Source organism: Methylobacterium komagatae, assembly GCF_042661665.1.
In the GTDB taxonomy this organism is placed as follows: domain Bacteria; phylum Pseudomonadota; class Alphaproteobacteria; order Rhizobiales; family Beijerinckiaceae; genus Methylobacterium; species Methylobacterium komagatae.
In genome coordinates this window covers 4,457,672-4,688,357 of the sequence record NZ_JBHSWN010000001.1, presented here as the reverse complement: position 1 = coordinate 4,688,357, position 230,686 = coordinate 4,457,672, and the positions used below count along the sequence as shown (strand labels likewise).

General features: G+C 68.0%; 165 protein-coding genes, 3 tRNA genes, 28 pseudogenes and 2 riboswitches (2 of these 198 cut by a window edge). Of the genes and pseudogenes, 103 read left to right on the top strand and 93 right to left on the bottom strand.

Translation table 11 applies throughout. The annotated features are described in order from the left end of the window. The 3 genes and pseudogenes from ACFQE0_RS23115 to ACFQE0_RS23105 all read right to left on the bottom strand — a co-directional run. Positions 1-236, bottom strand: partial view of a hypothetical protein gene (locus ACFQE0_RS23115; RefSeq protein WP_378973847.1) — the 5' end (the start) only. It extends 1,453 nt beyond the left edge of the window; 236 of the gene's 1,689 nt are visible here — the first part of the coding sequence; the start codon lies at positions 234-236; its stop codon lies off the left edge, out of view. A 575-nt stretch (positions 237-811) separates the two neighbouring features. Then, positions 812-1,714: an autotransporter outer membrane beta-barrel domain-containing protein gene (locus ACFQE0_RS23110; protein ID WP_378973845.1), complete on the bottom strand. Its 903-nt coding sequence runs from the start codon at positions 1,712-1,714 to the stop codon at positions 812-814. A 1,402-nt stretch (positions 1,715-3,116) separates the two neighbouring features. Then, positions 3,117-3,392: pseudogene (locus ACFQE0_RS23105) on the bottom strand (phosphatase PAP2 family protein); the annotation flags it as partial. Positions 3,393-4,946: 1,554 nt separating this feature from the next. On the opposite strand from ACFQE0_RS23105, the gene ACFQE0_RS23100 reads away from it, so the two are divergent. The 6 genes and pseudogenes from ACFQE0_RS23100 to cydB all read left to right on the top strand — a co-directional run bounded on the left by ACFQE0_RS23100 (position 4,947) and on the right by cydB (position 11,987). Beyond that, positions 4,947-7,643 carry a bifunctional diguanylate cyclase/phosphodiesterase gene (locus tag ACFQE0_RS23100; protein ID WP_378973843.1) on the top strand — a complete coding sequence of 899 codons (2,697 nt, stop codon included), beginning with the start codon at positions 4,947-4,949 and terminating at the stop codon, positions 7,641-7,643. 536 nt (positions 7,644-8,179) lie between these two features. After that, a pseudogene (locus ACFQE0_RS23095) lies at positions 8,180-8,257 on the top strand (hypothetical protein); the annotation flags it as partial. A gap of 381 nt (positions 8,258-8,638) precedes the next feature. Continuing rightward, on the top strand, positions 8,639-8,842 hold the full coding sequence (locus tag ACFQE0_RS23090; protein WP_378973841.1) for a hypothetical protein: 204 nt from the start codon (positions 8,639-8,641) through the stop codon (positions 8,840-8,842). Positions 8,843-9,031: 189 nt separating this feature from the next. Beyond that, on the top strand, positions 9,032-9,517 hold the full coding sequence (locus tag ACFQE0_RS23085) for a PRC-barrel domain-containing protein (protein WP_378973839.1): 486 nt from the start codon (positions 9,032-9,034) through the stop codon (positions 9,515-9,517). A 58-nt stretch (positions 9,518-9,575) separates the two neighbouring features. After that, complete coding sequence (locus ACFQE0_RS23080; protein ID WP_378973837.1) at positions 9,576-10,994, top strand: cytochrome ubiquinol oxidase subunit I; 1,419 nt, start codon at positions 9,576-9,578, stop codon at positions 10,992-10,994. A 6-nt stretch (positions 10,995-11,000) separates the two neighbouring features. Further along, on the top strand, positions 11,001-11,987 hold the full coding sequence (gene cydB, locus ACFQE0_RS23075) for a cytochrome d ubiquinol oxidase subunit II (protein WP_378973835.1): 987 nt from the start codon (positions 11,001-11,003) through the stop codon (positions 11,985-11,987). Between the two features lie 37 nt (positions 11,988-12,024). On the opposite strand, the gene ACFQE0_RS23070 is transcribed toward cydB, so the two are convergent. Continuing rightward, positions 12,025-12,198: a hypothetical protein gene (locus ACFQE0_RS23070; RefSeq protein WP_378973833.1), complete on the bottom strand. Its 174-nt coding sequence runs from the start codon at positions 12,196-12,198 to the stop codon at positions 12,025-12,027. Between the two features lie 487 nt (positions 12,199-12,685). On the opposite strand from ACFQE0_RS23070, the gene ACFQE0_RS23065 reads away from it, so the two are divergent. After that, positions 12,686-14,377, top strand: coding sequence for a methyl-accepting chemotaxis protein (locus tag ACFQE0_RS23065; RefSeq protein ID WP_378973830.1), 1,692 nt, complete (start codon positions 12,686-12,688; stop codon positions 14,375-14,377). 1,409 nt (positions 14,378-15,786) lie between these two features. Here ACFQE0_RS23065 and ACFQE0_RS23060 read toward each other — a convergent pair. The 3 pseudogenes from ACFQE0_RS23060 to ACFQE0_RS23050 form a co-directional block, all read right to left on the bottom strand. Continuing rightward, positions 15,787-17,128, bottom strand: a pseudogene (locus ACFQE0_RS23060) (HlyD family type I secretion periplasmic adaptor subunit). Next, positions 17,128-18,886, bottom strand: a pseudogene (locus tag ACFQE0_RS23055) (type I secretion system permease/ATPase). Before ACFQE0_RS23055 ends, ACFQE0_RS23060 begins: the two co-directional pseudogenes overlap by 1 nt. Before the next feature lie 68 nt (positions 18,887-18,954). Continuing rightward, positions 18,955-26,382 (bottom strand): annotated as a pseudogene (locus ACFQE0_RS23050) (ExeM/NucH family extracellular endonuclease); the annotation flags it as partial. 552 nt (positions 26,383-26,934) lie between these two features. Between ACFQE0_RS23050 and ACFQE0_RS23045 the strand changes: the two are divergent. Further along, a complete protein-coding gene (locus ACFQE0_RS23045) occupies positions 26,935-27,195 on the top strand; it encodes a hypothetical protein (protein ID WP_378973828.1) in 261 nt (86 codons plus the stop codon). Positions 27,196-27,203: 8 nt separating this feature from the next. On the opposite strand, the gene ACFQE0_RS23040 is transcribed toward ACFQE0_RS23045, so the two are convergent. Next, positions 27,204-27,512, bottom strand: coding sequence for a hypothetical protein (locus ACFQE0_RS23040; protein WP_378973825.1), 309 nt, complete (start codon positions 27,510-27,512; stop codon positions 27,204-27,206). A gap of 215 nt (positions 27,513-27,727) precedes the next feature. Between ACFQE0_RS23040 and ACFQE0_RS23035 the strand changes: the two genes are divergently transcribed. After that, entirely contained in the window at positions 27,728-29,356 is a 1,629-nt protein-coding gene (locus ACFQE0_RS23035; RefSeq protein ID WP_378973822.1) for an inorganic phosphate transporter, read from the top strand. A 2-nt stretch (positions 29,357-29,358) separates the two neighbouring features. Then, the gene (locus tag ACFQE0_RS23030; RefSeq protein WP_378973820.1) at positions 29,359-30,405 is read left to right on the top strand and encodes a transporter; all 1,047 of its coding nucleotides are present in this window, start codon (positions 29,359-29,361) and stop codon (positions 30,403-30,405) included. A gap of 168 nt (positions 30,406-30,573) precedes the next feature. Here ACFQE0_RS23030 and ACFQE0_RS23025 read toward each other — a convergent pair whose 3' ends face one another. The 8 genes and pseudogenes from ACFQE0_RS23025 to ACFQE0_RS22990 form a co-directional block, all read right to left on the bottom strand. After that, positions 30,574-32,757: a hypothetical protein gene (locus ACFQE0_RS23025; RefSeq protein ID WP_378973818.1), complete on the bottom strand. Its 2,184-nt coding sequence runs from the start codon at positions 32,755-32,757 to the stop codon at positions 30,574-30,576. A gap of 735 nt (positions 32,758-33,492) precedes the next feature. Then, positions 33,493-33,627 carry a hypothetical protein gene (locus tag ACFQE0_RS23020; protein WP_378973816.1) on the bottom strand — a complete coding sequence of 45 codons (135 nt, stop codon included), beginning with the start codon at positions 33,625-33,627 and terminating at the stop codon, positions 33,493-33,495. 219 nt (positions 33,628-33,846) lie between these two features. Beyond that, positions 33,847-34,296 carry a Rap1a/Tai family immunity protein gene (locus ACFQE0_RS23015; protein ID WP_378973813.1) on the bottom strand — a complete coding sequence of 150 codons (450 nt, stop codon included), beginning with the start codon at positions 34,294-34,296 and terminating at the stop codon, positions 33,847-33,849. Continuing rightward, positions 34,293-34,837 (bottom strand): annotated as a pseudogene (locus tag ACFQE0_RS23010) (superoxide dismutase). The gene ACFQE0_RS23015 and the pseudogene ACFQE0_RS23010 overlap by 4 nt, the downstream one beginning before the upstream one ends. Before the next feature lie 205 nt (positions 34,838-35,042). After that, the gene (locus ACFQE0_RS23005) at positions 35,043-35,414 is read right to left on the bottom strand and encodes a hypothetical protein (RefSeq protein WP_378973811.1); all 372 of its coding nucleotides are present in this window, start codon (positions 35,412-35,414) and stop codon (positions 35,043-35,045) included. After that, complete coding sequence (locus ACFQE0_RS23000; RefSeq protein ID WP_378973809.1) at positions 35,411-36,022, bottom strand: hypothetical protein; 612 nt, start codon at positions 36,020-36,022, stop codon at positions 35,411-35,413. The genes ACFQE0_RS23005 and ACFQE0_RS23000 overlap by 4 nt, the downstream gene beginning before the upstream one ends. Next, positions 36,019-37,430 (bottom strand): annotated as a pseudogene (chrA, locus tag ACFQE0_RS22995) (chromate efflux transporter). The gene ACFQE0_RS23000 and the pseudogene chrA overlap by 4 nt, the downstream one beginning before the upstream one ends. A gap of 3 nt (positions 37,431-37,433) precedes the next feature. Further along, positions 37,434-38,264 carry a chromate resistance protein ChrB domain-containing protein gene (locus ACFQE0_RS22990; protein WP_378973806.1) on the bottom strand — a complete coding sequence of 277 codons (831 nt, stop codon included), beginning with the start codon at positions 38,262-38,264 and terminating at the stop codon, positions 37,434-37,436. 221 nt (positions 38,265-38,485) lie between these two features. On the opposite strand from ACFQE0_RS22990, the gene ACFQE0_RS22985 reads away from it, so the two are divergent. Continuing rightward, positions 38,486-38,683: a polyhydroxyalkanoate synthesis regulator DNA-binding domain-containing protein gene (locus ACFQE0_RS22985; protein ID WP_378973804.1), complete on the top strand. Its 198-nt coding sequence runs from the start codon at positions 38,486-38,488 to the stop codon at positions 38,681-38,683. A 36-nt stretch (positions 38,684-38,719) separates the two neighbouring features. On the opposite strand, the gene ACFQE0_RS22980 is transcribed toward ACFQE0_RS22985, so the two are convergent. From ACFQE0_RS22980 to ACFQE0_RS22960, 5 genes and pseudogenes are all read right to left on the bottom strand, one after another. Beyond that, complete coding sequence (locus ACFQE0_RS22980; protein ID WP_378973801.1) at positions 38,720-38,920, bottom strand: hypothetical protein; 201 nt, start codon at positions 38,918-38,920, stop codon at positions 38,720-38,722. A gap of 182 nt (positions 38,921-39,102) precedes the next feature. Then, positions 39,103-40,372 (bottom strand): annotated as a pseudogene (locus ACFQE0_RS22975) (hemolysin family protein). Positions 40,373-40,626: 254 nt separating this feature from the next. After that, positions 40,627-43,909 (bottom strand): annotated as a pseudogene (locus ACFQE0_RS22970) (efflux RND transporter permease subunit). Positions 43,910-43,912: 3 nt separating this feature from the next. Beyond that, entirely contained in the window at positions 43,913-44,761 is an 849-nt protein-coding gene (locus tag ACFQE0_RS22965) for an efflux RND transporter periplasmic adaptor subunit (RefSeq protein ID WP_378973799.1), read from the bottom strand. 449 nt (positions 44,762-45,210) lie between these two features. Next, positions 45,211-45,522: a hypothetical protein gene (locus tag ACFQE0_RS22960; RefSeq protein ID WP_378973797.1), complete on the bottom strand. Its 312-nt coding sequence runs from the start codon at positions 45,520-45,522 to the stop codon at positions 45,211-45,213. Positions 45,523-45,632: 110 nt separating this feature from the next. Here ACFQE0_RS22960 and ACFQE0_RS22955 point away from each other — a divergent pair, with 110 nt between their 5' ends. Genes ACFQE0_RS22955 through ACFQE0_RS22945 form a run of 3 tightly spaced genes read left to right on the top strand, consistent with a single transcriptional unit; the run spans position 45,633 to position 47,544 of the window. Continuing rightward, entirely contained in the window at positions 45,633-45,905 is a 273-nt protein-coding gene (locus tag ACFQE0_RS22955) for a metal-sensing transcriptional repressor (RefSeq protein WP_127993489.1), read from the top strand. Next, positions 45,905-47,236, top strand: a complete 1,332-nt coding sequence (locus ACFQE0_RS22950; protein ID WP_378973794.1) for an MFS transporter — start codon at positions 45,905-45,907, stop codon at positions 47,234-47,236. Before ACFQE0_RS22955 ends, ACFQE0_RS22950 begins: the two co-directional genes overlap by 1 nt. Continuing rightward, the gene (locus ACFQE0_RS22945; protein WP_378973792.1) at positions 47,233-47,544 is read left to right on the top strand and encodes a hypothetical protein; all 312 of its coding nucleotides are present in this window, start codon (positions 47,233-47,235) and stop codon (positions 47,542-47,544) included. The genes ACFQE0_RS22950 and ACFQE0_RS22945 overlap by 4 nt, the downstream gene beginning before the upstream one ends. Positions 47,545-47,959: 415 nt before the next feature. Here ACFQE0_RS22945 and ACFQE0_RS22940 read toward each other — a convergent pair whose 3' ends face one another. After that, positions 47,960-48,616 carry a lysozyme inhibitor LprI family protein gene (locus tag ACFQE0_RS22940; protein ID WP_378973789.1) on the bottom strand — a complete coding sequence of 219 codons (657 nt, stop codon included), beginning with the start codon at positions 48,614-48,616 and terminating at the stop codon, positions 47,960-47,962. Next, on the bottom strand, positions 48,604-49,008 hold the full coding sequence (locus ACFQE0_RS22935) for a lysozyme inhibitor LprI family protein (protein WP_378973787.1): 405 nt from the start codon (positions 49,006-49,008) through the stop codon (positions 48,604-48,606). Before ACFQE0_RS22935 ends, ACFQE0_RS22940 begins: the two co-directional genes overlap by 13 nt. A gap of 153 nt (positions 49,009-49,161) precedes the next feature. Between ACFQE0_RS22935 and ACFQE0_RS22930 the strand changes: the two genes are divergently transcribed. Next, the gene (locus ACFQE0_RS22930) at positions 49,162-49,557 is read left to right on the top strand and encodes a hypothetical protein (protein WP_378973784.1); all 396 of its coding nucleotides are present in this window, start codon (positions 49,162-49,164) and stop codon (positions 49,555-49,557) included. Positions 49,558-49,797: 240 nt separating this feature from the next. Continuing rightward, positions 49,798-50,346: a glyoxalase superfamily protein gene (locus ACFQE0_RS22925; RefSeq protein ID WP_378973782.1), complete on the top strand. Its 549-nt coding sequence runs from the start codon at positions 49,798-49,800 to the stop codon at positions 50,344-50,346. 155 nt (positions 50,347-50,501) lie between these two features. Here the strand turns inward: ACFQE0_RS22925 and ACFQE0_RS22920 are convergent, their stop codons facing one another. From ACFQE0_RS22920 to ACFQE0_RS27700, 4 genes and pseudogenes are all read right to left on the bottom strand, one after another. Further along, positions 50,502-50,972 carry a hypothetical protein gene (locus tag ACFQE0_RS22920; RefSeq protein ID WP_378973780.1) on the bottom strand — a complete coding sequence of 157 codons (471 nt, stop codon included), beginning with the start codon at positions 50,970-50,972 and terminating at the stop codon, positions 50,502-50,504. Positions 50,973-51,073: 101 nt separating this feature from the next. Further along, positions 51,074-51,721 carry a thioredoxin domain-containing protein gene (locus ACFQE0_RS22915; protein WP_378973777.1) on the bottom strand — a complete coding sequence of 216 codons (648 nt, stop codon included), beginning with the start codon at positions 51,719-51,721 and terminating at the stop codon, positions 51,074-51,076. A 112-nt stretch (positions 51,722-51,833) separates the two neighbouring features. Further along, positions 51,834-53,576: a sensor histidine kinase gene (locus ACFQE0_RS22910; RefSeq protein ID WP_378973775.1), complete on the bottom strand. Its 1,743-nt coding sequence runs from the start codon at positions 53,574-53,576 to the stop codon at positions 51,834-51,836. Between the two features lie 189 nt (positions 53,577-53,765). After that, a pseudogene (locus ACFQE0_RS27700) lies at positions 53,766-56,053 on the bottom strand (ATP-binding protein); the annotation flags it as partial. A 751-nt stretch (positions 56,054-56,804) separates the two neighbouring features. Between ACFQE0_RS27700 and ACFQE0_RS22900 the strand changes: the two are divergent. After that, positions 56,805-58,082 (top strand): annotated as a pseudogene (locus tag ACFQE0_RS22900) (PAS domain S-box protein); the annotation flags it as partial. 310 nt (positions 58,083-58,392) lie between these two features. Continuing rightward, positions 58,393-59,397, top strand: a complete 1,005-nt coding sequence (locus ACFQE0_RS22895) for a sensor histidine kinase (RefSeq protein WP_378973772.1) — start codon at positions 58,393-58,395, stop codon at positions 59,395-59,397. Positions 59,398-59,431: 34 nt separating this feature from the next. Here ACFQE0_RS22895 and ACFQE0_RS22890 read toward each other — a convergent pair whose 3' ends face one another. Then, complete coding sequence (locus ACFQE0_RS22890; protein WP_378975646.1) at positions 59,432-59,575, bottom strand: NepR family anti-sigma factor; 144 nt, start codon at positions 59,573-59,575, stop codon at positions 59,432-59,434. 631 nt (positions 59,576-60,206) lie between these two features. Here ACFQE0_RS22890 and ACFQE0_RS22885 point away from each other — a divergent pair. Together ACFQE0_RS22885 and ACFQE0_RS22880 are read left to right on the top strand one after the other, a co-directional pair. Further along, the gene (locus tag ACFQE0_RS22885) at positions 60,207-61,340 is read left to right on the top strand and encodes a DUF262 domain-containing protein (protein WP_378973770.1); all 1,134 of its coding nucleotides are present in this window, start codon (positions 60,207-60,209) and stop codon (positions 61,338-61,340) included. Position 61,341: 1 nt separating this feature from the next. Next, on the top strand, positions 61,342-61,812 hold the full coding sequence (locus tag ACFQE0_RS22880; RefSeq protein ID WP_378973767.1) for a HEPN domain-containing protein: 471 nt from the start codon (positions 61,342-61,344) through the stop codon (positions 61,810-61,812). Positions 61,813-62,090: 278 nt separating this feature from the next. Here the strand turns inward: ACFQE0_RS22880 and ACFQE0_RS27695 are convergent, their stop codons facing one another. Then, positions 62,091-63,113, bottom strand: coding sequence for a tryptophan--tRNA ligase (locus tag ACFQE0_RS27695; RefSeq protein ID WP_465264082.1), 1,023 nt, complete (start codon positions 63,111-63,113; stop codon positions 62,091-62,093). Positions 63,114-63,413: 300 nt separating this feature from the next. Next, entirely contained in the window at positions 63,414-64,346 is a 933-nt protein-coding gene (locus ACFQE0_RS22865) for a hypothetical protein (RefSeq protein ID WP_378973765.1), read from the bottom strand. A gap of 604 nt (positions 64,347-64,950) precedes the next feature. Between ACFQE0_RS22865 and ACFQE0_RS22860 the strand changes: the two genes are divergently transcribed. From ACFQE0_RS22860 to ACFQE0_RS22850, 3 genes are all read left to right on the top strand, one after another. Further along, on the top strand, positions 64,951-65,259 hold the full coding sequence (locus ACFQE0_RS22860) for a plasmid mobilization protein (RefSeq protein ID WP_378973763.1): 309 nt from the start codon (positions 64,951-64,953) through the stop codon (positions 65,257-65,259). Next, a complete protein-coding gene (locus ACFQE0_RS22855; RefSeq protein ID WP_378973760.1) occupies positions 65,256-66,104 on the top strand; it encodes a relaxase/mobilization nuclease domain-containing protein in 849 nt (282 codons plus the stop codon). Before ACFQE0_RS22860 ends, ACFQE0_RS22855 begins: the two co-directional genes overlap by 4 nt. A 74-nt stretch (positions 66,105-66,178) precedes the next feature. Beyond that, entirely contained in the window at positions 66,179-68,038 is a 1,860-nt protein-coding gene (locus ACFQE0_RS22850) for a hypothetical protein (RefSeq protein ID WP_378973758.1), read from the top strand. Positions 68,039-68,145: 107 nt separating this feature from the next. Here ACFQE0_RS22850 and ACFQE0_RS22845 read toward each other — a convergent pair whose 3' ends face one another. Then, positions 68,146-68,523 carry a hypothetical protein gene (locus tag ACFQE0_RS22845; protein ID WP_378973756.1) on the bottom strand — a complete coding sequence of 126 codons (378 nt, stop codon included), beginning with the start codon at positions 68,521-68,523 and terminating at the stop codon, positions 68,146-68,148. Positions 68,524-69,104: 581 nt separating this feature from the next. Here ACFQE0_RS22845 and ACFQE0_RS22840 point away from each other — a divergent pair. The 4 genes from ACFQE0_RS22840 to ACFQE0_RS22825 all read left to right on the top strand — a co-directional run bounded on the left by ACFQE0_RS22840 (position 69,105) and on the right by ACFQE0_RS22825 (position 72,552). Next, positions 69,105-70,025 carry a hypothetical protein gene (locus ACFQE0_RS22840; protein WP_378973752.1) on the top strand — a complete coding sequence of 307 codons (921 nt, stop codon included), beginning with the start codon at positions 69,105-69,107 and terminating at the stop codon, positions 70,023-70,025. Between the two features lie 196 nt (positions 70,026-70,221). Further along, complete coding sequence (locus ACFQE0_RS22835; protein WP_378973750.1) at positions 70,222-71,511, top strand: exodeoxyribonuclease VII large subunit; 1,290 nt, start codon at positions 70,222-70,224, stop codon at positions 71,509-71,511. A gap of 22 nt (positions 71,512-71,533) precedes the next feature. Next, entirely contained in the window at positions 71,534-71,725 is a 192-nt protein-coding gene (locus ACFQE0_RS22830) for a hypothetical protein (RefSeq protein ID WP_378973748.1), read from the top strand. A 428-nt stretch (positions 71,726-72,153) separates the two neighbouring features. Next, positions 72,154-72,552, top strand: coding sequence for a hypothetical protein (locus ACFQE0_RS22825; RefSeq protein ID WP_378973746.1), 399 nt, complete (start codon positions 72,154-72,156; stop codon positions 72,550-72,552). A 266-nt stretch (positions 72,553-72,818) separates the two neighbouring features. Here the strand turns inward: ACFQE0_RS22825 and ACFQE0_RS22820 are convergent, their stop codons facing one another. The 5 genes from ACFQE0_RS22820 to ACFQE0_RS22800 form a co-directional block, all read right to left on the bottom strand. Further along, positions 72,819-73,706 (bottom strand): YihY/virulence factor BrkB family protein, encoded by an 888-nt coding sequence (locus tag ACFQE0_RS22820; RefSeq protein ID WP_378973743.1) that lies wholly within the window; start codon positions 73,704-73,706, stop codon positions 72,819-72,821. 11 nt (positions 73,707-73,717) lie between these two features. Continuing rightward, positions 73,718-74,629 carry a cation diffusion facilitator family transporter gene (locus ACFQE0_RS22815; RefSeq protein ID WP_378973741.1) on the bottom strand — a complete coding sequence of 304 codons (912 nt, stop codon included), beginning with the start codon at positions 74,627-74,629 and terminating at the stop codon, positions 73,718-73,720. 55 nt (positions 74,630-74,684) lie between these two features. Beyond that, the gene (locus tag ACFQE0_RS22810) at positions 74,685-75,956 is read right to left on the bottom strand and encodes a cation:proton antiporter (RefSeq protein ID WP_378973738.1); all 1,272 of its coding nucleotides are present in this window, start codon (positions 75,954-75,956) and stop codon (positions 74,685-74,687) included. 55 nt (positions 75,957-76,011) lie between these two features. Next, the gene (locus ACFQE0_RS22805) at positions 76,012-77,079 is read right to left on the bottom strand and encodes an endonuclease/exonuclease/phosphatase family protein (protein WP_378973735.1); all 1,068 of its coding nucleotides are present in this window, start codon (positions 77,077-77,079) and stop codon (positions 76,012-76,014) included. A gap of 212 nt (positions 77,080-77,291) precedes the next feature. After that, positions 77,292-77,597, bottom strand: coding sequence for a hypothetical protein (locus tag ACFQE0_RS22800; RefSeq protein WP_378973733.1), 306 nt, complete (start codon positions 77,595-77,597; stop codon positions 77,292-77,294). A gap of 332 nt (positions 77,598-77,929) precedes the next feature. Here ACFQE0_RS22800 and ACFQE0_RS22795 point away from each other — a divergent pair, with 332 nt between their 5' ends. From ACFQE0_RS22795 to ACFQE0_RS22780, 4 genes are all read left to right on the top strand, one after another. Beyond that, positions 77,930-78,388, top strand: coding sequence for a PRC-barrel domain-containing protein (locus ACFQE0_RS22795; RefSeq protein WP_378973730.1), 459 nt, complete (start codon positions 77,930-77,932; stop codon positions 78,386-78,388). Positions 78,389-78,414: 26 nt separating this feature from the next. After that, a complete protein-coding gene (locus tag ACFQE0_RS22790; protein ID WP_172685411.1) occupies positions 78,415-78,666 on the top strand; it encodes a hypothetical protein in 252 nt (83 codons plus the stop codon). A 107-nt stretch (positions 78,667-78,773) separates the two neighbouring features. After that, complete coding sequence (locus ACFQE0_RS22785; protein WP_378973727.1) at positions 78,774-79,739, top strand: mechanosensitive ion channel family protein; 966 nt, start codon at positions 78,774-78,776, stop codon at positions 79,737-79,739. Then, the gene (locus tag ACFQE0_RS22780) at positions 79,736-81,034 is read left to right on the top strand and encodes a DUF2254 domain-containing protein (RefSeq protein WP_378973724.1); all 1,299 of its coding nucleotides are present in this window, start codon (positions 79,736-79,738) and stop codon (positions 81,032-81,034) included. Before ACFQE0_RS22785 ends, ACFQE0_RS22780 begins: the two co-directional genes overlap by 4 nt. 111 nt (positions 81,035-81,145) lie before the next feature. On the opposite strand, the gene ACFQE0_RS22775 is transcribed toward ACFQE0_RS22780, so the two are convergent. Together ACFQE0_RS22775 and ACFQE0_RS22770 are read right to left on the bottom strand one after the other, a co-directional pair. Further along, the gene (locus ACFQE0_RS22775; RefSeq protein ID WP_378973722.1) at positions 81,146-82,351 is read right to left on the bottom strand and encodes a DUF2252 family protein; all 1,206 of its coding nucleotides are present in this window, start codon (positions 82,349-82,351) and stop codon (positions 81,146-81,148) included. Between the two features lie 112 nt (positions 82,352-82,463). Beyond that, a complete protein-coding gene (locus ACFQE0_RS22770) occupies positions 82,464-82,892 on the bottom strand; it encodes a BA14K family protein (protein ID WP_378973719.1) in 429 nt (142 codons plus the stop codon). A gap of 344 nt (positions 82,893-83,236) precedes the next feature. Between ACFQE0_RS22770 and ACFQE0_RS22765 the strand changes: the two genes are divergently transcribed. The 3 genes and pseudogenes from ACFQE0_RS22765 (at position 83,237) to ACFQE0_RS22755 (ending at position 86,878) form a co-directional block, all read left to right on the top strand. Further along, positions 83,237-83,983, top strand: coding sequence for a glutaredoxin family protein (locus ACFQE0_RS22765; RefSeq protein WP_378973716.1), 747 nt, complete (start codon positions 83,237-83,239; stop codon positions 83,981-83,983). Beyond that, positions 83,980-84,729 carry a DUF4396 domain-containing protein gene (locus ACFQE0_RS22760; RefSeq protein ID WP_378973714.1) on the top strand — a complete coding sequence of 250 codons (750 nt, stop codon included), beginning with the start codon at positions 83,980-83,982 and terminating at the stop codon, positions 84,727-84,729. The genes ACFQE0_RS22765 and ACFQE0_RS22760 overlap by 4 nt, the downstream gene beginning before the upstream one ends. 281 nt (positions 84,730-85,010) lie before the next feature. Then, a pseudogene (locus tag ACFQE0_RS22755) lies at positions 85,011-86,878 on the top strand (potassium transporter Kup). A 193-nt stretch (positions 86,879-87,071) separates the two neighbouring features. Here the strand turns inward: ACFQE0_RS22755 and ACFQE0_RS22745 are convergent. The 4 genes and pseudogenes from ACFQE0_RS22745 to ACFQE0_RS22730 all read right to left on the bottom strand — a co-directional run bounded on the left by ACFQE0_RS22745 (position 87,072) and on the right by ACFQE0_RS22730 (position 91,434). Beyond that, positions 87,072-87,919: pseudogene (locus tag ACFQE0_RS22745) on the bottom strand (metal-dependent phosphohydrolase). Between the two features lie 658 nt (positions 87,920-88,577). Beyond that, a complete protein-coding gene (locus ACFQE0_RS22740; RefSeq protein WP_378973707.1) occupies positions 88,578-90,464 on the bottom strand; it encodes a DUF6538 domain-containing protein in 1,887 nt (628 codons plus the stop codon). Positions 90,465-90,584: 120 nt separating this feature from the next. Continuing rightward, positions 90,585-90,659: transfer RNA gene (locus ACFQE0_RS22735), tRNA-Gln, on the bottom strand. Positions 90,660-90,720: 61 nt separating this feature from the next. Continuing rightward, positions 90,721-91,434: an SDR family NAD(P)-dependent oxidoreductase gene (locus ACFQE0_RS22730; RefSeq protein ID WP_378973704.1), complete on the bottom strand. Its 714-nt coding sequence runs from the start codon at positions 91,432-91,434 to the stop codon at positions 90,721-90,723. A 75-nt stretch (positions 91,435-91,509) separates the two neighbouring features. On the opposite strand from ACFQE0_RS22730, the gene ACFQE0_RS22725 reads away from it, so the two are divergent. Further along, positions 91,510-91,731 carry a hypothetical protein gene (locus tag ACFQE0_RS22725; RefSeq protein ID WP_378973702.1) on the top strand — a complete coding sequence of 74 codons (222 nt, stop codon included), beginning with the start codon at positions 91,510-91,512 and terminating at the stop codon, positions 91,729-91,731. Between the two features lie 25 nt (positions 91,732-91,756). Here the strand turns inward: ACFQE0_RS22725 and ACFQE0_RS22720 are convergent, their stop codons facing one another. The 3 genes from ACFQE0_RS22720 to ACFQE0_RS22710 form a co-directional block, all read right to left on the bottom strand. Next, positions 91,757-92,146, bottom strand: a complete 390-nt coding sequence (locus tag ACFQE0_RS22720; RefSeq protein WP_378973699.1) for a phage holin family protein — start codon at positions 92,144-92,146, stop codon at positions 91,757-91,759. A 121-nt stretch (positions 92,147-92,267) separates the two neighbouring features. Next, positions 92,268-93,071, bottom strand: coding sequence for an ABC transporter permease (locus ACFQE0_RS22715; protein WP_378973697.1), 804 nt, complete (start codon positions 93,069-93,071; stop codon positions 92,268-92,270). 129 nt (positions 93,072-93,200) lie between these two features. Beyond that, positions 93,201-93,395 carry a hypothetical protein gene (locus tag ACFQE0_RS22710; RefSeq protein ID WP_378973694.1) on the bottom strand — a complete coding sequence of 65 codons (195 nt, stop codon included), beginning with the start codon at positions 93,393-93,395 and terminating at the stop codon, positions 93,201-93,203. A gap of 432 nt (positions 93,396-93,827) precedes the next feature. Here ACFQE0_RS22710 and ACFQE0_RS22705 point away from each other — a divergent pair, with 432 nt between their 5' ends. Further along, positions 93,828-95,288, top strand: a complete 1,461-nt coding sequence (locus ACFQE0_RS22705; protein ID WP_378973692.1) for a methyl-accepting chemotaxis protein — start codon at positions 93,828-93,830, stop codon at positions 95,286-95,288. Positions 95,289-95,297: 9 nt separating this feature from the next. Here the strand turns inward: ACFQE0_RS22705 and thpR are convergent, their stop codons facing one another. Together thpR and ACFQE0_RS22695 are read right to left on the bottom strand one after the other, a co-directional pair. Then, on the bottom strand, positions 95,298-95,837 hold the full coding sequence (thpR, locus tag ACFQE0_RS22700) for an RNA 2',3'-cyclic phosphodiesterase (protein WP_378973690.1): 540 nt from the start codon (positions 95,835-95,837) through the stop codon (positions 95,298-95,300). Further along, a complete protein-coding gene (locus tag ACFQE0_RS22695) occupies positions 95,837-96,562 on the bottom strand; it encodes an arylesterase (protein WP_378973688.1) in 726 nt (241 codons plus the stop codon). The genes thpR and ACFQE0_RS22695 overlap by 1 nt, the downstream gene beginning before the upstream one ends. Before the next feature lie 30 nt (positions 96,563-96,592). Between ACFQE0_RS22695 and ACFQE0_RS22690 the strand changes: the two genes are divergently transcribed. The 4 genes from ACFQE0_RS22690 (at position 96,593) to ACFQE0_RS22675 (ending at position 101,927) form a co-directional block, all read left to right on the top strand. Beyond that, entirely contained in the window at positions 96,593-97,318 is a 726-nt protein-coding gene (locus ACFQE0_RS22690; protein ID WP_378973685.1) for an ABC transporter ATP-binding protein, read from the top strand. Positions 97,319-97,371: 53 nt separating this feature from the next. Continuing rightward, on the top strand, positions 97,372-99,897 hold the full coding sequence (locus tag ACFQE0_RS22685; protein ID WP_378973683.1) for an ABC transporter permease: 2,526 nt from the start codon (positions 97,372-97,374) through the stop codon (positions 99,895-99,897). Positions 99,898-100,142: 245 nt separating this feature from the next. Then, a complete protein-coding gene (locus ACFQE0_RS22680; protein WP_378973680.1) occupies positions 100,143-100,916 on the top strand; it encodes a Bax inhibitor-1/YccA family protein in 774 nt (257 codons plus the stop codon). A 132-nt stretch (positions 100,917-101,048) separates the two neighbouring features. After that, positions 101,049-101,927, top strand: a complete 879-nt coding sequence (locus ACFQE0_RS22675; protein WP_378973677.1) for a dihydrodipicolinate synthase family protein — start codon at positions 101,049-101,051, stop codon at positions 101,925-101,927. Here ACFQE0_RS22675 and ACFQE0_RS22670 read toward each other — a convergent pair. Continuing rightward, complete coding sequence (locus tag ACFQE0_RS22670) at positions 101,924-102,298, bottom strand: DUF2794 domain-containing protein (RefSeq protein WP_378975642.1); 375 nt, start codon at positions 102,296-102,298, stop codon at positions 101,924-101,926. The genes ACFQE0_RS22675 and ACFQE0_RS22670 overlap by 4 nt on opposite strands. A 345-nt stretch (positions 102,299-102,643) precedes the next feature. Between ACFQE0_RS22670 and bluB the strand changes: the two genes are divergently transcribed. From bluB to ACFQE0_RS22655, 3 genes are all read left to right on the top strand, one after another. Then, entirely contained in the window at positions 102,644-103,318 is a 675-nt protein-coding gene (bluB, locus tag ACFQE0_RS22665; protein WP_378973675.1) for a 5,6-dimethylbenzimidazole synthase, read from the top strand. 160 nt (positions 103,319-103,478) lie between these two features. Beyond that, on the top strand, positions 103,479-103,976 hold the full coding sequence (locus ACFQE0_RS22660) for a L,D-transpeptidase (RefSeq protein WP_378973672.1): 498 nt from the start codon (positions 103,479-103,481) through the stop codon (positions 103,974-103,976). A gap of 112 nt (positions 103,977-104,088) precedes the next feature. Beyond that, a complete protein-coding gene (locus ACFQE0_RS22655) occupies positions 104,089-104,949 on the top strand; it encodes a DMT family transporter (RefSeq protein ID WP_378973670.1) in 861 nt (286 codons plus the stop codon). Between the two features lie 7 nt (positions 104,950-104,956). On the opposite strand, the gene ACFQE0_RS22650 is transcribed toward ACFQE0_RS22655, so the two are convergent. After that, entirely contained in the window at positions 104,957-105,265 is a 309-nt protein-coding gene (locus tag ACFQE0_RS22650; protein WP_378973667.1) for a cupin domain-containing protein, read from the bottom strand. A gap of 57 nt (positions 105,266-105,322) precedes the next feature. Then, the gene (locus tag ACFQE0_RS22645; RefSeq protein WP_378973665.1) at positions 105,323-105,541 is read right to left on the bottom strand and encodes a DUF1674 domain-containing protein; all 219 of its coding nucleotides are present in this window, start codon (positions 105,539-105,541) and stop codon (positions 105,323-105,325) included. 145 nt (positions 105,542-105,686) lie between these two features. Between ACFQE0_RS22645 and ACFQE0_RS22640 the strand changes: the two are divergent. The 6 genes and pseudogenes from ACFQE0_RS22640 (at position 105,687) to ACFQE0_RS22615 (ending at position 111,342) form a co-directional block, all read left to right on the top strand. Beyond that, positions 105,687-106,947: pseudogene (locus ACFQE0_RS22640) on the top strand (RsmB/NOP family class I SAM-dependent RNA methyltransferase). Positions 106,948-107,060: 113 nt separating this feature from the next. After that, complete coding sequence (gene thrS, locus ACFQE0_RS22635) at positions 107,061-109,088, top strand: threonine--tRNA ligase (RefSeq protein WP_378973662.1); 2,028 nt, start codon at positions 107,061-107,063, stop codon at positions 109,086-109,088. Positions 109,089-109,258: 170 nt separating this feature from the next. Further along, the gene (gene coaD / locus ACFQE0_RS22630) at positions 109,259-109,765 is read left to right on the top strand and encodes a pantetheine-phosphate adenylyltransferase (RefSeq protein WP_378973660.1); all 507 of its coding nucleotides are present in this window, start codon (positions 109,259-109,261) and stop codon (positions 109,763-109,765) included. Between the two features lie 24 nt (positions 109,766-109,789). Beyond that, positions 109,790-110,335, top strand: coding sequence for a peptidylprolyl isomerase (locus ACFQE0_RS22625; protein ID WP_378973657.1), 546 nt, complete (start codon positions 109,790-109,792; stop codon positions 110,333-110,335). Next, positions 110,332-110,832 (top strand): hypothetical protein, encoded by a 501-nt coding sequence (locus tag ACFQE0_RS22620; protein ID WP_378973655.1) that lies wholly within the window; start codon positions 110,332-110,334, stop codon positions 110,830-110,832. The genes ACFQE0_RS22625 and ACFQE0_RS22620 overlap by 4 nt, the downstream gene beginning before the upstream one ends. 48 nt (positions 110,833-110,880) lie before the next feature. Continuing rightward, entirely contained in the window at positions 110,881-111,342 is a 462-nt protein-coding gene (locus ACFQE0_RS22615; protein ID WP_378973652.1) for a peptidylprolyl isomerase, read from the top strand. A gap of 89 nt (positions 111,343-111,431) precedes the next feature. Here the strand turns inward: ACFQE0_RS22615 and mobA are convergent, their stop codons facing one another. Beyond that, positions 111,432-112,049: a molybdenum cofactor guanylyltransferase MobA gene (gene mobA / locus ACFQE0_RS22610; protein WP_378973650.1), complete on the bottom strand. Its 618-nt coding sequence runs from the start codon at positions 112,047-112,049 to the stop codon at positions 111,432-111,434. Positions 112,050-112,057: 8 nt separating this feature from the next. Then, a complete protein-coding gene (locus tag ACFQE0_RS22605; RefSeq protein WP_378973648.1) occupies positions 112,058-113,206 on the bottom strand; it encodes an Mrp/NBP35 family ATP-binding protein in 1,149 nt (382 codons plus the stop codon). Positions 113,207-113,365: 159 nt separating this feature from the next. Here ACFQE0_RS22605 and ACFQE0_RS22600 point away from each other — a divergent pair, with 159 nt between their 5' ends. From ACFQE0_RS22600 to ACFQE0_RS22565, 8 genes and pseudogenes are all read left to right on the top strand, one after another. Then, a complete protein-coding gene (locus tag ACFQE0_RS22600; RefSeq protein ID WP_378973646.1) occupies positions 113,366-113,866 on the top strand; it encodes a pyridoxamine 5'-phosphate oxidase family protein in 501 nt (166 codons plus the stop codon). Between the two features lie 195 nt (positions 113,867-114,061). Continuing rightward, the gene (locus ACFQE0_RS22595) at positions 114,062-115,357 is read left to right on the top strand and encodes a nicotinate phosphoribosyltransferase (RefSeq protein WP_378973644.1); all 1,296 of its coding nucleotides are present in this window, start codon (positions 114,062-114,064) and stop codon (positions 115,355-115,357) included. A gap of 96 nt (positions 115,358-115,453) precedes the next feature. Further along, entirely contained in the window at positions 115,454-116,923 is a 1,470-nt protein-coding gene (locus ACFQE0_RS22590; protein ID WP_378973642.1) for an MmgE/PrpD family protein, read from the top strand. A 123-nt stretch (positions 116,924-117,046) separates the two neighbouring features. Further along, positions 117,047-119,086 carry an AI-2E family transporter gene (locus tag ACFQE0_RS22585; RefSeq protein WP_378975640.1) on the top strand — a complete coding sequence of 680 codons (2,040 nt, stop codon included), beginning with the start codon at positions 117,047-117,049 and terminating at the stop codon, positions 119,084-119,086. A 67-nt stretch (positions 119,087-119,153) separates the two neighbouring features. Further along, positions 119,154-119,942, top strand: a complete 789-nt coding sequence (gene hisN, locus ACFQE0_RS22580; protein ID WP_378973639.1) for a histidinol-phosphatase — start codon at positions 119,154-119,156, stop codon at positions 119,940-119,942. Positions 119,943-119,961: 19 nt separating this feature from the next. Next, the gene (locus tag ACFQE0_RS22575; RefSeq protein ID WP_378973637.1) at positions 119,962-121,071 is read left to right on the top strand and encodes a hypothetical protein; all 1,110 of its coding nucleotides are present in this window, start codon (positions 119,962-119,964) and stop codon (positions 121,069-121,071) included. 89 nt (positions 121,072-121,160) lie between these two features. Then, a complete protein-coding gene (locus tag ACFQE0_RS22570) occupies positions 121,161-122,612 on the top strand; it encodes a YcjX family GTP-binding protein (protein ID WP_378973635.1) in 1,452 nt (483 codons plus the stop codon). 19 nt (positions 122,613-122,631) lie between these two features. Beyond that, positions 122,632-123,656: pseudogene (locus ACFQE0_RS22565) on the top strand (YcjF family protein). Between the two features lie 84 nt (positions 123,657-123,740). Here the strand turns inward: ACFQE0_RS22565 and ACFQE0_RS22560 are convergent. Further along, entirely contained in the window at positions 123,741-124,145 is a 405-nt protein-coding gene (locus tag ACFQE0_RS22560) for a PRC-barrel domain-containing protein (protein WP_378973632.1), read from the bottom strand. A 113-nt stretch (positions 124,146-124,258) separates the two neighbouring features. Continuing rightward, positions 124,259-125,218 (bottom strand): hypothetical protein, encoded by a 960-nt coding sequence (locus tag ACFQE0_RS22555; RefSeq protein WP_378975638.1) that lies wholly within the window; start codon positions 125,216-125,218, stop codon positions 124,259-124,261. Between the two features lie 150 nt (positions 125,219-125,368). Here ACFQE0_RS22555 and ACFQE0_RS22550 point away from each other — a divergent pair, with 150 nt between their 5' ends. The 4 genes from ACFQE0_RS22550 to ACFQE0_RS22535 all read left to right on the top strand — a co-directional run bounded on the left by ACFQE0_RS22550 (position 125,369) and on the right by ACFQE0_RS22535 (position 129,241). Then, the gene (locus ACFQE0_RS22550) at positions 125,369-125,932 is read left to right on the top strand and encodes a nitroreductase family protein (RefSeq protein WP_378973630.1); all 564 of its coding nucleotides are present in this window, start codon (positions 125,369-125,371) and stop codon (positions 125,930-125,932) included. Positions 125,933-125,939: 7 nt separating this feature from the next. Beyond that, the gene (locus tag ACFQE0_RS22545) at positions 125,940-126,569 is read left to right on the top strand and encodes a flavin reductase family protein (protein ID WP_378973628.1); all 630 of its coding nucleotides are present in this window, start codon (positions 125,940-125,942) and stop codon (positions 126,567-126,569) included. Between the two features lie 96 nt (positions 126,570-126,665). Then, positions 126,666-127,766 carry a serine/threonine-protein kinase gene (locus ACFQE0_RS22540; RefSeq protein ID WP_378973625.1) on the top strand — a complete coding sequence of 367 codons (1,101 nt, stop codon included), beginning with the start codon at positions 126,666-126,668 and terminating at the stop codon, positions 127,764-127,766. After that, positions 127,763-129,241 carry a DUF2336 domain-containing protein gene (locus ACFQE0_RS22535; protein ID WP_378973623.1) on the top strand — a complete coding sequence of 493 codons (1,479 nt, stop codon included), beginning with the start codon at positions 127,763-127,765 and terminating at the stop codon, positions 129,239-129,241. Before ACFQE0_RS22540 ends, ACFQE0_RS22535 begins: the two co-directional genes overlap by 4 nt. Positions 129,242-129,257: 16 nt before the next feature. On the opposite strand, the gene ACFQE0_RS22530 is transcribed toward ACFQE0_RS22535, so the two are convergent. Both ACFQE0_RS22530 and ACFQE0_RS22525 read right to left on the bottom strand, forming a co-directional pair. Next, positions 129,258-131,129 carry a glycoside hydrolase family 15 protein gene (locus ACFQE0_RS22530; RefSeq protein WP_378973620.1) on the bottom strand — a complete coding sequence of 624 codons (1,872 nt, stop codon included), beginning with the start codon at positions 131,127-131,129 and terminating at the stop codon, positions 129,258-129,260. A gap of 108 nt (positions 131,130-131,237) precedes the next feature. Beyond that, positions 131,238-132,476 carry an acyl-CoA dehydrogenase family protein gene (locus tag ACFQE0_RS22525; RefSeq protein ID WP_378973618.1) on the bottom strand — a complete coding sequence of 413 codons (1,239 nt, stop codon included), beginning with the start codon at positions 132,474-132,476 and terminating at the stop codon, positions 131,238-131,240. A gap of 101 nt (positions 132,477-132,577) precedes the next feature. Here ACFQE0_RS22525 and ACFQE0_RS22520 point away from each other — a divergent pair, with 101 nt between their 5' ends. Together ACFQE0_RS22520 and ACFQE0_RS22515 are read left to right on the top strand one after the other, a co-directional pair. Beyond that, complete coding sequence (locus tag ACFQE0_RS22520; RefSeq protein ID WP_378973615.1) at positions 132,578-133,333, top strand: response regulator; 756 nt, start codon at positions 132,578-132,580, stop codon at positions 133,331-133,333. Further along, positions 133,330-134,730, top strand: a complete 1,401-nt coding sequence (locus ACFQE0_RS22515; RefSeq protein WP_378973613.1) for an ATP-binding protein — start codon at positions 133,330-133,332, stop codon at positions 134,728-134,730. The genes ACFQE0_RS22520 and ACFQE0_RS22515 overlap by 4 nt, the downstream gene beginning before the upstream one ends. 59 nt (positions 134,731-134,789) lie before the next feature. On the opposite strand, the gene ACFQE0_RS22510 is transcribed toward ACFQE0_RS22515, so the two are convergent. The 6 genes from ACFQE0_RS22510 to urtA all read right to left on the bottom strand — a co-directional run bounded on the left by ACFQE0_RS22510 (position 134,790) and on the right by urtA (position 142,912). Beyond that, positions 134,790-136,943: a methyl-accepting chemotaxis protein gene (locus ACFQE0_RS22510; protein ID WP_378973610.1), complete on the bottom strand. Its 2,154-nt coding sequence runs from the start codon at positions 136,941-136,943 to the stop codon at positions 134,790-134,792. A 186-nt stretch (positions 136,944-137,129) separates the two neighbouring features. Continuing rightward, positions 137,130-137,825 carry an urea ABC transporter ATP-binding subunit UrtE gene (urtE, locus tag ACFQE0_RS22505; RefSeq protein WP_378973608.1) on the bottom strand — a complete coding sequence of 232 codons (696 nt, stop codon included), beginning with the start codon at positions 137,823-137,825 and terminating at the stop codon, positions 137,130-137,132. A 2-nt stretch (positions 137,826-137,827) separates the two neighbouring features. Then, a complete protein-coding gene (gene urtD / locus ACFQE0_RS22500; protein WP_378975636.1) occupies positions 137,828-138,613 on the bottom strand; it encodes an urea ABC transporter ATP-binding protein UrtD in 786 nt (261 codons plus the stop codon). A gap of 14 nt (positions 138,614-138,627) precedes the next feature. Further along, the gene (urtC, locus tag ACFQE0_RS22495; RefSeq protein WP_378973606.1) at positions 138,628-139,782 is read right to left on the bottom strand and encodes an urea ABC transporter permease subunit UrtC; all 1,155 of its coding nucleotides are present in this window, start codon (positions 139,780-139,782) and stop codon (positions 138,628-138,630) included. Positions 139,783-139,787: 5 nt separating this feature from the next. Then, positions 139,788-141,362, bottom strand: coding sequence for an urea ABC transporter permease subunit UrtB (urtB, locus tag ACFQE0_RS22490; protein WP_378973604.1), 1,575 nt, complete (start codon positions 141,360-141,362; stop codon positions 139,788-139,790). Positions 141,363-141,616: 254 nt separating this feature from the next. After that, positions 141,617-142,912: an urea ABC transporter substrate-binding protein gene (gene urtA, locus ACFQE0_RS22485; protein WP_378973601.1), complete on the bottom strand. Its 1,296-nt coding sequence runs from the start codon at positions 142,910-142,912 to the stop codon at positions 141,617-141,619. Positions 142,913-143,082: 170 nt separating this feature from the next. On the opposite strand from urtA, the gene rocF reads away from it, so the two are divergent. From rocF to ACFQE0_RS22465, 4 genes are all read left to right on the top strand, one after another. Continuing rightward, positions 143,083-144,048 (top strand): arginase, encoded by a 966-nt coding sequence (rocF, locus tag ACFQE0_RS22480; RefSeq protein ID WP_378973598.1) that lies wholly within the window; start codon positions 143,083-143,085, stop codon positions 144,046-144,048. Positions 144,049-144,053: 5 nt separating this feature from the next. Continuing rightward, the gene (locus ACFQE0_RS22475; RefSeq protein WP_378973595.1) at positions 144,054-144,917 is read left to right on the top strand and encodes an urease accessory protein UreD; all 864 of its coding nucleotides are present in this window, start codon (positions 144,054-144,056) and stop codon (positions 144,915-144,917) included. Between the two features lie 104 nt (positions 144,918-145,021). Further along, a tRNA-Cys gene (locus ACFQE0_RS22470) sits at positions 145,022-145,095 on the top strand. 171 nt (positions 145,096-145,266) lie between these two features. After that, positions 145,267-145,342: transfer RNA gene (locus ACFQE0_RS22465), tRNA-Asn, on the top strand. Between the two features lie 288 nt (positions 145,343-145,630). Here ACFQE0_RS22465 and ACFQE0_RS22460 read toward each other — a convergent pair. Beyond that, a complete protein-coding gene (locus ACFQE0_RS22460; RefSeq protein ID WP_378973593.1) occupies positions 145,631-145,909 on the bottom strand; it encodes a hypothetical protein in 279 nt (92 codons plus the stop codon). Positions 145,910-146,085: 176 nt separating this feature from the next. Here ACFQE0_RS22460 and ACFQE0_RS22455 point away from each other — a divergent pair, with 176 nt between their 5' ends. The 5 genes and pseudogenes from ACFQE0_RS22455 (at position 146,086) to dnaE (ending at position 154,198) form a co-directional block, all read left to right on the top strand. After that, positions 146,086-146,283, top strand: coding sequence for a hypothetical protein (locus ACFQE0_RS22455; protein ID WP_378973590.1), 198 nt, complete (start codon positions 146,086-146,088; stop codon positions 146,281-146,283). A gap of 479 nt (positions 146,284-146,762) precedes the next feature. Further along, positions 146,763-148,088 (top strand): proline--tRNA ligase, encoded by a 1,326-nt coding sequence (gene proS, locus ACFQE0_RS22450; RefSeq protein ID WP_378973587.1) that lies wholly within the window; start codon positions 146,763-146,765, stop codon positions 148,086-148,088. A gap of 81 nt (positions 148,089-148,169) precedes the next feature. Further along, positions 148,170-149,420, top strand: coding sequence for a lipoprotein-releasing ABC transporter permease subunit (locus ACFQE0_RS22445; protein WP_378975634.1), 1,251 nt, complete (start codon positions 148,170-148,172; stop codon positions 149,418-149,420). A gap of 55 nt (positions 149,421-149,475) precedes the next feature. Continuing rightward, positions 149,476-150,144, top strand: coding sequence for an ABC transporter ATP-binding protein (locus ACFQE0_RS22440; protein WP_378975632.1), 669 nt, complete (start codon positions 149,476-149,478; stop codon positions 150,142-150,144). Positions 150,145-150,681: 537 nt separating this feature from the next. Next, a pseudogene (gene dnaE / locus ACFQE0_RS22435) lies at positions 150,682-154,198 on the top strand (DNA polymerase III subunit alpha). Positions 154,199-154,206: 8 nt separating this feature from the next. Here the strand turns inward: dnaE and ACFQE0_RS22430 are convergent. After that, positions 154,207-154,743 carry a hypothetical protein gene (locus ACFQE0_RS22430; RefSeq protein WP_378973585.1) on the bottom strand — a complete coding sequence of 179 codons (537 nt, stop codon included), beginning with the start codon at positions 154,741-154,743 and terminating at the stop codon, positions 154,207-154,209. A 157-nt stretch (positions 154,744-154,900) separates the two neighbouring features. Here ACFQE0_RS22430 and ACFQE0_RS22425 point away from each other — a divergent pair, with 157 nt between their 5' ends. Further along, entirely contained in the window at positions 154,901-155,044 is a 144-nt protein-coding gene (locus ACFQE0_RS22425; RefSeq protein ID WP_378973583.1) for a hypothetical protein, read from the top strand. 3 nt (positions 155,045-155,047) lie between these two features. On the opposite strand, the gene ACFQE0_RS22420 is transcribed toward ACFQE0_RS22425, so the two are convergent. Further along, entirely contained in the window at positions 155,048-155,734 is a 687-nt protein-coding gene (locus tag ACFQE0_RS22420) for a gamma-glutamylcyclotransferase (protein WP_378973580.1), read from the bottom strand. Between the two features lie 46 nt (positions 155,735-155,780). Between ACFQE0_RS22420 and recO the strand changes: the two genes are divergently transcribed. From recO to ACFQE0_RS22395, 5 genes and pseudogenes are all read left to right on the top strand, one after another. Then, positions 155,781-156,500 carry a DNA repair protein RecO gene (gene recO, locus ACFQE0_RS22415; RefSeq protein WP_378973578.1) on the top strand — a complete coding sequence of 240 codons (720 nt, stop codon included), beginning with the start codon at positions 155,781-155,783 and terminating at the stop codon, positions 156,498-156,500. 100 nt (positions 156,501-156,600) lie between these two features. Continuing rightward, positions 156,601-158,847: a DNA topoisomerase IV subunit A gene (gene parC / locus ACFQE0_RS22410; RefSeq protein WP_378973575.1), complete on the top strand. Its 2,247-nt coding sequence runs from the start codon at positions 156,601-156,603 to the stop codon at positions 158,845-158,847. Next, positions 158,847-159,512: an SGNH/GDSL hydrolase family protein gene (locus tag ACFQE0_RS22405; protein ID WP_378973572.1), complete on the top strand. Its 666-nt coding sequence runs from the start codon at positions 158,847-158,849 to the stop codon at positions 159,510-159,512. Before parC ends, ACFQE0_RS22405 begins: the two co-directional genes overlap by 1 nt. A 148-nt stretch (positions 159,513-159,660) precedes the next feature. Beyond that, positions 159,661-161,688 carry a protein meaA gene (locus ACFQE0_RS22400; protein ID WP_378973569.1) on the top strand — a complete coding sequence of 676 codons (2,028 nt, stop codon included), beginning with the start codon at positions 159,661-159,663 and terminating at the stop codon, positions 161,686-161,688. Positions 161,689-161,861: 173 nt separating this feature from the next. Further along, positions 161,862-167,125 (top strand): annotated as a pseudogene (locus tag ACFQE0_RS22395) (alpha-2-macroglobulin family protein). Between the two features lie 4 nt (positions 167,126-167,129). Here the strand turns inward: ACFQE0_RS22395 and ACFQE0_RS22390 are convergent. The 11 genes from ACFQE0_RS22390 to ACFQE0_RS22340 all read right to left on the bottom strand — a co-directional run bounded on the left by ACFQE0_RS22390 (position 167,130) and on the right by ACFQE0_RS22340 (position 179,812). Beyond that, on the bottom strand, positions 167,130-168,062 hold the full coding sequence (locus ACFQE0_RS22390) for a ferredoxin reductase domain-containing protein (RefSeq protein ID WP_378973567.1): 933 nt from the start codon (positions 168,060-168,062) through the stop codon (positions 167,130-167,132). A 124-nt stretch (positions 168,063-168,186) separates the two neighbouring features. Continuing rightward, complete coding sequence (locus ACFQE0_RS22385; RefSeq protein ID WP_378973564.1) at positions 168,187-168,477, bottom strand: hypothetical protein; 291 nt, start codon at positions 168,475-168,477, stop codon at positions 168,187-168,189. A 131-nt stretch (positions 168,478-168,608) separates the two neighbouring features. Continuing rightward, positions 168,609-171,506: an EAL domain-containing protein gene (locus tag ACFQE0_RS22380; protein ID WP_378973562.1), complete on the bottom strand. Its 2,898-nt coding sequence runs from the start codon at positions 171,504-171,506 to the stop codon at positions 168,609-168,611. A 134-nt stretch (positions 171,507-171,640) separates the two neighbouring features. Further along, a complete protein-coding gene (locus ACFQE0_RS22375) occupies positions 171,641-173,035 on the bottom strand; it encodes a M16 family metallopeptidase (RefSeq protein WP_378975630.1) in 1,395 nt (464 codons plus the stop codon). Positions 173,036-173,043: 8 nt separating this feature from the next. Then, positions 173,044-174,456 carry a threonine synthase gene (gene thrC, locus ACFQE0_RS22370; protein WP_378973559.1) on the bottom strand — a complete coding sequence of 471 codons (1,413 nt, stop codon included), beginning with the start codon at positions 174,454-174,456 and terminating at the stop codon, positions 173,044-173,046. Positions 174,457-174,530: 74 nt separating this feature from the next. After that, positions 174,531-174,947, bottom strand: a complete 417-nt coding sequence (locus tag ACFQE0_RS22365) for a DUF4864 domain-containing protein (protein WP_378973557.1) — start codon at positions 174,945-174,947, stop codon at positions 174,531-174,533. A 71-nt stretch (positions 174,948-175,018) separates the two neighbouring features. Beyond that, positions 175,019-176,452, bottom strand: coding sequence for a DUF2142 domain-containing protein (locus tag ACFQE0_RS22360; RefSeq protein WP_378973555.1), 1,434 nt, complete (start codon positions 176,450-176,452; stop codon positions 175,019-175,021). Beyond that, positions 176,449-177,177: a TVP38/TMEM64 family protein gene (locus ACFQE0_RS22355; RefSeq protein WP_378973552.1), complete on the bottom strand. Its 729-nt coding sequence runs from the start codon at positions 177,175-177,177 to the stop codon at positions 176,449-176,451. The genes ACFQE0_RS22360 and ACFQE0_RS22355 overlap by 4 nt, the downstream gene beginning before the upstream one ends. Further along, positions 177,174-177,938 (bottom strand): glycosyltransferase family 2 protein, encoded by a 765-nt coding sequence (locus tag ACFQE0_RS22350; protein WP_378973550.1) that lies wholly within the window; start codon positions 177,936-177,938, stop codon positions 177,174-177,176. The genes ACFQE0_RS22355 and ACFQE0_RS22350 overlap by 4 nt, the downstream gene beginning before the upstream one ends. 21 nt (positions 177,939-177,959) lie before the next feature. After that, positions 177,960-178,886 (bottom strand): glycosyltransferase family 2 protein, encoded by a 927-nt coding sequence (locus tag ACFQE0_RS22345; protein ID WP_378973548.1) that lies wholly within the window; start codon positions 178,884-178,886, stop codon positions 177,960-177,962. Further along, positions 178,883-179,812: a glycosyltransferase family protein gene (locus ACFQE0_RS22340; RefSeq protein WP_378973545.1), complete on the bottom strand. Its 930-nt coding sequence runs from the start codon at positions 179,810-179,812 to the stop codon at positions 178,883-178,885. The genes ACFQE0_RS22345 and ACFQE0_RS22340 overlap by 4 nt, the downstream gene beginning before the upstream one ends. A 165-nt stretch (positions 179,813-179,977) precedes the next feature. Here ACFQE0_RS22340 and ggt point away from each other — a divergent pair, with 165 nt between their 5' ends. Next, on the top strand, positions 179,978-181,747 hold the full coding sequence (ggt, locus tag ACFQE0_RS22335; protein ID WP_378973543.1) for a gamma-glutamyltransferase: 1,770 nt from the start codon (positions 179,978-179,980) through the stop codon (positions 181,745-181,747). A gap of 10 nt (positions 181,748-181,757) precedes the next feature. Here ggt and ACFQE0_RS22330 read toward each other — a convergent pair whose 3' ends face one another. Together ACFQE0_RS22330 and ACFQE0_RS22325 are read right to left on the bottom strand one after the other, a co-directional pair. Beyond that, on the bottom strand, positions 181,758-181,988 hold the full coding sequence (locus tag ACFQE0_RS22330) for a hypothetical protein (protein WP_378973541.1): 231 nt from the start codon (positions 181,986-181,988) through the stop codon (positions 181,758-181,760). Positions 181,989-182,123: 135 nt separating this feature from the next. Then, positions 182,124-182,762, bottom strand: coding sequence for a L,D-transpeptidase (locus ACFQE0_RS22325; RefSeq protein ID WP_378973539.1), 639 nt, complete (start codon positions 182,760-182,762; stop codon positions 182,124-182,126). Between the two features lie 150 nt (positions 182,763-182,912). On the opposite strand from ACFQE0_RS22325, the gene argE reads away from it, so the two are divergent. Together argE and ACFQE0_RS22315 are read left to right on the top strand one after the other, a co-directional pair. Continuing rightward, positions 182,913-184,085, top strand: a complete 1,173-nt coding sequence (argE, locus tag ACFQE0_RS22320) for an acetylornithine deacetylase (protein ID WP_378973536.1) — start codon at positions 182,913-182,915, stop codon at positions 184,083-184,085. Between the two features lie 72 nt (positions 184,086-184,157). Continuing rightward, positions 184,158-184,767: pseudogene (locus ACFQE0_RS22315) on the top strand (glutathione S-transferase). Between the two features lie 127 nt (positions 184,768-184,894). Here the strand turns inward: ACFQE0_RS22315 and ACFQE0_RS22310 are convergent. Further along, the gene (locus ACFQE0_RS22310) at positions 184,895-185,362 is read right to left on the bottom strand and encodes a DoxX family protein (RefSeq protein ID WP_378973534.1); all 468 of its coding nucleotides are present in this window, start codon (positions 185,360-185,362) and stop codon (positions 184,895-184,897) included. Positions 185,363-185,494: 132 nt separating this feature from the next. Beyond that, a riboswitch (glycine riboswitch) is annotated at positions 185,495-185,596 on the top strand. Between the two features lies 1 nt (position 185,597). Beyond that, a riboswitch (glycine riboswitch) is annotated at positions 185,598-185,714 on the top strand. Positions 185,715-185,780: 66 nt separating this feature from the next. On the opposite strand from ACFQE0_RS22310, the gene ACFQE0_RS22305 reads away from it, so the two are divergent. From ACFQE0_RS22305 to ACFQE0_RS22280, 6 genes and pseudogenes are all read left to right on the top strand, one after another. Next, entirely contained in the window at positions 185,781-187,040 is a 1,260-nt protein-coding gene (locus ACFQE0_RS22305) for a D-amino acid dehydrogenase (protein WP_378973532.1), read from the top strand. Positions 187,041-187,136: 96 nt separating this feature from the next. After that, positions 187,137-188,273, top strand: a complete 1,137-nt coding sequence (locus ACFQE0_RS22300; protein WP_378973530.1) for a pyridoxal-phosphate dependent enzyme — start codon at positions 187,137-187,139, stop codon at positions 188,271-188,273. 20 nt (positions 188,274-188,293) lie between these two features. Continuing rightward, on the top strand, positions 188,294-189,415 hold the full coding sequence (locus ACFQE0_RS22295) for a DSD1 family PLP-dependent enzyme (RefSeq protein ID WP_378973528.1): 1,122 nt from the start codon (positions 188,294-188,296) through the stop codon (positions 189,413-189,415). Positions 189,416-189,514: 99 nt separating this feature from the next. After that, on the top strand, positions 189,515-190,462 hold the full coding sequence (locus ACFQE0_RS22290; protein WP_378973525.1) for an ornithine cyclodeaminase family protein: 948 nt from the start codon (positions 189,515-189,517) through the stop codon (positions 190,460-190,462). A 13-nt stretch (positions 190,463-190,475) separates the two neighbouring features. Further along, on the top strand, positions 190,476-191,261 hold the full coding sequence (cobF, locus tag ACFQE0_RS22285; protein ID WP_378973523.1) for a precorrin-6A synthase (deacetylating): 786 nt from the start codon (positions 190,476-190,478) through the stop codon (positions 191,259-191,261). After that, positions 191,261-192,903: pseudogene (locus ACFQE0_RS22280) on the top strand (DEAD/DEAH box helicase). The gene cobF and the pseudogene ACFQE0_RS22280 overlap by 1 nt, the downstream one beginning before the upstream one ends. 194 nt (positions 192,904-193,097) lie before the next feature. Here ACFQE0_RS22280 and ACFQE0_RS22275 read toward each other — a convergent pair. From ACFQE0_RS22275 to ACFQE0_RS22265, 3 genes and pseudogenes are all read right to left on the bottom strand, one after another. Beyond that, positions 193,098-194,258 carry a hypothetical protein gene (locus tag ACFQE0_RS22275; RefSeq protein ID WP_378973520.1) on the bottom strand — a complete coding sequence of 387 codons (1,161 nt, stop codon included), beginning with the start codon at positions 194,256-194,258 and terminating at the stop codon, positions 193,098-193,100. Positions 194,259-194,283: 25 nt separating this feature from the next. Continuing rightward, the gene (locus ACFQE0_RS22270) at positions 194,284-194,697 is read right to left on the bottom strand and encodes a hypothetical protein (protein WP_378973518.1); all 414 of its coding nucleotides are present in this window, start codon (positions 194,695-194,697) and stop codon (positions 194,284-194,286) included. Between the two features lie 201 nt (positions 194,698-194,898). Beyond that, a pseudogene (locus ACFQE0_RS22265) lies at positions 194,899-196,154 on the bottom strand (sensor histidine kinase). A gap of 152 nt (positions 196,155-196,306) precedes the next feature. On the opposite strand from ACFQE0_RS22265, the gene ACFQE0_RS22260 reads away from it, so the two are divergent. The 5 genes and pseudogenes from ACFQE0_RS22260 (at position 196,307) to ACFQE0_RS22240 (ending at position 201,568) form a co-directional block, all read left to right on the top strand. Beyond that, positions 196,307-196,564, top strand: a complete 258-nt coding sequence (locus tag ACFQE0_RS22260; RefSeq protein ID WP_378973516.1) for a hypothetical protein — start codon at positions 196,307-196,309, stop codon at positions 196,562-196,564. 132 nt (positions 196,565-196,696) lie between these two features. Then, complete coding sequence (locus ACFQE0_RS22255; RefSeq protein ID WP_378973513.1) at positions 196,697-197,188, top strand: (2Fe-2S)-binding protein; 492 nt, start codon at positions 196,697-196,699, stop codon at positions 197,186-197,188. Further along, positions 197,185-198,224: pseudogene (locus tag ACFQE0_RS22250) on the top strand (FAD binding domain-containing protein). The gene ACFQE0_RS22255 and the pseudogene ACFQE0_RS22250 overlap by 4 nt, the downstream one beginning before the upstream one ends. Positions 198,225-198,234: 10 nt before the next feature. Next, entirely contained in the window at positions 198,235-200,475 is a 2,241-nt protein-coding gene (locus ACFQE0_RS22245) for a xanthine dehydrogenase family protein molybdopterin-binding subunit (protein ID WP_378973511.1), read from the top strand. A 157-nt stretch (positions 200,476-200,632) separates the two neighbouring features. After that, positions 200,633-201,568: a dihydrodipicolinate synthase family protein gene (locus tag ACFQE0_RS22240; RefSeq protein WP_378973509.1), complete on the top strand. Its 936-nt coding sequence runs from the start codon at positions 200,633-200,635 to the stop codon at positions 201,566-201,568. Positions 201,569-201,580: 12 nt separating this feature from the next. Here the strand turns inward: ACFQE0_RS22240 and ACFQE0_RS22235 are convergent, their stop codons facing one another. After that, positions 201,581-202,837 carry an efflux RND transporter periplasmic adaptor subunit gene (locus ACFQE0_RS22235; RefSeq protein ID WP_378973506.1) on the bottom strand — a complete coding sequence of 419 codons (1,257 nt, stop codon included), beginning with the start codon at positions 202,835-202,837 and terminating at the stop codon, positions 201,581-201,583. Positions 202,838-202,997: 160 nt separating this feature from the next. Between ACFQE0_RS22235 and ACFQE0_RS22230 the strand changes: the two genes are divergently transcribed. The 4 genes from ACFQE0_RS22230 (at position 202,998) to ACFQE0_RS22215 (ending at position 207,439) form a co-directional block, all read left to right on the top strand. Further along, positions 202,998-204,224 (top strand): oxalate decarboxylase family bicupin, encoded by a 1,227-nt coding sequence (locus ACFQE0_RS22230; protein ID WP_378973504.1) that lies wholly within the window; start codon positions 202,998-203,000, stop codon positions 204,222-204,224. 79 nt (positions 204,225-204,303) lie between these two features. Beyond that, positions 204,304-204,612, top strand: a complete 309-nt coding sequence (locus tag ACFQE0_RS22225) for a hypothetical protein (protein ID WP_378973502.1) — start codon at positions 204,304-204,306, stop codon at positions 204,610-204,612. 96 nt (positions 204,613-204,708) lie between these two features. Further along, positions 204,709-205,977, top strand: coding sequence for a phosphoribosylamine--glycine ligase (gene purD, locus ACFQE0_RS22220; protein ID WP_378973500.1), 1,269 nt, complete (start codon positions 204,709-204,711; stop codon positions 205,975-205,977). A gap of 7 nt (positions 205,978-205,984) precedes the next feature. Then, positions 205,985-207,439, top strand: a complete 1,455-nt coding sequence (locus ACFQE0_RS22215) for an MDR family MFS transporter (RefSeq protein WP_378973497.1) — start codon at positions 205,985-205,987, stop codon at positions 207,437-207,439. Here ACFQE0_RS22215 and cysG read toward each other — a convergent pair. The 9 genes and pseudogenes from cysG to ACFQE0_RS22170 form a co-directional block, all read right to left on the bottom strand. Continuing rightward, positions 207,436-208,907: pseudogene (cysG, locus tag ACFQE0_RS22210) on the bottom strand (siroheme synthase CysG). The gene ACFQE0_RS22215 and the pseudogene cysG sit on opposite strands and share 4 nt — an antisense overlap. Before the next feature lie 188 nt (positions 208,908-209,095). After that, a pseudogene (locus tag ACFQE0_RS22205) lies at positions 209,096-211,754 on the bottom strand (nitrate reductase). A 92-nt stretch (positions 211,755-211,846) separates the two neighbouring features. After that, positions 211,847-213,245 (bottom strand): annotated as a pseudogene (locus tag ACFQE0_RS22200) (sulfite reductase subunit alpha). Then, positions 213,188-213,451 (bottom strand): hypothetical protein, encoded by a 264-nt coding sequence (locus ACFQE0_RS22195; protein ID WP_378975767.1) that lies wholly within the window; start codon positions 213,449-213,451, stop codon positions 213,188-213,190. The pseudogene ACFQE0_RS22200 and the gene ACFQE0_RS22195 overlap by 58 nt, the downstream one beginning before the upstream one ends. After that, positions 213,448-215,235 carry a NirA family protein gene (locus ACFQE0_RS22190; protein ID WP_378973495.1) on the bottom strand — a complete coding sequence of 596 codons (1,788 nt, stop codon included), beginning with the start codon at positions 215,233-215,235 and terminating at the stop codon, positions 213,448-213,450. Before ACFQE0_RS22190 ends, ACFQE0_RS22195 begins: the two co-directional genes overlap by 4 nt. Before the next feature lie 10 nt (positions 215,236-215,245). Continuing rightward, positions 215,246-216,514: an NAD(P)/FAD-dependent oxidoreductase gene (locus ACFQE0_RS22185; protein ID WP_378973493.1), complete on the bottom strand. Its 1,269-nt coding sequence runs from the start codon at positions 216,512-216,514 to the stop codon at positions 215,246-215,248. Positions 216,515-216,805: 291 nt separating this feature from the next. Then, positions 216,806-216,955 (bottom strand): hypothetical protein, encoded by a 150-nt coding sequence (locus ACFQE0_RS22180; protein ID WP_378973491.1) that lies wholly within the window; start codon positions 216,953-216,955, stop codon positions 216,806-216,808. 151 nt (positions 216,956-217,106) lie between these two features. Next, on the bottom strand, positions 217,107-218,096 hold the full coding sequence (locus ACFQE0_RS22175; protein WP_378973489.1) for a CmpA/NrtA family ABC transporter substrate-binding protein: 990 nt from the start codon (positions 218,094-218,096) through the stop codon (positions 217,107-217,109). Continuing rightward, a pseudogene (locus tag ACFQE0_RS22170) lies at positions 218,093-218,679 on the bottom strand (ANTAR domain-containing response regulator). The gene ACFQE0_RS22175 and the pseudogene ACFQE0_RS22170 overlap by 4 nt, the downstream one beginning before the upstream one ends. Before the next feature lie 197 nt (positions 218,680-218,876). Between ACFQE0_RS22170 and ACFQE0_RS22165 the strand changes: the two are divergent. The 7 genes and pseudogenes from ACFQE0_RS22165 to ACFQE0_RS22135 all read left to right on the top strand — a co-directional run bounded on the left by ACFQE0_RS22165 (position 218,877) and on the right by ACFQE0_RS22135 (position 229,682). Beyond that, complete coding sequence (locus ACFQE0_RS22165) at positions 218,877-219,563, top strand: hypothetical protein (RefSeq protein WP_378973487.1); 687 nt, start codon at positions 218,877-218,879, stop codon at positions 219,561-219,563. Between the two features lie 88 nt (positions 219,564-219,651). Next, positions 219,652-221,510: pseudogene (locus ACFQE0_RS22160) on the top strand (glycoside hydrolase family 15 protein). A 21-nt stretch (positions 221,511-221,531) separates the two neighbouring features. Then, complete coding sequence (tkt, locus tag ACFQE0_RS22155; RefSeq protein WP_378973485.1) at positions 221,532-223,607, top strand: transketolase; 2,076 nt, start codon at positions 221,532-221,534, stop codon at positions 223,605-223,607. 169 nt (positions 223,608-223,776) lie between these two features. Further along, positions 223,777-226,624 (top strand): annotated as a pseudogene (locus ACFQE0_RS22150) (bifunctional transaldolase/phosoglucose isomerase). A 186-nt stretch (positions 226,625-226,810) separates the two neighbouring features. Beyond that, complete coding sequence (gene gnd, locus ACFQE0_RS22145) at positions 226,811-227,791, top strand: phosphogluconate dehydrogenase (NAD(+)-dependent, decarboxylating) (protein ID WP_378973483.1); 981 nt, start codon at positions 226,811-226,813, stop codon at positions 227,789-227,791. Between the two features lie 7 nt (positions 227,792-227,798). After that, positions 227,799-228,522 (top strand): annotated as a pseudogene (gene pgl / locus ACFQE0_RS22140) (6-phosphogluconolactonase). A 56-nt stretch (positions 228,523-228,578) separates the two neighbouring features. Continuing rightward, entirely contained in the window at positions 228,579-229,682 is a 1,104-nt protein-coding gene (locus ACFQE0_RS22135; protein ID WP_378973481.1) for an HD-GYP domain-containing protein, read from the top strand. 9 nt (positions 229,683-229,691) lie between these two features. Here the strand turns inward: ACFQE0_RS22135 and ACFQE0_RS22130 are convergent, their stop codons facing one another. Beyond that, on the bottom strand, positions 229,692-230,686 hold the 3' portion of the coding sequence (locus ACFQE0_RS22130) for a 2'-deoxycytidine 5'-triphosphate deaminase (RefSeq protein ID WP_378973479.1). Its footprint extends 103 nt past the window's final position; only the last 995 of its 1,098 coding nucleotides appear in the window; the start codon falls outside the window, past its right edge; it ends in the stop codon at positions 229,692-229,694.

The window sequence follows — 230,686 nt, the reverse complement described above, 5'->3', positions numbered from 1 at the left end:
TCGCGTGACAGGGTGCGGCGCTCGCGCACCTCGCCCATCAGGGCCTGTTTCTGAGCCCCTGACCGGCGGCGAAGCGCTGCGAGTTCTTGTTGCATCGCCTGCATCTGGCGCTGCATTGCATCCATGCGCGTGGCCATCTCGGAGACGGTCTGTGCCGAGGCCGGTTGAGGGATGGCCGCCGCGGTCAGGACCGCGAGACCCGAGATCCAAGAGGCGTGCCGGCGAAGTAAGGGCATGGCGGGCGATCTCTAATGCAGGGCGCTGGAACCGTTCGACGAAGCGGGTGGCACCGAGATCAGATGAGCAATTGTCCGTGACGCTGCGTTTACTTGGATCGTTATCGGTAGCAGAGAAGATCTATTTCCGATCAATAATGTTGAATTCTGGGGCGGCGTGATATTTTTGAAACGCTCGATATTCAGTAGAAATTTCTCGTTGAAAAGCCGGTTTGAGCATTTTCCGTCAATCAGACTTCACAATACGCTCTTGGTCGCTGCTCCGAAAACTTTCATCTTCGGCGGCAGGACATCGGTGCCGATCGGCTTGTGTTCCAATGTCTGTCAAGCCGGTATCACGTGGAGCATCCCACCCAGGACGCCGAGCAAACATACGCCTATGAGGCCGACGACGATGTAGGATTGCATGCGCGACGGCCGGCTTGCTGGTGCAGGCTCGTCATGACTGTCCTCGTCCCGATTTAACGGACAACTGCCCGATCATATCCCACGGCGACGAGATGTACTGCTGGTGGACTGGTGAAGGGCCGCCCAGCGGTGGCGGCCCTCAAACCAGAAGGTCGATGTAAGCCTGATCAGAACCGATACGTGAAGTTTCCCTTCACAGCCTGATCTTGTGCCCGGGAGCCGGTCTGGCCCGTATAGGCCACGCCGAGCGTCGTGTTCGGGGCGACGCGCAGGTCGAGGCCAACCTCAGCCACCACAGCGTCCCGGTCGATCGGCACACCGGCCGACAGGAACGCCGGACCGGTCCCGAAGGACAGGAGCGCTTTCGGAACCACGTCGCCGAAGGCTCGGCGGTAGCCGACCAGCGCGTGGGCCGAGAGAGGCAGGCCAGTGCCGAAGTCGAAGGCAGTCTGGCCACGCACGCCCACCGTCAGTGCGCCGAGGTCGTAGTCACGGGCAAATCCGCGTAGCGCCGCCACGCCGCCGGTTTCAGCGAACCCGTCCCGGTGGATGCCGACATAGGCGCCGCCGACGAAGGGCTCGATGTAGGTTGTGGTCGGCTGCACCGGCTGGACGGCCGCGCCTTTTGAGACCAGCGCCACCGGGGCGGGCTGGCCCACGAAGAACTTGTACCCGATCTCGCCGAAGCCCTGCACCGTGTAGCCGCCGTAGCGGCCAGTGGGGGTGTCGGCCACGCCGGGGAAGATCACCGTGCGGCGGGTGCGCAGCGACTCGTCCGCGTAGACCGCTCCGAGACGAACGGAAACCGGCCCCATCTCGTATCCGCCGTAGACGCCGCCGAACCCGCTCGTGATGCCCGCCGACTGGAAGCGGCCAGTGGTGTCGAGGGTGTTCTCGGTGTAGCCGCCGACCACGCCAAGCTTCACCCCGCTCGGCAGGCGCACGTCGAGGCCCGCCGCGAAGCCGGCGAGCGTCCGGTCGAGGCCTAAGGCGTTGCCGCCGCTCGCGCTGCCGAAGGCGCCGAAGCCCTGGCCCCAGATCCCAACCACGGTGGGGTCGAGGGTCTGCATCGGCACGCTCGCCAACGGCGGCCGGCGACCGGGGAGATCGGCGGTGTAAGTGGCGGGTAGGGTGCCGAAGCTCAAGCCGTCGAGCTGCGCCGGGGGTGGTGCCCCAGCGCAGCCGGTCAAGGATCGCCTCGCGAACGAAGAACGCCGTCTCGTAGGACGAGGAGACCGTCGAGCCATGGATGTCGCCGGCCAGGACGCGAAAGGCGCCCTGTGCCTCCGGCGTGGTCAGGCCAACGGTGGAGCCGTAGATGGCACTATTCGGCCCGCCCGCCTGGATCGCGTTGGCGACGGAGGCGCCGTTGCGGGTCGTGGCGACGGAGGCGAAGGCCACGTCGTTGCGGGTGAGCGTCAGGTCGACCTCGGTCGGCTGATAGCGCAGGGTCGGGGTGAGGAAGGCGAAGTTGGAAGTGACGCCGGCGAACTGGCCGGTGACTCCGTCGGTGGCGTTGAGGATCGCATACTGGGTGCGCGGGTTGTAGGTGCCGTTCTGCGCCAGAACCTGCACCGTGCCGCCGGCCAGTGTCGCGGTGCCGGAGATCGCGAGCCGGTCCGACTGGCCCGCCGCGTTGGCCTCGACCTGATAGACCGAGCCCGCCGCGAAGGTGGCGTTGCCGGCCACGGTCAGGGTGCCGATGGAATTGCCTGGCGCCACCGTGCCACCGGATAGCGCGGCAAGCCCGCCCACCGTGCCGGTGCCGCCGAGGAGGCCGCCGCCGTTGACGATGACTGTGCCGCCGATCGTGCCGTTGGCGTAAAGGGCGCCGCCGTTGCCGATACTGGCGCCGGTTATGAGCCGGTCGGTCGGGTCCATCGCCAACGTGCCAGTGACGTTCCCGAAGTACCCTGCCGCCGAGTAGAGATCGAGGCGCGCCCAGTAACTCAGCGCCGTGCCGTAGAAGGCGGCGAGCGCGTTGCCCTCGGTGTTCACGATGATCTGGTTGATCGTCCCCGTGGAGAGCTGGCCGTAGAGGCCGCCGTTCGGCGCGATAGTCTTCGCCGCGCTGGTGTTGCCGCCGTAGAGCGGGGCCAGCAAGATCGAGGCATCGGGACCGCCGACCGGAGCCTGTTCGCGGGGAGCCTGGGCGAAGGTCAGGATCGGCAGACCGTAGGTGAGGCGGGACTGGTAGAGCGCTTGGTTGGCGTTGGAGGGTAGGTAGGGGTTGTTTGTCGTGTTCGCCGTGCCGTTCGCGCAGGCGGCGACGGTGTTGCCGCACTGAGCCGAGAGGTAGGTCTGCAACTCACCCTGCGCCGCCGTGAAGAGGCTCGGCATGTTGATTGCCGTGCCGGTCGTCGTAGCGTTGTTGATGTAGGCCGGGTTCGTGAACGCTTGCGCGAGGTCGTAGGCCGAGAAGGCGCGCGATGCGATGATGTCGAGCGGGTAATGCACGCCCAGCACGATGCGGCTGTTGCCGTAGTCGGACGCCCGCAGCAGCATGTTCTGGTACTGCTGAGGTACCAACATCGCCAGCAGGTAGCCGTCTGTGTAGGCGTATTGCGTGTGCCCGCTCGGGAAGGACGGGTTGGTGGCGATACCGTTCAGCGCTGTCGGATCGAATACGTTGTACTGGCTCTGCGCCACCTGGATCGGCCGCGACGAGCCATAGACGTCCTGGCCGGGTTGAGTGTTGCGCACACCGTAGGCGAGGTCGAGCACGCTATCGGACCGGTTGGGCAGCATCCCTGTGGAACCAGCCGCGCCGGCCGGCGAGCCGGCAGGGATCGTGTAAGGACCGGTCGGCAGGGTGTAACCGGCGGGTGCCACCGCCGGGATCGGGACATAGCCGGCGGGCGTCGTGCTCGGGTTCGTGGCCGCGCCATTGGCGAAGTAATTTTTTGCCACGCCGAGATCGGCGCTGAACACGCTATAGGCTTGGTTCAGCAGGTTGAACGTCGCCGTCAGGGGGCCTGTATTGGCGTTGCTCGCGCGGATGCCGGTTTGGTAGATCGCGCCGAGCTCGAGGTCCGAGGCCGCCCACTGGCTGGAGGGGGTAAGGCCGCCCGCGCTCTGCGGAGCCTGCGCGGGCAGTCCGCCCGCGAGGTTGTCGGCCGGGCCGAGATTCACCCGCGTGCCGTTAGCCAGCGTGATCGTGGTGGCGAAAGCCGCGCTGCCTGGAAGGGCCTTGTCGCTGATCGCTTTCTGCTGGTCGGCGAGCGAAGCACCTTGGTTCTGGGCGATGGCCTGGGAAAGATTAAGCTGAAGGGTCTGCTGACCGACCTGGGTGCCGTTGAGGCTTAGGAATGGGCTCAGGAGGTTGAGCACATTTACGTTCGACGGCGTGGTGTTGACCGTCTGCGCCTGCGCAGCTTGCGTGCCAAAGGCAGCAAGGGTGAGTGCAGCAAGCGAAACACTTTGCTTGAAGTCCATGGCTGTCCCCATCCGGCTAGTCCCCGGCAGTGACACCCTTAGCGAAGCTTGATATATACTCTTCGTCATAATCCAGTCACATTATATTTGCGGTATCTATGTTGCTTGAACGCAACATAGTAAGTATTTCAGTCGGCTAAAGGATCGATTGGCCCGAGAAAAGTTGCTAGTGCCTCGGCCTAATTTTGAAGATTGTAGATCGACCCCTGCTCTCTGCAGCCTCCGTCCTGGGGGCTGAGCTGCGAACGCGGCACTCGAGGCCCGCACGATCTCGGGGAGCATCGGCAGCGTTCGTGCAGCGGCGGCCTCGAATGAAGCGCAGGCCGGAACGCTGACGGACGGCGCAGCCCGTGTCGCTGCGAGCGCAGACACCATGCAGGCCGCAATCGAGACCTTCCTCCACCGCGTCCAAGCGGTGTGAACCTCGATGGGTCGCCATCCGCGGCATGTCAGGCATCATGATTTACTGCAGTGCCGTTCCATCCGTAGGTCTGCTTTCGGCCTACTGCCACTCATAAGCAGACTTTCCTGAAACCACCCAACTCGGCCATTTATAGGCCCCTATCGACACGACTAGATCTGGCCGTAAGCGGAACAACTGCTTCGGAGAGGGGCAGGTAGAAAAGCGGACTGACGCCTACCGATCCATACCCGGCATTGAAGGGCAGTTCCGGTGCATGATCAGAAGAGTATCAACCTACTAGCTGATTCAGCACTTTATATTCAATTTTGCCGAATTGCATTCGCATCGGTAGATGCGACATTTTGGTATTTTTTCGGAACCAATGAATTCGTAACTCGAGCTTATAGCTTGACCTGTTAGCCCGCCTGATCGCTCTCGGGCTTATCTCGCGGATTTTCGCGCAGATGCGTCATTTCTCTCTCGTCTCTAGACTCGGTTCGCCGTTTCCCCAGATTGGCCGGCCACTCATCGGCGGCGTCTGCCTGACCGCCATAATTGCCTTCGTCACATTTTTGACCGTCACGGCCCTGCACGAACAGGCGACCCAAGACGTTGCCCGCGGGCTCACCAGCCTCTCGACCGTCCTCGCCGACCAAGCCGACCACGCCTTGCAGGCCATCGAGTTGGCCCAGGATGCTGTCATCGAGAAGCTTAACGAGGCCCCTGATCGGGCGAGCTATGCGCTAGCAGCGGGCAACCACTCACTCCACGAGGAGTTGCGAACCCGGGTTTCATCCTTGCCGCAGATCAATGCCTTGACTGTGCTGGATAACAACGGGCGACTTCTCAACTTCAGCCGGCGCTGGCCAATCCCGTCGATTGATTTGTCCGACCGGGACTATTTTCAGCAGCTCGCCGCTAATCCGACGCTTCAGCGCGTCATCAGCCGCCCGTTTCAGAACCGCGGCGATGGCATTTGGACAATCTACATCGCCCGGAAGGTCACCGCCGCTGATGGAACGTTTCTCGGAGCGGTGCTTGGCGCCGTAGAGTTGCGCTACTTCGAGGATCTGTATCGCAGGATCGTACCGGCTGAAGACTTTAACGTGGGGGTCTTCCGCAACGATGGCGTCCTCTTCATCCGCTTTCCCCATCGGGAGAACGCGATCGGCAACACGTTTCCCACTAGCACGGTGATGGCGCTTACATCCGCCGGGATCGCCGGCCGCGACGCCCGCGCGGAAAGCCCCATCGACGGATCAGATCGGTTCGTGTCCGTCCGATCCCTGACGCATTACCCGATGAGGTTGTATGTCAGTCGCGACGCCGCCATCGGCCTGACCCCGTTCCGGCGACAAGTATTGGCCGTTGGGCTGGTTGCAGTCATGCTGGCCGCCGGCCTGAACCTGTCCCTCTTCTACGCCTACCGGAAGCTGCGTGCCCGCGAAGATCATACGAGGGCGGAGGAGCGTCACCGTGCGGAACTCGATCTGCGCAAGCAGCATGCGGCCTTCGGCGTGGCGCTCGACAACATGACCCAGGGCCTGTGCTTGTTCTCCGGCTCCGGGGAGTTGGTCGTCATGAACGCCCGTTTCGCGGAACTCCACGGTATCCCGCCGGAGTTGCGCGTTCAGGGAACGTTGGCCTCGCAGATCCAGCAGACGATCATCGAGCACCTGTCCGTTGGTTATGACCGTTGCGACCTTCTGCAACGGCCGCCCGGAGTCGCTCCCATCCGCACCACGGTTCACTTCACCGACGATCGTACCCTGGAGATCGTGCGAGCCCCTGTGCCGGGGGGCGGCTGGGTGTGCACGCATGAGGACATCACCGAGCGCCGCCGGGCGGAGGAACGGATGCTCTTCCTGGCCAGTCACGACGTTCTGACTGACCTGTCGAACCGGCGGCTCTTCGAGCAGCAGGTCGAGCAGACCTTGGTCGCCAGCGCGAACGCGGCGACAGAGGCCGCGCTTCTCTGCATCGATCTGGACCACTTCAAGCAGGTCAACGACGTCTTCGGTCATCCTACCGGCGACAGTCTACTCGCGGAGGTGGCCCGGCGGCTGAGCGGCCTTGGGGACCGCTGCGTCCCAGCCCGACTGGGCGGCGATGAGTTCGCCATCGTCGCGACCGACATCACCGGCGCGAGGGGCCCAGCTGAGTGGGCGCAGGCTGTGATTGATGCCCTGGCGGAGCCCTTCGACCTCGCTGAGACGCGCGTCGAGATCGGATGCAGCATTGGGATCGCCGTCTTCCCGCAAGATGGCGACACCTACGATCGTCTTCTCTGCGCGGCGGACATGGCCCTGTTCCGAGCAAAGCGTCAGTCAAAGGGTGGCTTCGCCTTCTTCGAGCCGGCCATGGAGACCGAGGCTCGAGCCCGCCACGAATTGGCGCGTGACCTGAAGGCGGCGATCGGCACAAGCCAGCTGCTACTACACTACCAACCACAATTCGCGGTCGCGACAGGCGAGATCCTTGGCTTCGAGGCCCTACTTCGGTGGAACCATCCGCTTCGAGGGCCGATCTCGCCGGCTCAGTTCATTCCGATCGCAGAGGAGACAGGGCTGATCCTCCCAGTCGGGGAATGGGTTCTGCGCGCTGCTTGCGAAGAGGCGGCGCGATGGGAAAAACCCCTCGGGATTGCGGTCAACCTCTCCATCGCCCAGTTCAAGCAGGAAGGCTTGCCGGCGGTGGTGATGGAGGCGATCCGCGACGCCCGGCTCGACCCCAGCCGCCTCGAAATTGAAGTTACCGAGAGCCTGCTCCTCCAGAACACGTCCCGAGCGCAAGATCTTCTGCTCACGCTTAAGCGAGAGGGTGTGCGCGTCGCCATCGACGATTTCGGCACCGGTTACAGTTCGCTGCTGACCCTACAATCCTTCCCCTTCGACCGAATCAAGATTGATCGGTCCTTCGTCGGGCAGATCGGGGTTACGCCGAAGGGCGCGGCGATCGTGCAGGCGATTATTGCCCTCGGCTCCAGTCTTGGCATGCCGGTGATCGCTGAGGGCATCGAGACAGAGGAGCAACTCGCCTTCTTACGTAAATACGATTGCGCGGAGATACAGGGCTATCTTTGCGGGCGCCCCCAGCCCATCGTAGAGTATCGAACCCTCACTGACGCTGATTTTGCCTTCCACTCGCGGCGCCGAGCATAGAGTGCGTTCTAAAATAAAAATGCTTTTGTGGCAGACTGGAAATCGATCGAGAGAAATAGCAGCAGCCATTCGGGGCAACAGCGCTGATAAGAATTGAATGGTCTCAGCAGAAGCGCTGCATAGTTGCTAGTTATGTGGGCCTGTACCGGCCACATCCGCATTGCGTGAAAATCGCCTGAAAGCAGACAATCCGCAAACCACCCCAAGCCGTCATTCCGCCTTCGACCCTACTCGGTCGTTCGGGTTCGCCTTCGCAATGCTCGGAAGCGGACGTCAGTTGATCTACTGCGGAAGCAACGCACATCGGCAGGTCCCCCGAATATGGTCCAGAAGGCATTACACCCGCTATTGAGCATGGGCGAGACGGATGGCATCTAGCAGTGGCTAGTCATGGGCAAGATATAGGGTGCGGCTTCCGCTGCCTCGGCCCAATGCCCCAAACAAACCAAAGGATGAAACACTGAACTGCGAAATTAGACTCTGCAGCCCACCCAGCCACATAGCTACCGAGACATGGATGCTGTACCGACTCAGATATTGATCAGGCGGCGACGCTGATCGGGCAAGGGAAATATTACGAGGCCAACGCCGTTCTGAAGACCGCACAGGACGCGGTGCGCTTCGACGTGATCGACGCCGTTGCGGTGCCGCAGAAGGCGGGGGCCGCGAACACGACCTCGTCGCAGACGACAGGCTCCACCGCTACCGGGAAGGCCAACAAGTAACTGAGCCCAGATCCCGGTACGGCCGCAGCAGATGATGCCATGACGAGCCGGGAACTCGGCGGTGATCCACCGAGCCAGCCAAGCTACCCCGCTGCGGCCCGCCGCAGCGGTGCGGGCAGACGCTTGAGGTGACGGCGGTGCCCCCCAAGTCTTACGGACTAAACTCTTCCCAAACTTGTTATTCAGAATGACAGGTTCGTGATCGACGGCCTGGGAACAGAAGATTCTGCAAGAACTTCGTGCCTTGTCGAAAACGCTGGAGAAACGACCATGACCAACAAGACGATGGGCGCCGCTCTGTGTACCGCTTTCCTCCTGGCGGCGGTACCGGCCATGGCTGCCCCCAAGGAGATGTCTCAGGGCAAGCGTGACGAGATGTCAATGAAGGACACCAAGAGCCAGATCACTGCCCAGCAGAAGGAAAACAAGGAAGCCAACAAGAATGTCGACAGCCTGATCAAGAACAGGAAGTAGGCGGGCGGCCAACGCCCCGATCGCCTCAAAGCCAGCCCCGCTTAGCCCCTGGGCACCTCTGATGCGGCGTCCGGGGGGATGTTGGGCATAGATTTGTGCAAAGCGCACCTCAGGGGACGGGGCCGAAGATGGCATCCGGTTCCCGAAACTTTGCTCACCCTTTCCCTCGCCGACTTTCAGGAGAGCCACATGCGAGCCATACGGTTGTGCGCGCCCATCCTCGCCCTCGCGGTGGCCACCCCAGCCTTCGCGCAGCAGGCCGACCTTGGAAGCCTCGGCACGGTCGTTCCGGGAACTGGCCCCGGGACAAACGTCCACGGCACGGCTCCTGGTCCGCTCATGGAAGCGGCCAATGCCGAGGATGCCGCCAAGCGACAGAACCTGAAGCCGGTGACATTCCTGGCCTCCAAGGTGATCGGCGTCGAGGTCCGCAACGCCGCAGGCGGGCGCGTCGGAACGATCGAGGATCTGTTGGTCACGGGCGGCACCCTGAGAGCGGTCGTAATCAACGTCACGCGCTTCCTCGGGCTGGACGATAAGCGGATCGCCGTTGAGCCGGGGGCGCTGGTCCTCCGGCCGGGCGGAGATCGTTTCACGGCGGTTCTCGACATGGGCACGGACGCAATCTCGGACGCCGAGCCCTTCAACCCTGCCAAGGCCCTCGCCTCGCGCTGAGGGGGCGGCCCTGCGGCCGGCACGAGGCAGGCGTTACAGCGGTCCCGGGTGAGGATGCATGGATCATACGGCGCTGCTGCTTTCGCGGATCCAATTCGCTTTCACGGTCTCGTTCCACATCATCTTCCCGGCCTTCACGGTCGGGCTGGCGGCGTGGCTCGCCTTCCTGCAAGTCCGGGCGATGGCCTCGGGCCGGCCGCTCCACGACCGCCTGTTTGACTTCTGGCTCAAGATCTTCGCCGTCGCCTTCGGCCTCGGCGTGGTCTCAGGCATCGTCATGGCGTTCCAGTTCGGCACCAACTGGAGCAAACTCGCCCGACGCACCGGCCCGATCCAGGGGCCGCTCCTGGGCTATGAGAGCTTCACCGCCTTCGCCCTCGAAGCCTCGTTCTTCGGGGTGCTGATGTTCGGCCGCACCCGCGTGCCACGCTGGTTCTACCTGTTCGCCTGCCTGATGGTCTGCTTCGGCACGAGCTTGTCATCCTTCTGGATCCTCGTGAACAACTCGTGGATGCAGCATCCGGTGGGCTTCACGATGCGGCCTGATGGCCTGTTCGTGCCTACCGACTGGTTCGAGATCCTGTTCAACTCCGTGGTCTGGGTGCGCTTCCCGCACATGCTCCTGGCCGCCTACGTGACGACGAGCTTCTGCGTGGCGGCGACCGGGGCGTGGTACATGCTGCGCGGCACCGACCTGCCCGAGGCACGGGCGATGATCCGCATGGGGCTCGGCCTCGCCGCAATCCTGGTGCCGCTGCAGCTGTTCTTCGGCCATCTGACGGGCGATTACGTCGTCCGGCACCAGCCCTCGAAGATCGCCGCCATCGAGGGCCACTGGGAGAGCCGCGCCCCGGCTGGCGAGATCTTGTTCGCTTGGCCCGACGAGGACCGTGAGACGAACCGCTTCGTCATCGCCCTGCCGCCCCCGGCGGGCAGCCTGATCGACGACGGGACGCTCACCGGCGAGGTCATCGGCCTCAAGGCTATCCCGAAGGCCGACCGGCCGCCGGTCCTGATCCCGTTCTTCGCCTTCCGCATCATGGTCGGCTGCGGGCTGCTGATGCTGACGCTAGCCTGGGGCGGCATCGCCTTCTATGCGGCCGGGCGGCTGGAACGAGCCCGCTGGCTGCAATGGGGAATCTTCCTGTCCTTTCCCCTTGGCTTCGTCGCCACGCTCACCGGCTGGTTCACCGCCGAGGTCGGGCGTCAGCCCTGGACGGTCTACGGGCAGTTGAGGACCACAGACGCCGCGACGCCGATTCTTACCACGCCCCAGGTGGCGACCTCGCTCATCGTGTTCGCCGCGGTGTACGCGCTGATCTTCGCCGCCGGCACGGTCTATATCTACCGCCTGCTTAAAGCGGGCCTCCTGCCGATGCCGGACCCTGCCGGAGGCAGGGCTAACCCCAAGCGGCCGCTCGCCGTGCCGGGAATGGGCTCGGACATCCCCAGGACGGCCTCGACCCCGGCTGAGTGACAGGCGATGATCGCGTTCTGGGCTGCGGCCCTCGCCCTCACCCTCCTTCTCTACGTGCTGCTTGACGGGTTTGATCTCGGCGTCGGCATGCTGTTCGGGATCGCCCCCAGCGAGACCGCGCGCCGTCACATGATGCAGGCCATCGCCCCGGTCTGGGATGGCAACGAGACATGGCTGGTCCTCGCCGCCACAATCCTGTTCGGCGCCTTCCCCCTTGTCTACGCGCTGCTGCTCTCGGCCTTCTACCTGCCGCTGCTGCTGATGCTTGCCGCGCTGATCCTGCGGGGCGTCGCCTTCGAGTTCCGCGCTAAGTCCCGACGGCTACGGAGGGTGTGGGATGCGGGCTTCGTCGGCGGCTCCGCCTGCGCCGCCTTCGTGCAGGGCACGACAGTCGGGGCCCTCGTTCAGGAACTGCCAATTCGGGACGGGCGGTACGTCGGAGGGGCCTTCGCGTGGCTGTCGCCCTTCTCCCTGCTGTGCGGCGTCGGCCTATGCCTCGGCTACGCGCTGCTGGGCGCGGCGTGGCTGTGCGGCAAAACCGAGGACGACGTGCGTGACCTCGGCTTTTGGATGATGCCCCGGCTGCTCGTCGGGGTGCTGGTCTTCCTCGCGACGGCGTTTCTGTACGCGCTGGCGATGAACCTGCGGGTGCTGCATCGGTGGACCGAGCGGCCAGAACTCCTTATCCTGCCATTGGTGGGGGCGCTTGCGTCCGCCGGGCTCTTCTACGCCGGACGCCGCCGCATCGACGCGCTGCCCTTCCCATTGACGGCCATGATCTTCGCGACGGCCTTCGCCACCCTCGCCGGCTCGTTCCTGCCCTACATGGTGCCCTTCACGATCACCCTGACCGACGCAGCGGCCCCCGAGGCGAGCCTGTCGTTCTTGTTCTGGGGTGCCGGCGTCGTGGTCCTGCCGATCACCCTAATCTACACCCTCGTCGTCTATCGGATCTTCAAGGGGAAGATCCCCCTGGACGATGGCACCGGGTGAGGGGGACGCGGGCGCCCCCATCACTCGACTTGAGCGCTCAGCCTTCGCCAGGTTGCGGCCGGTCGGTATTCTGCTCCGCCTCATCGAACGTGAAGCCCGCCAACCAGTCCGCGCTCTGCTGCGAGCCGGCTTCGTAGGGGTCCGTCGAATAGCTTGCGCCTGAGAGCTTTGCGGCTCTCCCTTCCTCCCACTGCACAGAACGAGTTGCCATAACGGGATCCTTCGATTGCTGTCCTCTGGGAAGGCGAAACGCGAACGGCGACGAGGGGATGCAGTGAGACGAGGCGACATTCTTCGGCCAGGCCGTCAAACACTGATTTGTGAAGCTTCGCGCGTCAGCTGCATGGGGACTGGGGATCGTATCGTCTGGCGATCACGAACTTTCCGAAAAGAGGCACAGCCGCTCGACAAAGCAAGATCAACGCTGGCAAGCTCGCTTTGTCAGCAGATCGATCGGCTAGGGTTTAGTCTCGGATCGTCCAATCACCTTTAATTGACGCTCGTCCAAGGAGAGCAAAGCCGGAAACAAGCCATTCGTTAAGGCCCTGGGTTGACGATAGCGGTGCTTGGATCAGCGGCGACGGTCACGCGCGCCTTGAGGTCCATGTCCCCATTTTACCCGTGCGGTCGCGTATCAACGCCTGCTCACCGGCGGGCGGCGGCGCGTCCATTCGGGTCCGTTCTCCCGGGATGGAATTATGCGCCTCGCTCTCACGCTGAAATCTTCGCTCTTTGCCGCCTTCAGCCTCCTCGCTCTCCTCTGCGCCGGCCAGGGCATTGTTTCGATCACCCGGCTCTCCGGCATCCGGACCAACGTAACCGATGTCGCCACGAACTGGCTTCCCTCTGTAGTTGCCATCACCAATGTCCGCGCTGCGGCGGCGGAGGTGCGCATCAAGGAATTGCGGTTCCTGACCTTGGCCGATGGCTCCGATGATCGCAACGAGACTGCCCGACAGATCGACGAGGGGCATGCACAGATGGACAAGGCTCGCAGGAGCTACGAACCGCTGATGTCCTCGCCAGAGGAACGCGCCCTGTACGAGGCGTTTGCCTCTGCATGGTCCCGGTATGACGCCATCGGCCGTGAGGCCGTCAAGCTGGCGCAGGCCGGACGGACGAGCGAAGGTGTAAGGTTAATGGTCGATCCCGCCCATATCAATCTCTACAACACGGTTCGCGACGCCCTCGGCAAGGACATCGCGTTGAATGAGCACAGCGCCCATGTCGATGCCAGCCGCGCCATCGACGCGACGGACTCCGCGACCACGCTGGCCCTCGTCGCCGTTGGCGTCAGCCTGCTCAGTGCCCTGTGTGCCGGCCTGTTCGTTCTCGTCCGAGTGTCTCGTCCGATCCAGGCGATGACGGAGGCGATGACCGCCCTCGCCGGGGGCGATACGTCGGCCGAGGTCCCCTTCCGCGCCCGGCGGGACGAAATGGGCGCCATGGCGTCCGCCGTGCAGGTGTTCAAGGATAATCTGATCCGGACGCGGCGGCTCGAAGCCGAGACTGCACAGGCCCGGCTCGCGGCGGAGGAGCAGCGCAGGGCCGGCATGCGGCAGATGGCCAACAGCTTCGAGGCTGCCGTCGGCAGCATTATCGGCACGGTCTCAGCATCGGCCACCGAGTTGCAGGCCACTGCTGGCGTGATGAGCGGGACTGCAGCGGAGACAGCGAGCCAGTCAACTGCCGTGGCTGCTGCCGCCGAGGAGGCTTCCTCCAACGTCAACACTGTCGCCGCGGCGGCCGAGGAGCTTGGCGCCTCCGTCCAGGAGATCGGGCGGCAGGTGGATGGCTCCGCGTCCCTGGCCCAGCATGCGGTAGACGAGGCCGACCGCACAGGGGCGCTAGTCAACGAATTGAGTGGTACTGTCGAGCGGATCGGCGATGTGGTCGGTTTGATCTCCTCGATCGCAGGGCAGACCAACCTGCTGGCCCTGAATGCCACCATTGAGGCCGCCCGGGCTGGAGAGGCCGGCAAGGGCTTCGCCGTGGTGGCGGCTGAGGTTAAAGAGCTCGCTGGCCAGACCGCCCGGGCAACCCAGGAGATCTCCGCCCAGATTTGTCGGATTCAGGCGTCCACTGGTCAGGCGGTGGCGGCCATCAGCGGCATCACTCAGCGGATCCGCGACATCAGCGCTACGGCGACCTCGATCGCGGCGGCGGTGGAACAACAGGGTGCCGCGACGCAAGAGATCGTGCGCAACGTCAGCCAAGCGGCTATGGGAGCCAGTGAGGTGACAGGCAACATCGTCGGCGTCGCTCAGGCCTCCGAGGAGACTGGAGCCGCAGCGTCTCAGGTTCTTGGCGCAGCCTCCGAGCTGTCGCGGCAGTCAGAACATCTCCGTGCCGAAGTAGGTCGTTTCCTCGCCACGGTTCGCGCCGCCTGAACTTGCCTGAATAATTTCAGGCTCACGCTGCCCACCAGTTGTCCGCTTCTGGCCCAGGTAGGATCAGAAGCGGTCAGGCAGGAAACCACCCCGAGCGGCCCTCCGGCTTGCGACCCAACTCGGCCGTACAGGCCCCGTATCGGAGCTCCCTGAAAGCGGTCATCCGCCGGCCGTCCAGCAGAGCTGGAAACTGCGCTCAGGGCTGATGGGACTGATCTCGCAGCCTTTTATTCCGGCGGGATTTGACGGCGTATAATATTACGGATGAAACCAAGACCAAGGGGATCACTATCACGCACCATTGGGCGAAGTTTTCCGTACTCATTTCGTATGGTCTGTTGAGAACAATAACAACAAACCAAAACGCAGTAACATATTGCCATGCGGGCAATATCCGTGGATGAGCCATATCGTGTCTGCGATCTGCCACTGATATTTCACAAGCGTAGTCAAGAGATATCAGACAATTCAAAATTCGCCTGCGTTTCTTTTCACCTTGCCGGATCTATAGAGGCTTAGAAGCAATAATAATTTGATATAACCGGCTACCAGAAAAACAGGCACGGAAATGTAACCATATTCATTGTAGTATAAAAGAGCGCCGATTAACAAAAGCGAATAAAAAAGCAGATCTAACGCCTCTACATAGGAACTTCTTGCGGATGGAGGGGCTTCACCGTATAAAATCCAATCACGTAAATCCATTTTCAATCGATTATTGACCATATTGAAGCTCTTTCTGGCTAAAATAAATTCTCTCAAAGAAAGTAATGATGATATAATTACTGCGGCTATCCCTAAAAAATTCCATATCATGCGTGTCTGTCTCTATATTTAGCGATTGCGCCCGATCTATTACGATATACGACCATTCTGAGGACTAGTATGTCTTATCGATTATTCGCACTGCTCACATTTCCTACGATCATACATGTTCAGAGTTCCTGCTCTGAATAGTAAGCGATCCGTGCGGCTATGTCTGCTTGGACGTACCCGCCGTCCGTTGCAGACGGGCTGGAAACCACCCAACCTAGTCGTTCTACCGGGTCTGCGGAGAAGACTGGTGCTGGCCGAAATCGGAAGGGCAGCTTCAAGACATATCGGCCGCAGAAGCAGACGCCAAAGCTCCGAGCAAATACCCAGGAATATGCCACACCTCGGAGGTCAGTCCTCCCGCGGCAATCAATGTCGAGTAAGCTGTGAGAAATTCGGTTTGCGGGTGGTGCGAATGTCCGCAATTGTACAACAACTAGATGACAGGGACACACCTCGAGTTTCTCGCTTCATGCGGATTGTTCAGGGAGCTGTGAGGCCTTATCGCTCCGGCACGTTCCTCCCGAGACAGGAACGAACTTGGGGCGCGCCGTTCTCTTGGCGCGCCCGTTCTTTTGATCGCAGAGCGGTATTCATCAGCGCTCCTTCCAGGCCTTCGCGATCTGATCCGTCAGGGGCCTTGTCAGGTAGCTCAGCACGGTCCTTTCACCGATCTGAAGATGCGCTTCCACCGGCATTCCGGGCACGAGGCGCAACCCGCCGAGGCGCGCCAGTTCTTCGGGAGCAAGTGCGATCCGCGCGACGTAGTAGCTCAGGCCGGTCTTGAGATCCGTGGCGACGTCTGCGGAAACTCGGGCCACCGTCCCGTCGATCTCGGGTGTCGTGCGGGTGTTGAACGCCGGAAAGCGAAGGACTGCTTTCTGTCCGCTACGGACGTTGTCGATATCCTGCGGCTGGACCTTCACCTCCACCACCAGGGCGTCGGCATGGGGCACGATCAACATTGCAGGCTCGGATGGGACAACGAGGCCGCCGACCGTGTGCACGCTCATCTGGTGCACCGTCCCGTCCTGGGGCGCACGCAGATCGATGCGCTTCAGTTGATCCTCGGCGGCGACGCGCTTTTCAACGAATTCCGACCATCGCCCGCGAATCTCGGCGAGATCCTTGCCGACCTCGGTGCGCATCGTGCTGTCGATCTGCACGATCTGAAGTTCGGTCTCGGCGATCCGTCCCCGGGCGGAGGCCGTCGCCGCGATCGAGCTGCCCGCGCTCTCCTTCGAGCCGCGTCGCGTCGCGTTCCAGCGCCGTCACGCGGGACAGGGGCACGAGGTTCTTGGCGTAGAGCTCTTGCACACCGCGTAGCTCACCCTGGATCAGGTCGATCTCGCGGGCCTTTGCCCTGACTTGCTCGGTCAGACCGCCGATCTCCTGGCCAAGTTGCTTCACACGCTCGCGCAACTGCGCTCGCTGGCCCTCTCGCGCGTCGGCGCGGGCGATGAAGAAACGGGTCTCGCCCTCCAAGAGCCGTTCGACATCCGCCTCACTGTCCCGGCGGGCCAGGAGATCGGCGGGGAAGGTGAGGGTGGACAGGCCGTCCCGCTCCGCCTCAGCCCGCGCCCGGCGGGCGGAGAGTTCGTCCAGCGCCTTGCGGACGATATCGAGGTTGGCCTGCATCTGGGTCGCGTCGAGGCGGACCAGGACGTCTCCCGCCTTCACCCGCGCGCCCTCGCGCACCAGGAGGGCGCCGATTACGCCGCCGGTCGGATGCTGAACCTTCTTCACCTCCGACTCGACCATCATTTGCCCCGGCGCGACCACGGCACCTGCGATCTCCGTCTGCGTCGCCCAGCCGCCAACGCCGAGCACGAGGGCGACGGACAGGATCAGGGAAAACCACAAGTGGAGGCGGATCGAGGCGCGCTCGCTTCGGGGAGCCAACCTGGGTGAGCGGTCGCTGATGACAGCGGACGACATCATGCGCTCTCCTGCAGGGCGGTGCCGGATCGGGTAGTGCCCCTCGCGGGAACGGGGGCATCGGCTCCCGCCGGCCGCAAGACACGCTTCAGCACCTCGTCCTTCGGGCCGAAGGCCTGAGCCCGGCCGTCGGCCATCATCAGCACGAGATCCACCGCGGCGAGCGCCGAGGGGCGGTGGGCGACTACGACGCAGATCCCGCCCCGAGCGCGGATACCGAGAATCGCCCGGGTCAGAGCGTGCTCGCCCTCGGCGTCGAGGTTGGCGTTGGGCTCATCCAGCACCACGAGGAAGGGATCGCCGTACAGGGCCCTGGCCAAGCCGATCCGCTGACGCTGGCCCGCCGAGAGCCCGGCTCCGGTCTCGCCGAGGCGGGTGTCATATCCCTCCGGCAGGCGTAAAATCGAGCTCGTGCGCGCCTGCAGCCCGGGCTGCGGCGACCACGGCCTCCGAGGAGGCACCGTCCGTGAAGCGCGCGATGTTCTCCGCGACGGTGCCTGCGAACAGCTCCGCTTCCTGCGGAAGGTACCCGAGATGGGGGCCGAGCGTGCGGGGCGTCCACTGGTCGAGGGCGGCTCCGTCGAGGCGTACGCTTCCGATGGCGGCGGGCCAGATCCCGACGAGGGCACGGACGAGGCTCGACTTACCGGAGGCCGAGGGGCCGATCACCCCGAGCGCCTGCCCCGCCTGGAGCCCGAAGGACAATTCCCGCGCAATTAGCCGCGGCACGCCGGGGGGGGCCACGCCGAGACCCTCGACCGTGACGGAGCGGGCTGGTGTGGGCAGGCGATGCGGCTGTGCCTCCGCCGGGATCCGCGCCATGAGGTCCGACAGGCGGCGCCACGCCTGCCGCGTCGCCACGAAGCTCTTCCAATTGGCGACGGCGAGTTCGGCAGGGGCGAGGGCACGCGAGACGAGGATCGAAGAGGCGATGATTACCCCCGCGCTCGCCTCGCCCCGGATCACCAGCCACGCGCCGAGCGCCAGCACGCCGGATTGCAGCATCATGCGGAAGACCTTTGCCGCCGAGCCGAAGCCACCGGCCATGTCGGCGACCCTCTGGTTGGCGGCGATGAAGGCGGTGTTGGCCTCGCTCCAGCGGCGGCCGAAGCCGTCCTGCATGCCGAGCGCTGCCACGACCTCGGCATTGCGCCGCCCTGCCTCAGCGAGACTCGCGCGGGACTGGGCGTGGGCCGTCGAGGCGCGGGTCGGGGCGCGGGTCGTAAACTCCGTCGCCAGGGTGAGGGCGACGAGCACGAGCCCACCGACCAGGGCGGCGACGCCAATCAGCGGATGAAACAGGAAGCAGATCGCGAGGTAGACCGGAATCCAGGGCAGATCGAAAAGGGCGCCCGGCCCGCTGCCCGCGAAGAAGGCGCGCACCGTATCGAGGTCGCGCAACGGCATCATACCATCGCTGAGACCCGCTCCCTTCAACGGTGCCCGGACCACGAGATCGAAGGCCCGCCGGCCGCAATCGGCATTGAGGGCCGCGCCGACGCGGGAGAGGATTCGCGCCCGCAGCGTGTCGAGCGCGCCTTGGAACAGATAGAGCCCGAAGGCGAGGAGGCTGAGGCCGATCAGCGTCGGAACGGAGCGGCCGGGAATGACCCGGTCGTAGACCTCCAGCATGAAGATCGAGCCGGTCAAGTAGAGGAGGTTGATCAGCCCGCTCATGGCCGCGACTCCGAGGAACGCGGTGCGGCTCCGTGCGAGGGACTCCGCCAGTTCGCGCGGCGGGGAAAGGACTCGGCTCACGGGATCCTCGGGTCACGTCGAAAGGGAGAGGGCGAGGCGAACCCCGCCCCTTCCGGTGGGAATGGCTCTCAGCCTTGGGTGCCGCTGCCGAAGCTGCCGTCGGCGAAGGAAGAGCGGCCCTCGTAGAGCCCGAACTGCAGGAAGTGCTGCATCGGGTCGATCTTCGCGGCGGCCACATCTGAGTAGGCGGCGAGGTAGCTCGAGCTGTCGAAGGCTTTCGTTGGGTCGCGCCCCTCACTCCAACCGTATTGGTGGTAGTGAGTGAGGGGATTGACGCCCGCCGCTTTCACGTCGGCATAGGCGTCCAGATAGCCCTTGGTGTCGAAGGTCGAGTTCGGGTTGCGGCCCTCGCGCCAGCCGTTTTGCTCGAAATGGCTCGCCGCGAAAGCGAATGTGTTGCCCGCTCCCGCCGCGCGGGCCACGTCCGGATTGGCGAGCAGATAGTATTCCGCGTCAAAGCCGTCCTTGATGTCGATGGCGCGGCCGATCGCTTCATGGATCGTCCGACCCTCGGCCTGGCCGTACTCGATGTAATGCTTCAGCGGGTCGATCCCGGCGGCCTTCACGTCCGGATTGGCGGCGAGGTAGGACTCGTTGTCGAAGCTCGCTCCCGGATCGCGCCCCTCCTTCCATCCATGCTGATCGTAGTGCTTCAGCGGGTTTATCCCGGCCGCGCGCACATCCGGGTTCGCGGCGAGATAGCCTGAGGTCGAGAAGAAGGCGTTTGGGTTGCGGCCTTCCTGAGCGCCGTACATCTCGTAGTGGGTGTCCGCGTCCATACCCGCCCGGAACACGTCCTGATTGCGGGACAGGTAGTAAAGATCGTCGACCAGCGGGTTGCCGTCATCGACCACGATGGTGGCGTCGTTGAACAGGTAGCGTTCGAACCCGCCGACGCGGTCGCTGCCCTCCGGCCCGGAGACGAGCGTGAGGCCACCCGCCTCCGTGATCGTGACCGAGGTGAAGGAGGAGTGGAAGACGAGGGTATCGACGCCCCGGCCGGTGGCGTCCTGGCCGCCGAGGAAGATGTCGTCGCCAGCGCCGTTGACGATCACATCGTTGCCCGCGCCACCGAAGATGCGGTCGCTGAAGTTGGTGCCGGTGAAGGTGTCGTCGCCGTTCGTGCCCACCACGCTGATGCCGCGGGCGAGGACGCTATCGGCGCGGACGCCGAGGTTCTGGATACGCAGATCGTTGGCTGGGGTGGTATCGGCCTGCCCGTAAGGCGTGATGCTGTGGAAAGCCTTGAGATACTCGGCGAGCGCATCCTGCTCGGTGCCCTGCGCGGCGAAGGTCGCGGTGTTGGGCAGAGTGAGCGGCGTGGCGGTGCTGAGCGCGACGCGATTCTCGCCATAGGCCGGGAAGGGGTAGTTGTCGCCGCCGAGACCCGGTGCCGCGCTCGTTCCCGTGGTCAGGAAGTCGAGGGTGACGGCGCGGATCTCACGGTTCGGATCGCCGACGACCTGCCCGTTCTGCACCAGCGTGTCGATCAGGTAGCCGTCCGCATCCACGATCGCCGCCGAGACGATGCGTTGACCCTCGCGCGTGACGTTGCCGTTGGCGTCCAGGGTCTGGGCCTGCTTCGTCGCGTCGAAGGAGAAGCTGATGCCGCCGATCTGAGGGAAGGATCCCGGCGTCGCGCTCGGAGCCACCGAGGAGACCGCGTGCTCCAGCACCCGTTCGAGCTCGGAGGCCGTGACGGTGACGACCGCCAGCGCGTTGTTGAAGCGCAGGGAGTTGGTCACGTCGAGTTGCGAGATGTCGCCTGCCGCCTTGCCCGCCGAGGGGTTGGCCGCCGGAGGGAGCTCGGCCGTGCCGCCGCCCGCCGTCGAGAACGAGCCGATCGAGTCGCGGATGCCGCCGCCGTTCTTGATCGAGACCGTGACCTTGCCGTCGTACTGCTTGGCGTACCAGAGGTTCGCGTCCGCCGTGAGGTCGCCGAGGTTGGTCTCCTCGGTGCGGACCTCACCGCGGCGACCTTCCAGGTACACGCTGCTGCGGCCGAGGATGTTGCCGTCCTGCTGGCGGATGACATCGGCGACGCCGAGCGTCTCCTGCACGCCGTCGTTGTTGGCGTCGAGACCCTCGATCACCTCACGGACGAGATAGCCCTTGCTCCCCGGCGTGAAGGCGGCGGCGGTCGAGCCGTAAAGCTGCGCGACCGTGGTGTTATCGACCGCCACGGCGCCCGAGGTCGCCGAGGTGATCGAATTGCGGATGATGTTGCCCTGGTCGTCGAAGGTGACGGTGAGGCGGCCGACATACGAGTATTCGGAAGCGGTATTGACGAGGGCGAGCGTCTGCCCGCTCGCGTTGGTGAAGAACTGAGGATAGGTGCCGCCCGCCACGTCGCCGGGCAGGAGCCGGTCGTCGGAATCGGCGAGCAGGGTGTGCGAGCCGCCGCCGATCAGCACATCGACATTGCGCAGTAGCGGCGCGAGCGCCTGTTCGTTGGCGAGCTGCTGCAGGTGGGTGCCGACGATCACCTTGTTGAGCCCGGGATTGGCGGCCAGCACCCGGTCGACCTCGGCGTTGATCTGGTCGGCGAGAAGCTGGATCTGATCCTGCCCGTTGAAGCCGTCGATCGTGACGTTGCCGAGCGTGGTCAGCAGCGGCTCCAACTGGGTCGTGGCGCCGACGAAGGCGATCTTCTCGCCGTTCTCCACGATGATGGTCGATCGGGCGATCTTGTCGGCACCGGTCCCGGTCTGGGTCGAAGTCGGGCCGGTCTGGGCGAAGGTGGCGAGATCGCCGTCCCGGTGCACGAGGCCCGAGAGCGAGGATTCCCGCGAGACGTTCAGGTTCGTCGAGAGGTAGGGGAACTGCGCCCCGACCCAGGTGTCGTCGGCATTGCCCGCCGAGGAGCCGAGATTGGCGCCGATGATGTTGGCGACCTCGTTCGGACCTCCGTCGAACTCGTGGTTGCCGAACACCGCCGCCTGGACGCCGATGATGTTCTGGATGGTGATGTCGGCGCGGCCCGCCGAGGCCGCCAGCTTCGTGTAGGCGGCGCTGCCCGACAGCCCGAACAGCTGATTGTAGACGCCGTTATAGGTGGCCGCGAGCTGCGGATCGGCACCCGCGATGTAGAAGGGGCTCGGGATCCAGCCGTCGCCCGTCGAGAGGGTGATGGAGTTGGGCGTCGCATCCTCGAGCTTGTCGACGATGGCCGCGAAATTCGCCGCCCGCTGGGTGGCGAGCAGGCCCGCCTCCCAATCCGAGGCGTGAAGAATCTGAAGCGTATAGGTCATCGGGGCGGCCTGCGCTGTGGTGAAGTCGAGATGATCCTGCGCGATCCCGCCGAAGGCGTTGCCTGTCCCGTCGGTGAAGGCTCCTCCCGGGACGATCACGTCGTAGGCGGTGCCGGGGCGCAGGTCGGCGGTGGGATTGATCGTGACGGTGTCGCCACTGATCGTGATCTGGGAAGCGTCGGAGACCGCGATGCTGCGCTGGTCGCCCGCGCCGTCGGTCAGGGTGATCGTGCCGGTCCCGGCGCGCACCGTCTCGCTGAAGCGCAGGACGATGTTGGCACCGGCGGCGACCCCTGCGGCGTTGTCGGCGGGCGTCGCGGAGACGAGGGTCGGCGCAACCGAGTCGAGCCGCAGGCCGACGAGGACGGGGTCGTGGTCCGATTCCCGCGCTGCGACCTGGCCATCGAAGTAGCTGGCGGGGCGGCTGAAATCGAGGTTGTAGTCGATCGCGTCGGCCTCGTCGGCGTTGATGTGCCACTCGGTGACGCCGGTCACCTGCCGGTTCAGGCTGCTCGAAGCCAGCGCATGGTCGAGGGCGCCGTAGGCCCCGTCGAAGACGTAGGAATAGGGGTTGCCCAGCCGGTCCTCGGCGAGGTTGGTGAACCCGCCCGCCTTGAGGATGTCGAGGGCGTCTTCCTTGATGTAGGCGTTGAAGTCGCCGAGCAGGATCGTGTCGCCGTCCTGGCTCCCCGTCGGGTGCGCGGCGATCCACTGGGACAGGGCGGTCGCGGCGAGTTCCCGCTGCTGCTGCCAAGCGCCCTGGCCGTCGCCCTGGTCGGCATCGGCGCCGGTTCCGGTGCCGCTCTTCGACTTGAAGTGGTTGATGACCGCCGTGAACTGCTCTCCCGTGGCGATCTCATTGAAGGTCACGGCGAGGGAGGCGCGGCTGGTATTCACGCCGTTGAAGATGTGGCCGGTCGTGCTCTGCTGAAGCAGGGCCGGATTCAGGGCCGCGACGTCGGTGTCGTCGAGCTTCTCGATGGTGGTGTTCAGCGCGAGGCTGACCTTGCCCGGCTTGTAGATGAACCCGACCGCGATGGCGTCGCCGCCGAGGAACTGACCCTGGTCGAGCTGCGCGCCGGGGTTCACATAGGCCCAGGTGCCCGCCCCCGCTCGCAGGTTGAGCTGGCCCACGAGGTATTCGAGGGCGTTGCCGGGATCGCCCGGCCTGAATTGGTTCTCCAACTCGGTGAGGCCGAGCACGTCGGCACCGGTTCCGATCAGGGTGGTGACGAGCTTCTCCGTCTGGCGGGCGAGCTCGGCGGCATTGTTCGCGCCGCGCGGCTCCTGGCCGATGGCCGTGCGCGCCGCCGAACTCGTGTCGAGCGTCGTGAAGTAGTTCAGGACGTTGAGGCTGCCGATCTTCAGGGTGCCCCCCGTCGCGTCGGGCGCGGCGGGGCGCGGGTTGGCCACCGTGAAGGTGTTGTCGCCGTCATTGATGGCGCGGACCCGGAAGGCACCACTCGGGCCGTAGCCGAGGGTGCCGGTGAGGTCGCTCACCGTGTCGCCCATGCGGAACGCCGTCGCGGTGCCGTAGGTCGGCCCGAACCCGTCGAGGTTCTCGATCCGCTGGTTCTGGGTGTTGAGCCCGTCGTCATAGGTGATCGAGCGGGCGGCCGTTTGGGCGAGGTAGGCGGCATAGGCCGCCGTGTTCGGTTCGAACTCGTTGGCGAAGGTCTCCGGCCGCCCGCCCGCCGCGAGGCGGATCTCGTTGAACCGGTCGAGGTTGAATTGCTCGGTGATCGTGAGCGTCTGGGGGAAGCGGACCAGCATCCCCTCGTAGCGTTCGAGATCGGGCTGGGCCGTCGTACCGGTGCCCACCGTGCCGGTCGCGGGAAGCTGGACTTCCACGGCCTGTGCTTTGACCTCGGCGGCGGTGAGCGCCCCCGCCTGCACGATCCGGATCGCCTGGGCGCTCGTGACCGCGATCTGTGTCTCGCCGTTGAATTCGGTGACGACGCCCGTCACCCGCACCCGGTCGCCCTCGGCGACATCAAGGAGGCGGCTGCCGGTGCCTTCGTAGAGGAACACGCCTTCCGAGGTGAGCGGATTGCCGTCCTGATCGGCCGCCTCCTCCTGAAGGTAGAAGCCGCCGAGGTTGCGCTTGGTGTCGGCGTCGCCGTTCTGGAAGTCGCCGACGACGATGGCCTCGATGGTGACGGTGCTGCCGACAAGGGGGCTCGCCGTGCCGGACCCTTGCACCACCGAGATGGGGGTCGGATCGTCGTTCAGGATGGTGCCGATGGCTGTGGCGGCGGTGCCGACGGCGGCGCTCACGCCGGATTGGTCGGACGACGCCGAGCGCAGGGTGAGTGCGAAGGTCTCGTTCGCCTCGAACCGGGTATCGCCCTGGACGCGGACGCTGACCTGCGCGGAGGCGGCTCCGGCGGGGATCGTGCCCGTCACAGTGAGCGGCAGGCCGGGCGTGCCGGAGAAATCCGCCGAGGCCGCCGGATTGGCTCCACTTCCCGAGACTTCCGCCGTGAAGGTCACGGTGCCGAGCGTCCCGTTGCTGCGCTCCACCGTGAAGGTGAACACGGTCTCGCCCGCATCGCCCTCGGCTTGGCCGACGGAGAGCGAGCCTGCGGCGAAGCCGATCTCCTGGGTGTAGCCCTGGGGCAGGGCGGCATAGAGCACGGCACCGCCGTTGTTGACCTCGTTGGCGCTGATCACGAGGGCCGTGCCGGTCGGGTTTCTGTCGGCTGCGATGAAGGTCAGGACCTCCGGGCCGAGGTCGGTCGTCGCGTTCGGCTGCGGCGGGACGTACGAGACGTAGGCCGCATTGGCCGGGTCGGTGACGTCATAGACGATGACGCCGCTCTGCCGTTCCAGGCCGACGAAGGCGTAGATCCGGCCGTTGACGCTGCCGATCGTGATGCCCTCGGGCTCGGGCCCCTTGTTGTCCGAGCGATCGTCCGGCGTGTTGGCGATCACCTGATCGTTGTTGAACCGCTCCGGCGCGATCTGGGCGAAGATCTTCTCGAATTCGCCGCCGGTCTCGCGGACCTTGGTGATGGTGCCGTCGGCATTCTGGCGGAAGATCGAGATGCCGCGACCGCCCAGCGTGTGGAGCTGGTCGATCCGTCCGTCATTGTCGGTGTCCCCGACCTGAAGCAGGATATTGAGGCGGGCATAGGCCGGATCGGCTTTGAGCGCCTGAAGCTCCGGGGTCAGCTTGCTGTTCGGGACTGCGCTCAGCCGCGCGACGTCGGCGGTGTTGTCGGTGCCGCCGATGACCCGCTGGTCACCCTCGTTGGCGGTGACAAAATAGGTCGAGCCGTTGGTGGTGAAGCTCGCGAGCGAATCGGGCTGGAGCAGGCCGTAGATCGGCGTGCCCGAGGGCGTCGTGGCGATGCGGATCGAGGCGGTGCCGTTCGGCCCGTCCCGGTCGGAGGCGTCGAACTCGTTGCCCGCGAGCGAATGGTTCACCGCGCCGAGCGGCTGGATAGCGATGGGCGCCGTGCCGGGATTGGCGAGGTCGATCACCGCGACGCCGTTCACCTCCTGCAAGGTGACGTAGGCGAAGCGGTTGTCCGGCGAGATCGCGATGTATTCCGGCTCGATGTCGGCGGCGGCGGAGACGTTCGGCGACAGGGCGAGCCCCTGCGCCCGCAGGGTGGCCTCGCTGCCGTTCAGCCCGTCGAAGCCGACCGTCGTGAGCACGGCAGCCGCCGCGCCGCCGCCCGACACGTCGATGATCGAGATGCCGCCGACCGGGTTGCTGTTCGCGCTTGCCTGCTCGCCCTCGTTGGCGACGAGGAGCTTCGTGCCGTCGCGGGTGAAGACGACCTGATCGGGGCCGACACCGACCGTCACCGTGCTCAACAGGGTCCCAGTCGCGTCGAAGAAGGCGACGCGGCCCGGCTGATCGCCCGTGGCGTTGGCATAGGCGACGGCCACGAGGCCGTTCGACACGGCGACCGAGTTCACCGCGCCGTACTGATCGAGGCCTGGAAGAAGGATCTCCCCGGTCTTGGTCATGGCCCCCGCGGACGAGATCGACACGATCTCGATGCGGCTTTCGTTGGTGTTCTGCACGTAGAGCCGGTTCGTCGTCGCATCGTAGGCGACGACCTCGGCGTTCGGCGACGCGCCGGTCGTGGGATCATTGGTGGCGGCATAGGCGCCGAGCCGCACCAGGGTCAGCGCGTTCGTCGCGGCCGGGGCCGTCGTCGATGTGGCCCCCGAAAGGCCCTGAAGGGAGGGCGCGGCACCGTAGATCGTGGTGCCGCCGATGACGACACCATTCGGGTTCGGAGAACTCGACATTCAATCCTCCGGACGCCACTCGACCCGGCTCAGGCCGGATTCGAGGGCCGGTTGAAGACGATCGAGTCCCGGATGCACGACCTCGCCACCGATGCCGCTGCACATGGCGCTTGCAACAAAGGGGGCGGTTTCACGAACCGTTAACGATCCGCTACGCCGCTAGAGGCCGAAGATCACAACTTTGTGAAAGTGTCCGAGGGAAAGGATGCATTCTGTCGATGCATCAACAGAAGGGTCTCTACGCACCGTCGTAGGGCTTCCGTTCCTTTGCGGGCCCGCATCCAGCGGATCGCCCGGAGCGGCACGACGCCCCGTCACGACCAAACCTTCTGAATCAAAATCAGTCAGTGAAAATCGATCCTCACAAGCACCATGATAAACTTAGCCAACTTTAATTGCTGGATAATCCTATTTTTCTGAGACTAAAGACCCCGTTGATCGCAGCTATGATCTTCGTTACAAAAGCACATCGACATGATTCATGCGCAACATCTTTCTGCTTTTGGTAGGCTTGAAAGGATTCCAGGCATGACGCACGTGATATTGTCGTACGATCCAGACACGCCTCGGGTAACAAGTCAGGAAGTCGAAAGGCTCTACACGGTCAATAGGATCGACACGAGCAACCGGCTGCTCACATCCCATGCCATCATCGCCCATGACGACCATGAAGCCATCGATCTGGCGATGATCATCTGTGGCGCAGACCGGGCTCAGATCTGGCAGAGCGAACGCCTCGTGCATGAGATCGAGGCGTTTCGGTTCAAGCGCAGGCCACCCGGCCATTGAGGATGTCTTCAATGAGCCGGGGTTTTCCTGTCGGAATCGGCGGCGTGCTTCTTCTTTTTCTTGAGCTTGCTGACCCTTAATACCTCGTCGGCGTTGTCTTCCGCGATTCGCTCGGCCAGCGCGAAATTGTGCAGTTCGTCATGGGCACCGTGCTGCGCCGGAGATGGTTCCGTCAGCGCATAAAAGGCGGCGCGGACGACCTCCTTCTTGGTGACATCGGGATATTTCTGACGGATCGCGGTCCGGAGGGCCTTCGGCTTCATCCCCGGCTTGGCGATGGCATGCAGCGCCGAGGCGATCTCCTCAATGGAAGCCATGCACGTGATCCTCTCTGCCTGAACTGGCGTAGGCGACGGCCTAGCATGGATGAAATTTGCGTGACACCGCGATGGCCGATTGCCGGGACACGGTGGCAAGGCGCGTGTCGCGATCGTTTGTTCGAGGCGAATGAAAGCATCCCATCTGCCACCGCGTCACCTGAGCGTCACCGGCCGACTTTAATCCCTCGGTAACGAAACATTCCGAGGTGCCCATGTCCGACGCCGCCTTTGCTCCGACTGGAGCGGTAGGACGTTCGCCCGATGGCAAGCCTCATCTCGACCGGAGCATGCATCCGGGAGGCATCATCGCCTTTCTGCTCGTCCTCGTCGCCGGGCTCGCCTACGCCGTCATCAGCCTGATCGCCGACATGAACGCCGTCGGCGAGGCGCCGCTCGCTTACGGCGCCTTCGCGCTGCTGGGCCTCGCCCTGCTGATTGCCCTGGGCTTCGAGTTCGTGAACGGCTTCCACGACACCGCCAACGCGGTGGCCACGGTCATTTATACCCATTCCATGCCGCCCCTGTTCGCGGTGATCTGGTCGGGGATGTTCAACTTCCTCGGCGTGATGCTCTCGTCCGGCGCGGTGGCCTACGCCATCGTCACGCTGCTGCCGGTGGAATTGATCCTCCAAGTCGGCTCGGGGGCGGGCTACGCGATGATCTTCGCGCTGCTGCTCGCCGCCATCATCTGGAACCTCGGCACCTGGGCGCTCGGCCTGCCGAATTCCTCGTCCCACGCGCTGATCGGCTCGGTGCTCGGCGTCGGCCTCGCCAACCAGCTCATGGGTGGTCAGGACGGCACCTCCGGCGTCGATTGGAACCAAGCGTTCGGCGTGTTCAAGGCCCTCGCCTTCAGTCCGATCTGCGGATTCGTCCTCGCGGCGTTGCTGCTCCTGGCGCTGAAGTTCACGGTGCGGCGCAAGGACCTCTACGAGGCCCCGAACGGCGACGCACCTCCGCCCCTGTGGATCCGCAGCCTGCTGATCCTGACCTGTACGCTGGTCTCGTTCTTCCACGGCGGCAATGACGGGCAGAAGGGCATGGGGCTCATCATGCTGATCCTGATCGGTGCCGCCCCCACCGCCTACGCCCTGAACCGCACCATGACCGCGGACGCCACACCGGCCTTCGTGCAATCTTCGCAGGCCGCGAGTGGCGTGTTCACGCCCCGCGCCAACGGTGCCGCGCAGCCCGACGCGGCCCAGGCCCGCAAGGTGGTCAGCGACGCGCTGAAGGCCAAGGAGCTCGACAAGCCGCCGGTCTACGCCGCGCTCGCCGCCCTCTCCACCGACATTGCCAAGGCCGTGCAGGGTTACGGCTCGATCCGGCAGGTCCCGGCTGCCGCGACCTCGAACGTCCGCAACGACATGTATCTCGCCTCGGACGCGATCCGCCTGCTGCCGAAGTCCGGCGCCAGCTTCTCGGACGCCGAGACCAAGACCCTCAAAGGCTACACCGATCTGCTCAACGCGGGCACACGCTACATCCCCGACTGGGTAAAGGTCTGCGTCGCCCTGGCGCTCGGCCTCGGCACGATGGTCGGCTGGAAGCGCATCGTCGTCACCGTCGGCGAGCGGATCGGCAAGACCCACCTGACCTACGCCCAAGGCGCCTCCGCCGAGATCGTCGCGGCGGGCACGATCGGGCTCGCCGAGGTCTACGGTCTGCCGGTCTCCACCACGCACATCCTGTCGTCGGGCGTTGCGGGCACGATGGCGGCGAACGGTTCCGGGTTGCAGATCGCGACGGTGCGCAACATGGCGCTGGCCTGGGTGACGACGCTGCCGGCCGCCATCCTGATCGCCGGTACGCTGTTCTTCATCCTTCGCCACGTGTTCTGATTGTGACGGCAATCCCCACCGGCGCGGCGCCTCGTCTTCTGTGCGACGAGCCCGCCTTGCCGGGCCTGCTTTGGGCGATGCGGTTCGATGAGACCGGCCGGGGCCGTCTTGTCGAACCCGAGGAGCCGCCGCTTCATCCGGGGGGCTTCGGCGAAGGCTTCACTTGGCTGCACTTCAACCTGAATGACGCGCGCCTTCCGGGGCTCGTTGCCGAGGGGCAACTGGGACCCCCGCAACTGACGGAAGCCGCCTTCGCGAGCGACTTGCATCAACGCCTGATCGTCGAGGCAGGCCATATCGGCGGCGTCGTAGCCGATTTGGTCTGCGAGAGAGGCGAGAGCCCGAAAGTCGACGCCGGCGGACGGCTCCACTTCGTCATGGGACCGCGCCTGCTCGTGAGCGGCCGACGTCACCCTGTCCTCGGGCCGGACCGCGCGCGCGATGCGGCTGCGGAGGGTCGCGGTATCCTCGCCCCGATCCAGCTGCTCGACGTCATCGTCGATCAGGTCGTGACCGCGATGGTCGAGACTGGCGCTCGCCTGGCCGATGAGCTCGATGAGATCGAGGACCACATTCTTGACGAGCGCATGCGCGGCGAACAGCGGCGGCTCGGGCCGATCCGCCGGGATGCCGTCCGGCTGCACCGGCAACTCCTCGGCCTGCGCGCCGTCTTTCACCGGCTTGAGACCGCGGAGGACGACGAGCAGGTTCCGCCTCTCGCGGTCACAGCCGCAGCCCGGATCGCGCAGCGGCTGGACGCGCTCGATCGGGACATGGTGATGCTCGCCGACCGAAGCCGGCTGATGCAGGAGGAGCTGTCCTCCTACCTCGCCCAGGCTTCGAACCGCCAACTCTACACCTTGTCGGTGCTGACGGCACTGTTCCTACCGCCGACGCTCGTGACCGGGCTATTCGGTATGAATACTAAAAGCCTGCCACTGACTGAGAACGACGGCGGCTCTTACGTGGCCATGGCCATCGCCGGCATTTCGGCGCTCGTGGCCTTCGGCCTCATCCGAGGTCTCGGCATCCGGCCGCCGAGAGACTGAAAGCGTTTCTATACATCCGCGGCCATGTCCGCTTTTGGGGCGAACCGATGCCGTTACGAGCGACTGGAATGGGCGCAAAGCCGAATGTCCGCTCCGGACAAAGGACACACCTAAGCGGACGCGATCCATAGTCGGTTAGGTCGTGTTTTTCAGTTTGCGACGTGGTTCTCAGCGGGGTTCGACAGAACGTGGCGAACGTCCAGGCACGATGATGCGATCCTTGCCTGAAGCATGCCGGGGTGATCCGCCGGATGTCGGACGTCGCGCCCCACAAGGTCGTGCTGCTCTTGATTTCGGCGGGTCTTCCATGAGCGCCTTCTCCATCAGCGACCAGTCGTACGCGATCAAGCTCCGCGTGACCTCCGGTATGGCAGCGATAGCAGTTTGAAGCTTCTCGGGCTTGAGTGTCTTTTTATAGTGGCGCGAATTCACTGTGGCGCCCTCGTGACCCATCATCGACTCGCGTATCGGATCGAGGACAAGGGCCAAGATCATTTCCATGTTGCCGAAGTGCCGGAAGGAATGAAACGTTTTTCCTTCTTCCCGTGCCGACGGCACGGCTTCGTCCAGGACGACGCTCCAGCGCTTGTCAAACAAGTTCGACAGTGGGGTGTTTTCACCAAGCTGTTCAATCTCCGAAAAAATCAGGTCCGTTCGTTTTCCCGACCGTCTCTGCACAAAATTGAGGAAGCCGAGCCGAATAAGTTCGGGATGGATCGGCAGAGTTCGCTGTGACACCGCATTCTTGAGACGCCGTCTGCGGGTTGGCCTGATCCTCAGCGTGCCCCGCGTTACATCAACGTCGTCGATCTCGAGATAGGTCAATTCCGACAAGCGTGCGCAGGTGTAGTAGCCGAGAAGCGGCAGCCAATAGACGGCCGCGAAAATCTGCTGTCGGCTGGCGATCTGCTGCATATCCACCTCGGATGTCGTCGACGTCCAGACGGGATGCGCGAAGAGCCGCTCGACATCTTCAACCTCGAAGGCAGGTCGCTTGTCGCCATCCCGTTGGGGGTCAATCAGGCGAAAGTCGCGTAAGAGCTCCACTTCTCCGATCGGACGCTGATTGGCGCGGCAGTATTTCAAAATGGTCGAAAGCTGTGTGATGTGCCGGTTGACCGTCGCAGGACTGAGCCCGACTTTCTCGGCCTGTCCAGAAGCCCGTAACCTCTGCCCACGTTCGAGAAGATCCGCGATCGAGAGTTCCGCATCCCGTTGGCTTTTGCCGTAAGACTTCGGCAAGTTCGAGAGATTCTGGACATAGGCGACGCAATGGGCGTGTTTGATCTCTCCCAGATCGTCAGTGCCCGCGATAGCGACCAGCATCTTGGAGACGGCCCGATGCTGACGCTGGGTCTTCTCGTCCCACGTCTTACCTTTGTGGCCGATGAGCTCTTCCACGATTTCTATGAGAGAATTTGTCTTTTCGGCAGAGGTCGTCTCAGTTTGATTGTCGTTACAATTTGAGCTTTCTTGGTTGAGAACCTCGGTGCCGATGGTGGCGTTCTCAACCGGGTTCCGACCTTCATTCACTGACGTAGTGCCAAGGGTTTCTGAGGCCTGCTCAGGCGCAGCGCTATCCGTTTGATGAGGAGGCGTCGGCGCGGCGGAGGTCTGGTCTCGCCTGCTAGGCACAGCATCTTGTTCGGAAGTCCGAGAGGATGCAGGCTCGGTTTGGCGAGCGTTAGATCTCTCATAATCGTCCATCGCCTGCTGCGACGGGGTAGGGACGTCGACTTCGAAGTTGCCCCATTCGAAGCTGTCGGCGCCGTCGAAGTCCGACTTGGCCCAGCCCAATGTGTCGCGGGGTACTTCGCCCTTTGCACGCATCGCTGAGAGATTGGCCCAGGCTTCCCGTGGATCTGCACGCGCCTCAGCATAGGTTGAGGCGAACTCGCGTGAAACATGGCTGGAGAGCGCCGCGAGGCCACGAAGGCAGCGATTGAGGCCAGCCTCCGTCAAAGGCTCGTTCATGCTGGTCAGCATCGTCTGAAGGTAAGCGCGCGGTGGCGTGAGCCGACCAGTCTCGTCCGGGCGACCGAGATCGCGCAGGTAACCGTTCTCGATGCGCCGTCGGATGGCTCCGCGCTCCGTCAGGCTGAAGCCTTCCCGCTTCAGGCGGGCATCGAGTTTGCTGTCGTACCCCGCTTCGAAGCCTTCCTCGGCCGCTAGTGCCTGAAGGCGTCCAAAGATCCGATACTCCCGTTCCCGTTTCACCATGAGCGAGGACCAGTCGCCGATGAGGCGCGCGCGCGGTGGATTGAGGTCACGCTGCAAGCGTGCAATCCGCGCGCTTCGCTCCCGATCGACGAAGGCGCGTAGGTGGTCGCGAATCTGAGTTGCTGTTTGCATGGCGGGGTCATCCCGGACGCGGAGGCTTTCCGCGTTGAGCCCCCAGCCAAGTGTGCGAGCACCTGCCGGGTCGGTAGTGCCCAGGCTCAGAGCGACCGTGGTGGACTTCCCCCTAAGCGGGGCACCAGAGGGTCGTGTCCGCTCATCGCAACGGAATCGCCTTCGCCACCAGTATACCGCCCCGCGGCGGAACACGTTAGAACAAATCGTCAACGGCCTGCCCCTGTGGACAAGCGCGTGCAACAGCTCTGCGTACAATCGGCATGGCCGCCGAAGCGGCCGAGAGCCGAATGCAATCAGATCAATGACTTAGCGGAGGCTTGGCTGGGGCGCCAGGATTCTCAGCCAAAACCTAAGGGGTACGACATCAAGGGTTTAAGCCCCCGATCACCCTTCTTGAGCGGCATCGGACCTGGGGAATGGACCATCCGAGTGGACCCTGGTCAAGGATCAGCTTGAAGTGCTCCACAGACTGGAGAAATGGCAGCGGACTGGTCATTCGCCGAGAGTGCAAGCTGGCGGACTACCCAGTAGCGGACGTTCCGTTGGCGACCCGCCCCGGTCATTTATCGACTTGCGGACTGGGCTCTGAAGCGGACATGAGCTCGACGACACCGCCACGCCATTGCTAGTCGGCGACGAGGAACTTCCGCTCGATCTCGAACCGCCCGCTACAACACTCCCCGGACGACCGGACCGTGGCCCTATGCCATCCGATGGGCAAATACCCTAGCCTCAGGCGACGCGGGTCCGCCGCAGGTCCGCTTGGAGCCTGACGACGAAAAGGCCGACCAAGGCGAGGGCACCGAACGCGGCGCCGGCCAGGAACGTAGCCGTCGAGCCTGCCGTATCCCAAGCGGCGCCGGCCACGACGCCGGCGACATCGAGGGCGACGCCGGTTATGAGGTTGAAGAGGCTGAACGCGGTCCCGCATAGGTCGTCGGCTGCCGTATCGGTGCACCGATGATCGAGGTCCGTCGTCTGCGCAGCCCCACGTTCCGACCGGAAGTACCCCGTTGGCGTGATAGGAAATGGACTGTCGCGGTCGAGGATGTCTGGCCGTCAAGCTTGCGGTGCGCGACCTTGTTCTCAGCGAGCGGGGGAGCCGGACCGTTCGCAGGGCCAGCGCCGCCGGAAAGCCAGGCTCGCGCCGGCGAGCATGTCGATGCCGAGGAGAGAACCGTTCGAACGTCCCCAGGTGAGGAAGGTCTCCACCAATTCCTCGATCGTGTAGTCCGGACTGCAGATCCCGCTCGCGCTGCCGCCATTCCCGAAGGCCGTCAGGGTGTCGGCGACGCCCATCAGGTAGGCACCGCACCAGCCGGAGGCCGCCCCCTGCTCGGCGAGGCAGGCCTGGTAGAGATCCTGCGTCCGGCGCCGCGTCACGTCGATGGCGCCTTGCCGCTGCACCGGCCGCTCGAACGGCGCTGCGTCCGTAGCGGATCCGGCTTCCTCGCCGGACGAGGCTCCCGGGACGGCACTCATGGCGGCGAGCCCGGCAGCGAGCAGGACAACGGCGAAGACGCGTCGATTCCTCATGACGCGCGGCTGGCTTCCTCGTAAAGGCGGTCGGCCGTCTCCCAGCGGATCACCTTCATGAAGACGTCGACGTAGTTCGCGGCCTTCGCCCCGAAATCCATCTGGTAGGCGTGCTCGTACATGTCCATCGCCAGGATGGGCGTGCCGCCGGCCAGCGTGGTGGTGTGGTCGGCTGCCCAGGCGTTCACTAGGCGCTTGTCCCGAGGGCTGTAAGTCAGGAGCACCCAGCCGGATCCGCCGCCCTCGGCCCGCCCCATGGCGGTGAATTGCGAGCGCCACCGCTCGACGCTGCCGAAGTCTCGGACCAGCGCGGCTTCCAAGGCCGGCCCCGGCTTGCTCTGGTCGCCGAGGTTGGAGAAGAACAGCTCGTGCAGGATCATCGAGTTCGTGGCGATGGCTCCTCGCGCTTGAGCCCGTTGACCACGAACCCGGGCGTCTTCTCGTAGTCCATCGTCGCGAGTTGGTCCGCGATGGAATTCAGGCGCTTCACCGCCCCGAGATAGTTGTTCTCGTAGTGGCTGATCATGATGCGCTCGCTCATCCCGGCGATCTTCTGCGGGTCCAGCGGGAGCGGCTTGGCGGTGTAAGGCGGCAGCTTCAATGCAGGCTGCCCGGGAGCGGATCCGTCCGCGGCGGCGGCTGAGCCCACCCCCAGTCCCGCGGCGGCGAGGCCCGCGCCGGCCAGGAAGAGGTTGCGGCGGTCGATGTCGTTGGACATGCTGTACTTCCTTTCGGGGAGGCGTGCGCTACCGACGCGCCTGGGGTTTGCGAAGGGTGCCGGCGTCGGGAAGGCTCCCGTCGTCGCGCCGGAGCTCGATGCCGTCGCCCGCGGCCCAAACCTCGAAGCAGCGGGCGCCGTCCGGACCGCCGTCGAGGCAGAGCTCGTCGCCCCGGACGCGCCAGAAGCCGGTCCGGAGCGTCCCCATCGAGACCGTGCGCAGGCGACCGCCCTTCTCGAAGCCGTAGGCCCAGTGCACGTCGTCGGTGAGTTCCATGCCGGTCAGGCGCTTGACGAGGTCGCGCCCGAAAAGCCTGCGGAAGGGTTCCCCGGCGGACGCGACCGTCATTCCGGCGGCACCGAGCGCCACCGCGACTGCAAAGACGTGGGCCGCCGTCATCGCAGCTCCTCCACGTCGAGACGGTCGAAGCGAGTGACGCTGTCCGCCTTGGTCCAGAACGCGACCTTGCCCGGCGTGCCGATGGTCGCGTCCGTCACGGTGAAGAGCTCCCCGCCGTCGAACCACACCGTGAAACGATCTTCGCGGGCAGTCACGGCGAGGTCGTGCCAGACGCCCGCGACGACGGGCAGGTCCGCGCCCCCCAACTGCGTCCGGTGGCCGGCGATGACCTTGTAGAACCGCACGTTGCCTTCGAGCGCATTGGCCCGGACGAGGTAGTAGTTGTTACGGTCCAGCAACCGCACGGCGAGGCCCCCGGCTTGGTCCACTGAGCCCGACACCGGCTTGATGCGTGCCCGGACCGTCACGTCCGCCGGCGCCGTCGCCATGCGGATCAACAAGGGGAAGCGGTCCTCGGTCGGGTCATCGCTCGATTGCTCGACGGCGTGCCCGTCCGTCCCGTCCACGTCCGCGACGGCATCCCACCGGCCGGCGGCGCCGGGACCGGTCTGCATCGGCTCGAAACCGGGCAACCCATCCGGTCCGGCGACGGCAGGGAACGCCGCTAGGAGCAACACGATGGCGGTCGGTGCGATCAGGCGTCTCACGCGATGGCCCCCGCGTAATGCAGGAGGATGCCGGCGGCCGAGCACGCGGCCAGCGTCGGGACCATGCCGACCTTGAACCGGAACACCGCCAGCACGGCAGCAACCGACAGGGCCAGCGCCCATGGGTTCAGACTGGCGGGGACCGGCACGTCGAAGCGGACCGGACCTGCCGTGAAGGGTCGCGTCTCGGCGAAGACCGTGTGCAGGGCGAACCAGACCGCCAGGTTCAGGATCACACCGACCACCGCCGCAGTGATCGCCGAGAGCGCGCCGGCCAGCGCCCGGTTGCCGCGCAGGCGCTCGACGTAAGGCGCGCCCACGAAGATCCAGAGGAAGCACGGTGCGAAGGTCACCCAGGTGGTCAGGAGCCCGCCGAGGGTCCCGGCCAGCAAGGGCGACAGGCCCCCCGGTGCCCGGTAGGCGGCTAGGAATCCGACGAACTGCGTGACCATGATGAGGGGGCCCGGCGTCGTCTCGGCCATCCCGAGCCCGTCGAGCATCTCGCCGGGCCTGAGCCAGCCGTAATGCTCCACCGCCTGCTGGGCGACGTAGGAGAGGACCGCGTAGGCCCCGCCGAACGTCACCATCGCCATCTTCGAGAAGAATACGGCCACCTGGCTGAAGACGTCGTCCGTCCCGAGGGCGAGCAGGATCGCGGCGACGGGCAGCAGCCAGATCGCGCCCCAGGTCAGCAGCACCCGCAGGGTGTGCCCGGTGCCGGCCCGCTCCTGCGGGAGTTCGTGGTCGTCGAGGAGGAAGGGGCCCTCGACGGCCTTCGCGCCGCCGCCGTGGCCCCCGGCCTTGAACTGCGGCAGGCCGGCCCGGCCACCGAAGTAGCCGATCACGCCGGCTGTCAGGACGATCAGCGGGAAGGGCACACCGATGAAGAAGATGGCCACGAACGCCGCCGCTGCGAGGCCGATCATGACCGGGCCCTTGAGTGCCCGCTTGCCGATGCGGATCACGGCCTGCAGCACGATGGCGAGCACCGCCGCCTTGAGACCGAAGAACAGGCCAGCGACGAAGCCGACGTTGCCGTAAAGCGCGTAGACCCAGCTCATGGCCATGATGGCGACGATGCCCGGTACGACGAACAGCCCGCCTGCGACGAGGCCGCCGCGGGTGCCGTGCATCAGCCAGCCCACGTAGGTGGCGAGCTGCTGCGCCTCCGGCCCCGGCAGGAGGGTGCAGAAGTTCAGGGCGTGCAAGAAGCGGTTCTCGGAGATCCAGCGCCGCTCCTCGACGAGGATGCGATGCATGACCGCGATCTGCCCGGCGGGCCCCCGAAGGAGAGCGCGGCGATGCGCGCCCAGACCGGTACGGCCTCGGCCAGGGTCACGGGCAGCGGCGCTCCCGGGGTGACCGCGCCGGGCTCGGGCGCGCTCTCTATCCGTGCGGTCGCGGCCATGGGTCAGGCCTTCCCCTTGGTGCGGTCGCCGACCCAATCGTGACGCTCGCCGGTCGCGTCCCGGCACCAGCGATAGAAGGCGTCGTAGAGGAGCATGCCGGCGTCGAGCTGCTCCAAGTCGTCCGCGTAGATCCGCGAGAGGCCGAGCGAGGCCGCAAGCAGACCGGCCGCCTCCGGCGCGAGGTCAGGGCGGCCCGTATCAGCCCCGCGCACCAGGGTCGCGAGGTGGAGGAGCGGTGGCGTGGCGAGGCCGAGTTCGTCGACCATGACGTCGAACGTGCAGAGCTCGCCCCGGTGGCTCCAGAAGGTGCCGGGGTCGTCAATGTCGAACGGCGCGGCCTCGAAGCGTTCCGCGACGCCGACGACCTCGGTAGGCGGCACGAAGAGGAAGACCGCGTCGGGGTCGACGAAGCGGCGGATGAGCCAGGGGCAGGCGATGCGGTCGACCTTGGGCCGGGCGCGCGTGACCCAGACAGTGCGGCCTTGCTCGTCGCGGTTACGGACCTTGTCGGCCGGCACCATAGGCAGTTCGGCGGCTGCCCAGTCCGCGATGCCGCCCTGCAGGGCCTCGGCGTCCGCCCCGGCGCTGCGCAGCCATGCGGCGACGCCTTGGCTGTTTCGCCGACCGTCCTCGCAGACCACGACGACGGACCTGCCGCGCAACGCCGGCGCCCACTCGGCGACCCGGCCGGCCTCCCGGACGAGGGAGCCGGGTACGTGGCGCTGGTCGGCGAGGAATTCCTTGTAGGCGCGCACGTCAACGACAACCGGGCATCCCGGGGTGCCGATCAGGCGTGCAAGGTTTTGGACGGAGATGGAGTTCGGCACGGGCATGACGCGTCCTTGCAGCGAGTGCAGATGGGACGCGATTCTTCAGCCGAAGCCTCGTCGGGGGATCGCTCCCCGATGGCTCCATTCATCCTCGGTGGACTGCGATGTCAAGCGCGACTTGCGCGGAACGCGAGTTTGTTGCCTTACAGAGCCTACTCTGTAACCATTCCAGAGAACGAGGTCTGTCCGAAAGTCGGGCGCCTTGCAGACGCGCGTCATCCGCCATGTCCAAGAAGAAGCCCGCGACCGTCCGACATCTCAAGCGCTATGGCGGATGCCGCCTCTACGACCTGGAGACCAGGACTTACCGTGGGGCGGACGACCTACGGCGACTGGTCCTTGCGGGCGTCAGGATCAGCGTCCGCGAAGTGGGAAACGGGCAGGACGTCACGGACGAGGTCACGCCGCAGGAGCTGCACTGACGGGCAGTCGTCCGGTCTTCGCGTATGTCGGACGCCTCAGGCCAGCGTGCCGAGCGCGGTCATGATACCTACGATTCCGACGGTCGAGGTGGCAAAGCCGAGGAAGGCCAGCAGCAACGACGGGGTGGCACCTTGGGACTTGCTCGCAACGTCGGCCTGAACCTGCATCAACGCGTCCCCGGAATTGCCGATGCGGCCCAGACGTCGCGTGTCCCGGGAGGGTTCCGGATGTTTCACCGCTGTCCCTGGGCTAGGTCGCGAGCCAGGGCCACGCGACCGAAGACGTCACGCACCGCGGTGCCGACGCTCCGTATTCTGTCGGGTCCGACTGCGGCGACGAGCGTCAGCACGGTGAGGAGGGCGAGCCGGGGAGCTATCGTCGGTGAACGGCTGATTGTACGCCTAGGTTCTGCGTCCGTTCATGCCGCCTCAAGCTCCGGCAAGCGGGTGGCCAGGACCTTGTCGACGCGCCGCGCGTACATGTCGACGACTTCCAGCCGCCAGCCCTGGGCGTCGACGGCGTCGCCCACCGCGGGGATGCGCCCAAGCTGGAAGATCACGAAGCCGGCGAGCGTCGTGTAGTCGTCCATGTCCGGCGGGTCGGCGAAGGCGAGCCGCTCGAACGCCTCCTCGGCCGGCATCATGCCGTCCATCAGCAGAGAGCCGTCCTCGCGCTCGACTACGTCAGGCTCCTCGCCCGCTTCGGAAATGTCGCCGGCGATGGCTTCCAAGAGGTCCGTCTGCGTGACGATGCCCTCCAGGCTGCCGTACTCGTCGACCACGATGGCCATCTGCACGGGGTTCTTCTGGAAGGCCTCCAGCCCGGCCAGGACCGTCATGCCCTCGTGCACGACGTTCGGCGGCCGCATGGCGGCGGCGACGTCCGGCTCGCGCCCGTCGAGCATCTGATCGAGCAGATCCTGCTTACGCAACACGCCCACCACCTCGTCGACGCTACCGTGGCTGATCACGACATGGGCGTGGTTGCACGCGCGTATCGCCTTCAGGATGGCCTCGCGGCCGTCGTCGAGGTCGACCCACTCGACCTCGTGGCGCGGCGTCATGATCTCGCGGACGCGGCGGTCGCCCAACCGGAAGATGCGTTCGACGGCCTCCTGCTGCGCCTCGCGGATCAGGCCGGCCTCGCGGCTTGCCTCGACGAGCAGGTTGGCTCGGCCGTCGAATGCTGCCCGCCTTCGCCGTGGCCCGGCTCAAGCCCGAACAGGCGCAGGACACTGTTGCCGAGCCTGTTCAGGAACATGATGGCCGGCCGGAACACGATCAGGAACAGGCTGAGTGGCCGGATCACCGCCAGCGCCGTGCGCTCGCTGCGCTGGAGGGCGAGGCTTTTCGGGGCGAGCTCGCCCAGCACGATGTGCAGGGAGGTGATGATGACGAAGGAGATCACCACCGCGGCCGTGTGGGCGGCCGCCGTCGAAACCACGTCGGGGAGCCAGCCGAGCGCCGGCGCGATCAGGTGCGCGAGCGCCGGCTCGCCGACCCAACCCAGCGCCAGGGACGATATGGTGATGCCGAGCGGGTCGCGGCGAGGTGGGCGTCGAGGTGGTCGGTGGCCCAGAGCAGGGCCTTGGCATTGGTGCGGCGCTCGGCGACGAGCTCGGCGACCCGACTCCTGCGCACTGCCACTAGGGCGAACTCGGCGGCCACGAAGAAGCCGTTCGCCAGCACGAGGGCGAGAACGGCGAAGAGGCCGAAAGTCGTTACCCATCCGTCGTCGGTGATTGCCGCCTCCTGTTACCCAGCGTCTCGGGATCTCTATAGGAACGGCTCGGGTCGGGCCTACAGCGCACGGCATTCCACTTCGACACGGGTCGGATCGAGCCAAGGTCGGCCCGCCCCGACCAGGGAAGCGCCGAGTTGGTACCGCTTTCGAAACGCCCCTGCCGTTGTCCGCACCGGTTAGCCGATGGCGCCGACGCCGATCAGGTTACCGCGGTCCGGTGGGAAGGGGATGCTCCTGCTGGTTGCGCGACCGGTGTTGCTGCTCCGAACCACGCATAAAGCGCCGGCAGCACCACCAGCGTCAGCAGTGTCGCGCTGGCGAGACCGCCGATGACCACGGTCGCGAGCGGCCGCTGCACCTCCGCGCCCGTCCCGGTGGCGAGAGCCATCGGGATGAAGCCCAGGGCCGCGACCAGCGCCGTCATGATCACCGGCCGCAGCCTGGTAAGGGCCCCCTCGCGCACGGCTTCCGCGACATCCATGCCCTGCGCCAGCAGCGTGCGGATGTGGCTGAGGAGCACGAGCCCGTTGAGCACGGCGACGCCCGAGAGAGCGATGAACCCGACCGCCGCCGACACCGAGAAGGGCATGTCCCGCAGCCACAGGGCCGCCACTCCGCCCGTCAGGGCCATAGGAACCGCGCTGAACACGATCAGCGCGTCCCTGGCCGAACCGAGCGCCCCGAGTAGCAGGATGAGGATCAGCGCGAAGCAGGCCGGCACCACCATCATCAGGCGCTGGCGTGCGGCGGTCAGGTTCTCGAACTGCCCGCCCCAGCGCACCTCGTAGCCCGCGGGCAGCCTCACCTCCGCGGCGATGCGCTCCTGCGCCTCCGCGACGAGCGAGCCGATGTCCCGCCCTCGCACGTTCGCGGTCACCACGACCCTGCGCCGGCCGTTCTCGCGGCTGACCTGGTTCGGGCCTTCCGTGAACTCGAAGCTGGCGAGCTGCCTCAGGGGCACGCTCATGCCGCCGGCCAGCGCCGGGCCCGACGGCACGCCCGTGCCCGTCCTCGCCACGGCCGCCTGCGAGGCCGGCAGCGGCACCGGCAGGTTCTTGAGCGCCTCGACGTCACCGCGCACGGAATCGGCGAGGCGCACCACGATGGCGAAGCGCCGGTCGCCCTCGAAGACCAGTCCGGCGTCCTTGCCGCCCACGGCGGTCCCGATGACGTCCTGCACGTCGGCGAGGCTCAGGCCGCGCCGGGCGATCTCCTTTCGGTCGATCCTGATCTCAAGGAAGGGCAGGCCGACCGCCTCCTCCACCTTCACGTCTGCGGCCCCCTCCAGGCCGCGCAGGATGCCGGCGATCTTTCGGGCCCCCTCGACCATCGGCCCGAACTCCTCGCCGAACACCTTCACGGCCAGGTCGTCGCGCACGCCGGCGATGAGCTCGTTGAAGCGCATCTGGATGGGCTGCGAGAACCCGAGCAGCGTGCCCGGGATCAGCTTCGCCTCGGTCTCCATCCGGCCGATCAGGGCTTCCTTGGTCTCCTTGGGGTCCGGCCACTCCGCCTGCGGCTTGAGGATGAGGTAGGCGTCGCAGGCGTTCGGCGGCATCGGGTCGGCGGCGATGTCCGGCGTCCCGCAGCGCGAGTAGACGAAGGCCACCTCCGGGAACTTGCTCATGGCGTCCTCGACGCCGAGCTGCATCGTCTGGGACTGCGAGATCGAGGTCGACGGTATGCGTCGGGCCTCCATGACGATGTTCTTCTCGTCGAGGGTCGGCGTGAACTCCTGCCCGAGCCGCGTCGCGAGCACCCCGGCCAGCCCGACGACGAGGACCGCCGCCATGACGAAGGTCAGGGGCGCCCGGATCGCGGCACCGAGCACGGGCCGGTAGGCGGACTTGAGTGCCCGGATGAGGAAGTTGTCCCCTTCGGCGACGCGGCCGGTGACGAAGGTCGCGACCATCGCCGGCACGAAGGTCAGGGACAGTACGAAGGCCGCGGCCAGCGCGATCAGCACCGTCAGCGCCATCGGGGTGAAGGTCTTGCCCTCGACCCCCGTGAAGGTCAGCAGCGGCACGTAGACCAGGATGATGATGGCCTGACCGTAGACGCTCGGCTTGATCATTTCCTCGGCCGAGACGCGCACGGTCTCCAGCCGCTCGTCCAGGCGGAGCTTGCGCCCGAGTTCGTGCTGCCGCTCCGCCAGGTGCCGCAGGCTGTTCTCGGCGATGATGACCGCGCCGTCGACGATCAGCCCGAAGTCGAGGGCGCCCAGGCTCATGAGGTTGGCGCTGATGCGGCCCGCGAGCATCCCGGTCGCGGTCAGCATCATCGTGACCGGGATGACCAGGGCGGTGATGATGGCCGCCCGGATATTTCCGAGCGCCAGGAACAGCACCGCGATCACCAGCAGCGCGCCCTCGGCGAGGTTCTCGGCGACCGTCCTGATGGTGGCGTCCACGAGGTCGGTGCGGCTGAGCAGCGTCCGGGCCTGGATGCCCGGCGGCAGCAGCTTGTTGATCTCCCGGATCTTCGCGTCCGCCGCCGCCGAGACGGTGCGGCTGTTCTCGCCGATCAGCATGAGCGCGGTCCCGAGCACCACCTCGCGCCCATTCTCGCTCGCCGAGCCGGTGCGGAGCCCCGTCCGATCCCGACCTCGGCGACGTCCTTCACCAGGATGGGCACGCCGGCGCGGGTGGCCACGACGATGTCGCGGATCTGGTCGACGTTCTCGATCAGGCCACCGGCGCGGACGACGTAGCCCTCGCCGTTGCGTTCGATGTAGTTCGCCCCCCGGGTCGCGTTGTTGACCTCGATGGCCCGCGTGAGGTCGGCGAAGGACAGGCCGTAGCCGACGAGCCGCATCGGGTCCGGCTGGACCTGGTACTCCTTGACGTAGCCGCCGATGGCGTCGGCACCGGCGACGCCGGGGACCCCCGCATCTGCGGCCGCACGATCCAGTCCTGGACCGTGCGCAGGTAGACGGTCCGCTCGAAGTCGCTCTTCAGGCGCTCGCCCTCGGGCGTCAGGTAGCTGCCGTCCGATTGCCAGCCCGGCTTGCCGTCGGCCGCGGGCGGGCCCTCGCCCGGCGCCTCGTACTCGACCGCCCACCAGTAGATCTCGCCGAGGCCCGTCGAAATCGGCCCGAGCCGCACCTCGACCCCCGGTGGCAGGGTGCCGCGCACCTCGACAAGGCGCTCGTTGACCTGCGCGCGCGCGAAGTAGACGTCGACCTTGTCGCTGAACACCGCCGTGAGCTGCGCAAAGCCGTTGCGCGAGAACGAGCGCATGCTCTCCAGGCCCGGCGTGCCGGCGAGCGCGCGCTCGACCAGGACCGTGACCTGCTTCTCGATCTCGACCGGCGTCAGCGCCGGCGCGATGGCGTTGATCTGGACCTGGTTGTTGGTGACGTCGGGCACGGCGTCGATGGGCAGCCGTGACAGCGACCAGGCCCCGAAGGCGGTGGCGATGAGCGTCACCAGGATGACCGCGTAGCGGTTGGCGACCGAGAAGGCGAGGACGGGCCGGATCATAACTCAGTCCTCCGCCGCGGCCTTGCCGAGCTCGGCCTTCAGCGTGAAGCTGTTGGCCACCGCGATGATCTCGCCGGGCTCAAGCCCGGCCGTCACCTCGACGTCGCGGTCGTCGGAGCGCCCGACGGCGACGGCGCGCGCCTGGAAGCCCTCCGGCATCCGCACGAACACGGTCGGCTTGCCCTCGATTGTCTGGACCGCCTCGGAAGGGACCAGGACACGGACAGGCTTGTCCGAGACCTTGATCTCGGCGGCCACGAAGGATCCGGGACGCCAGGTCTCGTCGGGATTGGCCAACTCGGCCACGACCCGGGCGGCGCGGGTGTTCTGGTCGAGCACCGGCCCGATGAAGACGATGTGTCCCTCCGCCGTCGCGCCGGTCGCGTCCGTCCGGACGGTCACCGCCTGGCCCTCGCGGACCAGCGGCAGGTCGCCCGGCGTGACCGCGAGGTCGATCCAGACCTTGGTGAGGTCGACGACGCTGTAGAGCTCGGTCTCCAGGTTGTCGCGTCCGACCGCTGCGCCCAGGTCGACGCGCCGCTCAACCACCTTGCCCGCGATGGGCGAGCGGATCTCCTGGCGCTCGAACTGCGCCTCGGGCTGGGTGGCCAGGGCGTTGATCTCCGCGGGCCCCAACCCCAGGAAGGTCAGCTTGCGACGGGCCGCGTCCTCCTTGACCTTCAAGTCCTGGTAGCTCGCCTGAGAGCGCAGGTACTGCTGCTCGGACGAGATGCGCTTGTCCCAGAGTTCCTTGTCGCGCTGGTACAAGGTCTTCTGCAGGTCGGCAGAGACGCGGGCGGCGAGGTATTCCCCTTTTGCGTCGGCGATCTCGCGGCTGTCGAGCAGCGCCACGACCTCCCCCTTGGCGACCTTGTCGCCGAGCCCTTGCGGAGCTCCACCACCGTGCCGGTCGTCTTCACCGCGATGCGGGCGGTGTTGTTGGCGCTCGGCACGATGGTCGCCGGGACGTGGAGGTGCCGGAAGAGGCGGCCCCCGTCGGCGGCGTCCGTGCGGATGCCGGCCTTGGCCACCTGCTGGTCGCTCAGCCGAACGAGGCCGGGTTTCTCGGGCTCCGGCGCGGCCGCCGGCTTCGCCTCGGGACGGGCAGGCGCGGGGGCATGCCAGCTCGCCAGCATGGACCTGAGGGCGTCCGGCGCGGCTGGCCACCACGTGGCGACGAGGAAGCCGCCGGCGACGGCCAGCGGCACGGGAAGGAGACGTTTCAACATATCGGCGCCATGAACGGCCAGCCGCGCGTCCGCACGGTGCCATCGTTCGAGAAAGGGACGAGGCGGATGGCCTCAGCCCCTTGGAGGCTCGTAAGGCCCCTGCGCATCGCCGCCGGCGCGGGCGGCTTCGTGCGCGACGACGAACGATTGCGTCGTGCAGGACGGAGCGCTCGCGGGAGAACGGGCGTCCGCCGGCATCACGCACTGGGCGTGCGATTGCGCATGGTGGACCAACTCGTCCGCGTCCTGGTGATCCTCGGCATGGTCATGGTCCGCCAAGGTAAGGACCGCGTGGGCGGTCGCCGCGGAACCGTCGTGCCGAGCCCCCGCCATAAGCGGCAGCACCGTCACCGCCGCCAGCAGAAACGCGATGGCAAACGTCATGAGACGCCGTCCGAACGACACCCGACACCAATCCCCTGAAACCTGCGCCGGGCGATCCCGATACGGCGAAGCGGCTTCCCTTATCCTATCCGGGGGGATAGGAAGTCAACATGGATCACGTGCACGCCTCTCACCCTGACATCGTCAAGCGCCTCAAGCGCGCCCACGGCCACCTCGCAGGCGTCATCGCCATGATCGAGGAGGGTCGGTCCTGCGTGGACCTCGCCCAGCAGCTTCAGGCGGTCGAGAGCGCCATCGCCAACGCGAAGCGAACGCTGATCGAGGACCACATGGAGCACTGCATCGGCGACGGCGTCGCGGACGGTGGCAAGTCCGCCAAGGCCGCGCTCGCCGAGTTCAAGGCGTTGGCGAAGTATCTCTGATGCTAGGCGTCCTCGCGAACCGAACCTACCGGCATCTCTTCGCCGCACAGGTCATTGCCCTGATCGGTACCGGCCTGCTCACCGTCGCGCTCGGACTTCTGGCGTACCGGCTTGCGGGTGCCGAAGCCGGTGCGGTCCTCGGGACGGCGCTGGCCATCAAGATGGTGGCCTACGTGCTCGTCGGGCCAATTGCGAATGCCTTCACCGCGCAACTGCCGCGGCGGGCGTTCCTGGTGGTAACCGACCTCGTCCGCGCCGGGGTCGCTCTGATCCTGCCGTTCGTCGACCAAATCTGGCAGGTCTACGTCTTGGTCTTCGTCCTACAAGCGTGCTCGGCGGCCTTCACCCCGACCTTCCAGGCGACCATCCCGGATATCCTCCCGGAGGAGCGCGACTACACCCGGGCGCTTTCGCTCTCGCGTCTCGCCTACGACCTGGAGAACCTGCTCAGCCCGGCGCTGGCCGCCCTGCTGCTGACTGTCATCAACTTCCACTGGCTGTTCGGCGGCACGGTCGTCGGCTTCCTCTGTTCGGCCGCCTTCGTCGTCTCGACGTCACTGCCGTCGCCCAAGCCGGCCGAGCGCCCGGCCGGCATCTACGAGCGCACGACGCGGGGCCTGCGGATCTACCTCGCCACGCCCCGCCTGCGTGGGCTGCTCGCGCTGAACCTGGCGGTGTCGGCCGCCGGCTCGATGGTCATCGTCAACACGGTGGTGATCGTCCAGGCCCTCCTGGGGCGGACCCAGAACGACGTCGCCGTCGCCCTCGGGCTATTCGGCGGAGGCTCGATGCTGGCGGCGATGCTGCTGCCGAGGGTCCTCGACCGGCTTCCCGACCGGACCGTGATGGTCCCGGCAGGGGCTATGCTCGGCGTCGTGCTGCTCGCCTTTGCCGCCGCAACCTGGGGCGGCGGGATTGGCTGGCGGATGTTGCTGGCGACCTGGCTTGTTCTCGGCATCGGCTACTCGGCCGCCCAGACCCCGACCGGACGCCTGCTCAAGCGATCGGCCGCACCCGGTGACCGGCCCGCGGTGTTCGCTGCCCAGTTCGCGCTCTCGCATGCCGCGTGGCTGGTGACCTATCCGCTCGCGGGCTGGCTCGGCGCTGAGGTTGGGATACCGGTCACCCTCGCGGCTCTAGGCGTGCTGACCCTGGTGGCCGTCGTCGCGGCCGCCGCGCTGTGGCCCGCCAATGACCCAGATGTCATCGAGCATGTTCATGCCGACCTTGATCCCGGTCACCCGCATGTCAGCGGCGCCATAGGAGTTCGGCACGCCCATGCCTTCGTTGTCGACGATCTTCACCATCAGTGGCCAGCCCGTTCCGGATGAAGCTTTCGGCGATCCTCGTTGCATTGTTCCCGCTCACCCTGGCTTACGGACCCGCTCGGGCGGTCGACTGCACCGATTTCCTGCGGATGCACGGCATGCTGCGGCAGGCGCAGGCCCAGTGTGCCTTCCAGAGCTTCAATCCCGAGATCGTGGACATGGCGCGCCGATGTTACAACCGGGTCGGCTCCGGCAAAGGCGCGCAGGCCATTCGAGCGGGCGCCAAGGAGTTCGATTACATAGCGGACCTGCGAGGGAAGGACGTCACCTGTGCTCTGATCGGACGCAGCTTCCCGATGGTTATACGGTGAAGCCAAGGTCTTGAGAGCGGACCGTCCCAGGGTCGGAAAAGGATCGTGAGCGGTCCCCCGGCCATGTCCGCTTAATGCAATCGCCGTCCAAAAGCGGACAGGCAGGAAACCACCCTACCCGGCCATTTAGCGACACATGCCAACGCGACCAGAGCCGGCCGAAAGCCGTCTGTCCGCTTCGGAGAAGGTCCGCGGGAAGAGCGGACGGCCTGCTGCCGACCCGAGCCAGACGTAGAACGAATTCGGTGCTCATCTCATAAGCGGACGTGCTGGGCGTACGCGGACGGACGCTCAGCGAACCCCCCGCCTTGAATGAGCGTCCGCGCTTGTACGTCTTCCATTATCGACCGCCTGTCCGCCGATGATTGTCAGGGATCGCCAGCGCAATGGCGACCGGCGGCCGGTCGCAGTCTTGTCAAGGCAGGCGGCGGTAGACGCCCGCGAATACCGCGCCGCCCTGCAGTTCGCAGGTGCCGGCCTGGATGACCTTCCAACCGTCCGCGCCGAGGCGCTCGAAGGTTAGTCGACAGCGGCCGTTCAAGACGGTGGCTGTCCCTTTCCGGAGATCCAGGAATGCATCCGTGGCCGCGGTGTCCACGTCGCCGGCCTCCTCCCCGCCGGGCCCGACATAGTTAGACATCAGGGACACGCTGGCGAAGCCATGGACCGGTCCCACGACGTTGAGGGTGCTGTGATTGCCCTTGGGCTCCTCGCAAAAGAAGTCACTGCCCACCTTCACCCCACCCTCAGACCGCTGGAGTTCGGCGTTCCGCTCGTCGTAGGCCTCGGCCAGGCAGGCTGCTGTGGCACAGGCCTGCGCCTTCCCTAGCCACGCCCGCTGCCGAGCCTCGACGGCCTCGCGCTTCCCCTCTTTCAAGGCGCCCGAGTAGAGCCTCGCCAGGATCTCGTCCCGGCTCCCGAGAGCGGCGTCCCCGCAGACGAGGCGTTCCATTCCGGTCGATGCCTTGGCGCAGTCGAAGCTTGCCGCATGGGCAACCGGCGCCGTGAAAGCGAATGCCGCCGATGCCCCGATGCGGGCCGCGGTACGGTGGAAGTCGCTCACTGCTCGCATGATAGGTCCCCGCCCGGGCAGGCTAGTTGATCGGTCAGGTCGCGGGTGCGGCGCTCGGTTAGGGCCGTCGCGCACTCGCCGATAAGCATGGGCATGATCGTGCCGTTATCATCGGGGTGTTCGGCGTCGTAGCCGGTCTCAAGGTTGCATTCGAGGTCGCGGAAGCGCCGCCAAGCCTGCTGCGCGAGGTCGAGGTTGTGTCGCCCGCTCGGGTCGAGTTTGGCCTGCAGGGCCTCTCGCGCCTTCGCCAAACTGGCCTCGGCGGCGTCCAGCTTGCGCTTGGCGCATAGGGTCCCCTCGGCTTGGTTCGCGACGTCCGCGCAAAGTGCCGGCACCTCCGCCGTGGCCGCCGTCGACCAGAGCATCAGGACCACCATTTGGGCGTGCTTCATCGCATGGACCCCGCCGGGCAGAGGCCTCTTGCGGTCCTGCCCCACTTTTGCCGGTGGTAGCACGGCGCGCTAGCCTCTCCCACGACCGAGCCCGAGGAGGCCACGACGCCGAACCGCATCACGACAGACAGGTCCGGAGATCCCGTCGTACGGGTGCTCGGCGGCTACCTCGCCGCCGTGGCGGCGGCGGTGACGACCTTGATGCTGGCCAGTGCGGCCAGTGCTCTGTTCGGGCCTCCCCCGTCGCCCGTCGCCGAGCCTACCCTCCCTTCCGACTTAATCTCCGTCGCCATCACGTTCGTCATCGCAACGCTGTTCGTGACGGTCTTCGCGATGCCGGCATTCTTGCTGTGCCTGGCGGTCTCGATCCGGACGGGATGGCGCCATCCGACCATCCACGTGGCTTGCGGCGGCGCCATTGGTCTCGCCCTCGGGCATCTGTTTGCCGGCATGGTCGACTGGCCGCTGCAAGCCGTAAGCGCCGGAGTGGTGGGCGGCGGAGTGTACTGGTGGCTCGCCGTGCGCGAGCGGCGATGGTCAGGGTCGTGATCTCACTGTTTACTGGTCGAGACACGTCTCTGGTCGCGCATGCCGGATTTGTGAGCGGACCTTCGGCTTGGCGACCGTACCGACCTCGGGGTAGCCTGGCCCTAGGCCGATGCTGCCTGCCGCTCGCCCCGGGAACGGGATGGTGAAAGCATCGCGGACGACCACCCCCACCGGATCCCTGACCGGCGACGGGTCGGCAACGCGGGCACCGACGGACCGACGCCGGCTTGGGAGAGCACCATGACGACCGTCGACCAGGCCAAGGCCAAGGCCAAGGCCATGGCCAAGCGGCTGCGCGTTGCGCTGGCCGCCCGCAACCTCGCAGTCCCGCACGCGACCGCCCTCGAACTCGTGGCCGCCGGCCTTGGCCACGACGACTGGAACACCGCTTGCTCCGCCCTCGACCGCCCGGCGGAGATCGGACCCCGCTTCGTGGAGGCAATCCCGATCCTGCGCATCTTCGACGAGGCCAAGGCGCGCGAGTTCTACTGCGGCTTCCTCGGGTTCGAGGCCGGGTTCGAGCACCGCTTCGAGCCGGGTCTGCCCCTCTACATGGAGGTCGCCCGCGCCGGCCTGCGACTGCACCTGTCCGAGCATCACGGCGATGCCAGTCCAGGCTCCGCGGTGTTCGTGCCGATGCGGGGCGTCCACGCCTATCACCGGGAACTGATCGACAAGCGCTACGGCTATGCCCGGCCGGGCGTTGATCAGGCTCCTTGGGGCGATGTGCTGGAGGTGCCGGACCCATTCGGGAACAGGCTGCGGTTCTGCGAGCGCCGCGACGGATGACCGAGCCCTGGACGCGCTGATCCGCCGTCGATCCGAGGTGCGCCCCTCGCGGAGGACAGCCGGGCTTGACGGTCAATCGTCACGCCCGCTCCTTGTGCGGAGCGGGGCGACACCCGCATCTCGCATTTTGGTACTCCCACAGCGACGGGCGAGCGTTACGTGGGCTCCCGGACGAGCATCATCACCGCGTTGTCATACCAGGGGAGAGCGAGAGCCCCGGCCGCACCCCGGTAGATGACCGGATCGCGCCCCGGACCCCACATGCCGCTTTGGCAATGGACCGCGTAAGCGACCGGCTGGCGCATGCCGAGCTTGCGGAGCTCGGGCTGCACGTCCGGCGGCAGTCGTTCGAGCGGCTGGAAATCGGGGGCCTCGCACACGTCGCCGGTCGATGGTGTCCTGTCCCACGCCAGCCGGGTCGACGTGAAGGTCAGACGCTTGCCCATCAGGCTCGGGTCGTTGTCGGCAAGCGCTTGGACGCCGATGTCCGGGACCGCGACTTTCGCGACGCGCCAATGGCCTGTGAAGGCAGAGATTGGATCGCCGGCCATCGCCGGGACTATGCCCATGCCCATGCCCATAACCACCGCAGCCGCGACCGGGATAAGCCTGTCCGTTTTCGCCATCTCAGTCTCCTCGTGGTGCGCCCCGGGCCAGACAGGCCTACGGCGCAGCGTCCTTCGCCCTGGGGGTCGATGATGGGTCGGCTGATCGCGCGGGACCGACCCTAGCCCTGAATTTTACGGACGATGTCATCGAAGGCTTCGACCGGCGGCGCACCTTCGTGTCGCTCGCCGTTGAGGAATAGGGTCGGCGTCGAATGGACGTCCAGGACCTTCATGGCCTGCGCCTGCACGCGGTTGACCTGGTCGTAGAGGGCTTGGTCGGCGAGCATGGCATCGAACTTGGCCTTGTCGAAGCCAGCCTGCCGGAGGAGGTCGCGCATCGCGTCGAGCGGCTTGTCGACGAAGGCCCAGGACCTCTGTCTCTCGAACAGCAGGTCCGTGACCGGGTAGTAGTTCCGCCCGCCGTCGGCCCTGGCCAGCATGAAGGCGGCGGTGTCGAGGGGGTTCAGCGGGTATCCGCGCAATGCGAAGCGCATCTTCCCCGTGTCGATCCAGCGGGCCTTGATGCTTGGCCAGACCTTGTCGTGGAAGGCCGCGCAATGGGTGCAGGTGACGGCGGCGTACTCGATGAAGGTCACCTTCGCATCGGCCGAGCCGACCCAGATGTCGCCTAACGGGCCCGCCATCGCCGGGTCATCGACGGGGGCCGCCCGCGCCGGGGCGAATGCGAACGCAGGGCCCAGGATCGCGCCGAGAAGCAGGGTACGACGGGCAAAGCGCTGGCTTAGGGTGCTCGTCTCTGTCTTCACGCGGCCGCCTCGTTCGTCCACAAGCCAATGAAGCTTAGGTTCGGGGACCCGGGCGTCCCTTACGTGACAAACGGTGGCCCGCACGTATCGTTTTGTAGTCGTCGCTCGGTCTTCAGGCCCTGCCGACCGGTCGCACGTCCGTGGCGGCGGCGAACGAGGTGAACCGGTCCGGCTCGTCGAGGGGCACGTCGAGGCTGCAGCGCAGGCCCTCGGGGGCGAACTCCAGGCTGACCGTGCCGCCGAGCTCGCGGCTGACCCCGCCCGTGATCAGGCGGGTGCCGAAGCCGCGTTTGCCCGTCTCCCGCACCGGCGGGCCGCCACTCTCCCGCCATTCGAGGGCGAGCCGCCGCGCGCCGCTCTCGCCGACGACGACCCTCCAGGCGACGTCGATCCGGCCCGCGTCGGTCGAGAGGGCGCCGTACTTGGCCGCGTTGGTCGTCAACTCGTGCATCGTCATCCCCAGCGCCAGGACGTAGCGCGGAGGCAGGTCAATGTCGGCCCCTTCCAGGCCGAAGCGGTGCAACTGCTCGTCCCGGAAGGGGGCGAGTTCGTTCTCCAGCACCGTGCGCAGCGAGGCGCCCTCCCAATCGTCGCGCGAGAGCAGGTCGTGGGTCTTCGACAGCGAGAGGATGCGCCCCTCCAGCCGCTCGCCACGGTCCTCGTCGCGGCGGGCCTGCCGCGCCAGGGACTGCACGGTTGTCAGGGTGTTGCGGACCCGATGGTTCAGCTCGTGCAGCATCATCGTCTGCCGCTCCTGCAGGACGCGGCTGCGGGCGACCTCCTCGCGCAACTCCCCCTCGTGCCTCTGCAGCGATGCCGCCATGGCGTCGAACGCCTCGCCGAGCCGGCCGAACTCGTCGCTCCCGGACAAGCCGGTTCGGGTCCCCAACTCGCCGGCGCGCCACGCGCCGGCCGCCGCGAGGAGGCGCCGCACCGGCCTGCGGATGAAGGCGCGGCCGGCCAGGAGCGCGGCGGCGACGGCCAGGATCGCGCCGACGCCGATCAGCACGACCCCGCGACGGGTCGCGGCATCGATGTCCGCGAAGGCGGTGGCGGGCGACAGGCCCACCGCCACCGTCATGCCGTCGAGGTCCCCCGGCGCGCCCCCGGCCACCGCCGTGATTCGCGGGTTGCCCCTCAACCCGGTCAGGTCCGCGACGCCGCCGCGGTGGTCGGACAGGGCCTTCCAGAAGGCCGTCGGCAGCGGCTTGCCGGCCCAGGCTTCGTGGTCTGGCAGCCGGACCAGGATCGTGCCGTTCCGGTCCGCGACCGTGAGGGCGGCGTCGGGCGGCAGCCCGGCATCGGACTGCCGTGCCGCGAGGTAGGACAGGTCGATGCTCGTGATCACGATGCCTTCGGGGCGACCGTCGCCGTCTTCGTCGGCGATGGCCTGGGCGAACTGGATGGTGGGCCGTCCGGTGACCCGGCCAAACACGACCTCCCCGATGGCGAAGCCGCCGGTGCGCATCGCCTCCTGGAAGTAGGACCGGTCGGCGACCGAATAGGCCCCGACCGGGGATCCCAGGGTGTTGCACCGGATGCGCCCGTCCGGGTCGGCGACCCCGAAGAAGAAAGAGCCGGGGACCTTCCCGCTGACCGTCGCGAGGTACGCCGTGCAGGCCCGGGCGTCCTGGCCGCGGACCTCGGCCACGCCGGCCAGGATGGAGAGGATCTGCCGGGCCCCGCGACCGAACTGCCCGAGGTCGGCCGCGACGGCCTTCGCCCCGCGCATGGCCTCCTTGCGGACGGCCTCGGCCCGGGCGGCGCGGAGCGCGTACTCGTTGTAGCCCTGGACGGCCAACGCCGGAATCAGCGCCAAGACGACAAGGCCCACGATCCGCTTCGTCAGTGACATCGAGTTCCCGAGCTCGGTGAAGCCCGTCGTCTTCCGGGACCCGGCCACCGAACTAGGTCGGTTCGCCAGCAAAGCCATGGGCAGCGCCTCGGCCCGCTAGCCAGGGCTATCCATCGATCGAGGCGCGGCGGGCCCGATGGACGCAACCCGCCCAGGGACGGTCGCCGCGGGGACTCCCCGCGACGGCGGTCAGTGCGCGCCGGTGCCGACGCCCCCCACGGCGCGCCTGAGGATGCGCGAGAGGTCGGCCACGGAGTAGGGTTTGCGCAGGAGCTCGAACCCGTGCGTCCCCTGCTCGGCAAGCACCTCGCTGTAGCCCGACGTCAGGACCACCGGCAGGTCGGGTCGGCGGCGGCGGAGTTCGCGGGCGAGATCAACCCCGTTCATCCCCGGCATGACTACGTCGGAGAACACCACCTCGAACCGGTAGGGGATGCGCTCGAACTCGTTCAGGGCCTTTTCCGCGTCCATGGCCCACACGGTGCTGTAGCCTAGCTCTTCCAGCGCCTGTGCCGCGAAGGCCCCAACCTCGTGGTTGTCCTCCACCAGTAGGACGCAGGTGCCGTGGCCCTCGGCGAGGTCCGCCGGCTCATGCGCCTCGGCCTCGGTGGCGGCGGGGGCCTTGGCGCGCGGGAGGTACAGGGTGAAGGTGGCGCCCTCGCCGAGGCGGCTCTCGGCGATGACCTCGCCGCCGGACTGCTTGGCGAAGCCGAAGACCTGGGACAGCCCGAGCCCGGTGCCCTGGCCGACGCCCTTCGTGGTGAAGAACGGCTCGAAGATCCGGTCCAGTGCGTCCGGGGCGATGCCGCTGCCCGTGTCGGCGACCGAGACCGCGACGAAGTCGCGGCGCATGGCCGGATGGGCCCGGACCGCGGGGACGACGCCGACCGGCCGCACCCGGATGGTGATGCGCCCTTCGCCCGACATCGCGTCGCGGGCGTTGACCACCATGTTGACCAGCGCGGTGTCGAACTGGCTCGGGTCGGCGTCGACGAGGCAGGGACCCTCCTGCCCCCTGGCGTCCCGGAACGGCTCGACCTGGGTCTCGACGTGAATGCGAGAGCCCGTGAGGGTGCGGACCATGTCCGAGACCGAGGCGACGCCGCGCCCGACATCGAACACCTCCGGCTGGAGCGCCTGCCTCCGCGCGAACGCGAGGAGTTGGCCGGTCAGCTTGGCGGCGCGGTCGACGGTGTCCGAGATGGCGTCGACGTAGCGGATCCGGCGCTCCTCGGCCAGGTTCGGCCGCTTCAGCAGGTCGGTGGACGACTTGATGACCGTCAGCAGGTTGTTGAAGTCATGCGCGACGCCGCCGGTGAGCTGGCCCACCGCCTCCAGCTTCTGGCTCTGCCGGAGTTGCTCCTCCAGGGCCTTGCGCTCCGTCACGTCCCGGCCCGCCGCATAGAAGTGGTCGTCGCGGGGGATGGCGTACCACGACAGCCATCGGAAGCCCCCGTCGCGCGTCCGCATCCGCACGTCCAGGCCGTCGAGGACGATGCCGTTCACGAGGTCGCCGAACACCCCTCCACGGCGGACCTGTCGGCCGGGTCGATGAATGCGTTGAAGTGCGCGCCGACGAGGTCGTCCTCGGACCAGCCGAGCGTCTCGGTCCAGGCCGGGTTCACCGAGCGGTAGCGGCCATCGAAGCCGCAGACGAGGAATAGGTCGCGGCTCGTGCGCCAGACCATGTCGCGCTCGTCCGTCCTGTCGCGGGCGGTCTCCTCCAGGACCCGCTCGGCCTCGCGCCGCTCGGTGATGTCGTTGAACAGGATGGCGACCCGGCGCCGGGCCGGCTCGCCAATGCGCAAGGCGTGGACGTCGAACCACCGGCCGAGTGCCACCGCGCCGCTCTCGAAGCGGGCCGCCTCGCCCGTCAGGGCCACCCCGCCGTAGGCGTCCAGCCAGGACCGCTCCAGGCCCGGGACGACCTCGCTGACCCAGCGTCCGGCCACGTCGCGGAGCCCGGTATGGCGTTCGAACGCCGGGTTGACCTCGACGAAGCGGTAGTCGACGGCGCGCCCGGCCGCATCGTAGCGCATCTCGACGATGCAGAAGCCGGCGTCCACGGCCTCGAACAGGGTGCGGTAGCGCGCCTCGCTCTCGGCGAGCCGGCCTTCCTCGGTGCGGAACCGGGTGACATCGAGTTGGCTCGCGAAGAAGTAGCGCAGATGTCCGTCCGGATCGAACACCGGGCTGACGTAGAGCTCGTTCCGGAACGGCGTGCCGTCGCGGTGGTAGTTCAGGATCTCCACGACCACGTCGCGCCGCGCCGCGACGGCGTCGCGGACCTTGGCGACGTCGGCGGGATCGGTGCCCGGGCCTTGGAGGAATCGGCAGTTGCGGCCGATCAGCTCGTCGGCTCCGTAGCCGCAGAGCTCCTGGAATGCGCGGTTGGCGAAGACGATCGGATTGTCGGGCAGGTTCGGATCGGTGACGATCTGCGGCATGCGGGTCTTCTCCGCCGCCGTGAATAGCAGGTCGGTCCCGGCCGCCGAGGTGCGCTCGTCGCCGGTCGGGGCATGGACGTGCCCCTCGTTCCGCCGCCGCAGCCGCTCGATCTCAGCCTTCGCGTCCGCCAGTTGCCGGCGCAGGTCCTCGAAGTCCGTTTCCATCCTACCTGTCCCGACCGGGTACTGGGTGGGTCCGCCCGTTGGTATCCCGACGGAGCCGTCGGTTTCCGCTGAGTGCCGTCGGCCGACGCATCCCGGAGCCGTATGACGGAGGCCGGGTCGTCCGGGAAGTGTGGCCCGGGATTGCAGGGCGGGCCGTCCCGTCCCGTTCCCGGCCCGACCGTGGTCACGCACAGCCCCGGACGAACGGGATGCGCACCCCCGTGTTCCCGGAACGCCGGCGTTCCGGGCCGGCATGGTACCGAACCGTCGGGCGGTCGAAGACCCCATGAGCCGGTCGCGGGAACGTTGTTGCACCCCTGTTCCCGCCGGTTGAACGTCGGCAGCCGCTTCCGAGCAAGCGGCGATCTGCCCGGTCACCTTCCCGTGTCTGTATCGGCCACCTATGGCATAGAGCGTCTCAGTCATTCACATCAGATCCACAGGCCTGCCGGACCCAAATGACGGCCTGGGATCGACGCCGGGTGAACGGGTGGCCGTGGAACAGATCGACAGCACAGCGCGACGCCAAGCTGCGCTCGCCGCCTACGATATTCTCGACACGCCGACCGAGGCCGAGTTTGACAGCATCGTGAGGGTGGCGTCCGAGACCTGTGGCATGCCGGTGTCGCTGATCTCCCTGCTCGACGGCGAGCGCCAGTGGTTCAAGGCCGAGACCGGCTTTAGCCACAGCGAGACCCCGATCTCGCAATCCATTTGCGCCTACGCCGCGCAGCAGAACGACGTGTTCGAGATCCCCGATCTCACCCTCGATCCGCGGACCGCCGACAACCCCCTCGTGACCGGCGGGCCAGAGGTGCGGTTCTACGCTGGCGTGCCCTTGAAGACCGCGGATGGTGTCGCCCTCGGCGCCCTGTGCGTCCTCGACACCAAGCCTAATCGGCTGACCCCGTCACAGGCGTTCACCCTGCGCACGCTTGCCCAGCAGGTCATCACCAACTTGAGCTCGAGACGCACGCTCAAGGAGCGTCGCGAGAGCGACCGGCGAAACAAGGCGATCCTGCAGAGCGCGATCGACTACGGCATCATCGCGATGGATCTGAACGGCCGCGTGACGAGCTGGAACGCGGGAGCCGAGCAGATCCTTGGGTGGACTGAGGCCGAGATGCTCGGACGGCACGCCAACGTCTTCTTCACCCGAGAGGATGAGCGCGACCAGATCGCCGAGAAGGAGATGGGCGCGGCCCTGCTGCACGGGCGTGGCAAGGACGAACGCTGGCACCTGCGCAAGGACGGAACCGAGTTCTGGGCGAACGGCGAGATGATGCCGCTCACGGACGAAGACGGGCGGCCTGAGGGCTTCATCAAGATCCTGCGCGACCGCACCGAGCAGCGCAACGCAGCCGCTCGGCAGCAGGCCGATGCGGAGTTCATGCGCAGCGTGCTCGCCTCCTCGGCCGACTGCATCAAGGTGCTCGACCTCGACGGCGGCATGACCTTCATGAGCGAGGGCGGCATGCGGGTGATGGAGGTCAGCGACTTCAATCAGGTGAAGGGCTGCCCGTGGCCGGACTTCTGGCAGGGCCAGGGTCACGCCGATGCTGTCGCGGCACTCGCGGCCGCCAAGTCCGGCGGTGTCGGGCACTTCCAGGGGCCAGCCGGTACCTACCTCGGCACCCCGAAATGGTGGGACGTGCAGGTGACGCCGATCCTGGGCGCGAATGGGCAGCCTGAGAAGATCCTGTCGGTCTCGCGGGACATCACCGACCAGAAGACCGTCGAGCGCCAACTCGCGGTCAGCGAGGAACGCTGGCGCGGGCTGTTCAGCGGGATGCAGGAGGGGTTCCTCAGCGCCGAGCTGATCCGCGACGAGGCTGGCAAGGCGGTGGACTTCCGGTTCCTGGAGGTCAATCCAGCGTTCGCCGGGCTGACCGGGCTACCGGCCAGCAGCGCCGGGCGCACCATGCGCGAGCTTGTGCCGGCCATCCCGCAGTGGCTGATCGACACCTACGCCCGCACCATCGAGACCGGCCAACCCGAGAAGTTCGAGATCCACGTCCCCGAGCTGAACCGTACGTTCGAGGTCCGGGCACACAAGCAGTCTGGCCAGCAGTTCGCTGCGTTGTTCCTGGAGATCTCGGGCCGCAAACGGACCGAGGTTCGCCGCGCGGCCATGACGGAGCCTGGGCGACCGGCTGCGCGACTTGGGCGACAAGGGCGAGATCAGCCGGATCGCCGCCGACATCATGGGGCGCACGCTCGGACTGAGCCACGCGGGCTACGGGCAGGTCGATCCCGACGCCGAGACGATCCTGGTGGAGCAGGGGTGGACCGCGCCGGGCCTCACCGACATCACCGGGCTGCACCATTTCCGCGCCTACGGCTCGTACATCGAAGACCTCAGAGCCGGGCGCAAAGTCGTCATCGACGACACCGGTAGTGATCCTCGGACCGCCGCCGATGCCAAGGCATTGGCGGCCATCAGCACGCGCTCGCTTCTCAACTTGCCGGTGATGGAGCACGGCCGCTTCGTGGCCCTGTTCTACGCCGTGAGGGCGGAGCCGGGGGAGTGGGCTCAGGAGGACATCGCCTTCGTGCGCAACGTCGCCGACCGCACCCGGTCGGCCATCGCCCGCATCGAGGCCGAGGCGCAGCAGCAACTGCTAAACCACGAGCCGAGCCACCGTATGAAGAACATGCTGGCGATGGTGCAGTCCATCGCCACGCAGACGATGCGTGGAGCTGCCGATCTCGACACTGCCCGGGATGTGCTGGCGAACCGACTGATCGCCCTTGGCAAGTCGCACGACCTCCTGCTCGGCGGCTCCCTGTCGAAAGCCCCGCTGGCGAGCGTGATCGAGAGCGCGCTCGACATCCACCGTGACCGTCCGGATCGGTTCGTGCTCGATGGCCCGGCTGTGATGGTAGGTTCCAGGGCGGCGCTTTCGCTGTCGTTGATGCTGCACGAGCTGGCGACCAACGCCGCCAAGTACGGCGCGCTCTCGAACGCGGACGGTCGGGTCACCATCATTTGGGAAATCGACGGCGACGGCGACGACGCTCCGGTCACCTTGCGTTGGATCGAGGCAGGCGGTCCGGCGGTGGTGGCGCCGAAGCGCGCGGGGTTTGGTACCCGGCTGATCGGACGTGGGCTTGCTGGAAGCTTCGACGGCAAGGTTGACTTGAGCTACCCGCCCTCTGGTGTGGTCTGCACCATCGTCGCGCCGCGGCGCGGTCTCATGGCGAGCTAGACCTCGGATCCCGCGACGGGAGCATGCCGGGCGATCAAACCGTCCCGTCGGCCGTATCCAGCTGGGCAAGGAGTTGGTTCAGGCGGTCCGGCAGTGGCGTTGCCGGGATCTGGGCGTACATGCCCTGCAACTTGCGCCCGAGGTGGTGCTGGATCGCGTGGGGTGAGCCCGGCTGCATCCATATGACCGACCCCTGCGGGAGAACTTGTCCGTTCTCGTCGCGAACAGGATCAATTCCAGAATCAGAGGCACGTTTCCCCACCGAACTGCCTCCCTGGCCCCAGACCACGTAATAAGGGGCAAACAGCCAATCTGGATTGAGTTCCCATTGAGGCCCTGAGCAATCGGCACAGTGCCATCGGCGCCACACCAACATCGCAGACGCCGACCACAGCGTCTTCTCCCACTAGAATGCAGACCGTCAGCGGGAACTAATTTTCCGTTCGTGAAGGGTCGTGAACGGTCCCGTAGCTCTGTCCGCTTCGATGCACCGGCCGTCCGGAAGCGGACTGGCAGAAAATCACCCGAATCAGTCACTCGTCGCCGCCGCTGTGCGCCAGGAGCCGACCTTGTTTGCTTGCCAAAAAGCCGACGTTAAAATCTGAACGCTATCAGCACACCGTCGAGTCAGATGAGATCGTTCAGGTGCCTTCCGAAGTACAATTTCCTTGACTTCGGCCCTATTCCTCGCACGCTTGGTATAGCGTTGCCAATCTGAATTTTTTGGGCAACGTGCGTCCTGACTTCCTGTTCTTAAGGTTGACACGCTTGCTTCTGATAAGGACGTCCCCCGCAGCTAGCGTGAGTGCATGATGCCCGATCCGACCGACGCCGACGAAATTCCTTCCGATCAGCCTGTCGAGATTGAGGACGAGTACAAGCTCGCTCTGGAGACGGCCGGCGTTGAGGACGAAACGCTTCTCGAGCAGCCGGGGGACGTTAGGTTCGTCATCACCAGCTACGGAGCTGACTACCCGATCGACACCGTGATCTCTCGCTTGAAGTCGGGCGCATTCTTCATCCCTCCGTTTCAACGAAGGTTCGTGTGGTCCCAGCGCCATGCGTCGCGGTTCATCGAATCACTGCTCATGGGTCTGCCAGTACCAGGAATCTTTCTCTACCGGGAAGCTGAGACCAACAGGCATTTGGTGGTGGACGGCCAGCAAAGACTACGGTCACTTCAATATTTTTATGAAGGCGTTTTTTTAGAGAAAAAGTTCCGTCTGACTGGAGTTGCTGATCAGTGGAACAATCTATCATATGATCAGCTGAGTCCTGCGGACAAGCTCCGACTCGGAGATTCAATCATTCATTCTACTATATTTCATCAAGATGCGCCGAAGCAAGCACATCGGAGCCTTTACTTCGTATTTGAGAGGATAAACTCGGGCGGGATCCGATTGTCTCCCCAAGAAATTCGAAATGCGATTTACGAAGGCACGCTTCTCTCTACGGTCCGTACCTTGAACAACAATACCGCATGGCGATCTATTTTTGGCGAGAAGAAAAACTCGCGGTTGAAAGACGAAGAGTTGGTACTGCGTTTCCTGGCGATGAGAGCGCGATCGGATAAATATTCCCGGCCGATGCGGGACTTTTTGAACGATTTTGCTAACGACCTTAAGAACGTTGATCAGGCCGTGCTGGAGGAGTTTTCTAAAGCTTTCACGGACGCCATTCAGGTGATTTATGATGTAAAGGGCAAAGGTGCTTTCCGGCCGCGCGGGACCCTGAACGCCGCAGTCTTCGAGGCAGTCATGCTTGGAGTTTCGAGTAGGATTGAGAAGGACAGTACGCCCGTCGACAAGGAAAAGCTCCGGAAGGCGTATGATGCGCTCCTTGCCGACAATGAATTCACAGCTGCAAGCGAACGCGCGACTGCCGACGAGGAGGCAGTAAAGACACGGAGACGGGTAGCGACGACCACGTTTGCGGGATGCTGAGGTGTCCTTTTCGATCGACCAGAGGCTGGTCGCGCTCGAGAGAGTCATTACCGAGGCTGCAAACACCTCCCACGCCGCGGAAGTATCGTCCTACCTCTGCCGGTTCGGTAGCGTCTTGGTCTGCGGGCACCTGGAGCGCTGCCTTGAACTCATCCTGTGCGAGAAGTTCGAGGGTACCATGCCCTCGCAAATGTCAGCCTTTCTGCGGCGGTATTTTGGGGCGGGCACAAACTACGATTGCGACCGGATCGTTGCTCTGCTCAACCGGTTCGACACAACATGGGGTGTGGCTCTGGAGACGTTCATTGCCTCGAACCAGCGCGTGAAGGAGAGCGTGTCATCCTGCTACGCGGTCCGCAACTCAGTCTCCCACGGCGGAGGGCAGAGTCTCGGTGCCCGAGTGCTTAAGCAGTATTTCGACGATGTGGTCACTCTGATCGCCGAAGTAGAATTTATCGTGAGAAGTACTTAGGGGCAAGCCTTTCATAATTCGCTTCACCAACTTAGTGCCCGTTGATCTCCTTACGCCTGTATCGGCCACTGAATGAAGCAAGATGGGCTGTCTTGAAGATGTTTAGGCAGCTTGCCTTGCGAGTGATCCAGACGCAGACCTTCCGAATTTTGGCTATGGGTCAGGTGTTCGCGTTCTGCTAACCAGCTGACGGTACGAAACTACGCGGTGCGTTCAGGAGCGTTTCGCCTGTCGTACCTGCGGTCGTTCCGTGTGCTGTGTCGTTAAGCGAGGGCTTGTCACTGCCCTACGCGGAACAGGCCGAGTGCGCCTTTGACTGCCTCCAGCGTCGCCTGTGTGACCTCGCGGGCGCGGCGGGTGCCGTTCCGCAGGATGTCACGGACGCCATCCGGACGTTCCGCCCAGGCGGCGCGGCGCTCGCGGATCGGAGCGAACAGATCGAGCAGCACGGTCTCCAGCCGCCGCCTCACCGCGGTGTCGCCGAGGCCGCCGCGCCGGTAGTGCGCCTTCAGTTCGTGCACGGTGTCGCGATCTGGATCGAACGCGTCGACATAGGTAGCAGGACGTTGCCCTCGACCCGGCCCGGATCGGTGACGTGCAGATGGCCGGGGTCGGTGTACATCCGACGCACCGCCGCACGGATCGCGCCCTCGGTCGCCGACAAGGCTAGGGCGTTGCCCTGCGACTTGCTCATCTTCGCGCGCCCGTCGACGCCGGGCAGGCGACCGCTCTCGGGGATCAGCGCGCGCATCCGGCAGCAGCGTGTGCCCGACCTGCCGGTTGAGGCGCCGTACGATCTCGTCAGTCTGCTCGATCATCGGGGCCTGATCGGCGCCCATCGGAACGAGCGTCGCCCGAAACGCGGCGATGTCGGCGGCCTGGGCCACGGGATAGCATAGGAAGCCGGCCGGGATGTCGCGCCCAAATCCGCGCGCCTGGATTTCCTCCTTGATCGTCGGGTTGCGCTCGAGACGTGCCACCGTGACGAGGTTGAGGAACAGCTGCGTCAGCTCGCACAGCGCCGGCAGGGCCGACTGCACGCAGATCGTCGTGAGGCTCGGATCGATCCCGACCGCGAGGTCGTCGAGGGCGAGGTCGAGCACGTGCCCCGTGATGCGTCTTGGGTCGTCGGCGTTGTCGGTGAGCGCCTGCGCGTCGGCGATCAGGACGAAGGGGTCGTGGTCGTGCTGGAGCGCGACGCGGTTGCGGAGACTCCCGCAGTAGTGACCGAAATGAAGCGGGCCGGTCGGGCGATCGCCGATCAGGATGACGGGACGCGGATCGGTCGAGATGTCGGGCATGAGCGGTTCTTCGGATGGGAGCCGCCGTGTCGGATGAGCTGTCGGAACACGAACAGACCTCCAGAGCGTCGTCGGTAGGGTTCGTCCTCATGAGATGACGTGTCGTGCCGCTCCCCAGAGGGAGCGTCACCAGGAAGCGCAGGGTGTGGCGGCGACGAACGTCATGGCCGAGCCTTTCGTATGTCGCCGAACTCATTGCCGGTACCGTGACGACCGTGACCGCGGGGGTGTCGGCATCATGGGCGGCGGGTTCGCCCGCAGCGGCACGGGCCGCGGGCGAACCGCTGGGCATGCGACGGTTCAGGGCCGCGTCGTCGACGCGAGCGGCGGCCCCGCCTGCGCTTCGTCCACGGATGAGGCGTCTGGCTGGCCGGCGAGCCGCCAAGTTTGGCGCGACATGTCGACGTTCGCCTCCGGTTTAGCGGTCCCGAGCATTCTGTCGACGGTACGGCTCATTGCCGCCTCAAAGGTCAGGCCCGGCAACTCGGGCGATGCCGTGCTCTGAGGCTTTGCCGTGGTTGAGGACGAGGCTGAGTTCGGGGCGGCGGTTCGTTGATCCTGGCCGCTTGTCGTCGGACCGGCCGCAGGCTTTGCCAGCGTCCCAGTCCCGGCGCCGGTCGTCGTACCTGCCGACACAGCTGTCGGGGGCATCGAGCGTGCGATCGGCGGAGCTTGTCCGGCGGTTGAGTGCTGTACCGTGGATGCCGCCATCCCCTGGGGCTTGTCCGATAACGGCAGGGTCGTTTGGGGTGCCGCCGCGCCCGCGTTCGGCAGCACAGTGGTCCGGACCGGTGCCTCCGGACGGGCTGGAGGCGGTAGCGGCGTTTGCCTGTCCACCGAACCGGACAGTGACCTGCGTGCGGTCGTACCCCGGTCAGCGCCGTTCGACAGTGGCGCAGCGGGAGTCTCCGAGGGAGTAGTTGACCCCGCATCCGCCTTCTTGGCTCGGCCCTTTCGCCCGAGACGCTTCTCGCAGCGTGCGAGGTAGCGACGGAGCTGCTGTGGATCGAGGCGATCGCCGCCGAACTGCAGAAGCTCGGCGATCGCAGCGAGCGAATGGCCCAACTTGAGGCAGGCGCGGATGTCGGCGGCGTAGGCCGCGATCTCGTTCGCCACGGTGAGCTTGGTCGGTTGTGGCTCTGGTTCCTGGGTCAGCAGTTCGGCGAGCGCCGCACGGTTGGCTGCCGGCTCGCTCGCCAGCATGGGCTTCGGTGTGCGTCTGGGTTTGGCCATCGGGATTTGCCTCGCTTCGCCCAAGCCCTGTCGAGCGGAAGTGCTCTGGACTTGGCCCGCTTATGGTCACGCTTGTCGCTCCAAATTGCAAATCACGGCGATTCGATACAAGCATCGTTCGGTGAAACAGCAGCGCATTCGAGTACCGAATCCTTATAGTCGAATCGCCGTTATTTGACAGCGGCGCTGGTTGCAGCTTTATCCTCAAGCTTGAGCTTATCGGTTGTCGAGGGCTCAGTCGGGGCATCTCCGACAGCGAGGATGGGCCGGATGATCATCTACGTAGAACACGGAGCGCCTGTCGTTGCGTCAGGTTGCGGGAAGGAACACCGGCCAGCCGATGCGGATCGTGCTGTCCGGAGAGAAAGCCGAACGGCTGCCCTGAAGAGACGGAAAGGCGTGGGCTCCCGGAAGGACGATCCCGGAGAGGACACGGAGGGCAGGATGCCCCTCGCTATCCGCGCCGCCGGCCAAGCCGGGCGCAGCTACCGAGGAGACGCAGCCGTTCGGCGCTGACGCTTCTCACAGCCGCTCACCTGTCGGGGCGAGCCCCCGAACCCCCATCCCACAACCTCCCCGAACACAGCCCGAAAGGACTTCTGACGTGCCCGGCCAACGCGGAACCGAGACGCGCATCCTGACGAAGCAGGTCAACATCCGGCTCACGCCGGAGGAGTACGAGCGCCTGCAGGCCGAAGCCGTGGCGGCCGGCATTACGCTCGCCGAGCTCACGCGACGACGGCTCCTCGGGCTTCACATCACGGCGCGCGTCGATGCCGAACTGATCCGCGAGTTGCGGCGGCTCGGTGGGCTTGCCAAGATCGCCATCCGCACGCTGCACATGGCCGAGACCGGTCGCCTCGTGCTCAAGGACATTCGCTCCGCCATCGCGCATCTGGCCGTGCCGTCATGATCGGCAAGCGCATGCCCAAGCGCCGCGACGGCGCGTCGGTGGTTCGGCAGGTGACCCAGCTCGCCGCCTATATCGACCGCGACGTCAACGCCCAGGATCGCGGCGACGTCGTGGCTCGCGGTCAGCTCAATCTGATCACCGACGTCCGCTCCGAACAGGTCGCCGAGATGGCCGCCACCGCGATGGGTGCCCCCACCGCCCGCAGCCCGATCGAGCACCTCGTGCTTTCTTGGCGGGCGGGCGAACAGCCGACGGTCCGCCAGATCGAACAAGGCCTGGCGATCCTGCTGGAGGAGACCGGCCTGCGCGGCCATCAGGTGCTCTGGACGCAGCATCTCGGCGCGTCCGGCAACGCCCACGTCCACGCGTTGATCTCGCGTGTCGCGCCCGACGCGGACAAGCCGACGCGGGTCGCCTTCTTTCACCGAGCCATCGGGCGCGCCGTCGCCCGGATCGAGCACGTCCAGGGCTGGCAACGCGAGCCCGGCGCGCACCACGAGGTCTTCGAAGACCGCAGCATAGGAGAGCAACATGTCGACCGGTACCGGACCGCAGGGCGACCCGCCCCCGGACTACAGCCGCATCGCAGCCTACCAGGCGCAAGGGGCCCACACCAACACGATCGGCTCTTGAGGATCATCCGGGAGGGGAGCGAGGAGGCCGATCCGATCGGGACGATCATCGATGGTCAGGACCGCGCCTCGAGCCGCCTCAAGCAGATCATGGAGCTGTTGCAGGCCATGTCGGCCGAACAACAAAGACAGGCGGGCGACCTCACGGTGTTGCGCCAGCAGGTCGGCGAGATTCACCTCGTGCTCTCGCGGGCAACTCTCACTCGCAAATAGCCCGCGCCCTGGCAGCCGTGAGACTGCGCCGGGCAGCAGCGTCCGAGCCCACTGCCCGGCCGCAGATCTCTTCCTTGCAACAGGGATCCCGGCTCGAACTCTCCGAGGCGATGGCAGCGGCTCGGGATGATCGATCGACGACCCCGGCCGACACGGTCGCGGCCCTCACCGCCCGGCGTTTAGCCGAGATGCGCATGCGTCTCGCCCATCGCGCACAGGGAAGGGAATTGGTGCTCGCCAGAAGCATCGGGCCGAGCGATGCGTTGCCTGCCGGCGCCGCGCGGGCCGAGATCTACCGCGGTGAGGAAAGTGCCGCGCGGCGCGTGATCGAGGTGGTCGGTCCGATCGCGACGAAGGCGTCGTCTTGGGCCGCCTTGCACGCGGCCCTCGATGAGCACCGCATCATCTACGAGGCGAAGGGATCAGGCGCGGTCATCGTCGTGGACGGGATCACGGTGAAAGCCTCGACCTGCCGAGCGGCCAGCCGAACCCGCCTGGAGAAGCGCCTGGGCGCATTCGAGCCGAGATCGAAGGGCGTCGGTCATCAGCCCAACCGTGACGACTACAGCGCCGAGGCAGTCTCGCATTCACCGCGACCGGCCCCGGGTATCGACCCGGCCCTCTTCGGTCTTGCGAAGCGACAGACGCTAGAGGCGGCTTCGGCGCGGAGCGCGTACGACGCCGCCTATCCGATGCTCAACTTTGCCCCGTTACTGAAGGCTGCTGTCGTCGGGCCGGCTCCTCGCGCTGCCCTGAGCGCGCGCAGTCTCGCGATGAGAGCAGGTCAGCCATTGCCTCGCTTGGCACCGATCCGCCAGCCGAGCCACGGCGCGAGCGTGACCGGACTTCTCGGGCTGTACCATGCGGCTCTTCAGGCCGACCTCTACCGGGTCGTGACCGAGCGGCGCTCGCCGCGGGTTCGTGGGAAAGACGACGAGGTTCTCGCCCGGGATCCCGATCTGTTGAGGCAACTCACGCCGCGTCCGATGGCCGAGATCGCGCTGGGCTGGAAAGCGATGGAGCGAGCAGGCGGGCCCGGGGCAACGGTCCATCTCAGCCCAATCTCCACAGACCGGCACCACCTGATACTCACCGGCCTCGCTCAATCGCAAGTCGATGCCTTGGTGGCTTCCGGTTTTGCGCCAGCCCTCGTCCTCGACAAGAGCGACGGGAGCCACGAAGTCGTGCTGACGACGCCGAACGAGGGCAGGCCCTTCGAGCAGGCTGCCCTGGCCGAAGTGAGCGAGGATTTCCGCTTCAGCCTCGGGTTTGCCCGCAGCCCCTACGGCCTGCGGATCGACGATCCCGATCACCCGGATACCGCTGTTCGGAACGCGGACGGGAGCACTCGCCGTGTCTATGGGCAGATTCTCACCGCGACCGGGGCGATGTGCCAGAGGCTCGGCCAGCGGCTCGCGTTCTGGATCGGCATCTTCGCCCGACGTTACGGTCTCGGGCCGGCCTCACAACTCGGCCGCTGTCCAAGCTCGGACGGCGCGGAGCAGCACGCCGACGCGCCGGTCTACTGGGCGCACCGGGCAGACCTTCTGGCACGCTGGCAGGGGCGCTGGCCTGATCCCTCCCGGATCGACGCCCTGATCGCCCGCCGTCTGCGTGGGACCGGTCACGGCGAGGACGCGGTCGCCGCCCTGATCACCGCCTGCGCTCCAACGGTGCCGAGGATCGGCCGTCATGCCTGGACCGGTTATGGGCGGCGCGCAGCAGGCCACGCCTTCCGCGGTGATGCAGAGGACGAGCTGCTGGGCATTCGACCGCGCGCCTCCGGAGATGTGGCTGGAGTTGGAGCGTGCCGCCCGGAAACGCGAAGAGGCCAACAAACCGAAGTCTATCCCGGTGGCGGCACCGGCGGTCACGCTGTCTCCGCTGGTTCGAGCCCCTGGCAAGGCAAAGGCGAGCGAGAAGCGCGGGGTTAGGCGCGGCAGCGGGAACGGCAACGAGATGTAGGTAGAGAAAGTCGGCATCCGCCATCCGGAACCGACGTGCCCTGAAACTCTCAGAGAAATGAGCGGACGCTCATCAATCAGATCGTATCCACGAACGGCCTGATCGCCACCTCCGTCCCGCCCAGGAGATCATCGCACCCGGCGCCAGACTGGGCTCGCAGGGCCATGCCATAGAGGATGGTGAAGCAGAGCTCGGCCAAAGCGGCCTTCTGCCCCGGTGGGAGATGCTCGTCCTTCACCGCGCGGGACAGGCGTTCCTTGATCGCGCGCTCAATCCGCTGTCGGTACTCCGCGATCAGCAAGCCGACCTCGTCATCTTCGGTCCTCAGGTTCACCGAGCTGGTCAGGATCAGACAGCCCCGCGCCGGGGACGAGCGCGTGTAGAGCTGGGCGGCTTCCGCAAACAGGGTCTGGAACGCCTCGATGGGTTCGTCTGCCTCCAGGTACTCCAACATCGGTTTGAGATGGCTCACCCAGTACGAGCCGAGCGCGGCTTCGAACAGCTTCTGCTTCGATCCGAACGCCGAGCTCGAAGCTCTGGGGATGGGCGATGCCCATGGCGGTCTGCAGAGCCTTGAGCGGAGTGGCGCTGTAACCGCGTTCCCAGAACAGCATCATCGCCTGGTGCAGGGCCTGCTTCCGATCGAAGCTCCAAGGGCGTCCGCGGGCCATCGCCAGTTCATCGGTTTATGAGTGATCGCTCATCTATCTATCGCATGCCGAGCCTCTGCGCCCGCAAAAATGAGCGACCACTCAATTAATCGAGCGCTCGGGCAACCCGGTGCGCGCCGACCTGCTTGTGGTCGGTCGATGTCCGTCAACCTTCACATACCACAAGAGGGAAAAGACGACGTGCTCCCGAGCCTCTGCGGCTGCGGGAGCGGAGGGGAAGACACTCCAATCAAGGTGAATCAGGCGAAGGCCCTTCGCCCAAAAACCCCAGGAAGGACGGGGTGAAACGCGGCGCTCGAACAGCGCCGGCGGGAAGCAGTCGGTGAGGTGCCTTCGCCCCTTCCCCTCATGACGGACATGACAAATGACAGATCTCAACGCGCTCGTCGGCGCGAACGAGCCCGGCCGCCCCCACGAGCCGAGCTTCTGGGTGCGCGCCACGGTTGAGCGCCCTCGTAGGCACCAGGACGGCCTTCTCCTCGAACTCCGGGCCGTCGATTCAGGCCGCCCCGGACGGCTCACAGCCTTCATGACGGGTGACTTCATTCGAGAGGTTCAGACTGCGACGGGCATCTTGCTCGATCCGAGCACCATCATCGGCGACCACGAGCTGAAGCTGACCGTGACGGCCGAACCACGGGGTGACCTCTCGGCACAGGTTGCCGGCTTCGTGCGAGACACCTTCCTGTCGGACTGGGCCGATCAGGATGCCGCGATCCGGGATGGGCTGGAGGCCGATCGGATCTGGGACCGGCAGCACAATCTGCCGGCCCCGAGCCGCCTCCGGCGCGTCTTTCTGATCGAGCCGGAAGACGGAGGTTCGCCCACCGCAATCAGGGAGAAACTCGAGCGGTGGTGGGAGCACGGGATCATCGAGCTGATCCGGCACCCGGTCGCCTTCGAGGAAGCCGGATCGGTCGCCGCACTCGAGGAGGCGATCGGCTGCGCCTACGATCAGTACGAGTGGGGCACGCTCGACCTCGTGATCATCGCGCCCGGTACCGGCTTCGCGTTCCGCGCCCTGTCGGACGAGGGGCTGCTGCGCCGGATCGCCGTTCTCCCGGTCCCGATCGTCCTGCGCAAGGCGGGCGCTCCGACCCTGCTCGACACCATGGCCCACCGCTGTTTCGATGGCCCGGACGAGATCCTCGCCTTCCTGACCGGCATCCTCCGGGAGGAGGTGCGCGTGGCGAACACGCCGCGGCTCGCGGCGATCGCCGAGATGATCGAGCCGGCTTCCGCTCGACGGATGACGCCCGCGTTCCATGGGCCGCTGTTCGACTGACGCCACCGCCGCGATCCGGCCGCCCGCATGAGGGCCGCCGGATCATCTCTCCTTCCCGAAACAAGAATGACAGATGAGACACCACCGCTTCTTCAACCCGTCCGACCGGGCGCCCCTGCGTCGCCCGCCCTCAGGCGATGGGGGGCGCCCCCTCGGGCGAGCGAACGACGAGAATGAGTGCAAGCCCACCGATGAGGTGCGCGACCTACGAGACCTCATCGCTTGGCTGCGTCAGCGCCTGCGCGGCGAGCACACGGTCCGGGCCTGCGTCCTCACCGTCGAACCCGTCGGTCCCAGCGATTACCTGCTTTTGCTCGGGGAGGCAGACCCCGTCGGCAGTGCCGATCCGCCGCGGCTGAAGGTTCGGCTCGATGCTGCTGAAAGCGAGGCCCATCGAAGCCCGACCGGTGAAAGCTTCGATCCGGCGACCCTGGTCAACCGGAGGATCGAGCTGCGGCTGCAGACCGGCATGCGCCAGCGCTTTGGTCGCGGGGCCGGGGTGCAGGCCCGGGTCCTCGCCCTGCTCTCGATCGGTGAGGTACCGATCGACGGCGAACTGGATCGGGAGCGAACGCTACAACGTCTCCGGCTGGAAGGATGCCGGTTCGGTCCTGCGACGTGGGTCGAACCTGAGGATCCCCACCACATCGCACTGATTGCAGCCGAGTGCGGCGATGCCCGCCGTGACGTCGAGCACGTCTTTCGTCCGCTCGAGGAGAACGGTCTCATCCGTGTACACCGGATCTGGACGAACTTCGAAGGACCCAGTGCGGAACGGTCCTTGGCTGCCACCTTTGAGCGGGTCAGCGAACTGCATCGCGATAACGGCCTGTCGGCCACGCTGGTTTGCAGGGGAGGAGGGCCGGTCGAGGGCTTCCGGGCCTTGAATACTTTCGTGACCGCGAACGCTGCAGTGGCCGCCGCGGTTCCGAATCTGATTGTGGGGCTCGGCCATGCCGGTACGCCGCCCACCGCTCTGGATGCGATCGCGGCCCGCTCGGAGCCCACGCCGACCGCCGCCGCGGTGCTGGTCCGCCGTCTTGTTGAGGGCACCGGCGCCCGGGCCGAACGTGCGCTCGCCGCATTCGATGCTGCGGTCACAGACGATCTGGAAGCGGCCGCCCGGATCGCTCTGGGGCGAGCTACCAACGCGTTCGAGGCCGCCGTTCAGCATCTCGTCGATCGCGCCGACCGACACCTGCGGCAACTGGACAGGGCCGTCGAGCAGAGTCTGCTGGGCCACCTCGCCGAAGCAACCACCACAGCGGCCGTACCCAGGGCTCCCGATCCTGCCCAACCCCCACGGCTCGTCGATGGCGATGGTGCGCCACCGCAGGAGCCGGGGCTGGCGCTGGTGACCGTCGCCGAGACCAACCGCGTCATCACCCGGTACGACCAGCTGAGATCGGACAGCAATCTGTACCTTCATTTCCACGACGGAACGGTCTTCGTCCGAGTCGTACCGATCACCGTCGCCTTCCACTGACAACTCAACGAGGAAATACGAAATGACCGAGAACCAGACGCCCGAGAGACCCAGCTTCCTGATGGCGGTCAAACGCATCGAGGCGCTGACCCAAGAAATCCGGCGGGATGGATTGGCGGCTTTCGAAAAGGCCGAAGCCGCTTACGGAGAGATCCAAGAGCTTCGCGCCATTCTGAACGATCGTATTTCGAGCCTGCGCCGCCGACCCACGTAGCCGAATTCTTTCCGTCACCGCCGGTGTCATCTCACTGGCGGTGATCCTCCCCCGTCACGATCAATGGGCGTGGATCCAAAGCAAAGGGGCCAAAATTTTGGGTACGCGTACAAACCCCGAGAAAACGGACACATTACTCGGTTGTCGGCTGTTATGGATGGATGGACCACGTTGCTTTTGCGCGCCCTGCGCTCCACCCCCCACTCACTTGATCGAGCGTGCCGGACGTCCGCAGCGTGATGGCACAAGAATTGGCCGACTTCATAAGCGGACGGTCGCCTATCGACCCAACGCAGTCGTTTGCGCGCGGCCGCGCGGTTCCCGGAAGCGGACATACGTTCGGGATACCGTCAAGGGCCGCACGTCACCTCGGAACGGAACAAGGCCCGATCTGTTTAGTAGACATCCCACACGACATGAGATCTCGAATGCGGAAGATCGCACTCGCTTCCACTGCCTTGCTCGCCCTCGGCGTCCTGGCATCGGCCCCCGCCGAAGCACGCGGTTGGGGCTACGGCGGTGGCTATGGCCATGGCGGCTACGGCTACGGCGGCGGATACCGCGGCATCGGGTTCCGGGGTGGTTACGGCGGCTACCGCGGCTACGGGCGTGGTTACGGCTACCGTCGCGGCATCGGCCCAGGCGCCGCCATCGGCCTCGGCATCGCGGGTCTCGCCGCCGGTGCCATCGTCGCGAACTCGTACGGCGGCTACGGATACGGCTACGGTCGTTCGGTCGGGTACTACGGCGGCTATGGCTACGCGCCGGCCTACGGGTACGCGCCGGCCTATGGCTACGGGTACCCGGCTTACGGCTACGGATACTGAGGCATCATCGACCTGACGGCGGCCCAGAGCCAGACGGTTATGCATGAAAGGAAAGAGGCGACCGACATTCCGTCGGCCGCCTCTTTCCGTATGGGGCACCCGGCCATCGTTCACATGGTTCGCGTAACGAGATCTGCGACCGCCCATCGCTGATGCGGGTGATCCGGCGCCGGCCTTTCCGGAGAAACTTCCATTCAATTACTGGCTTGTCCCGTAGGCGAAGAAAGCTTGCGCCGCAGCCAGGCAGGGCCGGAGCGTTCGAGACGCTACCTAGCGGACTGTCGGCTCATCCCGCCGCTCCTACTCCGGCCTCCGTACAGACCTGTCCCGCGATAGAGGGCCACGTCGAGTTCCGCCCCCACAAGGACGATGGCGACCGACACCCACAGCCAGAGCAAGAACGCCGCGACGGTGCTGAGCGAGCCGTATGTGACGTCCAGCGTGGAGAAGTGGCCGACCACCCAGGAGAACAGGCCGCACTCCGCCACGAGGGCAGCCGCTGCGGCCACGCCGCCCACTGTCACGAACGGCAAGCCCTCCCGGCCACCGGACGGGGCGACCCGGTACAAGGTCGCGACCGTCAGGAGGAAAGTGACGAAGGCCGTTGCCCAGCGCGCCAGTGTTCCGGGCAACGCGCCGTCGATGGGTGCAAGCGCATGCGTCATGGCGACCGTCGCCGCCAACGCGCAGGCCATGACGACCAGCGCCCCCACGGAGAACGCCAGACTCACCGCCGTCAGGCGCAGCCAGGACCGGCGCTCCTCGGCCTCGAAGGTTTGGTCCAGGGCGTGGAACAGGGCCTGCATCGCAACGGTCACGCTCCAAAGGCTCACCAGGAGTCCGAACGCCGGACCGACCGGCCAGCCGAGGTCGGCACCACGGTCCGCCGGATTTCCGTCGGACGCCGCCTGGATCGCCCGCGCGACGATGTCCCCGACGCTGTCGGGCATGACGTGGGTGACCGTGCGAAGGGCGTCACGGACGTCGGCGACCCCAAGGAGGTGGTGCGCGAGCCAGACCAGCAGGGCCACGGCAGGGAACAGGGCGAGCGCGCTCCAGAACGCGACGCCCGCCGCCATGAAGCCGATGCCGTGGTCGTTCGCGGCCAACACGGCCCGGCGGATAACGGCGACGACCTTCCGACGGCCCGGCATCGGCGATTCCCTCACGGCCCGCCCCGGGACGGCATCAGGTACAAGTAGGTGAGGCTGGGCAGGGCCGATTTCAGACGCCCGTACGCCGTGTCGAATGCGTCGTCCCGCTCCTCGGCGGTGGTCCCGTCGCGGAATGACAGGACCATCGCCAGGACCACGCTGTTGGTCCCGATCTGCAGGCTGCGCACGTCCTGGATGCAGGCGATCCGCTCGTCCCGGCCGACGCAGTCGCGGGCCCGGGCTAGGAACGCCACCGAGGCGCCCTCGCCGATGAGCAGGCTGCGCGTCTCCCGGGCGAGAACCACCGCGACGCCGACGAGCAGCACGCCGATGGTGAAGGAGGCCACGCCGTCCGCGCGGGGCTCGTCGAGCCCCACGGACACCGCGACGCCGATGGCGGCGACGCCCAGGCCGATCAGGGCCGCGCCGTCCTCCAGGATGACGGTGAAGGTGCTCGGGTCCTTGGACCGGCGCATTGCGGACCACATCCCGACGTCGGCGTGCCGCCGGCGCATCTCCCGCCACGCGACGCCGAAGGAGTAGCCCTCGAACAGGACGGAGAGCCCCAGCACGGTGAAGTTCACCCAGGCGTCCCGGATCGGCTCGGGGTGCCGGATCCTCTCGATGCCCTGATAGATGGCGAAGGCGCCGCCGAGGCTGAAGATCAACAGGGCGACGACGAAGGACCAGAAGTACAGTTCGAGGCCGTAGCCGAACGGGTGGGCTTCGTCCGGCGGTCGCTTCGCCCGGTGCATGCCGTAAAGCAGCAGGCCCTGGTCGACCGTGTCGACGAGCGAGTGCAGGGCCTCGGTGAACATGGCGCTAGACCCGGTGTAGAGCGCGGCGCCGAACTTGGTCACGGCGATGGCGAGGTTGCCGCCGAGGGCGGCGTAGACGACGGTGGTCGAGCCGTCCCGTTTCATGGGTGGCGCTCCGGAGGGGCGGTATGGGAAAAGGCGGCGAGGCCGGTCGACGTCGTCAGGCGGCCTCACGCTCCGGTAGTTCCCTGAGCGTCCGGCGTGCCACCATGCTCAATGTGGAGCCCTGTACGACGATGGTGAACAGCACCACCGCGTAAGTTGCCGCCAGGATCGCAGGCTTGGCGTCGCTCTCCGGGATCGAGAGAGCCAGCGCCACGGAGATGCCGCCCCGTACCCCTGCCCAGGTCAGGAACGGCACGTTGCCGAGGCAGAGGTTGCCGCCCCATCGGAACAACAGGACCGGGGCCGACACCGCCACGAGGCGGGCGACCAGCACGATGGGAACGGCGCAGGCGGCCAGCGTCAGCCCGGCGACCTGGAAGCGCAGGACGAGGACCTCCAGTCCAATCAGCAGGAAGAGGACCGAGTTCAGAACTTCGTCGATCAGTGTCCAGAGCGCCGAGACGTACTTCTGGGTGTTGTCGCTCATCGCGTAGCGCGGCGCGCGCTCGCCGATCAGCAGCCCAGCCGCGACCACGGCCAGCGGCCCGCTGGCCCCGAGCTTCTGGGCGAGCGCGTAGGTGCCGGTGACGAGGGCCAGGGTGATCAGCACCTCGACCGGGAAGTCGTCGATGGCGCGCATCGCGCGGTAGGCGAGGTAGCCCGTCACCACCCCCAGAACCAAGCCGCCGCCGGCCTCGTGCAGGAGCAGGGCTGCGATCCCGCCAGCGCTGGTCGCCTCGCCGCCCGATCCTGCTGCGAAAGCGACGAGAACGGTGAACAAGACAATGCCGATGCCGTCGTTGAACAGCGCCTCGCCCTGCATCTCGATTTCGAGGGCTTCGGGCACGTTCACGTTCTTGAGCGTGGCCAGGACCGCGACGGGATCGGTCGGGCTGATGAGTGCCCCGAAGACCAGCGCCCAGGCGAATGACACCGGACTGCCGAGGGCCTTCGCTATGGCCCAGAAGGCACCGCCGACCAGCGCCGTCGAGATCAGGGTCCCGAGGAGGGACAGTGTCGCCACCGACAAGGCTCGGTCGCGCAGCAGGCGAAGGTTGAGGCTCATGGCGCCGGCGAACAACAGGAAGGCCAGCATGCCGTTCATCACCACGGCGGTGAAGTCGACCTGATCGAGCACCCGCGTGAGGTCTTGGTAGAGGTGCTGCGCCGGGAAGGCGAGGTCGACGAGGACGAGGGCGAGGGAGGCCAGCAGTCCCATCACCAGCAGGCCGATGGTGTGCGGCATCCGCAGGAACCGACGGTTCAGGAAACCGAAGGTCGCCGACAGGGTGAGCAGGAGCGCGGCAAGGTCGAAGATGGAGATCACGGGCTTCCCCCGCCCAGGCCGCGGGAGGGTGCGGGGGGCTTTCCGATGAGATGGCTCAACGCGGTTGCACGCGTTCGGTCGCGCCGGCGGCGGAGAGCACGGCGTTGGCCGCGGCGACGTCGCCGGCCTCCCGCGGCATCGCCGCCGCCGGGCCTTCGCCGGACCGGCGGCAGAGGCGCACGAGATAGGGAAAGTGGTCGGAGCCGAAGGCGTCGAGGCGCTCGACCGAGACCGTCGCGAAGCCGCCCTCGTGGAAGACATGGTCGAGCGGCCAGCGCCACAGGGACGAATGGGCGTTCCAGGTGGCGACGTAGCCACGGTCGCGGCGGGGGTCGATCAGCCCGGACAGCCTCATCATGCGTTCCACCGCGATCTCCCAGGGCGTGGCGTTGAGGTCGCCGGCGATGACGCCCGGCTCGACCCGTTCACGCAGCACGACCGCCGCCGCGTAGAGTTGGGCGTCGCGCCCGCGGGCCGATTGCCATGGCTGTGGCGGCCTCGGGTGGAGGCCGACGAAGTCGATCACCTCACCGCTGCGCAGGTTGACGCCGGTCACCACGGCCGGCGTGTCCTGACCGGCGAGGTAGCGTACCTCACCGTTCACCAGGGGTAGGCGCGAGAGGAGGTGGATGCCGTAGTACGATCCCGTGATCCGCTGCAGGCCGTGGGGCATCGAGGCGCGCAACGGCGTCAGGGCCTCGTCCCACCACGCATCCGTCTCCATCGCCAGGAACAGGTCGGGCTGCTCACGCTCGACGGCCTCGACCAGCGGTCGGGCGTTCCGGTTTCCCAACTGCACGTTCGCGACCAGCACCGAGAGCTTGCGCTCGACCGGGCAAGCCTCGATCCGTTGCATCGACCCGGGCAGGTATGGCCACAGGATCCAGAGATCGACCACGAGCGCGCAGGCGACCAGGGCGAGCGCCGTCGCGGTCGTCCCGGGGTTTTGCCGGAGGAAGGGGACCAGGGCGAGACAGACCGCGGCCAACGCGAAGGCGAGCGGCAGGCGCGGGAAATCGAGCAGCCGGACCGCCCACCATTCGGTCGGGACCAGCGGGACGAGGCTCGCGGCCGCAAGAGACCCGGCGAGTACGATCAAGACGAGGCGGGCGAGCACCCTCACGAGGCGCTCTGCACGGACCGGTCCACACTCGCGCTGGCGGTGCATCGAACTGGTGACCCAGCACCAGTGACTGCGATCTTGGTCATGTCGCACCTGCCGGGGATGTCGAGGAAGAGGATGAGAGGGATCGGCCGGCGACCCCACGACCGCCCTGGCCGGTGCTCCTGCATCGGGCGAACGGGAGGCCGCCTCGGTGCAGGAGCGGGAGTCGCTCACCGGCGCATGTCCTTGGGCAGGTGCTTGATCGGGTCGGTCGTGCCTCCCTGGCCTTTGCCCTGAACCGTGCCATCCGATTGCATCACGTCCGTCGAGGATTGGATGGCGCTCGGCGGAGCGACCTGTCCGGTGGATTGGTCGCGCGGTGCGGTGCCGTTGCCCTTCACCGTCGATGTCCCGGGCGGAAGTGTCCCGGCCGTCGGCTGGTCGATGGCGCTCCCCGCGGACTGTGCGGCGGCCGGGCCGGCAACCAGGATGGTCCCCGCGAGCAGGGCGCCGGCACCGGCCAGCAGGCTGGCCATGGTCCGGCCATGGCGGAAACGTCGATGCGTGGACACTGAGATCACGTGCTCCTGTTCAGATACCCGACCGTCGGGCTTGCCATTCCGCAAGGATCCCCCGGCCGGCTTGGTTCCTGGCCGACACGCCGTGCCCCGACCGGGGGTGTTGGTCATGCCCATCCCGGAGCTCCTTAGCCTGCCTCGGGCCAGCTCCCACGCGGATGAATTTTTGCTGAACGGTTTCCGGCAACGCACGTTAGCGACCGCGATCACGCGTCCGAGGGGGCGCGCCGCAGCCTTTTGCCAACGGCCCCAGGCCATCACGGCGGAGGCATGACTCCAGGAGTTTCACCTTGAAGAACACCGTCCTCGCCGCGCTCGCCGTCACCTGCATGGCCGTGCCGGCCCTGGCCCAGACGACGCCGACGGCACCGGCGCCCGGCTCGGCGATGCCCGCGGCAACCACCGACACCGGCATGAAGATGGCCGACACCGCGACGGTGAAGCTGAAGTACGTGACCGTGAAGCCCGCCGATGTCATGTCGTCGAAGCTCATCGGCACGACTGTCTACAACAACAAGAACGAGAACGTCGGCGAGGTCGAGGATCTCGTGATCGAGAACGGCAAGACCGTAACCGGTGTCGTCGTCAGCGTCGGCGGTTTCCTCGGCATGGGCGAGAGCTACGTGGTGCTCGACCCGTCGACGCTGGCCATCAGCGACAAGGACGGCAAGTGGGCGGTCCACGCCGACACCGACAAGGACACGCTGAAGAACGCGCCGAAGTTCACCTACTCCAAGAAGAAGAGCTGATCCCTCACGACGAAGGAAACACGATCATGAAGCATACCATCCTCGCCTCAGCGCTGCTGGCCGGCCTCGGCCTCGGCGCCTCGACCCTGCCGTCTTCGGCACTGCCGATGACCGCTTCCGGCGTCACGGCCCCGGCCAACGCCGATCTGGTCCAGGTGCGCATGCACCGGCGCCACCGGATGCGGCAGGGCTCGGCCAGCCGCGGCAACGCAGCCATGCCGTCGCGCGGCGCCCGCGGGCAGCAGTACGGCGGCACGACCGGCGGTCCGCGCCGCTGACGCGGCCTCGCCTGCCTCCCGAGGGCTGGGTGCCCTCGGGCCGTTGATCAAGCGCCGCCGGGTGGCCTCCCAGCCCCCGGCGGCTTTCTCATGAATCGGTGTCACGCATGATCTTCGCGGAAGCGCTCGGACGCCTGGAAGGGCTCGGTCGCTCGGCGGCGGCCCTCCTGCCCGGGCTTGCCATCGCCCTCGTCCTGTTCGGCCTCGGCCTGCTGGTCGCCCGCGGCGTCCGCGCCGCCGTGCGCCGGGCCGCGGAACTGCGCGACGCATCTCCGGGCTCGGCCTCAGTGCTGGGGCGGATCGCCGGGGGCGTCACCATCCTGGTCTCGTTCCTGGTCGCGGCGTCGGTGGCCTTTCCGTCGGTCTCGGCGGCCGACCTGTTTAACCTGCTCGGCATCGGCGGCGTGGCCATCGGCTTCGCCTTCCGGGACGTGCTGCAGAACCTGCTCGCGGGCATCCTGATCCTGCTCACCCGGCCCTTCGTCATCGGCGACCAGATCCGCGCGGGCTCGCACGAGGGCACGGTGGAGGATGTCTGGGTGCGCGCCACCGTGCTGCGCACCTATGACAACCAGCGGGTGCTGATCCCGAACGCCACCCTGTTCGTCGACAAGATCACCGTCATCACCGCCCATGACAAGCGCCGCCTCGCCTTCCCGCTGACCATCGGCAACGGCGACGACATGAGGGAGGCGCGCCGCGTCATCGTCGAGGCTTTGCGCGGTACGGAAGGCGTCCTCGCTGATCCACCACCGGAGGCGCTGGTGACCGGTCTCGGGGCCGCCGGCGTCGACATGACGGCCCGGTTCTGGATCGACCCGCCCCGGCGTCGCGATGCGGTGGACGCGCTCGACCACGCCATCTCGAATGTGAAGGAGGCCCTGACCGAGGCCGGCATCGACCTGCCGTATCCGACGAGCCAAGTGCTGTTCCACGACCAGACCGAGGAGACGGACGGCGATAGGACGAGCCAGCGCGAAGGCTGGCCCGCCGGGAAGGGCCCACCCCGCGCGCGCTGGGAGGTGCTGCGGGACGATGGCGCCGCCGTCCGCCGTGCGGAGGACCGGGCGTGAAGGCGCGGCTGCAAGCCTGGGTCGAGATCCTCGGCGACCTGTTCTGGCTTCGTCCGGCCCTGATCGTGCTCGGCTGCATCCTGCTGGCGCAGTTCGGGGTGTGGCTGGAGACGGCCCACGTCGTCGGCTACGACGCGTCCTCCCCGAACACGAACTGGGGCTATTCCGGCGGCGCCGAAGGGGCGCGTGGCCTCCTCAGCGCCATCGCCTCCTCCAACATCGGGGTCGCCGGCACGACCTTCTCCATCACCATCGCGGCCCTGACCCTGGCTTCGGGCCAGATGGGCCCAAGGCTCCTGCGCAACTTCATCCGCGACGCCCGCAACCAGACGGTGCTGGGCATCTTTCTCGGGACCTTCGCCTATTCCCTGATGGTGCTGCGGACGGTCCGTACCGTCGAGGAGGACCCGTTCGTCCCCCACCTCGCCATCACCGGCGCGCTCGTTCTGGCGCTGGTCGCCATCGGCACCCTGGTCTGGTTCGTCCACCACATCGCCACGAGCATCAACATCGAGACCGTGGTCGATGCGGTCCAGCAAGATCTCTGCAAGGCCATCGCGGCCCGAACCCTCGACGCGGCGGATGCGGCGAGGCCCTCCGACGCCCCGACCGGCAGCGGCGTCGCCACCACCGGGGGCGGTTATCTGCAGGCCATCGATACGGACACCCTGGCCGATTGGGCGGAGGAGCGCGGCATCACCGTGACCCTGCGGGTCCGCCCCGGCGACTACGTCCCCACCGGCTTCCCCGTCGCGTTCCTGTTGGCGGGTGTCGAGGGCGCCGACGAGGCCATCACGAACGCGCTCACCCTCGGGCGCCGCCCGGCCTCGCTCCAGGACCTCGAATACTCGATCCGGCAACTGGTCGAGATCGCGGTCCGCGCCCTGTCGCCGGGCATCAACGACCCGTTCACGGCCGGCAGCGTCGTCGACCATCTCGGCGACGCCCTGTGCAGGATCGCGCCGCGCCACCTTCCGACCGGCGCGGTCGTCCGGGAGAGGCGGGTCGTGCTGGTCCATCCCGTGACCGATTACGACGGCCTGTGCGATGCCATGTTCCACATGATCCGGCAGAACTCCGCCGGGTCAGTGCTCGTCCTCGGACGGATGCTCGACGTGCTGACGCGCGTCGCCGAGGTCGAGCGCCTCACGACGCGCCTGAGGGAGTTGCGCCGTCACGCCGACCTCGTCCAAGCGGCAGCCGAGCGGGACGTGGCCGATTCCCACGACTTGGACGACCTTCGTCAACGCCACGCACAATTCGTGGCCATGCACGAGCAGGGTGGGTTCGTTTAAGCCGGCCTCGAACCGCGGCAATGGGGGCCGGCCAGATGGTCAGGGCGAGAGCGAGACGGGTCATGCTGTACCTCCGGTGAGGGCACGGCTCCTGGGTCTCTGGGACCGCCATCAGTGTCGGTAGACGAGATCATGCTCGCAGCAATGGTCGAGGTATCCCGCCTCGTGGCGTCCGGCCATCGCCACGAGACCGTTCCACAGCCAATCCGGCGCATCGACCTCCCGGGTGCCCCGGCGGCGGACCTCCTTACGCCACGTCTTACGCGTCTCGGCGCCCATGAGGTTGGCGTGGCTGTCGCCCACGACGTAAGCGAGATAGCCAGCGACCGCGACGGCGGGCTTGGAGGCGAACTGGTCGACCTCGATCTTGAGGTCCTGGGGCAGCAACTCGCGGACGAAGACCGGGCGGTCCATGATCCGGCCGGCCGCCATGCGCTCCCCGAGGATCGGAGAAAGCGCCCGGGCACCGGCCACCACACGCTCGGCCGGGTCGTTCGGCATCGCATCCGGTCTCGCCGCCGGCGCCACCGAAGCCTCGGCCTCCTTGATGTCGAACAGGGCGTAGCGCGGTTCCCCTGAGCCGTCATGGATGCCGATGATGGCGGCGTAGCGCAGCAGTTCGAGGGAGCTGCACCCCTTCACCCAGTAGGCGGCATCGACGACCTCGATCTCCGCCTCGGAATCGCGCCGATGGAGCTTCAGGACTAGGTCGCGCATCGCCGGCTGTGCGAACATGGCGACGATGGATGCGTGTTCCTCGGGAGCGAGCGGCCAGAACTTCTTCCCATGGTCAATGGTCGGCCGGCGATGCTTGAGGCGGTCCTTGGCGAGGTGCTTCCAGGTGCGGTCGAAGGCGCAGCGCTGGGTCGCCTCGATCAGCTTGGGCGCCGTCGGTATCTCGTCGCGGCGCCCCCGGGCGAGGGCGAGGGCATAGTTTCGGACGACCGCCTCGACCATCTGCGCGGTCACCGTGCCGGGCAGGTCTGAGGATCGGGCAGCGGAGGCCAGCGACAGGCAGAGCCGGAGCAGGTCGTGGCCGGGATGGCCGACGACAGTCTGGTCGAAGTCGCGGATCTGGACCGCGACCTCGCCGCCGTAGCCTGCAAGGGCACCGAGGTTTTCCACGTGGCAATCGCCGCAGATCCAGATGGGCTGCGTCTCGGGCATGACGAGATCGGGCATCTCGTCGAGCCATCGATAGAACTGCCGCGTGTTACCGCGGACGTACCCGTGGGCCGACCGCGCCATCTTGCGTAGGCGGCGCCGCTCCAGCGCCGCGGGTCGCCCCTCCGGTCCGTAGACCCTGTATTTCGACATGGGTTGATCGTCCCGTTCACCGGGGTGGAGCGGACCGGCGCGACGGCCAGGGGGACGTCGACGCGGTGGGGAATGCCCGCGGACCCGGGAGCGGCCCGCGAGCGTCGCAAGCCTACGGACAGGCGTGCCGGTCGCCGTCGTTGCCGAGGTATGTTCCGCTCGATGCGTCGTAGGACCGGAACCGGCGGGCGCAAGCGGCCACGGCCTCGGAGTTCGCCGCGCCCTGTGCCGCCTGGGCCTGAGAGTTGGCTATGGCCCCCCCGATGATGGCGCCCGCGGCAAGGCCCGCCACGCCGGCACCGACGGCCGCGCCGACGCCCGGTCCGCGGCGATAGCCGTAGCCACGCCCGTATCCCCGACGGTAGCCGTAACCGCGTCGGAAGCCGTGGTGCCGATGCCCGAAGCGCCTGAGCTGGACGTAGCTGGTCGGCAGGGTACCGGCGGTCAGTGCCTCGATGGGGGCGGTGGCGGACCCGGCGACCGCCGGTTGTCCGAGCAGGGACGCTGCGACGGCGGCGGCGAGGGTAAGCGAGAGCTTCATAGGGACCAGGTTCCTGAAGGGCCTCGGATGCAGTCCGGCACCGGTACGGCCGAAGATCGGGGCGGTTGAACCGGCAGAGGACAAGGGACGGATGCCCGCAGCGGTCGGAGGTCCAGAAACATCCGCCCATCCCGGACGTTCCGCGCATCCGGTCACGCGTTGGCTGCGCACCACGTCGATGACAGCGCGAAGACTTCGACGCGGTCCTTGACCTTCCCACGGTGGGAAACCCCATCTCGGGTGCACGGTGGATCGCGCAACGCGTGCCGGGAAGCCGATCAACGCCATCGCGTTATCGGGCTCAGACCCCATGACGCCGTGGCGCATTCCGAAAGGATTTCCTGATGCTCGACACCGCCCGCAGGGCCACCGTCTACCGGATGGTGATGGAGAAGCACGTCTGTCCCTATGGCCTGAAGACCAAGGACCTGCTCAAACGCGAGGGGTTCACGGTCGACGACCACTGGCTGACCACCCGAGAGGAGACCAACGCCTTCAAGGCCGAGCACGGCGTGAAGACGACGCCGCAGACCTTCCTCAACGGCGAGCGGGTCGGCGGCTACGACGACCTGCGCCGCCACCTCGGCAAGGAGGTCAAGGACCCGAAGGCCACCAGCTACGCACCCGTGGTCGCCGTGTTCGCGATGACCGCCCTGATGGCGCTGGCGGCGAGCTACGCCGTCTACGGCACGCCGTTCACGACGCGCGCGGCCGAGTGGTTCATCGCCTTCAGCATGTGCGTCCTGGCCATCCTCAAGCTGCAGGATGTCGAGACCTTCTCGTCGATGTTTCTGGGCTACGACCTGCTCGCCCGGCGCTGGGTCCGCTACGCTTACGCCTACCCGTTCCTGGAGGGCATCGCCGGCGTCTTGATGGTCGCGGGCGCCCTGAACTGGATCTCGATTCCCGTGGCCCTGTTCATCGGCGCGGTCGGCGCGGTCTCGGTGTTCAAGGCGGTCTACATCGAGAAGCGCGAGATCAAGTGTGCCTGCGTCGGCGGGTCGGGCAGCGTTCCGCTGGGCTTCGTCTCGCTGACCGAGAACCTGATGATGGTCGCGATGGCCGTCTGGATGCTGGCGGTGCACCATTGAGCGCCGCCTTCGCCGCCCCGGGCTGGCTCCATGCCCTCGCCATCGCGTCCCTCTTGCTGGGGGCCGCCTGCTCGCTCCTCCTGTCGGTGCAGGTGATCCGGCACCCGCAGCACATGGCGATGATGAACGTCGTCTGGCCGGTCTGCGCCCTGTTCGGCACCCTCGCCGTGGTCTGGGCCTACTTCCGTTACGGCCGCCTCGCCACGATGGAGGCCCACCACCACGCGATGGAGCGGGACGAGAAACCCCCGAACATGACCGATACGCCGTTCCCGATGATGGTGGGCAAGGGAGCCCTGCATTGCGGCGCCGGGTGCATGCTGGGCGACGTCGCCGCCGAGTGGCTAGCCTTCCTGGTCCCTGCGGTGGCGGTCTGGTTCGGCTGGCACTCTATCTTCGAGGAGAGGATGTACGCGGTCTGGGTGCTCGACTTCCTGTTCGCGTTCGGCCTCGGCATCGTCTTCCAGTACCTCGCCATCGTGCCGATGCGTGGCTTGTCGCCGGGCGCGGGCATCGTGGCCGCGCTCAAGGCCGACACCCTGTCGCTGATCTCCTGGCAGGTCGGCATGTACGGCTTCATGGCGCTGGCGCAGTTCGCCGTTCTGCCATCCCTGGGCGCGCCCAGGGCGACGGTGGACACGGTGGAGTTTTGGTTCGTGATGCAGGTCGCGATGGTCGCGGGGTTCGTCACCGCCTACCCGGTGAACTGGTGGCTCGTGTCGGCGGGCATCAAGGAGCGCATGTGACATCGCCTGGCGGCCACAGGCAGGCCAACCCGGCATACAACGTCATATCGACCCCTCCATGGGACGAGCCCGTCCGGACTCGTTCAGGCGCGACGATGCTTCGTCCTTCGCGAACCGGGCCAGATACGGAGACCAATGCGTTCGGCGTGCGAGCCAAGCGCTCGAACGTTCCTGGCCGCTGTCCGTTGGAGCCTTGGTTCGCGAGCGTGGCACGGGTGCGGACATGGGAGGCCGTTCATGTCCGCGACCGCCAGGACCGAGCCTCGACACTGCGGACACCGCTGGCGGACGAGGCGGGGGATGGCTCGAAGACCGGGTTCTGGGCGCTGGCGCTCGGCTCCGTCGGCGTGGTGTACGGCGACATCGGCACCAGCCCGCTCTACGCGCTGAAGGAGTCGCTGCATGCCGCCGCGGGCGATGGCCACGCGCCCACGCGGGAGATGGTGTTCGGTGTCGTCTCCCTGATCCTCTGGGCCCTCATCCTCATCGTGACGCTGAAGTACGTGCTCATCGTCATGCGCGCCGACAACGACGGCGAGGGCGGGACGCCTTCCCTGGTGGCGCTCGCCCAGCGGGCCCTGGGGCGGTCCGGCGGCTTCGTGATCGTCCTCGGTATGATCGGCGTCAGCCTGTTCTACGGCGACGCCATCATCACGCCGGCCATCTCCGTGCTCTCCGCCGTCGAGGGGCTGAAGCTCGTAACGCCCGCCCTCGACCCCTACGTACTGCCCCTCAGCCTCGTCATCTTGGTCGGGCTGTTCGCGGTTCAGAGCCACGGCACGGCGAAGGTGGCGTTCGTGTTCGGCCCCCTGACCGCGCTGTGGTTCACCGTCATGGCGCTGGGTGGCCTCCACCACCTGCTCGACGACCTCAGTATCGTGGCGGCCTTCAATCCGGCCTACGGCATCGCCTTCCTCCTGAGCCACGGGACCGCCGGCCTCCTCGCGCTCGGCGCCGTCTTCCTGGCGGTGACCGGGGCGGAGGCGCTGTACGCGGACATGGGCCATTTCGGCCGCCAGCCGATCCGCGCGGCTTGGTTCGGCCTCGTCCTGCCGGCCCTGGCGCTGAACTACCTCGGCCAGGGCGCGATGTTGCTGTCCCATCCCGAGCGAATCGAGAACCCCTTCTTCCTGCTCTACCCGTCCTGGGCCCTCCTGCCGATGGTGCTGCTCGCCACCGTGGCGACGGTCATCGCCAGCCAGGCGGTCATCACCGGCACGTTCTCGATCACGCAGCAGGCCATGCAGCTTGGCCTGCTGCCGCGGATGCGGGTGCTGCGTACCTCCGAGACCGAGAAGGGCCAGATCTACATCCCCCGGGTGAACTGGTGGCTGCTGACCGCGGTCGTGCTCCTGGCGGTGCTGTTCAAGTCGTCGAGCTCGCTGGCCGCCGCCTACGGCATTGCCGTCACCGGGGACATGGTGATCACGGCCTGCCTCGTCTTCGTGGTGGCGTGGCGGTTCTGGCGCTGGCCCGCGGCGGTCGCGGCGCTCGTCCTTGCCCCCTTCCTCCTCGTCGAACTGGTGTTCCTGTCCGCCAACGCCCTGAAGATCGTCCACGGCGGTTGGGTGCCGCTGACCATCGGCGCGGCGCTCGTGACGGCGATGTGGACCTGGCGGAGGGGTCGGCGCTGATCGCCGCGCACATCCACGAGCGCCGCGTTCCCCTGGCCGACTTCACGCGCATGGCCGAAACCGGCTCGGTCCTGCGCGCCCCGGGGACCGCCGTGTTTCTCACCGGCTCGCCCGACGACGCGCCCGGGGCGTTGATGCACAACGTGAAGCACAACCACGTGCTGCACGAACGCAATCTCATCCTGACCGTGGTGACAGAGGAAGTGCCCAGGGTCTACGAGGCCGGGCGCGTCACCGTGGAACGGCTGTCCGGCGTTTTCACCGGCGTGACCGTGCGCTTCGGCTTCACCGAGTTGCCCGACCTGCCCAGGGCCCTCGCCAACGCCGGCCTGGACGAGGATGGCCTGTCCTATTTTCTGAGCCGCCGGGTGCTGGTGGCCTCGCCGACCACGGGCATGCCGGTCTGGCAGGACCGGCTCTACATCGCGATGGCGCTGGCGGCGACGGACGCCTCCCGCTTCTTCCGCATCCCGGCCGAACGGGCGGTCGAGATCGGCGCCCGCATCGACATCTGACCCCTCATGTCCGCCCAACGACCCACTGGGTGTCAACTCGCGCATCGAGTCCGTGCAGACCCGGCCTATTGTCTGGGCGAACCCCACACGCACGCGAGAGGAGACCGGGGTGGCTTGCTGCCACGCGCCGAGCCGGTCGCCGGTGCATGGTTCGCCTCGGCATGCATGGCGTGCGACCGCCGCCTTCCCGCGTTCAACCGGGATGCGGACCCATTCGACGGCGGTCGTGCTCGGCGGCGAACACGTGGGCATAGAGGTTGGCCATCCAGACACGCCCTTCCACTGTGAGGTCCAGGAAACGGGCCGCATCGCCGATCACCGGCTCGACCTTGCCCCAGAAGAACGCCGGGTAGCGCTCCGCGAGGTCGGCCGGGCTGTCGTAGCCGAGCTGGCCATCGAGCCCGGCCTCGGCGAACTCGTGGAACAGGGCGTTCAGCTTGCGCGGGTAGAGGGGGTCGCCGAGCTGCCCGATCAGGTCCGCTGCCCGCAGCAGGCCCGCCTCCGTTCCGGTCTCGCGGTGCTCGTCGTCCTCGGGCACCGGGAAGCGGGTGGCTCGATGGCCCGTATCACACGGCCAGCGTCGACGATGTCGTGCGTGCCGAAGCGCTCCTGCACCGCGAGCTTGGAGCGCTCGATGTGGTGGGGTGTCAGGGCGGCGTCCGAGGCGCCTCGCGACAAGCCTACCGTCGTGCCCTGGGCGTCGATGACGAAGGCGTTGGCCCGGTCCCCCGCGCAGACGCCGCGCACGTAGCCGATGTCGTGGTAGAGGGCGGCCAGGATCATGTGCAGCCAATCCTCGGGCGTGACGCCACGCTGCAGGAAGCGGCCGCGCAGGATGTCCTGGGCGACGAGGGTGACGAGGATCGTGTGATCGCCGTCGTGGTAGAGCGCGTCGCTTCCGGCGATGCGCTCGATCGTGAGCCGCGCGGAAGCCTCGATGATCTCGGCGTATCGCGGCTCGCGGCTTCCGAACGTGCGCTGATACGTGAGTGCGAGGTGTTCGCTCAGGGCGTTGGCGACCACTTTCGTGGTGTCGAACATGGTCGGGACCTCGCGTCCGGGCGGAACGCCGACGTGGCTGGACTCATGCCCGCCGGCCCTGGATGACCTATGTCTGCGTCGGCTGACGGACACCCTCCGAGGGATCCTTGACCATCCGGGTCTGCCGCGGCGCTTAGAGGCCGTCGCTCTCTTGCCCTCCAATGGTGACGGAACACCTGACGGCGAGGGCCTTCCCCAGGATCGTCTCGCCTAAGCCAAGTAGCCCGCATATGACGACGAGCATGTGGCCTCCAAGGCCGGCTACTTTTGCTTGACGGGGCAGCCGCGTTTGTCGTGAACGACCGCGTCGGATCGTTATAGAAGCCGTCTAATTTTTCCAGCCGACCTCCTCCGAAGCAGCTATCAAGCTAATGGCCAGTTCCAGCCAATCGCCAAGCGGCCGCTTTCGTCGAACCCGCTCCCGAAACCGGTACAGCCGCAATCCACCCAAGTCGGTCGCCAGCACTCCATCAACTACGTCAGCTTCCGAGCACACAGATCCGAGAAGGAAGTAGTCAGCCGGGGACAAATCCAAAGCTTCTGCTTTCGGGCATCGCTCCGGTTTTAGGATCAACTGCCCCTCGTCGAGTTCCACTTGCGCCTGCGATGTCTAATCGCGAACACCGTGAACTGCCGATACATGTTTTGGTCGCTGTTTTTAGCCGGGCTTTCGATTTCGCGCTGCATCGATCATCCTCGGGACGTCGATTGGCAGAACAAGACGATCGACTACATCCTTGAGTTTTTGCAGGGTCTGGCCTTTATTATAACGATCCATTTCGGATCGTCTCACCGAACTCTCGTGTCCGATAAGCTCCTCTACGAAAGCACGCTGAACGCCGACGTTACAAAGAAGCGTTGTCGCAGAATGTCGAAAAGAATGAAACACGACCTCTTCGCGTACGCCGTGATGCGACTTAAAGCGCTGAAACCATTTCCCGAAGGCGCTACCGAATGACGTACTCTCTCCGTCTTTGAGAATATCCTTCTCCTCGGCGCCCGCCTCACCCTCGGACAAGAGCATTTCATCGTCGCCTCGCCCCTCCACCAAAGCCTCGATCACGCCGAGGCTCAACAGATTCTGATGAAGAGGGATCCACCGAACGCTTCCCTCCGCTTTCAGCTTCAGAGTCGGATCCACAAGATTGAAGTGCCAGATCCCGGTCTCTGCATCTTTCACGACGTGTCGTACCCGGAGTTGGAAAATTTCACCGCGCCGCATGCCGCTGTGGGAGCCGATCAGGATCCCCCAGTAGCGCTCATCGCGCAGGACCTGTGAGCCCGCCTTCTTCCAACTGCGACGACTACGAATTCCGAAGAATAAATCTGAATTTAGTACGGCTACGAGTTCGGCCTGATTCCAGGCTGGACGCTCATCCCGCGTCCTGTGATGCCGACCTCGGGCGCGGTTCACGTTGATGTGCAAACCCTCGAAGATCGACGGCGCACCCTTGGCGACGACTTCGTTGACCTGAGCCCAAGGCCAAATTCCCGACAAAGCCGCGAGGTGCCTGTTGAAGGTCTGCGGTTTCAGCCGATCGATGCCGGTCTTATCGTTGCAATGTTCAATCAAGCCGCGGATGCCGGCTCGTCGCTGAATGTCGCGCCACTCGATGCACTTGTCGTAGTTGCCGGGTAGGCTGAGCAAAGCACGCCTAAACTCGGCGGCATCGGCGGGTCCATAAGCCTCGAGGGGTTTGTCTCCACATATCTCGACGAAAAGACGTCCTGTCGACTGGGCTTGGCGAGCAATAGCCTCTTTCCATTCATTGTGTATGACGCGGTCGCCGGTATAGGCCACCCAGACGTCGCTAAACAACCTTCGAGTTTGACGTGCCTTGTCTGTTGCCGGCGCGTTAGGCCGCGACGGCGGATTTGAGACGATCGGACGATGAGCGTCCGCATGAAGGGGATGATGAGGCAGGACGACGTCGCGCAGGTAGGTCAGCATGTCCTCGGCAACCTTGATTTCGGCCTCAAGCAGCGCGCGGCAAAGCGCGTCTTCATGAGCGGTCGAGTCGAGGTCGATCTCGTTGCGTAAAGCGAGTTCCTGTGCCGCGCTGCGATAGGATGCGAGATTGTTGAGTGAGCGGTCACGTTTCAGGACTTCCAGTCGGCCCTCATAGAGAATCACCCATTCGGCCGGATCATTGAGGGTCCCCTTTGGACAATCTCCGACGAAATCGCTGCCATCAGCTATTCCGTCTTCAGGCGTCGTGTTGTCGACGCCAGGAAGATCCTCGCTCTTTGGGTAGCGCCCGATGTACGTGATGAGGCCTTCGTGCTTGATGGACGCGGAGTCTAGGTACTGCTCCGCGAGCCGGGCAATGTCGGCGCGTGTGAGCGACCGATCGAAACGGACGATCGTGAATATCTTCTCCGTCCCATCCCACAGCTGTTGCGCCATTCGTCGAGCCTCCCCCGGCGTGGCCTGCCCGAGCGAGCGCAGGATCTCGCGCTGGCCAAACCGCTGGCGCAGGTCATGGGGGATGATACGGCGAAAAAAGACCGTTTGTCGGCGGCGGCGAAGGTGGGTGTGGGGCAAGGCAGGAATCCCTGCCGTCCAGACAAGTGGACCTCCCGAGTGGACCTGGACGGAGCGGTCGGCCCGGGCGGGTCCGAAAACAGCCGGAGAATCAACGGCCGGCTGAGAATCTTGAGCCTTTGGCTGGGGCGCCAGGATTCGAACCTGGGAATGGCGGTACCAAAAACCGCTGCCTTACCACTTGGCGACGCCCCAAAGACCGCGATCTCCTAGACGGCCGATCCGGCTCTGGCAAGTGCTCCGAGAGGCGCTGGCGCTACGGCGGGACCTGTTGGCCATCCCAGGCGAAGATGCCCCCGCTGTCTGCGACCGTAAGGGCGTTCAGGACGGTGAGGAGATTCGCCGCCGCCTCTTCCGGCGCGACCGTATCGGGGCTGTCGGCATCAGGGCGGAAGGGGTTCGAAAGACCGGTGCGGACCGTCCCGGGATGGAGGCCTGCAATGATCGCCTCGGGTCGAGTGCGAGCGACCTCGATCGCCAACGTGCGCAGGATCTGATTGAGAGCCGCCTTGGACGCCCGGTAGCCGTACCAGCCGCCGAGACGGTTGTCGCTGATCGAGCCAACCCGTGCCGAGAGGGCCGCGAACACGCTGCGGCCCGTTCGGGGCAGAAGCGGCACCATGTGCTTGGCGACGAGGGCGGGGCCGATCGTATTGACCGCGAAGAGTTGCGTCATCGCGACCGGGTCGATCGCCTTCAACGCCTTCTCGGGTGAGACGCCAGGACCATGCAGCATCCCACTCGCGACGATGGCGAGACCCACCGGCCCCTCCTCGGCCACGCGGGACGCCGCCTCGCGGATGCTCTGCTCGTCGGCGAGGTCGATCTGGCCCGTGACGATCCCAGGCCCGCCCTCGATGCCCGCCCGCGACAGCGCGAAGACGCGATCGAAGGCACCGCTCGTGGCGATCCGCTCGACAAGGGCGCGGCCGATGCCACCCGAGGCTCCGACGACGACCGCGCTCGTCATGGGACCTCCGGGACGAGGCCAATTAACCTTTCGTCAACCATGATGGATTGAGGTCCGGGACGGAGGATCGAGAGCATGGCCAAACGTCGGAGTTTCGATGCCTTGAGCGAGGCACAACTCGCTGCCGGTCGCCTCGAACCGCGCCGCGTCGTGGAGACCGCGAGCTTCCGGCCCGTGCAGGCCCGGCCGGTTGCGGATTTGATCGAGACAATCCAGCACGTGGCCGAGGCGGCCACGGGCGAGCGCAGCTTCCTCCACCTCGGATCCCGCTCGCCGGGGCGCGACTCTTCGCGCTGAGTCGGGAACGGACATGCCGCGCGGCTCATCCGGCCGGGTGCGTGCGCGAAGCGCCGGGCGAGCGGCCCGCCTTTTGCCAGGACCGGTACGGTTCAAGGTTCGATAACGCCATCCGCCTGGCGCCGAACCACGCGAGAATGCCGGCCACGATGATGAAGGGCGCGGCGACGATGAGAGCCGAGACCAATGGCGCCCCGCTCAAGGCTGCGATGATCTTCACCAGGGCATCGAGCCCCAGGAAGAAGGTCGCCACCGCAAGGATCGGAATCGTGCCCAGGATGCCGGCGAGTCGAAGCCATGTCCGAAGAGTGGCATCGGTCTCGATGCGCGCCAGCCGCAACATCTGCGCAGTGTGATCGGCGCCGTCGCGCAGGGCCGCGGCCAGCAGGGGAAGAAGCGGAACGGTCTCGCGCATGGAGCCTCGCGGCGGCCCGGGCGGGCCTCAGCTTGCCCGCCGCAACACCGCCGGGCACGGCGCCAACGGCATCCGCACCCGCTGGTTCCGCGCCGCGCCGGCGATTCGGTCGCTCCGCGTCTTAGCTCTGCTTACTGACGATGTGCTTCAAAATCAGCAGGCCAAACACCAGCGAAGTGAGAGCAAATAATATAACATAGAGATAATCGACTTGTACGCCAATATTTGGGTAATAAGCCGACCTCATCCATTCGGAAAGTTGAAGCGCAGGATTGAACTTAAACCAGTAATAAACTTTCTCGGGCAGAAAGCTTGGCAAGAAAATGACCCCACTGGCGAGATACATGACGATGTTAAAGAGCGCGTAGCCCACAAGCCAGCCGGGAAAGAAGCCAACAATCGCGACGTTGACGACACCGATGCCAATGCCCAGAAGAATAGACGATAGATATGCCGTCACTGCCAAGAAGTTGTCGACGGGCCGAGGATCTGTTCCCGTAGCAACGAGCACACTGACAACGACAAGCAGACCAAGGAATCCGGTAACAATTTCAACAAGAACGCGCGCAAGGATCAAATCAAATAGTTTGACTTGAGGATAATAAGTCAACGGCTTGTTGGCTAGGGTTGCCTTCATCACTTCGCGAGAAACGTACTGAAATATCAGCACTGGCACGAGGCCTGTTGCGAAGAAAAGCGGTACGCTATTCCCGACCGGAGCAGGCATGTGTTGGAAAGAGTAGATCGCAATCAGCATGAGAATGTGGACGCACGGCCACATCACCACCACGCCGTAGCCCCACAACGTGCCACCGAAGCGGGTGCGCATGTCGCGCAGCATCAGCGCGTGAAGCACGTGCAGATAGGATTCGAGAGGGCTGAGCCGCCCGCCCTCGCGCTCGTTCGCCGTCAGGCCACTCGCCATCGCCCTCACGATCCCGTCTCTCGGACGCCGCCGGGAGGCGACCGCGCCGAGAGCGACATGGAGAGGGAAAGCGACGAAACTACGTCGCCCTCAAATCCCGGCGATCTCTAGACCACCCCGAAAGGCAGATCAGAGCATTCCGCCGAAGCCGGTGCGCTCGACCTGCGCGCGGGCCTCTTCGTAGCGGCCGACCGCCGACCGGTTGAGGGCGCGGCTTATGCGGATGGCGGAGACGCTGAGGCTCCGGGCAACAGACTTGGCAATGAGGGTCATGGGAACCTCCGGCTGGGCCGATTGGCCCGCGATGGTGCATTGCAGCATCATGGGGGCAATCGGACGGTGCCGTGAGTGCGGATTTGCCATATCCGCTCTGCGTTTGCCGCATCGATTGATGCTTAACAGCCTTGTGCGCTGCGGAAAGCGCTGCATCCAGCCGGCGAGATAGAGCCTGAACAAGGTTCGAAATCTGGTCGCGATCTAAAGCCCCGCGGATTCGCGCCTTGGAAATAAAAATCTGTCTCGCGGCGACCTCCGTTAAATTCGTTCAAGTCACGATCCGCGAGGCCGAAGTGTGCCTGATCGAAAAGCGCTGCTTTTTCGTCGCATTGAATGGTCGCCCTGACACGATTGGATCGGCGTGACTGAAAACGGGGCAAACTTGCATGAGTATCGAAGAGTTATTCATATGAGGATACTGCCGAATTTTAATAAGTCTGGTGAATGCTATCGCGCAGCATCAAGGGGGAAAATTCCATCATGTTCAGGCGGCCGAAGCTCTCCGAATCCCAGTTCGTGATCGACGCGATCGATAGGTCGATGGCGATCATCGAGTTCGGGATGGACGGCACGATCCTGACGGCCAACTCCAACTTCACGAAGGTGGTCGGGTATGATCTCTCGGAGATCAAGGGCAAGCACCACCGCATCTTCATCGAGGACGCCGTCGCGAAGTCGCCGGAATACGAGCAGTTCTGGGCGAAGCTCCGCGCCGGCGAGTTCGTCTCGGGCGAATTTATGCGCCTCGACAAGACCAAGCGCCGGGTCTGGCTCGAGGCGAGCTACAATCCCGTCCTCGATCAGGACGGCAAGCCGCTGAAGGTCATCAAGGTGGCGGCGGACATCACCGCCAAGAAGAACGAGGTCAGCCGCCTGTTGACGATGATCGACGACATGCCGGTCGCTGTGATGACGGCCGACCCCAAAGACGATTTCAAGATCAACTATCTCAACAGCACATCCTCGCGGACGCTGGGAACGATCGAGCAGCATCTGCCGGTCAAGGTGGCCGACATGCTCGGCCGGTCCTTCGACATCTTTCACAAGAATCCCCACCACCAGCGGAACATGTTGGCCGATGCGAGCCGCCTTCCGCACCGGACGCGGATCAAGGTCGGACCGGAGACGCTCGACCTTCAGGTTTCCGCGATCAAGGATCCGGAAGGTCAGTACATCGCCCCGATGCTGACGTGGTCGGTGATCACGGCGCAGGTCGCGATGGCGGCCGAAGTCACACGGGTGGTCGATGCGCTGGGCCGGGCCATCGACGAGATGCGCCAATCCGCCGAGGGACTAAACCATTCAGCCGACGAGGCCAGCGGCCTGGCCGCCACCGTGGCCGCCGGATCCGAGGAGATGGCGAGCACGGTCAAGGAGATCTCCAGCCAGGTCGGCCGCGTCTCGGAGCGCGCGAACCAGATCGCGGATCAGGCGGGCACCACCGATCAGACCGTGCGGGCGCTCGCCGAGAAGACCGGCAAGGTCGATTCGGTGGTCGCGATGATCAAGTCGATCGCCGACCAGACCAATCTGCTCGCGCTGAACGCGACCATCGAAGCGGCCCGCGCGGGGGAGGCCGGGAGGGGCTTCGCCGTCGTGGCGGCGGAGGTGAAGGAACTCGCCGGGCAGACCGCCCGCGCCACGGACGAGATCACCCAGCAGATTCACGCCATCCAATCCGCTACCGGCGAAGCCGTTTCGGCCATCGGCATGATCACGGGAGCGGTCGGGGAGCTGTCGCGACTGACGCTCGCCATCGCGGGTGCCGTGGAGCAGCAGGCGGCCTCGACGCAGGAAATGACCGTGAACATCACCGGCGTCTCGACCGCCGCCGGAGCCACCGGCACCCTTGCCGAGAAGGTCCGTGAGATCTCCGAGCGCCTCGCCGAACATTCGAGTGGTCTCGGCGCCAGCATGCAGACCTTCCTCAAGGCCAGCTGACGCTGGACCTCAAGCGAACGGCACCTCGGCCTCCGCGAGATACGGCCCGCCACCGGTCGACTCGCGGGCCGAATAGACCGTCACCCGGTCGGCGGTGAAGGTGAGGGGCGCGAAGATCGGGGCCTGCGACAGGTACATCGCCACCGCCTCCTGGTTCGCCTCCCGGCGCAGGCGCGCGAGGGTGACGTGCGGGGTGAAGCGCCGCGTCTCGGGAGCGAGACCGGCGCGGCGTGCCAATCGCTCCTGCTCGTCCTGAAGATCGACGATCTCGGGGGAGGGGTGAACGGTGGCGAGGATCGCCCGGGGCTTGCCTCCGCCGAACACGCCGAGTCCGTCGAGCGTAACGGTGAGGGGCGCCCTCGATCGCATCTCGCCGAGGAGGTCGAGGAAATCCTCGGCCATGGTTCGCTCGACATCGCCGAGAAACCGCAGGGTGACGTGGAAATCGCCCGGCTCGATCCAGCGGGCTCCGGGCAGGCCGCCCTGGTAGGCGGCCAGGGCGGTCGCGACATCCGGCGGCACGGCAAGCGCGGTGAACAGGCGCGGCATCACCGCGCCGCCTTGGCCGGGAGAGTGTCGAGGAACCGCTCGACGGTCGGCACCATCCGCGCCGCGATGGTCTGCACGCCTTTCGTGTTCGGGTGCAGCCCGTCATCGAGGTGCTGCCCGGCATCGCCGATGATTCCGTCGAGGAAGAACGGATAGAGGATCAACCCGTACTGCTTGGCGAGATCGGGGAAGATCGCATCGAACTTCGCGCGGTAATCGGGCCCGAGATTGGGCGCCGCCTGCATCCCGGCGATCAGGACGGGGATGCCGCGCGCCTTCAGCCGGTCGAGCATCGCCGTCAGGTTGCGCCGGGCGACGGCGGGGTCGGTGCCGCGCAGCATGTCGTTGGCGCCGAGTTCGAGGATCACGCCGTCCGTCCCGTCCGGCACCGACCAATCGAGCCGGTCGAGTCCCCCGGTCGTGGTGTCGCCGGAAACTCCCGCATTGGCGATCGAGACGTCGCGGCCCTTCGCCTTCAGCAGCCGTTCGAGCACGGCGGGAAAGGCCGCGTCGGCGGGCAGGCGGTAGCCCGCGGTCAGGCTGTCGCCGAAGGCCACGAGCTTGATCGGGCGCGAGGCGGCGAGGATCGGAGAGGAGAAGATCAGGCTCATCAGTGCGGCAAACAGCACGAGAATCGGGAAACGGTGGCGCCTGTCATGGCGCAGCCGCAATGCATCACCCATATCGCGCCGCAACCCAATCCGGCGCGGCGCCGTGCGTCTCATGCTCGTCATCGCCCACAGATCGGACACGCCATGAGCGACGACAAGAGCGGCGGGATGGCACCGGCCCATCCGGCCATCGCCCTCGACGGGATCGACCTCAGCCTCGGGCGCGGCCCGGCCCGGGTGCATGTCCTGCGCGGCATCTCGCTGGATGTGGGGCGTGGGGAGGCGGTGGGCCTTGTCGGCCCGTCCGGCTCGGGCAAGTCGACGCTGCTCATGGTCATGGCCGGCCTGGAACGGCCGGATTCGGGCCGGGTGCTCGTGGAGGGCACGGATCTCGTGGGCCTCGACGAGGATGCCCTTGCCCGCTTCCGCGGCCGACGGATCGGCATCGTGTTCCAGTCCTTCCACCTCGTGCCGACCATGACGGCGCTGGAGAATGTGGCCCTGCCCCTCGAACTCGCGGATAGGACGGGCGCCCATGAGCGCGCCCGCGCCGAACTGGAGGCGGTGGGCCTCGGCCACCGGCTGCATCACTATCCAGCCCAGCTCTCGGGCGGCGAGCAGCAGCGCGTCGCCATCGCCCGCGCCGTCGCGCCCGATCCGGCGATCCTGGTGGCCGACGAGCCCACCGGCAACCTCGACGAGACCACCGGCCGCCAGATCGTGGACCTGCTCTTCCGCCTCAAGCGCGATCGGGGGGCGACCCTCGTCCTCGTGACCCACGATAACGGCCTCGCCAGCCTCTGCGACCGCACGGTGCGTCTGCGCTCCGGGGTGGTCGAGGAGCCGGTGCAAGGGGCGGTCGAGGCGTGAGGAAGCGATAAGGTGCACGGCACTCTCCCCCCGCCGCCCGCCCGCCCCGGCGGATGCCCCTCATCCTCCGGCTGGCCCTGCGTGAATTGCGCGGCGGTCTGTCCGGCTTCGGCGTGTTCCTCGCCTGCATCTCGCTGGGCGTCGCGGCCATCGCGGGCATCGCCTCGGTGTCGCGCTCCCTCTCGGACGGGCTCGGACGCGAGGGGCGCCGGATCATCGGCGGCGACCTGTCCTACAGCCTCATCAACCGCGAAGCGACGGAGCAGGAAAGGGCGGTCCTCGGCAAGGAGGGGCGGCTCGACATCATCGCCTCCCTGCGGGCCATGGCGGTAGCGCCTGGAGGCGACGCGACGCTGGTGGAACTGAAGGCCGTCGATCCCGCGACCTATCCAGCGGCGGGCGAACTCGTGACGGATCCGCCCGGCGACCTCGCCGGCCTGCTCGGCGTGAAGGACGGCGTGCCCGGTGCGCTGGCCGACCCGGCCCTGCTGACCCGCCTCGATCTCAAGCCCGGCGACCGGATCACGCTCGCCGGTCACCCGCTGACCGTGCGCGGAACGATCCAGTCCGAGCCCGACAAGATCGCGGGCGGTATCGGTTTCGGGCCGCGTCTGATCGTGTCGCAGGAGGCGCTCCGCGGCACCGGACTCGTCCAGCCGGGCAGCCTCAGCCGTTGGAGCTACCGGGTACAATTGCCCCCAGGCGCCGCCCTCGATGTGGTGGAGGCGCGGGTGCGCCAGGGTGCCCCGGAGGCGGGCTGGCAGGTCCGCAGCCGGGCCAATGCCGATCCGCGCTTCGCCCAGAGCATCGAGCGGTTCACGCAGTTCCTGACGCTGGTCGGCCTCACCGCCCTGATCGTCGGTGGGGTCGGCGTGGCGAATGCCGTCCACGCCTTCGTCGAGCGCAAGCGCGGGGCGATCGCCACCCTGAAGAGCATCGGCGCGCCGGGCTCGACCGTGGTGACCCTCTACCTCACGCAGGTCATGCTGATCGCAGGGCTCGGCACGCTCATCGGCCTCGCGCTGGGGGCGAGCCTGCCCTTCCTCGTGGAGGCGCTGTTTTCTGAGAGCCTGCCCCTGCCGCTCAACCCGACCATCGCTCCCGGCGAGTTGGCGCTGGCGGCGGCCTATGGCTTGCTCACGGCCTTCGCCTTCGCGATCACGCCGCTCGGCCGTGCCCACGACGTGCCGGTCTCGGGGCTGTTCCGCGATACCGTCGATCCCGCCCGCGTCGCCCCCCGGCGGCGCTACCGCCTCTGGCTCGGAACCTCGATCCTGCTCCTCGTCGGCCTGTCGGTGGCGACCTCCTTCGACCGGCGGGTGGCGATGATCTTCATCGCGGCCTCGGGCATCGCCTTCGGGCTCCTGCACCTCGTCGCCCTGGGCCTGATGGCGGGGGCGCGGCGTCTGCCGCACCCGAAGTGGGCCGCGCCCCGGATGGCGCTCGCGAACCTTCACCGGCCCGGCGCCCTGACGCCGACCATCGTCCTCTCCCTCGGCCTCGGCGTGACGCTCCTCGTGGCGCTGAGCCTCATCGACGCGAATGTTCGCCGGACGATCAGCGCGACGCTCCCCGCCAAGGCGCCGAACCTGTTCTTCCTCGACATCCCCTCCCGCGAGACCGGGCCGTTCCGCGACTATCTTCGCGCGCAGGCTCCCTCGGGCAAGATCGAGGAGGTCCCGATGATGCGCGGGCGCATCGTCGCCCTGAACGGCGTGCCGGTCCGCAAGATCCGTCCGCCGGAGGATGCCGCCTGGGTGCTCGACGGCGATCGGGGCATCACCTACGCCGACACGGTGCCCGAAGGCACGAAGGTCGAGGAAGGGCGCTGGTGGGACGCCGGGGAGGGCGCGGGCCACCTCGTTTCCTTCGAGGGCGACCTCGCCCGGATGCTCGGGCTGAAGCTCGGCGACACCGTCACCGTCAACGTCCTCGGGCGGGACGTGACCGCCACGATCTTCAACCTGCGCAAGGTCGAGTGGCGCAATCTCGGCATCAACTTCGTGATGGTCTTCTCGCCGGGCACCTTCAAGGGCGCGCCGCACTCCGACCTCGCCACCCTGTCCCTGCCGGGCGGACCGGACGCGGCGACCGAGAACCGCATCCTGCGCGGCGTCGCGAAGGAATTCCCCTCCGTCACCTCGGTGCGGGTGAAGGATGCCCTCGACGCGGTGGGCGATCTCGTGGGGCGGCTCGTCCTGGCGATTCGCGGGGCGAGCGGCGTGGCGATCCTGGCAAGCCTTCTCGTCCTCGGCGGCGCCGTGGCGGCGGGTCACCGGGCGCGGCTCTACGATGCCGTGGTGCTGAAGGTGCTCGGCGCCAGCCGGTCCCGGCTGCTCTCGGCCTATGCCCTCGAATATGCGGCGCTCGGTCTCGCCACCGCCCTGTTCGGGCTGATCGCGGGCAGTGCGGCGGGCTGGGTCATCGTCGCCAAGGTGATGCACCTCGACTTCCAGCTCGACCTGTCGGGGGCGCTGATCGCCGCCGGGGCGGCGGTGCTGCTCGCGATCCTGCTCGGCCTTGCCGGGACGGTGCGAATCCTCGGCCAGAAGCCGGCGCCTTACCTACGTGAGTTATAAGGATCGCGTTAATCCTCACCCAGTCGAACGCCGGTCGTTCGGGCGAGTAGCGGGTTTAATCCCGGAATTCATGAACAAATTTACATGCGAGAGACGTCCAAAACCGCCTCTCGAACCTCGGCCGGGTCTTGTGCGGAGCAGCGTCCCGCAACATATTCAACTCCGAGGCGCCACCCGGCGCCAGAGGTCCTGCGTGGGCCTCGCCCGAAACACCACGCTGAGAGAGCCTCCGCAAGGAAACTCCCATGGCATTCGAAAATAGCCCCTTCCGGTACGGCCAGCAGCAGCAGCCGACCGGCTATGCCGGAACCCAGGTCGAAGTCGATCAGGGCCTGCGCTCCTTCATGCTCGGCGTTTATAACAACATGGTTGTGGGGCTCGGAATTTCCGGCCTCGTGGCGCTGGGTCTCAACATGGCGTCCGTCGCGGCCTACCAGGGTACGCGGCCGGTGCTGACCTCCTTCGGTGCGACGCTCTACACCAGCCCCCTCAAGTGGGTGCTGATGCTGGCGCCGCTGGCCTTCATCTTCGTCTTCTCGTTCCGGATGGACCGGATGTCGGCCGCTTCGGCGCGGACGATGTTCTTCGCCTTCGCGGCGGTGATGGGCGCTTCGATGTCCACCCTCCTCCTCGTCTTCACGGGGGCGAGCGTGGTGCAGGTGTTCTTCATCACGGCGGCGGCCTTCGGCGGCCTCAGCCTCTACGGCTACACGACCACCCGTAGCCTGAGCGGCATGGGCTCGTTCCTGATGATGGGCCTCATCGGCATCATCATCGCGTCGCTGGTGAACATCTTCTTCGCCTCGTCGGCGCTCCAGTTCGCGATCTCGGTGCTCGGCGTGCTGATCTTCGCGGGTCTGACCGCCTACGACACCCAGAAGCTCAAGGAGATGTATCTCTACGGTGGCTTCGACGGTGAGATGGCGGCCAAGATGTCGGTGAACGGCGCCCTGACGCTCTACCTCGACTTCATCAATATGTTCCAGTTCCTGCTCTCGCTGGTCGGCGACCGCCGCTAAGCGTTAGGGACGACGAACTGAGAAGGCCCCGGCGGGAGACCGCCGGGGCCTTTCTCGTTTATGGTTCCGCAGGGCGCTGCCCCGCACCCGCCGGAAGGCCCGCCCTCTGGACACCAAGTTTCGAGCGACCCGATGAGCGCGTTTTCCGGCCTGTCCGCTTTTCCGATTACGCCCTGCGATGAAGCTGGGCGGGTCGATGAGGCAGGGCTGCGCCGTCTGCTGGCGCCGCTCGTGGAGGCGGGAGTCGACTCGATCGGGCTTCTCGGCAGCACCGGCACCTATGCCTACCTCACCCGCAAAGAGCGCCGGCGGGCGGTTTGCATCGCCGCGGATGCAGTCGGCAATCAGGTGCCGCTCCTCGTCGGAATCGGTGCGTTGCGCACGGACGAGGCGGTTCGGCTTGCCCAAGACGCGAAGGAGGCGGGGGCATGCGCGGGGCTGCTCGCGCCAGTCTCCTACACGCCGCTTACCGAAGACGAGGTCTTCGTCCATTTCGCCGCCGTGGCGGAAGAGGGCGGCTTGCCCCTCGTGATCTACGACAATCCGGCCACCACGCATTTCCGCTTCACGCCGGCTCTGCTCGGTCGCCTTGCTCGTCTACCGGGGGTGGTCGCAGCCAAATGCCCCGGGCCTGCGCCGGAGGACGCCGCCGCGACGGTGACCGATCTGCGCGATGCCCTGCCGGATGGATTTCCCCTCGGCTTCAGCGGAGACTGGAACGCCACCGAGGCGATGCTGGCCGGAGGGGTCGCATGGTACAGCGTCGCCGCCGGGCTGTTTCCGAAGCCGTGCCTGGAGATCATCCGCGCCGTGCAAGCGGGGGACGCGACCCGCGCCCGCGCGCTGGACGCCGCGATGGCGCCCCTCTGGGACCTGTTCAAGGCCCATTCCTCCCTTCGGATCGTGCATGCCATCGCCGGCGCTCAACCGCCCCGCCCGATCCTCCCCCTGCCGGAGGACGTCCAGGCGCAGGCTTTGGCGACCGTGCGGGCGATGGGACTCGCCGCTTAGACCGCCCTGGGTCCGGGCTCCAGCACCGCAATGACCCGCGCGAGGTCGGTGCCGCGCTTCATCACATGCCCGCTCGTCGCGATCACCGCGTAGGCGCCCTGGCGCCGGGCGAGCTTCGGATCCTTCTCGATGCGGTAGAGCGGCATCTCGGAGGTGCGGCGGTAGATCGAGAACACCGCCTTGTCCCGCCGGAAATCCATTGCGTAATCACGCCACTCGCCCTGGGCGACCTGACGTCCGTACAGGTTGAAAATCACCCGCAACTCGTCCCGGTTGAAGGCCACCTGAGGCGGCTCGGCCCGGGAGGGGAAGGGAATGACGTGTCCTGACGCTTCGTCGGGCCGCGGCCCGGCGCTGGTCCATTCGCTCATCATCGCTCCTGGCGCGCTGTCCTTAGCCGGGATGATGGTCCCCGCACCCGCCCTCCGCAAGGGGAGGGGCGACGCCTGCCCCGCATGGGGCGATGACGCCGGCGTGATCACCAGGACACATCCAAGCGACAAACTTCACGGTTTTGCCCCATTAGCGCCTTTTGCGAGCCGTGTTGCGGCCCGACAACACAGTTCGAACCTCGCCGGATCTTGCCCGGCCGTTGGCCGAACCCGTGCTCCCCAGCCTCGGCCACCGTCCGAATCCGCTTGAGCCGGCACTCCGAGGTTTCGAGACCCAAGGGACTTAAGGCCGCCCTTCCCGGGCGGCCTTTTTTTGCTTTTGCGATGGGCGGTCGCGGCGGATATGCCGCTCCGGTGACCACGGACCCGCCCGCCTTCGACGGTGACTTCACGGCCCAACTCGACACGCTGTTCGCGTGGCGCCGGGACGTGCGCCGCTTCCGCTCCGATCCCCTGGACGAGGCGACCCTGCGCGCGTGCCTCGCGGCGGCGCACCGGGCGCCCTCGGTCGGCAACTCCCGCCCCTGGCGGTTCGTGCGAGTGTCGGACCCGGCGCGGCGCGGCGCCGTGGCGGACAGTTTCGCCCGCTGCAACGCGGCGGCCGCCGCGAGCTACGACGACGCCCGCGCCGCCCACTACCGGGCCTTAAAGCTCGCCGGCCTGCGGGAGGCGCCGGTTCACCTCGCCGCCTTCTGTGACGAGGCGACCGGCACCGGCCTCGGCCTCGGCCGGGCGACCATGCCGGAGACCCTGGCCTATTCGGTGGTCGGGGCTGTCCAATGCCTGTGGCTCGCCGCCCGCGCGCGCGGGATCGGCGTCGGCTGGGTCTCGATCCTCGACCCCGAGGCGGTCACGACGATCCTCGACGTACCGCCGCACTGGCGGCTCGTGGCCTATCTCTGCCTCGGCCTGCCGCAGGAAGAGCATCCCGACCCGGAGCTGGAACGCCACGGCTGGCAGCAGGAGGACCCACGCGGGGCGGAACTCTACGAGCGGTAAGCATTGTCCTCAGCATTCACGATGCTGCTTCACTGTTTCTCTTTACCCTCACCTTCGGTTTCAGTGGTTCTCCACGCATCAACCATAGCTTTCCCTGGAACGGTCGTGAGCGACCATGGCTTGATGGCCCGCATACACTCACGCTTGTGGAGTTGCGGCGATGTCGGGTCGGGTGTCTGTTGTTTTCGGGTTGGCCGCCATGGTCGCGGCCGGGTCTGCCTCGGCGCGGGAGGTCGTGCCCTTCGGTGATGCGTCGGCTGGGACGATCGTGGTCAGCGTATCCCAGCGTAAGCTCTACCTCGTGAACGGCGACGGCACGGCGATCCGCTACCCCGTGGCGGTCGGCAAGCCCGGCAAGCAATGGTTCGGCACGGCGCGGATCGATGGCAAGTACGTCGCCCCGGCCTGGTCGCCCCCGTGGGAGGTGAAGCGCGACAACCCGCGCCTGCCCAACGTCATCGCCGGGGGCTCGCCGCACAACCCGATGGGTGCCGCCGCCATGACGCTGGCGGGCGGGCAATACGCGATCCACGGCACGAACCGTCCCAGCTCCATCGGCACCTGGGCGTCCTATGGCTGCATCCGCATGTACAATCAGGATGTGGTCGATCTCTACCAGCGGGTCGATGTCGGCACGCCCGTGCTGATGACCCATTAACGGCGTCCGTTCCGGCTGGTGGAGCAGTACAGTTCGTCCCAACCGTGCAGCTCCGTCCGTATCGCGATCCCGCCGCGCTCCGTAAGCCGATGGTCTCGGAGGCGGATGGATCATGCGGCGGACGACGGCAGGGTGGGGGAGTGGGCTTCTTGGTGTTGTGATCTTCAGCGGGTCGCTGCCCGCGACGCGGCTGGCGGTGGCGGGCTTCGCGCCGCTGTTCCTCACGGCCGCGCGGGCTGTGATCGCCGCCCTCCTCGGCGGGGCGCTGCTCTGGCTGCTGCGGCAGAAGCGCCCGGCACGGGGCGACCTCGGCGCCCTCGTCCTCGTGTCCCTCGGCGTGGTGGTGGGCTTCCCGCTTCTGACGGCGCTGGCCCTGCGTGGAATGACCTCGGCGCAGGCCATCGTCTTCGTCGGCATGCTGCCGCTCGCCACCGCCCTGTTCGGCGTGCTGCGCGGCGGCGAACGCCCGCGCCTGGCCTTCTGGCTGTTCTCGATCCTCGGCAGCGGCGCCGTGGCGGGCTTCGCCCTGGCGCAGGGCGGGGCGGCAGGCCTCGCGCCGAACCTCCTGATGCTCGCGGCGATCCTGCTCTGCGGCCTCGGCTACGCCGAGGGCGCGGCCCTGTCCCGGCGCCTCGGCGGCTGGCAGGTGATCTCCTGGGCGCTGGTGCTGGCGCTGCCCGCCATGGGGGCGCTCGCCCTCGCCACATGGCCGGCACGGTGGGACGGCGTCGGCGCGGCGGCCTGGAGCGGCCTCGCCTACGTCTCGGTCTTCAGCATGCTGGTGGGGTTCGTGTTCTGGTACCGGGGCTTGGCGCTCGGCGGCATCGCGAGCGTCGGGCAGTTGCAGCTGCTCCAACCCTTCTTCGGCCTCGCGCTGGCTGCGCTGGTGATCGGCGAGCCCGTCTCGGGGACGATGCTCGCCGTCAGTGCCGTCGTGGTCCTGTGCGTCGCCGGAGCGAAGCGCTTCGCCTGAACGACTGCTACTTCGCCGGGGGCGAGGTCGCCTCCACGGCAGTGAAGGTCTCGTGGATGCGGTAGGTGTGCTCGGTCCCGGCCGGAACGAGGTACGAATCGCCCGCCGCCAGCGACACCGTCTCGCCGCCGACGATCAGGTCGGCCCGGCCGCTCAGCACGTAGCCGACCGTCTCGTGCTCCGAGCGGGTCATCGGCTTGTCGGCATTGGGCTCTTCGTTGCGCCACATGCGCATCGCCACGCGCTCGCCTGAGGCGAGACCGATCTCACCGTGTGGTCCCTCGACCGCCTGCTTGGCCGAAACCTTCGTCGCCATGACCGTTCTCCTTTCGAATGGCAGGGCAACGGAAGGGCGGGGCGTCCGTTCCGCCCTTTAAAAATCGACGGCGAGGCCTTTTACCTCCCAATCCTCGTAGCGCACCGGCTCCAGCCCGCCGCGCCCCTGACGCTCGGGCTTTGCCTGGATTTCGGCGGCGCGGGCATCGATGGCAGCACGGCGTTCGGCCGCCTCGGCCAGGGCGCGCTCGGCGGCGGGGGTCAAAGTGCGCTTGGGCGTCTCGGCGGGGGCGGAATCGTCGCTGCGGTCTTGCATCGGGCTCGCTCGGGTGTGAGGTCGTGTCGTGATCGACAGGGTTTCAAGGTTAGACGTGGCATCTCGAGGCAAGGTCCGCAACGCGGCGGATGACAGCGATACGACCGGCCAGGACGCGGCAGGGCTCGGCGCGAGGCGGGTGGCCGTGCAGGCCGTCGCCGATCTCATCGGGCAGGAGCGGCCTCCGGCGCTCGATGAGGCGCTGGCCGCCGCCCTGCGCGCCGAACGGCTGGAGCCGGCCGATGCCGCGTTGGCACGGGCGATCGCGGTGGCGACCTTCCGCCGACTCGGGCAGATTCGCGTCGTCCTCGCCGAGCGGCTGGACAAGGGCCTGCCCGTAGGCAAGCCGCGCCTGCTGGCGCTGCTGGCGACGGGTTGTGCGCAGATTCTCGACCTGTCCGTGCCCGACCACGCGGCTGTCGATTGCGCGGTGCGCCTCGCCAAGGCCGATCAGCGCACCGCCGGGTTCACGGGGGTGGTGAATGCCGTGCTGCGCCGGGTCGCGCGGGAGCGCGAGGCCGTCCTCGCCGCCGCCGATCCCCTGGGCGGGAACACGCCCGATTGGCTCGCCCGACGGTGGGTTGCGTCGTACGGGCCCGAGCGGGCGGCGGCCATCGCGAAGGCGCATCTCACGAGCGCGGCGATCGACCTGACCCCACGCCGCGAGGACGAGGCGCAGAGCTGGGCCGACACCCTCGGCGCGACCCTGCTGCCGACCGGCTCCCTGCGTCTGCCGCCGGATGGCGAGGCGATCCCGGCCCTGGCAGGGTTCGGGGAGGGCGCGTGGTGGGTGCAGGACGCCGCCGCCGCCATCCCCGCCCGGCTGCTCGGCGTGACGGAGGGCGAGCGTGTGCTCGACCTCTGCGCCGCGCCGGGAGGCAAGACGATGCAGGCTCGCGAGCCGTGGCGCCGCCGTCACGGCCCTCGACCGTTCGGCCCCGCGCCTGGAGCGGCTTCGTGAGAACCTCGCGCGCATCGGCCTGACCGCCGAGGTCACTGTGGCCGACGCCACCGCCTATCAGGCCGAGCCCTTCGACGCGGTGCTTCTCGACGCGCCCTGCTCGGCCACGGGCACGATCCGCCGCCACCCCGACGTCGCCTGGACCAAGGAAGAGTCCGACATCGCCCGCCTCGCGCAATTGCAGGCGCGGCTTCTCGACCGCGCGGCGACACTGGTGGGGCCGGGCGGGCGGCTCGTCTACTGCACCTGCTCCCTGGAGCCCGACGAGGGCGAGGCGCAGGTCGCCGCCTTCCTCGCCCGGAACCCGGCTTTCATGCGGGCGTCCGTCCGCCCGGAGGAGGTCGGCGGCCAGCACGAATTGATCGACGCCAACGGCGATCTGCGTACCCTGCCGAGCCATGGCCTCGACGGGTTTTTTGCGAGCCGTCTCGTGCGGAGCGCTTGACCGCGCGCCCGACATTCCATCCCGGCGCGAAACCGTCTAAACGGCGCGCCTTCGCGTTCCCGCACCGACCCGCTTACCTGCCCCGTTCGCAGGAGTGAGCCAGGAGACAGACCATGCCCGTCCTGACCTTTCCCGATGGCAACACGCGCGAAGTCGCCGCCGGCACCACCGGCCGCAGCGTGGTCGAGGGCATCGCCAAGTCGCTCGCAAAGCGCACCGTGGCCATGGCGCTCGACGGGACGGTCTGCGATCTCGACGACCCGATCTCTCAGGATGCCCGGATCGAGTTCCTCGACCGTGCCGACCCGCGCGCTCTCGAACTGATCCGGCACGATTGCGCCCACGTGCTCGCCGAGGCGGTGCAGTCGCTCTGGCCGGAGACGCAGGTGACCATCGGCCCGGTCATCGAGAACGGCTTCTATTACGACTTCCACCGCGAGGCCCCGTTCACGCCGGAGGACTTCCCGGCGATCGAGGCGCGGATGCGCGAGATCATCGCCAGGGACACGGCCTTCACCAAGGAGGTCTGGAAGCGCGACGACGTGCGCAACCTGTTCGCGGAGAAGAAGGAAGGCTTCAAGGTCGAGCTGGTCGACGCCATCCCGCCGGGCGAGGACCTGAAGATCTACCGCCAGGGCGAGTGGTTCGACCTCTGCCGCGGCCCGCACATGACCTCGACGGGCAAGGTCGGGACCGCCTTCAAGCTGATGAAGGTCGCGGGCGCCTATTGGCGGGGTGATTCGAACAACCCGATGCTCACCCGCATCTACGGCACCGCCTGGGCCACCAAGGAAGACCTCGACGCCTATCTGCACCGGCTGGAAGAGGCCGAGCGCCGCGATCACCGCCGCCTCGGTCGCGAGATGGACCTGTTCCACTTCCAGGAAGAGGGGCCGGGCGTCGTCTTCTGGCACGCCAAGGGCTGGACGGTGTTCCAGGAGCTGATCGCCTATATGCGCCGCCGCCTGCGGGGCGACTATGCCGAGGTGAACGCCCCGCAGATCCTCGACAAGGCCCTGTGGGAGACCTCAGGCCACTGGGGTTGGTACCGGGAAAACATGTTCGCCGCGCAATCGGCGGGCGAGGAGGCCGAGGACAAGCGCTGGTTCGCCCTCAAGCCGATGAACTGCCCCGGCCACGTGCAGATCTTCAAGCATGGCTTGAAGTCCTACCGCGATCTGCCTTTGCGGATGGCGGAATTCGGCGTGGTGCATCGCTACGAGCCGTCGGGCGCCATGCACGGGCTGATGCGCGTGCGCGGCTTCACCCAGGACGACGCGCATATCTTCTGCACCGAGGATCAACTCGCCGACGAGTGCCTGAAGATCAACGACCTGATCCTCTCGACCTATGCCGATTTCGGCTTCGGCGAGATCGTCGTGAAGCTCTCGACGCGCCCCGAGAAGCGTGTCGGCTCGGACGCCCTGTGGGACCATGCCGAGAGCGTGATGACGCGGGTGCTCGCGCAGATCGAAGAACAGTCCGGCGGGCGGATCAAGACCGCCGTGAACCCGGGGGAGGGCGCGTTCTACGGGCCCAAATTCGAGTACGTGCTGCGCGATGCCATCGGCCGCGATTGGCAATGCGGCACCACGCAGGTCGACTTCAACCTGCCTGAGCGGTTCGGCGCCTTCTATGTCGATGCGGACGGACAGAAGAAGCCGCCGGTCATGGTCCACCGGGCAATCTGTGGCTCGATGGAGCGGTTCACCGGCATCCTGATCGAGCATTTCGCCGGGCATTTCCCGCTCTGGCTCGCGCCCGTGCAGGTGGTGGTCGCGACCATCACCGGCGAGGCGGACCCCTACGCGGCCAAGGTCGTGCGCGCGCTGGAGAAGGCGGGCCTGCGGGTCGAGGCCGATCTCCGCAATGAGAAGATCAACTACAAGGTCCGCGAGCATTCGCTGGCGAAGGTTCCAGTCCTGCTGGCCCTCGGCAAGCGTGAGGCGGAGGAAAGCACGGTTTCGATCCGGCGCCTCGGCAGCCAGCAGACCCGCACCCTGCCCCTCACCGAGGCCATCGCCGCCTTCGTGGAAGAAGCCACCTCGCCCGACCGTCGCCGGGCCGATGCGGTAGCCGAGACCGTGCCGACGAGCGACGCGGTACTCGATTCGCATCACGGGGAAGCGCCGGTTCCGTAGGCTCCGCCGTCTTTGCGAGCATAGCGAAGCAATCCAGGGATCCGCCTCGTTCGGAAGCGTCCCGCTGCCCTGGCTTGCTTCGCTGACGCTCGCAAAGACGGGAGGCGTCGGGCTGGGGAACTCACCCCAAAGGTTCCGTCCTGCCCGAAAACAGGCTAGGGCAACGGGCGATGACCCGTACTGCTCTCTATGCAGGCTCGTTCGATCCGGTCACGAACGGCCATCTCGACGTCGTGCGCCAGGCTTGTCGCCTGACGGACCGGCTGGTGCTCGCCATCGGCGTGCATCCCGGCAAGGCGCCGCTCTTCTCCGCCGAGGAGCGGGCCGAGTTGCTGCGCCTGAGCTGCGGGCCGATGGCGGCGGCCGAAGGGGCCGTCCTCGACGTCGTGACCTTCGATGACCTCGCCGTCTCGGCGGCGCGCCGTTGCGGCGCCACGATTTTCATCCGGGGCCTGCGCGACGGCACCGACCTCGATTACGAGATGCAGCTCGCGGGCATGAACGGCGCCATGGCGCCCGAGGTGCAGACGGTGTTCCTGCCCGCTTCGACCAGCGCCCGGCCCATCACCGCGACCCTGGTGCGGCAGATTGCCGGCATGGGAGGGGACGTGTCCCCCTTCGTGCCCGCCGAAGTCGCCGCCCGGCTCAAGGCGCGTTTCGCGCCGGCCCATTCTTAAGACCAGAAGGACCCCGACAGAGCCATGATACGCCGCACGCTCCTCGCGCTCGCCCTCTCGGCGGGCCTCACGGTCCCGGCCTTCGCCGCCGATTCCAACACCGTCTACCTGCAGACCAAGGACGGCCGCATCACCATCGAGCTGCGCCCCGATCTGGCGCCCAAGCATGTGAAGCAGATCAAGACCCTGGTCGGCCGGGGCTTCTACGATGGCCTGAAGTTCCACCGGGTCATCGACGGCTTCATGGCCCAGACCGGCGACCCGAAGGGCAACGGTACCGGCGGCTCCGACCTGCCCGATATCCCGGCCGAGTTTTCCAAGAGCGCGCAGTTCAAGCGCGGCACGGTGGGCATGGCCCGCTCCTCGAACCCGAATTCGGCGAACTCGCAGTTCTTCATCTGCCTCGGCGACGCGCCGTTCCTGAACGGCCAATACACCATCGTCGGCAACGTCACGGACGGGCTCGACGTCCTCGACAAGATCAAGAAGGCCGCCCCCGGCGCCTCCGGCGGCGCGGTGCAGGATCCCGACAAGATCGTGCGCATGACACTCGCCGAGAAGGCTCAGTGAGGCTGGCCTTCCGGCCTGTCCTGCTGGGCGTCCTCGTCCTCGGCGCGGCCTCCTCGGCGCGCGCCTATGACGGGGGCCATCTCTTTTCCGGCTACGTCTACACGCCCGGCGGCGGCTATCCCTTGGCCCTGCCGGAAACCCTGCGCGCCACGATCGCCGTGCCCCTCGCGGACAAGCCGGCGGGCGCGGCGAACACGCTGAGGCAGCTCTTTCCGGCGCTCGCCGCCTGTTGGAGCGCGCCCCGCTTCACCGCCGCACCGCAGGGGCCCGACGTCCAGGTGACGGCGCGGCTCTCACTGCGGCGCGACGGCAGCCTCATCGGCACCCCGCGGATCACCTACACGGCGGGCGTCTCGGATGGTGATCGTCCGGCGCTCACCCAGGCCACCGTCGCGGCGCTCGGTCGCTGCACCCCGGTGCGCCTCACCCCCGGCCTCGGCCGGGCCATTGCCGGTAGGCCGATGGCCCTGCGCTTCGTCTACCATCCCCCGGCCTGACCGGCGGCCAACCCCTCACCCACACCCCGCATCAACGGAGAACCGATCATGGCGGACAACGAAACCATCGTCCTCGAGACCACCAAGGGCCGCGTCGTCATTGGGCTGCGCCCCGACCTCGCCCCCAATCACGTGGAGCGGATCAAGACCCTCGCCGGGCAGGGCTTCTACGACGGCGTTCCGTTCCACCGGGTTATCGACGGCTTCATGGCCCAGACCGGCGACCCGACCGGTACCGGCTCGGGCGGCTCCGAGCTGCCGGACCTGAAGGCCGAGTTCAACGCCGAGCCGCACGTGCGCGGCACCTGCTCCATGGCCCGCACGAACTTCCCGCACTCGGCGAACTCGCAGTTCTTCATCTGCTTCGATGACGCCCGCTTCCTCGACAAGCAGTACACCGTGTGGGGCAAGGTCGTGGAAGGCATGGATGTGATCGACACGATCAACAAGGGCGAGCCGCCGCGCTCCCCGGACAAGATCGTGAAGGCTTCGGTCGGCGCAGCCGCGTAAGCCGCTCCTTCCCACCTTCCACCTCATCCTGAGGTGTTCGCATCAGCGGGCCTCGGAGGAGCCTTCCTTCGAGGCTGCTTCGCAGCACCTCAGGATGAGGATCGGGATTGGACGATGCCCTCCGCGCAGGCGAAATCCTCCGGCGCGTTGAGGTTAAGGAACGGATCGACCGGCGCGACCGGCCAGTCCACCACGCTCGCCCCATGGCGGGCGATGAAGGCACCGACCCGGCGCTCGCCTGCCGCGAGCCACGCCCGCAGGTCGTCCCGCAGGGCGACGGACCAGAGCGCCGCCGTGTAGTGAGACCGCCCGCCCGAGGCCGCCACCGCGACGGGCGCAGGCCCAAGGGACGCGGCCAGACGCGGGACGAGATCCTCCGGCAGGAACGGGGCATCCCCCGGCACGCTCAGCACATGAGTCACGCCAGGCAGGCCCGCGCCATGCTCAAGCCCCGCAAGGATGCCGGCCAGTGGCCCCGGCAGGTCCGGCACAGGATCGGGTAGAACCGGCCCGTCGAAGGCATCCGAGAAGCGTGCGGGATCGCCGTTGGCACTCAGCGCCAGCCCGGCGCCGCATTGCGGGCGCAGGCGCTCCGTGATCCGCGCCAGGATCGGCCGTCCGCCGAGCGGCAGCAGGGTCTTGTCGACCCCGCCCATCCGCCGCCCGAGACCGCCCGCCAGGATCAGGCCGACGACGGGGCCCGCCACCCGCGACCCTACTCGATGACGATTTTCGGCGCCGAGCGGGCGGGGCCTGCACCGGACAGGTTCGCCCAGAGGGCCGAGGCGATCTCGCGATAGACCTTGGCCTGCGGGCCCTCGGGATCGGTGGCCACGACGGGCCGACCGGCATCCGAGGTCTCCCGAATCGTCATGTTCAGCGGCACCTCGCCGAGGAACGGCACGCCGAGGCGCTGCGCCTCCACCCTCGCGCCGCCATGGCCGAAGATGTGCGAGGCATGGCCGCAATTCGGGCAGATGAAGGTCGCCATGTTCTCGACGATGCCGAGGATCGGCACCGCGACCTTCTTGAACATGGTCACGCCGCGCCGCGCGTCGATCAGGGCAAGATCCTGCGGCGTCGAGACGATCACGGCGCCCGAGAGCGGTGTCGCCTGCGCCATGGTGAGCTGCGCGTCGCCCGTGCCGGGGGGCATGTCCACGAGGAGCACGTCGAGCTCGCCCCAGAGCACATCGCGCAGCATCTGCGTGATCGCCGACTGCACCATCGGCCCACGCCAGATCATCGCCGCCTCGGGCTCGATCAGGAAGCCGATCGACATGACCTTGAGGCCGTAGCCGACCATCGGCTCCATCGCCTTGTTGTCGACCACGTTGGGCTTGCCCGACAGACCGAACAGCTTCGGCACCGAGGGACCGTAGATGTCGGCATCCAGCAGGCCGACCTTCAGCCCCTGCGCCTGGAGAGCCAGGGCGAGGTTGCAGGCGGTGGTCGACTTGCCGACGCCGCCCTTGCCGGAGGCGACCGCCACGATGTGGCGCACGCCCGGAAGCTTCGGACCCTGCTGCGGCGGCGCGCCGGGCCGGGGCGGGGCGACAGGCGGCGGCGAGACCGGGCGGGGCGCGGCGGTGCTCTGGGCCGGATGGCTCGTGTCGCGCTCGGAGGTGAGGCTGGCGAACACGCCGGAGACGCCGGGCATCTGGAGGACGCGGCCTTCCGCCTGACGCCGCACCGGCTCGAACCGCTCGGCCTCGGAGGCATCGACCAGGATCGAGAACATGACCCGGTTGTTCGGATCGACCACGACCTGGGACAGGCGGCCGGAGCCGGGGAGGGTGGTGCCGGCGGCGTCGATCGTCACCGATTGCAGGGCGCGCAGCACGTCGTCGCGGGTGATGGCCAAGGTTTCAGGCTCCGGAATTCAATTGCCTCCATCTATACGCGCACGCGCGAAACACCACCCTGGCGATCAGCCTGAACCAACCGGAGCTTCGCTCGTTGTCGAGGCGAATCCGGGCAGGGCCGCTCGCTGCGGCCCACCGCCAGAGTCAGGAGTGACGCCGTGCACAAGAACCACCGCGACCAAGAGGGCGCCAAGAAGCTGTTCGATCTGATCAAGGACGTGAAGGTCGCGATGATGACCACCGTCGACAGCGAAGGCACCCTGAACAGCCGCCCGATGTGGAACAACGACATCGATGAGAACGGCGATCTGTGGTTCTTCACCAAGCTGCATTCGCCCAAGACTTCCGAGATCAGCCGGGACGATCAGGTGAACCTCGCCTATTCCGACCCGTCGAGCCAGAACTACGTGTCGGTCGCGGGCAAGGCCGAGGTGATCCGCGATCAGGCGCTCATCGACGCCAAGTGGAATGCCAGCCTGAAGACGTGGTTTCCCAACGGCAAGGACGATCCCGAGGTCGCCTTGATCCGCGTCTGCCCGGAGAAGGGTGAGTATTGGGACAGCCCGAATGCGACGATGCTGCACCTTTACGGCACGGTGAAGGCTGCTCTGACCGGCGAGAGCCCGAAGACCGAGACCGAGAAGGTCAAGCTGAGCTAAGTTTTCAGGACGAAGCACATCGAGGGCGGCAGGCTGGGAATGGCCGCCGCCCTTTCTCGTTTTGACCCGTTCGTCATTGCGAGCGCAGCGAAGCCATGACGGGAGGGCTGAGGGATAAGCCTCCCGCCCCGGTTGACGCCGCGCCCAAAATTATGCGCCCTCCCTCTCCCCCGGCGCGACGCAAAGTCCCAAAAAATGCTCGATCTGGCGAAGCGGGTTTACGACCACAGCTTCCGCATCGATCCGATCGTTCGGTCGCTGCTGGATACGGATTTCTATAAGCTGCTGATGGCACAGACGATTCTGCGGCGGCATCCGCAGGTTTCGGCGACCTTCGGCATCACGAACCGCACGGCGCGGGTGCGCATCGCGGACGAGGTCGATGAGGGATTGCTGCGCGAGCAGCTCGACCACGCGCGCTCTCTGCGCCTGTCGAAGGGCGAGGTGACGTGGCTGCGCGGCAACGTGTTCCGCGGGCAGGGCCGGATTCTGGGGCCGGAATTCGTGTCGTGGTTCGAGAATTTCCGCCTGCCCGAATACGAGCTCGCCACCCGTGACGGGCAATACGAGCTGACCTTCCATGGCCCCTGGGTCGAGACCACCATGTGGGAGGTGCCGGCGCTGGCCATCCTCAACGAGTTGCGGGCGCGTTCGGTGCTGCGCGGCCTCGGCAAGCTCACGCTCCAGGTGCTCTATGCCCGCGCCATGACGCGGGTCTGGGAGAAGATCGAGCGGTTGCAGCGCCTTCCCGACCTATCCATCGCGGATTTCGGCACGCGGCGGCGGCACGGCTTCCTGTGGCAGGATTGGTGCGTGCAAGCGATGGCCGAGGGCTTGGGCGAGCCGCGCTTCCTCGGCACGTCGAACTGTCTCATCGCCGCCCGGCGCGAGGTGGAGCCTGTCGGCACCAACGCCCACGAATTGCCGATGGTTTACGCGGCGCTGGCCCCCGACGATGCGGCGCTCGCCCACGCGCCTTACGCCGTCCTGGGGGATTGGCAGGAGGATTACGCGGGCAACCTTCGCATCGTCCTGCCGGACACTTACGGCACGACCGGCTTCCTGGCGAACGCGCCGGATTGGGTCGCGGACTGGACCGGCATCCGCATCGATTCCAAGGATCCGATCGAGGGCGGAGAGGAGGCGATCCGCTTCTGGCAGGATCACGGCCGCGACCCGCGCGACAAGCTCGCGATCTTCTCCGACGGGCTCGACATCGCGGAAATCGAGCGCATCCATGCCCGCTTCCACGGCCGGATGCGCATCGGCTACGGCTGGGGCACGCTGCTTACCAACGATTTCCGGGGGCTGATGCCGGACGGGCGGCTCGATCCGATTTCCGTGGTCTGCAAGGTGATGGACGCGAACGGCCATCCCACGGTGAAGCTCTCCGACAATCCGACCAAGGCGCAGGGGCCCTCCGACGAGGTCGCCCGCTACCGGCGGGTGTTCGGGGTGGGCGATCAGGCGACGATGCCGGTGGTGGTCTGACGGGCCGCCGCGTCCGCGGCGGGCCTCGCCTGAAAGAAAATACAGAATATACTGTCCACCACGACGGGTCCAAGACGGCCCGCGTGGGAGGATCCGATGACCATGAACCGCCGCTCTCTCCTCGGGGCTGCAGGCCTCGCGCTCGGTGCGCCCGTCGTGACCGTCGCGCAGGCGGCCGAGGTTGCCCAGGCCCCTCACAAGGAGGCTCTCAAGGCGCCGCCGCCCCCGCCGGTGACGAAGATCCTCGCGGAGTTCATCCACGATTCCTCCTATGACGGTCTGCCGGACAATGTCCGCCGGGAGGGCGTGCGCAGCTTCCTGAACTGGGTAGGCGTTGCCATCGGCGGCTCCCACCACGAGACGGTCGATATCGCCGTCTCGGCGCTCCAGCCCTTCTCCGGCCCGCCCCAGGCGAGCCTGTTCGGCCGCACCGAGCGGTTCGACATCATGAACGCCGCCTTCCTCAACGGCGTAGCGAGCCACATCTTCGATTTCGACGACACGCACCTGAAGACGATCATCCACCCGGCGGGTCCGGTCGCCTCCGCGATCCTGGCACATGCCGAGATGAAGCCCGTCTCCGGCAAGGATTTCCTCGACGCGCTGGTGGTCGGCATCGAGGTCGAGTGCCGGATCGGCAACGTCGTCTATCCGAACCACTACGATGCCGGGTGGCACATCACCGGCACCTGCGGGCCGTTCGGCGCGGCGGCAGCGGTATCGAAGCTGATGGGCCTGAGCGTCGAGCAGACGATCTACGCGCTCGGCCTCGCAGCCTCGCAGCCCGTCGGACTGCGCGAGTCGTTCGGCTCCATGACCAAGAGCTTCAATCCGGGCCGGGCCGCCGCCAACGGGCTGTTCGCCGCGATCCTGGCCTCGAAGGGCTTCACATCGTCGGAGAAGATGATCGAGGTCCGCAGGGGCTGGGCGCAGACCATCTCGACCAAGCAGGATTGGTCGCAGATCACCGAAGGGCTCGGCACCCGCTACGAGAGCGCGCTCAACACCTACAAGCCCTTCGCCTGCGGCATCGTCATGCATCCGGCGATCGACGCCGCGATCCAGATCCGCGACGGGGAGCATGTGAAGCCGGAGGATATCAAGTCCGTCGACCTCAAGGTGCATCCCCTGGTGCTGGAGTCGACCGGCAAGACCGCGCCGAAGACCGGGCTGGAGGGCAAGTTCAGCATCTACCACGCGGTGGCGGTGGCTTTCGTGGAGGGGGCGGGCGGCGAGAAGCAGTTCAGCGACCGGGCGGTGAAGGATCCCCGCGTCCTGGCCCTGCGCGCCAAGGTGAACCCGGTCGTCACCCCCGGCGTCGACCCGGCGCAGGTCGACATGGTGGTCACACTTAATGACGGGCGCACGATCCACCGGCACATCGACCACGCCATCGGCAGCGTCGAAAAGCCGATGACCGACGCCCAGCTCGACGCGAAGTTCAGAGACCTCGCGGACGGCATCCTGCCCGCAGCGCAGGCCACACGGGTGCTCACCCTCTGCCGGTCGCTGCCGGACCTGAAGGATGCGGGCGAGGTCGCAAGGGCGGGCGTTCAGGGAGCCTGACGAGGGTCCGACAGCCGCGCTTCGGCCGGGCGGGATCGAATTCCCCTCCCGGTCCGTTCAACGTGCGGCGCCCCGGCCCCGGTCGGCGCCGAAAGTCGCGTCGTGGGGGCTTACGGGTCGGTGATGGTCAAGAGGAGCACCGGGGGTCTCGGCATGGAGGATCCGGCGATCCATCCGCGACCGACCCGCGTCGCCGCCGCCGAGCGGCCCCGCGCGGCGCTCGCCTCGCCGCTGATCGTCTGGGCGATCATCGTGGCGGGACTGTATTTCGGCCGGGAGATCTTCATCCCGATCGCCATCGCCCTGCTCCTGTCCTTCGTCCTCGGGCCGCTGGTGAATTTCCTGCGGCGCTGGCGGCTGCCGCGCCTCGTCGCGGTGGGGCTCACCGTGCTGATGACGCTCGGGATCGTCGGGGCGCTGGCGACGCTGATCGGCATCCAGGTCGCCGACCTCGCAGGCGACGTGCCGCGCTACCGCGCCACCATCGAGCGTAAGGTCGAGAGCCTGCGCCACAGCCCGGCCGGGCGGATCACCGACTACGTCGCCAATATCGGCCGTGTGATCCATGGCGGGGCCAGCACCGAGGCCAAGCCCGAGCCGCCGCCGAAACCCAAGCCTCCGGCGGAAGCCGGGCCGCCCCAGTCCGAACGCAAGCCGATGCTGGTGGAGATGGCGGCGAGCCCGCCGAGCCCCCTGGAGACGGCAAGCACGCTGCTCTCGCCGGTGATGCAGCCGCTCGCGACCACCGGCATCGTCTTCGTGGTGCTCCTCTTCGTGCTGATGCAGCGGGAGGATCTGCGCGACCGGTTGATCCGCCTCGCGGGATCCCGCGACCTCCACCGCACCACCGTGGCGATGGACGACGCCGCAAGCCGCCTCTCCCGCTACTTCGTCGCCCAGCTCGCCCTGAACTCGGCCTTCGGCCTCGTCGTGGGCATCGGCCTGTACCTGATCGGCGTGCCGAACCCCGTGCTCTGCGGGATCGTGTCCGCGCTGATGCGCTTCGTGCCCTATCTCGGCGCGTTCATCTCGGCCCTGCTGCCCATGGTACTGGCCGCCGCCATCGAGCCCGGCTGGAACATGACCATCGCTACGGCGATCCTGTTCCTGATCCTCGAGCCCCTGACCGGACAAGTGATCGAGCCGATGCTCTACGGCCAGTCGACCGGCCTCTCGCCCACCGCCGTGCTGGTCTCGGCCCTGTTCTGGACATGGCTCTGGGGGCCGGTGGGCCTCCTGCTTTCGACGCCGCTCACCGTCTGCCTCGTGGTGCTCGGGCGCCATGCCGAGCATCTCGAATTCCTCGACGTGCTGTTCGGCGACAGGCCCGCGCTGACACCCGTGCAGAACTTCTACCAGCGCATTCTGGCGGGTGATTCCGAGGAGGTGCTGGGCCATGCCGAGTTGATCCTCCAGCATTGCTCGCTGTCCTCCTATTACGAGGACGTGGTGCTGAAGGCCCTGGAACTCGCCGCCCGCGACGCGGCGCGCGGGGTGCTCACCCCCGCCCAGAAGAGCGCCATGCGCGGGACGCTCTCCGAACTCATCGACGACCTCGCCGACCGCGCGGACGGCCCGGTCGAGGGCGCCCGGAAGGACAAGGAGGCGGCCGACGCCTGCGAGGCCCAGGGCGCCTGCAGCCCGCTGCCGGTCCATCCGATCCCGAACCACCTACCGGAGACCTGGACCCGCGAGGGCGCCGTGCTCTGCATTTCCGGCCGGGGCTTCCTGGATGCCGCCGCCGTGGCGATCCTGGCGCAGATCCTCGCCAAGCGCGGGATTGGCGCCCGGACCATGCCCTTCGCCGAGACCGCCTCGGTCCATCTCGCCGAGCTCGAACCGAAGGGAGCGCGGCTCGCCTGCGTCGTCTCCATCGCCCATGGCGGGGAGCCGCAGCATCTGAACCGGCTCATCGCACGCCTGCGCGAGCGCATGCCCGCCGTCCCGGTGCTCGCCGGCCTGTGGCTGGCGGATGAGGGCCAGCGCCGCCCCGGCTTCACCCTCGACGCGGATATCGTCTCGGGCTCCCTGCACGAGGCGGTGGAAGCGGTGCTCGCCGCCGCCGAAGCCGATCCGGCCCGGCCGGCGCGGCAGGACTCCCAGCCCGACCCTGCGGCGGCGGTCGCGGTCGCGGCACCCGGTCCGGTGGGGCAGGGGGCTTGACGTCGGCCCCGGTCGCCCGCCTTCGTCTGACCGTCGGCGCTGAGCCGCCTGTCGGAGAAGCCACCGCATGAGCGTCGTCGAACTCGGCCGGTTCATGGAGGATCTCGCCCAGGCCTCGGGCAAGGCGATCCTGCCGTTCTTCCGGGCGCAATTCGCGCTGGAGGACAAGGCGCGGGGCGGCTCGCCCTTCGATCCGGTGACCGAGGCCGACCGGGCGGCGGAGGTCGTCCTACGGGCGATGATCGCCAAGGCCTTCCCCGGCCACGGCATCCTCGGCGAGGAATTCGGGACCGAGCGGGAGGACGCGGAATGCGTCTGGGTGCTCGATCCCATCGACGGCACCCGCGCCTTCATCGCGGGCCTGCCGACCTGGGGCACACTGATCGGCCTGACCCGCCACGGCGTACCGGTCCGTGGGCTGATGCACCAACCCTACCTGGGTGAGGTCTTCACCGGCGACGGGCACAGCGCCCGATTGCGCGGCCCGGCGGGCGAGCGCACCTTGCGCACCCGGCGCTGCACCGATCTCGGGCAGGCGCTGCTGGCCACCACCGATCCGCGCCTGTTCGCGGAGGGCGAGGAGGCGGAGCGGTTCCGCGCCCTGGAAGGGCAGGCGCGACTCTCGCGCTACGGCACCGATTGCTACGCCTATTGCATGCTCGCGGCGGGGCAGATCGACCTCGTGGTCGAGGCGGGACTGAAGCCCTACGACATCTGTGCCCTGATCCCGATCATCGAGGGCGCGGGCGGGCGCGTCACGTCCTGGGATGGCGGCTCGGCGGCCAAGGGCGGCCGGGTGATCGCGGCGGGCGACCCGAGGTTGCACGAAGCAGCTCTCAAGGTGCTGAACCCGTGAGGCGCATCATGGGCGGCCCGTGCTGCTGAGCCTCCTCCTCGCCACGGCGAGCCTGTGGGGAAGCCTGCACGCCGCCCTGCCGGGCGCTCCCGTCCTACCGCCGGCTAGTCCGGCCGGGACCGAGGCGCCGCGTTACGATCCGGCGGCGCGGGCCGTATCCAACTGGCACGAGCAGACCGGCGCGGCTCTCCGCCCGAGGGCGCTCGCCCTCACGGCAAGCCTTGCCAAGGATCCGCCCTACGTCGCCCGCTGCGTGCGGCTCAACAATGGCTGGTGCATCAAGTCGGCCCGCTGGCCCGGGGAGATCGGCGCGGACGGGGAGGGGCACACGGCCTTCGCCACCCTGGATGACGGGGCCGACGCCGCAGCGCGGCTGCTGCGCCGCTATTACCGTGATTACAGCCGCCGCAGCGCGCTCGCCATCGTGCGCCGCTGGGCACCCGCCGAATGCCGGGGCGCCCCCGTGGCGGGCCGCGCCTCTGTAGCGACGCCGGCCGTCTCGTCCACCCTCGCGCCGAAGGGGCTGGGCAGAACGCTGCGCGCCCGCTTCCTCGCCCGCCACCGGCCGGGCGGCGCCCCCCGGGTCGCGGCGGCTCGCCCGGCGCGGGGAGGGGCGCTTCGGGTCCAGCCCTGGTCGCCGCTCGCCCGCATGGGCGTCCGGCCGGCCGCGCGCAACGCCGCCCGCATCCCGGCGCCGCGCCCGGTGGGCGATATCGCCGAGGGCATCCTGCCGAGCGCCAGCAGGACCGCCCCGCGTGTCGCCGATCCCGCCGCCCTGTTGGGGAACGGGCATGTGCCGAGCCCGGATCGGATGGTCGCGGAATCGGCGCTGCTCCCGGCCATCGCCGCCGGGCTTCCGGTCCTCGACCTGCGCCTGCCCGCCCCACTCTGCGCGGGCGATACAGTGCGCATCAACAATTACGCCGCGCGGATCGCCGTCAGTGTCGGCGTGAAGCCCGACGACGACCTGCATCTCTTCGCGCCGGACGGATCGCCGCTGCCGAACCTCGCGCCGGTCATGCTCGCCATGTCGGCGGTGGAACTCGGCACCTTGCGCGCGGGGCCGGACCTCGTCGCCGGGGCGATCGGTCGGCTTGCGCAGGAACAATCGGCCTCGGCGCAACAATAAGCGGGCTCCCCCGGACCTCTCTACCCTTGCGACTGCGCCTTCGCCGCGCCACCTCACGCCCGCCTGTCCCTTCCCGAGCCAGACGGTCCGTGGCCCCTCCCGCAAACACTTTCGCCTCCCGCGCCGGCTCCGCCTTGCGCGCCTTCGCCGAGGCGTCCCAGGACCTCCTTGTCCAGCCGACCCTGCGCCTCGGGGTGACGGGCCTCGCCCGCTCGGGCAAGACCGTGTTCACCACGGCGCTGATCCACCACCTCGTGGAGACGCACGCGCTGCCCGCCTTCGCCGCGGCGCAGGAAGGGCGCCTGCGCCGGGCGCGGCTGGTGCCGCAGCCCGACGACGACGTTCCGCGCTTCCCCTTCGAGGAGCATTTCGCGACCCTGAGCGAGGCCCGCGCGTGGCCGCGCTCCACCGACCGGATCAGCCAGTTCCGCCTGGAAATCGCCTACGAGCGCGCCGCCGGGTGGCGCTCCGGCCCGGCGACGCTGATGCTCGACGTGGTCGATTATCCCGGCGAATGGCTCCTCGACCTCGCCCTGATCGAGACCGATTACGTCTCGTGGTCGCGCTCCACTATCGCGGGTACGCGGCGGCCGGGGCGGGCGGAGATCGCCGCCCCCTGGCTCGCCGCCTTACAGGGGTTCGACCCGGCCTCACCGCTGGACGAGGTCGCCGCCGAGCGGGCGAGCGACGCATTCAAGACCTACCTTTCGGCGCTCCGGGCCGGACCGGAGGCGGTCGCCACCACCCCACCGGGGCGGTTCCTGATGCCGGGCGACCTCGCGGGCTCCCCGGCGCTGACTTTCGCGCCCCTCGACCGCCTGCCCGATACGATCGACCTCGACAGCCTCGCGGGGCTGATGCAGCGGCGGTTCGAGGCCTACAAGACGAAGGTCGTCACGCCCTTCTTCCGCGACCACTTCCAGCGAGTCGATCGCCAGATCGTGCTGGTCGACGTGCTCTCGGCCGTCGATGCCGGGCCGACCGCGCTCGCCGAACTGGAAGAGGCCATCGACGCGGTTCTGCTCAGCCTGAACATCGGCCGCAACTCTCTGCTGTCGCGCTTCTTCGCCCCCCGCGCCGACCGGGTGCTGTTCGCCGCCACCAAGGCCGACCATCTCCACCAAACGAGCCACGACCGGCTCGACGCGCTCCTGCGCCTGCTCGTCTCACGCGCCATGCGCCGGACGGAGGCGGCGGGCGCCCGGGTCGGCACGGTGGCTTTGGCCTCCGTCCGGGCGACCCGCGAGACCACGGTGCATGATGACGGCGAGGTGCTGCGCGCGGTGGCGGGCACGCCGGAGGCGGGCGAAATCGTCGGCGACGAAACCTTCGACGGGCAGAGCGAGGCGGCGGTGTTCCCCGGCGAGTTACCGGCCCGGCCGGAGGCGGTGCTGGAAGGCGCCGTCGAGCCTGGCTCCCTGCGCTTCCCGCGCTTCCGCCCGCCGCTGGTCCGCCCGGACCATCTCGGCCGCCCCGGACATCTGCCACAGATCCGCCTCGACCGGGCGATGCAGTTCCTGATCGGCGACCGGCTCACCTGATAGCCTCGGACCCTTCGCGATGAGCCCATCCCAGAAACCGCGGGCCTTCCGCCTGTCCCCCGAGCCACCGCCCGGGCCCGGTGTCGCGCCGCCGCCCGAGCGCGCCACACCCGCACCGGTGATCGTGGAAGAGCCCTTCGAGATCGTGGACGCCGCCGACGGCGTGCCGGTGCCGGTGGCGCCCAAGAGCCGCTCGCCCTGGGGGGCCTTGTTCTGGTCGGCGGCGGGCGGCCTCGTCTCCCTCGGCGTCGGTCTCTCCATCGAGCGGATGATCGCCGACCTGTTCCAGGCGGCGCCGTGGCTTGGCTGGGTCGCGCTCGCCCTGCTCGGCCTCGCCCTGCTGGCGCTCGCTGTGATCGTCGGGCGCGAACTCGTCGGGCTGCGGCGCGAAAAGCGGATCGAGCGGCTGCGCCAGTCGGCGATCGACGCCATCGCCACCCGCGACCATTCCGGCGCCCTGGCGGTGGTGAAGGAGGTGTCCGGCCTCTATGCGGACCGGGAGCGTCTGAGCGCGGCCCGCGCCCGGCTCGATGCCTCGGCGGACGCGATCCTCGACGTCGACGACCGGATCGGTCTCGCGGAGCGGAGTTGCTGGGCGACCTCGACCGGCAGGCACGCAACGCCATTGCGACGGCGGCCAAGCAGGTCTCGGCGGTGACGGCGCTCAGCCCCCGCGCCATCGTGGACGTGGCCTTCGTGCTCTTCGCCGGGGTGCGTCTGCTGCGCCGGATCGCGACGATCTACGGCGGACGGCCCGGCTTCCTCGGCTTCCTGCGCCTTGCCCGCTCGGCGCTGGCGCATCTCACGGTCACCGGCGGCATGGCGGTGGGCGAGAGCATGATGCAGCAGGTGCTGGGGCTGGGCCTCGCGGCCCGTGTCTCGGCGAAGCTCGGGGAGGGAGTGCTGAACGGGCTGATGACCGCCCGGTTCGGGCTCGCAGCCCTGGCAGTCTGCCGCCCGCTGCCCTTCGTGCGCACCGAACCGCCACGCCTCACTGACGTCGCCGGGGAGTTGATGCGCGGGGGCGAAGAGAAAGAGCCGTGAAGGCTTGATCGCAGCCGTCGAACGGCTGGGCCGGGATCAAGGCCCCTCTCCCCGTAAGGCGGGGAGAGGGGATGCGCTATTCGATCAGCGCTTGAACTTGCCGTCGTACTTGAACTCCGGCGCCGACTTCAGCTGGTCCTTGCTGGCGCCGATGATCGCCTTCCACTTCTTGGCGTCGGCATCGTAGCCGAGCGCCACGGAATCGGGAGCCACCACCACGTAGCGCTCGCCCATGCCGAGGAAGCCGCCGACGGAAAGGATGTAGCCCGCGAGCTTCTGGTTCTCGATCACGAGGTCCTTGATCTCGCCGACGGTGTTGTTCTGAGCGTCGGTGACGTTGAGGCCGATCAGGTTGTAGCTGAGCACCGCGTCCTGCGGCACGTTCACGAACTTGGGCGCCACGGTCGCGGGGGCGGCCTTCTCTCCGGCGGCGAGGGCGGGGCCGGCGAGCATCGCAGCGGCGAGAGAAGCAAGAACGAGACGACGCATGATAACCTCCAACGCCCGTTGATGTGGGCGGCAGGGAAGCATCGACCTCCCGCTATCGTTCCCCCCTCACGCAGAAATGTAAATTCGCGAAACATGGAACGAAAACCGCCCCGTCAGTTCGCGGGCGCTGCCTCGGGCTTCGGCTCGGACTTGGCGAGCACCTCGATGTCCCTGTCGAGCCCGCTCTCGACCTTGAACTCGCGGGTGAAGACCTGCCCGTCATGGCGGGCGATCAGCACGTAATCGCCTTCGGCCAAGGTCACTTGCGGAAAGGCGCCGATGGCCTCGCGGATCGTATCGCCGCCCGGCGTCAGCACGGAGAAGGCGGTGCCCGCGAAGGCCTCCGCCCCCGGCGATGCCACGAGCTTGAGGGTGACGGTCGCGGCCCGGTGGTTGAGGGTCGCCTCCGTGACCTTACCGTTCTCGACCTTGAGATCGGCGCGCTGAATCGCGTTCGATTCTCCGTAGATCGAGACCACGTGATAGGTGCCCTCCGGCAGGCGCAGCACCTCGCCGGCGCGGATCGCCGACCGCACGAGGCGCCCTTCCGAATTCGTCCCCACCGGCACGAAGACCGAGAAGGTCACCTGATCCTGCGGGATCTTGGTGTCGCCCACGGCACCGGAGAGGCGGAGCGCCCCGGCCGCGATCCTCAGCGTGTCGCTCGAGGCTTGGCCGCCGAGCACGATGCGCTTGGCGGAACTGGCGAAACCGTAGGTGACGGTGGCGACATAGGCCCCCGGCGGCAGGGTGAAACGCGGCTCGGCCTCGGTGGAGCGGGCGACGATCGTGGGCCGCGTGCCCTCGCCCCGGTCATCGAAGATCCGCCAGGCGAGCCCGTCCCGCAGGGGCGTTCCGGCGCCCGAGAGGATCGCCGACAGGCTGAGCTGCGCGTCGGGCTCGGCGGCGGGCAGCGAGGGCGGCAGCGAAGGGCTGGTGATCGAGGGCGTCAGCATCGGCGTGTTCGTGCCGGGCTGGAGCATGGGCTGCTGTGCCGGGGCGAGAGAGGGCAGGAGCGCGAAGGCCGACGCCGCCAGCCCCACGCACCACCTCGTCAGCCGACCCGTGCCCATCCCCGCCGATCCTCGTTCCGCCATGACCGCTCCTGTGCCGCGCGACCATGGCGGCGGCAAGGCCGCATCGGCGGCCCGGACCTTCCACGCCGGGGCGTCGCGTGCCACACCGGCCTGAGACCGCCTCAAGTCAGCGTTCGGACTAGAGCCATGACCGCCACACTCGACCTTCTGAGGACCCGCCGCTCGGTCCCGCCGCCGCTCCTCGACGGGCCCGGCCCCACGGTCAACGAGCTTGAGACCCTGCTCACCCTCGCCTCACGGGTGCCGGATCACGGCAAGCTCGCCCCCTGGCGGTTCATCGTGATCGCGGGCGAGGCGCGGGCGCGGGTCGGCGAGGCCATCGCCACAGCCTTCGCCGCCGACAATCCTGATGCCGGGCCGGATCGGCTGGACCAGGAGCGGCGGCGCCTGCAGCACGCGCCGGTCGTGGTGGCCATCGTGTCCCGCGCCGGCCCGCACGTGAAGATCCCCGAATGGGAGCAGGTGCTCTCGGCGGGCGCCGTGGCGATGAACCTAGTCGTCGCCGCCAACGCCATGTGCTACGCCACCTCCTGGCTCACGGAATGGCACGCCTACGACCGTCGGGTGCTCGACGCGCTGGGCCTCGCCCCGCAGGAAAAGCTGGCGGGCTACGTGCATATCGGGCGCGGCCGGGAGATCCCCTCGGACCGGCCCCGACCGGCCCTGGCCGACATCGTCACCACCCTGTGAGGCGACCGTGCATTACGATCTCGATCTTCCGCGCGCCGAGCGCAGCCTGCCCCACAGCCCGCTCAAGGCCATCGTCGCCCCCCGGCCGATCGGCTGGATCAGCGCCATGGACAAGGCCGGGCGCCTGAACCTCGCGCCGTATTCCTTCTTCAATGCCGTCGGCGACAACATGGTGGCGTTCTCCTCCACGGGGCGGAAGGATGCCCTGGTCTTCACGGAGGAGGGCGGCGAGTTCGTGTGCAGCCTCGCCACCTGGGATCTGCGCGACGGGATGAACGATTCGTCCGCCCCCCTGCCGCGCGGGGAGAGCGAATTCGCCTTCGCCGGGCTGGAGACGGCTCCTTCCCTCAAGGTGCGCCCGCCCCGGGTCGCCGCCTCGCCCGCCGCCCTCGAATGCCGGTGGTTGCAAACCGTCCCGCTCGTGCCGCTCGGCGGCGGCGAGGCCGAGAATTTCCTCGTGATCGGGCAGGTCGTCTCGATTTATGTCGAAGATCGATTTGTTACAGACGGAATGGTCGACACCGCCGCAATGCATCCGATCATGCGTGGAGGTTATTTCGATTACTTTCATGCGACCCCAGAGACGCGTTTCACCATGCGCCGCCCGAAGGGTGCAGGAGAGTTTACGGGGTCTTAACGGCTGAAGCCTGCGTTAACACCGCTTCATCCTTGAGGCTTTATTTACCATGACAGGCGCAGGGTCGGCCGGTCCTCACAGACTGGCCGACGCCGGATGTTCCTGTTCACCACCACGGCTACACCCCCGGAGATTCCCACGCCGCCCGCGCTCGTGCGTCCCGCACCGGCTCCGGTCGTGCAGGCGATCCGCGACGGGGCGAGCGCCACGGGCGTCGGCTTCGACTACCTCCTCGCCACGGCGCGCCGCGAATCGGCCCTCGATCCAGCGGCCAAGGCGCCGACCTCCAGTGCCACGGGGCTGTTCCAGTTCATCGAGCAGACCTGGCTCGGCACCATGAAGAATGCCGGCCCGCAGCTCGGGCTGCAGGCGCAGGCGGATGCCATCGTCCGCCAGTCCGACGGCACTTACGCCGTCGCCGACCCATCTCAGAAGCAGGCGATCCTGGATCTGCGGCGCGACCCGAAGGTCGCCTCGGTGCTGGCAGGCGCCCTGACTCAGAAGAATGCCCAGGCCCTGCAAGCCGCCATCGGCCACGAGCCGACGGCGGGTGACCTCTACGCCGCCCACGTCCTCGGGGCGAAGGGCGCAGCGAGCCTGATCGGCACCGCCAAGACCTTCCCCGAGCGCGCGGCTGCCCTCGACCTTCCGGAGGCCGCCGCCGCCAACCGGTCGCTGTTCTACGATCGCTCCGGGCGCCCGCGCACGGCGGCCGAACTCTATGCCAGCCTCTCGGCGGCGGCCCAGGGCGCGAACGTCAATGCCGCGCCCGTCGCGATCCGCCAGGACGGCCCATCCGAAGCTCAGGCCGTCCCGCCTTCGGCCAATGCCTACGTCTCGACGGCGACCGCCTTCGGCGGCGGCTCCGATCTGCGCAGCCTGTTCCAGACCGATCGCCGCGCGACCACCAACGACGCCGTCGCCAAGCTCTGGCAGGGGCGAACCTCCGGCACCGCCACCGCGCGGCCCGCACCGTCGTATTTCCCGCGCTCGGACGAGGCCGAGAGCCGCGTCGCGGCGCCGCTCCTCGCCTCGGCCGATCCCGAGGACATCCCGGCGGTGACGGGCTCCCTCGCAAGCGAGGTGGTCCCGCCCGGTCCGGCCCTCGTCCACGCCCCGCTGCCGCCCCGCCGCCCGGCGGAGTTCGGTGCGGCCCCGTCTGCGAACACCCTGTTCGCCCCAAGGAGAGGCCCATGATCAAGAAGTCCATGATCATCCGCCAATTCCTGGCCCTGACCCTCAATGCACCGGCGGATCGCCGGGCGCAGGGGGCGGCGGCCATGGCGCGGGCCTATCTTTACGGCAACCTCGACGCGGAAGCCTCGTGGGAGGCGAAGACCGCGCTGTTGAGCCTCCTCGACGATCCGGCCCCCTCGGTGCGCCGGGCGCTCGCGGAGGTCTGTGCCGATTCCGCCCGCAGCCCGCGCCCGATCGTGGTCGCCCTGTCCTGCGACGGATTCGAGGTATCCGAGCCGATCCTCGCCCGCTCCCCGGTCCTCACCGAGGCCGATCTGGTCGAGGCCGCCGCCCTCGGCGACGAGGAGGCACGCGAGGTCATCGCCCGGCGCCACCACCTCACTCCCGCCGTATCGGGCGCACTCGCCGAGATCGCGGACCTTCCGACCCTGGTGGCGCTCGCGGGCAACCCGACCGCGCGGATCACCGGCGGGCGTCTCCTGCGGATGATCGAGCGGTTCGGCCACGAGGCCGACCTGCGCGAAGCCCTCCTCGCCCGGCATGATCTGCCGCCGGAGGTCCGCCACGCCATCGCCATGGCGCTCGCCAAGAGCCTCTCAGCTTTCGCGACCGAGCGCGGCTGGCTTGGTGCGGCGCGCTCCGAGCGCGTTAACCGCGAGATTGCGGAGCGCACCGCCCTCGACCTCAGCGCCGGAGCGGGAGCGGCGGCGACCTCCCGCCTCGTTGGCTACCTGCGCGGCACCCACCAGCTCAATGCCGGGCTGATCCTTCGCGCCATCCTGTCGGGGCGGATCGAGTTCGCGCAGACCGCCTTCGCGGACCTGTCGGGGCTCGACCATGCGGTCGTCGCCCGCGCCATGCGCGATCCGAAGGCGGTCGCCGGGCTGCACGAGCGGGCGCGCCTGCCCGCAGCCCTGCTCCCCGCGATGCAGGCGGTGCTGTCGGCGTGGCGCGACACCGCCCGCGCCGAGCCGAACGGCGCCGTGAGGGCTGCGGGCCTTTCCCGCCGGATGATCGAGCGGGCCATCGAGGCCTGTGAGGGCTGGGAGAGCCCGGAGATCCGCAGCGTCGTCGCCCTGCTCACCCGGTTCGAGGCCGAGGCCGCCCGCGACGAGGCACGCGAGACCACCCGCGCGATCCTGGCCGAGGCCACGGCCCGCGAGGCCGCCGAGCGCGAACGCCTCGCCGCCGACGCCGCCTGGAAGGAAGCGCTGGACGCCCATCGCCGGGCGCAGGGCTTCGCAGAGGCCACCCCCGTCGAGACGCCGGTCACGGAGAGCCGTACCGACCCTGTCGGCGCGATCCTCGAATCCCTGCCGGATCAGATCATCGACTGGTTCCGCAAGGGTCGGGAGCCCGCCTCCGTCGAGGCCGTGCCGGAGACGATCCTCAGCGAACTCGACACCGCCCTCATCGCGGAATTCCGCGCGAGCCGTACGAGCCCGGCCAAGGACAGCATCGCCATCGCCGCGTAAGGGCGCCGCGCGGGTCCTATTCGGCCGCGCGGGCCTGCGCCGTCGCCCCGTCATCCTCGACGAGGCCAAAGCGTGCGATGGCACCGTCGAGGCGCAGGGCGGCGTTGATCAACGCCATGTGAGAGAAGCCCTGCGGGGTGTTGCCTCGCTGCTCGCCGGTCGCAGGGTCGATCTCCTCCGCGAGCAGTCCGACATCGTTGCCACGCGCCACCAGTCGCTCGAAGGCGGCCTTGGCCTCACCGGTCCGCCCGTCGAGGGCGAGGCAGCCGACCCGCCAGAAGGCGCAGGCCGTGAACGCGCCCTCGTCGCCCTCGAACCCGTCCTCCATCCGGTAGCGATAGATCAGGTCGCCGCCCGCACCGAGTTCCTGCTCGATGGCGGCGAGCGTCGCGCGCAGTCGCGGATCGGACGGGTCGATGGCCCCGAACAGGGCGACGCGCAGCACCGCCGCGTCGAGATGGTGCGAGCCGTAGGCGCCGGTGAAAGCGTTGCGCTCCTCGCTCCAGCCCTTCTCCAGATACTCCGCGCGGACCTCGGCGGCGATCCGCTCCCATTCCGCGATCTTGTCGTCGGGCACCCCGTCGATCCGGCGGGCGATGCGGGCGGCGTCGGTCAGCGCCACCCAGATCATCGCCTTGGTATGGACCTGCTGGCGCGGACCGGTACGCAATTCCCAGATGCCGTGATCGGCATCGTGCCGGTGGCGGATCGCGCGGGCCGTGAGGTTGTCGAGCACCCTCGGCAGGCGGTCGTTGACCTTCTCGGGCGGATCGTATTCCACCGCTTCGAGGAAGACGCAGAGGGCGCGGATCAACTCGCCGTAGATGTCGTGCTGGTCTTGGCTCTCGGCTGCGTTGCCGACCAGCACCGGGCCGACTCCGTTCCAGCCCGCGAGATGGGTCAGCGCCTCCTCTGGCGGGATGTCGTCGCAGACGCCGTACATCAGCTTGGTTTCGCGCCCGAAGGTGTCGTCGCGCTCGCGCAGGAAGCGCAGGAATTCGGAGGCCTCGCGCACGTAGCCGAGCATGACGAAGGCCGTCACCGTGAAGGCGGCATCGCGCATCCACGTGAACCGGTAGTCGAAGTTGCGATTGCCGGGCACGGCCTCCGGCAGGCCCGCGGTCGCAGCCGCGACGATGCCGCCGGAAGGTGAATAGGTCAGGAGCTTCAGGCAAAGCGCCGAGCGCAGCACCGCCTCCCGGTAGGGGCCGCGATAGGTGCAGCGGGCGCTCCAGCGCCGCCAGTATTCCTCGGTGCAAGCGAGACGCCGCTGTGCCCCGGCAAGGTCATCGATGCCGGCGCCCTCCGAATCCTCGCCATGAGTGAGGACGAGATAAGCGGTCTCCCCAGCCGAGAGGCGGAACGTCACCGTGGCCGTATCGCCGTCGATGCGGGGGCAGGGGGCCGCGTTGACGCGGATCCGCCAATCCCCCGCCTCGAACAGGACGGAGCCCTCTGCCTCGATCGGCGTGCAGGCCCGTCGGGCGTAGTCGAAGGTGGGGCGCACGGTGAAGGCGCCTTCGACCGTGCCCTCCTCGCAGGTGAGGAGGCGGATCAGGCGGCTCTCGCCCTCGCCATCCGGCCCCTCGTCGGGCTCGGGCGCGGGCGGGTTCACGGGCATCAGGTCGGTCAGCACGGCGCGGCCCATCTGCGTCGTGAGGGTCGTCTCCAGGATGTTGGTGTCGGGACGGTAGCGCCGATGGGTGCCGGTGAGACCCGCCAGCGTGACGGCGCAGGAGCCGCCCTTCTCGTCATCGAGGAGTTTCACGAACAGGGCGGGCGAATCGTGACGCGGCCAGCACAGCCAGTCGACCGAGCCGTCGCGGGCGATCAGCGCACAGGAATGGGTATCGCCGACGATGGCGTAATCGCTGATAGGCTTCGACACTGGAGTTCCGGTTGAGCCGCCAGAGGCGCGGCAAATGACATCCCCCGCCGTTGAGGTAGCCAACGGCGGGGCGGTGGGGAGTCGGGCTCGACGATTCGCCGCACGGCCTCAGGGCCGCGGCAGCATCCGGTCGCTGATGATCCGGCGCTGGATCTCGCTGGTCCCCTCGAAGATCGTGGTGAGGCGGGCATCGCGCCAATACCGCTCCACCCGGCGCTCGGTCGTGTAGCCGTTGCCTCCATGGAGTTGCATCGCTTGGTTCGTCACCCGCACCGCCATCTCGGTGCAGGTGAGCTTCACCATGGCCGATTCCGACTCCGCCGGTTCGCCCTGATCGAGGAGGTGGGCGACCTGCTGCCAGAAGGCACGGGCTTGCGTCACCTCGGCCGCCATGTCGGCCAGCGCGAAGCGGAGCGCCTGGAAGTCGCCGATCGGGTGGCCGAACTGTTCGCGCTCCTGAAGGTAGAGTTGGCAATCCTCGACCGCCGCCCGCGCGACGCCCACCGCCCGCGCGGCGGTGTGGACGCGGGCGATGTTCAGCCCGCGCTGCACGGCGGCGAATCCGCCCGAATCCGCATCCGCCCCCTGGTCGCCGTAGAGGCCGGTGAGGCGGTCGCTCTCGGGCACCCGCACGCCTTCGAGGTCGAGTTCGAAGGTCTCGAAGCCGTGATAGCCGATCTTGTCGATCACCCGGCCCTTCATGCCTTCGGGGAAGGTGCCGGGCTGCTTGACCACGAGGAACGGTTCCAGCCCGGCCGAGCGGGACTCGCCGGGCTTCGGCTCGCGGGTCCGCGCCAACACCTCGATGAAGTGGGCGCCCTTGGCGAAGCCCGCCCAGCGCTTGCGGCCGGTGAGCACCCAGGTATCGCCCTCGCGCACGGCCTTCGTCGCCACGCCCGCGAGGTCCGAGCCCGCATTGGGCTCCGACAGGGAGATCGAGCCGATCCACTCGCCTTTCGCGGACCGGCGCATCAGGGCGGCCCGGCGCTCGGGATCGAGGGTCTGGGTGCCGAGCCCCTGGCCCCGCGCCAGGATCGAGCCCACCGACAGCCAGGACCGGGCGAGTTCCTCGGAGACGAGGCAGTACTCGAACACGCCGAGCCCCAACCCGCCATGCTCCTGGGGGATGGTGATGCCGAACCAGCCCTTCGCGGCCATGGCGGCGATGAGGGAGGGCGGCATCTGCGCCTTCTGCGGGTCGAGTTCGTCGGCGATCGGCAACACGGTCTCGCGGGCGAAGGCGCGGGCCTCGGCCTGGAGCGACGCCCGCGCCTCGGTGCGCCAGGGGGAAGCCAGCTCCGGCGGCTGCGGTGCGATCGTGTCACGGCGTGTATCGCTGCGTGTCATGGTGCCTCCCCGTTCGATCTCGCGGGGCTGGAAACACCGGTTTACAAAATGGTTCCCTCCGGGATCTTCGAATATCGGCGTCGTGGGGCCATAATCGGAGGATGACGCTTGCCGATCCACTCCTCGATACCCGCGCGATGACTCAATCCGCCGCCCCCCACATTCTTGTGGTGGAAGACGACCGCGAGATCTCTGCCCTCGTGGCACGCTATCTGCGCGGCAACGACTGCCGCGTGACGATTGCCGGGGATGGTCGCGAGATGGACCGGGCGCTCGCGGAATCGCGCATCGACCTGATCGTCCTCGACCTGATGCTGCCGGGCGAGGACGGGTTCAGCCTGTGCCGCCGCCTGCGCGAGACCTCTCAGATCCCGATTCTGATGCTCACCGCGAAATCCGAGGAGGTGGACCGCATCCTCGGCCTCGAACTCGGCGCGGACGACTATCTCGGCAAGCCGTTCAACCCGCGCGAATTGCTCGCCCGCATCCGGGCGATCCTGCGACGGGTCTCGGCCGAGGCCCCCGAGGAGGATGAGCGCAAGCGCCTGCATTTCGCGGGCTGGACCCTCGACGTGTCGCTGCGTCAGCTCCTGAGCCCCGAAGGCGCGCGGGTGGCGATCACGGGGGCGGAGTTCGACCTGCTCCACGCCCTCTGTCTTCGGCCGGGGCGGGTGCTCTCGCGTGACCAGCTCCTGGATCTGACGCAGGGGAGGGCGGCCGGGCCGTTCGAGCGCAGCATCGACGTGCTGGTCTCGCGCATCCGCCAGAAGATCGAGCGCGACACGCGCAACCCGGAATACATCCGCACCATCCGCTCGGGCGGCTACCTGTTCACGCCGGAGGTCACCCGGTCATGACGCTGGCAGCCCTGCGCGCCCGCCTGCGCCCGCGCAGCATCGCGGGGCAGATGGCGCTCCTCGTCGTCGCGGGCATCGCCGTGGCTCATGCGGTGGCCACGATGTCGTTCTTCCTGCTGCACGAGCCGCAGAACCCCGACACGCTGCCGGGCGTCGCCGCCGCGCGGGTCGGTGTGCTGGCTCGCCTCCTCGATGTGGCCGAGCCTTCCGCGCGTCCGGCCTTGATCGCGGCGGGGGCGCGGTCCCTGCCCCTGGTCGAGGTCGAACCCTGGGACGGCGTGGCGCCCCCCGGCGCCGAGCCCGCCCCGGACCGGGCGATCGTCCGCCGCCTGCGCGCCGCCGCCGGACGCCCGGTGACGGTGACGAGCCTCAAGCCCTCAGGCAACAGCGACTTTCTGCATGTCGGCATCGTCACCGGCAACGGTGCGATGCTGCGCGCCACCCTGGCGGACGATCCGCTGCGCCCGCCGCGCCAGGGCGCGCTGATCTTCACCGTGGTGTTCCTGGCCCTGACGCTGGCCCTGCTGTGCCTGTGGGCGACGCGGGCGCTCACGGCACCCCTGGCCCGGCTCGCCAGCGCGGCGGAGGCGTTCGGCGCACGGGACGACCACGTCGCCCTGCCCCAGTCCGGCCCGCAGGAGGTGCTCGCCGTCTCCAGCGCCCTCGACCGGATGCGCTCCCGCGTCCGGCGGCTGATCGACGACCGCACGCAGATGCTCGCCGCGATCAGCCACGATCTGCGTACGCCGATCACCCGGCTGCGCCTGCGCGCGGAGTTCATCGAGGACGAGTCCGCCCGCGCGGCGACTTTGCGTGACCTCGACCAGATGAACGGCCTCGTGGAAGCGGCCCTGTCCTTCGTGCGTGACGGACAGGCGCGGGATCCCGGCAGCCACAGCCTCGTGGACCTCGCTTCGGTGGTGCAGACGGTTTGCGACGGCTTCACCGATATCGGTGCGCCCGTCACCGTGGAGCGCAGCCGCCACGTCCTCGTGCGTGGCCAGCCCGACGAATTGCAGCGGGCGGTCACCAACCTCGTGGACAACGCCGTAAAATACGGCGGCCGGGCCAGCCTGACGATGGAGGGATCGGCGCGCGGGGTGCGGATCTGCGTGCTCGATTCCGGGCCGGGCATTCCCGATGCGGAGCGCGAGACGATGCTGCAGCCCTTCGTGCGCGGCGACCGGGCGCGCAATCTCAACGCAGCGAGCGGCTTTGGCCTGGGTCTCTCGATCGTTCAGGCTATCGTAGAGGCCCATGACGGGCGCCTGACCCTGGAGAACCGCCCCGAAGGCGGCCTCTGCGCGGCGATCGAATTGCCGCTGGCCGCGCGGGATTTCTCGGGTGGGAAGCCCACGCCGCCCGCCGCCGAGGAACCGGCCGCGCGGGCTGCCTGAGGGGCTGGGATCATTCGAGCGATCCCCCTCCCCGCCTGCGGGGAGGGGGGATCCTGTTTTTACGCCGCCCGGACGTTCTGGAGGAACTGGGCGACCTCGGCCCGCAGACGCTCGGATTGCGTGGCGAGATGCCCCGTCACCTCGGCCACCGAAGCCGCGGCCCGGCCCGCCTCGTCGGCCACGCGGGCCACTTCGGCGATGTCGGAGGTCATGGCGCTGGTGCCCTCCGAAGCCTGGGTCATGCTGCGCACGATCTCCTGTGTCGTCGCGCCCTGCTGCTCCACCGCCGCCGCGATGCCGGTGGTGGTGCGGTTCATGGCTTCGATCTGCGTCGTGATCGACTGGATCGCCACCGACGCGCCACCGGTCGCAGCCTGGATAGCCGCGACCTGCTGACCGATCTCGTCCGTGGCACGGGACGTCTGGGCGGCGAGTTCCTTCACCTCGTTGGCCACCACGGCGAAACCCCTTCCGGCTTCGCCTGCGCGGGCGGCCTCGATCGTGGCGTTGAGGGCGAGGAGGTTGGTCTGGCCCGCGATGGCCGAGACCATCCGCACCACATCGCCGATGCGGGTCGCGACGGCGGAGAGATCCGCCACCGTCCTGCCCGCGCGCTCGGCCTCCTGCACCGCCGCATCCGACATGCCTGCCGCCTGCTCGACCTGACGGCTGATCTCGGACACCGTCGCGCCGAGTTCCTCGGCCGCCGCGGCCACCGTGGTGACGCTGGCAGCGGTCTGGTGCGCGGCGCTCGCCACGTTGGCCGAACGCTGCGAGGTCTCACCGACCGCGTAGCTCATCGTGCCGGACGTGCCACCGAGAGTCGTGACCGCGCCGCTGACGTCACCGACAATGCCGACCACGGACCGCTCGAAATTGTCCGCAAGGTCCTGAAGCATGGCGCGGCGGGCCTGCTCCTCGCGGAGCCGGGCCGCCTCGGTCGTGCGCAGTTGCTGCGCGGCTTCTTCCAGCGTCATGTCGCGGATGGTCACGACGGCACGGGCGATGTCGCCGATCTCGTCGGCGCGACGGCTGCCCGGCACCTCGGCGAGGTCCTCGCGGGCGGCCAGCGCCTTGAGCGCGCGGGTGAGGGCGCCGAGCGGGCTCACGATGGAGCGGGCGAGGAGCAGGCCGAGCACGGCCGTCGCCGCCAGAACGGCGAGGCCGATCATGACCAGCGTGCGCGAGAGCGACTGCGCATCCTGAAGCGCCTCCGCCTGGGATTGCTCGGCGATCACGGTCCAGGGCGCACCATGGACGGACACCGTCGCGGCGGCGGCCATGTGGGGGCCGTTCGCGGCGTTGTAGCTGAAGCTTCCGTTGCCGGTTCCGCTCAGGGACAGGATGCCGAGATCCTTGATCGAGGTGCCCGCCTTCTCCGTGTTGAGCGGCGGATCGCTGCGCAGCAGCCCGTCCTGGCCCGCAGCCAGCACCTGCCCGGTCTCGCCGAGGCCCGTGCGCTTGGCGAGCACTTGATTGAACAGGGCGGGCGTGACGCGCATGACGATGAAGCCGATGCGCTCCACTGCCTGCGAGGTGCCCATGGCGACGTTGGCGCGCTTCGTCATCGCCCGGCCGATGAAGGCCGAGGGCACGCCGCCGACCGGGTAGGCGGAGAAATCCTCGAACAGGATGGCATTCGGCTCGGCCGTCTTCAGCCGCTCCACGAGGCGGCCCAGGCCGGTCTCCTTGAGCGGGCCTTCCGCCACGGTGCCCGCGAAATCCTCACTCTTGGTCGTGGTGTAGGCGATCCGGCCATTTTCATCGACGAAGAGCAGGTCGCCGTAGCCCGGCTGCGCCACCAGCTTGCGGGCGATCTCCTGCACCTTGCCGTGGCGGCGGCCATACATCCCCGTGCCCGCGCCGCCGTCGAGGGCGATGCGCTCCTCGACGGTCTTGGGTGCCCGGAAGGCTTCGATCACCGTCGCGTAGTCGGATTTGCCCGGATCGAGGGCTTCGATCAGGTCCGGGAAGTTCGAGACGACCTGCGGATGGGCGGCGACCGCCACGAAATCCGCGTGCAGGCGGTCGGCCGTGAGTTCGATGCTGTCCCGCCGGGCGGAGGCGGCGAGTTGGAGGCGATCACCCGCCGCAGTCAGGAGGCTCGCCCGGGCTGAATACCAGCTGATGCCACCCATTGTAGCGGCACTCATCAGGGCCAGACCGATCGTCATGGCCGGAAGACGCGTGCTCAGCCGCGATGAATTCAACATAATCGAGCGCCCCACTCTTATTGTGGGTTGCACCCTAGGAGGGACGGATTGAGAGAGCTTTAAGGGTGGCGCAATTTGTAATTGCTGCCCGACACCATCTGATGTCCGATATCGGGGCTTATACGCTCTTTTCACTGTTTCAGCTGGGGCAACGCCGGTCGGGCGTCCCGCTTGACGGATTTTCGGTCAGACCGACATCCATTTCAGGACGTCGGCCTCGACCATGTCCGAGCGCGGCCCGGCAAGCACAACCTGCCCGCGATCCATCACGGCGTAATGATCGCAGAGGTCGCGCGCCCATTCGAAATACTGCTCGACCAGCACGATCGCCATTTCGCCCTTGCCGCGCAGGTAAGTGATGGCCCGGCCGATATCCTTGATGATGGAGGGCTGGATGCCCTCCGTAGGCTCATCGAGGACGAGGAGCTTCGGCCGGGTGACGAGTGCGCGGCCGATGGCGAGCTGCTGCTGCTGGCCGCCGGACAGGTCGCCGCCGCGCCGATGCAGCATGTCCTTAAGGACGGGGAACAGGTCGTAGATCTCGGCGGGGACGTGCCGGTCCCGCCGCTTGAGGGGCGCGAAGCCGGTCTCGAGATTCTCCTTCACCGTCAGCAGGGGAAAGATCTCCCGGCCTTGGGGCACGAAGGCGACGCCCGCCCGCGCCCGGTCATAGGGCGCCAGCCCCTGGATCTCGCGGCCATCGAGACGGATCGCCCCGCCCTTGACCGGTTGCTGCCCGACGATGGCCCGGAGGAGGGAGGTCTTGCCCACGCCGTTGCGGCCGAGAACGGTCGTGACCTGCCCGGCCTCGGCCTTCAGGGACACGCCGCGCAGGGCTTGCGCCGCTCCGTAATACAGGTCGATGCCTTCGACGCTCAGCATGCTCACCGCCCCAGATACACTTCGACCACCTTCGGGTCGGCCGACACGGCATCGATGGAGCCTTCCGCCAGCACCGCGCCTTCATGCAGGCAGGTGACGCGGCACTGGAGCGCGCGCACGAAGTGCATGTCGTGCTCCACCACCACCACAGCGTGCTCACCGGCGATCCGCCGTAGCAGATCGGCCGTCTGCGCGGTCTCGGCATCGGTCATGCCCGCCACCGGCTCGTCCACGAGGAGGAGCTTCGGATCTTGCGCGAGCAGCATCCCGATCTCCAGCCACTGCTTCTGACCGTGGCTGAGATCGGCTGCGGGCCGGGCGCGATGGGCGATGAGCCCGACGGTGGTGAGGATCGCGTCGATGCGCTCCGCCGCCACACGATTGCGCCAACCGAACAACGAAGCCGCCGCCGCGCGGGGGCCCTTCAAGGCCAGCAGGACGTTGTCCGCCACCGTGTGGCTCTCGAACACGGTCGGCTTCTGGAACTTTCGGCCGATGCCGAGGTCGGCGATGGCCGGCTCGTCCAGCGCCAGCAGGTCATGCTTGCCGTCGAACAGGGCGATCCCACTGTCGGGCTTCGTCTTGCCGGTGATGCAATCCATCATCGTGGTCTTGCCGGCGCCGTTCGGACCGATGATCGCCCGCATCTCCCCCGGCAGCAGCGTCAGCGACAGGCCGCGCAGGGCCTTGTAGCCGTCGAAGGTCACGCGCAGGTCATCGACGTAGAGCAGCGCGTCGGTGACTTTCGTCTTGTTGGCGGGGCCCGGCGCCGTCGCGGGGCGTTCCATCACGTCGGTCGCGCTCACGAGCCCTGTCCCTCTTCCGCGAGCTTCGGCGCGATCTCGGGTTCCGGCGGGAGCTTGGCCGCCGCCCGGCGGCTGCCGAACTTCTCCACCAGCGTGCCGACAATGCCGCGCGGCATGAACAGCGTCACCACCACGAACAGGGCGCCCAGCGCGAACAGCCACGCATCGGGCATGGCGCCCGTCAGCACCGTCTTGGCGTAATTCACCACCACGGCCCCGAGCGCCGCGCCGACCAGCGTCCCGCGCCCGCCGACAGCGACCCAGATCACCGCCTCGATGGAATTGCCCGGCGCGAACTCGCCGGGATTGATGATGCCGACCTGCGGCACGTAGAGGGCGCCCGCAACGCCCGCCATCATCGCCGAGACGGTGAAGGCCAGCGTCTTGAAGTGCTCCGGCCGGTAGCCGAGGAACCGGGTCCGGCTCTCGGCATCGCGCACGGCAATGAGGATCTTGCCGTAGGCCGAGACCGTCATCATGCGGGCGATGAGGTAGCCGATCGCCAGGGCGATGCCGGTCGCCACGAAGATGGCGACCCGGAAACCCTGCGCCTGCACGTTGAAGCCCAGCAGGTCCTTGAAGTCGGTCAGTCCGTTATTGCCGCCAAGCCCCATGTCGTTGCGGAAGAAGGCGAGCATCAGGGCGTAGGTCATCGCCTGCGTGATGATCGACAGGTAGACGCCCGTCACCCGCGAGCGGAAGGCGAGCCAGCCGAACAGGAAGGCGAGCAGCCCCGGCACGAGCAGCACCATCAGCGCCGCGAAGGCGAAATGGTCGAACCCGTACCAATACCAGGGCAGTTCCTTGTAGTTCAGGAACACCATGAAGTCGGGCAGGACCGGGTTGCCGTAGACACCCCGGCTGCCGATCTGGCGCATCAGGTACATGCCCATCGCGTAGCCGCCGAGCGCGAAGAACGCCCCGTGGCCGAGCGAGAGGATGCCGCAATAGCCCCAGACCAAGTCGAGGCTGACCGCGAGCAGGGCATAGGCGAGATACTTGCCGAACAGCGAGACGAGGTAGGTCGGCAGGTGCAGGCCGGAGCCTTCCGGTACCGCGAGGTTCAGCAGCGGCACCGCGAGGCAGAAGGCCGCCAGGAAGGCCAGGAAGATCCAACCCTTGAGGTCGATGAGGCGGGTGCGAGGGGCCATGGCGCTCACGATTCCACCGCCCGGCCCTTCAGCGCGAACAACCCGCGCGGGCGCTTCTGGATGAACAGGATGATGAAGATCAGAAGGCCGATTTTGGCGAGAACGGCGCCGATATACGGCTCCGCGAGCTTGTTCACGACACCGAGCGTCAGGGCTGCGACCAGCGTGCCCCACAGGTTGCCGACACCGCCGAACACCACCACGAGGAACGAGTCGATGATGTAGCCCTGGCCGAGATTGGGCGAGACGTTGTCGATCTGCGACAGAGCCACCCCGGCGATGCCCGCGATGCCGGAGCCGAGGCCGAAGGTCAGCGCATCGACATAGGGCGTGCGGATACCCATGGCGGCGGCCATGCGCCGGTTCTGGGTGACGGCCCGGGTCTTCAGCCCGAACGACGTTTTTCGCAATACGAACAGCAAGCCGAGGAAGACGGCAAACGCGAAGACGATGATCCAGAGGCGCCCCCAGGTGATCGACAATCCGAAAAAGTCGAAGGCGCCGCTCATGAAGGCCGGGGCGCCGACCTCCCGGTTCGTCGGCCCGAAGATCGAGCGCACCCCTTGCTGCAGGGCGAGGCTGACGCCGAAGGTGGCGAGCAGGGTTTCCAGCGGGCGCCCATAGAGGAAGCGGATGATGAACCGCTCGATCAGGATGCCGACCAGTCCCGCCACGAGGAAGGCGCAGGGGATGCTGATGGCCAGCGACCACGGGAACAGGGCGGGTGCCTTGGTGCGGATCGCCTCCTGCACGAGATAGGTCGTGTAGGCTCCAAGCATCACCATCTCGCCATGGGCCATGTTGATGATGCCCATCACGCCGAAGGTGATGGCGAGCCCGATGGCCGCGAGCAGCAGCACCGAGCCCAGCGAGATGCCGTACCAGACGTTCTGAAGCGCCCCGAGGATCGCGAGCCGGGTCTCGATGGCGGCGATGCCCCGTCCGGCGGCGGCGCGCACCGCCTCGCTCGGATCGGCGCCGAGGCCACGCAGGATCCCCATGGCGTCGCCGTCGCCCCGCGCCTGAATGGCCGGGACCGCCGCGAGCCGATCAGGCTCGGACGTGCCGGGCTTGGCGAGGATGACGGCGGCGCGGGCCTCGGTCATGGCCTGCTTGACGCCCGCATCCTTCTCCCGCGCGAGGGCGGCATCGAGGGCCGGCAACGCCGCCGCCTCGCGGGCCTTGAACACGGCCTCGGCCGCCTCCCGCCGCTTCGCGGGATCGGGGCTTACGAGGTTCAGCTGGCCCTGCGCGGCCTCGATGCTCCGTCGGACCTTGTTGTTGGCGCGCACGGGCTTGAGGGTCGTATCGTCGGGCGCGGCAGCGCCGGTCTTCGCCTCGACCAGGGTGTTTCCCTGGCGAATGAAAAGGGCCTTGTCCGACGACCGTGCGAGGAGCCGCCCCTCCGACAGGGCCGAGAGGACGGCCCCCGCCCGTGGATCGCCGCTGGCGGCGAGCCCCGCGACACCGGCCTCGATCTCGGCATAGCCGTCGCCCGCAAGCTGGGCGTACGGATCGGGCGCCTGGGCCAGCGCGGGGCCGGCGAGGAGGAGCAGGAGGAGGGTGAGGAGGCGGATCATTCTTTTCTCATCTTTGATGAGCGGACGCCTGAAATCATGGAGGCGCCCATTCCCCTCTCCCCGCCTGAGGGGAGAGTCCCACGGACACCTTGTCGTGTCCGTGGGAAGCGGAGGCGAAGCCGCAGCGGAGGTGAGGGGGCTCGACGGAGGAGTCTCTGCCAGCACGCCCCCTCACCCTCGGCTGCCGCCTCGCTTCGCCCCCGACGAGGGGGGCTCAGCCCTCTCCCCGCAAGCAGGGAGAGGGGATGCGGCGGTCACGCCCCGCCGCACTTCTTGGTCTTGGTGTTGTAGTTGCCGCAGTTGAGCTTCACCCAATCGGCCTCGAGGTCCTTCGAGCCTTCGAGCTGCTTGGACCACGCCTCGCCGGGGATCAGCTTGTCGGTCTTCCACACCACGTCGAACTGGCCGTTGGCCTCGATCTCACCGATGAAGACCGGCTTGGTGATGTGGTGGTTGGGGAGCATCGTGGCGGTGCCACCGGTGAGGTTCTTCTGCTCGATGCCTGGAAGCGCGGCGATCACCTTGTCCGGATCGGCGGTCCCCGCCTTCTCGACCGCCTTCACCCACATGTTGAAGCCGATGTAGTGGGCCTCCATCGGGTCGTTGGTGACGGCCTTGGCGTTCTTCTTGAACGCCTGCCACTTCTTGATGAACTCCTCGTTCTCCGGCGTCTTGATCGACTCGAAGTAGTTCCAGGCCGCGAGGTGGCCGACCAGTGGCTTGGTGTCGATACCGGCGAGTTCTTCCTCACCCACGGAGAAGGCGACGACCGGGATATCGGTGGCCTTGATGCCCTGGTTGCCGAGTTCCTTGTAGAACGGCACGTTGGCGTCGCCATTGATGGTCGAGACCACGGCCGTCTTCTTGCCCGCCGAACCGAACGCCTTGATCTTCGACACCTCGGTCTGCCAGTCCGAGAAGCCGAACGGCGTGTAGTTGATCATGATGTCCTCGGCCGCGACCCCCTTCGACTTGAGGTAGGCTTCGAGGATCTTGTTCGTGGTCCGGGGATAGACGTAATCCGTGCCCTCCAGCACCCAGCGCTTCGCGCCGCCGCCATCCTCGGACATCAGGTAATCCACCGCCGGGATCGCCTGCTGGTTCGGGGCGGCGCCCGTGTAGAACACGTTGCGCTCGCTCTCCTCGCCCTCATACTGGACGGGGTAGAACAGGATGTTGTTCAACTCCTTGAAGACCGGCAGCACGGACTTGCGCGACACGCTGGTCCAGCAGCCGAACACCGCGGAAACCTTGTCCTTCGAGATCAACTCGCGGGCCTTCTCGGCGAAGAGCGGCCAGTTCGAAGCCGGGTCGACCACCACCGGCTCCAGCTTCTTGCCGAGCACGCCGCCCTTGGCGTTCTGCTCGGCAATGAGCATCAGCATCGCATCCTTGAGGGTCGTTTCCGAGATCGCCATCGTGCCCGACAACGAGTGCAGGATACCCACCTTGATGGTGTCTTCCGCCCGTGCGGCGCCTGTCGAAAGCGCGCCCAGGGCGAGGCCGGCGGCCAGCGCAGCGGCCGAACTCCACGTCTTCCAAGTCTTCACGGTCTTCCCCTTGTCGTCTGCACGAGACGTCGCAGCCGGAGGCAATGGCCGTGCCAGTTTTTTGGGCAGAAACGAGGATTGCATTCCTGGCGAGCACGCGCCGCCTCTTCGGCCGTCATCAGGAGCGGTCCGGTCTCTGCTAGAGCCGTTCTCGTTTTCCGGAGAAACCGATGCCGCATGAACGCGACGAGGACGCCAGGCATATCGCCTTGATCGGCGCGCCGATCGAGGTTGGCACCAGCGAGCCGGGCGCCCTGATGGGTCCGGCGGCGCTCCGCACCGCCGGGCTGGTGCGGACGCTGCGGGACCTCGGCCACACGGTGGAGGACCGGGGCGATGTGGCCCCGGCCGGGCTGGCGCCGGGCGCGACCGGTCTGCCGGCGGTGGCGGCCTGGGCAAAGGCCCTCTCGGCCTCCGTCGAGGCGGCGCTTGCGGAGGGCGCGGTTCCGATCGCCGCCGGGGGCGACCACAGCCTGTCGCTCGGCTCCGTCGACGGGGCGATGCGCCATTGCGCCAGGACCGGCCGCCCATTCCGGGTGCTGTGGCTCGATGCCCATGCCGATTTCAACACGCCCGAGACCTCGCCCTCGGGCAATGTCCACGGGATGCCGCTGGCGGCGCTCTGCGGCGAGCCGGGCTTCACCGGCCTCTTCCGTGAGCCGTCCCCGCCTCCGCTCGACCCACGCCACGTCCACCTGTTCGGCCTGCGTTCCGTCGATGCGGGCGAGCGCGCCCTGGTCCGCGCCCGTCGGGTCGGCGTCACCGACATGCGCGCCATCGATGAGTTCGGCGTGGTGGCGCCCCTGCGCCGGGTGCTCGAACAGGCGGCGGCCGAGAACGCCCACCTTCATGTCAGCCTGGATATCGACTTCCTCGATCCCTCGATCGCCCCCGCGGTCGGCACGGCGGTGCCCGGCGGCGCCACCTTCCGCGAGGCGCATCTCATCATGGAGATGCTGCACGATTGCGGTCTGGTCGGCTCTCTGGACGTCGTCGAACTGAACCCGTTCCTGGACGAGCGTGGCCGCTCGGCGCGAGTGCTGGTGGAATTGGTGGCGAGCTTGTTCGGGAGGCGCATCCTCGACCGACCGTCCCACTCGGAGGCATTGCCCACCGAAGAGGCAGGGCGCGGATGATGGCCATGCACATTCAACAGGCAAACTGCGACGCTCCCGCAGGCGTCGCCGCGCGTCAGAGATCTGTCGGGCGCATCCGGCTTGCGGTGGGGCCGAGCGGAGAGGGCGGCCCGACGCGCATCCGCGACCTCGCCGAATCCGGGCCGTCGCGGTTGCGGTTTCCCCGCGTCGACGGGGCGCCGGAAGCCGTACTGGTCAACACAGCGGGTGGAATCGCCTGCGGCGACGATTTCCGCGTGGAGCTCGACCTCGTGGCGGGGAGCGAACTCGTCTTCACCACCACGGCGGCGGAGAAGATCTACCGCTCGGATGGGCCGGAGAGCCATGTCGAGAACCACGTCACGATCGGGGAGGGGGCACGGCTCGCATGGCTGCCGCAGGAGACGATCCTGTTCGATCATGCCCGCCTGCGCCGCCGCTTCGAGGTCGATCTCGCGCCGGGAGCCGGGATGCTTGCCGTCGAGATCGTGGCCTTCGGCCGCGCAGCGCGGCGCGAGCGGATCGGGGAGGGGCTCTTCGCCGATGCGTGGCGGGTGCGGCGGGGCGGGCGCCTGACCTATGCCGACACGGCACTGATCCGAGGACCGATCTCCGATCTTCTGGCCCGGCCTCCTATCGGCGGCGGCGCGAGCGCGGCGGCGACCCTGCTCGACCTCGGCCCCGGCGCGGAGGCTCGCCTGGAGGAGGCGCGCGCGGAACTGGAACGGCTCGACCGGCCGGCGGAGGGTATCGAGGCCGCCGCCAGTGCCTGGAACGGGCATCTCGCCATTCGGATGCTCGGTCCAGCGGTGGGACCGCTGCGCCAGCGCGCCGCCCGGTTCCTCTCGGCCTATCGCGGCCTGCCGATGCCGCGCGTATGGCAGACCTGAATTGGCTCGATCTGGCCCGTTGCCTGTCAGGGGGAACCTCTGCTAGAGACGCGGCCTCCGGGGTCGTCCGCCAGACCCCGCGCGGCTCACGCCGTGAATGCGATGGCCTCGTGGCGGAGTGGTTACGCAGAGGACTGCAAATCCTTGTACGGGGGTTCGATTCCCTCCGAGGCCTCCAATCTTTCCTGACAGCACAATGACGATGCAGCCCCGCGCCCTGAAGGCCGGGGCTTTTTCGTTCAGCCGCCTCGGATTGCGTTGCCTTTCGGCAACAGACCGGCCGACGGGAAAATTGGCGTCGAACAGGACTTGCGCGGTCCGCCGGTGCTGTGTAGAGACACCCCCGTGATCCCCGATAGCTCAGTTGGTAGAGCAGGCGACTGTTAATCGCCTTGTCGCAGGTTCGAGTCCTGCTCGGGGAGCCATCACACTAACAACTCCCTCACATCGCTAGTCTCTCTGCTTCGACAGCCACGCTTTGTGCTGTGGTTTGGCCAAGCTTTGGCGTTCGAGCGCGCGGGAATACGGCACGCAGCCTGATCCGAGCCTGCCACGATGGGCCGGCTCGCAGCACGCCCTCATCCTTCGACATCACCCCACACGCAGCGAAGCCATCCAGGGATCCGCGTCGCCCGGGGGCGTTTTGCGGTCTTGGATGGCTTCGCTGTGCTCGACGTAATGAAATGACCAGCCCCAGCCGGGGCTGAGCGGCCTTATTCCCGCGAGGCCATCATGTCGTGGGTGAGGACCGTCAGCTTGCCGATCAGGCTGGTCAGGTCGCCCTTGCGGCAGGACCATTGCGTGCCGATCGCCTCGCCGTCCGACGAGACCGAGACCACGGCGACGGAGCGCAGCTTGCCCTCACGTGCCAGGGCGAGTTGGTCCTGCAGCACCTCGATGACCGAGGCGACCGCCTCGTCGGTGATCGTCGGCGCAAGGCGGGCCGGGAAGGCCACGACAGTCGCCTCTTCCGCCTGGCTGGACTTTTTCATCGGCTGCGCCGCTCCTGTTCCTGCGATCCCCACTCCATGCGGGCCGCGTTCGTACAGAGTGTGGCAGCTTATCCTTACTGGGACAGATCAACCGGTGGGCGTGGTATCCGGGTCACACTTGAGGCTAGGCACTCTTCACCGCGGAGCAATATCGCGGTTGCGAACGTTATCCGATCATGAGCATCGCCCACGACCATTCCCACACCGTCGAGATCGTGCCCGGTTCGGGCACCTCGCCGACCTTTCGCTGGATCATCCGCCGTCAGGACGGCACGCCCGTCCGGCAATCGCCCTATGCCTTCTCGACCGAGAAGGGCGCGCTCATATCGGCGGATTGCTGGCGACGCGAACTGGCCGAAGCCGGGATCCGCTGAACCGTCCTGCCGCCACAGTGATTCTACCTGAAATTGAAAGCTTGCTCTCGAAAGATTAGGCGACCCGCAAGTGTCGTCCTAATCAAGGGCGGTAGGCACAAAACAAAAAAGCAAGGCCCCAGGGCCTTGCTTTTAAATTTACCAGTTGTTCGGCCTTGGGTTACCCGACGCATTGCCTGCGTGGTGGCCGGTTTTTCCTCCCGAGACTCGGACCCTGCGCCAGCCCCTCGGGGCGTCGCAAACATCGCGGCACGCTTATAGGAACAACAATGCGTGCTGTCACCGGGGTTGGAGAAAAAATCTGCGCTTTTTTGCCGACCTGTGGAACTGACCGCTCGCGCCGGGGTTGCGCCTCGCCGTCCGGTGAAGCCTGAGGGATCGCTCCCAGCCAGGATCCGCTTGTTTTTTGCCACAGTGACGTGTTGTGTGCCCGACGCCGGGCGCCTCGAGGCCCCGCAGGCCCCCTTTCGAAGCGATCGATGCGTCTCTCCCGCTACTTCCTCCCGACCTTGCGCGAGACGCCCAAGGAAGCCGAGATCGTCTCTCACCGCCTGATGCTGCGCGCCGGACTGGTGCGGCAGGAATCGGCTGGCATCTACGCGTGGCTGCCGCTCGGGCTGCGTGTCCTGAATAAGGTCTGCGACGTGATCCGCCGGGAGCAGGAGCGCTCGGGCGCCGTCGAGATCCTGATGCCGACGGTGCAATCGGCCGAGCTGTGGCGTGAATCCGGCCGCTACGATGCCTACGGCAAGGAGATGCTGCGCCTGAAGGACCGTCACGAGCGCGAAATGCTCTACGGCCCGACAGCCGAGGAAATGGTCACCGAGATCTTCCGGGCGAGCGTGCGGTCCTACAAGGACCTGCCCAAGAACCTCTACCAGATCTCATGGAAGTTCCGGGACGAGGTGCGTCCCCGCTTCGGCACCATGCGCTCCCGCGAATTCCTGATGAAGGACGGTTATTCCTTCGATTTCGATCAGGCGACGTCCCGCCACGCCTATAACAAGGTGTTCGTCTCCTACCTGCGCACCTTCGCCGGGCTCGGCCTTAAGGCGATCCCGATGCGCGCCGATACCGGCCCGATCGGCGGCGACCTCTCGCACGAGTTCATCATCCTCGCCCAGACCGGCGAGAGCGAGGTGTTCTGCGACAAGGCCTATCTCGACATGGACATCCCGCCGGAGAACGTCGATTTCGACGACGTCGCCGGCCTCCAGGGCCTCGTGGACGCCTGGACCTCGCGCTACGCCGCGACGGAGGAGATGCACGAGGCCGATGCCTTCGCCGAGGTGCCGGAGGAGAGCCGCCTCTCCGCCCGTGGCATCGAGGTGGGGCACATCTTCTATTTCGGTACCAAGTATTCCGAGCCGATGAACGCCAAGGTCGCCGGGCCGGACGGCATCGAGCGGCCGGTCCATATGGGCTCCTATGGCATCGGCCCGAGCCGCCTCGTCGCCGCGATCATCGAGGCCTCGCACGACGAGGCCGGGATCATCTGGCCGGATGCGGTGGCCCCGTTCGACGTGGCACTGATCAACCTGAAGGTCGGCGACGCGGCGACCGATGCCGCCTGCGCGCAGATCCAGGGCGAACTCGAGGCCGCCGGGCTCTCCGTGCTTTACGACGACCGCGATGAGCGGCCGGGCGCCAAGTTCGCCACCGCCGACCTGATCGGCCTGCCCTGGCAGGTCGTGGTCGGACCGAAGGGCCTCGCCGAGGGCAAGGTCGAGTTGAAGCGGCGCGCGGGCGGCGAGCGGGAGAGCCTGCCGGCGATCGATCTCCTGGCACGCATCAAGCGCGTCTGAGGCGGCCCGATGGCGGGGCGCGAGACCTTCGACCGGCTGAAGGGGCAGGCGGCTAACTGGACGTCGGGCTTCGTCGCGACCATGCGCGCGGGCACGCCGCCTTTCGCTCCGTTCGAATGGCTTTTGGCGGGCCGCTATCTCCGGGCCCGGCGGCGGGGCGGGGGCGTGTCCGTCGTCGCCTTCTTCTCGGTGCTCGGCATCGCGCTCGGAGTCGCGACCCTCATCATCGTGCTCTCGGTGATGAACGGCTTCCGGGCCGAGTTGCTGTCGAAGATCGTCGGCATCAACGGCCATCTGTTCGCCACGCCCATCGACCGCTCGTTCAACGATTGGCAGGACCTGTCCGAGCGCCTGTCCAAGGTGGCGGGGGTGAAGTCGGCGGTGCCGCTGGTCGAGGGGCAGGCCTTCGCCTCCTCGCAATATGGCGGGTCGGGCGTGCTGGTGCGTGGAGTGCGGGCGCAGGATCTCGATTCTCTTGCCGCCGTCACCACGTCGGTCCGCGGCGGCACCCTTGAGGGCTTCGATGACGGGACGGGCGTGCTGATCGGCAAGCGCCTCGCGGATACGCTCGGCCTTCAGGCCGGGGATACGATCACCCTATCGACGCCGAAGGGCGCCTCGACTCCCTTCGGCACGGCGCCCCGCACCAAGAGCTACACGGTGAAGGCGGTGTTCGAAGTCGGCATGACCGAATTCGACCAGACCTTCGTGTTCATGCCGCTCACCGAGGCGCAGACCTTCTTCAACCGTGAGGGCGACGTCTCGTTGATCGAGATCTACGTCGATGACCCCGACCATGTGGGCGACATGCGCGAGCCCCTGGAGATGGCGGCCGAGCGCCCGCTCCTGCTCACGGATTGGCGCCAACGCAACCGCACCTTCTTCGGAGCCCTCGAAGTCGAGCGGAACGTGATGTTCCTGATCCTCAGCCTGATCGTGGTGGTGGCGACGCTGAACATCGTCTCCGGCCTGATCCTGCTCGTGCGAGACAAGTCGAGCGACATTGCGATCCTGCGAACCATGGGGGCGACGCCCGGCACGATCATGCGGGTCTTCCTCATCAACGGCGCCTTGATCGGCGTGGTGGGTACGCTGTCGGGGCTGGTGCTCGGCATCGTTATCACCCTGAACATCAAGCCGATCCAGCGTTTCCTCTTCCCCGGTGCCTGGGATCCGACCGTACGCTTCCTCGCGGAGATCCCCGCCGAGATGAATCCGCGCGAGATCGTGGCGGTGGTCGTCACCACGCTGATCCTGTCGCTCGCCGCCACCCTGTATCCCTCGTGGCGCGCCGCCCGGCTCGATCCGGTGCAGGCCCTGCGCTACGGCTGAGGCCCCTGCCCATGAGCCCGGCCCCGCTGCCGCCGACGCCCCGCCGGTCCCGGCCCTGTTCTTCGCGCAGGTCGAACGACGCTACGCCCAGGCCGAGGGTGCCCTGGAGATCCTGCGGGGCACCGATCTCGCGATCTGGCCGGGGGAACTCGTCGCCCTCGTCGCCCCCTCGGGCGCGGGCAAGTCGACGCTCCTCCATCTCGCCGGGCTGCTCGAACGGCCGGACGGCGGCGAGGTCTATATCGGCGGGCGCCCCACCGCCGCGATGGGAGATGCCGAACGCACCCGCCTGCGCCGCGAGGAGATGGGCTTCGTCTACCAGTTCCATCACCTCCTGCCCGAGTTCTCGGCGCTGGAGAACGTGATGATGCCCCAGCTCATCCGGGGCCTGAAGCGGGGCGAGGCTAAATCGCGCGCCTCCGAACTTCTCACCTTCCTCGGCCTGGGAGAGCGGCTGGCGCATCGCCCGGCCGAACTCTCCGGCGGCGAGCAGCAGCGCGTCGCCATCGCTCGCGCGGTCGCCAACGGGCCGCGCCTGCTCCTGGCCGACGAGCCGACCGGCAACCTCGACCCCGGCACGGCCGGGCATGTCTTCTCGGTGCTGATGTCGCTGGTACGGGCCTCGGGGCTGGCCGCCCTGGTTGCGACCCACAACCTCGACCTCGCCGCTCGCATGGACCGGCGGGTGACGATCCGCGACGGTCAGATCACGCCACTGGACTGACGCACTTCGAACCATACCGGCCGGAGAGGACGCGGGCTTCCCCTCTCCCCGCAAGCGGGGAGAGGGGATTTCAAACCTTCTCGGCTAGGCTCCAGGATAAAGAGGGTGGGCCGGGCCAGGAGCAGGCCGCAACCCTTCATCAACCATCTTCGAACGCCGCATGACGCTCTTGCAAATCTCCGCTTCCAAAAGAACAAAACAAGAACATACTGCCTCAACCAAGACGGGAGGCGGCGATGATGCTGAAGCGGGCGATCCTGACCGGGATGGTGGAGTTCATGGCGTTCGGCATTCTGTTCGGCGCGTTCGGCGCCTGGGCGGTAGCTCTCGCACCGATCCATTGAGGACGTGCTTTCAAGCGCGCGAAAGTTCCCCTCGAAAGGGCCTTATCCACAGGATGCCCCCGCCATTCACCGGCCTGCCACAGGGACCGGGAATCGGCCCCCGGGCAGTGGATAAGTCGTCCCTGTGGCCGCCGGGCGGTCGACTTCGGGGCGGGCAGGGACGATCCTCGGCGGCCCCCGAACAAGGCCGGACATGACACGTCAATTGAAGGAGGTCGGCTTCGTCCACCTCCACGTCCACTCGTCCTATTCCCTGCTCGAAGGCGCGGTGAAGCTCGGCGACCTCGTGAAGGCCGCCGTGGCCGACCGGCAGCCGGCGTTGGCGCTCACCGATACCAACAACCTGTTCGGCGCCCTGGAATTCTCCGAGAAGGCGGCCAAGGATGGGCTTCAGCCGATCGCGGGCGTCCAGCTGTCCGTAGCTTTCGAGGCGGCGGATCCCCATGCCCGCACCCTGCCGACCCATCACGGCGTGGTCCTGCTGGCGCAGGACGAGGCCGGCTATGCCAACCTCCTGCGGCTCGCGAGCCGCGCCTATTTCGATTCCCCCTCGGTGAGTCGCCCCGCGTGGCCGCTTCCGCCCTGGCGGATTACGCCGACGGGCTCATCGCGCTGACCGGCGGAGCGGGCGGTCCCCTCGATGCCGCCCTGCGGGCCGGGCGCCCCGAACTCGCCACGAGCCGCCTTGAGAGCCTGAAGCACGCCTTCGGCGAGGACCGGCTCTATGTCGAGATCCAGCGCCACGGTCTGCCGGAGGAGGGGCGCATCGAAGCGGCTCTGCTCCATCTCGCGGACCGGAACGGGCTCGGCATCGCGGCGACGAACGAGACCTTCTTCTCGAAGCCGGACGATTACGACGCCCACGACGCGCTGCTGGCCATCGCGGATGGGCGGATCGTCTCGGACGACCGCCGCCGCAAGCTGACCCCGCGCCACAACTTCAAGACCAGGGCCGAGATGGCCGCCCTGTTCCACGACTTGCCCGACGCGCTGACCTCCACGGTCGAGATCGCCATGCGATGCGCCGTGCGCGCGCGGACCCGCAAGCCGATCCTGCCCAACTTCTCGCGGATCGCCGGGGGCGAGGCGGCCCCGATGGCCGACGCGCTGGCCGAAGCCTCGGGAGCGGTGGCGCAGGCGATCGCCGTCGACGAGCCGACCGAGTTGCGCCGACAGGCCGAAGCGGGCCTCGAACTGCGCCTGCAGCAGCACGGCACCGCGCCGGGCTTCACGGAGGATGATTACCGCAAGCGGCTCGCCTTCGAGCTCGACGTCATCGTCTCAATGAAGTTTCCCGGCTACTTCCTGATCGTGTCGGACTTCATCAAGTGGGCGAAGGAGCACGACATTCCGGTGGGGCCGGGGCGCGGCTCCGGCGCGGGCTCGCTGGTCGCATGGTCGCTGCTCATCACCGATCTCGACCCGCTGCGCTTCGGCCTGCTGTTCGAGCGCTTCCTGAATCCCGAGCGCGTCTCGATGCCGGATTTCGACATCGACTTCTGCGTCGAGGGCCGCGAGCGCGTCATCCGCTACGTGCAGGAGCGCTACGGTGAGGGGCAGGTCGGGCAGATCATCACCTTCGGTACGCTGCTCGCCCGCGGCGTGCTGCGCGATGTCGGCCGCGTGCTCGAAATGCCCTACGGGCAGGTCGACAAGCTGACCAAGCTCGTGCCGCAGAACCCGGCCAACCCGGTCACGCTGGCCCAGGCGATCGAGGGCGAGCCGAAGCTTCAGCAGGCGATCGAGGAAGAGCCGGTCGTCGCCCGGCTCGTGGATATCGCGCGGAAGCTCGAAGGGCTGCACCGCCACGCTTCGACCCACGCGGCGGGCGTGGTGATCGGCGATCGGCCGCTGGAAGAGCTGGTTCCGCTCTACCGAGACCCGAAGACGGGCATGCGCGTCACCCAGTTCAACATGAAGTGGGTGGAGCAGGCGGGCCTCGTGAAGTTCGACTTCCTCGGCCTCAAGACGCTGACCATGCTGCGGTGCTGCACCGATCTGCTCAAGGCGCGCGGCATCGAGATCGATCTCGCCTCCCTGCCGCTGGATGACCCGGAGACCTACGCGCCGATGGGCCGGGGCGAGACGGTCGGCGTGTTCCAGGTGGAATCGGCGGGCATGCGCAAGGCGCTCTGCGAGATGCAGGCCGACCGGTTCGAGGACATCATCGCCCTGGTGGCCCTCTACCGGCCGGGCCCGATGGCCAACATCCCCGTGTACTGTGAGCGCAAACTCGGCCGGGATGCCGGCAACGAGGCCAACTGGTACCCGCACCCCAGCCTGGAGCCGATGCTGAAGGAGACCTTCGGCATCATCGTCTACCAGGAGCAGGTAATGGAGATCGCCAAGGTGCTCGCCGGGTACACCCTCGGCGAGGCCGACATGCTCCGCCGCGCCATGGGTAAGAAGATCCGCGCGGAGATGGACGCCCAGCGCGAGCGCTTCGTGAAGGGCTGCGAGGCGGGGGGCCTCACCAAGGCCAAGGCGAACGAGATCTTCGACCTGCTCGCCAAGTTCGCCGATTACGGCTTCAACAAGTCACACGCCGCCGCCTATGCCCTGCTGACCTACCAGACGGCCTACCTGAAGGCGAACCATCCGGTCGAGTTCCTGGCCGCCGCCATGACGCTCGACATCGACAACACCGACAAGATCGCGGAATTCCGGCAGGACGCGCAGCGCCTGAAGATCACCGTCGAGCCGCCCTCGATCAACGCCTCGGGCGAGGTGTTCGAGGTGCGTGACGGCAAGATCTTCTACGCCCTCGCCGCCATCAAGGGCGTCGGCCGCGAGGCCGTGCGGGCGCTGGTCGAGGCGCGGGGGGCAAGCCCTTCACCGACCTCTCCGACCTCGCGCGGCGCCTCAACCCGCGCCTCGTGAACAAGCGGACGATGGAAAGCCTCGTCCAGGCCGGGGCGCTCGATTGCATCGAGCCCGACCGCGCGCGGGCCTTCGCGGCGGTCGAGCCGATGATGCGCCTCGCCGCCAGCGCGGTCGAGGCCGAGACGACCGGCGTCGCCGACATGTTCGGCGGTGTCGCCTCGGCGGATGTCTCCTTGCGCATCCCGCCCCACGAATTGTGGCCCATGGCCGACACGCTGAAGCGGGAATACGCGGCGATCGGCTTTTTCGTCTCGGGCCATCCGCTCGATGAATACGGCGATCTCCTCGACAAGCTGCGGGTGCAGAGTTGGGCGGATTTCTGCCGGGCGGTGCGGGCGGGCACGACGAGCGTCGGCCGGGTCGCGGCCTCGGTGCTGGACCGGGCCGAGCGGCGCACCAAGACCGGCAACAAGATGGGCATCGTCACGCTCTCGGACCGGACGGCGCATTTTGAAGCGATCATCTTCTCCGAAGGGCTCGGCCATTACCGCGAGATCCTGGAGCCCGGCCGCCCGCTGGTGCTCCAGCTTCAGGCAAACCTGGAGGGCGAGGATGTCCGCGCCCGCATCATGACCGCCGAACCCCTCGATGCGGCCGTGGCCCGCTTCCAGAAGGGCATGCGCATCCATCTCGACGATGCACGCGGCATTCAGGCGGTGCAGAGCCGCCTGACCATGCGCGGGGAGGGCGAGGTGTCCCTGGTGCTCCGCCTCGACGGCGGCGACCGGGAGGTGGAGATCCGCCTCCCCGGCCGGTATCAGGCGACGCCCCAACTCGCCGGCATGCTTCGGGCGATGCCGGGCGTGGCGCAGGTGGAAGTGAGCTAGGACAGGACTCAGGGCATAGAGCCCGCCGCGCAGGGCTCGACGACGTTCCGAATAGCGGTTGCATCCGTGACGAGGAAAGTCGCGATCACGGAGGCGTCGCCCGCACGTGGGCTCGACTGCGTCCAGACGATGCGCGCGCCCGGCTGCGCGAAGCCGGGCGCGATGCCGCGCAGGGGGTTCTCCGTGCGTTTCGGCCCGGCCACGGTGAGCGTAAAGCTCGTTGCGGGATCGGCGGCCACGGCGCCGGTCGCGGGCGCGATCATGCTGCGCACTCCGTTCGCCCCCACCACCCGGATCGCGGTGAGCGGCTTCGTCGTGCCGCTCGCCCCGGTGAAGGCGTCGACATCGAACGTCGACGACAGGTCCGCGAAGCGTGGGATCGTCAGCGCTGCCGAAAGCCCCGCATGCGCCGGGTCGCAGGCTAGACGCAGGGTGACATGGCGCGACGCGCTGCCGATGGTCGCCTCGCCCACGAGCCCGATCTCATCCGCAAGGACGGGGGAGGCCAGGAGAGCAACAGCGAGAGCAGGGGCCGCGATCCGCATGGAAGCCTGATCCGTTAACGCCGCATCGCGGCCGGGAAGGGCGGCTTTACCACGCCGGGAGGTAAGAGGCGCTCATCGCAGGGTTGATGTGCGCTGCAGCAACTCATTCAAAATCGATCGATCCTACACCGCCACGCTTAAGTCCTCAGGCGTGGCCATGCGCATCAAGATCACCCTCGGCCTCATGTTGGTCGTCTATCTCATCGACGGCCGGGCCCCCGGCTTCCGCGAACTCCGCAACCCCGATGCGGAGCATGCCGGCGCACGCAGCATCGTCGCGACGAAGCGCGCCTGGATCTGAGCCTCATCCCTTGGCGAGTTCGGCCTTCAACCGTTTCGCGACCAGCGCCTGGAGGCTCCACAGGTGCCGGTCGCGGATGCCCAAAGCCTCGCAGGCCTCCACGGTGCGGTAGAGATACTCCGCGCTCGGCCCGGTATGGCCGCAGGCGACGGCGATCCGGTCCGCGATCTCCGCATCGGGCAGGCGGCCCGCGTAGCGGTCATTCGCCCGGTTGGCGAGAAAGGTGAGGGCCGAGACGGTTCCTTCTTCAGTCTGCACCGGCAGCCAGCGAGCGACGTAGCCGCGCCCGCGCATCTCCCGTCGCCAGACCGGCATCAGCGCCTCGCGGATCTCCGCATCCGGCAGGCGAAAGGCGACGCCCCGGCACAGGCCGCCCCTGTCCAGCGCGAGCACGAAGCCCGGCCGCTCCGGCGTGCCCCGGAAGCGGCGCTGCAACAGACAGAACCGGCGGTGAAAGCCGCGCACAGTGCCGAGCCGCCGCTCCGCCACCGGGAATTCCGGCCGCCACATCAGCGAGCCATAGGCGAAGACCCAGAGCGCGGCACCCTCGCGTCCGGCCACGATCTCCTCAAGGCCGGGGCGAAGCTCCTCGTCGGTCATCACCGTGAGCGCGGAGGGATCGTCGGCAACGGGGCGCGCATGGGCGGCGCGGATCAGGTCCAGGGTCAGGTCGAGGTTCGTGGCTGGCATCGCGCGAGGCTAACGCAACGGAGCGGAAAACACCTATATCCCTCCCATGCAATGGACGGACGATGCCCTCGTGCTGGGCCTGCGTCGGCACGGGGAGACCGGAATCATCCTCGAAGCCATGACCGCCGAGCACGGCCGCCATCTCGGCCTCGTGCATGGCGGGCGCTCGCGCCGGATGCAGCCAGTGCTGCAACCGGGCAACCGGGTGCGCGTCACATGGCGGGCGCGGCTCGATGACGGGCTCGGCGCCTTCGCGGTCGAGCCGCTGAGTTCGGAAGTGTCGCGGATGATCGGCTCTGGTCTCGCCCTCTACGGGCTCGGCGCGATGGGGGCGCTGCTGCGGCTTCTGCCCGAGCGGGATCCGCACCCCGCGCTCTACGAAGCGGCCTGCATCCTCGTGGAGCATTTGGACGATGCCGACATTGCCCCGCCTCTGATGGTGCGGTTCGAACTCGCCGTGCTCACGGAACTCGGCTTCGGCCTCGATCTCTCGTCCTGTGCTGCGACAGGCGGCAACGACCGCCTCGCCTATGTCTCCCCCCGTACCGGCCGGGCCGTAAGCGCGGCGGCGGGCGAGCCCTACCGGGACAAGCTACTCGCCCTCCCGACCTTCCTGCGCGAGGGCGGTGCCCCGGGGCCGGACGGCGTTGCACAAGGGTTTACCTTGACGGGATACTTCCTCGACCGGCACGTCTGGGGTCCACGCGGCCTCACGCCACCGGAGGAGCGGGCGCGATTCGTTGCGCTCGGCGTCGCCGCAGGATAATGTTCGCGTAATGTTCTAGTGATGCGCCGTACGCTCCACCGTCATTGCGAGCGGAGCGAAGCAATGACGAAGAGTGCGGCCGGGAAGTCGGGGAACCACCATGGGCCAGCCGTTCGAGCCGCCATCCGGCGACGGCATCGAGAGCGTCGAGCTGAAATCCGCGCTGGAAGAGCGCTACCTCGCCTATGCGCTCTCGACCATCATGCACCGGGCCCTGCCCGATGCCCGCGATGGGCTGAAGCCGGTGCATCGGCGCATCCTTTACGGCATGCGCCTCCTGCGGCTCGACCCGAACACCGCGCACAAGAAATGCGCGAAGATCGTCGGCGACGTGATGGGTGACTTCCACCCCCACGGCGATCAGGCGATCTACGATGCCCTCGTGCGTCTCAGTCAGGATTTCGCGCAGCGCTACCCGCTGGTCGATGGTCAGGGGAACTTCGGAAACATCGATGGCGACGGCCCCGCTGCCTATCGCTACACCGAGGCACGCCTCACCGAGGTGGCCCGCCTGCTCCTCGATGGGATCGATGAGGACACGGTCGATTTCCGGCCGTCCTATAACGGCGAGAAGGAAGAGCCCATCGTCCTTCCGGCGGCCTTCCCGAACCTGCTCGCCAATGGCAGCCAGGGGATCGCGGTCGGCATGGCGACCTCGATCCCGCCGCACAACGCGGCCGAACTCTGCGACGCGGCGCTCTACCTGATCAACCATCCCGAAGCGAATTCGGGCCAGCTCGCCAAGTTCGTGCAAGGGCCGGATTTCCCGACCGGTGGCATCCTCGTGGATTCGGCCGAGTCGATCGCGGAAGCCTACCGCACGGGGCGCGGCGCCTTCCGGGTCCGCGCCCGCTGGCACAAGGAGGATCTCGGCCGGGGGACGTGGAACATCGTCGTCACCGAAATCCCCTACGGCATTCCGAAGGGGCGGCTGATCGAGAAGATGGCCGAGCTTCTGCAGGAGAAGAAGCTGCCGCTGCTCGCCGATGTCCGCGATGAATCCGCCGAGGACGTGCGGGTGGTGCTGGAGCCGCGCTCGCGCAGCGTTGATCCGGTCATCCTGATGGAATCGCTGTTCCGCCTCACCGAACTGGAGGCGCGGGTCTCGCTCAACCTCAACGTCCTCGTCGGCGGCCTCGTGCCGAAGGTGATCGGGCTCGCCGAATGCCTGCGGGAATGGGTCGATCATCGCCGGGTCGTGCTGCAGCGGCGTTCCCGCTTCCGCCTCGGCCAGATCGACCGGCGGCTCGAGATCCTCGGTGGCTTGCTCATCGTCTATCTCGACCTCGATGAGGTGATCCGCATCATCCGCGAGGAGGACGAGCCGAAGCCTGCCCTCATGGCGCGGTTCGAACTGACCGAGGTGCAGGCCAACGCCATCCTCGACACTCGCCTGCGCTCGTTGCGCAAGCTGGAGGAGATGGAACTGCGGCGTGAGTTCGATGCGCTGACCGCTGAGAAGGCCGAACTCGACGGGCTGCTGGCCTCCGAGCCCGCGCAGTGGAAGTCGATCCAGGCTCAGATCCGCGCGGTGAAGAAGACGTTCGGACCGGAGACCAAGCTCGGCAAGCGCCGGACGACGTTGGAGAATCCGCCGGACACGGCGGGCGTCGACCTCACGGCGGCTCTGGTCGAGCGCGAGCCGATCACGGTGATCGTCTCCGAGAAGGGCTGGATCCGCGCCCTCAAGGGGCATGTGGCGGACCTGTCGGGCGTGGGCTTCAAGGGCGACGACCGGCTCAAGATCGCCTTCCCGAGCGAGACCACCCAGAAGATCCTGCTGCTCGCCTCGAACGGCAAGGTCTTCACCCTCGATGCGTCGAAGCTGCCGGGTGGGCGCGGCTTCGGCGATCCCGTGCGCCTGATGGTCGATCTCGATGACGGCACCGAGGTGGTGGCCGCTCTGCCCTACCGGCCGGAGACGAAGCTGCTCCTCGCGGGCTCGGACGGACGCGGCTTCGTGGCGCCCTCGGACGCCCTCGTCGCCAATACCCGCAAGGGCAAGGGCATCCTCGGCCTCGACGGATCGGCCACGGCGGCGCTGATGGTCCCCGCCGAGGGCGACCATGTGGCGGTGCTGAATTCGGAGAAGCTGCTCCTGATCTTCCCGATCGGGGAAGTGGCGGAACTGGCGCGTGGCAAGGGCGTGCGGCTTCAGCGCTGCCGTAGCGGACACCTCACCCACGCCCATGTCTTCAAGCTGGAAGACGGCTTGCCCTGGCAGGACGGCTCGGCGGAGGGACGGCTCGCCAACGCGGCGATCCTCGAGAAGTGGGTCGGCCACCGCGCCGAGGTCGGCTTGATGATGGCGCGCAGCTTCCCGAAATTCGAGCGGTTCGGGCGCTGATGCTCGGCTGGCTGCGCCAGTCGCTCCGGCGCCGCCGCTACAGACAGATCTGCCGGGAGCGCATCGCCATGCGCTTCCCCCTGATCCAGCGGGATCTCGACGCGGCCGAGCCCGGCTTCGCCCTCGTCCTCGGCGATTCCCATGCCGAGTTCCTGTGCGCACACCCCCTCGGCCCCCGGCCGGTCGTGAATGGCGGCGTCGGCGGCATCGGCATCGGCGGCTACGCGGCGCGCCTGCCGGAGCTATACGTCCCCCGCCGGGCCGGGGTGGCGGTGATGATCCTCGGCAGCAACGACCTCTCGGTGCGCACCCGCCCGCTCTCGTCGGAGGGAATCGCCCGGTTCGAGGCGGCAGCCCTGGCGCTGATGCGCTGGTTGCGGACCCATGCTGATCGGGTTGTGGTGTTGGCCCTTCCGCCGATCGATCAGGTGCCGGGCCAGGAGCGGGAGACCAAAGCGGTGGAGGAATACTCCGCTCGCCTCGAACGGCTCGCGGCCGAGACCGGCTGTGGCTTCGCCGACCCGTTCTCGGAATTGCGGGAGGGGTCAGGGTGGCCGGCCGAGGCGCTCGCCAAAGGGCTCGCCAAGCCGGGAGCGCTGAGCGACGGCGTTCACCTTGCCGATTACGGCGCCGTCGCGAAGCATATGGGGGCCTTGCTGGCCTGATCGACTGCGCGTCTCAAATTCCCTTCACCGTCAACCCCGATTTTTCGTGCAGCCCGGGCTGGATGACGGCGGCTTGAGCCTCGGCTACGCTGCGCCGCAAGCGGCGCTCTGAGCGTTGCAATCAGAACGCGATACGGGAGTGGGTGGAATGGGCGCGAGCGCCGAAATCGCCGAGGTGAAGCGCGACAAGCCGTGGATCATCCGCACCTATGCGGGCCACTCGACGGCAGCGGAATCGAACAAGCTCTACCGGGGCAACCTCGCCAAAGGCCAGACCGGCCTGTCGGTCGCCTTCGACCTGCCGACGCAGACGGGCTACGATCCGGATCATGAGCTTTCGCGCGGAGAGGTCGGCAAGGTCGGCGTTTCGATCGCGCATCTCGGCGACATGCGGGCCCTGTTCGACCAGATCCCGCTCGCCCAGATGAACACGTCGATGACGATCAACGCCACGGCGCCGTGGCTGCTCGCCCTCTACCTTGCGGTCGCCGAGGAGCAGGGCGCGCCGATCGCCGCTCTTCAGGGCACGACGCAGAACGACATCATCAAGGAATACCTCTCGCGCGGCACCTACGTCTTCCCGCCCGCGCCGAGCCTGCGGCTGACCAAGGACGTGATCCTGTTCACGACCAAGGAAGTGCCGAAGTGGAACCCGATGAACGTCTGCTCCTACCACCTGCAGGAGGCGGGGGCGACGCCGGTCCAGGAATTGTCCTATGCGCTGGCCATCGCCATCGCCGTGCTCGACACGGTGCGCGAGGACCCGAATTTCGACGAGGCCAGCTTCTCCGACGTCTTCAGCCGGATCTCGTTCTTCGTGAATGCGGGGATGCGGTTCGTCACCGAAATCTGCAAGATGAGAGCCTTCGCGGAACTCTGGGACGAGATCGCTCAGGAGCGCTACGGCATCACCGACGCCAAGAAGCGCATCTTCCGCTACGGCGTGCAGGTCAATTCGCTCGGGCTGACCGAGCAGCAGCCCGAGAACAACGTCCACCGCATCCTCATTGAGATGCTGGCCGTCACCCTGTCGAAGCGCGCCCGCGCCCGTGCGGTGCAATTGCCCGCCTGGAACGAGGCGCTCGGTCTCCCGCGCCCGTGGGACCAGCAATGGTCCATGCGGATGCAGCAGATCCTCGCCTTCGAGACCGATCTGCTCGAATATGACGACATCTTCGACGGCAGCCACGTCATCGAGAAGCGCGTCGAGGAGTTGAAGGCCCAGACCCGCGCCGAGCTGGAGCGGATCGGCGGCATCGGCGGTGCCGTAGCGGCGGTGGAAACGGGTGCCTTGAAGCGCGCCCTGGTGGAATCGAACGCCAAGCGCATCTCGGCCATCGAGGCGGGCGACCAGATCGTCGTCGGCGTCAACAAGTGGCAGCAAGGCGAGCCCTCGCCGCTCACGGCGGGCGAAGGCGCGATCTTCTCCGTCTCCGAGACTGTGGAGATGGAAGCCGCGAACCGCATCAAGGCGTGGCGCGAGCAGCGCGACGATGCGGCGGTGAAGGCCGCCCTCGACGCGCTGGAAGAGGCGGCGCGCTCGGGCGCCAACATCATGCCTGCCTCGATCGCGGCGGCGAAGGCGGGCGTCACCACCGGCGAATGGGGCGGGCGCCTGCGCCAGGTGTTCGGCGAGTACCGGGCGCCGACCGGCGTCACGGTGGAGACTGCTTCTTCCGGCGCTGCCGACGAGGCGCGCCTCCTCATCGCCGATCTCGGCGAGCGCCTGGGCGAGCAGCCCAGGCTCGTCGTCGGCAAGCCGGGTCTCGACGGCCATTCCAACGGCGCGGAGCAGATTGCGCTGCGTGCCCGCGATGTCGGCTTCGACGTGACCTATGACGGCATCCGCCAGACCCCGTCCGAGATCGTCGCCAAGGCGAAGGAGACCGGCGCCCACGTGGTCGGCCTGTCGATCCTGTCGGGCAGCCACGTCCCGCTGGTGCGCGAGGTCCGCGCGATGATGCGGGAGGCCGGGCTCGATCACGTTCCGGTCGTCGTCGGCGGCATCATCTCGCCGGAGGACGAACTCGTGCTCAAGAACATGGGCGTGCGGGCCGTCTATACGCCGAAGGACTACGCCATCGACCGGATCATGATCGATCTCGGCAAGGTCATCGAGAAGAGCCTGGACGCCAAGGCGAACCGGCCGCAGGCGGAGCCGGCTCAGGTCTACTGAAGCCCTGTTCGCCGTGCCGGCCCCCTCGGCCTCCACCTGAGATGCCGCTTCGCGGCGCCTCAGGTTCGCGTGGTGAATGGGGCGGTCCGGCCAGTTCCTTTCGCCCGCCCGGCCTGTAATCTCCCCCGCGATTCCGCCGCGATTCGCGTCGCGGCGGTAGGGGGGAGGGGCCCATGGCGCGGTGGTGGATCCAAGCGGTCGCGGGCGGCCTCGCCGCCCTGCTCCTGGTGGCGCCCACCGCCGCGCAACAGCGGCCGACCCAAGCGGCTGTATCCTTTCAGCGGACCTTCGTCCGCCCCGGCCTCGCGAGCGACGCCGTTCGCCTCGAAGCCACGTTGAAGGCGGGAGTCGCCGGGCCGCTGGCCCCCGCTGCCCAGTCCCGCCGCAAGGGCGAAGGTCTTCTCGACACCGAGAAGCCCACCGAGGCCCTGACGCCGCTCGCCGCCGCCATAGCCGCCGATCCCGCCGACCCCGCCAATTGGCGCGCCTATGCCCGCGCGGCTCAGGGAGCGGCGGGCGAGACGGAAGAGAACGATTATCAAAGCCGGACGCGCCTGCGCGGTCAGGCACTGGCCGCCGCCTACCGCGCCTACGAGCGCGCCCGCACCGCCCCCGATGCCGCCTCGGCCCTCGCCCTGCTCGGTGAGAACGCCGCCGATCAGGAAGAATGGCGCCCGGCGCTCGACGCCTTTGCCGCGAGCCTCGCGCTGCTGGACGATGCGTCGATCCGGGAGACCTATGAGCGACTGCGCGCCGAGCATGGCTTCCGCATTCTGAACTACACGGTCGATTCCGACGCCGCCGCCCCGCGCCTGTGCTTCACATTCTCCGAGGCGGTCGCGCCCAAGGCGGATTTCGCCCCCTACGTCGCGGTGTCCGGAAGCGCCTCGGCGGCGGTGACGGGGGAGGGATCGCAGGTCTGCGTCGATGGCCTGAAGCACGGGAGCCGCTACGCGGTGGTGCTGCGTCCCGGCCTCCCCTCGGGGGTCGGCGAGACCCTGCTGAAACCCGCCGATTACGAGATCTATGTCCGGGATCGCGCGCCGCAGGCGCGCTTCACCGGGCGCAACTACGTCCTGCCGCGCACGGGTCAGGCCGGCATTCCCATCGTCTCGGTCAACGCCCCGAAGCTCGAGGTCGAGGTGCTGCGCATCGGGGATCGCGGCCTGCTGCCGACCCTGCGCTCGGAGGATTTCCTCGGCCAACTCAGCGGTTCCACCGCAAAGACCATCGCCGCCCAGAAGGGCGTCCGGGTCTGGAAGGGGAGCCTCGACACCGCCAAGGCCGAGATCAACCAAGAGAGCGTCACCGCCTTCCCGGTGCTCCAAGCGGTCGGCACGCTGGAGCCCGGCGTCTACGTGATGCTCGCCCGGGCCTCCGGCACGGCCGCCTCGGACGAGGAGTACGAGACCCAGGCGACGCAATGGTTCGTCGTCTCCGATCTCGGTCTCACCGCCACGAAGGGTCGGGACGGCGTCCACGTCGTGCTGCGCTCGCTGGGCACGGCCAAGGCGATGGAGGGGGCGGAGATCCGCCTCGTTGCCCGGGACAACGAGGTTCTGGCTACCCGTAAGACTGACGCGCAGGGCCATGCCGCCTTCGAGGCAGGCTTGAGCCGGGGGAAGGCGGCACCGCGCCGAGCCTCGTCGTTGCCTCGCTCGGCACCGATTACGGCTTCCTCGATCTCGATCAGGCCGCCTTCGACCTCACCGACCGGGGCGTGAAGGGCCGTCCCGAGGGCGGGGGGCTTGATGCCTACGTCTTCACCGAGCGTGGGGTCTACCGCTCCGGCGAAACGGTGCAGATCGCCGCCCTCCTGCGCGACGCCCGCGGCAGCGCGGTGGCCGATCTCCCCCTGACGCTGGTGGTGAAGCGCCCGGATGGCGTGGAGTACCGCCGGGTCTCCGTGGCCGATCAGGGGCTCGGCGGGCGGGCCCTTCCCCTGCCGCTTCTGTCGGGGGCGATGCACGGCACGTGGCGGATCGCGGCCTATGCCGATCCGAAGGCGCCCCCGGTGGGGGAGGCGAGCTTCCTGCTAGAGGATTACGTCCCCGAGCGGCTCGACGTGACCCTCACCCCCGCTGCGCCCAGCCTGACGCGAGGCGAGGCGGCCGAGATCGCGGTCGCCGCCCGCTACCTCTACGGCGCGCCGGGTTCGGGGCTCGATGTCTCCGGCAGCGTCACCGTACAGGCCGCCTCTCAGAATGGGATCAAGGGTCTCGACGGGTTCACGGTCGGCCTCGACGACGAGGCGGTCGAGGCGACGACGCGGGAACTCTCCGCCCACGCCACCACGGATGCGCAGGGCGCGGCGAAGGTCGCCGTGCCGGTGCCGGAGATCGCCGCCCCCCGGCCGCTCGAGGCGAAGATCACCCTGGCGGTGGGCGAGCCCGGGGGGCGGGCGCTCTCGCGCAGCGTGACCCTGCCGATCCTGCCCTCGGGGCCGGTTCTTGCCCTGCGCAAGGGTTTCTCGGACCTGAAGGACGGCGACCTCGCGAGCTTCGACGTGGTGATGGCGGCACCCAATGGGCATCGCCTGCCCAAGGCTGGCGTAGCCTGGACGCTGAACAAAGTTGAAAAAACCTACCAATGGTACCGTGCGGATGGCCGCTGGTCCTTCGAGGCGGCCAAGACCACGAAGCGGATCGCCAGCGGCACCCTCGACCTCGCCGCCGATGCCCCCGGCCGCATTCAGGCGCCGGTCGGTCTCGGCTCCTACCGCCTGGACGTGACGGCTCCCGGCGCGCCCGAAGCGGCGGCGAGCCTCGGCTTCGATGTCGGCTGGGCCGGCTCGGAGACGGCGCAGGCCCCCGATCTCCTCGACCTCACCCTCGACAAGCAGGCCTACGCGGCAGGCGATACCCTCACCGCCAAGCTCGGCTCCAAGTTCGCCGGGCAAGCCAGCGTGATGGTGGTGAGCGACAGGATCCACGACATCCGCGAGGTGAGCGTGCCCGAAGGCGGCACCACGATCCGCCTGCCCGTGAAGGCGGAATGGGGCGCGGGCGCCTATCTCGTCGCCACAGCCTATCGGCCCCTCGATCAGGCGGCCAAGCGCCAGCCTGGCCGGGCGGTCGGCCTCGCTTGGTTCTCCATCGATCGGGACAGGCGCGCGCTCACCGTCTCCATCGACGCGCCCGGCAAGGTGCGCCCCCGGCAGGACCTGACCCTGCCGGTCAAGGTCGCGGGGCTTGCTCCGGGTGAGGAGGCGCGGGTGACGGTCGCGATGGTCGATGTCGGCATCCTTAACCTGACGCGCTACGCCGCGCCGGACCCGACCCGCTACTTCCTCGGCCAGCGGGCGCTCGGGCCGGAATTCCGCGACGTCTACGGCTATCTGATCGACGGCATGCAGGGCAGCGCAGGGGCGATCCGCTCCGGCGGCGACGCGGCCGGAGCCGAACTCGCCGACGCGCCACCGACCGAGGCGCCGCTCGCCCTGTTCTCCGGCGTGGTGAAGGTCGGACCGGACGGGACGGCCAGCGTCACCTTCCCCGTTCCCGCCTTCAACGGGACCGGCCGGGTGATGGTGACGGCCTGGAGCGGCACCCGCGTCGGGCAGGCCCAGGCGGACGTGACGATCCGCGATCCCGTCGTGGTGAGCGCCACCCTGCCGCGCTTTCTCGATATCGGCGACCGTTCGCGCCTGTTCGTGGCTCTCGACAATGTCGAGGGACCGGCAGGCGAGTACGTGGCCACGATCACCCCATCCGGGCCGGTCCTCGTCGGCGCGCAGGCACTCAAAACCACACTGAAGCTCGCCGCGCAGGGTCAGGGCCGCTTCGCCGTACCGCTGACGGCGGCGGGGCCGGGCACCGCCCGGCTCGACGTCACGCTCTCGGGGCCGGGCCTGCCCGCTCCGCTGTCGCGCGGCCTCAGCCTCGGCATCGCACCCGGCACGGGCGCGCTGCTGCGACGCTCGGTGCGTACCCTCGCGCCCGGCGAAAGCCTGCGCGTCTCGGCCGACCTCCTGGCGGATGTGATTCCCGGCACGGGCAGCGTCTCACTCTCCGCCTCGACGCCTCCGGGGATCGATGTACCCGTCCTGCTCCAGGCGCTCGACCGCTATCCCTATGGCTGCTCCGAGCAGATCGTGAGCCGGGCCTTGCCGCTCCTTTACGTGAACCGGCTCGCCAGCCTCGACCGCATGGCCCTCGACCCCGACGTGGACGGGCGGGTGCGCGAGGCCATCGAGCGAGTGCTGTCGCGCCAGGATTCGAGCGGCGATTTCGGGCTCTGGTCGGCGGACGGGTCGAACGACCTCTGGCTCGACGCCTATGTCAGCGACTTTCTCACCCGTGCCCGCGAGCGCAAGTTCGCCGTGCCGCAGGGGCCGTTCACGCTGGCCCTCGACCGGCTGCGCAACGCGGTCGCCAATGCGAGCGAGGTGCGCGACGGGGGCGCCGACCTCGCCTATGCCGCCTATGTGCTCGCCCGTAACGGACGCCCGGTGATGGGCGACCTGCGGTACCTCGCCGATTCGCGCCTTTCCGACTTCCGAACACCCCTCGGGCGGGCGCAGCTCGCCGCCGCTTTGGCTCTGCTGGGAGACCGCGGCCGGGCCGCCAAGGTGATGGATTCGGCCGTCTCCGCGCTTTCCTCCGAGCGGGATCGGGGAGGCTACCGTGCCGATTACGGCTCCCGCCTGCGCGATGGCGCCGGGCTGATCGCGCTCGCCGCCGAGACCGGGCTCGCCGGGTCGGCTCTTGCGCCCGCGAGCGCGGCCCTTGGCCAGGAACGGGCGGATGGACGCCCGACCAGCACGCAGGAGAATGCCTGGATGATTCTCGCCGCGCAGAGCCTCGCGGACGAGGCGAAGGGCCTGTCCTTCACCCTCGACGGCGCCGCCCAGACAGGGGCCTTGGCCCGCACCTTCCGGGAGGCGGAGCTGGGTGTGAGCGACAGGGTGCTCGTGAATACCGGCGCGGCGCCGGTTCAGGTGTCCCTCGGCGTCGCGGGCAACCCGCTCACCCCCGAACCCGCCGAGTCCCGCGGCTATACGGTGGAGCGCAGCCTGCACCGGCTCGACGGCAGCGTCGTCGATCCCGCTACGGGCATCCGCCAGAACGACCGCCTCGTCGTGGTGCTCAAGGTGACCGAAGCGAAGGCCGAGGCAGCGCGCCTCCTCCTCGTCGATCGCTTGCCCGCAGGGCTCGAGATCGACAATCCGAAGCTCCTCGACGCGGATGCGCTGCAAGGCCTCGCCTTCGCGAAGTCTGATGTCCAGCCGATCCACACCGAGTTCCGGGACGACCGGTTCGTGGCCGCCTATACCCGCGAGCCGAGCCAGCCCGCCTTCTTCACCGTGGCCTACGCGGTGCGGGCGGTCTCGCCGGGGACTTACGTCCATCCCGGCGCCAGCGTCGAGGACATGTACCGCCCCGCCCGTTACGGGCGGACCGGTACCGGGAGCCTGACGGTGGGGGAGGGGAAGTAGTGGCCTATTCCACCACGATCGGGTAGCAGCGCGCGCCCACCGCTCCGGCGAGCGCCTGCACGGCGCCGACCGTGCCGATATCGCCCGCCACGTGGATCACGTCCGTCGCCCGCAATTGCGGGAGATGGGCACCCACCGGGCCGAGGCGGACATCCGGCGGACGCTGGCGGCCACGCTCGGTGCAAAGCACGATCCGGCCCACGCCGGTGGCGCGCAGCCAATCGAGGCTCTCGCGCATGTAGAGATCGAGGGCGTCGCGGGCGCCGATCGACAGGGCCATGTCCCGCCCCGGCTCGATGTAGCGCGCGGCCCGCGCTATGGCCCAGATCGGCCCGAACCCGGCGCCCGAGGCGGCAAGCACCAGCCGACCGCCGCCGGGACGGTAATGGCTGCGCCCGATTGGGCCCTTGAGCTTCACTTCGCCGCCGAGGATGAGCTCTTCGGGGTCGCCGATCTCCGCATCGCGGGGAATGTGGAACACGGCTTCGTTGATCTCGGCCGAGCCGTCGACCCGCAGGGTCGGGCACAGGCTCCGGGCGCCCAGACCCGGCAGGGTCACGGTGAAGGCCTGGCCCGGCTCGTGGAGGGGGCGACGGGACAGGGTGGCGACCACTTCGAGGATGCCGGGGCCGAGCCGCCGCACCGCCGTGATGCTACCCTTGAGGTTCTGTTGCTTCGCGCGCTCCTGCGGCCCAGGCGAATGCGCCGAGGCGGGATCGCTTTCGGGGATTTCGGACAGGGGCGCGGGCGCCTCGCGGGCACGGCGGCCCTGGCTGCGGCGCATGGCGGGTGCCGCGCCCTGGCCGAGCAGGTTCGCCCCGTGAAGCCCCGGAACCGGCGCGATCATCCCCTCGGCCAGGGCGGCCTCCAGGGGCGTCTCGCCGGGGGAGCAGCGGACGGCACGGCCGTTGACGACGAGCGAGCAGCGCGCGCGCATGGCGGAACCCTCGCCCTGTCTCAAGGCACGATGCGGAAAGGTGGGATCGGCGTTCCCGCGGACATCGTACGACACTGGATCATCCTGGACGGGAACGGACGGGCGGGGGCAGGCCCGGACGTCTTCAGCGGGCGCGGATCAGCAGGCTGTCGACCAGCGCGGCCCACCGTTCGCGGGTCGCCCGCACGTCGTCGTCGGGCGAGGATTCGGTGAGGAGCTGGCGCTGGGCGCGCAGGGAGGCGATCTCGTCCCTCTGCGCCCGCACCACCGCCTTCATCACGCCGAGTTCGGATTCGAGCCGGCCGATGGCGGCCTCGGCCCGCGCCAGGACCGGTGCCACGGCAAGGGTCTGAGCCTCGCGCTCCGGCAGACGAGTGCGGACCTGATACGCGTGACGCATCGGACGAGCGATCATGCGGCGCACGAGATCCGGGCTACCCGCCGGTTGAAAACGCCTCGCCGCCTCGGCCATCGCCCATCCCCACGCTCACGCGAACTGTGGATGACTGTGGGTGAACGTGGTTAAGGGGGGCTTAATTCGAAGGCTCAAGCGGCCTCGGGCGCGGCACCGACGATCTGCCGGGCCTGAAGCATGGTCATCGGCTCGCCGAAGGCCGGGCCGAGGGCGTATTCGCAGCCGAGCTCGGCAAGCGCCACCGCATCCCCTTCCGATTCGCAGCCCTCCGCGACGATGGCGAGATTCAACTCGCTCGCCATCTTCACGATCGAGCGCAGGATCGCCGTCTGGCCCGACGAGATCTGTCGCACGAAGTCCCGGTCGACCTTGATCGTGTCGAAGGGGAAGCGCTGCAGGTAGGACAGTGCCGAGTAGCCGGTGCCGAAATCGGACAGGCACAGGCCTGCGCCGAGGTCGTGGATGCGCGAGAGCATCTGCGCCGCGTATTCCGGGTTCTCCATCACGAGGCTCTCGCTGAATTCGAGCTTCAGGGAGCCGGGGAGGGCACCCGAACGGGCGAGCACCGTCTTCACATCGTGAAGGAGATCGTGGCGCAGGAGCTGTCGCGAGGAGAGGTTGCAGGCTGCGAAGATCGGCGGCTCGACTTCGAGCGAACGCTGCCACGCGGCGAGTTCCAGCGCGGTGCGCTCGAGCGCGAAGATGCCGAGATTGACGATCAGGCCGCATTCCTCGGCGAGCGGCATGAAGGTCGCCGCCGGGATGCGCCCGAGCTTCGGGTGGTCCCAGCGCAGGACCGTCTCGAAACCGGCGACGGTGCGGTCATCCAGGCGCACGACGGGGTTGAATAGCACCCGCATCTCGTTGCGCTCGATCGCCTTGCGCAGATCGCCTTCGAGCATCAGCCGGTCGGAACGCTCGGCGCGCATATGGGCCCGGAACACCTCGATCCGGTCGCCGCCCTGGCGCTTGGCCTGGATCATCGCGACCTCGGCGTTCTTCAGCACCTCGTCGCGCTTCTGGCCACCCTCATAGAGAGCGAGCCCGATGGAGACGGTGAGGAAAATCTCCCGGTCGGCATAGGTGATCGGCGTGGCGATGGCCCGCTGGATCATGCTGGCGAAGGCGAGAATCCGGTCGGGGTCACGCTCGGAAAGCAGGATCACCGCGAACTCGTCGCCGGAGAGGCGGGCGAGCGTATCCTGCGGGCGAAGCAGCCGGCCGAGGCGCCGTGAGAGGGTGAGCAGGATCGAATCGCCCGCCGAGAGGCCGATCGCGTCGTTGATGCCGGTGAAGCGGTCGATGTCGAGGACAAGGACGGTGGGCTTGAGGCGCGCATCCTGGCCCGCGAAGGCCAAAGCCGCATCGAGCCGGTCTCCGAAGAGTTCGCGGTTCGGCAGGCCGGTGAGGCTGTCATGCACTGCGTCGTGCAGCAGGCGCTCCTCGGCGGTCTTCACCTCGGTGACGTCGGCGATGGTGCCGACCACGCGGATCACCTCGCCATCGGCGCCGATCACCGGCCGGGCCTTCAGCCGGTACCAGAAATAGCTTCCGGCCGCCGAGCGCAGGCGGAAATCGTGGACGATGCGGCCGCGCCGCTCCTCGATCACCGTGTCGAGGGCCGCCGAATAGCGCTCCGTATCGAACGGGTGCAGGGCGCCGAGCCAGTTCGAGGCCGGACCTTCGAGCGCTCCGCGCGACAGGCCGAGCTGCGCCTCGATCTCCGGGCCGACGAAGATCTTGTCGGCGGGCACGTCCCAATCGAACACCACGTCGCCCGCGCCGGTCAGCGCGAGCGCCCGGCGCTCCGTATCGGAAACGAGCGCATGGGACAGGCCGCTTCCCGCGAAGGCGTGCTGGAGCACCGTGAAGCCGATCAGCATCACGATCAGCACGAGGCCGCCGATCAGCGCCGGCTGGACGAGATCGCTGCCGATCTGGCCCGTCACGGCAAAGCCCGCGGCCGTCACCCAGATCATCAGCAGGAGCCAGGTCGGCACCAGCAGGATCGCCCGGTCGTAGCCGTTATGGACGGAGAGATAGAGGATCAGCAGCAGGCCGATTCCGGCCACCGCCGCGATCGAGATGCGCGCCACGCCCGCCGCGACCGGCGGATCGAACACCGCAAGCCCGACGAGGCCTGCGAGGAAGGCGAGCCAGAAGAAGGCGACGTGGCTGTAGCGCACGTGCCATCGGGCGAGGTTCAGGTAGGCGAAGAGGAAGACCAGCAGCGTCGCGCCGAGCACCGCCTCGGCGGAGGCGCGGTAGACCCGCTCGGCCAGTTCGGTGACGGGGAAGATCCGCTGCAGGAAGCCGAAATCGATGCAGGCATAGGCCAGCACCGACCACGCGAGCGCGGCGGCGGCGGGGAAGATGATCGCGCCCTTCACCACGAAGACGATGGTGAGAAACAGGGCGAGCAGCCCGCTGATGCCGATGATGATGCCCTTGTAGAGGGTCAGGCCGGAGGTCTTCCGGCGGTAGGCATCCTGGTCCCACAGGTGCAGTTGCGGGACGTTGGCGTTTCGCAATTCGGCCACGTAGGTGACCGTCGTGCCGGGATCGAGGGTGATCGTGAACTGATCTGCGTCCGGGTTCTCGTCGCGCTCGGGGCGGATGCCCTGGCTCGCGGTGATGGCGGCGATGCGCGAGCCGCCGAGATCGGGCCAGATCACCCCGGATCCGACCAGACGGAAATGCGGGGCGATCAGGATGCGGTCGATCTGCTCGTCGGTGTCGTTGGTGAGCGCGAAGGCGATCCAGTCCGGCCGGGCGCCCGCGTCGCGGGCCTTCACGACGATGCGGCGCTTGATGCCGTCCTTGCCGGCGGCGGTGGAGATCTGAACGAGGTCGCCGTCCGAGCGGTAGCGCTCGATGGCGCCGGTCAGGTCGATGACCGGCTGGTCGAGGCCGACCCGCACCGCCTCGATGGCGCGCGCGGGGCTGCCGAAGACGAGGCCGCCGACCAGGATCAGGAGGAGGGCGAGGATGCGCAAAGGGCTGACGTGTCCGGCCGGGGGTGTCTGCATCGGCCGCCCTGGCGACCGCGATTGGTAAAGGCGACGCTAAGGCCCGGCAAGGCCGAGGGCGCGCCGGTCCACCGTTCGCGGATCGCGCCCCTTTGCGGCCAAATCAAGTTGAAGGGGGCTTCAGACTCGCACCGTCATCGCGAGCGCAGCGAAGCGATCCAGGGCAGCGGGCCGCTTGGAGATCCTGGCGCCGCCCTGAATTGCTTCGCTGCGCTCGCAAAGACGGGAGGGTCAGCGCCCCCCGACAACCCCGCCGCGATCTTGTCGATCGACGGCAGGCCCGCGATGGGGCCGATGGCGGCGACCGTGGGCGTTCCGCCGAGCATCGTCGTCGCGACTGCGCGCACGTCATCGACCGTCACCGCATCCACCTTGGCGATGACCTCCGAGGCGGGGATCACCCGGCCCCAGGCCAGGATCTGGCGGGCGTTTCGCTCGATCCGGCCGCCGGGTGTCTCCAAAGCCGAGAGCAGCGAGACCTTCAGCTGCGCCTTGGCGCGGGCGATCTCGATTTCATCGAGGTCGCGGGCCGCGCGGGTCGTCGCCTCCAGGGTCACGGCCACGAGTTCGGCCACATCCGAGCCTGCCGTACCCGCGCCGATGCCGAACAGGCCGCAATCGGAGAAGGGCCAGTGGAACGCCTGGATCTCGTAGGCGAGACCGCGGGTCTCGCGCACCTCGTGCCACAGGCGCGAGGTCAGACCGCCGCCGAGCACCTGAGCGAACATGTGCAGGGCATAGTAGCCCTCGTCGCGGAAGGAGAGGCCGGGCAGGCCGATGACGAGGTTGGCCTGTTCGAGCTTTCGCTTCATGCGCCGCTCGCCGCCGCCGTAGCGGCCGGGCTCCATCGGCGGCGCTTCGGCGGCCTTCAACCCTCCGAAATGCTGCTCGGCTGCCGCCACGATGGCCTCGTGCTGCACGCTGCCCGAGCCCGCCACCACGAGACGGTCCGGTGTGTATTCGCGGGCGAGGTAGGCGCGGATGCCCGCCTCGTCGAAGCTGTGGATCGTTTCGGGCCGCCCGATGATCGGCCGCCCTACCGGCTGGCCGGGGAAGGCGGCTTCAGTGAAGGCGTCGTAGACGACGTCGTCCGGCGTGTCCTCGATGGCCGCATATTCCTGCAGGATCACGCCCTTCTCACGGGCGAGTTCGCCCGCCTCGAAGGTGGCGCTGGTCAGGATGTCGCCGATCACGTCGAGGGCGAGGCCTGCGTCCTCGCCGAGCACGCGGGCGGTGTAGCTCGTGGTCTCGGTGGAGGTGGCGGCGTTGATCTCGCCGCCGACATTCTCGATCTCCTCCGCGATGTCCCGGGCCGAGCGGCGGGCGGTGCCCTTGAACGCCATGTGCTCGATGAGGTGCGACAGCCCGCTCTCGTCCGCCCGCTCGTGGCGGGAGCCCGCCCCGACCCAGACGCCGAGGCTCGCCGTCGCCACCCCCGGCATCGGCTCGGTCACGACGGTGACGCCGTTGGCGAGCCGCGTGACCTTGAGGGTCGGAGAGGCGGCGTGAGTCGAGAAATGCTCGTTCATCGTGGCGGTCACGCGCCCTTCGTGATGCGGGCACGCTCGCGGATCAGGCGCTCGACGGCGCCCTGATCGTTGGCGATGCGGGTCACACGCTCGGGCCGGTCCATCAGGTCGGCGAGGTGCGGGGGCAGGACGGGGCGCTGGCCGCCCGTCGCCTTGGCCACGGCGTCGGGGAACTTAGCGGGATGGGCGGTGGCGAGCGCCACGACCGGCGTCGCCGGGTCCTTCGTCAGCAGGCGGCGGGCGGCATTCACGCCGATGGCGCTATGCGGATCGAGGGTCACGCCCGTCGCCGCGTGGCTGAAGGCGATCTCCTCCATCACCGCGTGTTCCGGCACCGCATGGGCGTCGAACTCGTCGCGGACCTTGGCCAGCACCGTCTCATCGAGCTGGAACCCGCCCGATTGCTTCAGCCCGGCCATCAGCCGCGACAGGCTCGACGCGTCCCGGCCGAGGGCCTCGAACAGCAGCCGCTCGAAGTTCGAGGAGATCTGGATGTCCATGGAGGGCGAGGTGGTGGGCTCGACGCCACGCAGCTCGTAGGCGCCGTGCTCCAGGGTGCGCACGAGGATGTCGTTGGCGTTGGTGCCGATCATCAGGCGCTTGATGGGCAGGCCCATCTTCTTCGCGACCCATCCGGCGAGGATGTCGCCGAAATTGCCGGTCGGCACCGAGAAGGAGACCTCCCGGTGCGGGGCGCCGAGCGCCACGGCGCTGGTGAAGTAATAGACCACCTGCGCCGCGACGCGGGCCCAGTTGATCGAGTTCACGCCGGAGAGGCGCACCGCATCGGCGAATTCGGCGTGCTGGAACAAGGCTTTGACGATGTTCTGGCAATCGTCGAACGTTCCGTCGACGGCGAGTGCATGGACGTTGGGCGCATCGACGGAGGTCATCTGCCGCCGCTGCACCTCGGAGACCCGCCCATGCGGGTAGAGGATGAACACATCGACTTGATCGAGGCCACGGAACGCCTCGACGGCGGCCGAGCCGGTATCGCCCGAGGTCGCGCCGACGATGGTCGCCCGGCTGCCGCGCTGGCGCAACACGTGGTCCATCAGGCGGCCCAGCAGCTGCATCGCCACGTCCTTGAAGGCGAGCGTCGGGCCGTGGAAAAGCTCCAGCAGGAAGAGGTTGTCGTCGAGTTGGGTGATCGGGCAGATCGCCGGGTGCCGGAAGGTGGCGTAGGCGGCGTCGATCATCCGGTCGAGGTCGGCATCGGCGATCTCACCGTCGACCAGCGGGCGCAGCACGAGCTTGGCGGCCTCGGCGTAGGGCTTTCCGGCGAGCGCGGCGATTTCGTCCCGGCCGATTCGCGGCCAGGTCTCAGGCAGATAGAGCCCGCCATCGCGGGCCAAGCCGGCAAGCAGCGCATCGGAAAACGAAAGAGGCGCGGCCTCGCCGCGGGTCGAGACGTGGAGCACAGGGGCCTCCGTGGGAAGGCGGACCCTCTACACGATGCAGGCTTGCGTGTCGAAATGCGATCGCGGCCGGGCGGTCATGCGCTGATCCCCGGTGCCTTGACCAAGCGGCAGCCGGTGATGCGCCACTCGCCGTCCTGCTGGCGCTCAAGGGTGTATTCGGCTGTCCAATCGGTGCCGTACTCGTCCTGGATCGCCACGGTTTGGCTCACCGAGGTCTCGCCGAGGTCACGGGCCGAGCCGAAGACGAAGCTGCGGTGGCGATAGACCGGCTTGTACTGGTTGCGCACCATCCCGAGGAACAGGTCCGGGTTCGGGAAAATGTCGCGGATCGCGGGGGCGGCCTGAGCGTAGGCGGTGGAGGCGTCGTCCCGTCCGAAGGCCTCGGCCTGCCGGGTGATGACGGCGCGGGCCGCCGCCTGCTCCGTTTCGCCCGCCCATGCGCCCGAGCCGAGACACCCCAGGACGAGGACGAGACAGGATAGGGCGCGCATCGCGGGTCACTCCGAGGGAGCAACCCTGAATTGTAGGCGGCTCGGCTCGCCCGGCAAGCTTTCCCGGCCGCTCAGGCCGGCGCCGTCATGGCGAGGGCGGCGAGCGGGACGGCGACCAGATCGGCGGCGGCCGCTGCCACGGGCAGCATCGCAGGCCAGCGCCCGGGCGAAGGGCTCCGGCGCGTGGGGGCGAAGGCCAGGACCAACATCGGCACGAGGGGCAGCAGGTAGCGCCCCTGCGGCCCGTCGATCCGGTTCTCCCCGACATTGGTCCAGGTGAGGTATTGCGAGATCACCACCAGCCACAGGCACGCGACGGCCGAGGCGGTGAGGAGCAGTGATTCCGGCCAGGGCGGCATCGTGCCGTGCCTGAGCAGAAGGAACGGCGCGAGCAGGGCCACGGCCCAGAGCCCGTATACAAACCCCGGCAGCGGCCGGTCGAGCCAGCCGAAGATGCCGACCGAGCCCTTGGCGAGGATGGTCAGGTGCTTGATCGTGCCGAGGAAATGTCCCGGCAGGGTCAGGAGCCGTGCGGGCTTGTCGAGAAGAATCTGGGCCTGCGCCTTCGGATCGGTGGAGGTGAAGGTCGCCGGGCGGGGGCCCGACCAGAGCGGGCCGGCCTCGTAGGCGTCGCGCGGCACCGGGGTCGCGACGGTTGCGGTAGCCGCGACTGTCCAGAGCGCGGCGGGCAGCACGGTCAGCGCCGCCGCCGCAAGGCGCCGGACGGCGTGGCGCGCGAGGCCGCCGGATCCTTCCCCCAAGGGGAGGGGGATCAACAGCATCGCCGCGAGCCCGGCATAGGGCGGCTTGGCGAGGACCACGAGGGCGAGGCTGACGATCGCGCCGGAGAGCCGCAGGCGCATACCCGGCCCGGCGAGGGGCCGGGGGGTGAGCAGGGCGGCGGCGAGCGCCGCGAGGGCGATGATCGGCGCATCCTGGTTGAACGAGGCCGCGAGCGACAGGGTCATCGGCAGGGCGAGCATCGCGAAGAAGGCCACCCGGCCGCGCTGGGCCAGCGCCAGGGCGGCAATGGCGATGGCGAGGGTCGCCGTCGCCGTGCCGAGCCGCCCGAGATAGAAGCAGACCTCCGGCGCGAGGCCGAGGATCCGCCCGACCGTCAGCCCCGCTGCAGCGGGCGCATAGAGGAAGGGCGGGTAGGTGCCGACGGTGTAGAGCGGCACGAAGACCCGGCCCCGCGCATCCGGCGGGTCGTCGAGGGGATAGAGGACGCCGCCGAAATCCTTCGGCCGCGAGCGCGTCAGCCGCTCCCATGAGGGATCGATCCGCACCCCCGCCGCCACGTGGGTCGAGCCGTCGGAATAGCGCACGGGCTCGCGGTGGCCGATCATGTCGCCCTGGGTCAGGGCCACGGCGCGGGCGAGATGCGAGCCCTCGTCGGCGACCTCGCCCGGCGGCACGATCAGTGCGAGCGCAATGCAGACCGGGGCGCAGAGGGCCAGATAGGCCCAGCACCAGAACCGGGGGCCGGAAGGCAGACGGATCACGCGGTCAGGTCTCCCCCGGGAAGATTTCCGTTCGGCAGGGCGTGGCCGGGCACGGTCCGCCCGAGGATCCGTCGCAGGCGCAGCATCAGCAGCACGGTGGCGACCGCGCCCGCGCTCAGCACGCCGAGGCGCAGCCATTCCGCCGGACCGGCGCCGGACAGGAGGTGCCCGCCGCCCTGGCCCATCGCCCCGAGGGCGACATAGGCGAACAGGGCGGGCAGGGCGGCGAGCGTTCCGAGCGCGTAGTCGCGCAGGCCGACCGTGCTCGCTCCCAGGGCAAGGCTCGTGGGCGCGAAGGGCATGATCGGCGAGAGCCGGATCAGGCAGACCAGCCGCCAGCCCTCCGCCGCGAGCGCCCCGTCGAGGGCGGCCAGACGTCGGCCGCCGAACCGGGCGAGCGCGCGGGCCCCGAGCACGGTGCGAGCGAGGGCGAAGGTGATGAGCGCGCCCATCATGGTGCCGAGCGCCGCGACGCAGAACCCCTCAACCGGCCCGAGCAGAGCCCCCGCCGCGATGCCGACGCCCGAGGCCGGCACCACGCCCGAGGCAGCGACCAGCGCCTGCACGACAAGGAGGATCGCGGGCCCCGCCGGGCCGAGTTCCGCGAGCCGCGCGGTCAGCCGGGCGGCGGCGTCGGGGGCGAGGATCCCGGCCACCAACGGCGCGGCGGCGAGACCGCCGAGCAGTGCCAGCGCGGCGAGGCGGGAAAGGGGTGGCAGCGTCACGGGCGCGCCTCCGTGGGGGCGGGCTCCGCGAAGAGCGGGTCCGCCTTCAGGCCGGAGCGATGCAGGCGGTAGGCGAGGCTCGTGCGAAGGACGCCGAGACCGTAGATGCACGAGCGGCGAAAGTTGATCGACGAGGCATCGTCGAAATACCGCGTCGGGCAGGAAATCTCGCCGATGCGAAAATCCTGATGCATGGCCAGCGCCAGCATCTCGTTGTCGAACACGAAATCGTCCGAGCAACGGTCGAGCGGCAAGGATTCCAGCACCTTTCGGCTCCAGGCCCGGTAGCCCGAATGATACTCGGAGAGTTTCTGGCCCATCAGCCAGTTCTGCACGAGGGTCAGCCCCCGGTTGGCGACGTACTTGTAGAGCGGCATGCCCCCGACCAGCGCGCCGTTGCCCAGGATGCGCGAGGCGAGCACCGCGTCGTACTCGCCCGAGACGATCATGGAGGCCATCGCGGTCACGAGGCGCGGGGCATATTGATAATCCGGGTGGAGCATCACCACCACGTCGGCGCCGCGCTCCAGGGCGGTGCGGTAGCAGGTCTTCTGGTTGCCGCCGTAACCGAGATTCTTCGCGTGCCGGACCGTGTGGATGCCGAGTCGTTCGGCCACCGCCACCGTCGCGTCGCGGCTGGCATCATCGATGAGGATCACGTCATCGACGATGTCGAACGGGATCTCGCGGTGGGTGCGTTCCAGGGTCGCCGCCGCGTTGTAGGCGGGCAGGACGACGGCGATTCGGTGTCCGTGGAGCATCGGCGGGGTCTTCAGGAAGGGTCAGGCCCGGAGGATCGCGGGGGCGATCTCGGGCAGGGCGGCGGCGAGGAGGCGGGCGGCGCGGAGCACCTCCCCCGCCTCGGCGATGGAGCGGCGCGCCAGGGCCTGGGCCAGCCGCAGGGGTATCTGCCCGCAGAAGGCGGCAACGGCGAGCGCGAGGGCGGCGACCCGGCCGTGGTGCTTGCCGGCATACAGGATCTCGCTGCGCAGGATGTAGAACAGGCGCCGCGCCTTGGCCTGCCGGGTGGTGCCCTGGCCGAGATGGCGGGCGACCGGCCCGGCGAGGTGGCGCACGGCAAAGCCCGCCTGCCGGGCCCGCAGGCACAGGTCGACATCCTCGTAATAAACGAAGAACCGCTCGTCGAAGCCGTCGAGCGCGGCGAACAGGTCCCGCCGGATCATCAGGAAGGCGCCCATCACCTGATCCACGGCGCGGTCGTCCTCGTGGTCCCAGTCGCGCAGGAAGTGCGGCGGTACGAGGCGGAGCCGATCGAGCGCGAAGGCCCGGCCGAGCATGGCGGCGGGGGTGGGCGCGCGGGCGCAGGAGCGGGCGGTGCGCCCGTTCGCTTCCACGAGCCGCGCCCCGACGATTCCCCAGCCCGGCTCCGCGAGGAGCGCCGCCCTCGCACGGGCGAGCGTGTCCGGCTCGACCCGCGCATCGGGGTTGAGGAACAGGATCACAGGAGCCTTGCCCAACGCCGCGCCCTGGTTGCAGGCGCGGCCGAAGCCGCGATTCTCCGTGTTGCGGATCACTTCGAGCGGGCCGGGCAGGGTCGGCAATCCGGTGAGGGACGCATCGGTCGAGGCGTTGTCGACCACGGTCACCGCGACGCGCTCCGCGCCGTCCGAGGCGGCAAGCCCGGCCAAGCAGTCGCGCAGCAGGTCGCCGCCGTTCCAGTTGACGATGACCACGTCGAGATCGGTCATCGTGGCAGGTCCCGCGGGGGCCCCAGGCGGCCGAGCAGCCCGTCGCGCGCCGCCCCGGCCAGGCGGCCGAGCACGGCGGGACGCCATCCCGAATCCGCCCAGAACAGCATGGCCTGGACCGGCAGGTAGAGCCCCTGGGCGAGCTTCCACGACAGGGGCAGGTGCGGCAGGCGCCACGCATAGACGCTGTTGCGCAGGTAGGTCGCCATCCGGAACAGGGGCTGGCGCGACATGGCGATTCCGAAGGCGCGGATCGTCCCGCCGCCGACCCGGTGCGGCAGCGTCACGGCGGGGTCGAGATAGCTGCCATGGCCGAGGCTCCAGGCCCGGAAGCACCATTCGAGCTCGACGGCATCGATGAAGAAATCCGCCCGGAAAGGGCCGGTGCGCGCGAAGGCGGCGAGATCGACGAGGCTCCCGGATGTCGCCAGGAACTGCACCGGCCGCAAGCTCCCGATCGCCTCGACGCCCGACCGGGCCGGATAGGCGGGAGCCTTGTGGCCCGGCGCGGCGGCGGGGGAGGGGCCGATGACCGCCGGGGCGAGGCCGCGCGCGATCAGGCGCTCCCGCGAGGCAGAGAGCGCGCCGGGCAGGGTGGGCTCGGCCGCCGCATCCTGATCGAGCAGGTAGAGAGCATCCGCCCCGGCGGATTTGGCCGCCGCCGCCAGCCGGTTCAGCGCCTCGGCGATGCCGAGATTCGTGCCGTCGCCGAGGAGGGTGAAGCCAGCGCGTTCCAGTTCGGCCTTCAAGGCCGGGTCGAGGGGCGAGTTGGCATAGGCGAACCGCGCCGCGAGCCCGGCAGGCAGGCGCCCGGACAGGGACGCGACCTGCGCCTGCGTCGGCTGGAAGAGGGTCAATCCGGCGGCGATCCGCGCGAGCCCAGGGGCGGGGCGCGCGGTCGCCGGCTCCGGAGGCGGGGACGGCATGAGGGCTCTGATCCGGGCGGCTTCCGTGTCAGCCAGCGTGGTGACGGTTCCAATACGGTTTTCATGAGGCCGACGCGATCCACGCCCGAGGGCGCGGCGCAAATGGCTGATTCCCGTCGATCCTGGCCTAGATCAGGATGGATGGCGGCAGGGAAGGAACCGGGAATGATCGCAGGCCTGCGGATCGCATGCGTGGCTGCCTTGCTGGCCCTGCCCGGTCTCGCGCATGCCGCCTCCGCCCCGGCGGTGGAGGGGGAGAATGGCATGGTCGTCTCGTCCCAGGCCCTGGCCTCGCAGATCGGCGCGGACATCCTCGCCTCGGGGGGCAACGCCGTCGATGCAGCGGTGGCGGTGGCCTTCGCCGAAGCGGTGGTGAACCCCTGCTGCGGCAATCTCGGCGGCGGCGGCTTCCTGCTGGTCCACACCGCCACGGGCCTGAGCCGCTTCATCAATTTCCGCGAGAAGGCCCCCGCTGCCGCGAGCCGGGACATGTATCTCGACGCGAGCGGCAGGGTCGTGGAGGGCTCGACCCTTCGCGGCTGGAAGGCGGCGGGCGTGCCCGGCACGGTGCTCGGCCTCACCAACGCCCTGTCGCGCTATGGCACCCTGCCGCTGGCCGGGGTGATGGCCCCGGCCATCGCCCTCGCGCGGGACGGCTTCGTCCTGACGCGGGGCGATACCGACATTCTGGAGACCGGCACGGAGAAGTTCGCCCGGGACCCGGCCGTGGCGAAAATCTTTCTGCGGCCCGACGGGACGCCGTTCCGGCCGGGGGACAGGATGGTCCAGGCCGATCTCGCCCGAACCCTCCAGGCCATCGCCGAGGGCGGGCCGGACGCCTTCTACAAGGGCGAGATCCCCCAAGCCGTCGAGGCGGCCTCGGCGGCGGGCGGCGGGATCCTGACCGCGAAGGATTTTTCCGACTACACGATCACCGACGATCCGCCGCTCGCCTGCCCCTACCGGGGCGCAACGATCCTCTCGGCGCCGCCGCCCTCGTCCGGCGGGACGACGCTGTGCGAGATGCTGGCGATCCTCGACGGCTACGACATCGCGGCCTCGGGCTTCAATTCGGCCCGCACCGTCCACCTGATGGTCGAGGCGATGCGGCGCGCCTATGCCGACCGCAACGCGACGCTGGGCGATCCGGCCTTTGTGGCCAACCCGGTAGAGCGGCTGATCTCGCCGGATTACGCGCGGTCCCTGCGGGCAGGCATCAGCCTGGAGAAGGCGACGCCCTCGGCGCAGGTGCGGCCCGATCCGAGCCTCCTGGCGCCCCGCGAGAAGCCGGAAACAACGCATATCTCGGTCCTCGACCGGAACGGCAACGCGGCTTCGCTGACCTACACGATCAACGGCTATTTCGGCTCGGGCGCGATGGCCCCCGGCACCGGCTTCTTCCTGAACAACGAAATGGACGACTTCACCGTGAAGGTCGGGGTGCCGAACCTGTTCGGCCTCGTTCAGGGCACCGCCAACGCGATCGCGCCGGGCAAGCGCCCTCTCTCCTCCATGGCGCCGACCCTCGTCCTGCGGGACGGCAAGCCGGTGATGGTGGTGGGCTCGCCCGGCGGCTCGCGGATCATCACGATCAACGCCCAGGTGATCATGAACATGCTCGACCACGGCATGCAGCCGCAGGAGGCGGTCGATGCCCCGCGCATTCATCACCAATGGCTGCCGGACACGCTCTATGCCGAGCCCTTCGCCCTTTCGGCGGACACCCTCACCATCCTCAAGGGGATGGGCCACGCCGTGAGCGTGCAGAAGGCCTGGGGCGCCCAGGAACTCATTGCGGTGAAGGGCGCGGGGCCTAACGAGCCGGAGGCCGCGTCATCGGGCAACGACGCGTCCCGCACGCAGGGCATGCGCCCGGGGCTGCTCTACGGCGCCAACGACAATCGCCGCCCGGCGGGGGCGGCGGTCGGGGAATAGAGCCCAAGGATCAGTTGATCATGCAGAAGCCCGCGCCCGTGCCGACGCGGCGCTCGGGCGGGCAGGCGGGCTTTGCGGGCGCGGCCTGACTGGGCTGAATGGAACTCGTCGTGCCAGGATCGACGCCGCGCAGCCATGCGTCGAGGCGCGGACCCCGCGAGGATACGGCGCCCTCGTTCGTGCTCGCCAGGACCGGGGTCGCGAGCATGAGGCACGCGGTGGAAAATACAGCGAGCCGCATCGTCGGATCGTCCTCTCTCCTCACCGCCCGCCACGGGCGGTCGTGATGCGGAGGCATCGTCGCGACCGCCCGTAAAGGCTTCACTTAAAAGGAGAGTTAACGAGCTCGAATTCTGCCGTAGGTTAAAGGCCGGTCTCAGTACCCGTCGTAAATGTCGACAGGGGAGGGGCCGAAACCGTCGATTCCCCTCGGGTCGTCATAGGCCGGGCCGCGCACCGGGCGGCGGGCAGGCACGGCGTAATAGACCGTGCGCGCGCCGGTCTGGTCGTCATCGTAATTCGCGACGCCGTATCCTCCGCGCATGACGGGCCGGGTCCGCCGTCCGCCCTCGGCCATGGGAGAGCCCTCACCCTCGATCGTGACCTGCGTGCGGTTCATCCCCTGCTGCTTCACGAGGCCGAACAGGGTCGCGGCGTTGCGCACGGAGAGGCGCACGCAGCCATGCGAGACCGCGCGGCCGAGGCTGCGGACGTGGTTCGTGCCGTGAATGGCGTGACCCTGCCGCGTGAAGAACATCGCGTAGGGCATGGGCGCGTCATCCCATTCCTTGGAGAAGTGGGTGCGCTCCATGCGGAACGGGCGGAAGCTGCCCGAGGGCGTGTCGTAGTTTCCGCCGCCGGTCGAGACCGGCCAGGAATAGCGTGGCGTCCCATCGACGGCGACGGTCATGCGCTGCGACGCCTTGTCGACGGTGATCGACACGTCGGCGAGCGCCGTGGCGCTGGCGAAGGTGAGGAGAAGGGTGGAGAGAAGAAAGGCGGATCGGACGCGCATCGGTGGATCCCCGTGAAGCATCGGCGGCAGAGGACCGCGAGGCATTCTGCCAAGCTACGCCTCGCGGGAGCCTCAGGTTCCCTGAGCGCGTAGTCAGACTCCCCCGCCCTGTCGACTGAGGTGCGCGAGGGGGACAACGGAGAGGATTGCATGGGTACGGACGCGGCGCAGGCGCCGGACGCGGCACAGATTCTCGCGACCCTCGTCGCCTTCGACACGGTGAGCGACCGCTCGAACCTGGCCCTGATCGACTGGATCGAGGATTTCGCCCGCCGCCACGGCGCTTCCGTCACGCGGGTCCCGGACGCGTCCGGCGAGAAGGCCGGGCTCTGGATCAGCCTCGGCCCCGCCGACAGGCCGGGCTACGTCCTGTCCGGCCATAGCGACGTGGTGCCCGCCGACGGCCAACCGTGGAGTTCGGACCCGTTCCGGCTCCGGGAGGAAGCCGGGCGGCTCTACGGGCGGGGCACTTCGGACATGAAGGGCTTCCTGGCCGTGTGCCTTGCCCTGCTGCCGGAGATGGCGGCGGCGGACCTCGCGGTGCCGCTCCATCTCGCCATCTCCTACGACGAGGAGGTCGGATGCCTCGGCGTGCGGCCCCTCATCGCCCGGATGGCCGAGCTGTTCCCGACCCCGCTGGGCTGCTTCGTCGGAGAGCCCACGGGCATGGAGGTCGTGCTTGGGCACAAGGGCAAATCCGCCGCGCGGGTGACCTTCACGGGCCGCGCCTGCCATTCCTCCCTGGCGCCCGATGGCGTCAACGCCGTCGAATATGCCGCCCGGTTCATCGAGCATGTGCGGCTTATGGCCGAGAGCCTCGCCCGCGACGGCGCCCGCGACGGGCTCTACGACGTGCCCCACACCACCGCCCTGTCGAGCGTGGTGCGCGGCGGCTCGGCGCTGAACATCGTGCCCGACACGTGCAGCGTCGATTTCGAAGTGCGGGCCATCGGGGCGGACGATGCGGGTGCGCTCGCGGAAGGGGCCGTCGCCCATGCCGAGGCGGTGCTCGCTCCCCTGATGCGCGCGATCGATCCCGCCTGCGGAATCACCGTGGAGCCGCTGATCGACTATCCCGGCCTGGAGACCGACCCAGAAGCGACAATCGCGACGCTGGCCAAGCGCCTCGCCGGGCGGAACGCCCATGCCAAGGTCTCCTACGGCACGGAGGCCGGCCTGTTCGATGCCGCCGGAATTCCGAGCGTGGTGATCGGCCCCGGCTCAATCGCCCGCGCCCACCGGGCCGACGAGTACGTGACGCGGGATGAACTCGACGCCTGCGCCGGCTTCCTGCGCCGCCTGATCGGTGAATGCCGCGGATAGGTGAGGCGGCGGACTGGATTTCCGCACCGGATCGGTGCGTTGTGCCGCAAACCAAGGAAACGGGACCGGCCGATGAAGCTTCTCTACTCTCCCGCCTCACCCTATGCCCGGAAGGTGCTGGTGCTGGCTCACGAGACCGGCCAAGCCGGCGACATCGAGGTCGTGACGGCGGGCGTCTCCCCGACGGCGGGCTCGCCCGACGTGTCGCCCCACAACCCGCTCGGCAAGGTGCCCGCCCTGATCCTAGAGGATGGCACCTGCCTGTTCGACAGCCGGGTGATCTGCGAATACCTCGACATGCGCTCCGAGGGCACGCACCTGTTCCCCGAGGGCGCCGAACGGTGGGACGCCCTGGCCCGGCAGGCGCTCGCGGACGGCATGCTCGATGCCGCCCTCAGCGCCCGCTACGAGCGCGCCCTGCGGCCCGAGTCCCTTCGCTGGGATGCCTGGGATGCTGGGCAGGTCGCCAAGATCGCCGCCGGTCTCGACCGAGATCGAAGCCATCGTCGCCGACATGCCGGTGCTCGACATCGGCACCGTCGCGATCGCCTGCGCGCTGGGCTACCTCGATTTCCGCTTCCCCGACCTCGCTTGGCGTGACGGCCGCCCTGCCACGGCGGCGTGGTACGCGGTGTTCGAGGGCCGCCCGTCGATGACGGAGACCGTGCCGCCTCAGGGCTGATCTCGCTCCCTTCATCACCGCGAGCGCAGCGAAGCGACCCAGGGCAGTGGGACGTCTCCAGAGGCGGCGGCTCCCTGGCTTGCTTCGCTTTGCTCGCAAAGACGCGTGGAGGGATCTGCGCCGCTGCCTATTGCGGTGGCGTCACCGTGTAGGGATGCGAGGAGGCGAGGGGATCGGCGAAAAAGCTCTCCACCGTGCTCGCCCCCGTGCCGAAGGTGATGAGCAGGAAGCCGCCGGCCAGGGCGAAGTTCTTCAGGAAGTCCCAGAACAGCTCGCGCCCCTTGCCGCCGGACCAGAAATCGCCTGGCTTCCAGAACTGCTTCCACAGGAGCGCCGTGACGCCGCAATAGCCGGCCATCACGAAGGCCGCCGCCCGGTCGTAGGCCCCCGTCAGGATGCAGGCCGACATGCCGATCTCGACGCAGAGCCCCAGGAGAATCAGAACCACCGCCGGGGGCGTGGCTCCCACCGCCTGCTTGGCCTGTCCCACGGCGCCCTTGAAGTTCAGGATCTTGTCGAGGGCGCTGAAGGGCAGGAACAGCAGGACGAGGAGCAGGCGGGTTCCGAAGGCGATGGCGAGGCTGAGGCTTGTCATCCGGTCGGCAGCTCCGAGGGTCTTGGAGCAGCAGGTGTGACAGGCGCCGCCGATTGCAAGGAAGATCGGCAGGAGAGGCGCCAAAACGGGCTTCAGCTGGGGAAGGCCCTGCGTTAGTGTCGCACCGCCCTTCACGATGATGCGGGAGAGACCGGGACCGTCCGTGAGAGACGGCCCGGCGCCGACGGAGCAACCGCCCCGGAAACTCTCAGGCACCAGAACCGTGTCGTCGGGGCAATCTGGAGAGTGGTGCAGCGGTCGACCCGCCCGCACCCGCCGAAGGGGACGTCCGTGCTCACCCGCCTCGCCAGGGCGGTGCCGGATCAAGCTCTCAGGCAACCGGGACAGATGGGGCGCAACCGGCCGGCTTCACTCGACGCCGGCTCCATGCGTCCAGACGTTCCGGAGTCCCAAACCCATGACCCATGTCGCCGTAATCGGCGCCGGCATCACCGGCGTAACGACAGCCTATGCCCTGGTTCAGCGCGGTTATCGCGTCACCGTCTTCGACCGGCAGCGCTACGCCGCAATGGAGACCTCGTTCGCCAATGGCGGGCAGCTCTCGGCCTGCAACGCCGAAGTGTGGAACAAGGTCTCGACGGTAATCCAGGGCCTGCGCTGGATGACCCGGCGCGACGCGCCGCTGCTGATGAACCCCACCCCCTCCTGGCACAAGCTGTCTTGGATGGCCGAGTTCGTCCGCGAGATCGCCCATTACCGGGCCAATACCGTCGAGACCGTGCGGCTCGCGATCAAGGCGCGGGAAGCACTGTTCGCCATGGCCCGCGACGAGGGGATCGATTTCGACCTCAAGACGCGCGGCATCCTGCATTTCTACCGGGACGAGGCCGCCTTCCGGAAGGCAGAGGGCGTCAACGCCCTTTTGCTGCAGGGCGGCCTGGAGCGCCACGCCGTCACGCCGGAGGAGATCCGTGCCATCGAGCCGACGCTGGCGGGCAACTATTATGGCGGCTTCTTCACCCCCTCCGACGCCACGGGCGACATCCACAAGTTCACCCGCGGCCTCGCGGCGGCCTGCGCCCGCAAGGGCGTGCGCTTCGTCCATGACGCGACCGTCGAGGCGATCGAGCCGGGCGGGACGGGGGGCCACGTCGTCTCCTGGCACGAGGGCGCGCGGGGCGGGAAGCGCGACGAGGCCGTGGATGCGGTGGTGATCTGCGCGGGCACGGCGAGCCGCCATTTCGCGGCCATGCTCGGCGACCGGGTGAACATCTATCCGGTGAAGGGCTACTCGATCACCGTGAACCTCTACACGCCGGAAGCCCAGGCCGCCGCGCCGCAGGTCAGCATCCTCGATGAGGCGACGAAGATCGTCACCAGCCGCCTTGGGGATGACCGGTTCCGCGTGGCGGGGACCGCCGAGTTCAACGGCTTCAACCGCGACATCCGCCACGACCGCATCCAGCCCCTGATCGATTGGACGCGGGAGCAGTTCCCCGGCGTCGCCACCGATCGCGTCATCGCCTGGAGCGGCCTGCGGCCCATGCTGCCCAGCATGCTGCCCAAGGTCGGGCGGGGGCGCCGGGCAGGGGTGTTCTACAATACCGGCCACGGCCATCTCGGCTGGACCCTGTCCGGGGCAACGGCCGAACTCATCGCGCAGGCCGTCGCGGCCGAGCACGAAGCGGTCACCACCGGCTACGCCCTGGCGGCCTGAGGCGCCGCCCCTTCGGCCATCGCCCCAACAGGGGCGGTGCGCCGCGCAGAAATTCTGTATTATGAGTTCAAAGCGCATCGCCGCCGAGGCCTGACAATGACGCTGCCCGCCTATCTCGATCCCATCGACGGGACGACCTATCCGATCGACACGCCCCGCTGGCGTTCGGAGGCCGGGCGCCCGCTGATGATCACAGACCTGCCGGGCATCGGCCGGGACGGGATCGAGACCGGCACGCGATCCCTGTGGCGTTACGCCAAGGCGCTGCCGGTGGCGGTGACCGATCCGATCACGTTGGGCGAGGGCTGCACCCCGCTGGTGCGGCGGCCCTGGAACGGCGGCCACGCGCATTTCAAGCTCGAATGGTTCGCCCCCTCGGGCTCCTTCAAGGATCGCGGCGCCTCGGTAATGCTCTCGATCCTGCGGCAGCAGGGAATTGAGGCCGTGTTGGAGGATTCCTCCGGCAATGGCGGTGCGGCGGTGGCGACCTACTCGGCCGCCGCCGGGATGCGTGCAAAGATCCTCGTGCCCGCCTCAACCTCGCCGGCCAAGACCGTGCAGATGCGCGCGGCGGGCGCCGAGATTGAACTCATCCCCGGCACGCGGCAGGCCACCGCCGAGGCGGCCGAGGCTCAGGCGGAATCGATCTTCTACGCCAGCCATAACTGGCAGGCACACTTCCTCCAGGGCACCAAGACCCTGGCCTACGAGCTGTGGGAGGATCTCGGCTTCCGCGCGCCGGATTCGGTCATCATTCCCTGCGGCGCGGGCAGCAACATTCTCGGCTGCGATATCGGCTTCCGCGAACTCCTGCGACGGGGCGAGATCGACCGCCTGCCCCGCCTCTACGCGGTCCAGCCCGCCCATTGCGCGCCGCTCCATGCGGGCTTCGCGGCGGGCGCGGAGGAGGCCTTGCCCATCGAGCCGCGCCCGACCCTGGCCGAGGGCGCGTCCATCGCCAAGCCCGTGCGTGGACGTGAGGTTCTAGCCGCGCTCCGCCGCTCCGGCGGTGGCACCGTCGCCGTGTCGGAGGCGGCGATCGAGGCTGCTCTGCACGCACTCGCCCGCTCCGGCCTCTACGTCGAGCCGACCTGCGCCATGGCGGCGGCGGCGCTGACCGATCTGACCGGACGCGGCGCAATCCGCGCCGACGAGACGAATGTCGTGGTGCTCACCGGCACCGGCATCAAGGCCACGCCCCGCATCGCCGAACTCATCGGCGTCGCTTCCTGAGAGAGAGTGGGAGAAACCCCATGGCCAACACGATTCCCGCCGCTGTCGGCATGCCGGTCGAAGAGGTCGACACCCCCTGTCTCGTGGTCGATCTCGATGCCTTCGAGCGTAACGTCGAGAAGCTCGGCCGCTACATGAAGGAGCACGGGCTGCGTCACCGGGCCCATGCCAAGACGCACAAATCCTCCGACATCGCGATGATCCAGATGGAGCGCGGCGGCGCCTGTGGTGTCTGTTGCCAGAAGGTGAGCGAGGCCGAGGCGCTGGTGAGCGCGGGCATCCGCGACGTGCTGGTGTCGAACCAAGTGGTCGCGCCCAGGAAGATCGAGCGGCTGGCCGCGCTCGCCACCCGCGCCCGGGTGCTGGTCTGCGTCGATGACATCGGCAACGTCGATGACCTCTCGGCGGCGGCCGTGAAGTATGGCGTGACCCTCGAATGCCTCGTGGAGATCGATGTCGGGGCGGGCCGCTGCGGCGTCGCGCCGGGCGAGCCGGCGGTGGCGATCGCGCGGCGCATCGCCGACCGGCCAGGCCTCAAGTTCGCCGGGCTCCAGGCCTATCAGGGCAAGGCGCAGCATGTCCGCGAGCACGGCGAGCGGCGGACGCTCATCCAGCAGGCCATCGACGACACGAAGCGCACCGTCGACCTGCTCAAGGCCGACGGCCTGTCTTGCGATATCGTCGCGGGCGCGGGCACGGGCAGCTTCGAGATGGAAGGAGCGAGCGGCGTCTACAACGAGTTGCAATGCGGCTCCTACGTCTTCATGGATGCCGATTATCAGCGCGTCCGAGACGAGGGCGACAAGCCGATTTCCGCGTTCGAGAACAGCCTGTTCATCCTCACCTCGGTGATGAGCAAGGCGAAGAAGGAGGTCGCGATCTGCGATGCGGGCCTCAAGGCGCAGAGCGTCGATAGCGGCATGCCGGTGGTGTTCGGGCGCAGCGACGTCGAGTACCTGAAGGCGTCCGACGAGCACGGCGTGATCGCCGATCCCGGCAACGTGCTCCGTCTCAACGATCGGCTCCGCCTGATCCCCGGCCATTGCGACCCGACCGTGAATGTCTACGACTGGCTGGTGGGCGTGCGAAACGGCCGCGTCGAGGCCCTGTGGCCGGTAACGGCCCGCGGGGCGTGCCTGTAATCGCTCGGCCGGGGCTCGCCCTGTGCGTCAGGGTGAGCCCCGCCAGAGCCAAGCCCCAGCGGTATCAGCTCTTCATTCCATCTGTGAGGTTGTCCGTCCATGCGCTTCATCTCAGAGGAAGAATCGGCTGCGCTCGTCACGCATGAGATGGCCTTCGAGGCCGCGCGCGAGGCGTTGATCGCGGCGGTGGCCCCGAGCACCACCCTGTTTCCGGCGGTGCTGGGTCACGGGACGGACACCGCCAACCGGTTCTCGATCAAGTCCGGGACCACCGCCGACTATACCGGGCTGAAGGTCGGCTCGTTCTGGCATCGTAATCCCGAGAAGGGCCTGCCCCGGCACAATTCCGTGATTCTCCTGTTCAATCAGGAGGTCGGCCGGATCGATACGGTGATCGAAGCGGGCCACGTCAACGCCTACCGCACGGCTGCCGCCGACGCGGTGGCCGCGAGCCTCCTCGCCCGGCCGGATTCCCGCACCCTCGCTCTGTTCGGCGCAGGCAACCAGGGCCTGTTCGAATGCGCCGCCGTGGCGCGAATCCTGCCGATCGACCGGGTGCTGGTCGTCGCCCGCGACGCCTCAAAGGTCGAGGGCTTCGCCGAACGGCTGCGCGGGATGATCGACCGACCTGTCACCGTCGAGGCGGCCCCGGCAGAAGCCGCCTGCCGCGCCGCCGATGTGATCGTCACCGCCACGCCGTCTCGGGCGCCGCTCTTCGAGGCGGGCTGGGTCCGCCCCGGAACGCATCTCGCCGCCATGGGCGCGGATGCCAAGGGCAAGCAGGAGATGCCGCCCGCGCTGCTCGAAGGGGCGAGCCTGTTCTGCGACCTGCCGATCCAATCCCTGGTGATGGGCGAATTCCAGCACGTCGCCGAGTCGATCCGCGTCGGCAGGACCCGCCTGCGGGCCCTTGGCGAAGTGCTGGCGAGCGGGGAGGGGGGCCGTAGCTTGGCGGACGAGATCACGGTGTTCGACTCCTCCGGCATCGCCTTGCAGGATCTCACCATCGCGCGGGCTATCCTCGCCAAGGCCGACGCGGCGCGCTAGTCAGCGCCCCGACATGAGCGAGCACGTCAGAACCCTCCGCGTCGTCGGCATCGGCACGGGCGATCCCGAGCACCTGACGTTGCAGGCGGTGCGGGCGCTGTCCGACGTGGCCGCCGTGTTCGTCCTCGACAAGCGGGCCGAGACCGCCGATCTCGTGGCGATCCGCAAGCGGATCTGCGCGGCGCATATCGCCCGTCCCTACCGCCTCGTCAGCGTGGACGACCCGCCCCGCGAGCGAAACCCCACCGATTACGGCGCGACCGTCGAGGCGTGGCACGCCGCCCGCGCCGAGCGGCTGGAGGCGGCCTTCGCGGAGTTGGGGGAAGGGGAGATCGGCGCCCTCCTCGTCTGGGGCGATCCCGCCCTCTACGACAGCACCTTGCGCATCTTGGAGCGGATCGCAGCGCGTGGCCGACTGCCCCTCGCCTACGAGGTCATCCCCGGCATTTCGAGCGTTCAGGTGCTCTGTGCCCGCCACGCCGTACCCCTGAACGCCATCGGCGGGGCGATCTGCATCACCACCGGCCGACGCCTCGCGTCGGGATGGCCGGAGGGCGCGGAGAGCGTGGTCGTGATGCTCGACGGGGATCCGAGCTTCGCCGGGCTTGATCCCGACCTGACCATCCATTGGGGCGCCTATCTCGGCAGCACGGACGAGATCCTCGTCGCCGGGCGGCTCGGCAGCGTCGCGGAGGAGATCCTCCGGTTACGGGCGGAGGCGCGGGCGCGGCACGGGTGGATCATGGATATCTACCTGCTGTCGCGGGCTTCGCAGGGCTCGTCCTTCGGGAGTCCCTGATGCTGCGCCTACGGGACTATCAGCGGGCGAGTCTGGATGCGCTCGAGGGCGCATGGGCGCGGGGAGGGAGGCGGGCCGCCTCGTCGTCCTGCCGACCGGGGCTGGCAAGTCGCTCGTGATCGCGGCGCTGGCCCGCGAGACACTGGAGCGGAAGCCCCTCACCCGCGTCGCCATCGTCACCCATAGCCGCGAACTCGTCGCGCAGAACCTCGCGGAGTTGAAGCGGCATTGGCCCGAGGCGCCTGCCGGCGTCTTTTCCGCCGGGCTCGGGCGGCGCGAGGCGGGCGCGCAAGTACTGGTCTGCTCGATCCAGTCCGTGGCGGACCGGCTCGACGCCATAGGCCCACGCGACCTCGTGGTGGTGGATGAGGCGCATCTCATCCCACGCTCGGCCGAGACCCGCTACGGCCGCTTTCTCGCAGGGCTCGCCGCCCTCACCCCGTCGATGCGCGTCGCGGGCTTCACGGCGACGCCTTACCGGCTCGATTCCGGGCGGCTCGACGAGGGGCCGGGACGGCTGTTCACCGGTATCGCCTACGAGGCCGATACCGGTGACCTGATCCGCCGGGGCTATCTCGCCCCGCTGGTGTCCAAGGCGACGCTGACGCAACTCGACGTGACCGGGGTCGGCCGTCGCGGGGGCGATTACATCCCGAGCGAGCTGGAAGCGGCCGTGAACCGCGACTGGATCACCCGTGCGGCGGTGGCCGAGCTGGCGGAATACGGGGCCAAGCGCCGCTCCTGGCTCGCCTTCTGCGCCGGGCTCGCCCATGCCGCCGCCGTGCGCGACGCCGTGCGCGCCGAGGGCTATTCCTGCGAGACCGTGGATGGCGGTACGCCCAAGCGTGAGCGCGACCGGATCGTCGCGGAGTTCCGGGCTGGCCGGATCCGCTGTCTCACATCGGTCGGTGTGCTCGGCACCGGCTTCAACGCGCCGGAGGTGGACCTCGTGGCGCTGCTGCGACCGACCCGGAGCACCGGTCTCTACGTTCAGCAGGTCGGTCGAGCCTTGCGCCGGGCGCCCGGCAAGGACGATGCGCTGATCCTCGACTATGCCGGGCTGGTGCGGATGCACGGCCCGGTCGATGCCGTCACCGTCCGCACCGCAGAGGCGGTACGCGGCGGGGCAGGGGGCCTGCGTGCCAAGCCCTGCCCCGGATGCGGCGCGCTCATTGCCCTCAACGCCTCGACCTGCGAGGCCTGCTGGACCGAGCCGGAGGCCGAGCGCGAGCCGGGCCACGACCCGGCCGCTGAGGATGAACTGGCGATCCTCTCGGACTCCACCCTCGCCCCGACGCCGCGTGCGGACGGGGCGTGGCATCCCGTGACGGAATGGAGCCTCGAACCCGCGCCGGGCGGGCTCGACGTGGTGCTGACCTGGGCCGACGGCTCCTGGCGGGTGCGGCTACGGCCGGAGGGGCGCGGCTACGAGCGCGAGAAGGCCGTGCTGTGGTGGCGCGGCCTCGGCGGCGGGCGCGACGCGCCCCTCGACGCGGCCGGCTTCCTGGCCGGCATCGACGCCCTGACTGGCCCAACGGAGATCCGCCTGTCCGACAAGGCCCTGTCCCGCGAATTGTCCTGCCGCGCCGCCGACGGCCGCATCCTCGCCGACGTGCACCGTTTCGTCGACCGCGCCGCCTGAGGGCAGGGGGCTCCAACAGCCCTCACCCGCACGGAAATCCCTGTCTCGTCGTGAGCGTCACCAGGGCGGTTCAGGGATCCGCCACTCTGGGCAGGTATGGTTAACAACGTTAACTATACCCCTCCCCGTAGCCCTCCCACGGCATTCAAGTTCCATAATATATCTTATGCGAACTCTGGATTGGTGGCCGAGGGCTATCCCAAACGGGCTTGCAGTCTCGCCAAAAGGTCTCCTAGTGACAACGGTTTGGGTGGTTTCGGCCAGTGCGGTGTCTGCCCCTGCTCCGGGATCGGCCCGCGCACGAAGCGGGCGCCCGCCGACCAGAAATGGTCGCGGCGGCTGCCGATCATGGCGAGGCCGACCGGCTCGCGCTCGGCATGGGTGAGGCGGCCCGAGGCCCAGACCTTTTGCCAGCAGTCGCGCCGGGTCAGGTCGGCATCGAGACCCGCCAGCCGGGCATAGCCCGCAGCGGCCTGGATCCGCGTGCCGGAGAACGCCTCGGGGATCCAGACCCAGGAGGCGAAGGTGTAGATCGCCTGCGGATCGAACGCGGCCCGGTCGACCATCCGCGTGAAGCCGTGGAAGCCGGGCTCCCGGCGGCGGCCCGCATGGCGGCGCAGGCCGCCGGGCAGGGGCATCGCCGATTGGAAGGCGCCCTCACCCAGGTCCGTAGCGGGCACGCCCCGCACCAGCGACCAGGCGGAATCCACGAGATGCATCCAGGGTTCGAGATCGGTCTCCCAGGCCGTATCGAGGGGCGCAAAGCGGCGCACCCTCCCCTCGATCAGACGGTCCCCGGCCCATCGCACCGGCTCCGGCCGCCAGCCCGGCCCCGCTTCCGTCACGCGCAGCAGCGTCGCGGGACCATGCGCCCACACGGCCTCGGCGAGCCGGTCGAAATCTACCTGGGGCTCATCCTGCGCCACCTTGCGAACGAAGATGTGCGAGCCTGTCGCCAGCTCGTCGAGCATCTTGCGCTTGAGATGGGCGAGGCGGCCGTACTCCCGGTCGAGCAGGGTCTCCGGGGTGATGCTATCGGGCGTCTGCCCGGTATTGGCCCAGATGTTGTAGGCCCGGCTGTGGCAGTAGAAGGTGCCGCCCTGGCTCACCGAAAGGTGCAGATCGCCCGGCGCGCCGAGATCCTCGAAGCCGCAGCGCAGGCCGCGGATCAGATCCTCCATCGGCGTGTAGGCGAAGCGTAGCAGGCCGGAGGGCTCCACGCCGCCATAACGCTGCACGAAGCCGAACTCGCAATTGTCGCCGAGGCTGCGGAAGCCATGGAGCCGCTCCGCAAGGGAGGCGACCGCTCCGTACTCCGTTCCGCTTCCCAGCTCTCGCTCGGTTATGGCGTCCATCGAGCCCTTGCGCCGCCGGGCGCCGTTAGCGCACCGCGATCCTCACCGTGGATTCGTAGCCTGTCCCGTCGGGGTTGATGACGAGGATACGGAACGAATCCACCCCCTCGTACCCCTCCGCCCCCTGGTAGACCATCCGCTGGCCGGACACCTTGCGCGTGTTGCACTCCGCCAGGGGCGAAGAGGCCACGAAACTCGTGAAGGATTGCCCTGTCTCGATCGTCACCTTTCCGTGGTGAGGCTGCGACAGCACGCGGATCACCACCGGCCCCTGCGGCGTGCAATCGGGGAAGAGCGAGGCATAGAAAGCGATCGTCCGTGCCTCACCGCGCGGGACGATCCGTTCCAGGTCGTAGACGGGGGAGGCGGCGGGCGGCGCCCCGGCAGAGGGATCGCCACCAAGGGTCGTGGCGAGGGCGGCGGCGAGCCGGATCATCATACGGGGCCTCTTCCAGGGACGGGGAGGTCCATGGGATAGGCACCGCCTGCTGAAGGCACCAGCGTTTCACGGTCCGAAGGCCCCTCCCCGGCCGATTTTGCGACATCAACCTATGCCTTAGGTTGTGTACCAAAAAGCAATTCGCGCAGTGGTTTAATTCGCCAATCTCGCTCGTCACATGAGGCTCGACTGCGCCGCGAATCAGCCGATTCCCTTCTCCAACGGCACGACGAGGTGGAACTGGGCGCCATGCTCCTTCGGGGGAGAGTCAGGGTACCGCCGAGTTGGCGGACGAGGCTCGCGATGACGCGGGTGCCCAGGCTCTTCGAGCTACGGCCGATCTCGAACCCCTCCGGCAGGCCGATTCCGTCATCCGCCACCTCGACGACCAGCGTCGCCTTCTCGCGCGCGGCCCTCACCCGGATCTCGCCGCCGGAGGGGAAGCGGGCGAGGGGATAGGCGTATTTCAGGGCGTTCGTGACGAGTTCGTTGATGAGCAGCCCGATGGGGATGGCAAGGTCGGCCGAGAGCTTCTGGGGCTCGGCGGCACAGGTCAGGCGGTGGGCGGGGGCGCCGCTCGCGAGGTTCAGCACGAGCTTGTCGAGGAAGGGCGCGAGGTCGATCTCGCCGGGGACCGCCTCCCCTGCCCCGTCCTTCTCCGCGAGGTCGCCCTGGCGCCAGAGCCGATCGTGGACGGTGGCAATGGCCTCGACCCGGCTGCGGGCATCCTGAAGGGCCGCCAGCACGGCGGGCTCACCCTCGGCCGAGCGCGCCTGGAGGGTCAGCAGGCTCGCGACGATGGCGAGACTGTTCTTCACCCGGTGGCTCATCTCGCGGGCGAGCAGATCCTGCCGGGCGAGGGAAGCGCGCAGCAATTCCTCCGTGCGGTGGCGCTCGATGGCGCTGCCGAGCAGGTTGGCGAAGCCCTGCATGAAGGCGATGTCCGCCTCGTCGAACTTGCCCTCGCGGCTGTCATCTACCTCCAGCACGCCGAAGGCCCCGTCCCGGTTCTCGATCAGCACGTTGATCGCCCGGCGGATGCCGTGATCGGCCATCAATTGCGGGGTGCGGAAGCGCGTCTCGTCCGCGAGATGGTTCGAGATGACCGGCCGCCCGGTCTTCAGGGCGAAGCCGGCCGGCGAGGCGAGGTCCGCGCCGACCGTGGCGTGGCCGATCACCTCCGGCTTCCAGCCGACACCCGCCCGTACGAGCAGCGTATCCTCGCCGCGCAGGTATTCGAGCGCCTTGCAATACTCGGCGCGCATGCCCTCCGCGCAGAGTTCGGTCGCCCGCTGCAGCAGCAGGTTGAAATCCTTGCCCCGCAGAGCCTCGACACCGAACTCGGACAGGATGACCTGCTGGCGCAGCCGCGCTTCGAAATCGGCGGGGCTGCGGGGCGCGACCGAAGCGTCCTCGGGGGCTTCCTCGATACGCGGCTCATCGGGACGGGCAGGCATGATGACGGAACGGTTATACCAGGACTATACCGGGCGATATCGCGGATCGGCGGCGGAATCACGATCCACGCGGCGTTTCGTCCTGGCCGGGACCCCGCACGGAGGCGGGGCGTTGCGCGCACACCACCAACGAGATTTGAGGGACCGCGCACATGGCCGATGTGAAGGGCTTATCCGACCACGCTCTCTCGATCCTGGCCTTCGCGGCTTATCACCGGCTGGTCAGCGGTGAGCGCGTCACCTCGGTAGTGCGCAAGGACGGCAACGGTCACGAGGCCGATCCGAAAGGCGTGGAGGAGTTGACCGAGCGCGGTCTCGCCGAGGCGGGCGAGACGGAGATCAACCTGGGCCAGGACGCTCAGGAGGCCGTCGAGACGCTGGTGGAGGCGCTGCGCGGCGCTGTGCGCTGACGAACGTGAGCTGGTGCGAGGGCCCCTGCGCGCTCCGTGAGATTGCGCACATTTCTCCGATAAGCGGGCTCGCCGCTCCGGTTCGTTCGTCTACTTGTAACCGTTCCAGCCTGCACCTGCCGGAACTCCACCATGACGATACCCATCAGGCTTACCCTGAACGGGAAGCCGCATGACATCGATCTCGATGATCCGCGCATCACCCTCCTCGACCTGCTGCGGGAACGGCTAGGGCTGACGGGCGCCAAGAAGGGCTGCGACCGTGGACAATGCGGCGCCTGCACGGTCCTCGTGGAAGGGCGCCGGATCAATTCCTGCCTGCAACTCGCCGTCAGCCTCGACGGAGCCGAGGTGCTGACCATCGAGGGTCTGTCCGAGGGCGACGCCCTCCATCCGGTCCAGGCCGCCTTCATCGCCCATGACGGATTCCAGTGCGGCTTCTGCACGCCGGGCCAGATCATGAGCGCGGTCGGCCTGATCCGCGAGGGTCAGGCGGGGACCGATCCCGAGCGCATCCGCGAGGGCATGAGCGGCAACATCTGCCGCTGTGGCGCCTATGCGGGCATCCTTGAGGCCGTGAAGGACGCAAGCGGCCGCATGGAGCATCGGGAGGACGCCGCGTGATCCGCTTCGATTATACCCGCGCCTCGTCCGTCGCCGAGGCGATCGGTGCCGCGCGCCAACCCGGCGCCGCCTTCCTCGCCGCCGGGACCAACCTCGTCGATCTCATGAAGGGCGGCGTGACGACGCCGGAGCGGGTCATCGACATCACCCGTCTCCCCGGCCTGTCGGGGATTGAGACGCAAGCGGACGGCTCGGTGCGTATCGGCGCGCTCGTCCGCAACAGCGACGTGGCCGACGACTCCCACATCGCCAAGACGTATCCGATGGTGGCTGAAGCCCTACTCGCGGGCGCCTCGGCACAGCTGCGCAATGCGGCGACGGTCGGCGGCAACCTGATGCAGCGGACCCGCTGCCAGTACTTCACCGACGCGGTCTCCCCCTGCAACAAGCGCCAGCCGGGCTCGGGCTGCGCGGCGCTCGGCCATGCGACCCGGATCCATGCGGTCCAGGGGTGGAGCGAGCACTGCATCGCCACCCACCCATCCGATTTCTGCGTTCCGCTGGCCGCGCTCGACGCCTCGGTCGAGATCGAGGGGCAGGGGGCAGGCGCTCCGTGCCGCTGACCGAGTTCCACCTCCTGCCCGGCGATCATCCGGAGCGGGAGACGGTGCTGGAGCCGGGCGAGCTCATCACCGCCCTCACCCTCCCCGCCGAGGCGGCGCAGTTCGCCGGACACGCCCGCTATCTCAAGGTCCGGGATCGCACCTCCTACGCCTTCGCCGTCGTCTCGGCCGCCGCCGCGATGACGCTCGACGGCGGCACGATCGGGCAGGCCCGCCTCGCCTTCGGTGGCCTCGCCCTGAAGCCCTGGCGGGTGAAGGAGGCCGAGGCCGCGCTCGCCGGTCAGGCACCCTCCCCCGAGGCGTACGCGCGAGCCGCGCGTGTGGCGCTGGACGGAGCCAAGCCCACGGGCGAGGCCAACGCCTTCAAGATCGAGCTCGCGCGCCGCGTGGCGGTGCGAGCGCTTACCCTGGCGGCAGCGGGCACGCCCGCGCGCATTCCCGCGCTTCCCGCCTCCCCCTTCGGCATTGTCTGAGGATCGTCCCATGACCTCGACCAGCGAACCGGTCCGTCACGGATCGAGCATCGGCCAGCCCCTCACCCGCAGGGACGGCCCTTTGAAGGTGAAGGGCCAAGCGCGCTTCGCCGCCGACAACCTGCCGCCCGGCACACTCCATGCGGCCCTCTGTGTGGCGAAGATCGCCCGCGGCCGGGTGAAGAGCCTGGATGTTGCGGCGGCGGAAGCCCATCCCGGCGTCGTCAAGGTGATGACCCCGGAGAACGCACCGAAACTCGCCAAGGACCCGGACCTGAAGGACGTTCCCTTTACCTTCAAGATCGACGTCCTGCAGAACGACAAGGTCCGCTACGCCAACCAGCCGATCGCGGTGGTGATCGCGGAGACGTTGGAAGCCGCGACCGAGGGCGCACGGTTGCTGGCCCCGACCTATGAAGAGGAAGCCCCGCGCATTGGCCTCGATGCGGGCGAGGTTTTCACGCCGTCTTCCGTAGGCGTCGGCGCCCCTGCCGAGCAGGTGGACGGCGACGTCGAAGCAGGCCTCGCCTCGGCGGCGAAGACCTTCACCGGGACCTACGAGACGCCGGCCCAGTACCACAACGCCATGGAGCCGCACGCGGCGGTGGCGAGCTGGGATGGCGACAAGCTGAACCTTTTCATGCCGACGCAGGGACTCGCCATCGCGCAGGGTCGGCTCGGTGCCCTCTTCGGTATCAAGCCGACCGACATCCACATCGAAAGCCCCTATCTCGGCGGCGGCTTCGGCTCGAAGGGTGTTCCGGCGGGTCCGCAGGTACTCGCCTGCATGGCGGCCAAGCTCGTCGGCAAGCCGGTGAAGCTCGTGCCGACCCGCTCGCAGATGTACGGGCCGATGGGCCATCGCGGCCCGACCCGGCAGACCCTGCGCCTCGGCGTGGATGAGGGCGGAAAGCTGACGGCGCTCGACCACCACATCCTCACCGCCTCGTCGAGTTTCGACGACTTCTTCGAGCCTGCAGGCCGGGTGACGACGACCCTCTACGCCAGCAAGGCGACCGCGATCCGCCATGAGGCGGTGCGGCTCGATACCGGCACGCCGCTGTTCATGCGCGCGCCGGGTGAGGCCTCGGGCAGCGTCGCGATCGAGAGCGCGCTCGATGAACTCGCCTTCGACCTCAACATGGATCCGCTGGAGTTCCGGCTGGCCAACTACGCCGAGGTCGAGCCCTTCACCGGCAAGCCTTTCTCCTCCAAGGCCCTGCGCGAGTGCTACGCGCGCGGCGCGCAGGCCTTCGGTTGGGCCGGACGCCCACTGAAGCCCCGCCAAACGCGGGACAAGGACGGGTTCCTCGTCGGCACGGGCGTCGGCACCGCGACCTTCCCGGCGCTGATCTTCGAGGGCATGGCGCGCGCGGAGATCCGGGCCGACGGTTCGGGCACGGTGGAGATCGGCGCCCTCGACATGGGCCAGGGCGCCTGGACGGCCCTCGCCCAGATCGCGGCCGACGGGCTCGGCCTCGACATGGAGACCCTGACCTTCCGCATGGGCTCGTCCGACCTGCCGAATGCGGGCATTGCGGGTGGCTCCGGCCACACCGCTACGGCGGGCAACGCGATCCACGCGGCGGCCAAGGACGTGATCGACCAGTTGACGGCGCTCGCCGTCAACGATCAGGCCTCGCCGCTATTCGGCGCGGGCAATGCGGGCGTCACCGCCGCCAATGGCCGCCTGACCCGCCGCGACGATACCAGCCGCAGCGAATCCTTCGCCGACATCCTCAACCGAGCGGGCAAGTCGAAGATCGAGGGCAAGGGCAAGGCGGGCGCCGATCCGGCCGCGCAGAACTCCTACGCGATGCACGCCCATGGGGCGGTCTTCGCGGAGGTGAAGGTCGATCCCGACCTCGGGCAGGTCCGCGTGAGCCGTCTCGTCGGGGCCTTCGCGGCGGGGCGCATCATCAACCCGCACCTCGTGCGCAGCCAGTATTATGGCGGCATGATCTGGGGCATCTCCTTCGCGCTCCACGAGCGGGCGGAAATGGACCCGCGCACCGGCCGGTTCCTCAACGACAACTTGGCCGAGTACCACGTGCCCGTGAACGCCGACATTCCGGCGATGGAGGCGATCCTCATTCCCGAGGAAGATTCTGTGGTGAACGCGCTGGGCGTGAAGGGTGTGGGCGAGATCGGTATCACCGGCACGGCGGGGGCCATCGCCAACGCCGTGTGGCATGCCACGGGCGTGCGAGTGCGCGACATCCCGATCACGCTGGATAAGCTCCTGGGATGAGGAGCCTCCTCCCCCGTCACCGCGAACGCAACGAAGCGAGCCAGGGAAGCGCTATGGCCTGTGGCCTCCCGCTCCCCTTGATCCTTCGCATCGCTCGCAAAGGCGGTGAAGGGCCTGCTAGAACCCCTCCCCGCGCCGAGGCGAGACGAGGATTCCCATGCCCCTCACCAGCGACATCAGCGGCGTCGTGCCGATCGCGCCGACGCCGTTCCATCCGGATGGGCGGATCGATGAGGCGTCCCTCGACCGCATGGTCGACTTCTTCGAGGGCGCGGGCGTCGACGGTCTGACGATCCTCGGCCAGCTCGGCGAGGCGGGCAAACTCGACCATGCCGAAGGCACGGCTATCGCCAAGCGGGTGATCGGCCGGACGAGGCTTCCGGTCATCGTCGGCGTCACGGCGCCGGGCTTCGCGGCCATGCGGTCGCTGGCTCACGAGGTCATGGCCATGGGCGCGGGCGGCGTCATGGTCGCCCCGCCGAACACGCTCCGCACAGACGACCAGATCGTCACCTATTTTCGCAACGCGGCCGAGGCGTTAGGGCCGGATGTTCCCTTTGTGCTTCAGGATTATCCGCTGACCTTCTCGGTGGTGATGAGTCCTACGGTGATCCGCCGGATCGTGACCGAGAACCCGTCCTGCGTGATGCTCAAGCACGAGGATTGGCCGGGGCTCGAGAAGATCACCACCCTGCGCGGTTTCGAGGCGGAAGGGTCGATGCGGCGCATCGCGATCCTCGTCGGCAATGGCGGCCTGTTCCTCGATTTCGAGGCGGAGCGCGGAGTCGATGGCTCCAATACCGGCTACGCCTTCCCGGAGATGCTGGTGGATGTTGTGCGCCTGACCAAGGCGGGCCGCCGGGACGAGGCGCATGACCTGTTCGACGTTCACCTGCCCTATCTGCGCTACGAGCAGCAGCAGGGGCCGCTGGGGCTCGCCGTACGGAAATACGTGTTCATGCGGCGGGGGATCTTCACCTCCGACGCGCAGCGTAAGCCGTCCCAGGCGCTGAGCACTCAGGCGCGGGAGGAGGTCGAGTACCTGCTCGCTCGCCTCGCCCGGACGGACGGTCGGGCCAGGCTGCCGGGTTAGACTCTCAGCCGGTCAGGTGCCGGCCTTGGCATCCTTGCGTGGCGCGGCAGGGTCGCCGTCGCGCAACGAGGCCGAGGGGCCGACCACCACCTGCTCGCCGCCGGTGAGGCCGCTGCGCAACTCGACGCCGGAATCGCCCTGGCGGAAGATCGTCACCGGGCGCATCCGCACCACGAAGTCGTCCTGGCCCGCCGGTTCCAGCACGGCCACCCGGGTGCCGTTCTGGTCGAAGATCAGCGCGTCGCCGGGCACGCTCACCACGGGCGCGGGGCGGGGGATCGCAAGCGTCACGGTGATGTAGAGGCCGGGCTGGAGTGCGTGGTCCGGGTTCGGGATATCGACCTGCGTCGCCAGGATGCGTGAGGCGTAGAGCAGCGAGGAGGAGGAGCGCGAGACCGTGCCGGGAAACACCTTCCCCGGCATCTGCGCGACCTCGATGCGGGCGGGGAGCCCGTCGCGCACGCCGTCGGCGGCATAGAGCGGCACGTTGACCGCCATGCGCAGCGTGTCGTCCCGGGCGAGGGTGGCGAGCGGCGTGCCGGAATTGGTATCGGCCGTCACGGCGTCGCCGATATCCATGTTGCGCGCCGTGACCACCCCGTCGAAGGGCGCGCGGATATCCTCGAAGCCGGTCAAGACCTTCAGCCGCGCGACCTGCGCCTCCTGCGCGGTGATGTTGGCCTCCGCGACCTTCACCGCCGCCTTGGCCGCGGCGAGGTTCGCGCCCTGCGTCAGCACCCCCGCCCGGGCCGTGTCGGCGTTCTGCGCCGTCGCGGCGCCGCTACCCGCGAGGGTCGAGGTCCGCTTGTTGGTCACGTCGGCGAGGTGGCGGTTCGCCTCCGCCTGATCGACCATCGCCTTGGCCTGGGCGAGGGCGGCCTGAAGCTGCACCACCTGCGATTGTGCCTGCGCCAATTGCTGATCGAGATCGGGGGCGCTGATGCGGAACAGCAGGTCGCCCTTCTTCACCCGCGAACCGATGTCGATCAACCGCTCGGCGATGTAGCCGGTGGCGCGCGGATAGAGGCTTGCGGTGTCGAAGGCTTGGGCGGTGCCGGTCTGAGTCAGGTCGAGGGTGTCCCCCGCCCGCTTGGCGATGGCGACCCGGACAGTGACAGGCCCGCGCCGCGCCGCCTCGGAGGGCACGGCAGCGCGAGACGGCTCTGACCACGTCCGGTAGCCGACAAAACCCGCCCCCGCGAGGGCGATCAGGACGAGCCACGTCGTGCCGCGCATCGTCCCCCGTCCGGCTGCCTCCGCGTCCGCCATCGATTCCGCCGGTCTGAGCCCAAGAGGTCAATCTAGGGCAGGCGTGTTTCCGAGCGGTGTCCGCGACGATTTTCCGCTCGTGCGAACAAAGCCGGGTGCCCGGCCGTTTCCGGGTCCTCTCGGGCGCGGCGCGCCCTCGCAGCATGACACGGATCCCCCCATGACGGACTTGTCCCGACGCGGCCTAATCGCCGCTGCGGCTGGCACCGCGTTCGCGGCGTCGCCCGCCGCCGCACAGGCGCCCTCCCCCGCCGCTCCCCTGCCGGAGCGCGGCGGCAAGGGGGCCGACGTACTGGGGCCGAAGAATCCCGCCCGCGACGCGCAGGACCCCTGGACGCTGGCGCCGCCTGCCACCGACCACGGCACCATGCCGAACCTGAAATGGTCCTTCGCCGACAGCCACATGCGGCTGGAGGACGGGGGCTGGGCGCGGCAGACGACGATCCGCGAATTACCGGTCTCGAAGGCGATGGCCGGCGTGAACATGCGCCTGAAGGCCAATGCAGTGCGGGAGATGCACTGGCACAAGGAAGCCGAGTGGGCCTACATGATCAAGGGTCGCGCCCGGATCACCGCCATCGATCAGGACGGCCGCACCTTCGCCGACGACGTGGGTGAGGGCGACCTGTGGTACTTCCCCTCCGGCATCCCGCACTCGATCCAGGGCCTCGAAGGGCCGGAGGATGGCTCCGAGTTCCTCCTCGTCTTCGACGATGGCGGTTTCTCGGAAGACTCGACCTTCCTGATCACCGATTGGCTGGCGCACACCCCACGCGACGTGCTTGCCAAGAATTTCGGCCTGCCCGAAGCCGCCTTCGCGAACATCCCCGACAAGGAACTCTACATCTTCCCCGGGCCGAAGCCCGGCCCTCTCGCCGATGACAAGCTCGGCGGCGCAGGCCCCATCCCGACCTCGTTCAGCCACAGGATGCTTGCGCAGGAGCCGGTCCGCACGCGTGGCGGCACGGTGCGCATTACCGATTCGGGCAACTTCCCGGCCTCGACCACCATCGCGGCGGCCCTGGTGGAGATCGAGCCCGGCGGGATGCGGGAACTGCATTGGCATCCGAACGGCGACGAGTGGCAATACTACCTGTCGGGCCAGGGCCGGATGACGGTGTTCGGTTCGGAATCGAAGGCGCGCACCTTCGATTACCGCGCGGGCGATGTGGGCTACGTGCCCTTCGCCATGGGCCATTACATCGAGAACACGGGACGCGAGACCCTGACCTTTCTCGAGATGTTCAAGAGCCCGCGCTACGCCGACATCTCACTCGCCCAATGGATGGCGCTCACCCCGCATGCCCTGGTCCAGGCTCATACGAAGCTCGATCGCGCGCAGGTCGACGGCTTGCCAGAGCGTAAGAACCCAGTCGTGCCCGGATGACGCGCCCCGGAACCGGGTGCGGGGCGCGCGAGTCGATTGTATGATCATCACCATGCCACGGTCTCGTCGGGAGGCTCCCATGCGAACCCGCTTCGTCCTCGGTACCGCCCTGTGTTTCGGCCTCCTGGCCGGGCCTGCCCTTGCGCAGGTCCAGCCCGGCAACCCGAATGCGGCGAACAACTCCTTCGCCCTGCAGAGCCAATTCCGCAGCATGAACCAGCAGCGGACCTCCGATTTCAACACCCTGTCCATGCAGGCGCAGCGCAACGTGCAGTTCAGCCCACCCGCCGTCGTCGATCCCGGCCTCTACGCGCCGCTCGGGCGGCGCGGCCACCGGGCGGTGGGGCGGCGGCACGGGCTCAACACCAGCATCTGCACCGGGTGTTGATCTAGATCAGTCCGGGCGGGGGACGGGACAAGTCCAGAAAGGCCCTTCCCTCGCGGACGCGATCGGTTCAGAACCGAGTGCGATGATGGCTCGCACATGAAAATTCTCCTGATCGGCTCCGGTGGCCGCGAGCATGCGCTCGCATGGCGCCTCTCGCAGAGTCCCCTCTGCGCGGACCTCTTCACCGCCCCCGGCAATCCGGGCACGGCCCGCCACGGCACAAACCTTCCCGACCTCAAGGTCTCCGACCATGCGGCGGTCGCGGCGTTCTGCCGGGCCGAGCGGATCGGCCTCGTGGTGATCGGGCCGGAGGCGCCCCTCGTGGCAGGCCTCGTGGACGACCTGACGGAGGCGGGGATCCGCGCCTTCGGGCCGACCCGCGACGCCGCGCGCCTCGAAGGCTCGAAGGGCTTCACCAAGGACCTTTGCGCCGAATACGGCATCCCCACGGCCGCCTTCGCCCGCTTTACCAGCCTCGACGACGCGCTGGCCTATGTCCGCGAGAAGGGCGTGCCCATCGTCGTGAAGGCGGACGGGCTCGCGGCCGGCAAGGGCGTGACCGTGGCCGAAAGCCTCGACCAGGCCGAGGACGCGCTCAACGCCCTCTTCGCCGAGCCCGGCGCGGAGGTGGTGGTGGAGGAGTGCCTGTTCGGGGAGGAGGCGAGCTTCTTCGCCCTGTGCGACGGCACCCGCGCCATCCCGATCGGCACGGCCCAGGACCACAAGCGCGTCTTCGACGGGGATCGCGGCCCTAATACCGGTGGCATGGGCGCCTACGCCCCGGCGACGGTGGTGACGCCCGAGATCGAAGCGCGGGTGATGGCCGAGATCATCAACCCGACGCTCGCGGGCATGCGCGCCAAAGGATGCCCCTTCACCGGCATCCTTTACGCCGGGCTGATGCTGACGGACGAAGGTCCGAAGCTCATCGAGTACAACACCCGCTTCGGCGATCCCGAGGCGCAGGTGCTGATGCCGCGTCTCGCCTCGGACCTCGTGCCCGCCCTGCTCTCGGCCTGCGACGGCGACCTGACGGGCGTGACGCTCGAATCCGATCCCTGCCGCACGGCCCTGACCGTCGTGATGGCGGCGGCGGGTTATCCCGGCGCCGTGGTGCGCGGATCGGTGATCCGGGGCATCGAGGCGGCCGAGGGCGAGGGGGTCCACGTCTTCCAGGCAGGTACGCGCGCCGAGGGGGACAAGATCCTCGCCGATGGCGGGCGCGTGCTCGCGGTGACGGCGCTGGGCGACAGCGTCACCGAAGCTCAGGCCCGCGCCTACGCGGCCGTGGCCCGGATCGACTGGCCCGAAGGCTTCTGCCGACGGGATATCGGCTATCGCGCGATCGCCCGGGAAGCCTCATAGAGCCCGCATGACAGAACAGGCGACGGCTGGCGGGCTCGCCCGGCACGAGATCCGGGCGATCGTGGCCGGGCTGATGGCGGCGATGCTGCTCGCCGCCCTCGATCAGACCATCGTCGCGACCGCGATGCCGACGATCGGGCTCGATCTCGGTGATGCCGCGAACCTGCCCTGGATCGTCACCGCCTACCTTCTCGCCTCGACCGCCGTCACGCCGCTCTACGGCAAGCTCAGCGACATTCACGGGCGGCGGGTGATGCTGCTCATCGCCATCGTGATCTTCAGCGTGGGGTCGCTCGCCTGCGCCCTCGCCCCGACCATGATCGCCCTGGCCTTGGCCCGCGCCCTCCAGGGGATCGGCGGCGGCGGGTTGATCGCCCTGTCGCAGACCATCCTCGCCGACATCATGTCGCCCCGCGAGCGGGCGGGGTATCAGGTCTATATCGCCGGGGTGTTCGCCACCGCCTCCGTTGCCGGGCCGCTGCTCGGCGGCGTGCTCGCGCAGCATGTCCACTGGTCGCTGATCTTCTGGATCAACCTGCCCATCGGCTTCCTGGCCTTCTGGCTCACCAACGACAAGCTGAAGCTCCTGCCGCGCAACGAACGGCGCCACCGGCTCGATTATCCCGGCGCGGTGCTCCTCGTGCTCGGCTCCACCGCCCTCCTCCTCGCCCTCAGCCGGGGCGGTGTGCACGAGGCGTGGACCTCGCCCACGGTGCTCGGCCTCATGGCCGCCGCCCTCGTCTTCGGAGGTGGGTTCGTGGCCCGGCTCATGACGGCGGCCGAGCCGCTGATCCCGGCCTCCGTGCTCGCGAACCCGGTCGTGGCCTGCGCCACGCTTTCAGCGTGCTTCGCCATGGGCACGTTCATCGGCCTCACGATCTACGTGCCGATCTTCCTCGAAGGCGTGGTGGGGCTGAGCGCGAGCCAGTCCGGCCTCGCCCTGGTGCCCCTGATGATCGGCACCGTGACCGGGGCGACCCTCTCGGGCCGCTCGATGCTGTATTTCCGGCACTACAAGCGGGTGCCGCTGGTCATGATGGGCGTCAGCCTCGCCGCCTGTGCGCTGCTGGCTGTCTACGGCGACACCCTGCCCTTCTGGCTGATGGAGATCGCCTTCGCCTTCCTGTCGATCGGCGTCGGAACGATCCTGCCGCTCTCGACCATCACGATCCAGAACGCCGTCGTGCCGCACCAGCTCGGCATCGCGACGGCCGCCATGAACTTCTTTCGCTCCCTCGGCGGTGCGCTGATCGTGGCGGTGTTCGGCACCATCGTGCTGGGCGCGGCAGCGGGCCAGAGGGGCGCCGACCTGGAAAGCCTGCTGCGGGGCGCCGACCCGGCCCTGCTCGCGGCCGGGTTCCGGCATGTCTTCCTGGCGGCCTGTGGTTGCCTTGCCCTGACCTTCCTCTTCCTGGCACTGTTGGAAGAGCGACCGCTCGGCGAGCGTCCGGCGAAGGGCTAAACCGCCCGGCGCTCATCCTCCGCCACCACGCGGTTCTCCTCCGCCTCGGCCAGCGCCCGCCCAACCATGAGCAGCGCCGGGCCTTCCAGCCCCGCCGCCTCGACCCGCGCAGCGAGGTCGGCGGCAGTACCGCGCACCACCTCCTGGTTCGGACGCGTGGCGTTGAACACGAGGAGCGCGGGCGTCTCGGGCGAGAGTCCTTCCTCGACCGCGCGGCCGAGCAGCGCGCCAAGCGTCCGCTTGGGCATGTAGACCACGGTGGTGACGCTGGAATCGCCCAGCGCGTTCCAGTTCAGGTCGTCCGGCAGGCCGCCCTTGCGGTCGTGGCCGGTGACGTATTGCAGCCGCCGCGCCGCATCCCGATGGGTGAGCGAGAGGCCGAGGGAGGCCGCCGCGCCCTGCGCCGCCGAGACGCCGGGCACCACCGTGACCGGGATACCCGCCTGACGGCACGCCTCGATCTCCTCCCCGGCCCGGCCGAAGACCAGCGGGTCGCCGGATTTGAGCCGCACCACCCGCTTGCCCGAGCGGGCGAGCTGCACCATCAGCGCGTTGATGTCGTCCTGTCGGCAGGACGGGCCGTGCCCCGTCTTCCCGACGAGCATGGTGCGAGCCTCACGGCGCGCATAATCGAGGATCGCCGGGGCAACGAGGTCGTCGTAGAGGATCACGTCGGCATTGCGGAGCGCCCGAAGGGCCTTGAGCGTGAGGAGTTCGGCATCGCCCGGCCCGGCGCCGACCAGGGTCACAGCCCCGCCTTTCGGTGCCACCTCGGTCTCGCCGAGCAGTTCCGCGAGATCGCTTTCCTGCGGCGTGCGGTCGGGTTCGGCGAAGGCGCGCTCGGTGAAGCGCTCCCAGAAGAAGCGCCGGTCGGCGAAGCCGGGAAGCGGCCGGTGACGCGCTCGCGCCAATCCCTGGCGGCCTCCATCCAGCGGGAGAAGCCGCGCGGCAGCATCGCCTCGATCCGCGCGCGGACGGTCTGCCCGAAGACCGGGGCGGCACCCTCGGTCGAGATGCCGACCACCAGGGGCGAGCGGTTGACGATGGCGCCGAACTTCACGTCGCAGAGATGCGGCCGGTCGACGGCGTTGACGATAGCGCCCGTGGCGCGGGCGGCGGCGACGAAGGCCACCGCATCCACCTCGTCCTCCATGGCGCCGACGCAGAAGGCAGCGCCCCAGAGGTCGTCCGGCGTCCAGTGCCGCTCGTGCAGGGTGACATGGCCGTCGACGATCTCACCCGGCACGCCGCGCAACTCGTCCGAGGGCTCGGCGGCGTAGACATCGACATGGGCGCCAGCGGCCGCCAGCACCTTCACCTTCCACGGCGCCCCGCCGGAGGACCCCGCCAGCACCACCCGCTTGCCGCGCAGGGGCACGAAGACCGGCAGCACGGCCAGGGGTTCGAGCCCGGCGGAGCGGGTCTCGCGGGGCGCGCGCTGGGGACGGGGGGTGGGGGTGTCGCTCACTGGTCTATGTCCGTAGCCTCGTCCCCTCCCCCGCCCTCATCCTGAGGTGCTGTGAAGCAGCCTCGAAGGAGGGCTCCAGGAAACGCCGAGGCTTCTGGAGGTCACCTTCGAGGCCCGTTCCGCGGCCACCTCAGGATGAGGGCACAGGTGGGACAGGCGTGTTTTCCAAGAACTGCTTCTATCACCAATCATGCCGCTTTTGCGGTCGTGACGGTGAGCAGCTTGCGGATCTCTGGGATGCACGAGCCGCAATTCGTCCCGGCCTTGCAGGCGGCACCCACTGCCTCGACGCTGCCCGCTCCGTCCCGAATGGTGGCGGCGATGACATCGAGGCCGACGCCGTGGCAGGCGCAGACCACCGGGCCCGCCGCCTCCGTCGCCGCCCGGCCCGAGAGCAGGGCGCGGCGCTCGGCCGCTTCCGGCTCGCCCGTGGCGAAGAGGGCCTTGGCGGCCTCCCAATCGGGACGAGCCTCGTAAGGCCCCACGGCGATGCTCGCGACGAGGCGCGCCCCGTCATAGACGGCGCAGCGATAGCGGCCGCGCGCATGGTCGGCGTATTCGGCAAGCTGGAAGCCCGCTCCCTGGACCATTCCACGAAGGGCCAGGGCGACCTCGCGCGAACCGTCATGGGTGGCGAATTGAACGCCCCATCCGCCGCTGATCGCGGCCCGCGCCCACCACCAGCCCTCGGGCACGCGGACGAGATCCCGCGACAGCACGAAGCCCCGCGCCCGGTAGGCCACGGCCTCGATCGCGGCGGGCGTCGCCTTCAGCTCCGGCTGGCCCGAGACCGGGTCCGGCACGCCGCGCACCAGAGCACCGACCCGCGCCGCCGAGGCGTAGGCGCCGTTCCAGTGCATCGGCATGAACAGCTGGCCCGGCGCCACCGCGTCGGTGATCATCACTTCGAGTTCGGCCGCGCCATGCGCCGTCCCGACGCGGGCGATGGTGCCCTCCGCGAGCCCGTACGTGGCTGCGTCATCGGGGTGGATTTCGACGAAGGGCACGGCGCGATGAGCCGAGAGGCGCTGACTTTTGCCGGTGCGCGTCATGGTGTGCCAATGGTCGCGCACCCGGCCGGTATTGAGCACGAAGGGCGTCTCCCCGCCCGCCGCCTCGGCGAGGCCGGGGGCTGGACCGCCACGAACCGGGCGCGGCGATCGAACGTGTAGAAGCGCCCATCTGCGAAGAAGCGCGGCTTGCCCTGCTTGGCCCCTCGTTTCGGCAGGGGCCATTGCACCGGCGCGGCCGCTTCGTAGGCGCCCTCCGTGAGCTCGGCGAGGGCGCCGATATCGAAGTCGCGCGTGCCGTTATTCTCGAAGGCCGAGAGGGCGGCGTGCTCGCGGAACACCGCCGCCGCGTTGGGGAAGTCGAACGCCCTGCCGTGGCCGAGGCGACGGCCGACCTCGGCCAGCACCGCCCAGTCGGCCCTCGCCTCGCCGGGGCTCGGCAGGAACTGGCGCTGGCGCGAGATCCGCCGCTCGGTGTTCGTCACCGTGCCGTCCTTCTCGCCCCAGCCGAGGGCCGGGAGCAGCACGGTGGTGCGCCCCCGGGCGCGGGCGGTATCCGCATCGGCCATGATGTCCGAGACGACGAGGAGATCGAGCCCGGCCAGGGCTTCGCGCACCCGGTCGGCACGGGGCACGGACACGAGCGGGTTCGTGCCCATGACCCAGAGGGCCTTGATCTTGCCCGCATGCATCGCCTCGAACAGGGCGACGGCCTTCATCCCCTCGCCCGTGACGATCCGGGGAGCGCTCCAGTAGCGGCGCACCCGGTCGACCTCCTCCGGCGCGAAATGCATGTGCGCGGCGAGCATGTTGGACAGGCCGCCGACCTCGCGCCCGCCCATGGCGTTGGGCTGGCCGGTGAGGGAGAAAGGCCCCTGCCCCACCCCGCCGATCCGGCCGGTGATGAGGTGGCAATTGATGATGGCGTTGCCCTTGTCGGTGCCCTGCATCGACTGGTTCACGCCCATGGAAAAGGCGGTGACGACCCGGCGCGTCCGCGCGAACAGGTCATAGAAGGCGCCGATCTCGCCCTCGCTCAAGCCAGTCGCGGCGGCGATGGCGGCCTGATCCGGGGCGATCTGCCGGGCGCGGTCGAGGGCGGTGTCGAGGCCCGCGGTGTGTTCGTCAACGAAGGCGCGGTCGCTGAAGCCGTTCTCGACGAGGTAGACGAGCAGGCCGGAGAACAGCGCCACGTCGCTGCCGGGCTTCAGCCCGAGGAACAGGTCGGCTTCCTGTGCGGTCTGTGTGCGGCGGGGGTCGATCACCACGAACTTCGTGCCGCGCCGCGCCTTGGCATCCGCCATGCGGCGGAACAGGACGGGATGGCACCACGCCGCATTCGAGCCCACGAAGACGATGAGGTCGGCCTCGTCCAGATCCTCGTAGCAGCCGGGCACCGTATCCGAGCCGAAGGCCCGGCGGTGGGCCGCGACTGCACTCGACATGCACAGGCGCGAATTGGTCTCGACATGCGGCGTGCCGACGAAGCCCTTCGCGAGCTTGTTGGCGACGTAGTAATCCTCGGTGAGAAGCTGGCCGGACAGGTAGAAGGCGATGGCCTCCGGCCCATGCCGGTCCACGACCCGCTGCATCTCCGCCGCGACGGTGCCGAGCGCCGCGTCCCACGAGACCCGCTCGCCGTTGAGCGGGGATGCAGTAGCCGGTTCTCCAGGGACAGCGTCTCGCCGAGGGCCGAGCCCTTGGAGCATAACCGCCCGAGATTGGCGGGATGCTGGGGATCGCCCGCGACGCTCGCGCCCCCCTGCCCGTCGGGCGTCGCCAGTACGCCGCAGCCGACGCCGCAATACGGGCAGGTGGTGCGGACCTCAGCGGTCATGACGAGTTCCTCGGGTGTGGTTCCGGCGTTGCGAGCAAGACGCGGGCCGGATTTGCGCCCCTCTCCCCGCAGACGGGGAGAGGGGATACTCGTCAGTACACGTCGGCCTGATAGCGACCGGCTTTCTTCAGCCCGGCGAGGTAGGCCACCGCGTCCTCGGCACTCTTGCCGCCGTACTGGGCGGCGACGTCGATGATCGCGCGCTCCACGTCCTTGGCCATGCGCTTGGCATCGCCGCAGACGTAGAAATGCGCGCCGCCTTCGAGCCACTTCCACAACTCGGCGCCGTTCTCGCGCATCCGGTCCTGGACGTAGGTCTTCTCCTTGCCGTCGCGCGACCACGCGAGCGACAGGCGGGTGAGCACCTTGTCGTCCTTCAGCTTGTTCAGGCTCGTCCTTGTAGAAGAAGTCGCTCGCCTGCTTCTGGTGGCCGTAGAACAGCCAGTTCCGGCCGGGCGCCCCGGTCGCCGCGCGCTCGCGCAGGAAGGCCCGGAACGGCGCGATCCCGGTGCCGGGGCCGCACATGATCACGTCCTTCGACAGATCCTCCGGCAAACCGAAACCGTGGGCCTTCTGCAGGTAGACCTTCACCTTGGTCTGCTCGGGCAGACGCTCACCGAGATGGGTCGAGGCGACGCCGAGCCGAAGCCGCGAGCGATGGTTGTAGCGCACCGCATCGACCGTGAGCGACACGCGGCCGACATCCATCTTGGGCGAGGACGAGATCGAGTAGAGCCGGGGCTGGAGTTCATCCAGCGCCTCGAGAAAGACCTCCGCGTCGGGCCGCGCCGCCCGGAACTTGTGCAGGGCACCGAGCACGTCGAGATAGGCGGCGTCCCCATCCGGATCCTCACCGGAGGCCAGTGCCTGCGCCTTCTTGCGCGCCTCGCCGGAGGTGAGGAGCGAGAGGAGTTGGTAAAGGTTGTCCGGCGCGGCGCCGAGGGAATAGTCGGCGAGCAGCCGCTCCCGCAGGGTCTTGCCGCCGATCACCCGCTCCGGGCGGGCGCCGAGTTCGGCGATCACCGCATCGACCAGCGCCGGAGCGTTGGCCGGGAACAGGCCGAGGGAATCGCCGACCACGTACTCGATCGGCGTGCCATCGAGGCCGATCTCGACGTGCCACGTCTCCTTCTCACCACCCGGATCGTTGAGGCGGCGGCGGGACAGGAACAGTGCCTCCACCGGGTTCTCGCGGCAATAGCCGAGCGGCCCGAGTTCCGGCTCCTTCGCCTCGGCGGCCGGAGCGGGGGCGGCGGGCGCGGCGCCCCCGGAGGCGCCGAACTCCTCGTCCAGCTTCTTGAGCATCCGCAACGTCTCCTTGCCGCCGGGCTGGCAGAGGTTCAGTCGCGCTTCGTTCTTCAGGAAGATCGCGTTGGCATAGTCGGCGCAATTGTAGCCGCACTGGCCGCAATCCTGCTGAGCCATGGCGGCCATTAGCTTCTGCGGCTCCGGCCGGTCCTTGGCCATCTCCATCCGGTCGGGCAACGGCATGGACGGATCGTGCCAGGGCGCGTCGTCGTTGTCGGCGAGTTTTTGGACTCGCCGCCGGGCATTTCACCCGGCGCCAGCGCAGTGGCGCCCTCGATGGCCGGGCCGAGGAGGGCCGCGAAGTAGCCCGAGAGCCACGCCCGCTGGTCGTCATTGAACGGGGCGGTCTCGGGAATGAGAACGAGAGGAGGAGCGACGTGCTGGGTCATGCGGCTTCCCTCAGAGCGGGCACGGTTTCGGCGGCGGCGCGCAGGGCCTCCGGTCCGGTGCGGGCGGTGAATGCTTGGAAGGTCTCGTCCTTGCCCTGGCGGCCTGCGAGGTAGGTGCGCAGCAGCGCCTCGACGCGAAGCGGCGCGTCCTCGGCCTTCACGGCCTTCCAGATCTCGGTGCCGATCTTCGGGGTCTCGGCGAAGCCGCCGCCGACCACGATGTCGTAGCCCTCGACAGTGTCGCCCTCCTCCGAGACGACGACCTTCGCGCCGATCAGGCCGATATCGCCGATGTAATGCTGGGCGCAGCTATGGTGGCAGCCGGTGAGGTGGACGTTCACCGGCACGTCGAGCTCGGTCACCGTGCGCTCGACATGCTCGGCGATGAGCATGGCGTGGCCCTTCGTGTCGGAGGCGGCGAACTTGCAGCCCCGCGCCCCGGTGCAGGCCACGAGACCCGCCCGGATGCCCTCGGCCTTGATCGAGAGGCCGAGGGCGACGACGCGCTCCTCGACCTCGGCGACCTTGGCGTCCGGCACACCGGAAAAGATGAAGTTCTGCCAGACGGTCAGGCGGATCTGCCCATCGCCGCATTCCTGGGCGATCTTCGCCAGCGCCCGCACCTCGTCGCTCAGCATCTTGCCGACGGGGAGTACGACGCCGACCCAGTTCAGGCCTTCCTGCTTCTGCGGATGCACGCCGACATGGCTGTAGCGGTTCGTGGCTTTTCGCGGCGCGATATGGGCGGGATCGACCCGCTCCAGCTTGCGGCCGAGCTTCTCCTCGACGGCGGCGAGGTACTTGTCGAAGCCCCAGGCATCGAGGACGTACTTCATCCGCGCCTTGTTGCGGTTCGTCCGGTCGCCATTCTCGATGAAGACGCGGATGATCGCGTCCGCGACCTGATTGCACTCCTCCGGCTTCAGCACCACGCCCGTGTCGCGGGCGAGATCCCGGTGCCCCGAGATGCCGCCGAGGACGAGGCGCATCCAGACGCCCGGGGCGACGGAGGCCCCCTCCAGCACCTCGACGGCCTGGAAGCCGACATCGTTCGTCTCCTCCAGCACCGGCATCACCCCGCCGCCGTCGAAGGCGACGTTGAACTTGCGCGGCAGGCCGTAGAGCGAGCGGTCGTTGATGATCCAGTTGTTCCACGACTTGGCGAGTGGCCGCGTGTCGAGGATTTCCTGCCCGTCAATGCCCGCCGTGGGCGAACCGGTGACGTTGCGGATGTTGTCGGCGCCCGCCCCCTGCGCCCCGAGGCCGATATCGGCGAGCCCGTCGAGGAAGGGCTGCGCGTGCTCGGGGGTGATCTCACGGACCTGAAGGTTGGCGCGGGTGGTGACGTGGACATAGCCGCCGCCATGGGCGTCGGCGAGGTCGGCGACGCCCGCGAACTGCCAGTGGTGCAGCACCCCGTTCGGGATGCGCAGGCGGCACATGTAGCTCACCTGGTTGGGTGCGACCCAGAACATCCCATGGTAGCGCCAGCGGAAATTGTCCTCGGGCTTGGGCGCCTTGCCCTGCGCCGCCTCTGCCTTGAGCCGGTTGTGGCCATCGAACGGGCTCTCGGCGCGCTTCCATTTCTCCTGATCGACGAGCTTGCCGCCCGCCTTCACGGTCGCGTCCTGCGCCTTGATGTGAATCGCATCCGGGCCGGTGGGCTCGGCAGCGGGCGCGGCGGCCGGTCCGCTCGCGAGGCCGCCGGTCATCCGCGCGGCACCGATGCCCGCCGCGAAGCCTTCGAGGTAGCGCCGCTGCTCGGCGTTGAATTCTTCCGCCATGCTGGCCTCCTTACGCTGCGAGTGGCTGGGGCGCGGGGCGCCCGAACATCAGGTCATCCACGTCCCCGGCGGGCTCGCCGGAGCGGATCAGAGTCTTGCAGGCCGCCTGCTCGGCGATGTCGCCGACGAAGACCGCGCCGACGAGACGGCCATCCCGCAGCAACAGCTTGCGGTAGAGGCCAGCGCCGGGATCGGAGAGGATGACCGCCTCCGCATCCGCCGGAGTGTCCACGATCCCGGCCGAGAAGACCGGAAGGCCCGAGACCTTGAGGCTGGTGGCGAGGTGGGTGCCCAGATAGGCGGCCTGCTGCCCGGAGAAGTGGCGGGCCAGGGTGTCGGCCTGCTCGTAGGCGGGCTCCACGAGGCCGTAGACGAGGCCCCGGTGCTCGGCGCATTCGCCCAGCGCGAAGATGCGCGGGTCCGAGGTCGTCATCGCGTCGTCGACGAGGATGCCACGGCCGATCGCAAGGCCCGCCTCCTGGGCCAGCGCCACGGAAGGCCGCACGCCGACCGACATCACCACCAAGTCGGCGGGAAGGACGGTGCCGTCCGCGAGGCGAAGACGCTCGACCCTGCCATCGCCCTCGACCGCAGCAGTGTCGGCACCCAGGAGCACCTTGATGCCGCGCTCCTCCATGGCCCGCTTCACGAGCCCGGCGGCCTCGTGATCGAGCTGGCGCTCCATCAGCCGGTCCATGACGTGGAGCAGCGTTGTGTCGATGCCGAGCCGGGCGAGCCCTGCGGCAGCTTCGAGCCCGAGCAGGCCACCGCCGATGACGATGGCCTTGGCATGCTGCACGGCCGCCCGGCGGATCGCCGCCACGTCGGCGAGATCGCGAAAGGTGATGACGCCGGGCAGGTCCATGCCGGGCTTCGGCAGGCGGATCGGCTGGGAGCCGATGGCGAGGACCATTTTGTCGAAGGGAAGGATGTGGGTTTCGCCCACGATGGCCAGACCGTTCTCACGGTCGATGGTTGTGACCGGCGCGCCGGTGATCAGGCGAATGCCGTGAGCCTCGTACCAGTCGAGCCCACGGAAGGCGGTCGCCGCCTCGTCGATCTCGCCGCCGAGCAGCGAGGAGAGGAGCACGCGGTTATAGGCGGCCTGGGGCTCAGCGCCCACGCAGGCGATGTCGTATCGGCCGGGGCAGGCTTCGGTCAGGCGCTCCAGGAAGCGCAGCGATGCCATGCCATTGCCCACGACGACGAGCCGCTCGCGCGTCTCCCCATCCGTGCCCCGCGCCTCCGGCATCGCGGTGTCCAAAAGGTATGTCGACATCGATCGGTCGCGTCTCGAACCTCGAATCCAGGGATCGTCGGCGGACCGCCCACGAAAAAGCCGCTGCCGGACATCGTCCCAGGACAGCCGGTCAGGGGCCCCAGGAGAACCGGATCAGCGGCCTCGCTGACGGCGCTGTCCGTCGCCGTTGACGGACGCGAGATGCTTTGCAGGGATCGTGCCAGATGCCACCGGGACGCGAGATCCAGGCACCATGCCGCGGCGCTGCACAAAAGGCAGGCGGCTGCCGACGCAGGCGTCAGCGCATCGAATGATCGGGGCGGGGAAAGCTTAAAGGAGTGCCGACAGGGCTACGAGCAGGCCGACAGTCGGCATGGCGCCGACCACGACGACCCAATACCAGCCACTAGGCGCGCTCAGGCGGCGGTTGTCGTTGGCAGGTCGGGGGGCGCGGCGTCCGGTGCGGACGTAGCGTTGCAACTCCACCCTTTGGGGCGGGGCTGGCGGGAGCGACGCTGCGTCGAATTTGCGGCAACCGGGCATGGTAGCTGCTCAACGGCTCAACCCTGAGCGTGTTCCACGCGCCGAGCGCATGGCCAAGGCAGCAGGTGGGCGCGGGACGCCGGGCCACTTACGGTTCAAGTCTATAGAGCGCCCGCGCCGCAGCCTCCCAGGCGAAGCCGTCCTCGATCTGCCCTGCCGCGTGCATCTGCCGGAGCAGCCATGCGAGCCGTTCGGGCGACGCAACCTGCGCCTCCCCGCCGAGGCGCAAATGCCCCAGCCAGCGGCCTGTCTCGTCCTCCGCGCTCTGCTCGAAGGCGCGTGCGACGCCGCCGAGTTCCGGGTCTACCCGGGCGCGGCGCTGGAGATGATGAACGAGTTCGCCGCGATGATCGGGGTCGGCGCACCAGAGACCTGCCCGCGCGATCGCCCGAACCAGGGGTGCCCCCGCCTCCCCGACCCGGGCCGAAATGGCAAGAACCTTCTCCGGCGCGTCCGGGGCGATCTCGCTTCCGAGGACGACGACCCGCCCGACACCCGCCGCCAGGGCGACCCCGTTCCAGGGCGCGCCCGCGCAGAACCCATCGACCAATCCGCGAGACAGAGCTTCGACGCCGTGTTGCGGCGGCACGACCACATGGCGCAGGGCCGCCGGGTCGAGCCCACCGGCCTGCGCGAACAGGCGGACCTGATAGGCATGACACGAGAAGGGGTGGACGATGCCGATCGTCACCGGCTTGCCCGCCGTGCGTCGCGCCGCCGCGACACGCGCGAAGGCCCGGGCGATGGTGCGCCAATCCTCACCCTCCCCGCCCTCGTCGCGCACGGCTTCGCTCAGCGCGTTCGAGAAGGTGATCGCGTTGCCGTTGAGGCTCAGCGGCAGGGCGATTGTCAGGTCCGAGGGCGGCCCCGACAGGCCGAGCGCACTGGCGAGCGCCAGGGGCGCCAGCATATGGGCGCCGTCGAGATGGCCGAGCGCCAGCCGGTCGCGCAGGGTCGCCCAGGAGGGCTCCGCCGAGAGGTCGAGGTCGATCCCCTCATCGCGGGCATAGCCGAGTTCCCGCGCCAGAATCACGGGCGCCGCATCGCAGAGCGGGACGTAGCCGATCCGGAGCCTCATCCGAGCAAATCCGCCGTAGTGACGATGGCGCGGGCGATGTCCGCGATCTTGCGCTTCTCGTTCATGGCCTTGCGCCGCAACTGCCGGTAGGCCTCCTCCTCCGAGAGGCCCTTCAGGTTCATCAGGATGCCCTTTGCCCGCTCGATGAGCTTTCGGTCGGCGAGTTCCCCTTCGCTTCCGAAAGCTCACGCTGGAGCCGGGCGAAGGCGTTGAAGCGCAGGATCGCGATGTCGATGATCGACTTGATCCGCTCCGCCCTCAGGCCGTCGACCACGTAAGCCGAGATGCCTGCATCGACGGCGGCCTCCATCATGGTGCTGTCCGAGCGGTCCACGAACATCGCCACCGGCCGCTCGGCGTGGCGGGTCACCGCCGACATCTGCTCCAGGATGTCCCGGCTCGGGCTTTCCAGGTGGATCACCACGACATCGGGCTTCAGGGCACTCACCCGCTCGTGGAGGTCGGCGGAATCCGGCAGGACGACGATCCGCCCGATCCCGGCCGCGCGGAGTCCTTCCTCAAGGATCGCGGCGCGGGCCTGGCTGGGATCGATCACGGCGACGGTGAGGCTCGATTCGGTCATCGCGGCGTGTTCAGGGACGGGCGCTCCGCCCGGATCCCGCCGGTGCAGGACCGTACTGGCGTAAGCAAGGGATGTGCCTCCGGCCAAGGTTTCCCCGATCTCCGCCCGGTTACCGCCACGTAACCTTTCGGTCTAGCTTCTGCCGCAATGCGGCTGCTTCCTGTGTCCCTGAGACGACAGAGAGGGTCGAAAAGCGGATGCGCGGGCCTGATCGCAATTCGGTGGCGCTGCCCTGCCGGTCACAGGAAAGGCCTGCCCTGGCCGATGGCGGCGGGCGAGTGACGATGCCCTTCGTGCCGACCCTGTTCACCATCGCCTTCCTGGCGGCCGCCTCCGTCTACTGCACCAAAGGCGATGCGCCCGCTCCGGCACCGACGGCGCGGATGATCCCGGCCTCGGGCGGGGCGAGCCTCGCCATGACCGCCCCGGCCTCGCCCGCCGCCGAGCTGCCCGCCCGGCCCCCGGCCGTGATCGCCTTCTCGGAGATCTATCCGCTGGTCGCCGATCCGGTGACGACCTCGGCCCTGCCCGCTCATTCGGCCAATGCCGCCGCTGCCGCGCCCCGGCCCGCGCGCAAGGTCGCGACTTCCTCGTCCATCCGTCGCACCTGCCCCGGCCGCCGCTGCACGGAAGGGACGGTGCCGGACCACGCTCCGGCCGAGGATCCGTTCCAGCCGGCGCGCACCGCCTCCGAGGAGGCGTCGCCCTCCCAGGTCCCGAGTGCCCTGCCCTTCGCGGAATCCGTGGTCGAGGTGGTGGTGCCGGTCGCCCGCGAGGTCGGCTCGAGGGTCGAGCAGATTTCCGGCGGCGCGGGTGATCTGCTGCGAGGCTCCCAGGCGGTGGTGAAGGGCTCCATCGGCGTCCTCGGCGACCGGCTGTTCTAACGGAGCCGATACCGCGCTGCGGCAAGCGCCCCCTGGACCCGGCGCCGCATCAGCCTAGTTCGCGCTGAGCGGACGGGGGACGGGCCTGATGGCCGAACGAATCGAGGATTACGCGCTGCTTGGCGACGGTCGCACGGCCGCGCTGGTAAGCCGCCGTGGCAGCGTCGATTGGCTATGCTGGCCGCGCTTCGATGCCGCCGCGCTGTTCACCGCCCTTCTCGGCACCCACGAGCACGGCTTCTGGGAGATCCGCCCGGAGGCCGACCACGTCGAGACGTCCTGGGCCTATCGCGAGGGCAGCCTCGTCCTTGAGACGCGGCACAAGACCCGCCAGGGCGAAGTCCTCGTCACGGATTTCATGCCGACCGGCGACGGGCCGCATCTCGTGCGCCTCGTCCAGGGCCTCCACGGCCGGGTGGCCATGCGCAGCGAACTGGCGGTCCGGTTCGACTACGGCTCCGCCGTGCCCTGGGTCTCGCACTCGGAACTGGGGGACCTGCGGGCGATCTCCGGGCCACACAAGGTCGTGATGCGGACCGACGTGCCCCTGCACGGCACCGACCGCCAGACGACGCTCGGGGAGTTCACGATCCATGCGGGCGAGCACCGCCGCTTCGTCCTGAGCTACGGCGCCTCGCACGAGCCCGACCCACCGCCGATCGAGCCCCGGCAGATGCTGGCGGATACCGACCGCGCGTGGCGCAACTGGTCGAAGCGGTGCGTGGGAGGAACGCCCTGGGACGGGCTGCTTCAGCGCTCGCTCCTGACCCTCAAGACGCTGATCTACCAGCCGACCGGCGGCATCGTCGCGGCACCCACCGCCTCCCTGCCGGAAGGGCTCGGCGGCGAGCGCAACTGGGATTACCGGTTCTGCTGGCTTCGGGATTCGACGCTCACGCTCATCGCCTTGATGGACGGAGGCTATATCGAAGAGGCCCGCGCGTGGCTGAACTGGCTGCTGCGCGCGGTGGCGGGCAACCCGGAGCAGGCGCACATCCTGTACGGCATCGCGGGCGAGCGCCTGCTGCCCGAGATCACCCTCGATTGGCTGCCGGGCTACGAGAATTCGAGGCCGGTCCGCATCGGCAACGCCGCTGCGGCTCAGTTCCAGCTCGATGTCTACGGCGAGTTGTTCGACGCCCTCTACCAAGCCCATTCCCGCGGCCTGCCGGTGAGCGAGGACGGGCGCCGCGTCGGCCTCGCCCTGCTCGGCCATCTGGAGAAGGCGTGGCGCCTGCCGGACGAGGGCATCTGGGAGGTGCGCGGGGGATCCCGCCACTTCGTCCATTCCAAGGTGATGGCCTGGGTCGCCTTCGACCGCGCCCTGCGGATGCAGGAGCCAACGTGGGCAGCGCCTCGCGGGAGCAGATTGCGCGCTGGCGGGCGATTCGCGACGAGATCCACGCCGAGGTCTGCGAGAAGGGGTTCGACCCCGAGCTCAACAGCTTCGTGCAGTACTATGGTGCGAAGGCCCTCGATGCGAGCCTGCTCCTCATCGCCCATACCGGCTTCCTGCCGCAGCACGACCCGCGCGTGGTCGGCACCGTCGAGGCCATCGGCAAGGGGCTGATGCGCAACGGTTTCATCCTGCGCTACGAGACCGAGGGCCAGAAGACGGACGGTTTATCGGGCAACGAGGGAGCCTTCCTGCCCTGCACCTATTGGTATGCTGACAACCTCATCGGCCTCGGGCGGCGAGAAGAAGCCCGTGCCTTGATCGACCGCCTCCTGGGGATCTGTAACGATCTCGGCCTCGTCAGCGAGGAGTATGACGTGCATGCCGAGCGACTTGTGGGTAATTACCCGCAGGCATTCACCCACGTGGCCCTCGTCAATACGCTCCTCAGCTATGCCCGTGGCGAGGGGCCGGCCGAGAAACAGGGCGGTAAATCTGACGGTGCGCCCCCCGCCGTACACCGCCGCGAGGCGGCTCAGCGGTCGAGCTAGAGAATAGGACGACGTGACATCATGAGCGGAGCCGATACCCCCGCCCGCGCCGAGCTTGCCGAGATCGACACGCTCTGCATCAACACGATCCGCACCCTGACGATCGACGCGGTGCAGAAGGCGAATTCGGGCCATCCCGGCGCCCCGATGGCGCTGGCGCCGGTCGCCTACACCCTGTGGAACCGCTACCTGCGCTACGACCCGGCGCACCCGCATTGGCCGAACCGCGACCGGTTCGTGCTCTCCTGCGGCCATGCCTCGATGCTGCTCTACGCGCTGCTTCACCTCGCCAACGTGGCGGAGAAGGACGGCGGCAACGCCCCGGCCGTAAGCCTCGATGAGATCAAGCGTTTCCGCCAGATCGACAGCCGTACGCCGGGCCACCCGGAATACCACTTCACCACCGGCGTCGAGACCACCACCGGCCCCCTCGGCCAGGGTGTTGCGAACTCCGTCGGCATGGCGATGGGGGGGCGCTTCCTCGGCAAGCACCTGAACCGGCCGGGGCTGCCGCTGTTCGACTACAACGTCTACGCCCTGTGCTCGGACGGCGACCTTATGGAGGGCGTCGCCTCGGAGGCCGCCTCCATCGCCGGGCACCTGCGCCTGTCGAACCTGTGCTGGATCTACGATGACAACACCATCACCATCGAGGGCCACACCGAACTCGCCTTCGGTGAGGAGGTCGCCACCCGCTTCCTGTCTTATGGCTGGGAAGTGCTGCGCGTCGCCGACGCCAACGACATCCACGCCATCACGAACGCCCTCGACACCTTCGTGAGCAACCGTGACCGGCCGACGCTGATCATCCTCAAATCGGTGATCGGCTACGGCGCCCCGAAGAAGCAGGGCACCTCAAAGGCGCATTCCGACGCGCTGGGCGAGGACGAGGTGAAGGGCGCAAAGCGCGCCTATGGCTGGCCGGAGGATTCGCAGTTCCTCGTGCCGGACGGCGTCCAGGAGAATTTCCGGGACGGCATCGGCAAGCGCGGCGCGGCGCTCTTCGACGAATGGCAGGGCCTGTTCGCCAAGGCGAAGGACTCCGACGCCGCCCATGCCGAGCAGCTGGACGCCTTCCTCGAAGGCCGCCTCCCCGAGGGATGGGACAAGGACATCCCGGTCTTCGAGGCGGATGCCAAGGGTCTCGCCACCCGCGAATCGTCCGGCAAGGTGCTCAACGCCATCGCCCAGCACGTACCGTTCCTGCTCGGCGGCTCGGCCGACCTCGCCCCGTCGAACAAGTCGAACCTGACCTTCGAGGGTGCGGGCTCGCTGACCCCGCTCAACCCGGGCGGGCGCAACGTCCATTTCGGCGTGCGCGAGCATGCCATGGGATCGATCGTGAACGGCCTCGGCCTCGTGGGTCTGCGGGCCTACGGCGCGACCTTCCTCGTCTTCGCCGATTACATGCGTCCCCCGGTGCGGCTTGCCGCGCTGATGGAACTGCCGGTCTTCCACATTTTCACCCACGACTCGATCGGCGTGGGCGAGGACGGGCCGACCCACCAGCCGGTGGAGCAGTTGCTGTCGCTGCGCTGCATTCCGGGCCTCGTCACGCTGCGCCCGGCGGATGCCAACGAGGTGGCGGAAGCCTACCGGGTGATCTTCTCCCTGAAGAACCAGCCCGCCGTGCTCGCCTTGTCGCGTCAGGCCCTGCCGACCCTCGACCGGTCGATATACGGCGCCGCCTCCGGCACCGCGAAGGGCGCCTACGTGCTGGCCGATTGCGAGGGCACGCCGGAGGTGATCCTGCTGGGCTCCGGTTCCGAGGTGCAGTTCTGCATCGGCGCCTACGAGGCGCTGAAGGCCGAGGGCGTGAAGGCCCGCGTGGTCTCGATGCCGTCGTGGGACCTGTTCGAACGTCAGGACCAGGGCTACCGCGATTCGGTGCTGCCGCCGTCCGTGAAGGCCCGCGTCGCTGTCGAGCAGGGCAGCGTGATCGGCTGGGACCGCTATGCGGGCTCGGAGGGCACGGTGATCGGCATGAACACCTTCGGTGCCTCGGCGCCCCTGAAGGATCTCCTGACCAAGTTCGGGTTTACCCCGGAGAAGGTTCTGGAGGCCGCGAAGGCGCAGGTGGCCAAGCACAAGCACTGAGGACATTCACCCCAGGGACGGGAGCGACGCCCGTCCCGACCTTTCTCCTCATCCTGAGATGCCGGCCTTGGCGGGCCTCGAAGGAGGGGAGAGGGGGATACGGGAATTTCGCAACGCTCCCCTCCGTGAGAGAGGGAGCAGGTCGCGACTGACATCACGAGGCTCGGACATGAACGCGCTCAAGGCCCTGCACGCAGAACAGGATCAGGCCGTCTGGCTCGACTTCGTCGCCCGAGGGTTCATCGAGAAGGGTGAGCTGAAGAAGCTCGTGGAGGAGGACGGCCTGCGCGGCGTCACCTCGAACCCGGCGATCTTCGAGAAGGCCATCGGCCACTCGGACGAGTACGATGCCAGCCTGAAGGCCGTTCAGGAGACCGGCGACAGCCGGGTCATCGATCTCTACGAGGGGCTGGCCATCGCCGACATCCAGGCCGCCGCCGATGTGCTGCGCCCGGTCTACGAGGCGAGCGACGGCGCCGACGGCTATGTGAGCCTCGAAGTCTCCCCCTACCTCGCCCTCGACACGCAGGCGACGCTCGACGAGGCCCGCCGCCTGCACAAGGCCGTCGCCCGCGACAACCTGATGGTGAAGGTGCCCGCGACGCCGGAGGGCATCCCGGCGATCAAGCAACTCACCGCCGAAGGCATTTCGATCAACGTCACGCTGCTCTTCTCTCAGGAGGCCTACGAGGCCGTCGCCCGCGCCTTCGTGGCGGGGCTCGAGGAGCGGGTCGAGGGGGGCATGACGTCTCGCGCATCGCGAGCGTGGCGAGCTTCTTCATCAGCCGCATCGACAGCCTCGTCGACAAGATGCTCGACGAGAAGATCGCCGCCGCGAACGACCCCGACGAGAAGATCGCGCTCGGCTCCCTCAAGGGCAAGGTGGCGATCGCCAACGCCAAGCTCGCCTACCAGCGCTACAAGCGCATTTTCGCCGAGGCGAAATGGCAGGCTTTGGCCGAAAAGGGCGCGAAGGCGCAGCGTCTGCTCTGGGCCTCCACGGGGACCAAGAACAAGGCCTATTCCGACGTGCTCTACGTCGAGGAGTTGATCGGCCCGAACACCGTCAACACCATGCCCCCCGCGACCATGGCCGCCTTCCGCGACCACGGCGAGGTCCGCGCGACCATCGAGGAGGACGTGCCCGGGGCCGAGGCGGTGATGAACAGCCTCGCCCGCGCGGGCATCGACATCGAGGCTGTGGCTCGGCAGCTGGTCGAGGAGGGCGTGCAGCTCTTCATCGACGCTGCCGACAACCTGCTCGGCGCGGTGGCAGGCAAGCGCGTCGCCCTCCTCGGCGCCCGCCTCGACCCACAGGCGCTCGCCCTCTGCGATATCCTGAGCGCCGATGCGGCCAAGGCCGTGGAGGCGTGGCGCGCCAGCGGCGCGATCCGCCGCCTCTGGGCCAAGGACGCCACGGTCTGGACCGGCGCCGACGAGGCGAGCTGGCTCGGCTGGCTCCACATCGTGGAGGAGGAACTCGAGAAGGCCGCCGACTACGCCGCCTTCGCCGATTGGGTGAAGGGTGAGGGGTTCACCCATGCCGTGGTGCTCGGCATGGGCGGGTCGAGCCTCGGCCCGGAGGTGTTGAGCCTGACCTACGGTCAGCGTCCGGGTTATCCGGCGTTGCGCATCCTCGATTCGACCCATCCGGACGAGGTGCGCGCGGTCGAAGCCGAGATCGACCTCGCCAAGACGCTGTTCATCGTCTCCTCGAAGTCGGGCTCGACCTTGGAGCCGAACGTTTTTCGCGATTACTTCTACGACCGGGTGAAGCAGACCATCGGCGAGAAGGTCGGCGACCATTTCGTGGCCGTCACCGACCCCGGCTCGGATATGGAGCGGGCTGCTCAGGCCCAGAACTTCAAAAAATCTTCTACGGCAAGAAGCAGATCGGCGGGCGTTATTCGGTGCTCTCGGCCTTCGGCCTCGTGCCCGCCGCCGCCATGGGCCTCGACGTCAAGGATCTGCTCGACCGGGCGCGGATCATGGTCCGCTCCTGCGGCCCGGCCGTGCCGCCGCACAACAATCCCGGCGTGCTTCTCGGCACCGCCATGGGCACGGCGGCGCTGAAGGGCCGGGACAAGGTGACGGTGATCGCCTCCCCCGGCATCGCGAGCTTCGGCGCCTGGGCCGAGCAGCTCATCGCCGAATCGACCGGCAAGGTCGGCCAGGGCCTGATCCCGGTGGACGGGGAGCCCGCGGGCGTCCCGGCCGTCTACGGGCACGACCGGTTCTTCCTGTACCTGCGCCTCGACAGCCAAGCCGACGCCGCCCAGGACGCCGCCCTCTCCGCTCTGGAGAAGGATGGGCACCCGATCGCCCGGATCGGCCTCGATGGCGTCGAGCAGTTGCCGCAGGAATTCTACCGACTGGAGATCGCCACGGCGGTGGCCGGGGCGGTCCTGGAGATCAATCCGTTCGATCAGCCGGACGTGGAGGCGAGCAAGATCGAGACGAAGAAGCTCTTCGCCGAGGCGGAAAAGAGCGGTGCCCTCCCCTCGGAGACGCCGCTCTTCGAAGACGAAGTGCTGGCCCTCTACGCCGATCCGAAGAATGCCGAGGCCCTGCCGCAGGCGCGGGACGGGCTCGACGTCGCCATCAGGGCCCATCTCGCGCGGGCGCGGCAGGACGATTACGTCGCCCTCCTCGCATACATCCCCCGCAACGAGGCCAACCACGCCGTACTTCAGGAGGCGCGGCTCGCGATCCGCGACGCGAAGCGATACGCGACCTGCCTCGAATTCGGGCCACGTTTCCTCCACTCGACGGGCCAAGCCTACAAGGGCGGACCGAACACCGGCGTGTTCCTGCAGATCACCGGCGATGCCAGCAAGGATCTGCCGATCCCCGGCCGTTCGCTCGGGTTCTCGACGGTGGTCGCTGCTCAGGCGCGGGGCGATTTCGCCGTGCTGGCCGAGCGTGGGCGACGGGCGCTCCGGGTCCATCTCAAGGCCGGTCAGACGCAAGCCGGACTGGCCCGGATCGCAGCGGCGCTGAAGGCCGCGGTGGCGTGACTCGCGGCCGGGGGCTTTCCCCGGCCGACACACCCTCCGCCGTCATCGCGAGCGCAGCGAAGCGATCCAGGGCGGCGGGACATTTTCGGCCGGGGCGCTGCTGGATGGCTTCGCTCCGCTCGCAATGACGGGGTTGTCTCGGGCACCTCCCGTGACCGCGAAGACCCCTTACACGGAGCCCACGCGATGCAACTCGGCATGATCGGCCTCGGCCGGATGGGCGGCAACATCGTCCGGCGGCTGCTGCGGGACGGGCACACGGCGGTAGTGTTCGACAGGAACACGCAAGCCGTCGAGGCGCTGGTGAAGGAAGGCGCGACCGGCGCAACGAGCCTCGAAGACCTCGTGTCGAAGCTCGAGGTGCCCCGCACCGCCTGGGTGATGCTGCCGGCGGGCGCGATCACCGAGGAAACGGTACAGACGCTGGGATCCCTGATGCAGTCCGACGATTGCATCATAGACGGTGGCAATTCCTTCTACGGCGACGACGTGCGCCGGGGCCAGGAACTCAAGGGCAAGGGCATCCACTACGTCGATGTCGGCACGTCCGGCGGCGTCTGGGGCCTGGAGCGCGGCTATTGCATGATGATCGGCGGCGATAAGTCGGCCGTGGACCGGCTCGATCCGATCTTCTCAACCCTGGCGCCGGGAATCGGCGACGTGCCGCGCACGCCGGGCCGCGAGGGACGCGACCCCCGCGCCGAGCAGGGCTACATCCATGCCGGGCCGACCGGCGCGGGCCATTACGTGAAGATGGTCCATAACGGCATCGAGTACGGGCTGATGCAGGCCTATGCGGAGGGGTTCGACATCCTCCGCCACGCCAACGCCGAGTCCCTGCCGGAGGAACGGCGCTTCGACCTCAACCTTGGCGACATAGCCGAGGTCTGGCGGCGGGGCAGCGTGGTCTCGTCCTGGCTCCTCGACCTCACCGCCCAGGCTCTGGCGGGTGACGAGAGCCTCGAAGATTTCTCCGGCTGGGTCGAGGATTCCGGCGAGGGCCGCTGGACCATCAACGCCGCCGTGGAACAGGCCGTCCCGGCCACCGTCCTCTCGGCCGCCCTCTATCGCCGCTTCCGCTCTCGTGAGGACGCCTCCTACGCCGACAAGCTTCTCTCCGCGATGCGCAAGGGCTTCGGCGGCCACCAGGAACCCAAGAAATCTTGAGGATTGCATGGCGACGCACCCGGACGGAACGCATGTCCTGCCCGATGCTGACGCGGTGGCCCGCGAGGCCGCCGAGCGCCTGATCGCCGCCTGCGGCGAGGCGGGGGGAGCGCATCGCGATCTGCCTTGCGGGCGGCTCGACGCCGAAGCGCCTCTACAAACTCCTCGCCGGGCCCGAATATGCCGCGCGGGTGCCATGGACCCAGATCCACTGGTTCTTCGGCGACGACCGCGCCGTGCCGTGGGACGATGAGCGCAGCAACGTGCGCATGGTGCGCGAGGCTTTCGGCCACGGCAGCCCGATCCCGCCGACCCATCTGCATTTCATCCCCTCGGACGAGGGGCTCGAGGCCGGAGCGCGGGCCTATGAGCGGACGCTGCTGGATTTCTACGGCGCCGACACGCTGGACCCCGCCAGACCGTTGTTCGACCTCGTGCTTCTCGGCCTCGGCGAGGACGGGCACACCGCCTCCCTGTTCCCGGGCAAGCCGGAGGCGGGGGAGAGCGACGCCCTTGTCGTGGCCGTGCCCGATGCGGGCCTCGCCCCCTTCGTGCCCCGCATCAGCCTGACCCGGCCCGCCCTGCTCTCGTCGCGGCACGTGCTGTTTCTCGTTACTGGGGAGGGCAAGCGGGCGCCGCTCGGCCGCCTCGCCGCCGGGGAGGATCTGCCCGCCGGGCATGTGCGCGGCGCTCAGGTGGCGTGGCTGCTCGATGAGGCGGCGGTGGGGTAGACGCCACTACCCTCGCTTAAGGATGATGGGGTAGCGTCGCCCATCGAGGCTGGCGAATGTCGTCGCCGGCCGCTTCCTCAAAGGCGCCGCGCCTGGGTACGCTCGTCCTGTTCACCGACCGGCCCGGTCAGCACCTCGACCTCGTGCGGGCGCTGGGGGAGATCGCCCCCTGCCACGTGCGCGATGCGGCCGCCGTGGCGCCTGCTGGCGACTGTATCGGCTTCGTCGCCGATCTCGATCTGTTGCAACCGTTGCAGTTGCGCGGCCTGCGCGCGCTCATCGCCGAGGCGCCGCATCTGCCGCGCCTGTTCCTGATGCGCGACCTCGGCGAGCGCAGCCTCTCCGTCGCCCGCAGCCTGGGCGCCTGCCTGAGCCTTCCGGTCGATACGCCCGCCGATCAGGTGGCGGAAGCGATGCGCGCGCATCTGGAAAGCCCCCTCCCCGACCTCGTCCGGAGCACCCGGCAGCAGGGACGCAGCGCGGTGATCGCGCAGGCCGCCGACGAGGCCGGGGCCGTCCTGGCGGGGATGCTCGATTCGGCCCGGCTCACGGGCAAGGTCGATCCGATGCTCGTCGAGCACGGGCTCGACCCGATCCTCGGGGCGGTCGGCGAGGCCGGGCTCGGGGCGTGGCTCGATACGGTCCGCGCCTACGACGACGCCACCTATCAGCATTGCCTGCTCGTGGCGGGTTTGGCCGCGACCTTCGCGATCGAACTCGGCTTCAGCCGACGCGACCGCGAGCATCTGGTGCGGGCTGCCCTCGTCCACGATGTCGGCAAGGCGCGTATCCCCATTGCCATCCTGAACAAGGCCGGGCCGCTCGATGCCGAGGAGCGGGCGATCATGCGCACACATGCCGAACTCGGCCACGCCATCCTCGTGGAGGCGGGCGGCTACGACGATTCGATCCTCGCCGTGGTCCGGCACCATCACGAACTGCTCGACGGCAGCGGCTATCCCGATGGTCTGTCAGGCGACGCGATTCCCGACATCGTGCGCCTGATCACCGTCTGCGATATCTACGCGGCGCTGGTGGAGCACCGCCCCTATCGCGCGCCGATGCCGACCGAGGAGGCCCTCGCCGTCATGCGCGGCATGGAGGGCAAGCTCGACATGGCCCTCGTCCATTCCTTCGGGCGGGCCGTGTCGCAGGGGTAAGCCCTCGTTTCACACGAAGTGCTTGGACAGCTTCAGCCCTTGCGCCTGATAGTTCGAGCCCGCACCGGCCCCGTAGAGGGTGGCGGGCTTCTCGGCCATGCGCTCATAGACGAGGCGGCCGACGATCTGACCGTCTTCCAGCAGGAAGGGAACGTCGCGGGAGCGTACTTCCAGGACCGCCCGTGCCCCCGATCCCCCCGCCTCGGCATGGCCGAAGCCGGGATCGAAGAAGCCTGCGTAATGGACGCGGAACTCACCCACCAGCGGATCGAACGGCACCATCTCGGCGGCATGGTCCGGGGGAACCTGCACCGCCTCCTTCGAGGCGAGAATGTAGAACTGGCCAGGGTCGAGGATCAGGCTCGCACTGCCGTCCGAGGGCAGGCGCTCCCAGAAGGCGTCGATGCCGTGTTTGCCCGGAGCGTCGACATCCACGAGGCCGGTATGGCGCTTGGCGCGGTAGCCGATCAGCCCGTCGAAGCCCGCCAGGTCGACCGAGACCGCCACCCCGCCCTGGAGCGAGGGCGAGGCGACGTTCACCAGGGGCGAGCGCGCGTGCAGGGCAGCGAGGTCCGCCTCGCCGAGACGGGGCTGGCCCCGGCGGAAACGGATCTGCGAGAGGCGCGAACCCGTCCGCACCAGGACGGGGAAGGTCCGGGGCGAGATCTCGGCATAGAGCGGCCCGGAATAGCCCGGCGCCACCTGATCGAAGGCCTCGGCCCGGTCCGTGATCACGCGGGTGAACACGTCGATCCGGCCGGTCGAGCTCTTGGGGTTGGCCGAGGCGGCGAGATCGGCGGGGAGCGCGAGGCTTTCCTGCAATTCCGCGATGTAGACGCAGCCCGTTTCCAGCACCGCGCCCGGCCGCAGGTCGATGGCGTGGAAAGACAGGTGCTGGACGCAGGTCTCGACGCTGCGCGATGCGCCGGGCAGGAAGCTTGTACGCACCCGGTAGGCCCGCTGCCCGAGGCGAAGGTCGAGGCTTGCGGGCTGGATCTGGTCCG

Bases quoted from the DNA above. Each gene is read 5' to 3' on its own strand.
- rocF (WP_378973598.1), top strand. From the start codon at position 143,083: ATGCCGCATGAACGCGACGAGGACGCCAGGCATATCGCCTTGATCGGC.
- gnd (WP_378973483.1), top strand. From the start codon at position 226,811: ATGCAACTCGGCATGATCGGCCTCGGCCGGATGGGCGGCAACATCGTC.
- ACFQE0_RS22345 (WP_378973548.1), bottom strand. From the start codon at position 178,886: ATGACCGATCTCGACGTGGTCATCGTCAACTGGAACGGCGGCGACCTG.
- ACFQE0_RS22825 (WP_378973746.1), top strand. From the start codon at position 72,154: ATGCGGAAGATCGCACTCGCTTCCACTGCCTTGCTCGCCCTCGGCGTC.
- ACFQE0_RS22185 (WP_378973493.1), bottom strand. From the start codon at position 216,514: ATGTCGACATACCTTTTGGACACCGCGATGCCGGAGGCGCGGGGCACG.
- ACFQE0_RS22540 (WP_378973625.1), top strand. From the start codon at position 126,666: ATGTTCCTGTTCACCACCACGGCTACACCCCCGGAGATTCCCACGCCG.
- ACFQE0_RS22290 (WP_378973525.1), top strand. From the start codon at position 189,515: ATGCGCTTCATCTCAGAGGAAGAATCGGCTGCGCTCGTCACGCATGAG.
- ACFQE0_RS22990 (WP_378973806.1), bottom strand. From the start codon at position 38,264: ATGCCCGTGCCGAACTCCATCTCCGTCCAAAACCTTGCACGCCTGATC.
- ACFQE0_RS22555 (WP_378975638.1), bottom strand. From the start codon at position 125,218: ATGGGCACGGGTCGGCTGACGAGGTGGTGCGTGGGGCTGGCGGCGTCG.
- ACFQE0_RS22275 (WP_378973520.1), bottom strand. From the start codon at position 194,258: ATGGACGCCATAACCGAGCGAGAGCTGGGAAGCGGAACGGAGTACGGA.
- ACFQE0_RS23025 (WP_378973818.1), bottom strand. From the start codon at position 32,757: ATGCAAACAGCAACTCAGATTCGCGACCACCTACGCGCCTTCGTCGAT.
- ACFQE0_RS22840 (WP_378973752.1), top strand. From the start codon at position 69,105: ATGACAGATCTCAACGCGCTCGTCGGCGCGAACGAGCCCGGCCGCCCC.
- ACFQE0_RS22985 (WP_378973804.1), top strand. From the start codon at position 38,486: ATGTCCAAGAAGAAGCCCGCGACCGTCCGACATCTCAAGCGCTATGGC.
- ACFQE0_RS22815 (WP_378973741.1), bottom strand. From the start codon at position 74,629: ATGAAACGGGACGGCTCGACCACCGTCGTCTACGCCGCCCTCGGCGGC.
- ACFQE0_RS22295 (WP_378973528.1), top strand. From the start codon at position 188,294: ATGGCCAACACGATTCCCGCCGCTGTCGGCATGCCGGTCGAAGAGGTC.
- ggt (WP_378973543.1), top strand. From the start codon at position 179,978: ATGATCGCAGGCCTGCGGATCGCATGCGTGGCTGCCTTGCTGGCCCTG.
- ACFQE0_RS23070 (WP_378973833.1), bottom strand. From the start codon at position 12,198: ATGGCAACTCGTTCTGTGCAGTGGGAGGAAGGGAGAGCCGCAAAGCTC.
- urtB (WP_378973604.1), bottom strand. From the start codon at position 141,362: ATGATCCGCCTCCTCACCCTCCTCCTGCTCCTCCTCGCCGGCCCCGCG.
- ACFQE0_RS22790 (WP_172685411.1), top strand. From the start codon at position 78,415: ATGAAGCATACCATCCTCGCCTCAGCGCTGCTGGCCGGCCTCGGCCTC.
- ACFQE0_RS22645 (WP_378973665.1), bottom strand. From the start codon at position 105,541: ATGCAAGACCGCAGCGACGATTCCGCCCCCGCCGAGACGCCCAAGCGC.
- ACFQE0_RS22475 (WP_378973595.1), top strand. From the start codon at position 144,054: ATGCACATTCAACAGGCAAACTGCGACGCTCCCGCAGGCGTCGCCGCG.
- ACFQE0_RS22945 (WP_378973792.1), top strand. From the start codon at position 47,233: ATGAAGCTTTCGGCGATCCTCGTTGCATTGTTCCCGCTCACCCTGGCT.
- recO (WP_378973578.1), top strand. From the start codon at position 155,781: ATGCAATGGACGGACGATGCCCTCGTGCTGGGCCTGCGTCGGCACGGG.
- ACFQE0_RS23045 (WP_378973828.1), top strand. From the start codon at position 26,935: ATGACGCACGTGATATTGTCGTACGATCCAGACACGCCTCGGGTAACA.
- ACFQE0_RS22865 (WP_378973765.1), bottom strand. From the start codon at position 64,346: ATGGCCAAACCCAGACGCACACCGAAGCCCATGCTGGCGAGCGAGCCG.
- ACFQE0_RS22820 (WP_378973743.1), bottom strand. From the start codon at position 73,706: ATGCCGGGCCGTCGGAAGGTCGTCGCCGTTATCCGCCGGGCCGTGTTG.
- ACFQE0_RS22725 (WP_378973702.1), top strand. From the start codon at position 91,510: ATGGCCAAACGTCGGAGTTTCGATGCCTTGAGCGAGGCACAACTCGCT.
- ACFQE0_RS22425 (WP_378973583.1), top strand. From the start codon at position 154,901: ATGCGCATCAAGATCACCCTCGGCCTCATGTTGGTCGTCTATCTCATC.
- ACFQE0_RS23100 (WP_378973843.1), top strand. From the start codon at position 4,947: ATGCGTCATTTCTCTCTCGTCTCTAGACTCGGTTCGCCGTTTCCCCAG.
- ACFQE0_RS22385 (WP_378973564.1), bottom strand. From the start codon at position 168,477: ATGATCGCTCGTCCGATGCGTCACGCGTATCAGGTCCGCACTCGTCTG.
- ACFQE0_RS22300 (WP_378973530.1), top strand. From the start codon at position 187,137: ATGACGCTGCCCGCCTATCTCGATCCCATCGACGGGACGACCTATCCG.
- ACFQE0_RS22695 (WP_378973688.1), bottom strand. From the start codon at position 96,562: ATGAGACGCACGGCGCCGCGCCGGATTGGGTTGCGGCGCGATATGGGT.
- ACFQE0_RS22350 (WP_378973550.1), bottom strand. From the start codon at position 177,938: ATGCTCCACGGACACCGAATCGCCGTCGTCCTGCCCGCCTACAACGCG.
- ACFQE0_RS23065 (WP_378973830.1), top strand. From the start codon at position 12,686: ATGCGCCTCGCTCTCACGCTGAAATCTTCGCTCTTTGCCGCCTTCAGC.
- argE (WP_378973536.1), top strand. From the start codon at position 182,913: ATGGGTACGGACGCGGCGCAGGCGCCGGACGCGGCACAGATTCTCGCG.
- ACFQE0_RS22325 (WP_378973539.1), bottom strand. From the start codon at position 182,762: ATGCGCGTCCGATCCGCCTTTCTTCTCTCCACCCTTCTCCTCACCTTC.
- ACFQE0_RS22305 (WP_378973532.1), top strand. From the start codon at position 185,781: ATGACCCATGTCGCCGTAATCGGCGCCGGCATCACCGGCGTAACGACA.
- ACFQE0_RS22895 (WP_378973772.1), top strand. From the start codon at position 58,393: ATGGGGCGCACGCTCGGACTGAGCCACGCGGGCTACGGGCAGGTCGAT.
- ACFQE0_RS22685 (WP_378973683.1), top strand. From the start codon at position 97,372: ATGCCCCTCATCCTCCGGCTGGCCCTGCGTGAATTGCGCGGCGGTCTG.
- ACFQE0_RS22940 (WP_378973789.1), bottom strand. From the start codon at position 48,616: ATGCGAGCAGTGAGCGACTTCCACCGTACCGCGGCCCGCATCGGGGCA.
- ACFQE0_RS22445 (WP_378975634.1), top strand. From the start codon at position 148,170: ATGCGCGCGGGCACGCCGCCTTTCGCTCCGTTCGAATGGCTTTTGGCG.
- ACFQE0_RS22245 (WP_378973511.1), top strand. From the start codon at position 198,235: ATGACCTCGACCAGCGAACCGGTCCGTCACGGATCGAGCATCGGCCAG.
- ACFQE0_RS23110 (WP_378973845.1), bottom strand. From the start codon at position 1,714: ATGCAGACCCTCGACCCCACCGTGGTTGGGATCTGGGGCCAGGGCTTC.
- ACFQE0_RS22935 (WP_378973787.1), bottom strand. From the start codon at position 49,008: ATGAAGCACGCCCAAATGGTGGTCCTGATGCTCTGGTCGACGGCGGCC.
- ACFQE0_RS22785 (WP_378973727.1), top strand. From the start codon at position 78,774: ATGATCTTCGCGGAAGCGCTCGGACGCCTGGAAGGGCTCGGTCGCTCG.
- ACFQE0_RS22230 (WP_378973504.1), top strand. From the start codon at position 202,998: ATGACGGACTTGTCCCGACGCGGCCTAATCGCCGCTGCGGCTGGCACC.
- ACFQE0_RS23035 (WP_378973822.1), top strand. From the start codon at position 27,728: ATGTCCGACGCCGCCTTTGCTCCGACTGGAGCGGTAGGACGTTCGCCC.
- ACFQE0_RS22260 (WP_378973516.1), top strand. From the start codon at position 196,307: ATGGCCGATGTGAAGGGCTTATCCGACCACGCTCTCTCGATCCTGGCC.
- ACFQE0_RS22650 (WP_378973667.1), bottom strand. From the start codon at position 105,265: ATGGCGACGAAGGTTTCGGCCAAGCAGGCGGTCGAGGGACCACACGGT.
- ACFQE0_RS22845 (WP_378973756.1), bottom strand. From the start codon at position 68,523: ATGTTGGAGTACCTGGAGGCAGACGAACCCATCGAGGCGTTCCAGACC.
- ACFQE0_RS22955 (WP_127993489.1), top strand. From the start codon at position 45,633: ATGGATCACGTGCACGCCTCTCACCCTGACATCGTCAAGCGCCTCAAG.
- ACFQE0_RS22135 (WP_378973481.1), top strand. From the start codon at position 228,579: ATGTCGTCGCCGGCCGCTTCCTCAAAGGCGCCGCGCCTGGGTACGCTC.
- ACFQE0_RS22960 (WP_378973797.1), bottom strand. From the start codon at position 45,522: ATGACGTTTGCCATCGCGTTTCTGCTGGCGGCGGTGACGGTGCTGCCG.
- ACFQE0_RS22765 (WP_378973716.1), top strand. From the start codon at position 83,237: ATGCTCGACACCGCCCGCAGGGCCACCGTCTACCGGATGGTGATGGAG.
- urtD (WP_378975636.1), bottom strand. From the start codon at position 138,613: ATGGAACGCCCCGCGACGGCGCCGGGCCCCGCCAACAAGACGAAAGTC.
- thpR (WP_378973690.1), bottom strand. From the start codon at position 95,837: ATGCCGCGCCTGTTCACCGCGCTTGCCGTGCCGCCGGATGTCGCGACC.
- urtE (WP_378973608.1), bottom strand. From the start codon at position 137,825: ATGCTGAGCGTCGAAGGCATCGACCTGTATTACGGAGCGGCGCAAGCC.
- ACFQE0_RS22215 (WP_378973497.1), top strand. From the start codon at position 205,985: ATGACAGAACAGGCGACGGCTGGCGGGCTCGCCCGGCACGAGATCCGG.
- ACFQE0_RS22430 (WP_378973585.1), bottom strand. From the start codon at position 154,743: ATGCGGATCGCGGCCCCTGCTCTCGCTGTTGCTCTCCTGGCCTCCCCC.
- ACFQE0_RS22460 (WP_378973593.1), bottom strand. From the start codon at position 145,909: ATGAAAAAGTCCAGCCAGGCGGAAGAGGCGACTGTCGTGGCCTTCCCG.
- ACFQE0_RS23015 (WP_378973813.1), bottom strand. From the start codon at position 34,296: ATGAGGAATCGACGCGTCTTCGCCGTTGTCCTGCTCGCTGCCGGGCTC.
- ACFQE0_RS22310 (WP_378973534.1), bottom strand. From the start codon at position 185,362: ATGACAAGCCTCAGCCTCGCCATCGCCTTCGGAACCCGCCTGCTCCTC.
- tkt (WP_378973485.1), top strand. From the start codon at position 221,532: ATGAGCGGAGCCGATACCCCCGCCCGCGCCGAGCTTGCCGAGATCGAC.
- proS (WP_378973587.1), top strand. From the start codon at position 146,763: ATGCGTCTCTCCCGCTACTTCCTCCCGACCTTGCGCGAGACGCCCAAG.
- cydB (WP_378973835.1), top strand. From the start codon at position 11,001: ATGATCGCGTTCTGGGCTGCGGCCCTCGCCCTCACCCTCCTTCTCTAC.
- ACFQE0_RS22190 (WP_378973495.1), bottom strand. From the start codon at position 215,235: ATGGCGGAAGAATTCAACGCCGAGCAGCGGCGCTACCTCGAAGGCTTC.
- ACFQE0_RS22400 (WP_378973569.1), top strand. From the start codon at position 159,661: ATGGGCGCGAGCGCCGAAATCGCCGAGGTGAAGCGCGACAAGCCGTGG.
- ACFQE0_RS22520 (WP_378973615.1), top strand. From the start codon at position 132,578: ATGACGCTTGCCGATCCACTCCTCGATACCCGCGCGATGACTCAATCC.
- ACFQE0_RS22720 (WP_378973699.1), bottom strand. From the start codon at position 92,146: ATGCGCGAGACCGTTCCGCTTCTTCCCCTGCTGGCCGCGGCCCTGCGC.
- ACFQE0_RS22625 (WP_378973657.1), top strand. From the start codon at position 109,790: ATGATACGCCGCACGCTCCTCGCGCTCGCCCTCTCGGCGGGCCTCACG.
- ACFQE0_RS22920 (WP_378973780.1), bottom strand. From the start codon at position 50,972: ATGGCGAAAACGGACAGGCTTATCCCGGTCGCGGCTGCGGTGGTTATG.
- ACFQE0_RS22390 (WP_378973567.1), bottom strand. From the start codon at position 168,062: ATGCGCGCGCGCTGCTCGCTCGTCGTCAACGGCCGTGCCGTCCGCTGC.
- ACFQE0_RS22255 (WP_378973513.1), top strand. From the start codon at position 196,697: ATGACGATACCCATCAGGCTTACCCTGAACGGGAAGCCGCATGACATC.
- ACFQE0_RS22455 (WP_378973590.1), top strand. From the start codon at position 146,086: ATGAGCATCGCCCACGACCATTCCCACACCGTCGAGATCGTGCCCGGT.
- ACFQE0_RS22655 (WP_378973670.1), top strand. From the start codon at position 104,089: ATGCGGCGGACGACGGCAGGGTGGGGGAGTGGGCTTCTTGGTGTTGTG.
- ACFQE0_RS22240 (WP_378973509.1), top strand. From the start codon at position 200,633: ATGCCCCTCACCAGCGACATCAGCGGCGTCGTGCCGATCGCGCCGACG.
- ACFQE0_RS22890 (WP_378975646.1), bottom strand. From the start codon at position 59,575: ATGCAGCCGGGCTCACCCCACGCGATCCAGCACCACCTCGGGCGCAAG.
- ACFQE0_RS22380 (WP_378973562.1), bottom strand. From the start codon at position 171,506: ATGCAGACACCCCCGGCCGGACACGTCAGCCCTTTGCGCATCCTCGCC.
- parC (WP_378973575.1), top strand. From the start codon at position 156,601: ATGGGCCAGCCGTTCGAGCCGCCATCCGGCGACGGCATCGAGAGCGTC.
- ACFQE0_RS22515 (WP_378973613.1), top strand. From the start codon at position 133,330: ATGACGCTGGCAGCCCTGCGCGCCCGCCTGCGCCCGCGCAGCATCGCG.
- ACFQE0_RS22950 (WP_378973794.1), top strand. From the start codon at position 45,905: ATGCTAGGCGTCCTCGCGAACCGAACCTACCGGCATCTCTTCGCCGCA.
- ACFQE0_RS22910 (WP_378973775.1), bottom strand. From the start codon at position 53,576: ATGTCACTGACGAAGCGGATCGTGGGCCTTGTCGTCTTGGCGCTGATT.
- ACFQE0_RS22330 (WP_378973541.1), bottom strand. From the start codon at position 181,988: ATGCGGCTCGCTGTATTTTCCACCGCGTGCCTCATGCTCGCGACCCCG.
- ACFQE0_RS22585 (WP_378975640.1), top strand. From the start codon at position 117,047: ATGGTCAAGAGGAGCACCGGGGGTCTCGGCATGGAGGATCCGGCGATC.
- ACFQE0_RS22705 (WP_378973692.1), top strand. From the start codon at position 93,828: ATGTTCAGGCGGCCGAAGCTCTCCGAATCCCAGTTCGTGATCGACGCG.
- ACFQE0_RS22595 (WP_378973644.1), top strand. From the start codon at position 114,062: ATGCTCGATCTGGCGAAGCGGGTTTACGACCACAGCTTCCGCATCGAT.
- ACFQE0_RS22235 (WP_378973506.1), bottom strand. From the start codon at position 202,837: ATGGCGGACGCGGAGGCAGCCGGACGGGGGACGATGCGCGGCACGACG.
- ACFQE0_RS22525 (WP_378973618.1), bottom strand. From the start codon at position 132,476: ATGACACGCAGCGATACACGCCGTGACACGATCGCACCGCAGCCGCCG.
- ACFQE0_RS23005 (WP_378973811.1), bottom strand. From the start codon at position 35,414: ATGACGGCGGCCCACGTCTTTGCAGTCGCGGTGGCGCTCGGTGCCGCC.
- ACFQE0_RS22770 (WP_378973719.1), bottom strand. From the start codon at position 82,892: ATGAAGCTCTCGCTTACCCTCGCCGCCGCCGTCGCAGCGTCCCTGCTC.
- ACFQE0_RS22830 (WP_378973748.1), top strand. From the start codon at position 71,534: ATGACCGAGAACCAGACGCCCGAGAGACCCAGCTTCCTGATGGCGGTC.
- ACFQE0_RS22550 (WP_378973630.1), top strand. From the start codon at position 125,369: ATGACCGCCACACTCGACCTTCTGAGGACCCGCCGCTCGGTCCCGCCG.
- cobF (WP_378973523.1), top strand. From the start codon at position 190,476: ATGAGCGAGCACGTCAGAACCCTCCGCGTCGTCGGCATCGGCACGGGC.
- ACFQE0_RS23090 (WP_378973841.1), top strand. From the start codon at position 8,639: ATGACCAACAAGACGATGGGCGCCGCTCTGTGTACCGCTTTCCTCCTG.
- ACFQE0_RS23040 (WP_378973825.1), bottom strand. From the start codon at position 27,512: ATGGCTTCCATTGAGGAGATCGCCTCGGCGCTGCATGCCATCGCCAAG.
- ACFQE0_RS23080 (WP_378973837.1), top strand. From the start codon at position 9,576: ATGGATCATACGGCGCTGCTGCTTTCGCGGATCCAATTCGCTTTCACG.
- ACFQE0_RS22715 (WP_378973697.1), bottom strand. From the start codon at position 93,071: ATGGCGAGTGGCCTGACGGCGAACGAGCGCGAGGGCGGGCGGCTCAGC.
- ACFQE0_RS22420 (WP_378973580.1), bottom strand. From the start codon at position 155,734: ATGCCAGCCACGAACCTCGACCTGACCCTGGACCTGATCCGCGCCGCC.
- ACFQE0_RS22510 (WP_378973610.1), bottom strand. From the start codon at position 136,943: ATGTTGAATTCATCGCGGCTGAGCACGCGTCTTCCGGCCATGACGATC.
- bluB (WP_378973675.1), top strand. From the start codon at position 102,644: ATGGGCGGTCGCGGCGGATATGCCGCTCCGGTGACCACGGACCCGCCC.
- ACFQE0_RS22165 (WP_378973487.1), top strand. From the start codon at position 218,877: ATGCGCGGGCCTGATCGCAATTCGGTGGCGCTGCCCTGCCGGTCACAG.
- ACFQE0_RS22175 (WP_378973489.1), bottom strand. From the start codon at position 218,096: ATGAGGCTCCGGATCGGCTACGTCCCGCTCTGCGATGCGGCGCCCGTG.
- ACFQE0_RS22660 (WP_378973672.1), top strand. From the start codon at position 103,479: ATGTCGGGTCGGGTGTCTGTTGTTTTCGGGTTGGCCGCCATGGTCGCG.
- ACFQE0_RS23085 (WP_378973839.1), top strand. From the start codon at position 9,032: ATGCGAGCCATACGGTTGTGCGCGCCCATCCTCGCCCTCGCGGTGGCC.
- ACFQE0_RS22590 (WP_378973642.1), top strand. From the start codon at position 115,454: ATGACCATGAACCGCCGCTCTCTCCTCGGGGCTGCAGGCCTCGCGCTC.
- ACFQE0_RS22535 (WP_378973623.1), top strand. From the start codon at position 127,763: ATGATCAAGAAGTCCATGATCATCCGCCAATTCCTGGCCCTGACCCTC.
- urtC (WP_378973606.1), bottom strand. From the start codon at position 139,782: ATGGCCCCTCGCACCCGCCTCATCGACCTCAAGGGTTGGATCTTCCTG.
- thrS (WP_378973662.1), top strand. From the start codon at position 107,061: ATGCCCGTCCTGACCTTTCCCGATGGCAACACGCGCGAAGTCGCCGCC.
- ACFQE0_RS22270 (WP_378973518.1), bottom strand. From the start codon at position 194,697: ATGATGATCCGGCTCGCCGCCGCCCTCGCCACGACCCTTGGTGGCGAT.
- ACFQE0_RS22195 (WP_378975767.1), bottom strand. From the start codon at position 213,451: ATGACCCAGCACGTCGCTCCTCCTCTCGTTCTCATTCCCGAGACCGCC.
- ACFQE0_RS22340 (WP_378973545.1), bottom strand. From the start codon at position 179,812: ATGCCGTCCCCGCCTCCGGAGCCGGCGACCGCGCGCCCCGCCCCTGGG.
- ACFQE0_RS22800 (WP_378973733.1), bottom strand. From the start codon at position 77,597: ATGGCCAGCCTGCTGGCCGGTGCCGGCGCCCTGCTCGCGGGGACCATC.
- ACFQE0_RS22560 (WP_378973632.1), bottom strand. From the start codon at position 124,145: ATGCGTCGTCTCGTTCTTGCTTCTCTCGCCGCTGCGATGCTCGCCGGC.
- ACFQE0_RS22925 (WP_378973782.1), top strand. From the start codon at position 49,798: ATGACGACCGTCGACCAGGCCAAGGCCAAGGCCAAGGCCATGGCCAAG.
- ACFQE0_RS22615 (WP_378973652.1), top strand. From the start codon at position 110,881: ATGGCGGACAACGAAACCATCGTCCTCGAGACCACCAAGGGCCGCGTC.
- ACFQE0_RS27695 (WP_465264082.1), bottom strand. From the start codon at position 63,113: ATGCCCGACATCTCGACCGATCCGCGTCCCGTCATCCTGATCGGCGAT.
- ACFQE0_RS22690 (WP_378973685.1), top strand. From the start codon at position 96,593: ATGAGCGACGACAAGAGCGGCGGGATGGCACCGGCCCATCCGGCCATC.
- ACFQE0_RS22375 (WP_378975630.1), bottom strand. From the start codon at position 173,035: ATGAACGAGCATTTCTCGACTCACGCCGCCTCTCCGACCCTCAAGGTC.
- ACFQE0_RS22885 (WP_378973770.1), top strand. From the start codon at position 60,207: ATGATGCCCGATCCGACCGACGCCGACGAAATTCCTTCCGATCAGCCT.
- ACFQE0_RS22730 (WP_378973704.1), bottom strand. From the start codon at position 91,434: ATGACGAGCGCGGTCGTCGTCGGAGCCTCGGGTGGCATCGGCCGCGCC.
- ACFQE0_RS22775 (WP_378973722.1), bottom strand. From the start codon at position 82,351: ATGTCGAAATACAGGGTCTACGGACCGGAGGGGCGACCCGCGGCGCTG.
- ACFQE0_RS22710 (WP_378973694.1), bottom strand. From the start codon at position 93,395: ATGATGCTGCAATGCACCATCGCGGGCCAATCGGCCCAGCCGGAGGTT.
- ACFQE0_RS22855 (WP_378973760.1), top strand. From the start codon at position 65,256: ATGATCGGCAAGCGCATGCCCAAGCGCCGCGACGGCGCGTCGGTGGTT.
- ACFQE0_RS22670 (WP_378975642.1), bottom strand. From the start codon at position 102,298: ATGAGCGAATGGACCAGCGCCGGGCCGCGGCCCGACGAAGCGTCAGGA.
- ACFQE0_RS22675 (WP_378973677.1), top strand. From the start codon at position 101,049: ATGAGCGCGTTTTCCGGCCTGTCCGCTTTTCCGATTACGCCCTGCGAT.
- ACFQE0_RS22405 (WP_378973572.1), top strand. From the start codon at position 158,847: ATGCTCGGCTGGCTGCGCCAGTCGCTCCGGCGCCGCCGCTACAGACAG.
- ACFQE0_RS22680 (WP_378973680.1), top strand. From the start codon at position 100,143: ATGGCATTCGAAAATAGCCCCTTCCGGTACGGCCAGCAGCAGCAGCCG.
- hisN (WP_378973639.1), top strand. From the start codon at position 119,154: ATGAGCGTCGTCGAACTCGGCCGGTTCATGGAGGATCTCGCCCAGGCC.
- coaD (WP_378973660.1), top strand. From the start codon at position 109,259: ATGACCCGTACTGCTCTCTATGCAGGCTCGTTCGATCCGGTCACGAAC.
- ACFQE0_RS22225 (WP_378973502.1), top strand. From the start codon at position 204,304: ATGCGAACCCGCTTCGTCCTCGGTACCGCCCTGTGTTTCGGCCTCCTG.
- purD (WP_378973500.1), top strand. From the start codon at position 204,709: ATGAAAATTCTCCTGATCGGCTCCGGTGGCCGCGAGCATGCGCTCGCA.
- ACFQE0_RS22365 (WP_378973557.1), bottom strand. From the start codon at position 174,947: ATGCGCGCCCTATCCTGTCTCGTCCTCGTCCTGGGGTGTCTCGGCTCG.